The sequence below is a fragment of the Paenibacillus sp. TSA_86.1 genome (assembly GCF_052691815.1).
Window position 1 is genome coordinate 1 of record NZ_JBQZGE010000003.1, and the last position, 230686, is coordinate 230686.

The 230686-nt window shown below is 44.4% G+C and carries 201 protein-coding genes, 2 tRNA genes, 1 pseudogene and 2 riboswitches (1 of these 206 cut by a window edge); of the genes and pseudogenes, 171 read left to right on the top strand and 33 right to left on the bottom strand.

Going from position 1 to position 230686, the window contains the following annotated elements; all coding sequences use genetic code 11:
- Positions 1-11: 11 nt before the first annotated feature.
- The 10 genes from ACUTVW_RS09075 to yajC all read left to right on the top strand — a co-directional run bounded on the left by ACUTVW_RS09075 (position 12) and on the right by yajC (position 8379).
- Positions 12-90 (top strand) — tRNA-Leu (locus tag ACUTVW_RS09075).
- A gap of 7 nt (positions 91-97) precedes the next feature.
- Positions 98-171: transfer RNA gene (locus ACUTVW_RS09080), tRNA-Pro, on the top strand.
- Positions 172-358: 187 nt separating this feature from the next.
- A complete protein-coding gene (locus ACUTVW_RS09085; RefSeq protein WP_445645501.1) occupies positions 359-1051 on the top strand; it encodes a BofC C-terminal domain-containing protein in 693 nt (230 codons plus the stop codon).
- A 278-nt stretch (positions 1052-1329) separates the two neighbouring features.
- Positions 1330-1833: a crossover junction endodeoxyribonuclease RuvC gene (gene ruvC / locus ACUTVW_RS09090; RefSeq protein ID WP_293199922.1), complete on the top strand. Its 504-nt coding sequence runs from the start codon at positions 1330-1332 to the stop codon at positions 1831-1833.
- The gene (ruvA, locus tag ACUTVW_RS09095; protein ID WP_445645502.1) at positions 1830-2444 is read left to right on the top strand and encodes a Holliday junction branch migration protein RuvA; all 615 of its coding nucleotides are present in this window, start codon (positions 1830-1832) and stop codon (positions 2442-2444) included. Before ruvC ends, ruvA begins: the two co-directional genes overlap by 4 nt.
- 56 nt (positions 2445-2500) lie before the next feature.
- Positions 2501-3511, top strand: a complete 1011-nt coding sequence (ruvB, locus tag ACUTVW_RS09100; RefSeq protein WP_434749742.1) for a Holliday junction branch migration DNA helicase RuvB — start codon at positions 2501-2503, stop codon at positions 3509-3511.
- Positions 3512-3665: 154 nt separating this feature from the next.
- On the top strand, positions 3666-5768 hold the full coding sequence (locus tag ACUTVW_RS09105) for a SpoIID/LytB domain-containing protein (RefSeq protein ID WP_445645503.1): 2103 nt from the start codon (positions 3666-3668) through the stop codon (positions 5766-5768).
- Positions 5769-5801: 33 nt separating this feature from the next.
- Positions 5802-6830, top strand: a complete 1029-nt coding sequence (queA, locus tag ACUTVW_RS09110; protein WP_445645504.1) for a tRNA preQ1(34) S-adenosylmethionine ribosyltransferase-isomerase QueA — start codon at positions 5802-5804, stop codon at positions 6828-6830.
- A 33-nt stretch (positions 6831-6863) separates the two neighbouring features.
- On the top strand, positions 6864-8000 hold the full coding sequence (tgt, locus tag ACUTVW_RS09115) for a tRNA guanosine(34) transglycosylase Tgt (RefSeq protein WP_445645505.1): 1137 nt from the start codon (positions 6864-6866) through the stop codon (positions 7998-8000).
- Between the two features lie 67 nt (positions 8001-8067).
- Positions 8068-8379, top strand: a complete 312-nt coding sequence (gene yajC, locus ACUTVW_RS09120) for a preprotein translocase subunit YajC (RefSeq protein WP_441924757.1) — start codon at positions 8068-8070, stop codon at positions 8377-8379.
- Positions 8380-8468: 89 nt separating this feature from the next.
- On the opposite strand, the gene ACUTVW_RS09125 is transcribed toward yajC, so the two are convergent.
- Positions 8469-8864 carry a TIGR04086 family membrane protein gene (locus ACUTVW_RS09125; protein WP_445645506.1) on the bottom strand — a complete coding sequence of 132 codons (396 nt, stop codon included), beginning with the start codon at positions 8862-8864 and terminating at the stop codon, positions 8469-8471.
- Between the two features lie 181 nt (positions 8865-9045).
- On the opposite strand from ACUTVW_RS09125, the gene ACUTVW_RS09130 reads away from it, so the two are divergent.
- Positions 9046-9792, top strand: coding sequence for a YetF domain-containing protein (locus ACUTVW_RS09130; RefSeq protein ID WP_445645507.1), 747 nt, complete (start codon positions 9046-9048; stop codon positions 9790-9792).
- Between the two features lie 2 nt (positions 9793-9794).
- Here ACUTVW_RS09130 and ACUTVW_RS09135 read toward each other — a convergent pair whose 3' ends face one another.
- Positions 9795-11438 (bottom strand): putative polysaccharide biosynthesis protein, encoded by a 1644-nt coding sequence (locus ACUTVW_RS09135; RefSeq protein ID WP_445645508.1) that lies wholly within the window; start codon positions 11436-11438, stop codon positions 9795-9797.
- A 249-nt stretch (positions 11439-11687) separates the two neighbouring features.
- On the opposite strand from ACUTVW_RS09135, the gene ACUTVW_RS09140 reads away from it, so the two are divergent.
- The 6 genes from ACUTVW_RS09140 to ACUTVW_RS09165 all read left to right on the top strand — a co-directional run bounded on the left by ACUTVW_RS09140 (position 11688) and on the right by ACUTVW_RS09165 (position 18202).
- Complete coding sequence (locus tag ACUTVW_RS09140) at positions 11688-11927, top strand: post-transcriptional regulator (protein WP_036617497.1); 240 nt, start codon at positions 11688-11690, stop codon at positions 11925-11927.
- A 91-nt stretch (positions 11928-12018) separates the two neighbouring features.
- Positions 12019-13269, top strand: coding sequence for a protein translocase subunit SecD (gene secD / locus ACUTVW_RS09145; RefSeq protein WP_445645509.1), 1251 nt, complete (start codon positions 12019-12021; stop codon positions 13267-13269).
- Positions 13259-14167 (top strand): protein translocase subunit SecF, encoded by a 909-nt coding sequence (secF, locus tag ACUTVW_RS09150; protein ID WP_445645510.1) that lies wholly within the window; start codon positions 13259-13261, stop codon positions 14165-14167. The genes secD and secF overlap by 11 nt, the downstream gene beginning before the upstream one ends.
- Positions 14168-14240: 73 nt before the next feature.
- Positions 14241-15200, top strand: a complete 960-nt coding sequence (locus tag ACUTVW_RS09155; RefSeq protein ID WP_445645511.1) for a cation diffusion facilitator family transporter — start codon at positions 14241-14243, stop codon at positions 15198-15200.
- Positions 15201-15240: 40 nt separating this feature from the next.
- On the top strand, positions 15241-17649 hold the full coding sequence (gene recJ, locus ACUTVW_RS09160; RefSeq protein ID WP_445645512.1) for a single-stranded-DNA-specific exonuclease RecJ: 2409 nt from the start codon (positions 15241-15243) through the stop codon (positions 17647-17649).
- Positions 17650-17686: 37 nt separating this feature from the next.
- A complete protein-coding gene (locus ACUTVW_RS09165) occupies positions 17687-18202 on the top strand; it encodes an adenine phosphoribosyltransferase (RefSeq protein WP_445645513.1) in 516 nt (171 codons plus the stop codon).
- Between the two features lie 219 nt (positions 18203-18421).
- On the opposite strand, the gene uraA is transcribed toward ACUTVW_RS09165, so the two are convergent.
- Positions 18422-19738, bottom strand: a complete 1317-nt coding sequence (gene uraA, locus ACUTVW_RS09170) for a uracil permease (RefSeq protein WP_445645514.1) — start codon at positions 19736-19738, stop codon at positions 18422-18424.
- A gap of 315 nt (positions 19739-20053) precedes the next feature.
- Here uraA and ACUTVW_RS09175 point away from each other — a divergent pair, with 315 nt between their 5' ends.
- The 12 genes from ACUTVW_RS09175 to ACUTVW_RS09230 all read left to right on the top strand — a co-directional run bounded on the left by ACUTVW_RS09175 (position 20054) and on the right by ACUTVW_RS09230 (position 35135).
- Positions 20054-22231 carry a RelA/SpoT family protein gene (locus ACUTVW_RS09175; RefSeq protein WP_434749756.1) on the top strand — a complete coding sequence of 726 codons (2178 nt, stop codon included), beginning with the start codon at positions 20054-20056 and terminating at the stop codon, positions 22229-22231.
- A gap of 12 nt (positions 22232-22243) precedes the next feature.
- Complete coding sequence (gene dtd, locus ACUTVW_RS09180; RefSeq protein ID WP_445645515.1) at positions 22244-22693, top strand: D-aminoacyl-tRNA deacylase; 450 nt, start codon at positions 22244-22246, stop codon at positions 22691-22693.
- Between the two features lie 100 nt (positions 22694-22793).
- Positions 22794-22961, top strand: coding sequence for a hypothetical protein (locus tag ACUTVW_RS09185; protein ID WP_445645516.1), 168 nt, complete (start codon positions 22794-22796; stop codon positions 22959-22961).
- A 246-nt stretch (positions 22962-23207) separates the two neighbouring features.
- Positions 23208-23714 (top strand): type 1 glutamine amidotransferase domain-containing protein, encoded by a 507-nt coding sequence (locus ACUTVW_RS09190; protein WP_445645517.1) that lies wholly within the window; start codon positions 23208-23210, stop codon positions 23712-23714.
- Between the two features lie 128 nt (positions 23715-23842).
- Positions 23843-24289 (top strand): hypothetical protein, encoded by a 447-nt coding sequence (locus tag ACUTVW_RS09195; RefSeq protein WP_434749760.1) that lies wholly within the window; start codon positions 23843-23845, stop codon positions 24287-24289.
- Between the two features lie 437 nt (positions 24290-24726).
- Complete coding sequence (locus ACUTVW_RS09200; protein ID WP_445645518.1) at positions 24727-24858, top strand: hypothetical protein; 132 nt, start codon at positions 24727-24729, stop codon at positions 24856-24858.
- A 352-nt stretch (positions 24859-25210) separates the two neighbouring features.
- Positions 25211-26464 carry a histidine--tRNA ligase gene (hisS, locus tag ACUTVW_RS09205; RefSeq protein WP_445645519.1) on the top strand — a complete coding sequence of 418 codons (1254 nt, stop codon included), beginning with the start codon at positions 25211-25213 and terminating at the stop codon, positions 26462-26464.
- 192 nt (positions 26465-26656) lie between these two features.
- Positions 26657-28435, top strand: coding sequence for an aspartate--tRNA ligase (gene aspS, locus ACUTVW_RS09210; RefSeq protein ID WP_445645520.1), 1779 nt, complete (start codon positions 26657-26659; stop codon positions 28433-28435).
- Between the two features lie 18 nt (positions 28436-28453).
- The gene (locus tag ACUTVW_RS09215; protein ID WP_441924728.1) at positions 28454-29212 is read left to right on the top strand and encodes a tRNA threonylcarbamoyladenosine dehydratase; all 759 of its coding nucleotides are present in this window, start codon (positions 28454-28456) and stop codon (positions 29210-29212) included.
- A 361-nt stretch (positions 29213-29573) separates the two neighbouring features.
- On the top strand, positions 29574-30872 hold the full coding sequence (locus ACUTVW_RS09220; RefSeq protein ID WP_445645521.1) for an NCS2 family permease: 1299 nt from the start codon (positions 29574-29576) through the stop codon (positions 30870-30872).
- Positions 30873-30909: 37 nt separating this feature from the next.
- Positions 30910-32724: an ABC transporter ATP-binding protein gene (locus ACUTVW_RS09225; protein WP_445645522.1), complete on the top strand. Its 1815-nt coding sequence runs from the start codon at positions 30910-30912 to the stop codon at positions 32722-32724.
- A 224-nt stretch (positions 32725-32948) separates the two neighbouring features.
- Positions 32949-35135: a HelD family protein gene (locus tag ACUTVW_RS09230; protein ID WP_445645523.1), complete on the top strand. Its 2187-nt coding sequence runs from the start codon at positions 32949-32951 to the stop codon at positions 35133-35135.
- A gap of 59 nt (positions 35136-35194) precedes the next feature.
- Here ACUTVW_RS09230 and ACUTVW_RS09235 read toward each other — a convergent pair whose 3' ends face one another.
- Entirely contained in the window at positions 35195-36058 is an 864-nt protein-coding gene (locus tag ACUTVW_RS09235; RefSeq protein ID WP_445645524.1) for a DMT family transporter, read from the bottom strand.
- Between the two features lie 130 nt (positions 36059-36188).
- On the opposite strand from ACUTVW_RS09235, the gene ACUTVW_RS09240 reads away from it, so the two are divergent.
- The 4 genes from ACUTVW_RS09240 to crcB (ACUTVW_RS09255) are packed head-to-tail and all read left to right on the top strand — an operon-like array spanning position 36189 to position 39214.
- Positions 36189-37109, top strand: coding sequence for a LysR family transcriptional regulator (locus ACUTVW_RS09240; protein WP_445645860.1), 921 nt, complete (start codon positions 36189-36191; stop codon positions 37107-37109).
- A 37-nt stretch (positions 37110-37146) separates the two neighbouring features.
- A complete protein-coding gene (locus ACUTVW_RS09245; RefSeq protein WP_441924710.1) occupies positions 37147-38454 on the top strand; it encodes a replication-associated recombination protein A in 1308 nt (435 codons plus the stop codon).
- A 2-nt stretch (positions 38455-38456) separates the two neighbouring features.
- Positions 38457-38858: a fluoride efflux transporter CrcB gene (gene crcB / locus ACUTVW_RS09250; RefSeq protein WP_445645525.1), complete on the top strand. Its 402-nt coding sequence runs from the start codon at positions 38457-38459 to the stop codon at positions 38856-38858.
- Complete coding sequence (crcB, locus tag ACUTVW_RS09255; protein ID WP_445645526.1) at positions 38855-39214, top strand: fluoride efflux transporter CrcB; 360 nt, start codon at positions 38855-38857, stop codon at positions 39212-39214. Before crcB (ACUTVW_RS09250) ends, crcB (ACUTVW_RS09255) begins: the two co-directional genes overlap by 4 nt.
- A gap of 130 nt (positions 39215-39344) precedes the next feature.
- Here the strand turns inward: crcB (ACUTVW_RS09255) and mnmA are convergent, their stop codons facing one another.
- Complete coding sequence (gene mnmA / locus ACUTVW_RS09260) at positions 39345-40469, bottom strand: tRNA 2-thiouridine(34) synthase MnmA (RefSeq protein ID WP_445645527.1); 1125 nt, start codon at positions 40467-40469, stop codon at positions 39345-39347.
- 356 nt (positions 40470-40825) lie between these two features.
- Between mnmA and cymR the strand changes: the two genes are divergently transcribed.
- From cymR to ACUTVW_RS09345, 17 genes are all read left to right on the top strand, one after another.
- Positions 40826-41245, top strand: a complete 420-nt coding sequence (cymR, locus tag ACUTVW_RS09265) for a cysteine metabolism transcriptional regulator CymR (RefSeq protein WP_090915550.1) — start codon at positions 40826-40828, stop codon at positions 41243-41245.
- A gap of 149 nt (positions 41246-41394) precedes the next feature.
- Positions 41395-42012, top strand: coding sequence for an acetylglutamate kinase (locus ACUTVW_RS09270; RefSeq protein ID WP_445645528.1), 618 nt, complete (start codon positions 41395-41397; stop codon positions 42010-42012).
- Between the two features lie 289 nt (positions 42013-42301).
- A complete protein-coding gene (locus ACUTVW_RS09275; protein WP_445645529.1) occupies positions 42302-43453 on the top strand; it encodes a cysteine desulfurase family protein in 1152 nt (383 codons plus the stop codon).
- 164 nt (positions 43454-43617) lie between these two features.
- Positions 43618-44139 carry a PRC-barrel domain-containing protein gene (locus ACUTVW_RS09280; protein ID WP_090915545.1) on the top strand — a complete coding sequence of 174 codons (522 nt, stop codon included), beginning with the start codon at positions 43618-43620 and terminating at the stop codon, positions 44137-44139.
- 10 nt (positions 44140-44149) lie between these two features.
- Positions 44150-44359 carry a hypothetical protein gene (locus ACUTVW_RS09285; protein ID WP_445645530.1) on the top strand — a complete coding sequence of 70 codons (210 nt, stop codon included), beginning with the start codon at positions 44150-44152 and terminating at the stop codon, positions 44357-44359.
- 338 nt (positions 44360-44697) lie between these two features.
- Positions 44698-45765 carry an AI-2E family transporter gene (locus ACUTVW_RS09290; RefSeq protein ID WP_445645531.1) on the top strand — a complete coding sequence of 356 codons (1068 nt, stop codon included), beginning with the start codon at positions 44698-44700 and terminating at the stop codon, positions 45763-45765.
- A 484-nt stretch (positions 45766-46249) separates the two neighbouring features.
- Entirely contained in the window at positions 46250-48871 is a 2622-nt protein-coding gene (gene alaS, locus ACUTVW_RS09295; RefSeq protein ID WP_445645532.1) for an alanine--tRNA ligase, read from the top strand.
- Positions 48872-49000: 129 nt separating this feature from the next.
- Positions 49001-49261 carry an IreB family regulatory phosphoprotein gene (locus ACUTVW_RS09300; protein ID WP_090915537.1) on the top strand — a complete coding sequence of 87 codons (261 nt, stop codon included), beginning with the start codon at positions 49001-49003 and terminating at the stop codon, positions 49259-49261.
- Between the two features lie 124 nt (positions 49262-49385).
- Positions 49386-49802, top strand: coding sequence for a Holliday junction resolvase RuvX (gene ruvX / locus ACUTVW_RS09305; RefSeq protein ID WP_445645861.1), 417 nt, complete (start codon positions 49386-49388; stop codon positions 49800-49802).
- A gap of 12 nt (positions 49803-49814) precedes the next feature.
- Positions 49815-50114 (top strand): DUF1292 domain-containing protein, encoded by a 300-nt coding sequence (locus tag ACUTVW_RS09310; RefSeq protein ID WP_017686820.1) that lies wholly within the window; start codon positions 49815-49817, stop codon positions 50112-50114.
- A complete protein-coding gene (locus ACUTVW_RS09315; protein WP_434749777.1) occupies positions 50115-50429 on the top strand; it encodes a DUF1292 domain-containing protein in 315 nt (104 codons plus the stop codon).
- 75 nt (positions 50430-50504) lie between these two features.
- The gene (gene mltG, locus ACUTVW_RS09320) at positions 50505-51545 is read left to right on the top strand and encodes an endolytic transglycosylase MltG (RefSeq protein ID WP_445645533.1); all 1041 of its coding nucleotides are present in this window, start codon (positions 50505-50507) and stop codon (positions 51543-51545) included.
- A 14-nt stretch (positions 51546-51559) separates the two neighbouring features.
- The gene (locus tag ACUTVW_RS09325; RefSeq protein ID WP_445645534.1) at positions 51560-52489 is read left to right on the top strand and encodes a peptidase U32 family protein; all 930 of its coding nucleotides are present in this window, start codon (positions 51560-51562) and stop codon (positions 52487-52489) included.
- Between the two features lie 17 nt (positions 52490-52506).
- Positions 52507-53835: a peptidase U32 family protein gene (locus ACUTVW_RS09330; RefSeq protein WP_445645535.1), complete on the top strand. Its 1329-nt coding sequence runs from the start codon at positions 52507-52509 to the stop codon at positions 53833-53835.
- A 118-nt stretch (positions 53836-53953) separates the two neighbouring features.
- Entirely contained in the window at positions 53954-54721 is a 768-nt protein-coding gene (locus tag ACUTVW_RS09335) for a pentapeptide repeat-containing protein (RefSeq protein ID WP_445645536.1), read from the top strand.
- 289 nt (positions 54722-55010) lie between these two features.
- Positions 55011-57293: a methyl-accepting chemotaxis protein gene (locus tag ACUTVW_RS09340; RefSeq protein WP_445645537.1), complete on the top strand. Its 2283-nt coding sequence runs from the start codon at positions 55011-55013 to the stop codon at positions 57291-57293.
- A gap of 136 nt (positions 57294-57429) precedes the next feature.
- The gene (locus tag ACUTVW_RS09345; RefSeq protein ID WP_445645538.1) at positions 57430-59274 is read left to right on the top strand and encodes a peptidoglycan D,D-transpeptidase FtsI family protein; all 1845 of its coding nucleotides are present in this window, start codon (positions 57430-57432) and stop codon (positions 59272-59274) included.
- Here ACUTVW_RS09345 and ACUTVW_RS09350 read toward each other — a convergent pair.
- Complete coding sequence (locus ACUTVW_RS09350; protein ID WP_445645539.1) at positions 59253-60416, bottom strand: AI-2E family transporter; 1164 nt, start codon at positions 60414-60416, stop codon at positions 59253-59255. The genes ACUTVW_RS09345 and ACUTVW_RS09350 overlap by 22 nt on opposite strands.
- Positions 60417-60588: 172 nt before the next feature.
- Between ACUTVW_RS09350 and ACUTVW_RS09355 the strand changes: the two genes are divergently transcribed.
- The gene (locus tag ACUTVW_RS09355; protein ID WP_445645540.1) at positions 60589-62013 is read left to right on the top strand and encodes a polysaccharide deacetylase family protein; all 1425 of its coding nucleotides are present in this window, start codon (positions 60589-60591) and stop codon (positions 62011-62013) included.
- A gap of 206 nt (positions 62014-62219) precedes the next feature.
- Here ACUTVW_RS09355 and ilvD read toward each other — a convergent pair whose 3' ends face one another.
- From ilvD to ACUTVW_RS09370, 3 genes and pseudogenes are all read right to left on the bottom strand, one after another.
- Positions 62220-63905 (bottom strand): dihydroxy-acid dehydratase, encoded by a 1686-nt coding sequence (gene ilvD / locus ACUTVW_RS09360; RefSeq protein WP_445645541.1) that lies wholly within the window; start codon positions 63903-63905, stop codon positions 62220-62222.
- 498 nt (positions 63906-64403) lie between these two features.
- Positions 64404-64652 (bottom strand): annotated as a pseudogene (locus ACUTVW_RS09365) (KGG domain-containing protein); the annotation flags it as partial.
- Between the two features lie 121 nt (positions 64653-64773).
- Positions 64774-65814: an acyltransferase family protein gene (locus ACUTVW_RS09370; protein ID WP_445645542.1), complete on the bottom strand. Its 1041-nt coding sequence runs from the start codon at positions 65812-65814 to the stop codon at positions 64774-64776.
- A gap of 234 nt (positions 65815-66048) precedes the next feature.
- Here ACUTVW_RS09370 and ACUTVW_RS09375 point away from each other — a divergent pair, with 234 nt between their 5' ends.
- The 6 genes from ACUTVW_RS09375 to mgrA all read left to right on the top strand — a co-directional run bounded on the left by ACUTVW_RS09375 (position 66049) and on the right by mgrA (position 71335).
- Positions 66049-67014 (top strand): sugar kinase, encoded by a 966-nt coding sequence (locus tag ACUTVW_RS09375; RefSeq protein WP_445645543.1) that lies wholly within the window; start codon positions 66049-66051, stop codon positions 67012-67014.
- 88 nt (positions 67015-67102) lie between these two features.
- Positions 67103-67768, top strand: coding sequence for a bifunctional 2-keto-4-hydroxyglutarate aldolase/2-keto-3-deoxy-6-phosphogluconate aldolase (locus ACUTVW_RS09380; protein ID WP_445645544.1), 666 nt, complete (start codon positions 67103-67105; stop codon positions 67766-67768).
- Between the two features lie 81 nt (positions 67769-67849).
- Entirely contained in the window at positions 67850-68626 is a 777-nt protein-coding gene (locus tag ACUTVW_RS09385) for an alpha/beta fold hydrolase (RefSeq protein WP_445645545.1), read from the top strand.
- 27 nt (positions 68627-68653) lie between these two features.
- On the top strand, positions 68654-69421 hold the full coding sequence (locus tag ACUTVW_RS09390; RefSeq protein WP_445645546.1) for an HAD family hydrolase: 768 nt from the start codon (positions 68654-68656) through the stop codon (positions 69419-69421).
- A 47-nt stretch (positions 69422-69468) separates the two neighbouring features.
- Positions 69469-70209: an NAD-dependent protein deacylase gene (locus ACUTVW_RS09395; protein ID WP_445645547.1), complete on the top strand. Its 741-nt coding sequence runs from the start codon at positions 69469-69471 to the stop codon at positions 70207-70209.
- A 109-nt stretch (positions 70210-70318) separates the two neighbouring features.
- Positions 70319-71335, top strand: a complete 1017-nt coding sequence (gene mgrA / locus ACUTVW_RS09400; RefSeq protein WP_445645862.1) for an L-glyceraldehyde 3-phosphate reductase — start codon at positions 70319-70321, stop codon at positions 71333-71335.
- A 181-nt stretch (positions 71336-71516) separates the two neighbouring features.
- Here the strand turns inward: mgrA and ACUTVW_RS09405 are convergent, their stop codons facing one another.
- On the bottom strand, positions 71517-72482 hold the full coding sequence (locus tag ACUTVW_RS09405; RefSeq protein WP_445645548.1) for an AraC family transcriptional regulator: 966 nt from the start codon (positions 72480-72482) through the stop codon (positions 71517-71519).
- 166 nt (positions 72483-72648) lie between these two features.
- Between ACUTVW_RS09405 and ACUTVW_RS09410 the strand changes: the two genes are divergently transcribed.
- From ACUTVW_RS09410 to ptsP, 11 genes are all read left to right on the top strand, one after another.
- Positions 72649-73830 carry a galactokinase gene (locus ACUTVW_RS09410; protein ID WP_445645549.1) on the top strand — a complete coding sequence of 394 codons (1182 nt, stop codon included), beginning with the start codon at positions 72649-72651 and terminating at the stop codon, positions 73828-73830.
- Between the two features lies 1 nt (position 73831).
- Positions 73832-74821 (top strand): UDP-glucose 4-epimerase GalE, encoded by a 990-nt coding sequence (gene galE / locus ACUTVW_RS09415; RefSeq protein ID WP_445645550.1) that lies wholly within the window; start codon positions 73832-73834, stop codon positions 74819-74821.
- Between the two features lie 14 nt (positions 74822-74835).
- Entirely contained in the window at positions 74836-76434 is a 1599-nt protein-coding gene (locus ACUTVW_RS09420; protein ID WP_445645551.1) for a UDP-glucose--hexose-1-phosphate uridylyltransferase, read from the top strand.
- A 138-nt stretch (positions 76435-76572) separates the two neighbouring features.
- A complete protein-coding gene (locus tag ACUTVW_RS09425) occupies positions 76573-77160 on the top strand; it encodes an MSMEG_1061 family FMN-dependent PPOX-type flavoprotein (RefSeq protein ID WP_445645552.1) in 588 nt (195 codons plus the stop codon).
- Between the two features lie 92 nt (positions 77161-77252).
- Entirely contained in the window at positions 77253-78416 is a 1164-nt protein-coding gene (locus ACUTVW_RS09430; protein WP_445645553.1) for an iron-containing alcohol dehydrogenase, read from the top strand.
- A 305-nt stretch (positions 78417-78721) separates the two neighbouring features.
- Positions 78722-79258, top strand: a complete 537-nt coding sequence (locus ACUTVW_RS09435; RefSeq protein WP_441924645.1) for a protease — start codon at positions 78722-78724, stop codon at positions 79256-79258.
- Between the two features lie 82 nt (positions 79259-79340).
- Positions 79341-80894 (top strand): flotillin family protein, encoded by a 1554-nt coding sequence (locus ACUTVW_RS09440; protein WP_445645554.1) that lies wholly within the window; start codon positions 79341-79343, stop codon positions 80892-80894.
- A gap of 163 nt (positions 80895-81057) precedes the next feature.
- Positions 81058-81912: a glucose PTS transporter transcription antiterminator GlcT gene (gene glcT, locus ACUTVW_RS09445; RefSeq protein WP_445645555.1), complete on the top strand. Its 855-nt coding sequence runs from the start codon at positions 81058-81060 to the stop codon at positions 81910-81912.
- 289 nt (positions 81913-82201) lie between these two features.
- The gene (ptsG, locus tag ACUTVW_RS09450) at positions 82202-84256 is read left to right on the top strand and encodes a glucose-specific PTS transporter subunit IIBC (protein WP_445645556.1); all 2055 of its coding nucleotides are present in this window, start codon (positions 82202-82204) and stop codon (positions 84254-84256) included.
- 77 nt (positions 84257-84333) lie between these two features.
- Positions 84334-84609 carry an HPr family phosphocarrier protein gene (locus tag ACUTVW_RS09455; RefSeq protein ID WP_036617010.1) on the top strand — a complete coding sequence of 92 codons (276 nt, stop codon included), beginning with the start codon at positions 84334-84336 and terminating at the stop codon, positions 84607-84609.
- Complete coding sequence (gene ptsP, locus ACUTVW_RS09460) at positions 84602-86314, top strand: phosphoenolpyruvate--protein phosphotransferase (RefSeq protein ID WP_445645557.1); 1713 nt, start codon at positions 84602-84604, stop codon at positions 86312-86314. Before ACUTVW_RS09455 ends, ptsP begins: the two co-directional genes overlap by 8 nt.
- A gap of 237 nt (positions 86315-86551) precedes the next feature.
- On the opposite strand, the gene gcvPB is transcribed toward ptsP, so the two are convergent.
- Genes gcvPB through gcvT form a run of 3 tightly spaced genes read right to left on the bottom strand, consistent with a single transcriptional unit; the run spans position 86552 to position 90569 of the window.
- On the bottom strand, positions 86552-88033 hold the full coding sequence (gene gcvPB / locus ACUTVW_RS09465; RefSeq protein ID WP_445645863.1) for an aminomethyl-transferring glycine dehydrogenase subunit GcvPB: 1482 nt from the start codon (positions 88031-88033) through the stop codon (positions 86552-86554).
- A 41-nt stretch (positions 88034-88074) separates the two neighbouring features.
- Entirely contained in the window at positions 88075-89430 is a 1356-nt protein-coding gene (gene gcvPA, locus ACUTVW_RS09470; protein WP_445645558.1) for an aminomethyl-transferring glycine dehydrogenase subunit GcvPA, read from the bottom strand.
- 2 nt (positions 89431-89432) lie between these two features.
- Positions 89433-90569, bottom strand: coding sequence for a glycine cleavage system aminomethyltransferase GcvT (gene gcvT / locus ACUTVW_RS09475; protein WP_445645559.1), 1137 nt, complete (start codon positions 90567-90569; stop codon positions 89433-89435).
- Positions 90570-90823: 254 nt separating this feature from the next.
- A riboswitch (glycine riboswitch) is annotated at positions 90824-90924 on the bottom strand.
- A gap of 3 nt (positions 90925-90927) precedes the next feature.
- A riboswitch (glycine riboswitch) is annotated at positions 90928-91050 on the bottom strand.
- 343 nt (positions 91051-91393) lie between these two features.
- Between gcvT and gcvH the strand changes: the two genes are divergently transcribed.
- The 5 genes from gcvH to ACUTVW_RS09500 all read left to right on the top strand — a co-directional run bounded on the left by gcvH (position 91394) and on the right by ACUTVW_RS09500 (position 97446).
- A complete protein-coding gene (gene gcvH, locus ACUTVW_RS09480; protein ID WP_445645560.1) occupies positions 91394-91786 on the top strand; it encodes a glycine cleavage system protein GcvH in 393 nt (130 codons plus the stop codon).
- A gap of 442 nt (positions 91787-92228) precedes the next feature.
- Positions 92229-93692, top strand: a complete 1464-nt coding sequence (locus tag ACUTVW_RS09485; protein WP_445645561.1) for a PTS mannitol transporter subunit IICB — start codon at positions 92229-92231, stop codon at positions 93690-93692.
- A 67-nt stretch (positions 93693-93759) separates the two neighbouring features.
- On the top strand, positions 93760-95868 hold the full coding sequence (locus ACUTVW_RS09490) for a BglG family transcription antiterminator (RefSeq protein WP_445645562.1): 2109 nt from the start codon (positions 93760-93762) through the stop codon (positions 95866-95868).
- A 1-nt stretch (position 95869) separates the two neighbouring features.
- Complete coding sequence (locus ACUTVW_RS09495; protein ID WP_445645563.1) at positions 95870-96304, top strand: PTS sugar transporter subunit IIA; 435 nt, start codon at positions 95870-95872, stop codon at positions 96302-96304.
- Positions 96301-97446, top strand: coding sequence for a mannitol-1-phosphate 5-dehydrogenase (locus tag ACUTVW_RS09500; protein WP_445645564.1), 1146 nt, complete (start codon positions 96301-96303; stop codon positions 97444-97446). Before ACUTVW_RS09495 ends, ACUTVW_RS09500 begins: the two co-directional genes overlap by 4 nt.
- Before the next feature lie 199 nt (positions 97447-97645).
- Here the strand turns inward: ACUTVW_RS09500 and ACUTVW_RS09505 are convergent, their stop codons facing one another.
- Positions 97646-97876 (bottom strand): cysteine-rich CWC family protein, encoded by a 231-nt coding sequence (locus ACUTVW_RS09505; protein ID WP_445645565.1) that lies wholly within the window; start codon positions 97874-97876, stop codon positions 97646-97648.
- A 90-nt stretch (positions 97877-97966) separates the two neighbouring features.
- Positions 97967-99925: an endonuclease MutS2 gene (locus ACUTVW_RS09510; protein ID WP_445645864.1), complete on the bottom strand. Its 1959-nt coding sequence runs from the start codon at positions 99923-99925 to the stop codon at positions 97967-97969.
- Between the two features lie 606 nt (positions 99926-100531).
- Between ACUTVW_RS09510 and ACUTVW_RS09515 the strand changes: the two genes are divergently transcribed.
- The 12 genes from ACUTVW_RS09515 (at position 100532) to ACUTVW_RS09570 (ending at position 118459) form a co-directional block, all read left to right on the top strand.
- Positions 100532-102868: a helix-turn-helix domain-containing protein gene (locus tag ACUTVW_RS09515; protein ID WP_445645566.1), complete on the top strand. Its 2337-nt coding sequence runs from the start codon at positions 100532-100534 to the stop codon at positions 102866-102868.
- A gap of 296 nt (positions 102869-103164) precedes the next feature.
- Positions 103165-104118: an ABC transporter permease gene (locus ACUTVW_RS09520; RefSeq protein ID WP_434749809.1), complete on the top strand. Its 954-nt coding sequence runs from the start codon at positions 103165-103167 to the stop codon at positions 104116-104118.
- Positions 104119-104163: 45 nt separating this feature from the next.
- Positions 104164-105036 carry a carbohydrate ABC transporter permease gene (locus ACUTVW_RS09525; protein ID WP_434749810.1) on the top strand — a complete coding sequence of 291 codons (873 nt, stop codon included), beginning with the start codon at positions 104164-104166 and terminating at the stop codon, positions 105034-105036.
- 84 nt (positions 105037-105120) lie between these two features.
- On the top strand, positions 105121-106620 hold the full coding sequence (locus ACUTVW_RS09530) for an extracellular solute-binding protein (protein WP_445645567.1): 1500 nt from the start codon (positions 105121-105123) through the stop codon (positions 106618-106620).
- Positions 106621-106643: 23 nt separating this feature from the next.
- The gene (locus tag ACUTVW_RS09535; RefSeq protein ID WP_445645568.1) at positions 106644-107747 is read left to right on the top strand and encodes a glycoside hydrolase family 88/105 protein; all 1104 of its coding nucleotides are present in this window, start codon (positions 106644-106646) and stop codon (positions 107745-107747) included.
- Between the two features lie 122 nt (positions 107748-107869).
- Entirely contained in the window at positions 107870-109399 is a 1530-nt protein-coding gene (locus tag ACUTVW_RS09540) for an extracellular solute-binding protein (RefSeq protein ID WP_445645569.1), read from the top strand.
- A 444-nt stretch (positions 109400-109843) separates the two neighbouring features.
- Positions 109844-111964 carry a type I pullulanase gene (gene pulA, locus ACUTVW_RS09545; protein WP_445645570.1) on the top strand — a complete coding sequence of 707 codons (2121 nt, stop codon included), beginning with the start codon at positions 109844-109846 and terminating at the stop codon, positions 111962-111964.
- A 269-nt stretch (positions 111965-112233) separates the two neighbouring features.
- Positions 112234-115110 carry a type I pullulanase gene (gene pulA / locus ACUTVW_RS09550; protein WP_445645571.1) on the top strand — a complete coding sequence of 959 codons (2877 nt, stop codon included), beginning with the start codon at positions 112234-112236 and terminating at the stop codon, positions 115108-115110.
- Between the two features lie 292 nt (positions 115111-115402).
- The gene (locus tag ACUTVW_RS09555; protein WP_445645572.1) at positions 115403-116035 is read left to right on the top strand and encodes a 50S ribosomal protein L25; all 633 of its coding nucleotides are present in this window, start codon (positions 115403-115405) and stop codon (positions 116033-116035) included.
- A gap of 234 nt (positions 116036-116269) precedes the next feature.
- Positions 116270-116788 (top strand): hypothetical protein, encoded by a 519-nt coding sequence (locus tag ACUTVW_RS09560; RefSeq protein WP_445645573.1) that lies wholly within the window; start codon positions 116270-116272, stop codon positions 116786-116788.
- A 296-nt stretch (positions 116789-117084) separates the two neighbouring features.
- Complete coding sequence (locus tag ACUTVW_RS09565; RefSeq protein WP_434749819.1) at positions 117085-118056, top strand: helix-turn-helix transcriptional regulator; 972 nt, start codon at positions 117085-117087, stop codon at positions 118054-118056.
- A 40-nt stretch (positions 118057-118096) separates the two neighbouring features.
- Positions 118097-118459, top strand: coding sequence for a DNA-binding protein (locus tag ACUTVW_RS09570; RefSeq protein ID WP_445645574.1), 363 nt, complete (start codon positions 118097-118099; stop codon positions 118457-118459).
- A 15-nt stretch (positions 118460-118474) separates the two neighbouring features.
- Here ACUTVW_RS09570 and ACUTVW_RS09575 read toward each other — a convergent pair whose 3' ends face one another.
- Positions 118475-119578, bottom strand: coding sequence for a glycosyltransferase family 4 protein (locus ACUTVW_RS09575; protein WP_445645575.1), 1104 nt, complete (start codon positions 119576-119578; stop codon positions 118475-118477).
- A gap of 202 nt (positions 119579-119780) precedes the next feature.
- Here ACUTVW_RS09575 and ACUTVW_RS09580 point away from each other — a divergent pair, with 202 nt between their 5' ends.
- From ACUTVW_RS09580 to msrA, 6 genes are all read left to right on the top strand, one after another.
- The gene (locus tag ACUTVW_RS09580) at positions 119781-120098 is read left to right on the top strand and encodes a DUF3817 domain-containing protein (protein ID WP_445645576.1); all 318 of its coding nucleotides are present in this window, start codon (positions 119781-119783) and stop codon (positions 120096-120098) included.
- Positions 120099-120374: 276 nt separating this feature from the next.
- Positions 120375-121193: a TerC family protein gene (locus ACUTVW_RS09585; RefSeq protein ID WP_445645865.1), complete on the top strand. Its 819-nt coding sequence runs from the start codon at positions 120375-120377 to the stop codon at positions 121191-121193.
- 549 nt (positions 121194-121742) lie between these two features.
- Positions 121743-123206 (top strand): RtcB family protein, encoded by a 1464-nt coding sequence (locus tag ACUTVW_RS09590; RefSeq protein ID WP_445645577.1) that lies wholly within the window; start codon positions 121743-121745, stop codon positions 123204-123206.
- A complete protein-coding gene (locus tag ACUTVW_RS09595) occupies positions 123206-124510 on the top strand; it encodes an AAA family ATPase (RefSeq protein ID WP_445645866.1) in 1305 nt (434 codons plus the stop codon). The genes ACUTVW_RS09590 and ACUTVW_RS09595 overlap by 1 nt, the downstream gene beginning before the upstream one ends.
- A 334-nt stretch (positions 124511-124844) precedes the next feature.
- The gene (locus ACUTVW_RS09600) at positions 124845-125102 is read left to right on the top strand and encodes a GlsB/YeaQ/YmgE family stress response membrane protein (protein ID WP_090915436.1); all 258 of its coding nucleotides are present in this window, start codon (positions 124845-124847) and stop codon (positions 125100-125102) included.
- A 222-nt stretch (positions 125103-125324) separates the two neighbouring features.
- On the top strand, positions 125325-125840 hold the full coding sequence (msrA, locus tag ACUTVW_RS09605; protein ID WP_445645578.1) for a peptide-methionine (S)-S-oxide reductase MsrA: 516 nt from the start codon (positions 125325-125327) through the stop codon (positions 125838-125840).
- A gap of 87 nt (positions 125841-125927) precedes the next feature.
- On the opposite strand, the gene ACUTVW_RS09610 is transcribed toward msrA, so the two are convergent.
- On the bottom strand, positions 125928-127208 hold the full coding sequence (locus ACUTVW_RS09610; RefSeq protein ID WP_445645579.1) for a hypothetical protein: 1281 nt from the start codon (positions 127206-127208) through the stop codon (positions 125928-125930).
- A gap of 240 nt (positions 127209-127448) precedes the next feature.
- On the opposite strand from ACUTVW_RS09610, the gene ACUTVW_RS09615 reads away from it, so the two are divergent.
- A complete protein-coding gene (locus ACUTVW_RS09615) occupies positions 127449-128039 on the top strand; it encodes a restriction endonuclease (RefSeq protein ID WP_445645580.1) in 591 nt (196 codons plus the stop codon).
- 151 nt (positions 128040-128190) lie between these two features.
- Complete coding sequence (locus ACUTVW_RS09620) at positions 128191-128430, top strand: hypothetical protein (protein ID WP_445645581.1); 240 nt, start codon at positions 128191-128193, stop codon at positions 128428-128430.
- Between the two features lie 135 nt (positions 128431-128565).
- Here the strand turns inward: ACUTVW_RS09620 and fabV are convergent, their stop codons facing one another.
- A complete protein-coding gene (gene fabV, locus ACUTVW_RS09625) occupies positions 128566-129762 on the bottom strand; it encodes an enoyl-ACP reductase FabV (RefSeq protein WP_445645582.1) in 1197 nt (398 codons plus the stop codon).
- Positions 129763-129989: 227 nt separating this feature from the next.
- Between fabV and ACUTVW_RS09630 the strand changes: the two genes are divergently transcribed.
- From ACUTVW_RS09630 to ACUTVW_RS09640, 3 genes are all read left to right on the top strand, one after another.
- Positions 129990-131273 carry an XRE family transcriptional regulator gene (locus ACUTVW_RS09630; protein WP_445645583.1) on the top strand — a complete coding sequence of 428 codons (1284 nt, stop codon included), beginning with the start codon at positions 129990-129992 and terminating at the stop codon, positions 131271-131273.
- A gap of 1230 nt (positions 131274-132503) precedes the next feature.
- Positions 132504-132923 carry a hypothetical protein gene (locus ACUTVW_RS09635; RefSeq protein WP_445645584.1) on the top strand — a complete coding sequence of 140 codons (420 nt, stop codon included), beginning with the start codon at positions 132504-132506 and terminating at the stop codon, positions 132921-132923.
- A gap of 143 nt (positions 132924-133066) precedes the next feature.
- Complete coding sequence (locus ACUTVW_RS09640; protein ID WP_445645585.1) at positions 133067-133861, top strand: hypothetical protein; 795 nt, start codon at positions 133067-133069, stop codon at positions 133859-133861.
- Between the two features lie 198 nt (positions 133862-134059).
- Here the strand turns inward: ACUTVW_RS09640 and ACUTVW_RS09645 are convergent, their stop codons facing one another.
- From ACUTVW_RS09645 to ACUTVW_RS09655, 3 genes are all read right to left on the bottom strand, one after another.
- Positions 134060-134719 (bottom strand): hypothetical protein, encoded by a 660-nt coding sequence (locus tag ACUTVW_RS09645; RefSeq protein WP_445645586.1) that lies wholly within the window; start codon positions 134717-134719, stop codon positions 134060-134062.
- A gap of 28 nt (positions 134720-134747) precedes the next feature.
- Positions 134748-135566, bottom strand: a complete 819-nt coding sequence (locus tag ACUTVW_RS09650) for a class I SAM-dependent methyltransferase (protein WP_445645587.1) — start codon at positions 135564-135566, stop codon at positions 134748-134750.
- A 68-nt stretch (positions 135567-135634) separates the two neighbouring features.
- The gene (locus tag ACUTVW_RS09655) at positions 135635-136666 is read right to left on the bottom strand and encodes a helix-turn-helix transcriptional regulator (protein WP_445645588.1); all 1032 of its coding nucleotides are present in this window, start codon (positions 136664-136666) and stop codon (positions 135635-135637) included.
- Between the two features lie 141 nt (positions 136667-136807).
- Here ACUTVW_RS09655 and ACUTVW_RS09660 point away from each other — a divergent pair, with 141 nt between their 5' ends.
- Positions 136808-138241 (top strand): glycoside hydrolase family 1 protein, encoded by a 1434-nt coding sequence (locus ACUTVW_RS09660; protein WP_445645589.1) that lies wholly within the window; start codon positions 136808-136810, stop codon positions 138239-138241.
- Positions 138242-138415: 174 nt separating this feature from the next.
- Here the strand turns inward: ACUTVW_RS09660 and ACUTVW_RS09665 are convergent, their stop codons facing one another.
- Positions 138416-139084, bottom strand: a complete 669-nt coding sequence (locus ACUTVW_RS09665) for a phosphatase PAP2 family protein (protein WP_445645590.1) — start codon at positions 139082-139084, stop codon at positions 138416-138418.
- Between the two features lie 135 nt (positions 139085-139219).
- On the opposite strand from ACUTVW_RS09665, the gene ACUTVW_RS09670 reads away from it, so the two are divergent.
- Entirely contained in the window at positions 139220-139789 is a 570-nt protein-coding gene (locus tag ACUTVW_RS09670; RefSeq protein WP_445645591.1) for a hypothetical protein, read from the top strand.
- Positions 139790-140021: 232 nt separating this feature from the next.
- Here ACUTVW_RS09670 and ACUTVW_RS09675 read toward each other — a convergent pair whose 3' ends face one another.
- Both ACUTVW_RS09675 and ACUTVW_RS09680 read right to left on the bottom strand, forming a co-directional pair.
- Positions 140022-140801: an AraC family ligand binding domain-containing protein gene (locus ACUTVW_RS09675; RefSeq protein ID WP_445645592.1), complete on the bottom strand. Its 780-nt coding sequence runs from the start codon at positions 140799-140801 to the stop codon at positions 140022-140024.
- A 30-nt stretch (positions 140802-140831) separates the two neighbouring features.
- Complete coding sequence (locus ACUTVW_RS09680; RefSeq protein WP_445645593.1) at positions 140832-141416, bottom strand: LysE family translocator; 585 nt, start codon at positions 141414-141416, stop codon at positions 140832-140834.
- Between the two features lie 261 nt (positions 141417-141677).
- Here ACUTVW_RS09680 and ACUTVW_RS09685 point away from each other — a divergent pair, with 261 nt between their 5' ends.
- The 6 genes from ACUTVW_RS09685 to mmsB all read left to right on the top strand — a co-directional run bounded on the left by ACUTVW_RS09685 (position 141678) and on the right by mmsB (position 150022).
- The gene (locus ACUTVW_RS09685) at positions 141678-142691 is read left to right on the top strand and encodes a substrate-binding domain-containing protein (protein WP_445645594.1); all 1014 of its coding nucleotides are present in this window, start codon (positions 141678-141680) and stop codon (positions 142689-142691) included.
- On the top strand, positions 142672-144657 hold the full coding sequence (locus ACUTVW_RS09690) for a cache domain-containing sensor histidine kinase (RefSeq protein WP_445645867.1): 1986 nt from the start codon (positions 142672-142674) through the stop codon (positions 144655-144657). The genes ACUTVW_RS09685 and ACUTVW_RS09690 overlap by 20 nt, the downstream gene beginning before the upstream one ends.
- Before the next feature lie 20 nt (positions 144658-144677).
- Positions 144678-145925, top strand: a complete 1248-nt coding sequence (locus ACUTVW_RS09695; protein ID WP_445645868.1) for a response regulator transcription factor — start codon at positions 144678-144680, stop codon at positions 145923-145925.
- A 285-nt stretch (positions 145926-146210) separates the two neighbouring features.
- Positions 146211-147296, top strand: coding sequence for a multiple monosaccharide ABC transporter substrate-binding protein (chvE, locus tag ACUTVW_RS09700; RefSeq protein WP_445645595.1), 1086 nt, complete (start codon positions 146211-146213; stop codon positions 147294-147296).
- A gap of 28 nt (positions 147297-147324) precedes the next feature.
- Positions 147325-148875 (top strand): multiple monosaccharide ABC transporter ATP-binding protein, encoded by a 1551-nt coding sequence (gene mmsA, locus ACUTVW_RS09705; protein ID WP_445645596.1) that lies wholly within the window; start codon positions 147325-147327, stop codon positions 148873-148875.
- On the top strand, positions 148859-150022 hold the full coding sequence (gene mmsB, locus ACUTVW_RS09710; protein WP_434749846.1) for a multiple monosaccharide ABC transporter permease: 1164 nt from the start codon (positions 148859-148861) through the stop codon (positions 150020-150022). The genes mmsA and mmsB overlap by 17 nt, the downstream gene beginning before the upstream one ends.
- Before the next feature lie 107 nt (positions 150023-150129).
- Here the strand turns inward: mmsB and ACUTVW_RS09715 are convergent, their stop codons facing one another.
- Positions 150130-150909, bottom strand: coding sequence for a methyltransferase domain-containing protein (locus tag ACUTVW_RS09715; protein WP_445645597.1), 780 nt, complete (start codon positions 150907-150909; stop codon positions 150130-150132).
- 157 nt (positions 150910-151066) lie between these two features.
- Positions 151067-152437: a magnesium transporter gene (gene mgtE, locus ACUTVW_RS09720; RefSeq protein WP_445645598.1), complete on the bottom strand. Its 1371-nt coding sequence runs from the start codon at positions 152435-152437 to the stop codon at positions 151067-151069.
- Positions 152438-152625: 188 nt separating this feature from the next.
- On the opposite strand from mgtE, the gene ACUTVW_RS09725 reads away from it, so the two are divergent.
- The 32 genes from ACUTVW_RS09725 (at position 152626) to pstB (ending at position 181389) form a co-directional block, all read left to right on the top strand.
- On the top strand, positions 152626-153342 hold the full coding sequence (locus tag ACUTVW_RS09725; RefSeq protein WP_445645599.1) for a DNA alkylation repair protein: 717 nt from the start codon (positions 152626-152628) through the stop codon (positions 153340-153342).
- 33 nt (positions 153343-153375) lie between these two features.
- A complete protein-coding gene (locus ACUTVW_RS09730; protein WP_445645869.1) occupies positions 153376-153930 on the top strand; it encodes a methylated-DNA--[protein]-cysteine S-methyltransferase in 555 nt (184 codons plus the stop codon).
- 56 nt (positions 153931-153986) lie between these two features.
- The gene (locus tag ACUTVW_RS09735) at positions 153987-155216 is read left to right on the top strand and encodes an amidohydrolase (RefSeq protein WP_445645600.1); all 1230 of its coding nucleotides are present in this window, start codon (positions 153987-153989) and stop codon (positions 155214-155216) included.
- Positions 155217-155378: 162 nt separating this feature from the next.
- Complete coding sequence (locus tag ACUTVW_RS09740; protein WP_445645601.1) at positions 155379-155783, top strand: GNAT family N-acetyltransferase; 405 nt, start codon at positions 155379-155381, stop codon at positions 155781-155783.
- A 33-nt stretch (positions 155784-155816) separates the two neighbouring features.
- Positions 155817-156284, top strand: coding sequence for a GNAT family N-acetyltransferase (locus ACUTVW_RS09745; RefSeq protein WP_445645602.1), 468 nt, complete (start codon positions 155817-155819; stop codon positions 156282-156284).
- An 11-nt stretch (positions 156285-156295) separates the two neighbouring features.
- Entirely contained in the window at positions 156296-156553 is a 258-nt protein-coding gene (locus ACUTVW_RS09750; RefSeq protein ID WP_445645603.1) for a GNAT family N-acetyltransferase, read from the top strand.
- 60 nt (positions 156554-156613) lie between these two features.
- The gene (locus ACUTVW_RS09755; protein WP_445645604.1) at positions 156614-157351 is read left to right on the top strand and encodes a DUF1361 domain-containing protein; all 738 of its coding nucleotides are present in this window, start codon (positions 156614-156616) and stop codon (positions 157349-157351) included.
- Complete coding sequence (locus tag ACUTVW_RS09760) at positions 157348-157974, top strand: hypothetical protein (RefSeq protein WP_445645605.1); 627 nt, start codon at positions 157348-157350, stop codon at positions 157972-157974. The genes ACUTVW_RS09755 and ACUTVW_RS09760 overlap by 4 nt, the downstream gene beginning before the upstream one ends.
- Positions 157975-157977: 3 nt before the next feature.
- Positions 157978-158922: a GNAT family N-acetyltransferase gene (locus tag ACUTVW_RS09765; protein WP_445645606.1), complete on the top strand. Its 945-nt coding sequence runs from the start codon at positions 157978-157980 to the stop codon at positions 158920-158922.
- 395 nt (positions 158923-159317) lie between these two features.
- Complete coding sequence (locus ACUTVW_RS09770; RefSeq protein WP_445645607.1) at positions 159318-159842, top strand: cysteine hydrolase family protein; 525 nt, start codon at positions 159318-159320, stop codon at positions 159840-159842.
- Positions 159843-159886: 44 nt separating this feature from the next.
- Positions 159887-160177, top strand: coding sequence for a hypothetical protein (locus ACUTVW_RS09775; protein WP_445645608.1), 291 nt, complete (start codon positions 159887-159889; stop codon positions 160175-160177).
- Positions 160178-160206: 29 nt separating this feature from the next.
- A complete protein-coding gene (locus ACUTVW_RS09780) occupies positions 160207-160701 on the top strand; it encodes a DinB family protein (RefSeq protein WP_445645609.1) in 495 nt (164 codons plus the stop codon).
- 9 nt (positions 160702-160710) lie between these two features.
- Positions 160711-161079 carry a hypothetical protein gene (locus tag ACUTVW_RS09785; RefSeq protein ID WP_445645610.1) on the top strand — a complete coding sequence of 123 codons (369 nt, stop codon included), beginning with the start codon at positions 160711-160713 and terminating at the stop codon, positions 161077-161079.
- A 109-nt stretch (positions 161080-161188) separates the two neighbouring features.
- Positions 161189-161566 (top strand): phosphotransferase, encoded by a 378-nt coding sequence (locus ACUTVW_RS09790; protein WP_445645611.1) that lies wholly within the window; start codon positions 161189-161191, stop codon positions 161564-161566.
- Between the two features lie 151 nt (positions 161567-161717).
- The gene (locus ACUTVW_RS09795; protein ID WP_445645612.1) at positions 161718-162065 is read left to right on the top strand and encodes a hypothetical protein; all 348 of its coding nucleotides are present in this window, start codon (positions 161718-161720) and stop codon (positions 162063-162065) included.
- 134 nt (positions 162066-162199) lie between these two features.
- Positions 162200-163198, top strand: coding sequence for an endo-1,4-beta-xylanase (locus ACUTVW_RS09800; protein ID WP_445645613.1), 999 nt, complete (start codon positions 162200-162202; stop codon positions 163196-163198).
- 239 nt (positions 163199-163437) lie between these two features.
- Positions 163438-164553: a response regulator transcription factor gene (locus tag ACUTVW_RS09805; protein WP_445645614.1), complete on the top strand. Its 1116-nt coding sequence runs from the start codon at positions 163438-163440 to the stop codon at positions 164551-164553.
- A gap of 22 nt (positions 164554-164575) precedes the next feature.
- A complete protein-coding gene (locus ACUTVW_RS09810; RefSeq protein ID WP_445645870.1) occupies positions 164576-166306 on the top strand; it encodes a sensor histidine kinase in 1731 nt (576 codons plus the stop codon).
- Positions 166307-166331: 25 nt separating this feature from the next.
- Complete coding sequence (locus ACUTVW_RS09815) at positions 166332-167885, top strand: response regulator transcription factor (RefSeq protein ID WP_445645615.1); 1554 nt, start codon at positions 166332-166334, stop codon at positions 167883-167885.
- A gap of 142 nt (positions 167886-168027) precedes the next feature.
- Complete coding sequence (locus tag ACUTVW_RS09820) at positions 168028-169686, top strand: ABC transporter substrate-binding protein (protein WP_445645616.1); 1659 nt, start codon at positions 168028-168030, stop codon at positions 169684-169686.
- A gap of 118 nt (positions 169687-169804) precedes the next feature.
- Positions 169805-170770, top strand: coding sequence for an ABC transporter permease (locus ACUTVW_RS09825; RefSeq protein ID WP_445645617.1), 966 nt, complete (start codon positions 169805-169807; stop codon positions 170768-170770).
- Positions 170771-170783: 13 nt separating this feature from the next.
- Complete coding sequence (locus ACUTVW_RS09830) at positions 170784-171686, top strand: carbohydrate ABC transporter permease (RefSeq protein ID WP_445645618.1); 903 nt, start codon at positions 170784-170786, stop codon at positions 171684-171686.
- Positions 171687-171846: 160 nt separating this feature from the next.
- Positions 171847-172845 (top strand): hypothetical protein, encoded by a 999-nt coding sequence (locus tag ACUTVW_RS09835; protein ID WP_445645619.1) that lies wholly within the window; start codon positions 171847-171849, stop codon positions 172843-172845.
- 605 nt (positions 172846-173450) lie between these two features.
- Entirely contained in the window at positions 173451-173717 is a 267-nt protein-coding gene (locus ACUTVW_RS09840; RefSeq protein WP_445645620.1) for a hypothetical protein, read from the top strand.
- Between the two features lie 26 nt (positions 173718-173743).
- Entirely contained in the window at positions 173744-173914 is a 171-nt protein-coding gene (locus ACUTVW_RS09845; RefSeq protein ID WP_445645621.1) for a hypothetical protein, read from the top strand.
- 561 nt (positions 173915-174475) lie between these two features.
- Positions 174476-175294 carry a purine-nucleoside phosphorylase gene (locus tag ACUTVW_RS09850; RefSeq protein ID WP_445645622.1) on the top strand — a complete coding sequence of 273 codons (819 nt, stop codon included), beginning with the start codon at positions 174476-174478 and terminating at the stop codon, positions 175292-175294.
- 182 nt (positions 175295-175476) lie between these two features.
- Positions 175477-175809, top strand: a complete 333-nt coding sequence (locus ACUTVW_RS09855; protein WP_445645623.1) for a GRAM domain-containing protein — start codon at positions 175477-175479, stop codon at positions 175807-175809.
- A gap of 354 nt (positions 175810-176163) precedes the next feature.
- Positions 176164-177570, top strand: coding sequence for a stalk domain-containing protein (locus tag ACUTVW_RS09860; RefSeq protein ID WP_445645624.1), 1407 nt, complete (start codon positions 176164-176166; stop codon positions 177568-177570).
- A gap of 119 nt (positions 177571-177689) precedes the next feature.
- Positions 177690-178553 (top strand): phosphate ABC transporter substrate-binding protein, encoded by an 864-nt coding sequence (locus ACUTVW_RS09865; protein ID WP_445645625.1) that lies wholly within the window; start codon positions 177690-177692, stop codon positions 178551-178553.
- A gap of 122 nt (positions 178554-178675) precedes the next feature.
- Positions 178676-179644, top strand: a complete 969-nt coding sequence (pstC, locus tag ACUTVW_RS09870) for a phosphate ABC transporter permease subunit PstC (protein WP_154887679.1) — start codon at positions 178676-178678, stop codon at positions 179642-179644.
- Positions 179641-180549 carry a phosphate ABC transporter permease PstA gene (gene pstA / locus ACUTVW_RS09875; protein ID WP_090915329.1) on the top strand — a complete coding sequence of 303 codons (909 nt, stop codon included), beginning with the start codon at positions 179641-179643 and terminating at the stop codon, positions 180547-180549. The genes pstC and pstA overlap by 4 nt, the downstream gene beginning before the upstream one ends.
- 81 nt (positions 180550-180630) lie before the next feature.
- The gene (gene pstB / locus ACUTVW_RS09880; RefSeq protein ID WP_445645626.1) at positions 180631-181389 is read left to right on the top strand and encodes a phosphate ABC transporter ATP-binding protein PstB; all 759 of its coding nucleotides are present in this window, start codon (positions 180631-180633) and stop codon (positions 181387-181389) included.
- A 173-nt stretch (positions 181390-181562) separates the two neighbouring features.
- Here the strand turns inward: pstB and ACUTVW_RS09885 are convergent, their stop codons facing one another.
- A complete protein-coding gene (locus ACUTVW_RS09885; RefSeq protein WP_445645627.1) occupies positions 181563-181913 on the bottom strand; it encodes a hypothetical protein in 351 nt (116 codons plus the stop codon).
- Positions 181914-182067: 154 nt separating this feature from the next.
- Here ACUTVW_RS09885 and ACUTVW_RS09890 point away from each other — a divergent pair, with 154 nt between their 5' ends.
- From ACUTVW_RS09890 to ACUTVW_RS09905, 4 genes are all read left to right on the top strand, one after another.
- A complete protein-coding gene (locus ACUTVW_RS09890) occupies positions 182068-183015 on the top strand; it encodes a helix-turn-helix transcriptional regulator (RefSeq protein WP_445645628.1) in 948 nt (315 codons plus the stop codon).
- Between the two features lie 66 nt (positions 183016-183081).
- Positions 183082-183624: a DinB family protein gene (locus ACUTVW_RS09895; protein ID WP_445645629.1), complete on the top strand. Its 543-nt coding sequence runs from the start codon at positions 183082-183084 to the stop codon at positions 183622-183624.
- Between the two features lie 117 nt (positions 183625-183741).
- Positions 183742-184170, top strand: a complete 429-nt coding sequence (locus tag ACUTVW_RS09900) for a hypothetical protein (RefSeq protein ID WP_441924456.1) — start codon at positions 183742-183744, stop codon at positions 184168-184170.
- A 21-nt stretch (positions 184171-184191) separates the two neighbouring features.
- Positions 184192-184785, top strand: coding sequence for a YdeI/OmpD-associated family protein (locus ACUTVW_RS09905; RefSeq protein WP_445645630.1), 594 nt, complete (start codon positions 184192-184194; stop codon positions 184783-184785).
- Positions 184786-185100: 315 nt separating this feature from the next.
- On the opposite strand, the gene ACUTVW_RS09910 is transcribed toward ACUTVW_RS09905, so the two are convergent.
- The 4 genes from ACUTVW_RS09910 to ACUTVW_RS09925 form a co-directional block, all read right to left on the bottom strand.
- Positions 185101-185283 (bottom strand): thiazolylpeptide-type bacteriocin, encoded by a 183-nt coding sequence (locus ACUTVW_RS09910; RefSeq protein WP_445645631.1) that lies wholly within the window; start codon positions 185281-185283, stop codon positions 185101-185103.
- Between the two features lie 175 nt (positions 185284-185458).
- Entirely contained in the window at positions 185459-186166 is a 708-nt protein-coding gene (locus ACUTVW_RS09915) for an SDR family oxidoreductase (protein WP_445645632.1), read from the bottom strand.
- Between the two features lie 16 nt (positions 186167-186182).
- Positions 186183-187439 carry an aminotransferase class III-fold pyridoxal phosphate-dependent enzyme gene (locus ACUTVW_RS09920; protein WP_445645633.1) on the bottom strand — a complete coding sequence of 419 codons (1257 nt, stop codon included), beginning with the start codon at positions 187437-187439 and terminating at the stop codon, positions 186183-186185.
- 191 nt (positions 187440-187630) lie between these two features.
- Positions 187631-188830, bottom strand: coding sequence for a hypothetical protein (locus ACUTVW_RS09925; RefSeq protein ID WP_445645634.1), 1200 nt, complete (start codon positions 188828-188830; stop codon positions 187631-187633).
- 145 nt (positions 188831-188975) lie between these two features.
- On the opposite strand from ACUTVW_RS09925, the gene ACUTVW_RS09930 reads away from it, so the two are divergent.
- From ACUTVW_RS09930 to ACUTVW_RS09990, 13 genes are all read left to right on the top strand, one after another.
- Entirely contained in the window at positions 188976-190022 is a 1047-nt protein-coding gene (locus ACUTVW_RS09930; RefSeq protein WP_445645635.1) for a hypothetical protein, read from the top strand.
- A 29-nt stretch (positions 190023-190051) separates the two neighbouring features.
- The gene (locus ACUTVW_RS09935; protein ID WP_445645636.1) at positions 190052-192628 is read left to right on the top strand and encodes a hypothetical protein; all 2577 of its coding nucleotides are present in this window, start codon (positions 190052-190054) and stop codon (positions 192626-192628) included.
- Positions 192618-194240, top strand: a complete 1623-nt coding sequence (locus ACUTVW_RS09940) for a hypothetical protein (RefSeq protein ID WP_445645637.1) — start codon at positions 192618-192620, stop codon at positions 194238-194240. The genes ACUTVW_RS09935 and ACUTVW_RS09940 overlap by 11 nt, the downstream gene beginning before the upstream one ends.
- Entirely contained in the window at positions 194237-195964 is a 1728-nt protein-coding gene (locus ACUTVW_RS09945) for a YcaO-like family protein (protein ID WP_445645638.1), read from the top strand. Before ACUTVW_RS09940 ends, ACUTVW_RS09945 begins: the two co-directional genes overlap by 4 nt.
- 20 nt (positions 195965-195984) lie before the next feature.
- Positions 195985-197286 carry a hypothetical protein gene (locus ACUTVW_RS09950; protein WP_445645639.1) on the top strand — a complete coding sequence of 434 codons (1302 nt, stop codon included), beginning with the start codon at positions 195985-195987 and terminating at the stop codon, positions 197284-197286.
- A gap of 18 nt (positions 197287-197304) precedes the next feature.
- Positions 197305-198126 carry a lantibiotic dehydratase C-terminal domain-containing protein gene (locus ACUTVW_RS09955; RefSeq protein WP_445645640.1) on the top strand — a complete coding sequence of 274 codons (822 nt, stop codon included), beginning with the start codon at positions 197305-197307 and terminating at the stop codon, positions 198124-198126.
- 2 nt (positions 198127-198128) lie between these two features.
- Positions 198129-198839 carry a SagB family peptide dehydrogenase gene (locus ACUTVW_RS09960; protein ID WP_445645641.1) on the top strand — a complete coding sequence of 237 codons (711 nt, stop codon included), beginning with the start codon at positions 198129-198131 and terminating at the stop codon, positions 198837-198839.
- Between the two features lie 5 nt (positions 198840-198844).
- Positions 198845-199699 carry a hypothetical protein gene (locus tag ACUTVW_RS09965; protein ID WP_445645642.1) on the top strand — a complete coding sequence of 285 codons (855 nt, stop codon included), beginning with the start codon at positions 198845-198847 and terminating at the stop codon, positions 199697-199699.
- Positions 199700-199720: 21 nt separating this feature from the next.
- On the top strand, positions 199721-200608 hold the full coding sequence (locus tag ACUTVW_RS09970; protein WP_445645643.1) for an ABC transporter ATP-binding protein: 888 nt from the start codon (positions 199721-199723) through the stop codon (positions 200606-200608).
- Complete coding sequence (locus tag ACUTVW_RS09975) at positions 200601-201368, top strand: ABC transporter permease (protein WP_445645644.1); 768 nt, start codon at positions 200601-200603, stop codon at positions 201366-201368. Before ACUTVW_RS09970 ends, ACUTVW_RS09975 begins: the two co-directional genes overlap by 8 nt.
- Before the next feature lie 250 nt (positions 201369-201618).
- Positions 201619-202080 (top strand): helix-turn-helix transcriptional regulator, encoded by a 462-nt coding sequence (locus tag ACUTVW_RS09980; protein WP_445645645.1) that lies wholly within the window; start codon positions 201619-201621, stop codon positions 202078-202080.
- 601 nt (positions 202081-202681) lie between these two features.
- Positions 202682-203719 (top strand): ROK family protein, encoded by a 1038-nt coding sequence (locus ACUTVW_RS09985; RefSeq protein WP_445645646.1) that lies wholly within the window; start codon positions 202682-202684, stop codon positions 203717-203719.
- 265 nt (positions 203720-203984) lie between these two features.
- A complete protein-coding gene (locus tag ACUTVW_RS09990; protein ID WP_445645871.1) occupies positions 203985-205184 on the top strand; it encodes an MFS transporter in 1200 nt (399 codons plus the stop codon).
- Between the two features lie 222 nt (positions 205185-205406).
- Here ACUTVW_RS09990 and ACUTVW_RS09995 read toward each other — a convergent pair whose 3' ends face one another.
- Positions 205407-206429, bottom strand: coding sequence for a hypothetical protein (locus ACUTVW_RS09995; protein ID WP_445645647.1), 1023 nt, complete (start codon positions 206427-206429; stop codon positions 205407-205409).
- A gap of 472 nt (positions 206430-206901) precedes the next feature.
- On the opposite strand from ACUTVW_RS09995, the gene ACUTVW_RS10000 reads away from it, so the two are divergent.
- From ACUTVW_RS10000 to ACUTVW_RS10080, 17 genes are all read left to right on the top strand, one after another.
- Entirely contained in the window at positions 206902-207183 is a 282-nt protein-coding gene (locus tag ACUTVW_RS10000; protein ID WP_445645648.1) for an acyl carrier protein, read from the top strand.
- Positions 207180-208385: a beta-ketoacyl-[acyl-carrier-protein] synthase family protein gene (locus ACUTVW_RS10005; RefSeq protein WP_445645649.1), complete on the top strand. Its 1206-nt coding sequence runs from the start codon at positions 207180-207182 to the stop codon at positions 208383-208385. Before ACUTVW_RS10000 ends, ACUTVW_RS10005 begins: the two co-directional genes overlap by 4 nt.
- 24 nt (positions 208386-208409) lie before the next feature.
- Complete coding sequence (gene fabZ, locus ACUTVW_RS10010; RefSeq protein WP_445645650.1) at positions 208410-208832, top strand: 3-hydroxyacyl-ACP dehydratase FabZ; 423 nt, start codon at positions 208410-208412, stop codon at positions 208830-208832.
- 13 nt (positions 208833-208845) lie between these two features.
- Positions 208846-210003, top strand: coding sequence for a beta-ketoacyl synthase N-terminal-like domain-containing protein (locus tag ACUTVW_RS10015; RefSeq protein WP_445645651.1), 1158 nt, complete (start codon positions 208846-208848; stop codon positions 210001-210003).
- Between the two features lie 2 nt (positions 210004-210005).
- Entirely contained in the window at positions 210006-210746 is a 741-nt protein-coding gene (gene fabG / locus ACUTVW_RS10020) for a 3-oxoacyl-[acyl-carrier-protein] reductase (RefSeq protein ID WP_445645652.1), read from the top strand.
- Positions 210747-210766: 20 nt separating this feature from the next.
- The gene (locus tag ACUTVW_RS10025) at positions 210767-211546 is read left to right on the top strand and encodes a 4'-phosphopantetheinyl transferase family protein (protein ID WP_445645653.1); all 780 of its coding nucleotides are present in this window, start codon (positions 210767-210769) and stop codon (positions 211544-211546) included.
- On the top strand, positions 211537-212304 hold the full coding sequence (locus ACUTVW_RS10030) for an enoyl-ACP reductase FabI (RefSeq protein WP_445645654.1): 768 nt from the start codon (positions 211537-211539) through the stop codon (positions 212302-212304). The genes ACUTVW_RS10025 and ACUTVW_RS10030 overlap by 10 nt, the downstream gene beginning before the upstream one ends.
- A gap of 211 nt (positions 212305-212515) precedes the next feature.
- Complete coding sequence (locus ACUTVW_RS10035; protein WP_445645655.1) at positions 212516-212740, top strand: phosphopantetheine-binding protein; 225 nt, start codon at positions 212516-212518, stop codon at positions 212738-212740.
- Between the two features lie 20 nt (positions 212741-212760).
- The gene (locus tag ACUTVW_RS10040) at positions 212761-214581 is read left to right on the top strand and encodes a S8 family serine peptidase (RefSeq protein ID WP_445645656.1); all 1821 of its coding nucleotides are present in this window, start codon (positions 212761-212763) and stop codon (positions 214579-214581) included.
- Positions 214582-214606: 25 nt separating this feature from the next.
- A complete protein-coding gene (locus ACUTVW_RS10045) occupies positions 214607-215578 on the top strand; it encodes a hypothetical protein (RefSeq protein ID WP_445645657.1) in 972 nt (323 codons plus the stop codon).
- A gap of 33 nt (positions 215579-215611) precedes the next feature.
- The gene (locus ACUTVW_RS10050) at positions 215612-216931 is read left to right on the top strand and encodes a radical SAM protein (RefSeq protein ID WP_445645658.1); all 1320 of its coding nucleotides are present in this window, start codon (positions 215612-215614) and stop codon (positions 216929-216931) included.
- Complete coding sequence (locus ACUTVW_RS10055; RefSeq protein ID WP_445645659.1) at positions 216906-218018, top strand: transglutaminase-like domain-containing protein; 1113 nt, start codon at positions 216906-216908, stop codon at positions 218016-218018. The genes ACUTVW_RS10050 and ACUTVW_RS10055 overlap by 26 nt, the downstream gene beginning before the upstream one ends.
- On the top strand, positions 217993-219024 hold the full coding sequence (locus ACUTVW_RS10060) for a BtrH N-terminal domain-containing protein (RefSeq protein ID WP_445645660.1): 1032 nt from the start codon (positions 217993-217995) through the stop codon (positions 219022-219024). The genes ACUTVW_RS10055 and ACUTVW_RS10060 overlap by 26 nt, the downstream gene beginning before the upstream one ends.
- A complete protein-coding gene (locus ACUTVW_RS10065; protein WP_445645661.1) occupies positions 219024-220781 on the top strand; it encodes a non-ribosomal peptide synthetase in 1758 nt (585 codons plus the stop codon). The genes ACUTVW_RS10060 and ACUTVW_RS10065 overlap by 1 nt, the downstream gene beginning before the upstream one ends.
- 5 nt (positions 220782-220786) lie before the next feature.
- Entirely contained in the window at positions 220787-222817 is a 2031-nt protein-coding gene (locus ACUTVW_RS10070; RefSeq protein ID WP_445645662.1) for a cyclic peptide export ABC transporter, read from the top strand.
- A gap of 39 nt (positions 222818-222856) precedes the next feature.
- Entirely contained in the window at positions 222857-223507 is a 651-nt protein-coding gene (locus ACUTVW_RS10075) for a lysostaphin resistance A-like protein (RefSeq protein ID WP_445645663.1), read from the top strand.
- A gap of 375 nt (positions 223508-223882) precedes the next feature.
- Positions 223883-227671: a DUF4073 domain-containing protein gene (locus tag ACUTVW_RS10080; RefSeq protein WP_445645664.1), complete on the top strand. Its 3789-nt coding sequence runs from the start codon at positions 223883-223885 to the stop codon at positions 227669-227671.
- A gap of 131 nt (positions 227672-227802) precedes the next feature.
- Here the strand turns inward: ACUTVW_RS10080 and ACUTVW_RS10085 are convergent, their stop codons facing one another.
- Entirely contained in the window at positions 227803-228396 is a 594-nt protein-coding gene (locus ACUTVW_RS10085) for a DedA family protein (RefSeq protein WP_445645665.1), read from the bottom strand.
- 386 nt (positions 228397-228782) lie between these two features.
- Here ACUTVW_RS10085 and ACUTVW_RS10090 point away from each other — a divergent pair, with 386 nt between their 5' ends.
- A protein-coding gene (locus ACUTVW_RS10090; RefSeq protein ID WP_445645666.1) for a GNAT family N-acetyltransferase crosses the window boundary here: on the top strand, positions 228783-230686 show its 5' portion. It continues 1294 nt past the right edge of the window; 1904 of the gene's 3198 nt are visible here — the first part of the coding sequence; it begins with the start codon at positions 228783-228785; the stop codon falls past the right edge of the window.

Here is a 230686-nt window from a genome sequence, read left to right on the forward strand (position 1 = left end):
TTTAATAGTTTGCCGGCGTGGCGGAATGGCAGACGCGCTCGACTCAAAATCGAGTGGGAAACCGTGGAGGTTCGAGTCCTCTCGCCGGTATATATAACGGGATGTAGCTCAGCTTGGTAGAGCACCTGGTTTGGGACCAGGGGGTCGCATGTTCAAATCGTGTCATCCCGATTCCTAAAAAACACTATCTTATTAGATAGTGTTTTTTTTGTTTTTAAATAAAAGCATATAAATTGGGGTTCTTCATTGATTGTCATTCATCGCTCAAGACTTGTAGCAATTCAATGAGAGTGGGTTTTGCATAAAGGTTTATCCAATAGGTCACAATAGGTTTAAAAAAGTGATTGAAGGGGTCTATGTGAACAGGTTCAGCTTCAAAAAACAATTAAAGAAGCGATGGCGGAGATGGAAACGAACATTGTGGATGACTGTTGCTATCTGCGCGGTTACGATATTGGCATACCAAGGTTTATCGATTTCTGCAGCAGTTGAGCGTTTATTAACTACCAATTTTGGAGAAGCCGTAAGTGTTATGGGCACCGTCAAACAGGAGAAACGATCTGCACAGGAGATTCAGGTGCTTATAGAACAGCTTGAAACCGAGGGAAGTGAGTTAATACGTGTCGTTCTGCAAACTAAATATATTTGCGGTGTGGAGTCTGAGCAATTGGGCAGAATGGATATTGCTCAATTAAAAACACTACTCGCTCAACATCCGGAATGGGAGGCAAAGGTTACTTCATCGGATACCTTACTTCTGAATCAAAGCGTGAATGATCTTTCACCGATATGTAAACAACAAGCATACATTAGTATAGATGCGGCCGGTAATCTCAATTTGTATGAGGGCAAACCGGCTGAAGAAAACGTTATTCGGACATTTTTCCAACTCGATGTAGGTACACTGGAAAGCTCACTGCCTGAAGGAGTGCTAGAGCAATTGCAAGAAGGTATTCGTATTCAGGATAAAGAGGAGTATGATAGTGTGATCTCGACATTTAGTGACTTTGCTGTAGATGAAAGACATCGCTTGCTTCAAAATGGCGGGTAAACAACGAGATAAGGAATATAAGTTTAACGTTATAGAATAAAGCACACATATTGATAAAACATAAAGAACAAAATTTCTAAGGCAGAGGACATCGTACGGATGTCCTCTTTTTCGTTTTTGAAGATAGCCAGCCGTCTGTATAGAACAAGAATTTTGCGGAATGTGCACGAAATATAACAAGGTTTATCATAGACAAAGTTTTTCCTGCCGCAAAGGCTATCTTTTGTTATAATGAAATGAACGATACATATGTTCGCTTTTGTAAGGGAGAGATGGTTTTGCGTTTTTTGGGAATTGACCCGGGGATTGCGATTGTGGGGTTTGGTTTTGTGGATAAGATCGGGAGCAAAGTTGTGCCCGTACAATATGGATGTATTCAGACGGAGGCTCATACTCCTGACGAGGAGCGACTCCTTCACGTATATGAGGGCATGGTGCAGCTGATTGATAAATATAAACCGGATGCCGTTGCACTGGAGAAGCTCTTTTTTAACCGGAACGTAACAACAGCGATGTCTGTCAGCCAGGCTAGAGGGGTTATGATCCTTGCAGCTGCCCAGAAAGGTCTGCCAATTGCGGAGTATACTCCGATGCAGATCAAACAGGCCATTGTAGGATATGGCAAGGCGGAGAAAAAACAAGTGCAGGAGATGGTCAAAATGTTCCTTCGCCTGCAGGTTGTGCCTAAACCGGATGACGTTGCAGATGCACTGGCTGTTGCTGTTTGTCATGCACATTCTTATACACTAAATTCCAAGTTGAATGAGGTATTGCGAAAATGATTGATTTTTTAAGAGGACAGTTCATACATGTCGAAAGTGATTATATTGTGTTGGATGTTCACGGGGTAGGTTATCGTGTGTTCTGCCCGAACCCCTATGCGTTTGCCAAGCAGGAAGGCGAAATTATCGTATATACCCATCACCATGTGCGTGAAGATGCGATGCTGTTGTTTGGATTTGTGACGCGAGAGGAGCAGCGTTTGTTCCGCAAATTGATTGAAGTATCTGGTATTGGGCCAAAAGTGGCGTTAGGTATTCTTGCCGGAGGCACGCCTGATCATGTGGTCACAGCCATTTATCAGGAGAATCTGACATTTCTCACGAAACTGCCAGGCATCGGTAAGAAAACAGCACAGCGGATGATCCTGGATCTGAAGGACAAACTGGACGGTTTCGGTATGGCAGCGTATGAAACAGGTCTTTTTGCACCTCCATCCGAAGAGGTTGGAAGCGGTTCTGCATGGGACGAGGCGCGTGAAGGTCTGAAGGCACTTGGATATACGGATAGTGAACTGGACAAAGTATGGCTCAAGCTGAAAAAAGATGTGACAACCGCAGATTCTGTGGATGTGTTGATGAAGCGGGCACTGCAGATGTTATTTACGGGATAATTTATTTTCTGTAGTCGTACTAGAGTTGCAACCTGCAAGAAAAGGGTGGGAAAAACATGGATGATCGGATTATATCCGCTAACCTGATGATGGAGGACCAGAATGTCGAATTAAGCCTTCGTCCCCGATATTTGAATGAATATATTGGACAAAATCAGGTGAAGGAAAATCTTAAAATATATATTGAAGCTGCTAAGTTACGGAATGAAGCACTGGATCATGTGCTGTTATATGGTCCTCCGGGACTTGGTAAAACAACACTCGCTAATATTATTGCTAACGAACTCGGCGTAAATCTGAGAACAACTTCTGGACCTGCAATTGAACGTCCAGGTGACCTGGCGGCTTTGCTGACTAATCTGCAAGAAGGGGATGTACTATTTATTGACGAGATTCATCGGCTTCATCGTACTGTAGAAGAGGTCATGTATCCGGCGATGGAGGACTCTGCTCTGGATATTATGATCGGCAAAGGGCCAAGTGCGCGTTCCGTTCGGTTGGACTTGCCTTCATTTACATTGATTGGAGCAACGACGCGCGCAGGGCTTCTGTCTGCTCCGCTTCGTGACCGTTTTGGGGTCATCAGTCGTCTGGAGTTTTATACCGTTGATGAACTTGCGTACATCGTTTCACGGTCCACTGAGATTCTGGGTGTAGAGATCGTTGGGGATGCGGCGGAAGAGATAGCTCTGCGTTCACGCGGTACACCACGGATTGCCAACCGTTTGTTGAAACGAGTACGTGATTTTGCACAAGTACGTGGTGACGGCATAATTACGCAAGTGCTGGCAGAAGAGGCATTGCAACGCCTGCAGATTGATCCACGCGGATTAGACGAAATCGACCATAAGATGCTCAAATCTATGATTAACAGCTTTCGGGGAGGCCCCGTTGGACTGGATACGATTGCGGCTACGATTGGGGAAGAATCTCAGACGATTGAGGACGTATATGAACCATATTTGCTACAGATCGGTATGATTCAGCGTACGCCGAGAGGAAGAGTCGTAACCGATTTGGCCTATCACCATCTTGGTTTGCCTGTTCCGCCAAGGGACGGTAAGTAAGGCTTGGCTTCTGCTCTTTACCTTGTGGATGCGAGAACTATGGGACAATAAAATGACGAAGATGATATAGCTTGCATATGAGTCGAAAATGGAATTCGTTAAGATTGAAGTTGAAATCTCAACAGAATCTGACCGATATAAATGAAAGACATGCATGGAGAGGAGCCTGATTGTGGGAAAAGCAATACGCACGAAGAAGTGGAGTCGTCGATTGAAGGTACTGGCGGCTGCTCTGTTGACAGTAAGCTGTCTGCAAGTGCCTGCTTATGCGGCGGGTAATGACGGACAGTTGATCCGTGTAGCCATGTTTGCAAATTTGGGGAGCACATATAAATCAACGACACCATTGATTACACTTGAATCGACAGGGGCATGGACTCTTCAGGCCGGCGGGGGGACAAATGTAACTCTTTCATCTGGGCAAGCACGTTTTAGTGCGGATGGATTTCGCGTAAAAGTATTAGAGACAGCTGATTTTAATACAGCGACAGCAGCAACCAAGTTGCTTCAGGCTACTGCCGATAAACCGTTGTTGTTTGCAGCCACGGTTAATGGAAAAACGCTTTATCAGCTGTACACAGGCAATTATGGGACAGCAGCGCTGGCAGGACAAGCTGTCACTCGAGTGCAAAAGACAGCCGCAGCTCAATTGGCGGGACAGAAGCCTGTTGTAACAGGAAGCGAACGTCTGTCAACAGGCACGTACAGTTCTCTTCAGGAAGCAGAAGCAGTGCAGGCAAATCTGCTGTCAGCAGGATTCACAGCGTATCCGGTACTGCAGTTGGATGGAAGCAGTCAAGCCTATACGGTATGGGTAGGCGAAGCCGTATCTACGGCAGAGTTATCCACATTAAAACAGCGTGTGGAAGCAAGTGCGGCTGGCATTAACCTCTCTCCTGTAGGAAACAGTGCAGGTCTGATCATCCGTCAGGATGCAGGATTGAGTATGGATGCGCTTAAAACATCTCCGCATTATACGATCGCAGGCAAGGATTCCAAAGTGATGGTACAAGGTAGTGGCAACGGTATAAAAGTTGTGGAGCGCTCCCAGCGAACATATCGCGGAGATATGGAGATCAGCACCGTTAATGGGGATTTAGCCTTGGTTAACGTTGTGCCGCTGGAACAGTATTTGTACTCGGTTGTTGGCGCAGAAGTATATTCTTCCTGGCCAGCTGAAGCACTTAAAGTGCAGGCGGTTGCTGCCCGTTCCTACGCACTTCAGCAAGGCGAGCGTTTCAAGATCGCCAATGTTGTGGATACAACGCTTAGTCAGGCGTATAACGGAATGAATTCCGAGAACGACAAAGTAACGAGTGCGGTGGATGCAACGGCTGGAGAAGTAATCAAAAGTGGTGGGAAAATTGTAGAAGCCGTATTTTCTTCCAACGCCGGAGGACAAACTGCTCATCCTTCTGAAGTATGGAACGGCGGTGCCGGCGTGTTTACCAATGTGGACAGCAGGGGGGACCAGTCTGCCCAGGCCGGACTGCATACTTGGTATCATGTTCTGTTGAGCTCAGGTGTGAGTGGATATGTTCGTGAGGACAATGTAAAACAATTAACGACCAAAACAGAAGCGGGTCTCTCCAAAGTGACCGCAACCGCTCCAAATACAAACGTAAGACCTATACCGCTCATACAATCCAATGTTGAACCGGTTGCCAAGATCAATCCTGGAACTGAGGCTGTTGTATTGGCAACAGTCGCTCAATCCAATGATTACGCATGGGTGAGAGGACCATTTACTTCGGCACAACTGGTTAAGACACTTCAAGGCAAAACGACCGCAGCCGTTCCATCTTCCATCTCAACGCTTGAAGTAACCAAGCGTGGGCCTTCGGGAAGAGCCCTCGAAGTTACAGCTAACGGACAACCAATGCTGGTCAAATATGCGGATACCTATCGTTCTGCACTAGGCGGTTTACCGAGCACTTTATTTGATATTGCAGGAACCGGAAGTTATACTGTATTAGGCGCTGACGGACAAAAAGTAAGCAAGACCGGATCGCAAGGGGCATCTGTATTGTCTGCATCAGGCAAAGGAACCTCTTCAAGCAGTGCCCTGGTTGTCATGAGTGCGGATGGTCAAGCCAGAGCCGTGACACAAGGTCAGACCTTTATGTTTATTGGTCAAGGGAATGGCCACGGGCTTGGTTTATCCCAATGGGGAGCCAAAGGTATGGCTGACGAAGGGTATGATTACCAGGCGATATTGAAACACTATTATCAAAATGCGGTTATTGTAAAGGAATAAAAGACTACTATTGCATTAAGGAATGAATTGATTATGAATGTGAACTTATATGATTTTGAATTACCAGAAGAGTTAATCGCTCAGACACCGTTGCTGGATCGCACGGCTTCTCGATTGCTTACTTTGAATAAAGAGACAGGTGAGGTTGCCCATCACCATTTTCCTCATATTATCGACGTTCTGGAGCCGGGGGATACACTGATTTTGAATGATACACGTGTATTGCCTGCCCGCCTGTTTGGTACCAAAGAGGACACGGGAGCCAAAGCCGAGGTGCTTCTGCTTAAAAACGTGGAAGGTGACCAATGGGAAGCACTGGTCAAGCCAGGTAAAAAGCTGAGAGCCGGTTCGGTCATTGTGTTTAGTGATGAACTAAAGGCCGTCATTAATGAAGTAGGCGAGATGGGAGCACGTACGCTAACATTTGAGTACAACGGCATTTTTCAAGAAATTTTGGATCGTTTGGGAGAAATGCCACTGCCACCTTATATTAAAGAGACGCTGGATGATCGTGAGCGTTATCAGACGGTATATGCCAAACACGAAGGCTCGGCCGCCGCACCGACAGCAGGTTTACACTTTACCGATGAGTTGCTGGGTCAGATTCGTGCTAAAGGTGTGAATATCGGTTTTATCACCCTTCATGTTGGACTAGGAACCTTCAGACCGATGTCTGTTGACGTAGTCGAAGATCATGTTATGCATGAAGAATATTATTCTTTGTCACAGGAAACGGCCGATCTGATTAACCAGACCAAACAGCGCGGCAATAAAGTTTTTGCGGTAGGTACGACCAGTTGCAGGACGCTGGAGACGGTGGGCAGTAAATTCGAAGATGGTGTGTTGCAGGAAAGCAGCGGCTGGACGAGTATTTTCATCTATCCAGGATACTCCTTCAAGATCATTGACGGAATGCTGACGAATTTCCACCTGCCCAAATCAACACTGGTGATGCTTGTTAGTGCACTTGCGGGTCGAGAACATATTATGCATGCCTACGAGGAAGCGATCAAGGAGAAATACCGTTTCTTTAGCTTTGGCGATGCGATGCTGATATATTAATAAAAGATTAACTTTAGAGGATGATTATAACCAATGGCAGCAATTACGTACGAACATATCAAAACGTGTAAACAATCCGGTGCGCGTCTGGGACGTGTGCATACACCCCATGGAATCATTGAAACACCAACCTTTATGCCAGTAGGCACACAAGCAACGGTAAAAACGATGAGTCCTGAAGAACTCAAAGAAATGGATGCTCAGATTATCTTGAGTAATACCTATCACTTGTTCCTGAGACCAGGACATGAAATTATCCGTCAGGCTGGTGGTCTGCACAAGTTCATGAACTGGGATCGGCCTATTTTGACCGACAGTGGCGGATTCCAAGTGTTTTCCCTAAGTGAGATGCGTAAAATTACCGAAGAGGGCGTGCATTTCCGCTCCCATCTTAATGGAGACAAAAAGTTCCTTTCCCCGGAAGTGGCAATGGAAATCCAGAACGCCCTGGGATCGGATATCATGATGGCTTTTGATGAATGCCCTCCTTATCCAGCTGAATATGAATACGTTAAAAAGTCACTTGAAAGAACAAGCCGCTGGGCAGAGCGCTGTCTTGAAAGTCATGCTCGTCCCCATGATCAAGGTTTGTTTGCCATTGTACAGGGAGGCATGCATGAGGACCTCCGACGTCAAAGCGCGGCTGATTTGACTTCCATGGATTTCCCGGGGTATGCTATTGGTGGACTGAGTGTTGGAGAACCGAAACATTTGATGTATGGTGTATTGGATTATACGGTGCCTTTGCTGCCTTCTAATAAACCACGGTATTTGATGGGGGTAGGTTCGCCCGATGCATTGATTGAGGGATCGATTCGTGGAGTGGACATGTTTGACTGTGTGCTGCCGACCCGAATTGCCCGTAACGGAACAACGATGACAAGCCAGGGGCGTCTGGTCGTTCGCAATGCCAAGTTTGCAACCGATTTTGGGCCGCTTGATCCGGAATGCGATTGCTACACTTGCCGCAACTATTCCAGAGCGTACTTGCGCCATCTGATCAAAGCAGATGAAACGTTTGGCTTGCGTCTGACAACGATCCATAATCTTCATTTCCTACAGAACTTGATGCGCAATGTGCGCAAAGCCATAATGGAAGATCGTTTGCTTGATTTCCGGGATGAATTTTTCGATCAATATGGTCTGCATGACAATGACAGAGGTTTCTGATTGAGGTTTTTGCGGAGCCAATGTAACAAGCAATATCTGTATGTATAGTCGATAAGGGGGAGTTTTGATGTTTCAAGCAATGACTGCTCAAGCTGCAAATCCTGGTGGTGGAATTTTTTCATTGGTCGTACCTTTGGTATTGATGGTAGCGATTTTCTACTTCCTAATGATTCGTCCACAGAACAAAAAGCAAAAGGCGCGTAATGCAATGCTGGGCCAGTTGAAAAAAGGCGATAAAATTGTAACGATCGGTGGATTACACGGCACGATTGCTGAAATTACGGACGACGTAGTGGTATTGCGTGTTAACGATGTTACCAAGCTTACGTTTGACCGGAATGCGATCAGCAGTGCAGTAAGTCGTGAAACGGCTGAATAATTGGATAGATGATGAGAATATGCACCCGCATATTCCCGAACAGAGAATCGGATCTGAGCAGATCCGGTTCTCTTTTTTATGGGAGTAAATTACGATGAACGCTGTGTGTTTACACCAAAGATGCCGCCAAGAGCGGAGAGCAGAAATGCGCTGATCAGCTGCAAGCTGTCCTTCCAGTTAAAAGATGCGTCCAGTGCCAGGAAACCGATAAGCAGCACCAGAAGACCGTAAACAACGCCCGTAACTCCGCCGTAATACCAACCCTTCTCACCAGAGCGTTTGCCCGCAATGAAACCGCCGATGAGCAATGATAAACCATGAACCACATAAGTGTAGGTGGAGAGTTCCTGTTCTCGCATGCCACTCATCCACAGGAAGAAAGAAAGAATTAACGCGCCGATAAACATCCAGACAAAAGCATGACTGAGACCCGACAGAATCGGATTGGACATCCGAAATGAGAACAAGCGGCGAATCAATTGCATGAAGCAACCCCCTTGTACAAGTTTGAAATTATTACAGTGTATGGTCAAGCCTTCTGACTTATGAACTGATTTCCATTAAATGAACGGATTATTTCTGTATGAGCATGTCAGGTTCAGGTCAAAATAGGGATTGCACTTCAGATATCTGTCCACATGCTGAAATTCGAAGGAGGTCCCTGTTATGAATTTCACTGATATCGGCCCACACATATTTCGAACCGTACTCATGTATTTTCTGGTATATTGCGCAATCCGCGTTATGGGCAAGCGTGAGATCGGTAAACTGTCCATGTTTGATCTTGTCGTGTCGATTATGCTTGCGGAGATGGCTGCTTTTGTCATTGAGGATATTAAAAAGCCGTTGTCTCATGGTATTGCGCCAATGCTGACCGTCATTATTATGCAGATTGGTATGGCCTATGTCGGTCTAAAAAGTCGAAAGCTTCGTTTGATGATTGATGGGAAGCCCACGGTTCTAATCTCAAAAGGTAAGCTTCATCGGGATGAAATGCGCAAGCAACGTTATAATCTGGATGATCTGCTGCTGCAATTACGGGAACAGAATATTGATAGCATTGGAGATGTGGATTTTGCTTTGCTAGAGACAACGGGCAAGCTTACTGTGTTTCCGAAAGATCAAAGTTCAGGAAGCAGTTCTTCCGGTTCCAGTTCTGGAAATTCGTCATCAAGTCAAAAAGGTAATATTAAATTGCAAGGCTTCCCTAGTATCAAGTATGAAGGCCTACCGGTGCCGCTAATTATGGATGGGAAGGTGCAGGATGAGAATCTGGAGATGATTGAGAAAACGCGTTTCTGGTTGAAAAATCAAATTCAGCAAAAAGGCATTACGGATTTCAAAAATGTGTTTATATGTTCGATCGACCACAATGGCAAGTTGTATATCAGTGCTCGGGAGGACAAAAAATAAAATTATTTGCCGGAGCGGCGTTTGAACCATGAGCCAATGAGCGGAGCACGGGACAGATCATGGAAGTCTATCATTTTGGTGATACCCATAATGAGAAGGTAGATGAGTAGGCCTACCGCTGGGGCTATGATCATTCTTAGCCAAAATGGAAGCATGGCCGCTGTGTGCTCATAGATGAGCAAAGTCGCAGCACCCATAATGAACATACCAGCTCCTGTTTTGACCCAATCCATCAACTTGAAGCGAAAATCTAACAACTGGCGCACACTGCGTGCATGTAACAAAGTCACAATCATGGAATTAATACAGATGGCAATGACAGCACCAAAAATGCCGTATTCGGGCTGTGAAGCCAGCATTAGAATTAAAGAGATTTTGATAACAGCCCCGACAAACGTATTCAGCAGTGCTTTACCTGGACGATCAAGCGCCTGCAGCGCTGCCTGAAGCGGAGCTTGAATATAGATAAACAAAGCAAAAGGAGCCATCAGCTTCAGCATGCTTCCAATCGATGCATCATCATAAAGCAGCAGACACATCGGTTCGGCAAGCACATACATAAAGACTGAAAATGGTGCGCCGGTGACCAGAGCAAGCCGCAGAGCCTGGTGCATTCTTTTATGAATAAGCGCACGATCCCCTCGGGCAGCGGCTTCTGACAAGGAAGGTACGAGAGAAGTAGCGAGAGAAGAGGTCAGTGCTCCAGGAAGCAGCAGCAACGGGATGACCATCCCTTGGAGAGCGCCGTATTGTGCTGTGGCTAGTCCCTTGGCAATACCGGCAAGGGCGAGACTCTGAGCGGTTACAATCGTTTCAGCAAGATAGGATAGTGAACCGACAAGACGACCTGCTGTAACAGGGACAGATATAGCCAATAAGCGTCGGATTAATCCTCTCTGAGAAGGGGCCGCTGCAGAGAACTCCTCGTTCTCCTCCGTATTGGACGGGGCTTCTCTCACAGACTTCGATGAAGGAGATGGGGCAGGCTCCGTACGATGAGTAAGGGGCGGCTCCTTTCTAAATCTTGCATAATTCCACAGGAGAACCAGCATGCCGCCCAGTTCCCCGACCATGGCACCGAGCATTGCCCCAGCGGCCGCATGTTCAATTCCTTTTGGCAATAGTAGCCATGCAAACCAGATGACACAAACGATACGGATAATCGTTTCGGTTATGGATGAGATGGCTGTAGGCATCATATTTTGCTTGCCCTGGAAGTACCCCCTGTATACCGCTGAAACAGCAATAATAGCAATCATGGGGCTCATGCTGACAAACGTATGATATACCCGCTCATCCGTCAGGACGTATTGGGTGATCCAGGGGGCAAACAAGATGCATAAAAACATAAAGACGACTCCGAGAGTGAGTGTGAAGCTAAGGCTGATTTGCAAAATACGTTGGGGCGAATAACGGTTGGCACCCGTTTCAGCTTCCGCGACAAGCTTGGCCACAGCTAGAGGGATACCACCGGTAATCAGCGTCACCAGCACGATGAAAAAGGGATAGCTCAGTTGATAGATGCCTACACCCTCTGCACCGATGACTCGTGGCAGTGCAATCCGTGGAATGAAGCCGAGAATCCGGTTGATAATGCCTGCCGCGAGCAGGATCATGGCCCCCTGAATAAATGTCTGTTTCTTCAAAACTACCCCTCTTTCCCGGTTGAAGGTACAGGTTATCCTCATTGAAGGTACTGGTTATTCTCATTAATGGGACAAAGCCGTTGTACTTCATCCTATGCCGGTCTTTCATCATCTCATGACAACTTGGACACGATTAACAAAAAGAACCATAACCAGCAAGAAGGAATATGATCGGGTAAGGTCGAATGATGTAGTATTGGTGCCGCATAAAGGCTCGGATGTACGAAGGGAGGCTCCCCGTTGGAAGAAATGAATGATGTGGAGTTGGAACAGTCAATAGAGATGCTCTGCCGAAGTAAGGCGGAAGAATTAAGGCTTGTCGGTTACGAATATGTCACCAGCAAAGATGTATGGAATTGCGTCAGTCATAAATACGAAAAACAGGGTATTCCACCGCTTCACCAACTGGTGAACGACATATTGTCACTGAAAGCAACAAGCTTTATGAACTTTATGACGGTGTCTGCATACCGGGGGTCCTCTTTCTAGACGAAAGGGATCTTTTTTGTTGAAAATTGACTGCTTTTTACGGCATCGCTATAATAGGAATATTGAGAACGAAAGGGGATCTAGGAACGGCATGAAAAGAATTATCAGTTTCATTCTGGTCGTGCTTGTCACCACAGGGGTTATGGTGGGTACAAGCCCGGAGCTGCTCAAAAATATAAAATTGGGCCTTGATTTAAAAGGAGGCTACGAGATTTTATATGAAGCAGAGCCGCTCGAAGCAGGGCAACAACTCAGCAAAGCTTCCTTGGTGCAAACAGCCAAAAGCCTCGAAAGCCGTGCCAATGCGCTCGGAACAAGCGAGCCGGAAGTAACTACAGAAGGAAACAACCGGATTCGGTTGAAACTGGCAGGGGTTACAGATGAGGCTGAGGTTAGAGCCAAAATGAAAGAACCCGCTGTTCTGACATTCCGGAGTAAAGCACCAAATGACAAAGATGGCGAGTTCACCAAGATTGAACTACGCGGGAATGAGTTTGTTGAAAATGCGGCCAAGGTTGTTTTTACAAGTTTGAACCAGCCGATGATCGACATTAAAGTCAAAGACAAAGCGAAATTCTCTGAAATTACGAAACGTTTGATTAACCAACCTCTTGCGATTTATCTGGACGATACGTTGCTTTCTGCACCAGAAGTTAAACAGCAACTGACGGATGGATCAGCACAAATCTCGGGTAATTATACACGTGAAGAAGCGAATCAGCTTCGTGATACGATTAACCTTGGTGCACTGCCGTTGAAACTTACGGAGAAATACTCCCAAAGTGTAGGGGCAACTCTTGGTAAATTGTCGCTGGATCAGACGATCAAAGCCGGTTTGATTGGCTCTGTCATCATTCTGATCTTCATGATCGGACTGTATCGCATACCGGGTATCATCGCGAGCTTTGCACTGATCACTCATACATGGTTAGTACTTGCCATTTTCTATCTTGGAGATTTTGTGCTTACCCTTCCGGGTATCGCAGCCTTTATCCTGGGTATAGGTATGGCGGTTGATGCAAATATCATTACGTACGAACGGATCAAGGAAGAGATGCGAAGCGGTAAATCGATTCTGTCGTCCGTTAAAGCGGGAGGCAAACACTCCTTCCGTACGATTATCGATTCCAATATCACGACGATTATCGCAGCAGCTGTGATGTTCTTCCTGGGTACCGGTGCGGTTAAAGGATTTGCACTCGTACTGATTTTCGATATTGTGACCAGTATTATCACGAATATTTTCTTCTCCCGCTTCCTGTTAGTCCTGCTTGTACGGGGTAACGTGGTCAAGAAGCCTAAGTATTTCGGAGTGAAGGAGAGTGAAATTCGTGCGCTTTAATTGGAATTATGATTACGTAAAAGGTAGCAAATTTGCCTATATTTTTTCGATTATTATAACCGTGCTTGGGATTGTCAGTGTTCTCTGGTTGGGACTTAACTATGCGGTTGATTTTAAATCAGGCTCCAACGTGGATATTACAGTATCCAAAGCCATTACAACGGAACAGATTAACCCAATAATTAAGGATATGGATGTCAAAGAAGGTGATGTTCACATCACTCCAGGTGCGGATCGGGTCAATGTTCGCTTCTCCAACGTACTGGATGAAAAGCAAGAAAGTAAATTCAAACAGGAATTCAGCAAGTTGGATTCCAAAGCTTCTTATGAGGTCAACACCGTTGACCCAGAGATGGCGAAGGAACTGGAGCGCAACGCGATTTATGCCGTTCTCATTGCAAGTATCGGGATTATGATCTATGTTGCGATTCGCTTTGAATGGCGGTTTGCATTGGCTGCGGTCGTATCCATTTTCCATGATGCTTTTGTAGTCATCAGTGTGTTTTCTATCTTCCGACTTGAAGTGAATTTGACATTTATTACGGCTGTTCTTACAATTGTCGGCTTCTCTATTAATGATACAATTGTAATATTTGACCGGATTCGCGAGAATCTTCGTTTCGCTAAAAAGTCAACGAAAGCTGATCTTCGCGAAGTGGTGAATCATAGTTTGGCTCAAACGATGACTCGTTCCTTAAACACAACATTCACTGTGTTTATCGCTTCCCTCTGCTTGTTTATCTTTGGTGGCGAGTCCATCCGTATGTTCTCTCTTGCGATGGTGATCGGTACATTTTTTGGAGCGTATTCTTCCATTTTCATTGCAGCTCCGTTATGGTTCACACTCAAAAGTAAGCAGGCCGACAAGCCAAAAGCAGCGGCAAAAGCTTCTAACTAAACATCGAAATGTAAAGCCGCGTCTGCCAGGCGCGGTTTTGCAGCGTTAAGTACAGAATTAAGGGGGAATCAACATGACAAGAGAAGCGGGTCGGTCCGCATACGCGGCTACATGGAGCGGTATCGTCGGAAACATGGCACTTGCAGTCATCAAAACAGGAGTAGGATACATGGCGAACAGCAAGTCTTTGCTGGCCGATGGCTTATATTCTGCATCGGAAGCCGCCTCTTCTCTGGTTGCCCTTTTTCCCTCTAGGTCTGTACATTCAAAAGCCAAAGTACACAAGGAACGCCTCAAAGAACATGCAAGGGCTGCAAAACCTGGCATGACGGTTCTGTTAGCGGTGCTTATTCTAATGGGAGGCCTGCAGCTGGCGATTTCCGCATTAAGTAGTTTATCCAGCGGTGAACTCGAAGCACCGGGCAAGTCTGTTCTTTTGATAGCTGTTGCAGCTCTGGCTGTAAAGGAAGCTATATTTCAATTTCAGTACCGATATTTCCGTAAACGGAGTCAGTCCCAGGCAATGTCATATGCGCTGCAACACCGGCGTGCACTATATTGTTCGCTTACCGTTTTAATTGGCATCATCGGCGCGATGGCAGGGGAAGAGACGGGGGTGAGCCTGCTGCTGTATCTTGATCCAACTGCTGCGATCATTGCTTCTGGCTTCATTTTGTATAAAGGATACAGAATGATTGTAGATACGGTATACGGTTCACTGATTCAAGAACTGGAGCAGGAAGATGCTACCGACTACAAGGAAACCGTACAACGGGTATACGGCATTATCACCATTGAACATTTGGTTGCACGGGAGCAAGAACATGATGTGACTATCGAATTGGTCATTAGTGTGAATCCCAGAATCTCCATATTAGAGGCTCAAGAAATTGCAAATCGGGCAAAGACATTGCTGTTAACACGTTTTAGTCATGTAAAAGAAGTTCAGATCCAGGCCATACCTTATGATCCCGGATATCCTTATAAATCCAATCATGAACTGCCCGATCATGAAGCGACATTAATTCAGTAATGGCGCAAGGGTCTCGTAGATCAGGAAAGGAGCGTTATCGTTGCTTTATTCGCAATATCGGTGGAGTACACCACATATAAATCTGGAGGCGGCTGCGGGACTTTCGCAGGCGCTTTCCGTTTCCCCTCTCGTTGGACGTTTGCTTGTAAGCCGAGGTGTGCACAATGAAAAGGAGGCAGAACGGTTTTTACATCCTGATTTGAATCAGATGCATGATCCCTATCTGCTGCTGGGCATGAGTGAAGCGATCCCTCGAATCAAGCGGGCATTGGAACGAGAAGAACATATTTTAATTTACGGCGATTATGATGCCGATGGAGTATCCAGTACATCGCTCATGATCCATCTGATGCGTCATTTGGGTGCGTCATACGATATCTATATTCCTCACCGTTCGAATGAGGGTTATGGTCTTCATAACCATGCATTAGACTGGGCTCATCAACAAGGGGTTACGTTGATCATTACAGTCGATACGGGAATCAGTGCTGTTGAACAGATCGCATATGCTGCAACACTGGGAATTGAAGTCATTGTTACGGATCACCACGAACCTCCTGAGGTTTTACCAGGGGCATTCGCATTAATTAATCCGAAACTGCCGGGCTGTCCCTATCCGTTCAAGGGACTGGCTGGAGCAGGTGTGGCTTTGAAGGTTGCTCAGGCGTTAATTGGTGAAGTGCCGGGTGAATGGATGGAAATCGCCGCTATAGGAACGGTAGCTGATTTGATGCCGCTTGAAGGTGAGAATCGGGTGATTGTGAGTTACGGGATCGAATCCATGCGAGGTTCCAAGCTGCCTGGGGTTAGCGCTCTGCTAGAGATTAGTGGTGTGGATCAAAGTCAGGTGACCTCCATCAACATTGCTTTTGCCATGGCTCCACGTATTAATGCCAGCGGCCGATTGGATCATGCCGGGAGGGCGGTATCACTGCTCACGACGGAAGATTTGGATGAGGCCCATACCCTTGCGGGACAGCTGGATCTACTCAATCGAGAGCGGCAGCAAGTCGTAGAGGGAATTCTAAAGGAAGCCACCGCGCAGTTAGAACAGAAAATAGAGCAGCGTTCCGGGTCTGTACCGGATGTGATCGTACTGGCGGGTGAAGGGTGGAATGTCGGCGTAGTCGGCATTGTGGCTTCCAAATTACTGGATCGATATTATCGTCCAACACTGATTCTGGGCATTGATCCCGAGAGTGGTGTCTGCAAAGGATCTGCGCGTTCCATTGAAGGTCTTGATATCTATGAGGCACTAACCATGAACAAACAGAGTATGGATCATTATGGCGGACATCCAGCAGCTGCAGGAATGACTTTGCATCGTGATCAATTGGAAGAACTTGAGGCAGGTCTAAATAAATTTGCCGCAACGGTACTGACGGAGCGGGACTTCATGCCTCAACGTCTGGCTGATGATGAATGCAGGATCAGTGATGTTCCACTGAAGGTGATCCAGGAGATTGACAGATTGCAGCCGTTTGGCATGAGCAATCCATCGCCACGTTTTGTACTGAGAAAGGTAACTGTCAAGGAGACCAGGACCATGGGACGGGAAAAACGCCATTTGAAGTTGGTTCTGGAACAAGACGGTCAGCAGTTGGAAACTGTTGCTTTCGGCAAGGGAGCATTGGCTGAATTCCTCGCTCCAGGTTCTGTCATTGATGTGATGGGGGAACTGTCTATCAATGAATGGAATGGCATGAGAAAGCCACAGCTGATGCTGCAGGACATCCATGTTCCTGGGGCACAGGTATTTGATATGCGTGGACATGCTGAACCGTTAAACGCAATGAAGCATTTCCTGGGCGCACTTGACGTACATTTGCAATATAAGGCGGGTTCCATAGGAGCCATTGTCCGAAAAGAAACGAATGTTTCTGAAGGAAATTCATTGTATGAACCTTGCCTTTGGGTATATGATAGGAAGGTCGGTTTATTTCCGTGTAATGCTGCTGCAGAGCAGTATGGCCGGGAACAAGTCCGGACGTTATTTGTGTTTGATACGCCGGAAACTCCGGAACAACTTGATGCAATGCTGGCTTTATTCAGCAGAGCCGAGAATATCATCCTTCTGCACGGATCAGGCAACCGTCGAGACCGACTTCAGATGCCCTCCAGAGAACTGTTCAAGCGTATTTATATGCTGGTGCTCAAATGGAAAGCGGAACCCGTGGAGGAACAAGAGATAACTCCTGTGCTCAGTCGTCAGTGTGGTTGTTCTACGCGTATGATCACGATGATGCTTGATGTATTTGAGGAGCTATCCTTCATTACTCGGAAGGACGGCAAAATTACGGTTATGGACAACCCGCCAAAACGTGATTTAACTTCCGCACATCATTATCAGGCGCTGGAAAACATGGCCGAGACAGAACAGGTGATGCTGGAAGCATCCACACCTCAACTGACACAATGGATGGTATCCCGGATGAAGGGCGTATCTTAGATGGAAGTTTGTGTATTTATTTTAGGAGGAGATTATTTTGGATTTTAAAGAGTATATTCGTGTCATTCCTGACTTTCCACAACCGGGAATCAGCTTCAAAGACATTACAACATTGTTGAAAGATGGAGAAATGTACCGCAATGCGATCAATGAACTGAAACAAATGGTTTCTGACCTGAAAATTGATGTCATTGCTGGACCTGAAGCACGCGGTTTCGTTGTGGGCGCCCCACTGGCATACGCTCTTGGTGTTGGTTTTGCTCCAATTCGCAAAAGCGGAAAACTGCCTGGAGCAACAATCGAAGCGGGATATGATCTCGAATATGGCAAGGATACACTTGCAATGCACACAGATGCCATTGAGAAAGGGCAGAATGTCCTGATCGCAGATGACTTGCTTGCAACGGGTGGAACCATTGCAACTTCCATTAATCTGATTGAGCAATTGGGCGGTAATGTGGTAGGTACTGCTTTCCTGATTGAATTATCTGATCTGAATGGTCGAGCTAAATTGCCTGAGAACATGAATGTATTTACGTTGATGAATTACTAAAACGTAAGATTAACTTATGAAACTTATGAATTGCTGTGAATAATGAATGTAGACTTCCCCAGTTTCCCGGGAAATAATATACAGCATTAATGATTGGCAAAAAGCCTGCTTGTCCAACATTTTAAGTTGGGGAAGCAGGCTTTTTAATGTTGTTTCTCTGAAAAAAACACGTTTTAAAATTAGGATGAGCTTACGCGAATTTGCATGCGAACATTCTGATCAGTCAGGTTTTTTTTCCGTAACAAGCTGCTTTTGAGTGTCTTCGTTCAACAAGCCAAGCACCTCTAACAGCTTGAACAACAAGCTGAGAACCATCCCGGCAATGGTAGCCAGGGCCATACCTTTCAGGTGTACACCATAGAAGGAAATTTCCGTACCGCTAAGACCGATGACCAGTACAAGTGTAGTCAGAATCAAGTTGGTTGGTTTGGCAAAATCCACTTTTTGTTCAACTAGTATACGCAGACCCGATGCTGCAATGACCCCGAAAAGAAGCAGGGAGACACCACCCATAACAGGTACTGGAATGTTCGCAATAAGTGCCGAGAACGTGCCAGAGAAAGAAAGCAGGATCGCAATGACGGCTGCGCCACCAATAACGTAAATGGAGTAGACGCGAGTCAGAGCCATAACACCGATATTTTCACCATACGTGGTATTCGGAGTGGAACCCACGAAACCGGACATAATCGTAGATACACCATTACCAAGCAAGGAACGATGCAGTCCAGGGTCTTTGGACAAATCTTTGCCTACAATGCTGCTAGTCACAAGCAAATGTCCGATATGTTCGACGATAACAACGAGTGCTACCGGCAAAATGGTGAAGATGATGGACCAATCAAATGTAGGGGTGGTTACTGTGGGCAGAGAGAGGAAATCTGCGTTAGCAATATTCTCTGTTTTCACTTCTTTTAGAAAGTACCCGAGTACATAACCGGACACGATACCAATCAAGATGTGAATAATTTTGGGGAACCCTCGAAACGTGACAGCACCGATAACAGTGATGCCCAAGGTGACCATAGAAAGAATAATAGGTTTAGCTTGCGGCACCCAATCTGGGTTCTTAACAGGATTGGAATTAATCAGTCCTGCCATTCCAGCTGCAACGGGCACAAGCTCCAGACCAATTAAGGCAACAATCGCACCCATCACGGCTGGAGGAAATACGACGTTAATCCAGCCTGTTCCGGCATATTTGATAATGAGAGCTACGAGGCAGAATACGATACCTGTTACGATGAATGCTGCGAGGGCCATGGAATAACCATTCCCGGGGTGTGCTTTGATGACAACCATGACAGGCGCAATGAAAGCGAAGCTTGATCCGAGATATGCCGGGATTTTCCCTTTACACATCAGGATGTATAGCAGGGTACCAATTCCGTTCATCAAGAGAATCATGCTTGGATCAACCTCAAAGAGGTTAGGAACCAGTACCGTACTGCCGAACATGGCGAATAAATGCTGCAGACTTAATAATGCCCCGGGGCCAAAAGGCATCTTTTGATCAACTTGAATTTCGCGTTGCAACGAATCTCATCTCCTTTTCCGATACACAAACTTTCAATAGATTACAGAGTTTCTTGCAAATAAGCAATAACATTTTTCAGGAATGGTTTGTAAAACACTTATTTTCTTACCATTACCTTCTATTTCAGCAATTATCGGCAATAATACATAACATCCGAACAAGAAAAGAAATGGGATAAACGCTCTTATTCGTCAGCAGTTGACGGGAAACGGGCAAGGCGTCATAATTATAGGAAATTACTTTTACGGAGGAACCTGTGTTGATGTATTGTCACGGGTTCCATTTGGTATAGAAAGGACACGGAACAGATCAGAATGGGCATAGAGCAATTACTCGAGAAGGCCGGGGCGTATATCAAAGAACCTGATCTGGTGCGCATACGAGAAGCTTACGAATTTGCTGATCAGGCTCACCACGGACAGACGCGAAAATCAGGAGAACCATATATTCTGCATCCGCTTGCGGTTGCCGACATTGTTGTGAATATGCAGATGGACACCATCTCCATTATTGCAGCGCTTCTTCATGATGTAGTAGAGGACACTACGGTGTCGCTTGAAGAGATCCGCACTCATTTCGGCAATACATGTGCCATGCTTGTTGACGGCTTGACGAAGCTGGAACGCATCCAGTTCCGCTCCAAGGAAGAGCAGCAGAACGAGAACTACCGCAAAATGTTCATCGCCATGGCGCAGGACATCCGTGTCATCGTGATTAAATTGGCTGACCGTCTGCATAATATGCGGACCCTCAAATTTCAGTCGGAAGAAAGCCAGCGCAGGATCTCCTATGAGACGCTGGAGATTTTTTGTCCGATTGCAAACCGTTTGGGGATCTCTGCGATCAAATGGGAAATGGAGGACATCGCCCTCCGTTATTTGAATCCGCAACAGTACTACCGTATCGCTAACTTGATGCATAAGAAACGTGCAGAACGTGAGCAATATATCGACACCGTAATGGACGGCATTACGAGCAAGCTGGAAGAGATGGGCATTCAGGCAGACCTGTCTGGCCGACCGAAACATATCTACAGTGTGTTTAAAAAAATGACGACCAAAAACAAGCAGTTTAACGAAATTTATGACTTGCTTGCGATTCGTATTATTGTGGATAATATTAAGGATTGTTATGCTACACTCGGCATAATCCACACCTTATGGAAGCCTATGCCTGGACGGTTTAAGGACTATATTGCCATGCCTAAAGCCAATATGTATCAGTCCTTGCATACAACCGTGGTGGGTCCCAATGGTGAGCCAACCGAGGTGCAGATTCGTACCTGGGATATGCATCGTACAGCCGAGTTTGGTATTGCGGCACACTGGGCTTATAAGGAAGGAACTGCGGCAGGGCCTCAGTTTGAAGATAAAATCACCTTTTTCCGGGAAATTCTTGAACTTCAAAATGAAGCACAGGATGCTTCCGAATTTGTGGAATCTCTCAAAATGGACTTCTTCTCCGATCTGGTGTTTGTATTTACGCCAAAAGGTGAAGTCATTGAACTGCCAAGCGGCTCCGTACCGTTAGACTTTGCCTATCGTATTCATACCGAGGTGGGGAACCGCACCATCGGTGCCAAAGTCAATGGCCGAATCGTACCGCTTGACTATCATCTCAAAACGGGTGATATCATCGAAATTTTGACTTCCAAGCATTCCTACGGTCCTAGCCAGGACTGGTTAAAAATTGCGAAATCTTCACATGCACGAGCCAAGATCAAACAATGGTTCAAGAAGGAACGCCGTGAAGAGAACGTAGAAAAAGGCCGGGAGAATTGCGAACGTGAGCTGAAACGGATGGGACTTGATCCTTCTGCGTGGATGACCGATGACAAGCTGATGGAAGCGGCCAAGAAATTTGCGTTTAACGATATCGATGATATGCTGGCTGCCGTTGGTTTTGGCGGTATTACGGCTGCACAGATTGTCACGAAGGCGACGGAAAAGCTTCGTAAAGAGCAGGAAGAATCCAACTTGCTGGAACTAAATTCCGAGATGCGTGAATTGAAGCCGGCTCCTGAACGCAGAAACAGACCCACCAACGGGATTCGTGTCAAAGGAATTGATAATCTTCTGGTTCGTTTTGCGCGGTGTTGTAACCCGGTACCTGGAGATGACATTATCGGTTATGTTACACGTGGTCGTGGGGTTTCTGTACACCGGAGCGACTGTCCAAACATTCCTTCAAGCGGGGATGGGGAAGAAGCAGCACGTGTGATTGAAGTCGAGTGGGAAGAGAATATCGAGTCAAGTTACAGTGTTGATATTGAGATCACAGGTCATGATCGCAATGGACTGCTCAATGAGGTGCTTCAGGCTGTCTCTGAAAGTAAAACCAATATTTCTGCCGTCACCGGACGGACGGATAAAAATAAATTAGCATTGGTGCACGTCACCATTCTGATTCGCAATACAGACCATCTGCAAGCCGTCGTGGAACGAATCAAGCGGGTGAAGGACGTTTATTCTGTGCACCGGATTATGCAGTAAGGAGTCCTTAAGATGAGAGTGCTGGTACAACGCTGCAAAGAGGCTCAGGTGACTGTGGGAGATGAATTGACAGGCAGAATCGAATCCGGTTTGATGCTGCTTGTAGGCATAACTCATGAGGATACCGAGAAAGATGCGATATACTTGGCAGAGAAAATTAGCGGGCTACGCATTTTTGAGGATGAGCAGGAGAAGATGAACCTCAGTCTGATCGATGTGGGCGGAGCTGTTCTTTCGGTTTCCCAGTTTACGCTATATGGTGATTGTCGCAAAGGCAAACGCCCTAGCTTTGCTGCTGCGGCTCGTCCCGATCTGGCTGAGCAATTGTATGAAACGTTTAATCAGTTGCTGCGTGATAAAGGTATTCAGGTCGAGACGGGGCGTTTTGGAGCGATGATGGACGTTACATTTACGAACTGGGGTCCGGTGACCTTGATGCTCGAAAGTCCGCTTCGGGACTGAATTTATGCATAATTGCTCTGTAAAGAGGCCATAATAAGAGATAAAGTAAAACGTTGTTATAACGCTGAATCCTCTGTTGACCAAAGGAGTCACTCTTATTATGCGCCAATCTGCAAAAGTAACCAAGGCTCGGATCGAGCCACTGTTGATCCCGGGAAATATTACCGAATCACTTCACCTTGCCCGTTCTGCGGCAACCTCTGTTTCAACGATGTGGATGTTCCAAACTTCGGACAAAGACAGGCAAGGTTATCATCCGCGTCCGTAAGACATAATTAAAAAGTGAATAAAGTTCCAAAACTCAAGGCCCCGATGGTTTGCAATCTGGGGCTTTTTGCTGTGCATGATTTATGAGCGCTGGTCTTTAGGGGTACATTTTGCAAAATCATTTCAATGTGCCTTGTTATAAATCAAGCTGCTCGGGGTAATAACAAGCGAGGCACCAATGATGTGCCAAAGGACAGCATTACTGAAGTTTACACCGAATTCGAATACGGAAAGGAGAACATATATCATGAGTAAAGTTGCTTTTTTACTTGCCAATGATTTTGAAGATTCTGAAATGCAGGTACCGTATGATGAGGTAAAGAAGGCTGGACACGAAGTGCAAGTTATCGGTTTAAAAGCCGGTGAAACGTTAAAAGGTAAGGGGGGGAAAGTCTCCTATACAACCGACAAAGCGATCTCGGAGGTTCATGCTTCAGAGTATGATGCCGTTGTCATTCCAGGTGGATCATCCCCGGAAAATTTGCGGAGTGATGCGAATATTCTGAAGTTTGTGAAGGAAATCAACAATGCAAATAAACCTATTGCAGCGATCTGCCATGGCCCGCAAATTTTAGCCAGTGCTGATCTGTTGAAAGGACGCACAATCACATCTTATCCACCGCTGAAGGATGATATGGTGAACGCTGGAGCAGAGTTCAAAGATCATGAAGCTGTGGTAGACGGGAATTATATCACATCCCGTACACCAGAGGATGAACCGGCATTTGTCCGCGAACTGCTGAAAGTCATCTAAGTATGCAAAGGTTAAATATCAGGGTTTTATGGCATTCTATTGACATATATAACGTATCTAACAACAGTTAGCTCGTGTTGCCTTTTGAGGCGTCACGTTGTACTTCATTCCATAAAGGAGGGTTTGACATGGCAAAGCATATTCAGGCGTATTTTCGAACCGAAGACGAGGCAGAGGGTGCAAGAACTTCACTACAAGCGTTTCGTACCGAGCAACTGGAAGTAGGACAACTCGATGCTGCAATTGGCAGGGATACACGAGTTATGGTTCCACTGGTTCCTTATAATACAGCAGGCGGTGTGGGGACGAACGGTGCAATGGGTGTAGGAGCATCTCCTGGGGTTGCAGCTAGCGAAAATGTTATTCCAGTTGTCACAGATGTAAATCGTGATGCTGAACGTGACGTCCGGAACAGGGTGAATGAGGACGGAGACATGCTGGATGCCGCAGACGTGACTTCGGCTGATTATAATGATCTGCATTATGTTCTGTCTGCCAAAGTAAGCGATGAGGACTATGATGACATTGTTCACAAGCTTCGCTCCAACCATGCCTACGTGGAGGAATTAGACTAACATGTAGATACAAGCATGCCCTTACGCTGCCTGGTTATAATACCGGGCAATGCGTAAGGGCTTTTTGGCTAAAAAGAAAAAGTTTTGTAGAAAAAAATATATTAATTAAAGCGCTATCTTTTTTGTAATATTACTGTAATGTTAGTAACACAAGCCTTTAACAATGTGCGTTTATAATAACAGACATGACCCCCTTTTTTTATATATCTTTTGAACCTGCACACCGTGTGCAGGTTATTTTTTTTCTATCTTTGCATGTTAGCCCTTGACTTTAGTACTGCGGTTCATTACAATCAGAAAATAATACGTTGACTATAGTCAACTAAAGTCGTTTTTTGAAGAATATGACTGATTTGATGACGGGACCAAGTACTCCGTACCCACATGACCAGAGAGGAATCCCCAAGGCTGTAAGGATTCTCTTGATGAGCGGATGAATGACTTCCCCGAGAACAGACGGCGAACAAGGCAGAGAGAATCTGCGGATCGTAGTAGCCGGCCTGCGCATGACGTGCGTTATACGTAGAGCGGAAGAGCTGTGTGATCTGGATGTATTATATTCATCCTGACTCAGCAGACGACAACCTGAACGGCTATAGGATCAGGCTTCCGGAATGTGGGTGGTACCACGGGTGAATGTATATACAATCTCTCGTCCCTTTGTTTGCTTTTTATAAGCACACAGGGCGAGGGATTTTTTTGTTTTCAAGTTAATTCTCCCTGTACACGGGAACGTAGAGTGTAGAACCAATCTGAAGAAACGAAGTGTTCGCCTTTATCACCGGATTTTTAACATTTCTAAAAGTTAGATCAGGAAAATTCGGGGATAACAGCGATCGGAAGATGGTACTACAATCGAAGTGGTCAAGTGTACATTGATAATTAACGTCTACAGAGAAAATCAATGCTGGAGGGATACAGATGGCTTTTCAGAAACCGACAGGAACGCAGGATTTACTGCCTGGTGTAGTCGAGAAGTGGCAGTATGTAGAAGAAAAAGCACGCGATCTGTGCCGTCGCTTTAATTACCGCGAGATTCGTACGCCGATCTTCGAACAAACGTCTTTGTTTGTACGCGGAGTTGGAGAAACGACGGATATCGTGGAGAAAGAAATGTACACCTTTGATGACAAAGGCAATCGCAGCATGACACTTCGTCCGGAAGGCACAGCAGGTGTAGTTCGTGCTTACGTGGAGAATAAGCTGTATGGCGAACCGGATGTGAGCAAGCTGTATTATATCGGACCGATGTTCCGGTATGAGCGTCCGCAGGCAGGCCGTCAGCGCCAGTTCCATCAGTTTGGTGTAGAAGCCATTGGTGCAGTCGATCCGGCAATCGATGCTGAAGTGATCGCACTTGGTTACCAGCTGTGTGTCGAGCTAGGCCTAAAAGATGTCAAAGTAGAGATTAACTCGGTAGGCAATGCAACTAGTCGTGCGGAATACCGCGAGACATTACTGGGTTTCCTGAGACCGATGAAGGACTCACTCTGTAAAGACTGCCAATCCCGGATGGAGCGTAACCCGCTGCGTGTGCTGGATTGTAAAGTCGATCAGGATAAATTCGTTGGAGCCCCGTCTATTCTGGATAGCTTGGATGAGGAATCACTGAGTCATTTTGCCAAGCTGCAGGCTTATCTGGACGATTTCGGCGTAGACTATGCGGTGAACAACCGTCTGGTGAGAGGGCTTGATTATTACACCCTGACCGCATTCGAGCTAAAAGCACAAGGGATTGGAGCCATTGATACCGTTGGTGGAGGCGGCAGATATAACGGTCTGGTTGGCGATATCGGTGGACCGGATCAGCCGGGCATCGGCTTTGGTATTGGTCTGGAGCGTATTCAGCTCATTCTGGAACACCAGAATATTGAGGTCACTACACTCGCTCCGCTCGACGTATATTTCGTCGCTCTGGGTGAGTCAGCGGATCGTGAGGTCAATCGACTCCTGTTCAAGTTACGTCAATCCGGCTTATCCGGTGAGCGTGATTATCTGGGCCGCAAAATGAAAGCACAGATGAAATCAGCTGACCGTTTCAAAGCTCGCTATACGGCGATTCTTGGAGATGATGAACTGGAGCGTGGCGAGATTTCACTCAAAGCGATGGATACAGGTGAGCAGCAGACTGTGAAGCTGGATGATCTGGTGGCAACGGTACGTGGAAAACATTAAGACTCAACGAGGGAATGGCAAGTAATTGTAGAATCGGCAAGCGGCTATGGGGAAAGGATTCCGGTTGTACGGATGGTAATCTCCAGAGACAGGATGCCTTTCGAATATAAATTTTCACGTAACCGGATTGTGTAAGGCAGGCTACGGTCTTGTCTGCACAGAACGGAAATTTCACATAAGAGGAGTTTGGTTATGAAAAGAAGTCATCATTGCGGCGCATTAACAAACGCACATATCGGTGAGACAGTAACATTGAACGGCTGGGTGCAGACCCGCCGTGACCTGGGGGGCGTACTTTTTATCGATCTGCGTGACCGTAGCGGAATTGTACAAGTTGTCTTTAACCCGGCATATTCCGGTGAAGCATTGCAAATTGCAGATCGTGTACGTAGCGAGTATGTCATTGCGGTAACAGGTAAAGTGGTTAAACGTGATGCAGAGACCGTAAACAAAAACTTGCCAACAGGCGAGATCGAAGTCCAAATTACGGAAATCGAAGTGTTGAATGCAGCCAAAACACCTCCATTCTTCATCGAAGATGGCGTTGAGGTAGATGAATCCCTGCGTTTGAAATATCGTTACCTGGACCTGCGTCGTCCAGAAATGTTCGAAACATTAAAACTGCGTTCCAAAGCATCTAAAGTGTTCCGTGATTACCTGGACGGTGAAGAGTTTGTTGAGGTAGAAACACCAATCTTGACCAAGAGTTCCCCGGAAGGTGCGCGTGACTATCTCGTACCAAGCCGTGTACATGAAGGTGAATTCTTCGCCCTGCCACAATCCCCGCAAATCTACAAACAATTGTTGATGGTGGGTGGCGTTGAGCGTTACTATCAGATCGCTCGCTGTTTCCGTGATGAGGACTTGCGTGCAGACCGTCAACCGGAATTCACTCAGGTCGACATTGAAACTTCCTTCCTGCAACAAGATGACCTGTTGCCGATGATGGAAGAGTTAATGGCGAAATTGCTTCGTGAAACGAAAGGGATCGAGCTGGAGCTGCCTTTCCAACGGATTACGTATGCAGATGCCATGGGTAAATACGGTTCCGACAAACCAGATCTGCGCTTCGGTATGGAACTGGTTGAAATGAACGATATCGTAGCAAACAGCGGCGTGAAAGTATTTGCTTCCGTCATCGAAAAAGGTGGAGAAGTGAAAGTCCTAAACGCTAAAGGCTGTGGCACATGGAGCCGTAAAGAGATCGATGATCTCGGACCATTCGCTGCCCGTTACGGTGCGAAAGGTCTGGCGTGGATTCAAGTGAAAGACGGCGAGTTCAAAGGGCCAATCGTGAAGTTCTTCACGCCTGAAGAAATTGAAGCTGTCAAAGAACGTACAGGTGCCGAAGATGGCGACTTGTTGCTCTTCTCTGCAGATACGAAAAAAGTGGTTGCTGACGTATTGGGTGCATTGCGTCTGAAAATCGGACGTCAACTTGGACTGATCGATGACAGCAAATTCAAATTCGCTTGGGTTGTGGACTTCCCACTCCTCGGATATGATGAAGATGCCAAACGTTATGTGGCAGAACACCATCCGTTCACACGTCCAAAAGACGAAGATGTACATCTGTTCGACACGGACCCGGGTGCAATCCGCGCTCAAGCCTATGACCTTGTTCTGAACGGTTATGAAGTAGGCGGCGGTTCGATGCGTATCTACAAACGTGATGTGCAGGAAAAAATGTTTGCTGCGCTTGGACTTACACCAGAAGTAGCTAACGATAAATTCGGATATTTGCTAGAAGCATTCGAATATGGTACACCACCACACGGCGGGATCGCCTTCGGTTTGGACCGTCTCGTGATGCTGCTGGCAGGGCGCACAAATCTGCGTGAAACGATTGCCTTCCCGAAAACGGCAAGTGCAACCGATCTGCTGATGAATGCACCTTCCGAAGTGGATGGATCACAGCTGGAACAGCTTCATATCCGTGTTGCTCGTAAGCCAGTCGCGGAAAAGAAATAAAGGAGGCATCGATTCTCAATGCTCCATCAATTTTCAAGAACAGAGCTAGCGATCGGACCTGAAGGTCTGAATACGCTCAAAAATAGTACGGTAGCCGTACTCGGCATCGGCGGTGTGGGTGGTATTGCTGTAGAAGCCCTTGCCCGCAGCGGCGTTGGCCGAATTATCCTGATTGACAAAGACGTGGTGGATATCACCAACATCAACCGTCAGATTCATGCACTTACCACCACGGTAGGTCAGAAAAAGGCTGATTTGATGGTAGAACGCGTGAAACTGATCAATCCGGAATGTGACGCCATTGCGCTGAACATGTTTTATACCGAAGAAACGTATGAGGAACTGTTTAAGTACGAGCTGGATTACGTGCTGGATGCTTCCGATACGATTATTTACAAAGTGCATCTCATCAAAGAGTGCCTGAAACGTAAAATTCCGATGATCTCCAGTATGGGTGCTGCAAACAAAATGGACCCGACGAAATTCCAGGTTGCGGATATTTCGAAAACGTCTATGGACCCGATTGCCCGTGTGGTGCGCACCAAGCTACGTAAAGACGGCATCAAAAAAGGCGTAAAAGTGGTATTCTCTACGGAGGAGCCGCTTAAGCCGCGTGCAGATGTGACGCAGAAAATCGTTCCGGAGAATGCGCCGGAGATTCGCAAAGCGAAACAGCCGCCAGCAAGTAATGCCTTTGTTCCACCAGTAGCCGGACTGATTATGGTCAGCGTTGCGGTAAAAGATCTGCTTGAGAAAGCAGAGAAGTCAGAGGCGTAAATCGAAACAACCTGTTTACTCTTCAACAAAGTAAAAGGTTTACCATGAAGCGTGGGTGCAGTGCACCTGCGTTTTTTGGTGCTTTTCTTTTTGCGATACCTTGATAACAGAATGGATAGGTGTTTGGATGTGTCATTCAATATGTCAGGATTACGTCATGTACTTCACTTTGAAAACGGTGTATGATATGATGTGCTGCGCGAAATGATGATACATACATAGAGAATTGAGGCGTGTAGGTTCAACTTAACTTTTTACACGAGAACGGAGAGGACAGAAAAAAGCTGGAGAAGCGAAGCGTTCGCCTCTAAGCTTTCATTCTTTAGTTGAAGTTATAAATAGAGAGAGGGGAACAGAACGGATGAAACACGGATGGTTGTCCAGACAGCTGGGCATGGAACCAGAAGATCAGTGGAAGAAGGAAATTATGGCTGGAGCCATTTCCTATTTTGCAGTCGTTTATATTGTTATGGTGAATGCAACGATTCTTGCCGATGCGGGGATGCCACTGCAGGCAGCAATGGTTGGTACATTACTGACATCTATTGCGGGATGTTTGCTGATGGCTTTCGGGGGTAAATCACCGATTGTGGTCGTACCGGGCATGGGGATCAACGCATTTTTCACATATACACTTGTGCACTCCATGAAGCTGACTTGGCAAGAGGCGTTGGCGGTTGTTGCTGTAACTGGCGTACTGTTTGCAATCGTTGCCTTTACATCGTTATATAAAATGATCAGTGAAGCGATCCCGAAAAATCTACAGCATGGTATCACGGTTGGGATTGGATTGTTCCTGACTTTTATCGGATTGCAAAAGAGCAGCATTGTAATAGCCCATCAGACGACATTTGTTGCCATTGGACATTTTAATGATCCAAATGTCATTACGGCTTGTGTGACATTGGTACTGGCAGTTATTTTATTCATTCGAAATGTACAGGGGGGTCTGCTCATCAGTATTCTGATCGGAACAGGACTTGCTTATTTGCTGGGAGCGGTACACCCCGGTAAAACGGTATCTGCCATGGATGCGCTGCGTCAATACGGCGGTCTGTTCGGTGAATTGTCTCTGATGAAGCTGGCGGACATTGCGTTCTGGATTGCGGTGTTCCTGCTGTTATTAATTGTTGTTTTTGAAAATATAGGGCTTATTACCGCCCAGACGAACATGATTGGTCGTCCGGCAAGGTTCAAGGGCAGTCTGCGTGCACTGTCGATTAGCACGGTGCTGGCAGGTATCTTTGGCAGCAGTCCGCCCGTGGCAGCAGCGGAGACAACCGCGGGCATTGCCGCAGGTGGGCGCACAGGTCTGACTCCGCTCGTGACAGCTGTGCTGTTCGGCGCTACTTTTTTCTTCATTCCGCTACTCGGGTATATTCCCGACAGTGCGATTGCTCCCATTTTGATCATCATCGGCGGTTTGATGGTACAGGGTGTCAGTGATATGGATTTTAGTGATTTTACCGAGGCATTTCCGGCATTTCTCATCATGGTCATGATTCCTTTTACATATAGCATTGTGGACGGGATGGCCTTTGGATTTATCGCATATCCGCTGGCAAAACTGGCTGCGGGAAAAGGAAAAGAAGTACCTGTAGTGATGTACGGTATCTCAATCCTATTCTTGGCGAACTTTGTACTGCATGGTATTTTGTAAAACTTAATTGAACAGATCGAGAACGGAGGAACGGGGAATGGAAGAACAGCCGCAATCGGAGTCCAAAGAGCCGAAGGTAGGGAAGAAAGGATTCAAGGATTTTGTCAAATTGATTGCTTCAACGAACCCGCCCAAATTGATTCTGACCCTGGCTCTCATTCTGACTTTGATTCAAACGACGGCCGGATTGATCGTGCCTTTGATGACCAAAGGTCTAATCGACGGGCTGACCACATCAGCGCTGAACAAATCGGTTATTATCCTGCTGCTCGGAGCATTTGTTATTCAAGCGATTGCTTCAGGCATCAGTATCTATATGTTGAATTACGCTGGTCAACGTGTCGTAGCAACCCTTCGCACACAGCTGTGGAATAAGGTATTATCACTCCGCATGCCGTATTTCGACAGGAATCGCACAGGGGATACGATGAGCCGGATCACGAATGATACCAGCCAGATTATGACACTTATTGCTGATTATCTCGTATCATTTGTCTCCAATATCGTCGCGGTCATTGGCGGGGTGGCACTGCTCTTTTATCTGGATTGGGTGATGTCACTTATTATTCTGAGTCTGGTGCCGCTGACCATGCTGATTTTGCTGCCAGTAGGCAAGAAGATGTACAAGATTTCGAAGAAGCAACAGGACGAGATGGCTGGACTTACGTCTGTGCTGAGTCAGGTTATTGGTGAGATTCGACTAGTGAAAGCATACGGGACGGAGAAACAGGAATCGGAGGCGGGTGATTCCCGCATTCGCAAAATGTTTGCTTTTGGATTACAGGAAGCCCGTATTCTGGCCTTGATCGGACCCTTGTTTACTTTTGTCATGACGGCTGTGCTCGTTGTTATTCTTGGGGTTGGGGGTATGCGCGTAGCTTCGGGGCTGTTATCACCGGGGGAACTGGTTGCGTTCATTCTGCTGCTCTTCCAGGTCATTATGCCGATGGGGCAGTTCACGACCCTGTATTCACGTCTGCAAAAAGTAGTCGGTGCCACCGAGCGCATTCAGGCGATTCTTGCGGATGAGGAAGAACCGGATCACAGTACGAAGCTGGCTCCTCAAGGGAATGAGACGATTGCCTTTCACAATGTACATTTCTCTTATGTTACAGGTGAAGAAGTGTTGCACGGCATTCATCTAACCGTTCCGACTCGCAAAGTAACAGCGATCGTTGGTCCGAGCGGAAGCGGCAAATCGACATTGTTCTCGCTGTTAGAGCAGTTTTATGTTCCCGACTCCGGTTACATCTCATATGGGGGAGAAGCGATAGCAGAGTATTCATTATCCTCCTGGCGTAACAAGATCGGATATGTATCACAGGAAAGCCCGCTAATGGCAGGTACGATCAAAGACAACATCACCTACGGTCTGGATCGCGAGGTGACGATGGAGGAGATCAGCAGAGCGGCGGAAATGGCATATTCGGCTGATTTTATTAACAAGTTGCCGCAAGGCTACGACACGGAAGTGGGCGAACGAGGGATTAAATTATCCGGCGGACAGCGTCAGCGGATCGCCATTGCTCGTGCATTGCTGCGTAGCCCCGATATTCTCATGCTGGATGAAGCCACATCGAGTTTGGACAGTACCTCGGAATACGAAGTACAACAGGCGTTGTCCAATCTGATGGAAGGCAGAACAACCATTGTCATTGCACATCGATTGTCCACGGTTGTGGATTCGGATCAAATTGTTGTTTTGGAACATGGGCATGTGACTGGAACGGGAACTCACGCAGAACTAATGAGTACACATCCCGTGTATCGGGAGCTTGCACAAAAGCAGTTTGTGGCGCAGGACGGAGATGGCGATGCAAGCAGCAATGGAGAAATACGAAACAAAGAGTAACGCTCGCTCGATAGAGGGATGAGGATCGAAGGATTTCTGCGATACCTGTGAAGGTATCACTCAGCAGAGTCCTTCTTTTTTGGTTAGGGCTTCATGTTTGTTTTGTTCATATGGAAAATCGATATGGCTTTCAGTTGCCCTTTGTGATATATTGGATATCCTTTTGTATTGCGCGATCTACAGCGATGCAGAGCAAACATATATTCTTAGGAGGTAACTGAAACATGTCAGACAGCTTTCAAAGTGCCTATCAAGAAGAAGAGTACAGGTTAGAGCGAACGATGGAAGAAGTGGATCGCCAGCTGGAACGGCTGCGGAATTTCCCGGTGTATACCGGCCACGACTTCACGGAGCAAGTGCTGGAATCCGGACGTGAAGAGCGCCGGAATGCCTTGTCCAAGAGCGCGCAGCAACCCTATTTCGGACGCTTGGATTTCGAAGAGCAGGGCAGTGGTGCACGGAAACCGCTGTATATTGGCAAAATCGGCGTAGACCGCGAAGAGATCGGCGAGCATCCGCTTGTGATCGATTGGCGCGCTCCTGTCGCAAGCCTGTTTTACTCTTTTACCGGAGGAGAAGCCTCTGCAACGTATGAAGCCCCTGAAGGGCTGATTGAAGGTCTTGTATATCTGAAACGAAATGTCGTGATTCGTCAGCGCATACTGGAGCGAGTGGCAGATACGTATAACCGGGACAGTGACCAGCCCGCCGTATCCGATGAGTTCCTCGTGTACCGCCTTGGTGAAAATAAGGACAATAAGCTGCGGGATATCGTATCGACGATCCAGGCCGAACAGGATCAGATCATTCGTGCGGCGAGAAACACCGCATTGATCATTCAGGGAGTCGCCGGATCAGGGAAAACGACGGTTGCCCTGCATCGACTTGCTTTTTTGCTGTACCAGTACAAGGAGCAGGTGTCGGCGGAGAAAATGGTTATTTTTGCACCCAACCATATGTTCCTCGATTACATCTCGGATGTATTGCCAGAGCTTGGTGTAGGGGATATTCAGCAGCAGACGTTCCCGGATTGGGCGATGAACCTGCTGGGGCTTGAACTGCCGCTTGCCGATGCGTCGGAAACACTGCATACGTGGTTTGAAACCCCTGCTACACGGCCTGAATTGAACGATGATGTTCCCGGGCGTTACAAAGGGTCCATTCGTTTTATGCAGCTGATTCGTGAGTGGTTATCGGGGATGGAAGAAGCGTCTGTGCCTGATCTCGATTTCAGTCCGTGGGATGGAGCCTTACTCGGCAAACAGCAGATTGAAAACTGGTTTGGTACGGAGTACAAACATTATCCGCTGGCGAAACGCAAAGAGCGGGTGATGGCACGTATTCACCGCTGGATTGAAATGGAATTGAAAAAGCCGATGCCTGAGACGGTGCGTAAAGAACGCAAGAAAAAGGCAGCGACCCGGGAGAAAGCCTATGCCAAAAAGTGGCCTGAGTACATACCGCTGACACTGTACAAACAGCTGTTCAAGGCGGTAAAAGGCGGGTCAGTGCCTGCTGAGCTAAGCAGCTTAATACCCAAAGCGATCATGAAACAAACTGGTGCAGACCTGAAACAAGATGTCATTCGGGAAGAGGATCTTCCTGCACTCGTATATATCCATACGCTGGTTCATGACATTGAAGGAGCGGAGCGCTTTGATCACGTTGTCATTGACGAAGCACAGGACTTCTCTCCATTTCATGTTGCGTTGCTGGATCAGTTCGTGAAGGGGCATTCCTTCACTATTCTTGGGGACTTGTCTCAAGGTATTCATGAGTACCGCGGTGTTCATGCGTGGGATGAGATGAGTTCACTATTTCCGGAAGAGCAGAATGCGTACTTTGCCTTAACTCGAAGCTACCGTTCCACGATGGAAATCATTGATTACGCCAATACGATTCTGGAACAGGGTGTGCAGAGCGGCATTACGGCGATCCCGGTATTTCGGAGTGGTGATCCGGTGCGTACACTGCCTTATGGAAGTGAAGGACGGACAGGAAGTCTGGAGCGGGCCTTGAACATTCTGACAAGCAAAGATTATCGGACGGTATCGATCCTGACGCGAACGTTGCATGAAGCGAGGGAACTTCACCGTGAGCTGCAGACAGCGGGTTGGGAATTGAACCTGATCGACGGCGGCAAAAAGCAGTACAGCGGCGGACATTCCATTTTACCCGTGTATCTGTCCAAAGGGCTTGAATTCGATGCAGCTATTGTAGCTGATGTGGATGGGCAGCATTATTTGCCTGGCGCGGGTGATGCGAAACTGCTCTATGTCGGCTGTACACGGGCACTGCATGAGTTGTGGTTATTCCATGACGGCAACATGCCAGAGTATGCTGCGGCAACGCACAATCCCGAGGGAGAGCAGGTTACGATTCAGGGTTGGCCGGATGAGACAGTTTCATAAACGAATAGACTGTACCGGGTTATATATAGATGAAAGGCATGATGTGGAGCAAATCCTCGTCATGCCTTTTTGGTACTTGCTGAACTTCGGTTCACCAGATAGATGCCTGCACCGATCAGTGCACCTCCTGCTCCAACGTACCATTCAACCTGCTCGTTTAACAAAATCCAGCTTGAAAGCACGCCGAAGAACGGTGCAAGGAACAGGTAGGAGCTAGTTTGGGCGGGGTCACTGTGCTGTAACAGATAAAACCAGAGAGAAAACTGCAAAATGGAACAAATCAGCGTCAAGTATATCAAAGATAAGATCGAGACTGTTGTTACTGTAAAATGTGGCTGCTCCGTCCATACACTCAGCAGAAGCAATGCTATGCCTCCCGCAAGCATCTGATAAGCCGTGAGCACGAAAGTATCGTAACCACTACCCCATCGCTTAATAAGCAACGTAGATACGGCAAAAGAAATCGCGCCCCCGAAACCGATCCAGGTTCCTGGGGAGAAGCTCATATGCCATCCGAAAGTGAGCAGGATGCCTGCAAAACCAATAATTACGCCAATCCACTGGCTTAACCGATAAGTCATACCATATAACAGCGCACTGAAAATAATGACGATCAGCGGATTCATAAATGTAAGGATGGCGGATTCACCGGATGAAATCCAGTTCATGCTGTAATAGGCGCAGCCCATTACCCCGGCGGATTGGAACAAACCGATGAGAATGATTTTACCCCATGCTTGCCATTTCTTTGGTAAAGGACGCTTACGCAGAGCTAAAGCCATCAAACCGCCTGCAAGAATGTAACGCAAGCCCATCAATAGAAATGGTGGAGCGTACCCCATACCTATTTTGCCCACAGGAAAAGAAGTACCCATAATAAGGGTTGTTACGATAATCAGTACGATGTATTTGGCTGGATTCATGTTGAGCACTCCTTCGATGTAGCGTAACACGTTTAATGTTCAGTACTCATTGTAGTACGTTCTTGACATGGAGTATAATGATTACAAATGAACTGGACATCATTTTGAATGATGTCAGAGTGGAGGCATGATGGAGAGCGGGGATCTTCGAATATTTCAGTGCGTTGCCCAGGAAGGAAATCTGACCAGAGCTGCGGCCAAACTCGGATACGTTCAATCCAACGTTACGGCTCGTATTCGGCATTTGGAGGCTGAGGTAGGTACACCATTGTTCATCCGTCATAACCGGGGGATGACGTTGTCTCCAGCAGGGGAAATTCTATTAACTTATGCGGATAAGATCGTTGGCCTGTTGAATGATGCTTCAAGAGCGCTTCAGGCAACCAATACACCATCCGGTCCGTTACAAATTGGTTCCATACAGACGGCGGCTGCGGTAAGACTGCCGCGTCTTCTCTCGGAATATTACAGCCAGTATCCTGATGTTTCTCTGGCTTTGGCTACAGGTCATTCCCAGATGCTTATTGATCAAGTCATTGCGTATGAATTGGAAGGGGCATTTATTGGCTGTTCCTGTGACCATCCTGATATTAAATCGATCGATGTATTTGATGAAGAGCTGTTTGTTGTTTCGTCTCCGGCCTTGTCCGAGGATGAACTAACCCGTAAGCCGATATTAGTTTACAGTATGGGGTGCTCCTACCGTAAAATTTTGGAGGACTGGATGCTTCTGAGCGGTGTTCACAGGCCTGTTATTATGGAATTTGGGACGCTGGAGGCCATTATCAGTGGCGTAGCCTCTGGAATGGGCATCTCTTTACTGCCTGAAATCGTCATTAGCCAGCAAATTCGAAACGGTCTGTTACGTAAACATTCGCTTCCTGCTGGAATGAACCGTATGATGACACGATTTATTACGCGTAAGGATGCTTTTGTCAGCAGTGCGCTTGGGGCATTTATGGCGATGCTTCCACAGGAATGTGATATGATAGCGAGTGGAGAAAGCATAAGTTATCCAAAAGATACACTACTGCATGGCAATTTAGATTAGCATTAGATCGGCAATCCGTTAAGGAAGTGATAAACCCATGGACTTATTTTCGTTTCAGCAGGATACACAGCCACAGGCCAGATTGCTGGCAGACCGCATGCGGCCTGAACATCTGGATGAATATATAGGGCAGGAACAGATCATCGGACCGGGAAAACTGCTGCGCAGAGCTATTGAGGCGGATCAGATTTCCTCCATTTTACTGTACGGCCCGCCAGGATGCGGCAAGACAACACTCGCCCATATTATTTCTCAGCATACCCAAGGACAATTCGTACGGCTGAACGCCGTGGATGCCTCTGTCAAGGATGTACGCGAAGTCATTGAGCAGGCACAGACGAACAAACAGCTCTACGGAACCAAAACGATTCTGTTCCTCGACGAGGTACATCGTTTTAACAGTTCACGCCAAGATGCACTGCTGCCTGCGGTAGAGAAGGGCACGATCATCTTCATCGGAGCAACAACGGAGAACCCTTTTCATTATGTAAACGGAGCCTTGATGAGCCGTTCCACTCTGTTCCAGCTGGAATCCTTAAACAAGGATCACTCCCTGATTGCAATGCGCAGAGCGTTAAGCGATGCAGATAAAGGGCTTGGTTTTATGGAACTGCAAGCCGATGATGAAGCGCTGGCACACATTGCCACAATGGCGAATGGTGATATTCGCCGTGCGTTGAATGCGTTGGAGCTGGCTGCGCTCACGACACCGCCCGAGCAGGATGGAACGGTTCATATCACGCTGGCTGTCGCAGAAGAGTCCATTCGCCGTCCTATTGTCAAAGCGGATGAGTCCACGCAGTATGATGTATTGTCCGCTTTTCATAAAAGCATTCGTGGTTCGAGCGATGCAGCGTTATTCTGGTTTCTATATGCCGTGGAGAAGCTGGGTATGGACCCAATGACGTTTATTCGTCGTCTGATTGCCGCGAGCAGTGAGGACATTGGACTGGCAAATCCCCAGGCCATGACCCAGGCCATTGGGGCGCTGGATGCTTACCGGAATAATGGCTGGCCTGAGGCAAAGCTGAATATTGCACAAGCCATTCTGTTTGCGGTCGAAAGTCCGAAATCCAATGCGGTGTACACCGCCATTTCCAAAGCGATGAGCGCGATTGATGAGGTGAAGTCAGCCGAGGTTCCACTGCATCTGAGAGATACACATTACTCGGGTGCTGCGAAGCTGGGACATGAGGGATACCAGTATCCGCATAACTACCCGGGACATTATGTGAAGCAGGAGTATCTGCCGAAACAGCTCTCTCGAAGAGTTTTTTATGAAGCGACAGAGCAAGGGAATGAGTCAAAGATCAGGCTGAACCAACAGCGGCGCAGGGAGCTATAGAAATGAAAGAATTAGCATATATCGGAGCCGGCGGCTTCCTGGGCACATTGACCAGGTACACCGTTCAACTGATGATACCCGCGGCGAATACAGGTTTTCCATGGGCAGTGCTGTTGATCAATGCGATCGGCAGCCTGTTTTTGGGCTTTTTTTTTACCATCGCCATTCCGGAAAAAATAACACCGCATCTCCGCCTCGCCATCGGCACAGGATTTACCGGAGCTTTCACGACCTTTTCGACGTTCACGCTGGATATCGTTCGTTTGTCGGAGGGTGGGGAGTGGTTGAAAGCAGCGGCTTATCTGCTATTAAGTGTAGTGGTAGGTTTGCTACTCTGCGCGCTTGGCATCAAGCTGGGAAACGGAATGCTCGCTGTCTCTCAAAAAGGGAGTGATGCCAGGTGATCATCTGGATTGGATTAGCAGGTGTGTTAGGCGCACTACTCCGTTACAGTCTGGGAAAGGTTGCCTCCCGCAAACTTGGTACTTCTTTTCCTTGGGGAACCTGGATCATTAACGTCAGCGGTTCTCTTCTCCTTGGCATGTTGTATGGCGGGCATCAAGCAGGAAGTTTGCCAGACGCAACGTGGGTGGTGTGGGGAACCGGCTTCTGCGGAGCATATACGACCTTCTCGACCTTTGGTTACGAAACATTAACGTTGATGGGACAACAGCGGTATGCCCGAGCGATTCTTTACGTGGTAAGTTCTGTCGTGGCAGGTGTGTTAGGGTGTATGGCAGGAGTCTGGTTAACTGCATAACTAAATTATTTTAATTTTTTTGCAAAAAAAAGCAGGAAAAAAGCCATCCTTCATGGTATTACATGAAAGACGGCTTTTTTTGTAGGAATACATGGAATTGGCTTCACCACTCCGAGTAGGGGCTAGCCTGTTATTGCATTGCCGGTACAGGAACTTTCTGTACCTGATCAATCGTACCACCGCCGAGGCAGACTTCTCCGTCGTAGAAAACAACAGCTTGTCCTGGCGTGATCGCTTTTTGTTGTTGATCAAACTGCACATCCACGCTGCCGTCTTCCTTCCAGGTTAGCGTAACGCCTTGATCCGGTTGACGATAACGGAATTTGGCTGTGCAGCGGAAAGGCGCATTCGGGGTATGTTCTGCGCCTGCAATCCAGTTTACGCCTGTTGCGGTCAGACCTGTGGAGTACAAGCTGGCATGAGCGTCGCCCTGCACCACGAGCAATTGGTTTTTCTCCAGGTTTTTATCAGCGACAAACCAAGGCTCACCGTTGCCGGAACCGCCAATGCCAAGTCCTTGACGTTGACCAAGAGTGTAGTACATCAGACCGTCGTGATGGCCTTTCACTTCACCTGTCGCAATATCAACCATGTCTCCGCCTTTGGCTGGCAGATAGTTGCTCAGGAACTCCTTGAAGTTGCGTTCACCGATAAAGCACACACCTGTGCTATCTTTTTTCTTGGCGGTGTAGAGACCGGCAGCTTCAGCAATTTTGCGTACTTCCGGCTTAGGCAGGTGACCGATCGGAAACATGGCTTTGGAGAGTTGTTTTTGATTAAGAGCGTTCAGGAAGTAAGTCTGATCTTTGTTGTTGTCTACACCACGGAGCAGCTTGAAAATGCCATCCTCTTCAACGAGACGAGCATAGTGACCTGTAGCTACATAATCTGCACCGAGATCCAGCGCTTTGTTCAGGAACTCACCGAATTTGATCTCACGATTACACATGACATCCGGATTCGGCGTACGACCCGACTTATATTCATCAAGGAAATAGGTAAATACTTTATCAAAGTATTCTTTCTCGAAGTTGACAGTGTAATACGGAATGCCGATCTGTTCGCACACCCGGCGCACGTCCTCTGAATCTTCTTCAGCGGTGCAGTGGCCGAACTCGTCTGTATCATCCCAGTTTTTCATGAAAATGCCGATGACATCGTAACCTTGCTCTTTCAGCAGCAATGCGGTAACGGATGAATCCACACCTCCGGACATGCCAACGACGACCCGTGTGTTTTCATTTGCTTTGGACATCGTTATCACCATTTCTATATATAAATGTGTTTCGTTACTATTCTAGCATAACCCGAGCGAACTTACGATACACCCGGCCAACTTTGGATAGTGTCCACTCCACGCGCACATTTTGCAATATCGTCAATCTTTCTTTTCCATAACACATGCAGATATGTTAACATTACTTGAGGGTTATGATCGGAATACGCAGGATTAGAAGGTTGAGACTTGCTTTCCCTGAGATTCGCCTGGCGGAATCACGGAATGAACGGTCATGAACCACGTAGAGAATCAACATAAAGAACAGTGCTTGAGAACAATCAACATCTAACGTTCCAGTTTGTTTTTTTCGAAAATTGAAAGAGGTGACTCCTTTGAAGATATCAACAAAAGGCCGTTACGGCCTCACCATCATGATGGAGCTGGCCGCCAGAACTGGCGAAGGCCCGACATCATTAAAAAGTATTGCCGAGCGCAATCAGCTCTCGGAACATTATTTGGAGCAATTGATTGCGCCACTGCGTAATGCCGGATTGGTTAAGAGCATCCGCGGCGCATATGGCGGTTACATTCTGGCAGGTGATCCTGCAACCGTAACAGCGGGGGATGTCATTCGTGTGCTGGAGGGGCCCATCTCACCAGTGGACTTTACCGAGGAAGACGACCCTGCCAAGCGTGACCTGTGGCTGCGCATCCGTGACGGCATTGCAGAAGTGCTGGATTCAACTACGTTGAAAGATTTAATTACTTTTGAGGATCAGGAAAAGAAAGATTCTTACATGTTTTACATTTAGTTTTATTCAAACGGTAAACAAACAACTTCACTGTTCATGGCAGTGAGGTTGTTTTTTTATTCCGATTAACGAATGGATCAATATCGTCGTGGAATGCACAAATCTAGGCTGTTTCCTATATATTGTTGTAAAAAAGGAGATGACGGATAATGTTTAATTATGTTCCGACGTATTATTATCCTGTCTTTCGAAAAACGAATTCATTGAAATGCACACCAGCCAGCGTTGATTTAAACAGAAAACTCAGATCACTATGGGAGCAGCATGTATTCTGGACGAGATTAACCGTGAATAGTATCGTCGACGGACTTGGGGACGTCCAACCTACAACCGCAAGACTTCTACGAAATGCAAGTGATTTTGCACGGGTACTTGCACCGATGTACGGGACTGCTATTGCCAGTCAATTTGAAAAACTGCTCAAAGAGCATTTAACGATTGCCGCAGAACTTGTTACTAACTTAAAATCGGGCAATACTACAGCAGCAGAAGATGCCCAGAAACGGTGGTATGCCAACGCAGATGCGATTGCTGATTTTCTGGCGCAAATCAATCCATATTGGTCTAAACTGGAATGGCAAAGGATGATGTATGAGCATTTACGGCTTCTTACTGAAGAGGTTGCAAGTCGTATTGCAAAAGATTACGTGAGGAATGTTGAATTAAGTGATTCCATTGAACAACAGGCTCTGGAGATGGCTGATATGATGACAAACGGAATCATCCAACAATTCCCTTCCGTGTTTCAATATGAATTAGACACATAGAAACATACAGGCTTTAAAGGGAGCTGAGAATATGAATGTATTAAAATGGGTTACATTCATTTAAAATAAGTGGTAAAATAGCCTGTACAGCTATAACGGATAAACAACGAATGTTTTGAAAAAGATGATTTATTTCTACGAAGATATTAAGAAATGAAGTTGATCATCCAGAGGACAACATTGAAGCCCCCATAATGGGGGCTTTAGCCATGCCAACATAGATTAAAGCTTGCCTTTACCATTATTAAAAACATAAAAATAAAATCCAACAACCAACGGGGTGACAACAGTGAATCATATATATTTAGATCACGCCGCTTCGACACCCATGCATCCACGCGTTGCTGAAGCGATGATGAACATTATGACTGCTCAATATGGTAATCCATCCAGTATCCATGCCTTTGGACGTGAAGCCAAACGAACGGTCAGCGGAGCTAGAGATGTTATCGCGGCGTCTTTGGGATGTAACCCGGACGAGCTTGTTTTTACGGGTGGTGGCACAGAGAGTGACAATCTGGCGATTTTTGGTGCAGTTGCTGCACGAGCGGAAAAAGGCAAACATGTAATCACTACGGCAATTGAACATCATGCTGTATTGCATTCATGTCAGGAATTGGAGCGGCAGGGATACGAAGTGACCTATCTGTCCGTGGATGAGACTGGACGCATCAAGCTGGAAGAACTTTGTGAGGCCATTCGGCCGGACACCGTGCTGATTACGATGATGTATGCCAACAACGAAGTAGGTACCATTCAGCCGATTCGTGAGGTCGGAGAACTGGCACGTCAGCATGATATTTTATTCCACACGGATGCGGTTCAGGCGCTGGGAAGTCAGCCGATCTCCTGTAGAGACTTGCCTGTGGATCTCATTAGCTTCTCGGCACACAAAATTAACGGTCCGCAAGGTGTTGGTGCCCTGTATGTCAGAAGAGGCGTTACATTGGAAGCCAGATCACATGGTGGATTGCAGGAGCGACAAAGGCGTGCGGGCACGGAAAACATCGCCGGTATTGCCGGGTTTGCAGAAGCGTTAAAACGGATCTCTGAAGAGGGAAATGAGCATCTGCAGCATGCCTTGGAACTGCGGAAACTACTGCTGGATCAGCTTGCTGTCCATGTGGGTGCTGAACATTTTCATGTCAACGGGCATACGCAGCACACCCTTCCCAATATCCTCAATATCAGCTTTCCCGAGGTGTCTACCGAAACGATGCTGATGAACCTGGATATGGAGGGCATTGCTGTAGCCAGTGGTTCAGCTTGTACATCAGGTTCGCTGGAAGTATCCCATGTACTCAAAGCGATGAATTTGCCGGAGGCATTTTTACAGTCTGCGATTCGATTTAGCTGGGGTTTGGGTAATACTACAGAAGAAATCATCACAACCGCCGAAAAAATTGGAACCATTCTTGAACGGCTGCGTAATAGACCTTAAGGGGCTCTTTACACATGGAACAGAAGGAGGGAAGAAGTTCCATTTTCATCGGTTGAATAGCAGCGGTTTGATGATCGGCGTTTGATTGCCACTCATCAACTTTGGGCATACCTAGCAATAGCGCCGCGCCTATACAATGTGAAGAAGATGAGGGGGACCCAGCGATGAAGCTTCAGGAAATGATCGGACTTGCCGTTTTTGATGTAGAGGACGGGAAGCAGGTCGGTAAGATCCAGGATTTCATTGTGAATGATGATTGGGAGATTGAAGGCATTGAACTTGAGAATAAAGGCCTGTTTACCAATCATGTCAAGATGGTGCAATGGGAAGATATCGTTGCCTATGGCGAAGACGCCGTCATGATCCGTAATCAACAGGCTGTCCGCAAGACGGGGGCCGACGACATAAAATACACGTACCTCCTTGGTCGTTCTAAATTGAAGGAGATGTCCGTGCTCACCGAAGAAGGTTTGCTGCTCGGACGTGTCTCCGATGTTTATTTTGACCAGGAGTTGGGAAATACAATAATAGGGATTGAAATTACGGACGGTTTTGTGTCCGATCTGATCGAGGGCCGTAAATGGCTGCCATGTACAAGTGATATGTCTATCGGAGAAAGTGCCATTATGGTACCGCCTCTGAGTGAACAGCGCTTGGAAAATGCCATTCATTCTGTTAATGGATAGGTGAAAGAATATGAAATGTCCAAATTGTAGTTCCAAAGATATCGGAAAAATCGGTTCCCATCAGTTTTACTGCTGGGGATGCTTTATTGAGTTAACGGTAAATGGAGAGAAAATGTCTGTGTATCAGGTGGAAGAGGACGGCACGTTAAGCTCTCTGGATGATTTGTTCTTCGGAGAAGAGTTGCCGCAAGACCTCCCTCACATTCACGCTTCCTCTTAAGACGCGGTTTAACTTCCTCTATATGCGGTTTCATGACAACTCATGTCATTAAATGCTGTCGCAATCTGGCGGCGGATGGATATAGATGTAGTTACATAGTGGTTGGGAAGGACATGGTTGATTATATGAGAGACTGATCCATAAAATGCGCTTCCCTCTATTGAAGAGGGGGCGTTTTTTTGTCTTCTGTTTGATTGAAAAGAATGTTTTATATGTTACTGCCTCTTTTCGCTGCCACTTCTGTACTAAGTTAATAAAAATTTCCTCTCCTACATATACTGACTTTTAGAGCCAGTCCATATACTGAACTTGAGAGTCAGTCCAAAGGGGAGAGGGAAATGGAACAACTAACCAAAAACAAAATATTTCGTTACGCGATCTGGCTCTTGCTCGGATTGATCATTCTGTATTTTATTTGGCTGCTGCGGCCATTGCTTTTACATATCTATAGTTTTTTGAAAACGATACTGGCTCCATTCATCGTTGCACTGATCATATCGTATGTGCTTAATCCGATTGTCAGCATGCTGGGCGGACGCAAAGTTCCGCGTTCCATTGCCGTACTGTTAATCTATGCTTTTTTTCTGACGTGTATCGGAGTCATTTTAATGAATGTCATCCCGGTTCTGATTGAACAGCTTGAAGAGTTAAATGAACATATGCCGGAATTGTCTATGCGGGCGCAAAACCTGATGAACAACATGGATCACAAATTAATGCCGCCAAGCATACGCACAGGCATGAACAGCTGGTTTTTCCAGATGGAGGATCGGCTGACACAGGGGATCACCGTGCTGATGGACAATATCGGAGCAACGATTAATGTACTATTTAACGTATTCATTGTACCGTTTCTCATTTTTTATATGTTAAAGGACTTTGATGTGTTTGAACGAACAATTGTGGCTTATCTGCCCCGTTCTCGCCGTAAAGCGATTGTTTCCGTGATGAAGGAGATCGATACCGCACTCGGCAATTATATCCGTGGACAATTTATCGTCTGTGTGATAATAGGAATCTTTGCCTATATCGGATATATCGTCATTGATATGCCTTATGCCCTGCTTCTGGCAAGTATTGTGGCTGTATTCAACATTGTACCCTATTTGGGTCCTTTTCTGGGGGCAGCACCTGCGGTGGTGATGGCTTCAACCGTTTCTTTTAAAATGGTGCTGCTAGTCATCGCTGTGAATACACTGTGCCAGGTGCTGGAGAGTAATGTGGTTTCCCCTCAGGTGGTAGGACGAACGTTGCATTTGCATCCACTCTCGATTATCTTTGCACTGCTGGTCGGTGGTGAACTGGCGGGTATTGTAGGTCTCATTTTGGCTGTGCCTGTCTTTGCTGTTTTGAAGGTCATTGTGCAACACTTTTTCGCCTACTACATCAAGCGGAGAACGGAGTGAACTAGTAAGCGAAGTGAGGAAGGAGTCTGCAGTCATTCGTCATGGAAGGCGCGTTGACACTGGTTGGCTCTATCGATATAATGAGGGTGTATGTTTACAAGATCAAATCGATGATGAAATGAAGTATGCCGAGGATTCCTTTCCTCAGAGAATAGACTTCTTCGAATTCAGGAATTGCTCTGAGTTCGCTGGCTGGGAGAGTCTTGAAAGTTGAAGCGGCAGAAAGCTGATTTCGGAGTGCAGGACAACCCTGCCGGGCGCGACCGTTACTCGCATGAACGAGGCGATTGTTCGTTTATCCTTTTGATGATGGTAGATGAACAATAACCAGGGTGGTACCGCGATAACATCGTCCCTGATCATTCAGGGGCGTTTTTTGTGTTTATTTTTACACATGTGTTACTCAAAAATGTTATCAAAACAATCTGTTAACCAACCGGGGCGATCTCGCTGCGGAACTTATAATTTGATGGGGGCAACCAGTATGAAAGCCAGTGAAATTCGTTCTAAATGGATCCAGTTTTTTGCAAGTAAAGGTCACAAAATTGAACCAAGCGCATCGCTAGTGCCGCATAATGATCCTTCCCTGTTGTGGATTAATGCGGGTATGGCACCGCTGAAACCTTACTTTGACGGACGTGAGAAGCCGGAGAACCCGCGTCTTGCGAACTCGCAGAAGTGTATCCGTACCAACGATATCGAAAATGTCGGCAAAACACGTCGTCACCATACGTTTTTTGAAATGCTCGGTAATTTCTCTATCGGGGATTATTTCAAGGAAGAAACGGTGACTTGGGCTTGGGAGTTCTTAACGAGCAAAGAGTGGATCGGATTCGATCCGGAACGCCTGTCTGTTACCGTATACCCTGAAGATGAAGAAGCGTTCAAACTGTGGAATGAAAAAATCGGACTGCCGGCTGAACGGATCATCAAGCTGGACGAAAACTTCTGGGATATCGGCGAAGGCCCGTGTGGACCTTGTACCGAAATTTTCTATGACCGTGGCGAAGCTTACGGCAGCGACATGAAAGATCCGGAGATGTATCCAGGCGGAGAGAACGAACGTTACCTGGAAGTGTGGAACCTCGTATTCTCACAATTTAACCATAATAAAGACGGCAGCTATACACCGCTACCGAACAAAAATATTGATACAGGTGCGGGTCTGGAGCGTTTTGCATCCATTCTGCAAAATGTAGATTCTAACTTTGACACCGACCTGTTCCAACCGATGATTCAGAAAACGGCTGCGCTTGCTGGTGTAAAATATAATGACAGCGTTGAGATCGATGTTGCGCTCAAAGTCATTGCCGATCATATTCGTACCGTGGCATTTGCTGTAGGTGATGGCGTACTGCCAAGCAATGAAGGCCGCGGATATGTCATTCGCCGCTTGCTGCGCCGTGCCGTTCGTTACGGTAAAGTACTGGGTCTGGATCGTCCATTCTTGTATGAACTGACAACAACCGTCGGTGAAGTGATGGGGATGTACTATCCGGAAGTTGTAGACAAGCAGGAGTTTATTGCCAAAGTGATCAAAACCGAGGAAGAACGTTTCCACGAAACGTTGTCAGACGGACTTGCGATTCTGGCAGATATCAGTGCTACAGCCAAATCTGAAGGACGTACAGTAATTAGCGGGCCAGAGGCATTCAAATTGTACGATACGTACGGATTCCCGTTTGACCTGACAGAGGATTATGCGGCTGAGCATGGCCTGACGGTAGACCGTGAAGGCTTTGATGCATCCATGCAGGAGCAGCGTGATCGTGCCCGTGCAGGACGTCAAGAGAACGAAAGCATGAAGATTCAAGGCGGACCGCTCGCTGATCTGGAGGTTAAAAGCGAGTTTGTTGGATATACTGAGCTGTTGACGGAAGCAAAAATTGTAGCGATTGTTACGGGAGATGCCCTTGCAGACTCCGTAGGAGAAGGACAGACCGCTCAGGTTATTCTGGATCAGACACCATTTTATGCAGAAAGCGGCGGTCAGGTAAGTGACCAGGGCTTGCTTCGCAGTGCGGGTGCTGTTGCAAAAGTTCAAGGTTTGTTTAAAGCTCCGCAAGGACAACATGTACATTTGTTGACAATCGAGTCGGGTGAGCTGCGTGTGGGCGATGTCATTCAAGCAGAAGTGGATTCAACCAAACGCGGTGACATCATCAAAAACCATACGGCAACACACTTGCTGCACAAAGCATTGAAAGATGTGCTTGGCACGCATGTTAACCAGGCAGGTTCTTTGGTCGAACCACAACGTCTGCGCTTTGACTTCTCTCACTTCGGCAGTATTACGCCGGAAGAGCTGACGGAGATTGAACGTCAGGTGAACGAACAGATCTGGAATCGCCTGAATGTGAACATCGAGCTGAAAGGCATCGATGAAGCGAAGGAAATGGGCGCAATGGCCCTTTTTGGCGAGAAATATGGAGATATTGTGCGCGTCGTGCAAATTGGAGATTACAGTTTGGAACTTTGTGGCGGCTGTCACGTAAGTAATACTTCAGAGATTGGAATTTTTAAACTTGTCAGCGAAAGCGGAATCGGATCGGGGGTACGCCGTATTGAAGCGGTGACAGGTCGCGGTGCATATCTGTATGTGGAGAGCCAGCTGGATCTGCTCAAACAGTCCGCGACTCTGCTCAAAGCCAATGTGACAGATGTACCGAAACGGATTGAAGGCCTGAATCAGCAGCTGAAAGAAGCGGCGAGAGAGACTGAATCTCTGCAAAGCAAACTCAGCGCGATGGAAGCAGGTCAGTTGACCGATCAGGTTGTACAAGCAGGCAATACCCAATTGCTTGCAGCTCGTGTAGATGCACCAAATATGGATGCACTGCGTACCGTTGCTGATGAGTTGAAAGTAAAACTGCCTGATGCTGTTCTCGTACTGGGTGCGCCAGCAGACGGCAAGGTCAATTTTGTTGTCGCAGTACCTGCTGAACAGGTGAAACAAGGTCTGCATGCTGGTAAAATCGTTAAGGAAGTTGCTGCGATATGTGGCGGCGGAGGTGGCGGACGTCCGGATATGGCGCAGGCCGGAGGCAAGGACGCAAGCAAGCTGGATGAAGCGCTGAAACTGGCGGTTTCCATCGTCAGCCAGTAAAGGACAAGCAAAAAACACAATTGCCTTATCCTTTGTGTACTTGTGGCAGTCAGAATATGTTATTATATAAACAGAAATCAATTCGGCAGGACATGGTCCCCATGTTCATGCAGGAGCGAGGTGTCATCAATGGACTCCATGGATAAGACGGTTAAATTTAATGTGAAAGGTGACGAACAGGAAGCATCTTCACAAGAGATTCTTCTCACGGTATATGACGCGCTGGTCGATAAAGAGTATAATCCCATTAACCAGATCGTTGGATATCTAATATCTGGCGATCCCGCGTATATTCCGCGTCACAACAACGCACGCAGTCTGGTCCGGAAAAAGGAGCGCGATGAGCTGATTGAAGAGCTTGTACGCTCCTACCTGGCCAATCACCGGTAATGTACGCCGCTTCCGTTTGTCTGCAGCCGTGCAGGCAAACGGACAATGAACCGACAGAAGACAGACTGAGGTCTGAACAGATAATTGTATATTATTCTGAACAGGCTCAGGATGGGAGAGCATGATGAAAAAATTAGGTTTGGACTATGGGGACCGCAGAATCGGGGTTGCCGTGAGTGACGCCTTCGGTTGGACTGCCCAGGGATTAGAAGTACTAGAACGCCGCCGGGATGAAGGTGAGTTCACACGGATTGCTGAGTTGGTGCGTGAGCACGAGATCAGCGAAATCGTGGTCGGACTTCCCAAAAACATGAACGGCACCGTAGGACCGCGCGGTGAAATATGTATTGCTTTTGCCGAACGTCTGCGTGGCGAACTGAATTTACCTGTTCACCTTTGGGATGAACGGCTGACCACGATGGCAGCAGAACGTACGTTGCTTGAAGCGGATGTCAGCCGCAAAAAACGCAAGCAGGTTGTGGACAAAATGGCTGCAAGCCTGATTTTGCAAAATTATTTGGATGCCAATAGTAAAAGGTGAGGGGGATCAACAATGGCTGAAGATCAACTGGGTATGGAAGAAGAAGCTGAGATCATTTACATTGCAGATGACGAGGGTAACGAAGAGGAATTCGAAGTTATCATGAAATTCGAAGTGGACGGTTCGGAGGCCAAGTATATGATGGTTGCTCCGGTTGAACCTGAGGATGGCGAGACGGATGTATATGCATTCCGTTATGAAGAAGAAGGCGATGATATCAAACTTTTCGTGATCCAAGATGATGCTGAATGGGATATCGTCGAGGAGACGTTTAATACATTTCTTGCTGAAGATGAAGAGGAAGCGAACTAAATGACGGAATATAATCGCAAAGACCTGAAATGGACAGATTCGCTGCGTCTGGCATTCGGTGCTCATGTGGAGCTCGAGGAAGAGAACGGTAAATCACATCCGTATGATCTGCTCGCTGAATTTGAGGTACATGGGCAGCAATACGCGGTGCTCCGCAGTTCATTGCGTCCGTATGACGAGGTTGAACTTCTGCGGGTTGTACCTGGCAGCGAGGACCAGATCATGCCGGAATTAGTTACGATTGATGATGACGATGAGTGGGAGAGCATCTCGGAGCTTTATGACGAGTGCACACTCCCGATTGACGAGGATTAATCAGCTTCAAATTGAAAAAACCGGAAGGGCGGAGAAGTCCGCTCTTTTTGGTTGTGTAAAGGAGTTGTATCTCTGTTGAAAGGCAAAGTCATAGGTATCTTTCTGCTGGTTCTGCTCATTCTGGCCGGAGGAGCTGGCGGGTATGTATGGAGTATGATGCGTCCGGTGCAAGCTGCTTCCGAGCCAGTTGTGTTTGAGATCAAGAGCGGATCGGGAATCTCCAAAATAGCAGATCAACTACAGCAAGAGGGGCTTATTCGAAGCAGTCTCGTTTTCAAAGGGTATTTAAAGTGGAACAAGCTTGGTAGTAATTTTATGGCTGGAACATACGCCATGAATCCAGGTGTAACGTACGATGAGATTGTTCATAAACTGAGCAGCGGCAATGTCGTGCCCGAAGAAATGGTGAAGTTTACGATCCCGGAAGGGTATACCGTTTTGCAGATGGCGGACAAGCTGTCGGCAGAGGGCATTGTCGATAAAAAGGAATTCCTCAAGCTGGCGAATGACCCATCAGCCTTTGAAGTGGATATCATCAAAGATATTCCGGTGGATGAAGAATTGCGATATGTGCTAGAGGGTTATCTTTTCCCGGAAACCTACGAAATGAAAAAAGGCAGTACCACCCATGATGTGATGCAGCGAATGTTGGAAGAGTTTCAGACCAAAGTGAACTCCATCTCGGATTTGCAAGCAAAGCTGGATGAGAAAAAACTTTCGTTACATGAATTGCTGACGATTGCATCGCTGGTGGAACGAGAAGTTGTCGTAGATCAGGAACGTGCACTGGTAGCGGGTGTAATCTACAATCGGATCAAACAGGATATGAAGCTGGAGATTGATGCCACAGTGCAATATTTGCTTGATAAACCGAAGGCAAGGCTGCTGTTCAAAGACCTCAAGGTGCAAAGTCCATATAATACGTACTTGAACAAAGGATTGCCACCGGGACCTATTGCCAGTCCAAGTCTTGCGTCCATCGAGGCAGCGCTTCATCCGGAAGCTTCGGAATATCTGTTTTACGTAACGAAAAAGGATGGCACTTCAGGGCATCTGTTTGCGAAGACATACAAGGAACATCAGCAAAATATAGCCAAAAGTAAGGCTGCGCAATAAGCGGAGGGGATTAGATGAGTAAAAAACATGAACTGCTTGTGACAGCAGCCAATGTAAAAGAAGCAGAAGTTTTGCTTCAGGCCGGAGCGGATGCTCTGTTGATCGGGAATGACCGTTTTGGCATGCGCCTACCGGGCAGTCTTAGCATAGAAGAAACTGCGGAAGTGGTAGGTCTGGCTGCGAAACACGAGGCACGTGTTATTGTTTCCATGAACAACCTGATGTCCAATGAATTACTGAAAGAACTGCCTGAATATGTGCAGGCACTGGGCCGGATCGGTGTGCACGCAGCCGAGTTCAATGATCCGTCCATTCTTGCTGCGATTAAGGAGCATGCGCCACACATCCGTTTGCACTGGAATGCAGAGATGACGTCCACGAACTATGCAACGGCCAACTATTGGGGAACCAAAGGGGCTAGCCGGGTCGTACTCGCCCGTGAGCTGAACATGGACGAGATCACGGAGATGGTTCCATTTTTAAAAGTGGAAGCACAGGTGCAGGTTCATGGAATGACGAATATTTACCACTCCAAGCGCAGTCTGGTGCAGAGTTATATGGCTCACCAAGGGCGCCCGGTGGAAGGAGAACTCGGCAAGGAACGCGGATTGTTCCTGATTGAAGCCGAGCGACGGGATGAGAAATTCCCGATTTATGAGGACATGAACGGAACGCATATTATGAGTTCAGAAGACATTTGCATTCTGGAAGACCTTCATCTGATGATGGAGGCTGGTGTACACAGCTTTAAAGTGGAGGGAATCCTCAAGTCTCTTGCTTACAATGAAGCTGTTGTTCGTGCTTATCGCAAGGCGATAGATCTGTATGAGTTGGACGCAGAGGCTTATGCATACGACGAAGAATGGTTGCGTGAGGTTCGTGAGCTGCAGGACCCTGAGCGTGAATTGTCATTTGGGTTTTTCTACAAAGAACAAGTGTATTAATAGACGAGGTGAACAAGATGGAAACAGTGGCGGTCAAGCGGAAGTTTTCCGGTAAACGTAACCGTCTGGATAAACCGGAGCTCTTGGCTCCGGCGGGAAATCTGGAAAAATTAAAATTTGCGATCCACTATGGGGCTGATGCCGTGTATATCGGTGGACAGGCTTATGGACTTCGTTCCAACGCAGATAACTTTAGTTTTGAAGAAATGCGTGAAGGTGTGGAATTTGCGAAAAAGTATGGAGCCAAAGTATTCGTAGCAACGAATATCTATGCCCATAACGAAGATGTGGCTGGGATTGAAGCTTATTTGCAGAACCTGTACAATGCAGGCATCTCGGCGGTCATTGTTGCTGATCCGGCCATTATTGAAGTGGCTTTGCGAGCAGTACCGGGCCTGGAAGTGCATCTTAGCACACAACAGTCTACATTGAACTGGCAAGCCGTGAAGTTTTGGAAGGATGAAGGGCTACCGCGGGTTGTACTTGGCCGTGAGACAAGCTTTGAAGAGATTGAAGAGATCAAGGCGAATGTGGATATCGAGATTGAAGCTTTCATACATGGAGCGATGTGTTCATCCTATTCGGGGCGTTGTGTATTGTCCAATCACTTTACGGACCGGGATTCTAACCGGGGAGGCTGCTGTCAGTCTTGCCGCTGGAAGTATGATCTGTTCGAGGATGCGAGAGAGGATACCGTCTGGGTAAGTGAAGAGGACATGCAGATGAAAGCTCCTGCACCGTTTAAACTGGGGGATAATCAGCTGCCATTGTTCCAGGAACAGGATAATTCCTTTTCCATGGGCTCGAAAGACCTGTGCATGATCGGTCACATCCCGGAATTGATTGATGTGGGTGTGGACAGCTTCAAAATCGAAGGACGGATGAAATCCATTCACTATGTTGCGACTGTTGTGAACGTATATCGTCAGGCTATTGACGCTTACATGGCTGATCCTGAAAATTATGTGCTGAAACCGGAGTGGGTGGAAGAAATGAATAAAGCGGCGAACCGTCCGCTGAATACCGGTTTCTTCTACGATACGCCTGATCATGAAGATCATATCTATGAGCCGGAAGAGAAGGCTGTACCTTACGATTTTGCTGGTCTGGTCATGGGTTATGATGCAGAAACAGGCATGGCAACGATTCAGCAGCGTAATCACTTCAAGCCGGGACAGGAAATTGAGTTTTTCGGTCCGAACGGTACCTTTTTCAAACAAGTGGTAGATGAAATTCAGGATGAAGAGGGCAATGTTCTGGATGCGGCAAGACACCCGCTGCAACTGGTGAAAATGAAAGTGGATCAGCCTGTTTCCTACTTTGACATGATGAGAAAAAAGAAGTAGGTTTACTCACCAGGGTATTCTGTCGTAGGAGTGATCCGTGTAAACATGTATAGTTCAACATATATCGTGTTATAAGGTGATATAGTACGTTCTCATCATGTATGATGGGGGGATCGAGATGAGAAGACTTGAGTCTGGTATGTCCGTAGACAATGAATTATTTTCTGATATTGTCAGGTATGAACATGAAACGATAAGTGGAACAACCATAACCAATTCGAATGTGGGTTCACCTATATTTTGGAGCTGTAACCTGAATTATCTCGTATTTGATACCTGTGATCTTACCAATGCGAGATTTTTTGCCGGTAGTACAATGGATAATTGTACATTTATTCGTTCTGACTTGCGCTCTGTGGGTATTGGCAAAGACGAAGCTGTTTTTACCAATTGCGAATTTTTCTCCTGCGATTTGAGAGGTATGACATTGGAGAATGCTACGTTCATTGACTGTACTTTTGTTAAATGTAGATTCAATGACCGGATTTTGCAGGTGACGAATATCGTCAATTGTTCTTTTGCAGGCAAACTGGTGGACATAACATTCGAAGGAAATGGAAAACAAGAGCTAATTGCTAATTTTGAAAACTGTATCCTTGACGGTGTTCGTTTCGTGGGCTGTGATCTGACGCAATGTATTCCGCCAAAATCTAAAAACCATCTGTATGTTGAACAGCTATCCGCGCGAGTGAAAAGTGCTTTGAAAAGTGTAGACGGTGATCCTGATCTATCTGACGAAGATCGGAAAGTACTGGTACGTAGCCTGCGTAAGCTTGAGCATATGGATCAATACATTTTTAACACGGCGTATATGAAGAAAATATATGGCGATGTTTTTGTTAAGCGATTTTTCGGTAGTCTTGGATGTAAACAAGCGGAAACTTAAGCAATCCTCTACCCCTGTACTAAACTTCCGCTACTAAAGGATAAGTGAAAAGGCATTTCCAAGCCACCAGAAACAAGGTGGAAGCATTACTTTTTCACGAATCAGTGTATGAATAAAAAGACCCCCATATATCGGCATATGGAGGTCTTTTTTTTATAGGAAAATAGGAAAAAAGTTGCAATATATTTCTGAGGAAATGGAGGGAAAGAAGGAAAACTGTCGAATACTACATATTTATAGGGGAGAGATTAAAATTTCTAACAAGTAAATTACTGGCAGGTGATTGGGAATGGTTCAAAAGAAGGATAAAGACAGTGGGGAACACATTACACAACCCGAGCAGGCTAAGCCTGATAAGACACAGAAAGTGAAGAAAGTTAAACCGATCAAAATCAAAAAAGAAGGGGTACATAACAAACCATTCAAATTCGATCGAAGCAAGATTCGATTGGATTGGATCAAGGTCGATTGGTTGAAGAAACAACTGAAGAATCGAGATTGGAAAGGGCTCGGAGGCACCTCTTTCAAACAGCTTAAAAAGGTGAACCCGATCAAATCTGTAGGGGTTAAACTTTTCTTGATCTTTTTTGCAGCGATTATGGTTGTTGTTGTTAGTTTGGGTCTAATATCCTATTCAAAAGCTAAAAATACGATTGAGGCCAATGCATCAAGAGCGAATCAGGAGACGATTGACCAAACCAAGCAGAAGCTTGATATCATTTTGGAGCGATTCGTGGATACGTCTACACAGATCTTCTTTGATCCGGAGATGCAGTCCTTGCTTCAGAAAATGTCAGATCCGAATCTGACAGCCTATGATACTTTCGTTAATTCGAGTTCAATCAATAAACAGTTATCTAATGTAGCTTTTACAAACAAATCCATGGAAGCGATTTATTTGGTGCCTACGGACGAATCTAAATCCGTTATGGGTACAGGGAACAGTAGTTCAACCATGGGAAGTGTGCGTCAGGAAGCTTGGTATAGCGAACTCGTTAATAAAGGAGGGTACCGCTGGCTCCCGACAGAAGAGAAAACAGATGGCACGACAGCTACGTTCAAAATTGCACGTTCCATGAAGAACCTGCAAGGCACTACACAATCTTATGTTCTCATTATTGAACTGAAGCTTGAGGTGCTGGAGGCACAACTGAAATCACTGGATCTGGGGGCAGGTTCGGTACTTCAATTGATTGCTCCGGATAACAAAGTTGTTGCTTCATCCATTGCGGGTCGTACGGGGAAAGAGACCGACCTTGCTTTTGTGAAAGATTTAAAAGAAGCGGCAGGAAGCACCAATACGGAGTATGATGTGGATGGAAAGGCGACGAATATGCTGGCCGTATACAGTACGATGGAGTCATCTGGCTGGAAGTTGATCGGTATGGTCCCTACTTCCATGCTGGTTAAGGATGCCCAAGGCATCTTAACGATGACCTTGTGGATGGCACTTGCATTTGCAGCTCTTGCTGTGGTAATCGGTATCTGGATGGTTCGTATGATTGCACGTCCACTCAGCGGATTGAAAGATCTGATGCAGGAGGGGGCAAAAGGAAATCTAAAAGTACGTACCCCGTATAGTTCTCAAGATGAGATAGGACAACTTTCATCGGCATTTAATACCATGATGGAGCAGATTACCAAATTGGTTGAGCAGACCAATCGTACTGCACAGGAAGTGTTGGATACCGCTACAGAACTGAGCAACGCTTCCAAGAAAACAGCTGTATCTGCTTCAGAGATTGCTGTAGCTACAGAAGAGATTGCCGGTGGTGCGGGCAGTCTGGCTACAGAAGCGGAACGGGGCAATGAACTGACGGATAATATCTCTCGTCAGATGGAAAGTGTTATCGCAGCCAATGAAGAGATGGGGGATTCTGCCCGCCATGTCGAGAAATCCAGTCAGACGGGAACACAGCATCTGAACCAGTTGATGACGAAAACGCAGAAGACCGAAGAGATGATCGGGGCATTGGTTAACAAAGTCGATTCGTTAAAAGAGAGCACATCTTCTGTATTAAAAGTGCTTGACGTCATGCAGAATATTACGAAACAGACCAATATTTTGTCTCTGAATGCAACGATTGAAGCAGCGCGAGCAGGTGCAGCCGGACGTGGTTTCATGGTCGTAGCGGATGAAGTGCGTCAACTCGCGGCACAGTCCAGACAATCCATTGATATGGTTGGGGAGATCACAGACAAAATTATGACAGAGATGAACGAAACGGTGAAAGCTCTGTCTGATGCATATCCTTTGTTCAAGGAACAGATGGATGCTGTAAAGGATACAAATGTAATTTTTGCTTCCGTACAGGATCAGATGGGTGCTTTCGTGGAACGTCTGGGTATGGTTACAGGTTCTATTGGAGAGTTAAGCAAATCTCAGGCAACGTTATCTGAAGCGATGAGCAATGTCAGCGCTGTTGCTGAAGAATCCTCGGCAACTTCGGAGGAAGTAGCTTCCCTGAGCAGTGAACAGCAAAATATCAGCAATCAACTCGTAAGCCTCTCCGGCAAGCTGGAGAATGTATCGAGTGAACTGAAAGAAACACTCTCGCGTTTCACCGTATAGTACCCGTAAACAAAAATAGTAAAGCTCCAAATCACAAACAGACCTGTCTCTTCAATGAGGCAGGTTTTCTGTTGTTTCCGGATAATTCCAGAAGGCCGGGCACATAATACATGAAAAAGGTAAGGGTGGAATACGTGTGCAGTTGCAGCTGGTGTGGAAACGACGCATAGCCATAATTAGTGCTGGTCTGACTCTCATATTTGCCGTGTTGATGCTGAGACTTGGCTGGATTCAGATCGTTCAGGTGAACCGCATCATGCCAGGATTTCAGCGAACCGTGCGTGAGATGTCAGTGCTGCAGCGTGAACGAGGTGTGATGCTGGATTCTGGACGTGGACAATTTACGGATGCCCAAGGGCGGTCGTTAACCGGCAAGCTGCAATGGGGTGTTGTGTTTTTTTCACCTAACAAAAATGAGGAAACGGGTCAGTTTACAGACGAAAGTCAGGAGGAGAAGTTGGAGAGAAGCCGTGAGTATGTGAGGCTCAAACAGCTGGCATTGATCCTCAATACCGATGTAAATCAGCTCAAAAAGCAATGGGAGAAGCAGGATACACCCCATCTCTGGACAGGAGGCGGGTCAGAGCCCGTCTTGTTAACGGATGCCCAGCTTGTAGGCATACGTGAGTTGAAGATGAAGGGAGTTAATGCATACCCTGTCATGACCAGGTATCCCCCGAAAGCCAGTGGCAGCCAGTGGCTCGGTTACGTTAACGAACATCCGGAAGAACATGGAAGACAAAGCGGACATCGAGATGAGGTCAGACAGCCATTTGCCATGAAATCGGGAGCAGCTGGTCTGGAGAGGACACTGGAGCCTTTGTTAAGAGGTGTAGGTCCCACGTTGATAACACGAATGGTATCTGGAAATGGACAGGTCATTCCTGAGATTGAGCCTCGTGTGATTGCACCTGCTAACGCACACTATCCTTTAGTAGTGGAAACAACGATTGATGCCAAGCTACAGCAAGGAATTGAAGAATTGATAGCTTCATCAAGGCTACAGGAAGGAGCAGTGGTGGTTCTTGATGCCAAGAATGCAGATGTACGTGCAATGGCATCCTATCCCTTTTATCAGCCTCAGCATGTAAATCCGCAGCAATCTTCCTGGGGGAATCGTGCCATACAAGGGGCTGTACCGGGTTCCATTTTCAAAATCGTTACAGCTGCAGCTGCATTGGAAAATCGGGTGGTTTCTCGCGGGGAGAAGTTTCACTGTGAAGGGGGTTATGGAAAATATGGACTTTCCTGCTGGAAGGAGCATGGACATGGTGAGTTGAATTTGGAAAAGGGGTTCGCGGAGTCGTGTAACATTGTGTTCGCTGAAACTGCACGTAGACTCCGTATGGAGCAGTTGGAACAGACTGCTGATCGCCTGGGGCTTGCACGTTCTATTGGGTGGCAGGCACAACACATGGCGGGGATGCCGGTATTAAAACATTTTGATCATGAAGAACCGGGGCGCATTCGAACCGATGCTGTGAAGTCTGCTGACGAAGGAGCCAAAATTCAGACAGCCATTGGACAGCGGGATGTTCTGGTCACGCCGCTACAAGCAGCAAACCTGATCGTGACATTGTTGCATGATGGGAGGGTGAGCTCTCCCAGGCTGGTGCAACAAATCCGGTACGCGGATGGAGATACAATGCTGGACATGCCATTACATGCATCTCCTTCAGCAGCAGGACAGATTTCTCCGACCACAGCACATCAGCTGTTAAAGTGGATGACTACCGTTGTACAAGAGGGAACAGGAAAATCCCTGCAGCATGCGAGATGGCATGTGGCAGGGAAGTCAGGCACGGCTCAGGTACAACAAAAAGGAAAAGCTAAAAACCACCAATGGTTTGTTGGTTACGGACCTGTGGAGAAGCCGAGATATGCTGTCGCTGTGCTGGTTCAGAACGTCTCCCCCAGCAGTTCTCACCAAGCTACATCTTTATTCCGCAAGGTGATGGACTACTTGGCAGAATGCTCGTGATTTTCCGTTCTCTCCGAAACATCAGGAACAGGTGGATCAACCACTAGTGGTGAAGATTCAAATTCGTCATTGGGCAGATGAATCCATTTCTGCAGGTAACCTTGCTGTAACAGTTCTTTTAGAAGGATCAGAAGTATTGGAGATAACACAACACCTGCAAGTCCGAAGATCGACAGGGAGATCAGCATAAACGAAAGCATCAAGTAGGCAGATGAAACACCGATTGAATTTCCTGATATTTTAGGCTCCAACAGTTGCCGCGTCAGCATCGTCACAGCCAAAACAACAATTAAGCCAATTGCAAGTGTACTGTTGCCCACGATAAACAAATAGACAATCCACGGAATAAATATCACTGGAACGCCGAGCAGTGGCACTAGATCAAAGATGGCGCAGACAACTGCAATCGTAAAGGCATTGGAGGTTCCCAGAATCAACAATCCCGCATATATCAATACAAAAGTAATCAGCATCATGATCAACTGTGCCTTCATGTAGGAACGGATCGTTTTGAACACATGTGTATGCATGAATTCATTTGCCGTTTTCAGGGTTTTAGGTGTTTTGGCACGGGCAAACTTGCGCCAGGATTCAATCTCAATGCTGAGAAAAAATGCCAGAATAATCGCAATCCCGAAGTTTGTAATAAACGTGGAGAATGAGCTTAGAAATCCGATGATGAACTGTGCTCCGCTGGTTACCCAGCGCGACAGGATTCCGGACAACGTAGCAAAATATTCATTTAACTTGTCCAGTATTCCATCAGGAAGGGCATCGGATCTATCTTGTATGAGCAAGACCAAATTGGTGAATTCGCGTTGAATCATCTCTACGTATACCGGGAAATGGAGCTGAAGATCGGAAATTTGTGAAATGATAAAAAAGCCTAGACCGAAAAAGGCGGCCACAATGAGTCCGAGGAATAGCAACACAGATATGGCGGTCCCTAGTGTTTTGGGCATGCCTTTGCGGTGTAGGAATTTGGCTAAAGGCTCGATCATCCAAAAGACAATAAATGAAAGAAAAACAGGTGCAGCGATATGATACAATTTACTAAAAGCGAACATGATCACATACACGGTTAACACGAGCAGAGCGATATCAAAGACGGTGCGCCCGTATTTTTTATAAAGCGGCAACATGGACATAGACTCCTTTACAGGCAAAAATTAGATTGTATTCATTGTACATGATAGTAGGGTTTTGGGGAAACCACATTTAATAAAAGAATCAACTGTGATAAAATTAAAGGCGATTTATTTTAGAAAGTTCAGTATGACTGTAAAATAGCAGGAGAAGTGGGGAATCAACATCATGACAACGATGCTTCAGAGTATTTTACTGTGGTTATTGTATCTGTCCTCTTTTTATGCTTTCATTCCAAGCCTGATTAGTAGATTGTTCGGATTTCGTGTGTTCCGGAGAGGGAAAAGCGATACACAATATGCCCTGACATTTGACGATGGGCCTGATCCTTTTTATACGCCCCGGTTGCTTGATCTGTTACGTAAGTACGAGGTTAAAGCAACTTTTTTTGTTGTGGGAGAGCATGCTGCAAGTCATCCGGAGTTAATCAGACGAATGCATGAGGAAGGGCATCTGATCGGAATTCACAATTATATTCACAAAACAAACTGGTTGATGCGTCCGCGAACGGTTCGAGACCAGATCGAACGAACAGGGCAAATCATTCAAGAAATTACGGGGGAGAAAACCTGTTATTATCGTCCGCCATGGGGCATTATGAACTTGTTTGATTTTTTCAGCAAAAAAGATCGCAAGATCATTTTGTGGTCCTCCATGTTTGAGGATTGGAAATACAGTGTAGGTGCAGAGCAACTGAAAGAACGCATGCTGAAAAAGTTAAAGGGCGGAGAGGTTATGCTGCTTCATGACCGAGGCACAACTTTGGGAGCCGATGCTCACGCGCCGGAGCAGATGCTTGAGGCGCTGGAAACCGTGCTACACGAAGCTGAGCGACGTGGCTTGGTAAGTGTACGTGTGGACACTTTGATGTATGGTGGTAGTATAAAATCCAGATCATCGTCAAAAATATCACAAGCGCAAGCGGAAACCCGCTTGAAGCTGAAGCTGTGGAAACGTGCCGTGGTTGCTATGTGGTTAGGTTGGGAAAAGCTGTTTCACTGGGTGTATCATCTGCGAACTGCTTCACCTCAAGATCCTATGCTTCATTTTCGTTCCCGTGTATACCATGGTGCACGAGTAGAGATGCATAATGGTTATGTGGTGCAGAATGGTGATCCGGTTATAGAATTACATTTTGACAATCAAAAATTGTTCGAACTCGGGGTTACTTCACGTTCTACCATGCATTTGGCTATTCGTATGATTCGTACGATGGAACAGCAGCTGCCAGACTTGGCACGGCTAGTTGCTTCAGACCCCGAATTACGCTCTGCAAAGGCCATTTATGGCGTGAGCATGATTAACCGTGGTCCTGAAAAGTTTGGATTCACTGTGCAGGGGCTCGCTCCAGGTCCATTCAGCATGGCCTCCAAGTTATATCTGAAGCTGCTGCTTCGTGTTATCCATCCGGCAGGCAAAAGACGTTTGAAGCAGCGTACAGATCAATTGGTGCCCAAAATGATTTTGATGCCTGTGGCGGAGTTGTTGAAACGTTATGGACAGCCACATCATACGATTGCTTCAGGTGTAGCTGAGCAAGCAGAAGAAGAGTCCTTTATTATAGAAAATGAGGTTTTAACGGAACAGAACTGAATTCATGGATAAGAACAGAAATCGCTAATGATAATGTAAAGGAATAATGCACAAATTTAATTGTTCACTTGAATATTGCAATTTTTCTGAGAATATCGTTTATACACACTTCCAATCAAAAAAAGGATGTGCTTGGCCAATGTGGCAAAGCGCATCCTTTTTCGTTTTATATATTTGATTCGGTATTTATGGCTTCATCATTCAAACTAGATTTTCAGTACGCCACCGTTGCTTGCATTGGTTACAAGTTTGGAGTAGCGAGCCAGCAAACCGGTTTTGACTTTTGGTTCAAAACCTTTCCAGTTCGCACGACGAGCTTCGAATTCCTCATCGCTAATTTGCAACTCAATTGTACGGTTGTTCAGGTCGAGTTCGATGATATCTCCTTCTTCAACAAAAGCAATTGGGCCGCCTTCTGCTGCTTCTGGAGAGATATGACCGATACTGATTCCGCGAGATGCACCAGAGAAGCGTCCATCCGTGATCAGACCCACTTTGGCACCAAGACCCATACCTACGATCTGGGAAGTTGGCGCGAGCATTTCAGGCATACCCGGTCCGCCCTTTGGTCCTTCATAACGAATAACCACGACATGTCCTTCTTTAACTTTACCGTTAGCAATGCCTTCAAGTGCTTGCTCCTGGGAGTCGAAGCAGATGGCAGGACCTTTGTGGTATCCGCCAACCGAAGCATCAACTGCACCAACTTTGATGATAGCTCCTTGTGGGGCAAGGTTACCGAACAATACAGCCAGTCCACCTTTTTCGGAGTGCGGGTTGTCCAGCTTGTGGATTACGTTTGTATCTTGAATTTCCTTGCCTTCCACGTTCTCACGGATGGTTTTACCTGTAACCGTAATACAGTCCGCATGGATCGCGCCTGGTTTCTTGAGCAATTCATTCAGAACCGCACTTACGCCACCTGCATTGTGAACATCTTCGATATGCAGGTCAGAAGCAGGTGCCAGTTTCGCCAGATGCGGAACACGGTTTGCAACTTCATTAATACGCTCGATTGGGTATTCAATGCCAGCTTCGTGAGCCAGAGCCAGCGTGTGCAGTACGGTATTGGTGGAACCACCCATCGCCATATCCAGTGCAAACGCATTGTCGATGGCTTCTACAGTTACGATATCACGTGGTTTCAGATCCAATTTGATCAGTTCCATCAGCTGTTTCGCCGATTGTTTGACAAACTCGCGGCGCTCAGGTGCTACAGCCAGAATGGTTCCGTTACCTGGCATAGCGAGTCCCATAGCTTCTGCTAGGCAGTTCATGGAGTTCGCGGTGAACATACCGGAGCATGATCCGCAAGTTGGACAACCAAACTGTTCAAGCTCAAGCAAGCTCTTATCGTCGATTTTACCAGCCTGATAGGCGCCTACGCCTTCAAACACAGAGGTGAGGGAAAGAGCTTTACCATTGCTGTCACGGCCTGCTTTCATCGGCCCGCCGCTTACAAAAACGGTAGGGATGTTACAGCGCAGTGCGCCCATCATCATACCTGGTGTAATTTTGTCACAGTTCGGGATACAAACCATGCCGTCGAACCAGTGTGCAGATACAACCGTTTCGACCGAATCCGCAATAATGTCACGGCTCGGCAAGGAGTAACGCATACCGATGTGTCCCATCGCGATCCCGTCATCAACCCCGATAGTATTGAATTCGAACGGAACGCCGCCGGCTTCACGAATGGCATCTTTAACAATTTTACCAAACTCCTGCAAATGAACATGACCAGGTACGATATCGATGTACGAGTTACATACCGCGATAAACGGCTTGCCGAAATCCTCTTCTTTTACGCCTGCTGCACGGAGCAAACTCCGGTGCGGTGCGCGGTCAAACCCTTTTTTGATCATATCGGAACGCATTTTATTGGCTGACATGGTGTATTCCCCCCAAATATATAGTATTGAGCAACATGAATGGAAAAATAAATGGCAGTATATCTGTCGTTTAATTTCATCCGTACTCTAGGGCGTGTCTTGAAACCTACTGAAGTGCATCTTTTACCGCCTTTTCGCCCCTTGCTGCGTCACTTTCCCTTGACGTGCCCCGGCACGCCTGCGGAAACTTCCTAGCTTGGAACGAAAATTCAGCAAAATCTGCTTCCTTCAGAGTTTTCAGACACACCCTAAAAAAATAACCCGTGGGCTGGTGTCTGGCTCCCCGTAGTTTGTGGAATTCTTTGCTGCTTTAAACCCGTGAACACCCGGTTTTTCTATAGAGTCTATCACAACCATCGTCATATTTCTACAATCAATAGACATATAGAAAAGAAGCCATATTCCATTGACATGGAGTTTGGCTTCTGAATTCAACGAAAAGCGAGGGATGCTTTTCATGGTATAGCATCTTAGTATGCTGATCATGATCTGAGCTTAACTACTTCCGCCTTTGCGACCGATTTCGCGATAAAATTCCTTGCTGTGGTTTTCAGAAGTGGCTTCGCCGCCCTTACGCCCAATTTCCTTGTAAAAATCTGCATCATGAGCGTCGGAAGTAGCTTCACCACCTTTTTTACCAATCGTCTGGTAAAAGCTCCGGTCATGGTTTCTCGATGTGGCTTTACCGCCTAAGCGTCCAGCTTCTTCTCTGCTCATCTTGCGTTCTGACGTCTGCCCTTGTGCCATTACAAATCACTCCTTACCATGATAAGTTGTTTTTTGCAGCGCGTATCCTGAATTACCACAGTTTTTCCAGCCTGAAACAACTTAAATGTAAGCCGTTGGATATTAGGAGTGATCTGAGACATTATGCAGAACGCTTGAAAAGACCGTGCCGATGAAATGAAATCCGTGAAATATCCGGCTCAATGAGAGCTTTAAAGGTTTGGCGGACAAGCGGGTGAGCCAGTGTAATAGAGAACAGCACAGCAACGATAAGAATAATAGGGATAAACATTACACTTCCCATGTAACTGTAGACACCTGACCAGATCGCAAGCCGCACAAGAAAGCCATGCAAAAGGAAGACATAGAGTGTACGTCGACCCAGATCTGTCAGTTTGGAGGTCAGATTCGGAACCCAGGCAAGGAAAAGCATTGCAGAGATGATCTCCAGCAAGTACACGCCAAGCCGGTAAATGCCGGCATACCACTCCTGGTGGCCCAGTTCAGCATAAGTCTTGCTTCCAAGCAGCCATCCCTGTGGAACGTTTAAACCGGCGTATGCAATATATATAAGTAAGGTTGCAGAGAGGATCGCAGCCACTCTGCGGCCCCAGCCTGGAAGCAGACGAGCGCGAATAGCTGCACCGTAGTCATATCCAATGACGAAGAACGGCAGAAACACAAAGGTACGGCTGCAACTGAGCCAAAAACCGTCGACTGGCAAATAACCGGCAATGACTCCCAGTGCGATTGAAGCAATCAACCGATATACGGGTTTCCAGGAGATCGTAAGCCGAACCAGTAACCGCCAGCAGAAATGGCTGGCAAGGAACCAGAGTAGCAGGTACGGTGCAAAAAAGGATAACCGCATATGAGGTGTATGGAATACAGTGGCATCCATCAATGCATATAACGATTGGAACAGAAGGTATTGCAGTGCGATCTGTTTCAGTACGTTGCGTCCTGAGGTACCCTGGATGGAAGCTTTGGCGAAATACCCGGTCACCCACACAAAGAGTGGCATATGGAACGTGTAAATCCACATAAACAAAGCCTCCGCTCCGGCAAAGCGGGTAATAAGTGGTTCCAATGCATTTCCGGCCAGTACGCAGACAATTAACATAAAGCGAAGATTGTAAAAGAAAGATTCCTGATCATTCTGAATCAGTATCTGATTTCTCATGATGTAGCCCCCTCGAAAACTTCGTTGAAAAGTAGTTTATCTTCATCCGTTATACATCTGTATTAAGGGTAATATGGATTCAATTGAATGATTGTGATTTAATTCACATTAGTAAGCGTTATCTTTTCTCAAAGATGTGACAACAAAAAGAATGCTTCGGGATTGACAACGGTTGCATACGGGATGACAATGGTAGAAGAAGATGAGGTAGTCAATATTAAGGAGGAAGGCAATATGTCAACGAGTCCCTTTCAAAGCCCTGATATTATTACATTCGGGGAGAGTATGGGGTTGCTGACGGCCAGAGATACGAGAGGGCTTGAATATGCAGCTACACTGGACAAGACGTTTGGAGGAGCTGAGAGCAATCTGGCTATTGGCGTAGCACGGCTTGGACATAGTAGCGGCTGGTTTGGACGTCTAGGCAATGATCCGATCGGAAACATGATTCTGAAAGCCATTCGCGGCGAAGGTGTAGATGTATCCCGGGCCCAGTTAAGTGATCAAGAACCTACAGGTCTGATGATTCGTGAGAACGCTTCCGGGAAAGCTTCGGTGCACTATTATAGGAAGTTATCCGCGGCAAGTGCGATGACACCGGATGATCTTGATCCGGAATATATTTCCGGGGCCAAGATTTTGCACGTCACAGGGATTACTGCTGCCATCAGCGAATCAGGACTTGCTACAGTTGAAGCCGCAATACATATTGCCAAACAGGCAGGGGTGAAAGTGAGCTTCGATCCAAATCTGCGCCTCAAGCTGTGGTCAGCAGATCAGGCTCGTCCCGTGTTGCTGCGTTTGGCTGAACAGGCTGACTACTTTTTACCAGGTTTGGATGAGATGAAATTGTTATATAACGAAGAAAGTGATCAAAAGGTGCTTGATCGCTTGGCTACCATGAATGCAGTGTGCATTGTCAAGGGCGGTCCTGATTTGACCTACGTACTTGCGGATGGTACCCTAACGGAAGTTCCGTACTTTAAAGCAGATCAGGTTCTTGATACTGTAGGGGCTGGAGACGGATTCTGCGCAGGCTTTTTAGCGGGTCTGTTGAAAGGGTACACCCCACAGGAAGCGACACGGCTTGGTAATTTGAACGGATCAATGGTTATTCAGGCCGTTGGGGATTGGGAAGCACTCCCGACATGGGCACAGGTTGAGGCCAAGTTGAATAATGTTGCTCACGTCGAGCGCTAAGTACCGTTAAAATCAGGATGACTCATCTTCGTTCTTCAAATGTAAAGCTTGTATACACAACCACCACATAGACAAGGGAGAGAATGAAATGAAGAAGCTTCAACTGTTGCAAAAGATGACGGACAATGGTGTGGTGGCGGTTCTGCGCGCAGATTCAGCTGACCAGGTTATTGCTATGGCAGAGCAGGCAATCGCGGGTGGAATCAAGGTTATCGAAATTACAATGACTGTGCCAAGTGCACTTAAAGCGATCGAAAAACTAAGCCGTGTATATCATTGGAATACGCAAGATCCCGAAAAATTTGCGATTATTGGAGCAGGAACGGTGCTTGAGCCACAAACCGCGAGAGCTGCAATTATGTCCGGGGCTGAGTTTGTTGTAGGGCCTTCCCTTAACCCTGATACCGTTCAAATGTGTAATTTGTATCGCGTGCCCATTCTGCCAGGTGTCATGACGATTGCTGATGTACAACGTGCACTGGAGCTTGGTGTCGATATTATCAAGCTGTTCCCGGGCAATCTGTATGATCCTTCGATTATCAAAACGATGAAGGGCCCTATGCCACAGGCGAATTTCATGCCAACAGGCGGAGTGTCTTTGTCCAATCTGGGTGATTGGATCAAAGGTGGAGCAGTGGCTGTGGGGATTGGCTCTGATCTGACGTCAGAAGCTGTGAAGACGGGAGATTTGAGTCACGTCCGCCGCAAAGCAGAACAATATATGGAAGCCTATCGCAAGGCTAAGGCTGAATAGTATTCAATATGGAAGGGAGCCTGGTATAAGCAGGCTCCCGCTTCCATAAGCCGCGGTATTTGCGGAGGTGGAGAAAGGTGAATGATGTTGAGAAATCGTTATAATACGGGGCGCAAAAAGAGGGGCATTGGCAAGTTTCTGCTCATACTTTTGGCGCTCATTGTCATTGGTTGCGGATACGTTGCATGGAAGTTGTTTACACCTTACGGACCTCAAGAGGCAGCTCAGGCTGCGATGGAGACATCCGGCGGGGTTAGCGTCAGCCAGCAGGAGAACTGGATCGATTTTAAGCCGGATAAACCTAAAACAGATGGGAAAAGTATACTTTTCTACCCTGGCGGTTTAGTTAAACCGGAAAGTTACGCCCCTCTTGCCCATGAACTTGCTGCAGCTGGTCATCATACCCTTATTGCTAAGATGCCGTTCAATTTGGCTGTAATTAAACCCAATCTGGCTGATGATATTCTGGCCGCATATCCGGAAGAGAAATTTGTCATGGGTGGTCACTCGCTTGGCGGCTCTATGGCTGCACGGTACGTTGTGGCACATCCCGATGCCATTCAAGGGATTTTTTTCCTGGCGTCCTATCCGGATGAAAAAGGTAGTGTGCAGAAGCTGGGAATTCCAGCTTTGTCCATTCTCGGCACTAACGATGGTGTCGTGAATATGACGAAGTATCAGGAGGGACGCATGTATCTCCCACCAGATACGGTGTATTACACCATTGAAGGGGGAAACCACGCTCAATTTGGTGACTATGGTCATCAGAAGGGAGACGGTGAGCCCACAGTCAGCAAAGAGGATCAGTTGAAACAGACGGTCAAAACGTTGTTGTCCTGGTTAGATACTGTAAAATAGTCTCATTTTCGGCGGAGGTGATGACAAGTGGCTTTGCTACAGGTGCAGGGAGAGAAGATCCCTTGCAGGGCAATTCTGTTTGACAAAGATGGCACCTTGCTGGATTTTCTTCAATTATGGGGCCCTTGGGCTGAGCGTATGCTCGTGCAAATGCAAACATGGATGCGAGAACGTGGAGCTTCTTTTACCGTAGAACTCGAACATGTACTCGGTACGGTTCATGATTCGAAAGGTCATCTCAGCGGCTACGATGTGCAAGGGCCGCTTGCCATTGCAACTGTAGATGAATGTAACGGCTGGCTGGCAGGTCAGCTCTATGCTGCGGGTACGCCATGGAACGAAGCCATTACAACGATACGCCAGTTTTCAAGTATAGCGATGAAGTCTGTAAGAGAGCGGAAATCCGCTGAACCTATGCCCGGATTACTGGATTTACTGCAACGTTGTAAGGGAGCAGGCATTCAGCTTGCAGTGGTGACTTCCGACAGTACGTCAGCAGCTGAAGCACATCTGGACTGGATGGGGATTCGTTCCTTTTTCACTTCCATTGTGGGTTGTGACCGGGTAACTCGTGGCAAACCCGATGGGGAATCGTTCCTGCTCGCTTGCCAGGAATTGTCTGTTCAGCCTCATGAGACGGTAGTCATTGGAGACAGCAACGGCGATATGCAAATGGGATGCCATGCAGGAGCAACATATACATTGGGGTATTGTCCGCAATTGGATCAGGGCGCGCATTTGCGTGATGCTGATGCCGTCATACGTCACTATGATGAGTTAGGTATTGTATTATAGATGCTGTTCGTTGTTTAAAATTAAGGGAAATCGAAGGAGGAGAGAGGATGAACGCAAGAGAGCAACTGGCTGCCTGGATTCAGGAAAGCTCACGCATTGTTTTTTTCGGAGGAGCCGGGACTTCAACGGAAAGCGGAATTCCCGACTTTCGCTCGGCTGCAGGACTGTATCAGACCGAGCAGCACTCCCCTTATCCTCCCGAGGAACTGTTAAGCCGTCATTTTTTTGATCAACATGCGGATATTTTTTATGACTTTTACCGGGGCAAAATGCTTCATCCCGATGCGGAGCCAAATGGTTGTCATTATTTACTTGCCAGACTGGAACAAAAGGGAATACTTCAAGCTGTCATTACGCAGAACATAGACGGCCTCCATCAAAAGGCTGGCAGCAGTCACGTGCTGGAGCTTCATGGTTCAGTTCATCGCAATGCTTGCATGGATTGCAAACAATTTTTTTCACTGCATGACATTATTCAATCCAAAGAGGTTGTACCTCGTTGCACCTCGTGTGGTGGCGTCATCAAACCGGATGTCGTACTGTATGAAGAAGAGCTGGATCAGACAACGTTGTACCATGCCATCGATGCCTTGTCTTCAGCAGACTTACTGCTGGTAGGAGGAACATCACTGACGGTATATCCGGCTGCTCAATTGATTACGTATTTTGAGGGGAAACATACCGTTCTGCTTAATGCCACACCAACTGCTTATGATCATCGGGCAGACTTGTTGATTACCGAGCCGATTGGCGAGGTAATGAAGGGTGTAGACCAGCTTATTGGTTGATACTACGTTGTAGACCGGATTTTGGTAAACGCATTGAACGCAATTATGGCATCCTCTGGCTAAGGCTTGGATACAGGATGCGCGAACCTGTGGAAAGAAGGGATTCATGATGGTCTATGTAGCTGCTGAAACACGCTATGAAACGATGAAATATAACCGCGTGGGACGTTCGGGCCTCAAGCTGCCAGCGATTTCACTCGGACTGTGGCATAATTTTGGTGGAATTAACAGTGTAGAGAATGGACGCAACATGATTACCCGGGCGTTTGATCTCGGCATTACACATTTTGATCTGGCAAACAATTATGGCCCACCTGCAGGTTCAGCGGAGCAGTTGTTTGGACAGGTGCTGGCTCAGGATCTGAAACCATATCGGGATGAACTGGTCATCTCCACCAAAGCCGGATATTATATGTGGCCAGGGCCTTATGGTGAGTGGGGTTCCCGCAAATCCTTGATCTCCAGTCTGAATCAGAGTCTGACGCGAATGGGACTGGACTATGTAGATGTTTTTTATTCACACCGTTATGATCCGGACACGCCGCTGGAAGAAACGATGATGGCGCTTGATCATATTGTCCGTTCAGGCAAGGCACTGTATGTCGGCATCTCCAATTATCCTGCAGAGCAAACGAAACAGGCGGCCGAGATACTGAAAAGTCTGGGTACACCGCTACTGATTCATCAGCCGAGGTACTCCATGCTGGATCGCTGGATTGAAGATGGACTTCAGGATGTGCTGGATGAGTATGGCGCAGGTAGTATTGCGTTCTGTCCATTGGAGCAAGGTGTGCTCACGAACAAATATTTGAATGGCATTCCGGAAGATTCCCGTGCCAAAGGCCCTTCTGTATTTCTCAATGAAAATAATATCTCCCCAGAAACACTTCGCAAAGTACGTGCTCTGAATCAAATTGCGGCAGCCCGAGGCCAGAGTCTCGCCCAGTTCGCACTGGCATGGGTACTGCGTAATGGGAGAGTCACGTCTGCGCTAATTGGCGCAAGCCGTCCGTCTCAGATTGAAGAGAACGTAGCTGCTCTTAGTCAGCTGGAGTTTTCCAAGGAGGAACTGGAGCGGATTGAGTCGATTCTGCGACCGGAGTCTGCGAACAAGAACAAGGATTAGAACTTGTCCCATATGTGGTGGAGTGTTCAGAAATAAATCATACACAAAAAGTGCATCTTAGCCATAAAGGCAAGACGCACTTTTTTTATTTTGAACATGTGGACAAAATTCAGTTATTCCGTACTTTGGTTCATGTTTACGATGAGATGGGATGCTCTCTCTTTTATGTGAAGAAGTGATTTTACGTACCTTTTGAAAGTGACGGACGCGCAAACAGTTTTTCCCGATAGAGGCTAGGCGCCTCCCCATGGAATCGTTTGAACTGTTTGGAGAAATACAGGGCGTCAGGCATACCCACAGATGCGGATACTTGCTCGATGGACAAATCCGGACGTTCCCGCAGGAGCTGACGAGACTTGTCGATCCGAAGTTTCAGCAGATACGTGACAGGAGTGAGCCCCGTTTCCTGCTTGAAAATACGTGAGAGATACGCGCGGTTATACCCCAAGCTCTCGGACATTTGCTCAATGGATACAGGGTAAGCATATTGGGTGGACATATATTGAATCATCTGTTTGACTGTTCGCCGTATGGAAGATTCTCCTGATGTCAACGTTTGCCCTTCGGAAAGGTGATTCTGAGCCTCGGCTAAAATCATATACAGTGTACCGAGTGACGTATAATGCGCGCTCTCTGTTCGCTCGGCAAAAGCATCTTGCATGACCGACAGCCAGTTGGATATGTTACCTGCTGTACCGGCATGGAAAACGGATTTCTCGGGCCGAAATCCAGCCTGTTCCACATGCTGTGCCGCCTCACTGCCTGTAAAGGCAATCCAGCGGTATTGCCACGGCTTGCGGGTATTAGACTGGTAGCTGACCAGTTGCCCCGGGTGGATCAGGAAACAGTCACCAGCATAGAGATCATAGGTGTGCAGCTCAGTACGGAACGTACCGGCCCCCTTTTCTACATAATGCAAAAGATAATAATCATATAGCTTCGGCCCGAGCGCATGTCCGGGAAGGGTCTGGCTTGCACCGGCAAACAGGACATGCAGTGCCCCTTGATTGTGATAGACGGGATTCGAGGCAACGGAATAACTAAGTGCTCCGCTTTTGCCTGCCGGTGTTTCCTGTGGAGTTCGGGGGCTGGACGAATGATCTATGTTACTGGTTGTTCCAGCCGCATTAGCTTTGGAATCCTTCATATATGTTCCTTCTTTCAATAAAGTCGAGCTTCAGTCGTTAAACTCATTATAGGATTAAAGGTCACATTTATCCATATGAATCACACATGGTTTCATTTCAAGAGGGATCGCTCCGTTGTATAATAACATTAAGAAAACCACAACAAAGAGGCGAGGTGCATCAGCTTTGAATGCAACTGATTTGCAACAAAAGTTTATTGAGAAGTACGGAGAAAGTGGAGCGGACATCCGTGTGTTCCATGCCCCTGGACGTGTGAACCTGATCGGTGAACATATCGACTATAATGGTGGTTATGTGCTCCCGGCTGCTCTTGAGTTTGGTACAACCTTGCTTATTCGTGAACGTACGGATAACCAATTACAGCTGGCTTCTACCAATATGGCTTACGAGGGAACTCTGGACAGGGCCTCCATTGGTCAGGAGAAAACGGGAGAGTGGACGGATTACCCGGTAGGCGTCATGGTACAACTGCAAGGAAAAGGTGTGCAAGTGACGAGAGGGTATGATTTCCTCTACCACGGCGAGATTCCGAATGGCGCAGGACTTTCCTCATCAGCGTCACTGGAGGTTCTCACCGGGTATGGGATTCAATCCATGGAAGGAGTGCCCGACATTGACACTGTGGAGCTTGCGCTTTTATCCCAGAAAGCTGAGAACGAATTTGTTGGTGTCAACTGCGGGATTATGGATCAGTTTGCTGTGGCCAATGGTGCGAAGGATCATGCGATTCTGCTGATGTGTGACACGCTGGAGTACGAGAAGGTTCCTTTCCGTACAGGTGATTACAAATTGATTATCGGTAACACAAACAAACGTCGTGGTCTGGTCGATTCGGCATACAATGAGCGACGTTCGCAATGCGAGCAGGCACTTGCCGTTTTGAAGGAACAGCTGCCTGCACTGAATTATCTGGCTCAATTGAAGCCGGAGCAGTTTGACACATTACGGGATCAGATCAAGGATGAGAAAGTCAGAGAGCGTGCACAGCACGTTGTGGAAGAAAATGCGCGGGTGCTCTCCTCAGTCGAGGCTTTACGGAACAACGATCTGCAGACGTTTGGACAGTTGATGAATGCTTCGCATGAATCGCTGCGTGACTTGTATGAAGTTAGCTGTACTGAACTGGATGTCATGGTAGAGGAAGCGCAGCGGATTCCAGGAACCTTAGGGGCTCGTATGACGGGTGCTGGTTTTGGAGGATGTACGGTGTCTCTGGTGCATGAGAATGATGCGGAGCGTTTTGTTCGTGAAGTAGGTACGGCTTATGAAGCACGGACAGGTCTCAAAGGTGATTTTTATGTATGTGGTGTAGGCGAAGGCGTTAACGAACTCAAGGAGGCGAAGTAAAATGGCAATTTTGGTGACAGGTGGAGCAGGATATATTGGATCTCATACGGTGGCAGCGTTGCTTGAACGTGGCGAAGAGGTCGTTGTACTGGATAACTTGCAGACAGGGCATCGCGAGGCACTGCTTGGCGGTAAGCTGTATGAAGGGGATTTGCGCGACAAGGAGATTTTGACAAAGCTGTTTGCGGAAAATTCAATCGATGCGGTCATTCACTTTGCGGCTAACTCGCTGGTTGGCGAAAGTATGAAAGAGCCGGCTAAATATTACGATAATAACGTGTTTGGTACACTTTGTTTGTTAGAAGCAATGAATGCAGCCAATGTACGTCGCATCGTCTTCTCTTCTACAGCAGCAACCTATGGTGAGCCGGAGAAAGTGCCAATCGAAGAGAGCGACCGTACTGAGCCTACGAATGTATATGGTGAAACCAAATTGATGATGGAGCGCATGATGTCCTGGTTTGACAAAGTGCAAGATATCAAATATGTTTCCCTGCGTTACTTCAATGCAGCTGGTGCACACGAAAGTGGCAAAATCGGTGAAGATCATCAGCCGGAAAGTCACCTGATTCCACTTGTATTGCAAACCGCACTGAAACAACGTTCGCATATTGCCGTATTCGGAGATGATTATGCAACAGAGGATGGCACATGTGTCCGCGACTATATCCACGTTAGCGATCTGGCTGATGCACATCTGCGTGCAGTAGATTACCTGCGCAAAGGGGAAAACAGCAACGTGTTTAACCTGGGTAACGGTACCGGATTCTCAGTGAAACAAGTGATTGAAACCGCGAAAAAAGTGACAGGTCTGGATATCCCGGTTGTTCATGAACCACGTCGTGCGGGTGACCCGGCTGTGCTGGTGGCATCATCTGCGAAAGCCAGATCCGTTCTGGGCTGGAACCCGAAATGGACGAATCTCGAAGATGTGATTCAGAGCGCATGGAGCTGGCATCAATCCCGTCCAGAAGGCTACGGAAAAAACTAGGAGGCGAACATCTTATGTCACAGACTCAACCTGGAGCAGAGGCCACAGAGCGTACACCCGAGCAGCAGGAAGCACTGCATGCCATTGAGCGTCTGGTCGCATTTGCCTTGCAGAAAAAATTGATCGAAGAAGCGGACTATGATTACAGCCGCAACCTGCTGATGGAACAGTTCGGATTCTCGGAGCCTTATTCCGGTGAATTGGATGCTACAGTTCCTGATAGTCCACAGACGATGCTGGACACTCTGATTGACTATGGATATACAATCGGACTTATTCCTGAAAATAGCGATACGTTCCGTGATTTGCTGGATGCCAAAATTATGGGTCACCTGATGGCACGGCCATCGGAAGTTGTGCGTGCATTCCGCGATAAAGAGCTAATGGAAGGCATCGAAGCGGCAACATCGCAATTCTATGACTTGTCCATTAACTCCAACTATATCCGGATGGATCGTGTCTCCAAGAACGTCTATTGGACGCAGGATACCGCTTATGGTGAGATGGAAATCACGATCAACCTGTCCAAACCGGAGAAAAGTCCAAAGGAAATTGCCATGGCGAAGCTGCTTCCGCCGCCGGTATATCCGAAATGTCAGCTATGCCGTGAAAATGTAGGTTATGCTGGTCGGGTGAATCACCCGGCCCGTCAGAATCTGCGAGTCATTCCGCTACAGCTTAACAATGAGCCGTGGTTATTCCAATACTCACCGTACGTGTACTACAATGAGCACTGTATTATTTTCCATCATGATCATGTGCCGATGAAACTGACGAAGAATACGTTGCGCAGACTGCTTGCCTTTGTTCAGGAATATCCGCATTACTTTATCGGGTCTAACGCTGATCTTCCGATCGTGGGCGGTTCCATTCTGACCCATGACCATTTCCAAGGTGGACGACATACATTCGCGATTCAAAACGCACAACCTGAGGCTGTCTTCCGTCACGGAGATGCACCAGGGCTGACACTTAGCCTTGTGAAATGGCCGATGTCCGTGATGCGTTTGCATTCACATGATCCTGCGGAACTGTTAGAAGCGGGTGACGCCGTTTATGAAGCATGGAAAGTTTACAGTGACTCCGCAGTAGAGATCGAAGCGTTTAGTGAGATCGATGGGGAAAAGGTGCCTCATAACACGGTAACACCAATTGTTCGCCGCAGTGCGGATGGTGGGTATGAAATGGATCTCGTTCTGCGTAACAACCGTACAAATGATGAGCATCCGGAAGGTATTTTCCACCCGCACCGGGAGATGCATCATCTGAAAAAAGAAAACATCGGCTTGATCGAAGTCATGGGACTTGCTATTTTGCCAGGACGTCTTAAAGAGGAACTGGATGGTATTGCCGACATCCTAGCGGGGAATACAGAGCTTGCAGAAGCTGCCCAGGCAGCAGATCACGAGCTGAACAAACATTTACCGTGGACAGAAGCGTTGAAGCAGGGACATGGCTCCAGCTTGACGAAAGAAGAAGCGGTTACGCTTGTGCAACAGCAGGTAGGTTTGAAATTTTCCGAAATTCTGGAGCATGCAGGTGTGTACAAACATGATGAGGCTGGACGTCAGGCATTCCGCCGCTTCGTTAGCAGCATGGGATATACCGAGTAATAAGATTATCTGGCATCCGTTCGATTGCGAACGGATGCTTTTTGGCATGGATTGAAGTGTATAATGGAGTAAGGAAACGAAACAAGAATAGAGAATACGAAGAACAATCCAATACATAGGAAAAAGGGGACAATTCATATGGAAAAGCAGCCGCTTCATCTTTCATTTATTTCGGATGCCAAGGAACTTAAAAGCATGGTTGGAGAATCCAGCGAACGTGTGCGTAACAAAGTAATCCCATTTGTGGATCCGCATGTTCAGAATTTTATCACGAAGTCACCCTTGTTCTTCTTGTCCACTTCGGATCAGGATGGAAAATGTGATGTATCACCACGCGGGGATGAACCCGGCTTTGTTCGTGTATTGGATCCTTATAGACTGGTGTACTCGGAACGCCCGGGCAATCGGCGGATCGATTCGTTATTGAACATTTTGTCAGATCCGGGTGTAGGCATGCTGTTTGTGATTCCGGGTTTGAACGAAGTGCTGCGTATTAATGGAACAGCTCGGATCACCAAGGATGAAGAATTCATCGCGAGCATGAACTGGAGTGGTAAAACGATTGGAGCAGCCGTCATTGTTGAGGTTGAGGAATGTTTTATTCATTGTCCCCGGGCTTTCAATCAGGCAGGGTTGTGGGACGCTACGACTTGGGCAAAGACAGAGGACTTGCCGTCTGTAAATGCACTTCTTCAGGCGCATCTGCAGATTAATGGAATGAACTAAAGTGAGCGGCTATCGATTTGTTTTTCTATAAAAGGGGTACTATAATTGAGGTTGCACTAAAAATTAAACTCCCTTGGAGGCGATTATAGATCATGAGATCTTTTCAATTTTATAACCCAACTCGACTAATCTTCGGTAAAGGCCAGCTCGAAGCGCTGAAAACGGAAGTGCCGAAATACGGCAAACGGGTTCTGCTTGTATACGGCGGTGGTAGCATCAAACGCAGTGGACTGTATGATCAAGTACTCGGTTTGCTTAAGGAAATCGGAGCAGAAGTAACGGAGCTTGCAGGTGTGGAGCCCAACCCGCGTTTATCCACTGTGCACAAAGGCGTGGACCACTGCAAAACAAATGATATTGAGCTGATTCTGGCCGTTGGCGGGGGTAGTGTCCTTGACTGTGCCAAAGCGATTGCCGTTGGGGCCAAATATGACGGAGACATGTGGGACTTTGCACAGCGTAAAGCTGCTGCACAAGATGCTCTTCCACTGGGAACCGTGCTTACTATGGCAGCTACCGGTTCAGAGATGAACTCGGGCTCCGTAATCACGAATCAAGAAACGCAAGAGAAACTGGGCTGGGGCAGTGCTTATTCTTTCCCTGCATTCTCCATTCTTGATCCCGTAAATACATACACGGTACCGAAGGATCAAACGGTATACGGTATGGTGGACATGATGTCTCACGTATTGGAGCATTATTTCCATCTGGATCCGAACACACCTGTTCAACTCGGCTTCTGCGAGACGATTCTGCGTACCGTAATGGAAGCAGCCCCTCGTTTGGTGGATGACCTGGAGAACTACGAACTTCGTGAGACGATTCTGTATTGCGGAACAATGGCACTTAATGGCGTGCTGAACATGGGACTTGCAGGAGACTGGGCAACGCACAATATCGAACATGCGGTATCTGCGGTCTACGACATCCCGCATGGCGGTGGACTTGCAATCCTGTTCCCGCACTGGATGAAACATAACCTTGATGTGAAGGTAGACCGTTTCAAACGCCTTGCGATCAACGTGTTTGACGTGAACCCAGAAGGCAAAACAGACAGACAGATTGCCGAGGAAGGAATCGACGCACTCAGTAAGTTCTGGACATCCATTGGCGCACCAAACCGTCTGGCTGATTATGATATTGATGACAGTCAGATTGAAGTGATGGCCGATAAAGCAATGCTGTTTGGGCCGTTCGGTAACTTTAAAAAGTTGCAACGTGAAGATGTGGTATCCATCTACAAAGCCTCTCTATAGGTGAAATGAGAAGCTTGGCATGAAAGCTTAACATCCATTGGAATACGGACATAAACGCAAGTCTCCTGTTGGAGGCTTGCGTTTTTTATATTGGACTATTGTGAATACTTCTGTCATTCCAAACCGTGAGTTTGCATGGACAAGAGAAATGGAGCATTCCTGAATATTATATTGCTAATACCCATTAGCGGCTCCTCAAGACATCTCAGGAAAGATTTTGAAACATTTTGCCTGGATGTACGTATTTATTTACATGTGGAATGCACAGTTGGGAGAATTTGCAGCAGAGAGAGGAGGAAGAGGGGATGGAAGCAATCTATTGGGGATGTCTCATCGGAGGTGCTGTTTTTGCTATCGTTAGCCTGGTGCTGGGTGACTTGATTGACGGTTTGTTGGATGGTGCTTTCGAAATGCCTGGTGTTGATTTTTTTAAACCTGTTGTACTGGCGGGTTCCATCACTGCTTTTGGTGGAGCGGGCATATTACTTACGCGGTACAGCTCTCTTAGTGTGACGTCGAATCTGATCTTATCCCTGTTGATCGGTATTGCTGCAGCCATGCTGGTATTCTTTGCATACATCAAGCCGATGCGTAACAGCGATGTTTCTATTGGTTTTTCTATGAAAGAATTATCCGGGAAAATTGGAGAAATCACCATTCCGGTGCCGGAACAAGGGTTTGGTGAAGTGATGATCCGTTTCGCTTCCGGCAGTACAACTCAAACGGCGTCCAGTTTTGAACAGCTCCCCATAGCGGCGGGAGCGCGAGTGGTCGTGATCGATGTGGTGGATGGCGTATTACGCGTATCGGAGTGGGAAGAAAACGTACTTAATGAAGTCTAATGTCACAACAGAAATGTAAAGGTTGAAGAGCCTTGACGGTGGAAGAGGTTCAAATACTTACGAGATAAGGGGAGAGATGTGAATGATTGAAAATTTGGACTGGGATGTATTGTTGATTCCTGTAATTGTGGTGGGAGTTATTCTGATTTTGGGTTTGGCTTTCTGGGCAAGATATAAGACGGTTGGGCCAGATGAAGCCATGATCGTGACAGGTTCGTTTCTTGGTAATAAAAATATATCGGATGACGACTCAGGTCGTAAAATAAAAATTGTTCGTGGCGGCGGTGCATTTATCCTGCCGGTGTTCCAGCAATCCGAGTTTATCTCATTGTTATCCCACAAGCTGGATGTCTCCACTCCTGAGGTATACACGGAACAAGGTGTTCCGGTAATTGCTGACGGTGTAGCCATTATCAAGGTCGGCGGTGCCGTTGAGGACGTTGCTACGGCAGCCGAACAATTCATCGGGAAACCTGTAGAAGCGCTGAGAAGCGAAGCACAGGAGGTGCTAGAGGGGCATTTGCGGGCCATCCTCGGTACAATGACGGTGGAAGAAGTGTATCGGAACCGGGATCGATTTGCGCAAGAGGTTCAAGGCGTAGCCGCAAGAGATTTGAAGAAAATGGGACTGCAGATTGTCTCTTTTACCATCAAAGATGTCCGTGACAAGCAGGGTTACCTTGATGCATTAGGTAAACCGAGAATTGCAGCCGTGAAGCGGGATGCCGAGATTGCTGAAGCGGAAGCGATGCGGGATGCACGTATTCAGAAGGCAAATGCGGAAGAACAGGGTCAAAAAGCGGAGTTGCTGCGTGATACCAATATCGCCGAGGCTGCCAAAGAGAAGGAACTGAAAGTGGCGACATTTAAGCGGGACCAGGATACCGCAAAAGCGGAAGCCGATCAGGCCTACCACATTCATGAAGCCCGTGCCAGACAGACCGTAGTGGAAGAAGAAATGAAAGTTGAACTCGTCCGTAAAGAACGGGAGATTGACTTGCAAGCGAAAGAAATTATCGTACGCGAGAAGCAATATGATGCGGAAGTGAAGAAAAAGGCCGAAGCTGATCGTTATGCAGTCGAGCAGGCGGCTGAGGCTGACAAAGCGAAAAGAATGCGTGAAGCCGATGCAGTACAGTATTCCATTGAAACACATGCCAAGGCTACAGCTGAACAAAAACGTCTGGAAGGCCAGGCTATGGCGGACGCCGAACTTGCCAAAGGTACAGCGGATTCAGAAGTCATTCGTTTACGTGGTCTAGCAGAAGCTGAAGCGAAAGAAAAACTGGCAGAAGCATTCCAGAAATTTGGTGAAGCGGCAGTACTCGATATCATCGTCAAAATGTTGCCTGAACTTGCTGGTAAAATTGCTGAGCCAATCTCGGCTATTGATAAACTTACCGTTGTGGATACAGGTAAGGGTGAAGGTGCAGCTCGTGTCAGCAACTATGTGACTGAACTTATGGCAACTGCACCCGAAATGCTCAAAAGTGTCTCCGGTATCGATGTTGAACAACTGATCAAGGGGCTCACGAAGCCTAAAACGGCTACACCTGTTGCAGTTCAATCGAGTGAATCCGTTAAAAGTCCTTCCATCACCGATAAGCTTGTAGAGAGAACGGGCATGGACGATTAATAACGAACATGGCATGTTGCATGTTGCTCTATTGACCTCAAGGCGAATTTTTGTTACTTTTTAAGCGAGACGTCCGGCGCGGTTTGCCCGCTCCGGACGTTTTTTGGTTTGAATGAAGATGTGAGCGGCACATCCAAGATGGTGTGAAAAAAGAGGTGCAAAAATGAGCAGCCTGCATGTAGATAAAGCGCTAAATAATAACGTAATTATTGCACAGCATCCTGAGCATGGCGAAGTTGTTGTCATCGGCAAGGGGATTGGCTTCAATCGGAAGCCGGGGGATGGCATCCCACTGACCGCTGTAGAGAAGATGTTTATTTTGAAAAACCAGCAGGAACAGGAGCAGTACAAACAGCTTCTTCCTCAAGTAGATGAAGCATTGATTGAAATTATTAATGAAGTCATCACGTATATCGCCGAGCGTACAGACGTTCAGCTTAACGAACATATTCATATTGCCTTAACGGATCATATCTCTTTCGCGCTGAAACGCAAAGAACAAGGTATTGTCATTCAGAACCCTTTTTTATATGAGACAAGAGAGATTTACCCGGACGAGTATCGGATGGGAGAATACGCTGTTCGTTTAATTAAGGAGAAGATGGGCGTAGATCTCGGTCAAGATGAGATTGGTTTTGTGGCCCTGCATATCTATAGCGCGATGACGAACCAGAACATATCTCAGGTACGAGAGCATTCTCAATTAATTACGGATCTGGTGAACCTGGTTGCGGATAGGTTGGAGTATTCTTTCGAAACGCAGTCATTGGACTATTCCCGTCTGTTAACTCATCTTCGGTTTGCCCTGGAGCGTATACGTCGTGGAGACAAAGTGGAAGAGCTTCATAAGCTGGACTCCTTGCTCAGATTAGAGTATCCTGAAATGTACTCGCTTGCATGGAAACTCACTAAAGTGATGGAAAAGCGCTTAAAACTGCCTGTATATCCGGCAGAAGTTGGTTATTTAACCATACATCTGCAGCGGTTGAATCAGCGGAAAGAAGAAGAGAATAAGTAAGATCCTTCGAGTGGTGCATGCTGAATAATGTTTTTTTCTGTAAAGGCTTGCAATGCGCGTAAAGTGATGCTACAATGGTGACCGTAATCAAGCAACTGAATAAACATAAGCGACGTGTTACTGACTCGATCAGGCATGAGTTAATTAGAGTGTGATTGTTCTACCTTTTTAAGGGTATGCTATACCCCAAGGTAGGCACAGTTCACTTTTATTAGTTCATGCCTTTTTTTGTGTTCCCTTGCTTGCATCACGACATAGACATTTAAAACGAAAGGAAGAATACAACGCCATGTTTAAGAAGCTTTTTGGTGTATTGCAAAGAGTAGGTAAAGCTCTCATGTTGCCTGTAGCGATTCTTCCAGCCGCAGGTTTGCTGCTCGGAATCGGTAACATGCTGGTGAATCCGGATTTCCTACAGTATGCTACTGCACTCGATACCCCATGGGTAAACTCGATTGCAACTATTATGATGAACGCCGGTCAGATCGTATTTGATAATCTGGCATTGCTATTTGCGGTCGGTGTAGCCGTCGGGCTCGCTGGTGGCGAAGGGGTTGCAGGACTTGCAGCCATCATCGGTTACCTGGTTATGAATGTGACTCTGGGTTCTGCTGTAGGCGTAACACCTGCCATGATTGGCAAAGTACCTGGTTATGCAAGCATTCTAGGTATTCCGACATTAAGCACAGGGGTGTTCGGAGGTATCATCATAGGTATCGCCGCGGCTCTGTGTTATAATCGATTCTTCAAAATTGAACTGCCGTCTTACCTCGGTTTCTTCGCAGGTAAACGTTTTGTTCCCATCGTTACTTCAGTAGTCTCCTTGCTGTTAGGGTTGCTGCTCGTGGTCATCTGGCCTCCAATCCAGAACGGATTAAATGCCATTTCTCACTTCATGGTAGATACAAGCCCGACCTTGTCGGCCTTCATCTTCGGTGTTGTAGAACGGTCACTGATTCCGTTCGGTTTGCATCACATTTTCTACTCCCCATTCTGGTTTGAATTCGGTGAGTATGTGAACAAAGCGGGTGAAGTGATCCGCGGAGACCAAAAAATCTTCTTCAGTCAGTTGCGTGATGGCGTTGCTTTGACTGCAGGAACGTTCCAAGTTGGTAAATTTCCGTTCATGATGTTCGGTTTGCCAGCAGCCGCACTTGCGATGTACCATGAAGCAAGACCTGAACATAAAAAATATGTTGCGGGTATCATGGGTTCAGCTGCACTGACATCATTCCTGACAGGGATTACGGAACCACTCGAGTTCTCGTTCCTGTTCGTAGCACCCATTTTGTTTGCTGTACACTGTATCTTTGCAGGTTTGTCTTTCATGACCATGCAATTGCTTGGTGTGAAAATCGGGATGACCTTCTCGGGCGGTTTCATTGACTTCCTGATCTTCGGTATCATTCCAAACCGTACGCCATGGTGGGACGTTATCATTGTCGGTTTGATCCTTGCTGTGATCTACTACTTCGGATTCCGACTGATCATACGCAAATTCAACCTCAAGACACCTGGACGTGAAGAAGCTTCTGCGGACACTCCATCCGGCGGTTCTTCTGGTTCGACAGACGATCTGCCGCATAACATTCTTGAAGCCTTTGGCGGCAAGGAAAATATTAAACATCTGGATGCATGTATTACTCGTTTGCGGATTGAAGTCAATGAGAAATCCAATGTACAAAAAGATCGTTTGAAACAATTGGGTGCATCTGGTGTGCTTGAAGTGGGTAATAATGTTCAAGCCATCTTCGGAACACGTTCCGATACGATCAAGTCTCAAATGCAAGATATCATTGCAGGACGTACACCTACACCAACTCCAGCCGCTGAGGTTAAACCAACTCCTGAAGAGGAAAAAGCGCAAGGGGAGCAAGGTGAACGCATTGTTGAAGAGGATATCGTGATGCCAGTCAATGGTGAGCTGATGGATATTACGAATGTACCTGATCCGGTCTTTGCTGAAAAAATGACAGGTGACGGATTTGCCATTTTGCCACATGACGGAACGATTACTTCTCCTGTGTATGGTAAAGTATTTAATGTATTTCCAAGCAAACATGCCGTGGGCATTATGTCTGACGGTGGTAAGGAAGTGCTTGTTCATATAGGTGTGAATACGGTGAAACTGAAAGGTCAAGGTTTCAACGTGCTGGTTCAGGAAGGTGATCTGGTATCAGCAGGTCAACCGATTATGGAAGTGGATCTGGAGTATGTGAAAGCGAACGCTCCATCGATCATATCTCCTGTCATCTTCACCAACCTGCCAGAAGGCTCCACCGTCACGTTGAAAAAGAGTGGCGTGCTCAAAATTGGCGATCAGTCGATTATTGAGATAAAATAAGAAGTGTTACGATGATGGCAAGCAAGTGTAAATATATGCAATGCCTAAACCAAACTACCGAAAGTGAGATGATTGTAATGCAACAAACATTCAGAATTACAGACGAAGATGGTATCCACGCACGTCCGGCAACTGCCCTGGTTAATACAGCAAACAAATTCAAAGGTGCAGAATCTTTTGCAGAAGCTAACGGCAAAAAAGTAACGTTGAAATCCATCCTGGGCGTTCTTTCCCTCGGTTTGGAGCAAGGCGACACCATCAGCATCATCGTTGAAGGTGAAGGCGAAGCTGAAGCTCTTCAAGCTCTGACAGACGTAATGGTTAACGAAGGGTTGGGCGAAATTAATGCTTAATGTTTCCGGGATCGCGGCTTCGGCGGGTATTGCTATCGCCAAGGCGTTTATCTTGGAGCATCCTGACTACTCTGTAGAAAAACGCCAAATTAACGACGTTGACGCAGAGATCGCTAAACTTGACTCAGCTCTGGGTAAATCCCGAGCTGAGCTTGAGGCGATCAAAGAGCGTACTTTACAAGAGCTTGGTGAGAAAAAAGCAGAGATTTTTGCATCTCATTTGCTCATTCTGGATGATCCGGAACTGATTGATCCGGTTAAAGCCAGAATTGCAGACGATATGATCAATGCAGAATTTGCACTGAATGAGACGGCTTCCCAGTTCATCGCCATGTTCGAGAACATGAAGAGCGCATACCTGCAGGAACGTGCAGCGGATATGCGTGACGTAACCAAACGTGTGCTAAATCACTTGCTTGGTATCGACTTCATGAGCCCGGCTGAGATCAGTGAAGAAGTGATTGTGCTTGCGGAAGATCTAACGCCTTCCGATACAGCCCAATTGAACCGCCAATATGTTAAAGGTTTTGCAACCAACATTGGTGGACGTACTTCCCACTCCGCAATCATGGCTCGTTCACTTGAGATTCCGGCTGTTGTTGGAACGAAGGACATCCTGGCTCAAGCGAAACAAGGTGACCTGATTATTGTGGACGGTCTGGATGGACATGTTCTGGTTAACCCTACAGACGAGGTTGTTGCTGAGTACCGTGCCAAACAGGAACAGTATGATGCACAACGTGCCGAGTGGAGAAAACTGCGTGACGAACCAACCGTTACGGTGGACAACGTTCATGTGGAACTGGCTGCGAACATCGGTACTCCGAATGACGTAACAGGTGTATTGGAAAACGGCGGCGAGGCAGTAGGCCTTTATCGTACCGAGTTCTTGTACATGGGTAGAGACAAGCTTCCTTCCGAGGATATTCAGTACAATGCTTACAAAGCTGTACTTGAAAAAATGGAAGGCAAACCTGTCGTAGTTCGTACACTCGACATCGGTGGAGACAAAGAGCTTCCTTACCTGGATCTGCCAAAAGAAATGAATCCATTCCTCGGTTTCCGCGCAGTTCGTCTGTGTCTGGACCGTCTGGATATCTTCCGTACACAGTTGCGTGCTTTGCTTCGTGCAAGTGTACACGGAAACTTGCGTGTCATGTTCCCGATGATCGCAACACTGGGTGAATTCCGTGATGCTAAAGCTGTCCTGCTTGAAGAGAAGGAAAAGCTGGTTGCTGAAGGGATTGCTGTTTCCGACAGCATTCAACTCGGGATCATGGTCGAAATTCCTTCAACAGCTGTAATGGCGGATCAATTCGCCAAAGAAGTGGACTTCTTCAGTATCGGTACCAACGATTTGATTCAGTACACGATGGCTGCTGACCGGATGAATGAACGTGTAGCTTATCTGTACCAACCATACAACCCAGCTATTTTGCGTTTGGTCAAAATGGTTATCGATGCAGCGCATCGTGAAGGGAAATGGGTTGGCATGTGCGGTGAGATGGCAGGAGACGAAACAGCAATTCCATTGCTGCTTGGTCTTGGACTGGATGAGTTCAGCATGAGCGCAACTTCCATTCTGCCAGCGCGTAGCCAGATCACCAAATTGTCCCGTGCGGACATGCAAGCACTGGCTGCCAAAGCTTTGGAAATGCAAACCGCTGAACAAGTGGTTGAACTCGTTCAAAGCATTCAAGCGTAATTTTGCCGGAGCTTCCTCCGGATTTGAGGTTTTCTTTTTCCGATAAAGGGCTGCATTAATACAGCCGATATTGCCGGTGTCCACGATCATGTGGGTACCGGCTTTTTTTCATGGTTAAAGCTTGGCAATGGGAGTTCAGATTAGGGAGAAAAAATCCCCTTGTGGGAATGAGATAAACCCAGAATCTCATCATGCACAAGGGGGAGGGGATTTAAGCAGACTTTCGAGTGAAACTAATTAACTACAAGCACAGTTCAATACAGGTTTGCGCGCTGCAGTCGTTTCATCGAGACGAGTAACTGGTGTGCCGTAAGGGGCGTTGAGCACCAATTCAGGTGTCTCTTCTGCTTCCTTGGCGATGCGAATCATCGTATCAATAAATCCGTCCAGCGTTTCCTTGCTCTCGGTCTCGGTTGGCTCAATCATGATGCACTCCTCGACATTAAGCGGGAAGTATATCGTAGGCGGGTGATAGCCAAAATCGAGCAGGCGTTTGGCTACATCCAGTGTACGAACACCATACTGTTTCAGGCGGCGCCCTGACATAACAAATTCATGTTTGCACACGCCAGGATACGGAATTTCGTAATGAGGTGCCAGGCGAGCCATCATATAATTGGCATTAAGCACAGCGCATTCGGATACACGGCGCAGACCCTCCGGTCCATAGGTACGAATGTAAGCATAGGCACGAACCAAGATACCAAAGTTGCCATAATAGGCTTTGACCCGGCCGATCGATTGATCTCCTTCGTAATCCAGGGCGTACACCCCTTGACCATTTTGAACAACCATCGGTTTAGGTAGGAACGGAATCAAGCGGCTTTTGACACCGACGGGTCCAGCTCCAGGGCCACCACCACCATGAGGCGTGCTCATCGTTTTATGCAAGTTCAGATGTACCACATCAAAGCCCATATCGCCCGGTCGTGTAATGCCCATAATGGCATTGGAGTTAGCACCGTCATAATACAACAGTCCGCCAGCTTTGTGCACGATGGACGCAATTTCTTGAATATCCTTTTCAAACAAACCGAGCGTGTTCGGATTCGTCAGCATGAGTGCGGCGGTATCTGAACCGACAGCAGCACGCAGTGCATCCAGATCGACCAGACCGTCGGCGCGCGACGGAATGGTGACCGTTTCGAATCCGGCTACGGTTGCGCTGGCCGGGTTCGTGCCATGAGAGGAATCGGGCACAATGACTTTGGTACGCAGTTCACCACGGCTTTCGTGATAAGCCCGGATCATCATCAGTCCAGTCCATTCCCCGTGTGCGCCAGCAGCAGGTTGCAGGGTTACGGCATCCATGCCCGTCAGACCTGCAAGATCATTTTGCAAGGTGTGTAGTAATTCGAGAGCCCCTTGCAGGCTTGATTCATGCTGGTATGGATGGATTTTAGCAAAACCGTTATAACGGGCCACATCTTCGTTAATTTTCGGATTATATTTCATCGTGCAGGAACCGAGCGGGTAAAATCCGTTATCTACCCCGAAGTTGCGGCGGGATAATGCGGTGTAGTGGCGAATGACATCAACTTCGAAAACTTCCGGCAACGCTGCCGCTTCGGAGCGAAGCATTTCCCGGGGAATCAGCGTATCTGCTTCCTGACGGGGAACATCACATTCCGGCAGGGAATAAGCCACACGCCCAGGACTGCTTAACTCGAAAATTAATGTCTGTTCGGGAGCAGCAGAGGTTGATGGTTGTGGGCTAATAGTGGCTCCTTCTACTTGTGGGTCAATTCCAGTTTGCTGAGTCACAGCAATCCCTCCAATACACGTGCGAATTCATCAATCTCTTCCTTACTGCGTCGTTCGGTAACGGCAATGAGCATATGTCCGGCGAGCTCCGGATATTCACGTCCAAGTTCATAACCGCCGATGAAGCCTGCATCCAGCAGATTCAGCTGAAGGGCATCTACATCCGTTCCTTCAGGAAGCTGGATAACAAACTCGTTAAACGTAGGGGCCTTATAAGTAAGGCTTACTCCGGGAATGGCTGTTAATGTTTTTAGTGCATAGTGACTCTTCTGCAGATTCAGATCAGCCACATCGATCATGCCCTGCTTTCCCATAGTAGACATATAGACAGAAGCACTAAGCGCCAGCAAAGCCTGATTCGAACAGATGTTGGACGTCGCCTTTTCCCGGCGGATGTGCTGTTCGCGGGCTTGTAGCGTCAGTACGAAGCCGCGTTTGCCGTTGCGGTCCGTTGTCTGACCGACAATTCGGCCAGGGATCCGGCGCATGTGAGCCTGGGACACGGCGAAGTATCCGCAAGTCGGTCCGCCGAGCGAAGCGGCGATTCCAAGGGGCTGCGCATCGCCTACAACGATGTCGGCACCCAGCTTGCCTGGGGCTTCCAGCAAACCGAGCGACAGCGGGTTGGCGCTTACGACGAGCAGGCCTTTGTGCGTGTGCACAAGGTCGGCAGCCTGTTTTACATTTTCCACGGCACCAAAGAAGTTCGGGCTCTGAATCATCACTGCTGCTGTATCCTCCGAAATGGCTGCTTGCAGGGCATCCCAATCAGTCACGCCATCCTTGTAATCAATCTCCACGATCTCCAGACTGAGGCCATGTGCATAGGCCTGCAACACCTGACGTGCTTCTGGGTGAACGGCCCGGGATACGATAAGCTGTTTGCGACGTGTAGCTGCGGCAGCGAGATTGCCTGCTTCAGCAAAAGCCGTTGCGCCATCATACATACTGGCATTGGCTACCGCCATGCCCGTCAGCTCACAGATATACGATTGAAATTCGAAGATCGCTTGCAGTTCTCCTTGGCTGATCTCGGGTTGATAGGGGGTGTATGCCGTGTAGAACTCGGAACGGGAAATGACATGGTTGATGACAGATGGGATGTGATGATCATAGATCCCTGCGCCCAGGAAGCTGGCATGTGTCTCAAAGTTGGCATTCGAGCCAGCCTGCTTCGACATGTGTCGTGTTAACGCATATTCGTCCAGCTTGGAGGACACGGGCAACTCGCCCTGGTACCGAATTTCCTGCGGAATATCTTTGAACAGATCCTCAATTGTTTCTACACCAATCGTAGCGAGCATTGCGCTCTGGTCTTGTTCGGTCATAGGAATGTAGCGGTGCTTGCTCATGCTTACTCAGCTCCTTGGGTAGGGGTCTTTGGCGTACGTGTCCGTTTATGAAAAGGGGTCTTGATGACCTCGGCTTTCAGCTTTTTGCCACGAATCTCAATCTCCAGCGCTGTACCGAGTGCAGTATAGTTGCTGTCAATCAGAGCGAGGCCCAGATTACGTTTCAAGGTCGGCGACTGTGTACCGGTTGTCACTTCACCAATCTGAACGCCATCCGCATAGATGGGGTAATGTGGACGCGGAATGCCGCGCTCCAGCACTTCGATTCCAATTAGCTTGCGGGCAGGGCCGTCATTTTTTTGCTGAAACAAAGCTTCGTGTCCGATAAAAGGCCCGGCGTTCAGTTTCACAAACATGCCCAGCCCTGCCTCCAGTGGAGAGACGGTTGGTGATAATTCCTGACCGTATAAAGGCAACTTCGCTTCGAATCGCAGTGTATCGCGTGCACCAAGTCCTGCTGGAACGAGGCCCACATCAGCACCTGCTTTCATTAGCCCGTTCCATACAAGTGCAGCCTGTTCCGCTGCAACATACAGCTCAAAGCCATCTTCGCCGGTGTAACCGGTTCGTGACAGCAACAGTCGTACTCCGCATACCTCGGCATTCTGTACGAAGCGGAACGGTTCGATGGAGGCGGCATCCACCTCTGAACCTGTAACTTTAGCCAGAATATCGACCGCTAAAGGACCTTGTAACGCCAGTAATGCCGTTTGCTCGGAATCGTTAGTCATGTTCACGCCCGGTATAATGTGCTCCTGAAACCATGCCCAATCTTTGTCGATATTGGAGGCATTGACGACCAGCATGTAGTGTTGTTCTGCGAGTTTATAGATGAGCAAGTCATCCACTACACCGCCATCGGGATAACACATCAGCGTGTATTGGGCCTGACCTGATCCTATTGCGGTCACATCATTAGTCATCATGCGCTGCAAAAAGGCTTCCGCCTGTTCACCCGTTACGGTGAATTCGCCCATATGGGATACATCGAACAGCCCGGCGCGCTCTCGCACAGCTTCATGTTCCTTTTGAATACCGCTAAATTGCACCGGAAGCTCCCAGCCACCAAAATCAATACAACGTACACCTTCATATTGCGCATATAGGGGGAAGAGTGGTGTTCTTAACAAATCGGACATCCAATCACCTCGTCATGGGCCTCAAGCGGGCCGAATATAGAAAAGTGAATCTGTTAACCGGGTTTCAATTTAATTCGATTCAATTCCGTCATGTAACAAGTACAGTCATAAGTAAAGTCATAAGTATTTGATTAGTCGTTTATAAAGGCACGCTGCCGGGTAGACGATTCTAAATCCTGCATTTCATTTTTTGGGAAAAAGGAAAAGGACAGGCCAAAGAACCGGCATGCCAAGTAGCACGCTGTATTCTTAGGCTCTGTCCCTTGTACCTGAGAGTTACCCCGCCGTATGTTCAGACAGGTTTCCCCTTGGGTGATCATAACGTCCAGACCGGACGATTAGATGCTCTCCAGAGTTGCGTCCTGTAAAAGTCCTTTTGCCTGAGAGATTCGCCCCCGCTTGTCGGTGGTTTACTCCTTCGGCGCCGCCTCATGCACATCCCCAAACCGGGTGTACGGGCAATCTCTCCCTTTACATTCATCCGCGGTTCATACGTAGTCCAATAACTTCAGTTGCTCTTATCATTAAAACGTGAATCGACTGTTGATGTCAAGAACGATATCATTAAACTTATATAAAATACGAATATTTTTTAATTTGAAAACGTCAATGTTCGTATATTTGAAAAGAGTGCGCTTACTATGTTAATATTCACCAGTATATGCAGAAAGAGTGGTGTGAGGTTACACAAGGTAAGATATGAATTTCAAATTAATTGTGAGCTATATTGACATTTGAATCCGAAATATCATACGCTGTTGTTTGGGAAAAAGGTGAAGGTCAAAGAACGCATGCACTCATTAATGAAAGCGAGGCGGATATCGATGAGCGAATTGAGAAATGATTTCCTGTACAGTGAAGAGCACGAATGGGTGCAAACCGTAGGGGAGGATACCGTACGTATTGGCATTACCGAGTTCGCACAGCATCAGCTGGGTGACATTGTGTTTGTAGAGTTGCCTGATCTTGAAGCCAGTGTAAAAGCAGAAGACAGCATCGGCACGATTGAATCGGTCAAAACGGTGTCGGATCTGTTCTCACCCGTCAGCGGTACGATTATTGCAGTCAATGAAGCTTTACAGGACTCGCCAGAACTGGTGAATAGCTCTCCTTATGAAGATGGCTGGATGATTGAAATCCGTGTGGATGGAGATGTAACAGCTGCTTTAGCTACATTGCTGAATGCGGACGCATACCGTAAACATACGGAGGAGTAAATAAGGCTGAAACACCGAGTCTATTTGTACTTATGGACATATATATAATCACATATGAATAGATCATTTTATCTTCAAACCTGTGTGAGCTGTATAGCTTATGCAGGTTTTTTGATGTGTTTTTCGTGCGTATGGGTGAGTGTTCAAGTAGAAGTGACGTAGATTTCATGAATAAAAAGAGTTCAAATCGACCAAGCTATTTTATTGCTTTGCATGTTGTATATGAACAAAGTCATAGGCAGAGTAATCCTTGTATATCAAGGATTTGATCATATATTCCTACTAAAAAACGATTACATAATCTAATGTTGTCATCATTATTCATGACGAAAGTACGCTTTCATTTGATTGAACAGGAGAGGTTTCTCGCTTAGGATAACAGCAGGGGAAGCATGATACCCCTTTCATATTGATAATGACTTGATCCAAGGAGGATAAACCAATGAGTAATTTGGACCAAATGTCCAATTCTAAGGGTGGAATACGTGTAGGTGTGCAACGATTCGGACGGTTCTTGAGCGGTATGGTTATGCCGAATATGGGTGCATTTATTGCTTGGGGACTGATTACCGCGATGTTTATTAAAACAGGGTGGTTCCCAAATGCAACGTTAGAACAACTCGTAGGTCCAATGATTAATTATTTGCTGCCACTCTTGATCGGTTATACCGGAGGTACGATGGTCCATGGTCAGCGTGGTGGTGTCGTTGGTGCGATTATGACCATCGGTGTGATTGTAGGTAGTGACATTCCAATGTTCCTTGGTGCAATGATTGCGGGACCGCTCGGAGCATGGGTCATCAAGAAGTTCGACAAGTCCATTGAGGGTAAGATCAGAGCCGGATTTGAGATGCTGGTCAACAACTTCTCGGCAGGAATCATCGGTGGAATTTTGGGCATTATCGCATTACTCGGGATCGGGCCGGCAGTAGAGGCGATCAGCAAGGTATTATCTGCGGGTGTACAGGGTCTAATGAACCTCGGCTTGCTGCCACTGGTGAACCTGATTATTGAACCGGGTAAAGTATTGTTCCTAAATAACGCGATTAATCATGGTATTTTGACACCGATTGCAACAGATCAGGCAAGAGAACTGGGCCAATCCGTTCTTTACATGCTTGAGTCTAACCCGGGACCGGGACTAGGTATTTTGCTTGCTTACTGTTTCTTCGGTCGTGGAATGGCGAAATCTTCTGCACCTGGTGCAGTGGTCATTCATTTCTTCGGCGGAATTCACGAAATTTACTTCCCGTACATTTTAATGAGACCGATTCTGATTCTGGCAGCTATTGCTGGCGGTGTCGCCGGTACGTTAACGTTCATGCTGACTGGAGCAGGACTGGTGTCGGCGCCGTCACCGGGCAGTATCATCGCATACTTCCTGTTGACACCAAAAGGTGGATACATTCCAATGCTCGCAGGGGTTATCGTTGCCGCAGTTGTTTCTTTCCTGATCGCCTCTCTGCTACTCAAAACAGGTAAACAGAAGGAAGAGGATCTGGAAGAGGCCTCTAGCCGAATGAAAGATATGAAAAGCCAAGGCAATACAGCAAATGCAGCCATCACAGCGGATAACCGTGAAGCAGACAGAGCAGCAGATATCGCAACTTCTGCAGCTTCCAAGGCAAAAACAGATGTGAAAAAGATTGTTTTCTCCTGTGATGCGGGTATGGGTTCCAGTGCCATGGGTGCTTCAATTCTGCGCAAAAAAATGAAAGCCGAAGGGATCGACATTACTATAACCAACACGGCGATCAGTGAAATTCCGCAAGATGCAGACGTTGTCATTACGCAAAAAACACTAACGGATCGTGCACGTACAGTGGCACCGAACGCAGAGCATATATCCATTGACAATTTCCTAAAAAGCCCGGAATACGAAGCGCTTGTTGAACGTTTGAAATAAGCGGAGAGCAGACTGCGAACCAGCTTCTAACGAGGGCAGCCGTTTTCCCAGAGCCGGAGGCTTAGATATGAGTATTACCAAAAGACAACGTGAAATTGTGGAATTCCTGCTGGAGCATCCCCATGAAGTCACGGCCGGCGAAATCGCCGTTGAAGTAAAAGTGAGTACCCGTACCGTGCATCGTGAGCTGCTGATGATTGAACAGTGGCTTGAACCGTTCGGTATGCGATTGGAAAAAAAGTCGGGAACCGGAATACGTATTGATTCCGGTTCAGATGACCTCAGCGCATTACGCCAGAAGTTGGAAGGTAATGAATATGTAGAGTTTACGCCGGAAGAGCGTAAGCTCTTCATGCTTTGCATCTTGCTGGATGAAGCCGAACCGGTCAAACTGCTTGCGCTCGCTTCCGATCTGAAAGTGACGGTCTCGACGGTTACCACGGATCTGGATGATCTGGAGTCACGTATCCGGCAGGCGGGGTTAAAGCTTGTTCGAAGGCGAGGATATGGCGTCAAAATTACCGGAAGTGAGGCGATCCATCGCAGAGCCATTGCGGCGCTCGCTTTGGAAGTACTGGATGAGTCAGACCTTTTTGGTAGGCAACCCGAACAAGGAGGCTCCATCGTTAATCAAAAGTTGCTCAGCATGATCGGTCATAGTGATGTGCTTACCATTGAGAATGCATTATGGCAGCCGGATATCGAATGGCTCGAAAAAATTCCAGAACGACAGTACATGAAACTGCTTATTCAGTTATCGGTAGCGGTTGTTCGCATACGCAAAGGTTTTAATATAGGACGTTCCTCCTCAGGAATGATCACGACCGCAACCGAAGGCATATCGGCGGAGCAGCATGAACAGCGAGTCCCTGTATTCATGGCTTCGCGTCTGTGCAGCGTTCTATACTCACAGCTTGGAGTCACCTTCTCGGAAGAAGAGTGGACGTATTTTCATCAATTGCTTACAGAAACAGAGCAGCAGATTCATTCTTCTCGTCTACTTCCGATTGATGATCTGATTCTCATGGACAGAGTGCATTCACTAACGGATCAGATGCAGGAAAGAACAGGTTATGCCTTTCATGAAGATCGTTTGCTTCGCGAAGGGCTAATTACACATATGGTGCCTGTTATGGAGCGGCTTGAAGGACATCAGGTGATCCGTAATCCGTTATTACAGCAGATTCGCAAGGATTATGACATCCTTTTTGAACAAGTTAAAAAGTCCGTGTTACAGGCATGGCCGGGAGCAGCAGTTCCAGATGAAGAGATCGGTTTTCTCGTGATGCATTTTGGTGCTTCTATTGAACGGCTTCGAGCGTTAAAGCAGGAAATCCGGGCGATCGTGGTATGTAACAGTGGCATTGGTTCCTCGCGTATGCTGTCCAGCAGGTTGTCCAAGGAGTTTCCGGAAATACAGATTATAGACAGTGTCTCCTGGTACGAAGCGGCCCGAATGCCAGCCGAAGAATATGATCTGGTGTTATCCACCGTCGATTTGCCAATGGAGGAAGATCAGTATTACAAGGTCAGTCCGCTGCTTACAGCAGAGGAGAGTGAGAGCCTGCGACATTTTATCAAAACAACAACGTTACAGCGGCAACATCGCAAACCCCTTGAAAAGGGGAATGAGACAACGAATCATAATAACTCCGACCCGGATGGGATGGAAGCAACCTTACTTGAAATTGTGCGCATTATCGGTAAGTTTCAGGTACATGCCATGGATAACACTCAGCTTGATTTTGCCCAAAGTGTGCGTGAGATGTGTAAAGTTGCACATCGAGCAGGTGTATTGAAAGACCCGGAAGAGGTTGCCAAACTGCTTGAAGTTCGTGAGTCAATGGGCAGTCAGAAGATTCCCGGAACTCAGCTGGCTCTTTTCCATACACGGAGCGAAAGTATCTATAAGCCATCCATTAGGCTTTTTCAACTTGATGAACCTTTGCTTCGGACAGCAGAGGACAAGGAGGGAGTAAGCCATGTGCTGCTGATGCTTGGGCCAAAGGAGCTATCCAAGGAAAGCTTGGAGGTTCTCAGTGAGATTAGTGCGCTGCTGCTGCAAGAAGAGATGATTACGTTGCTGGGGCAAGGGAACAGGGATGAGATTATTCATTACCTGTCCCGGGAACTGGTTGGATTTTATCGCAGTAAAAATGAAATTGGAGGTCAATAACATGAGTATGTTAACAACAGATAAAGTCATCATGAACGCGACGGCTCAAGATAAATACGAAGCTATTCGTATGGCAGGACAGATTTTGAAGGATGCAGGCCATATCAGTGAGGATTATATTGACAAAATGATTGAGCGTGAAGAGATCGTATCCACCTATGTGGGCAATGGACTGGCTATTCCGCATGGCACGAAAGAATCCAAAGCATTTATTCTCTCCACTGGAATCTCGGTGATTCAGTTCCCGCAGGGGGTTGATTTTGGAGAGGAAAAAGCGTACATGGTCATTGGCATCGCGGCTCAGGGCGGCGAACATATGGAGATTCTAACAAGCATTGCGGTAATCTGTGCCGAGGAAGAAAATATGGAAGCGCTGCGTCATGCAAAAACAGCAGAGGAAGTCATCGCGATTCTGGAAAGTGAAATGGAGCTATGAAGGCCCTTCACTTTGGCGCAGGTAACATTGGACGTGGATTTATCGGCTTGATTCTGTCCCGTGCCGGATATGAAGTGACATTCTCGGATGTGAATCAGGAACTGGTGAATGCTCTTCGGGAGCGCGGTGAGTATACCGTGGAGCTTGCCAATGAGAGTAAAGATCAGGAGACGGTAACCGGAGTAACGGCCATTGATGGGCGAGAGTTGCAGCAAGTTGCTGAAGCGGTGGCTGAAGCAGATATGGTTACTACTGCGGTGGGAGTAGGTGTGCTGAAGCATATTGCGCAAGGAATCGCAGAAGGTCTGGGGTTAAGAAGACGTGCAAGTTCTGTGCAAAAACCCCTGCATATTATTGCTTGTGAGAACGCCATCGGTGGAAGCACACAATTGAAGGAGCATGTGTATGCTTTGCTGGATGAGCAGGGGCGCTCGTTTGCCGATCAATATGTTTACTTCCCGAATTCGGCCGTAGACCGAATTGTCCCGATTCAGAATCATGAAGACCCGCTGCATGTTCAGGTGGAACCTTTTTATGAATGGGTTGTGGATCGCTCCCAGATGGCGCCAGCGTTTAAACCGATGGATGGTGTCGTTTATGTAGATGATCTGGAACCTTACATTGAGCGCAAATTGTTTACCGTCAATACAGGACACTGCGTTGCGGCATATATCGGTTACGTGCACGGGTATGATACGATCCAGCAGGCGATTGCAGATGAAAAAGTGAAATCTGTGGTTTACGGTGCATTGCAGGAAACGGGTCGGGTGTTGGTGAACCGTTTTGGCTTTAACCCGGAAGAGCATGAACAGTATATTTTGAAAATTTTGGGGCGGTTTGTTAATCCTTATCTGACCGATGAAGTAACCCGTGTGGGGCGCTCGCCACTACGCAAGCTCTCCCCGAATGATCGTCTCGTTCGCCCGGCACTTCTGGCGCATGCGGACGATATGACGGTGACCTATCTGGCTATGGGCATGGCGGCGGCCTGCAAGTTTGATGTAGCAGATGATCCCGAAGCAGCCGAACTGCAAAGTATGATTCGTGAGAAAGGCGTCGCAGCTGCGCTGTCACACTATACCACCATGGATGAGGAGCATCCGGTCCTGGTGGAAGCGGTGAAGCAGCACCGTCACATGTAATCGGTTAGTATAACAGTAATCGAAGTCTGGCCAAGTATATTAACGAACCTAAGTATCAAATATAAAGAAACCATCCCTTCAAATGAATGATGCAGTTCCATTTGAGAAGGAATGGTTTCTTTTATTTTTCGATCCTAGTTAACAATCGGCTCTTCATATCTTTTTTAGCAAATAAGAACTGGCTTGGCTTTTACACCAGCTATTCATACTTCTGTACATAGTTCTCCAAACATTGCTGACAAATGCATGACTTGCCGCGCTGCTCGGCCGGAACACGCTCAAATACACCTTCGGGAAAAGAAGCGTGGCCGCACCAGCATTCCGAATGTGGTTTACCCGCAGCGTAGGCACAAGCATTGCTTTCACCGCAGAGAGCACACATGAACACATCGACCGTTTCGCTGGGAGTGCTATTCTGCTGATCAGACATCGGCTAGACCTCCTTTTCAATGTTTTTAAGCTGGGCATGGCTATCTATTGATATCAGTATAACAAATCAAGCCGTTATACACCGCACCTTTCATTCTTCTGGTGGAAGCTCAATTTGTAACCCTTCCACATGTTTACGTCCCATCAATTTGCGTTTTTTGCGGTTTTCTTTGCTCTCCAGCACAATGTCTAAATCGTAATTGCCTGGATACAACTCATCGGCAGAGATATGCAGACGCAGACGTTTCTTATGAATTTTTAGTTTGCGTCCCCGGATCATCACTTCGATCTGTCCGCGATTGTCCTCTTCTATACTTACGATACCTGCCTGATCCAGATAGGCCACATAGACGCGGTCTCCTTTACGAAAATCACGAATTGGTGCTGAATCAGAGACGAGAGGCGCATCGTTTGGAGAAATAGTCTCATTTGGAACGGTCGTATGTGCATGATGCTCTTTAGAATCAGTGCGTTCCATAGAAACAGGTACGGAAGTGTGATTTTCGCCATCTGTTTGAGGCAGTAGCTCTTTCAAAACAACTTGAACAGTGTTCTTTGCCAAAGCCGCCTCGTCCACAACAGATTTGGAACGATCGATAATATGCTTGGGCATGCCCAGCTTCAGCGCAATGGAATATGCATAACTTTCACCGGCTTCTCCGATCCGAAGTCGATACAGAGGTTGGAGAGATACCGTATCGAACTCCATACGTGCATTTTCAAACCCAGGTGCGGCTGAAGCGAAATGTTTAATTTCCCCAAAATGTGTTGTAGCCACAACGGTTGCTCCGCAGCGATGCAATTCCTCCAGCATAGCTATGGAGAGTCCGACACCTTCTCCAGGATCTGTGCCGGATGCCATTTCGTCAATAAGCACAAGCGTGGAAGGATTTGCCTCCTCCAGAATGGTAATCATATTGCGAATATGTGCCGAGAATGTGCTGAGTGCCTGTTCTAGACTCTGACCATCGCCGATATCCACTGCGATCTGTTCATACACAGCCATCTCTCCTCCCTCATGCACAGGAACAAGCAGTCCGGATTGCATCATCAGCGTTAATAGCCCCAGTGTCTTGAGTGCGACGGTTTTGCCGCCTGTGTTCGGACCTGTAATGATGAGGGACGAGTAAGTGTATCCGATGGAAAAATCAAGCGGGATCATTGACGGCCCCATCAGCGGGTGTCTCGCTCGTTGCAGGTTAACTTTACCCTTGCTATTAACGTGTACGGATTGTCCGTCAATAGCTGCTGCATATTTCGCTTTGGCAAATAGAAAGTCCAAGACACCAACGGTTTCCGTATTTAAGGCAATCTCTCGGCTGTAAGATTCGGCCAGATCAGTCAGGTCGCCGAGAATTTTCATCTCTTCCCTGGATTCCTCTGCCTGCAATGAAGTGAGTTCCATCTGCAGACCTGTCAGCTCGGCAGGTTCGATATAGACGGTTTGGCCGCTCCCGGATTCGTCGAGTACGCTGCCTTTGACGTGTTTGCGGAATTCTTTTTTGATGGGCAGTACGGTTCTTCCATTTCGCTGACTCACGACTTGCTCCTGCATGATCGAACGGTGTTTGCTAATCAGAGAATCCAGCTTGCGTTTCATTCGTTCCTCGTTCACGCTCATTTTTTTTCGGATGCGGACGAGTTCCTTACTGGCCTGATCCTGAATGCGACCACTGTGGATACAGCGTTCGATCTCGCTTCGCAAGGATTCCATCAGGATCATGGAGGATGCATAACGACTAACGATCGGAGCAACGCCAGATTTGCTATCCATATACTTCATTAGTTGTGCGCAGCTGCGGAGAAACTGGGCAAGATGGCTGAAGTCACGTTCACTGAACAGATACCCGGTACCGAGCAGGTCGATGATGGTCTCCATTCCTTCTAGCGAAGGAATAGGCACACTCGCTCCGAAACGGACAAGAGCTGTCGCTTCTGCGGTTTCGTTCAAACGCATCTGAATCAGATGTGCATCGGTCATTGGTTTAAGTTCCCTGGCGTATCGTTTGCCCAGATAGGAAAGGGCACAGTCTGCAATGTTTTTCTGAATATGGTGGAAGCCAAGACTGGTAAGCGTTTGTTCGTTCGAGCTTTTGATATTTGCTATCGTGCTAGCGTCATTATTGTTGATATTAATGTTCACGTCTAAATCTCTCCTTCATGTAAAATGTTTTTGTGTGCTACAGTGAAAAATATTCCTCATGGAAAACACAAAAAGGGCGGGGAATGAACAAACGTCATTCTCCGCCCTGAACGTATGGGAAAGCAAAGTCCAATAAGGGTCTGTACAAAAAAATCCGCGCTGAACACAGCGCGGAAATAGACCCGGACATAGGCAATCCCGGAGGCGATGTTTGATTCCGCTGTTCTTAACTAAGTACAGGGATCTGGCGCATCATGAAGCACACGTATGCCATAACGGCAAAAGTGTCATAAGAGGCCAAACTCCTGAATATGAAACTTGATTAGTTAAGAACGCTCACCGACATCAAAATCTCTCCTTCGACCTGAGGAATATACAAGTAATATAAACTGGAAATCACTTCAAGTCAACGACTTAAAGAATAAAGGTGTGGACTTGATTATGAATGGGTTTTAAAATAACAATAGTAATTTAATCCAATGTAAGCGATTTTATAAAAGGGAGATGCTCCTCTTGCCTAAATATCTATTGCGTCTGCTCTGCTTTACGATGATTCTTGGGGCCTTGCCAGTCATTGTGATTGGTTCCGTCTCGTACACGATTGCTTCGCGTGATATTGAACAGAAAGTGCGTGAGAGTAATCTTCAGATACTACATCAGACTCAGATGCGAGTGGAACAAGTATTGCGAAGTTTACAATTGTCCTCGATCCAGTACGTCAATTCGCCTCTGGTTCTGCGGGCAATGAAGCAACCGCTGGATAGCAGCGAATTTCAAGAAATTCGTGATTTGACATCAGGTTTCAACAATCTGCAGGCAGTCACAAGTATTGATCAGGCTTATCTCGTAAATCTGGAGCAGGACTGGGTGGTATCGATGCGTTCATTCGGTAAACTGGGTGATTTCAGCATTCGAGACCGAATTGGGACTTATCTTACATACACCAACAGTTTGTTCTGGGTGACTCAGAATAAACGTTCATCCAAAGAGAGTGTACCCGTGTCCGCAGGCATGGGAGAGGCTTTAACGGAACAAGCCCCCACCTTGATCTCTTCTGATAACGTAGTTAGTATGGTTTTTAAAATTCCGATGGTTCCAACTAACGTGAAACCAAAAGGATTTCTTGTCATTGATATTGCGGATGCAGAGCTTAGCAGCTTTTTGAGCCGGAACCCGAATTCAGGTGATCTGTATGTTCTGGACAAGGATCAGAGATATTTTTTGAATGACACGAATTATGGAAATAAATACGATCTGCTGAACAAAGAGATTCAGGAGAAAGTTCGGACGACGGGGGAAGCACAAGGTTTTTTTAGTGCAGAAGTGGAGGATAAGTCCGTAGCGGTCAGCTACAGACAGTCTCCTCTAAATGGTTGGTTGTATGTATCGGTCGTGTCGCTCGGACAGATTACGGCCCAGTCGCAGAAAATTGCGGTGGTAACCGGTGTGGCAACGTTAATGATGTTATTGGTGACAGGGCTTGTGGCGATATACGGCAGCCGGCGTATGTATTCACCAATCTCAAGGCTACTGCAATTTACGAAAGGTCTGGATTCGCCGCTTCCTCCAGCAGGACGACGTCAGGATGAATTTATCTATATTGAAGAACGATTGTCAACACTGTTCAGTTCGGAAAAAACGATGCGTGAGCAGATGAAAGGGCAGCATGTGCACCTACAGGAGTTTTTTATGACCAAGCTGCTGACAGGCAAAATATCGGAAGAAGATTTTAGATATCAGGGAGAATTATATGATTTCCCGACCGGATGGTCACATCTGGGTGTGCTTATGCTTCAGATTGATACGCTCGAAGGCACGAGGTATGAAGAACAGGATCGGGATTTGCTGTTGTTTGCCGTCAACAATATGGTGGGTGAACTGTTGCCTTCCGAGATCCGATTCACACCTGTCATGCTGGATGATGCCCAGGTGACTGTACTTGCTTCTGAACTGAACGATGAAGTACAGCTGAAGGAATGGATGCATACTCAGGCCGATTGGATTCGTGAACGGGTGGTAACCTATCTCAATCTGCCGGTAAGCATAGGCATTAGTCGAGCTTATTCAAGCATTGGAGCCACGCCCAGAGCGTACCAGGAGAGCAGGGAGGCTTTGCAGGGCAGAGTCAGCTTGGGCAGCCGTATTATTTTACACTATGAGGATATTCAACCAAGAGGTCAGATGGAAGCTGCGCTTTATACACAGTTGCGAATGATTGAGGATCAATTAGCCTCAGCGCTCAAGCAGGGAGACGAAGAGAAAACAGATATCTATTTCACGCAATATTTAGGATTACTGGCGGACAAAAAGCTTCATTTCAGTGAGTATCCTGTCATTATGGTGCAGCTCTTGTCACGGGGGTATCAACTTGTGCAGGAGCAGGGCGGAGATGTGGCGGAAGTGCTGGGGGAGAAGGCCTCCATGGCATCCTTGCTTAAGCTGTCTACACTGGACGAGATGACGAGTTGGTTTCGCAAGCGATTATTTCAGCCTGTGATCCGATTCTGGAAGGAACAGGAGGAGTCCCAATATATGAATATCGCTCGCCGGATGATTCGACTGATTGAGGAGCGGTATGATCGGGATTTGTCACTGGAAGCTTGTGCCGAAGAGTTGAATTTTCATCCTGTCTATCTAAGCCGGGTCTTCAAGAAAGAAGCGGGCGTGAATTTTACCGAATACCTTGCGGAGTACCGGATGGAAAAAGCCAAAACGTGGCTGCAGACAACAGATCTGAAAATATCAGAAATCGCCGAAAAATTAAATTATACCAACCCGACAGCATTTATCCGTACATTTCGCAAAATCACAGGAACAACTCCCGGCAAGTATCGGGAGCAACAGCGATAGAAAAAGCAAGGCCTGCTCTGCCCGCCATGGCAGGCAGGCTTTTCACATTCAATTTACGGTTGTTCAAGGCGCAGTAGCAGCTTGTAAGCCAGAGTTAAACCAGGAACATTCAGGTTGAAAACAGTTTATTTTGTGTTTGAGTACCCATTCTCAAAACGTTGAAACCCTTGATGCACAAGGGAAAACAAGAGGATAAAACGAGACGATAGCCAGTGATAGCCATATCCGCCACAATGGAGACATGAATTCAGGAAGTGATCTTTTGTAATCGTTTCCAACGTGGGGAGGAAGACACTATGAAAGCCGAAACGGCGGCTCGGACACGGCCCGCTAACCGCAGTGACAAAAACCTGCTGTGGAGGGACATCATCAAAAACCGGTGGCTGTACATTATGCTGATTCCGGGAGTGCTTTACTTTGTTATCTTCAAATACATACCGATGTACGGCATTACGATGGCTTTTCAGGATTACACCCCGTACAAAGGCATCCTGGGAAGCGATTGGGTAGGATTCAAGCACTTCCAGCGTTTCTTTGGTGAACCGCAGTTCTGGACATTATTTAGAAATACATTTTTGCTTGCGATTTACAATATGGTTTTCTTTTTTCCACTGCCGATCGTACTTGCCTTGATGATGAATGAGGTTCGGCGGGAGCGATTCAAACGTTTCGTACAGACATTGGTTTACGTTCCACACTTTGTTTCCTGGGTTGTTGTGGTTGGTGTGTTCTACATGCTGTTCACGACAGAAGGCGGTGCGATTAACGAACTGCTTTATAATCTGACGGGGCAAAAAATTGCGTTCCTGCTTGAACCGGGATGGTTCCGTACAATGATTGTGGGCCAATCCATTTGGAAAGAGGTAGGATGGGGCACAATCATTTTCCTCGCTGCACTCTCCGGTGTAGATACACAGCTCTACGAAGCTGCCCGTATTGACGGGGCCAACCGCTGGCGTCAAACGTGGCATATTACATTGCCAGCGATTCGCAGTACCATTATCATTTTGCTCATTTTGCGTCTGGGGAACTTCCTGGATACAGGCTTTGAACAAATCTTCCTGATGTTGACACCTACCAATCGTGATGTGGGTGAGGTATTTGACACCTACGTATACACGAAGGGACTTACCCAGGCACAGTACAGCTATAGTGCTGCTGTCGGATTGTTCAAGTCGGTTGTCGGACTGGCGCTGGTGCTGGGTGCCAACACGTTAGCCAAAAAATTCGGGGAGGAAGGCGTCTATTAATGCACGCAGGCAGACGCTCTTCATCAGACAGGAGTGAACATTCAGATGCAACAGGATAAAACATGGGGCAACCGAATCTTTGATTTTGTGAATCATGGTTTGCTGTTCTTGATTGGTATTGTGACCGTAATCCCGTTCATTTATATTTTGGCTGTTTCATTTACCAGCCCGCATGAAGTGGCTAAAGGCGGATTTATCCTTTTTCCAAAAGAATTCTCCTTGGCAGCTTATCGTTACATTTTTTCCACAGATACATTAATTCGAAGTCTCGGCGTGTCGATCTATATTACCGTTGTCGGCACACTGCTTAACTTGCTATTTACATCGCTTATGGCTTATCCGTTATCGAGAAAGTACTTGCGTGGACGCCAGCCGATCTTGCTGGGTGTGTTGTTCACGATGTTGTTCAGCGGCGGGATGATTCCCACGTACTTTGTCGTGAAGTCCCTGCATCTCACCGATACACTCTGGTCTTTGATGCTGCCAACGGCAATCAGTGCATTTAACCTGATCGTACTCAAAAACTTCTTCCAAGCGATTCCGGATGAGTTGGAAGATGCGGCCAAAATCGATGGCTGTAACGACGTCAGTGTTTTGTTCCGCATTGTGTTGCCACTGTCGATGCCAGCGATGGCTACTTTTTCACTCTTCTATGCCGTAGCACACTGGAACAGTTTCTTCAGTGCCGTCATTTACATCAACGACAGCGAAAAGTGGCCGGTGCAAGTATGGCTACGTGAAATTGTCATTTTGGCACAAAGCCGAATCGGAGATACGAGCATTGAAGAAACGGAAATCCAGCCGCTTACGATCCGCATGGCTGTTATCGTATTCTCTACGATTCCGATTATGCTGGTCTACCCATTCCTGCAAAAGCATTTTGCCAAGGGAGTGATGCTCGGTTCGGTAAAAGGGTGATTGGTGCAGCGTATGGTGTGAAGCGTATTACTGAATTGTGAATACCAGTTTGTGACTGTATATCAAAAAGGGAGGTTTTCATGTATGAAGGCAACAAAAAAGAAAGCCGTAGCTGTACTGAGTACAATGGCTCTGGTGACCGGTTTGCTGGCAGGATGCGGATCAGATGAGGGTCAGGCTGCCGAAGGCGGCGTACAGAATGTATCCATCGCTATTGCGCAGGTGGGTGATGTACCAAGCAAGGGCAATGATGTACAGAAAAAAATCGAAGAGTATACGAACACCAAACTGGACATCCAGTGGATTCCGGCATCTGCGTACAATGACAAAATTAATGTTATGATCGCCTCCAGCGACATGCCAAAAATCGTGAAGGTGCAGTATAACCCGACGGTGACCAATGCGATGCGGAATGACGTATTCTGGGAAGTCGGGCCATTGCTGAACGATTACAAAAACCTTTCTGCCCAAAATGGTCGTTTCTTCGACAACATCAAGGTTGAAGGGAAAATTTACGGCGTACCGGTATTCTCGGATATTGCTCGGGCAACCGTTATTTACCGCAAGGATTGGTTTGACAAGTTGAATCTGAAAGTACCAACAACACCGGATGAGTGGTACGAAACGATCAAGGCACTGTCCACTTCTGATCCGGATGGCGACGGCCAGGCCAATACGTTTGGATTGATGTTATTTAAAAAGTATAACGAGGATCAGTATTCCTTTACGACTCGTCTTGGTGTAAGTTTTGGTGCACCGAACAAATGGAAAGTTGAGAAGGATGGCAGTTTTACACCAGAATTCATGACACCGGAATATATGCAGGTGCTGGATCTGCTGAAACGTTTGTACGATGAGAAATTGTTGAACCAAGACTTCGCTGTATTTGATTCAACAGAAGCGGAGAAAAAGTATGATTCTGGCGTTGTTGGCATGCGTGTTGGTGTGGCACAGAACGGTAAAAGCCAGCAGGAACGTCTGTCGAAGAATAACCCGGACGGCGTTGTGGATATTGCAGGTCTGCTCGGGCCGAATGGTGACCGTGTAGCTGGACAGACAGGAAACTCAGGCATTCTGGCTTTCCCGAAAGCAACCGTAAAATCGGAGGAAGAGCTGAAAAGCCTGCTCTCGTTCCTGGATAAACTGATGGATCCGGAGATGGCAACACTGCTAATGCGTGGTATGGAAGGCAAACATTACACCAAAGTCGGAGACAACGAAGTGGAAATGAGTGATTTCGATGCTTTCCAGCGTGAAGTGAAGCCATATCGGGATAATTTCCCTTATGTTGATGGTTACAATGTACCTAAACTGAAGGACACCGAGCTTGGCGAAAAAGGAACAGCATTGGTGAAGGAACTGGCAGAACATGCTGTGCCAAACCCTGCTTTGACGTTGTATTCGCCAACCTATGGTGACCGCGGAGCAGATCTGGATCAGGTGATTGCCGATGCGCAAACCAAGTATATTATGGGCAAGATTGATCAAAGCGGCTGGGAAAAAGAAATTGAGAATTGGGCTAAAGCAGGCGGAACCAAAATCCGTGAAGAATATGCTGAGGATTACAAAAAACAGGCTCAATAAGGAGCGAAACCGGAGGTTTGATCATGAAGGAAACGTTACAACATACACCTATGCGCATGGCCGACCAGTTTATGGAGAGTTATCTCAACCACGAGCTGTACGCTACCTGGCATTATGAGAACGGCTGTCTGTTAAAAGCACTGGAGGAGCTGTATGCTCGTACAGGCGAACAGAAATATTTCGATTATATTCAGGAGCTCATGGATCATTTTATTCAGGAAGACGGATCGATTCGCTCTTATACAATTGAGGAATACAATCTGGATCAGATCAACCAGGGAAAATCGCTATTTTTCTTGCTGGAGAAAACGGGTCAGGAAAAGTATCGCAAAGCTTCTGAGCTGCTGATGAAGCAGCTGAAAGGGCAGCCGCGCACAAGTGAAGGTGGGTTTTGGCACAAGAAGATCTACCCATTCCAAATGTGGCTGGATGGATTGTACATGGCAACACCTTACCTGACCCAATATGGAGCCGTGACTGGTGAAGAGAAGTGGTTCGACAAGGCTGCTCTGCAATTGTTGTTGGTGGAAGCGCGAACGCGTGATCCACGCAGCGGCTTGCTCTACCACGCATGGGACGAGAGCAAAGAGCAGCGCTGGAGCTCCGGAGAGACAGGATGTTCACCGCATGTCTGGAGCCGGGCTGTGGGCTGGTACGTGATGGCGGTTGTAGATACGCTGGATTATCTGCCGGTCGATCATGAGCAGCGTGGACAGATTATCGGTATTTTCGAACGGCTCGCGAATGAACTAATCCATGTACAGGATCAGCAGACCGGTTTGTGGCCGCATCTGCTGGATCAGCCAGGGCGTGAGCGGAATTACCTGGAGGCTTCGGGTACCTCGATGTTTGTGTATGCACTGGCTAAGGGCGTGCGTAAAGGATACTTGAGCGGAAAGTTCAAAGCTATTGCAGAAAAAGGATATCAAGGTCTGTTGCAACATCTGCTGCAGACAGATCAGGAAGGTACGCTTTCCCTGACACAGTGCAACGGGGGAGCAGGTCTTGGGGGAACCCCGTATCGTGATGGATCCTATGAGTATTATGTAACCGAATCTATTCGAATCAATGATCCAAAATCGGTTGCTCCGTTTATTTTGGCAGGGGTAGAGATGGAACTGGCATAACGCCGGTTCTTTTCTCCAAAGCGTTATGATAGCGCATACATTACGAGGTTAAAGGCAGCTATGATTGAGGAATGAGGGCAAGTTCGCTGAACATTAGGTTTATCCAAAAGGAGAGATGGTTCATGAGTCCAAAAAGTCCAAAAAGTTTAAAGAGTCCTATGTTTCGCGTAGGCAGCTTCGTCATCGTTGGTGCGTTGTCTGCTGGCCTGCTGGCAGGGTGCGGGGGAGAAAAAGCTCCAGCTGCCGGGGAAGGCAAAATGCCCATTTCCATTTCATTGATGCAGGTGGGTGATGTACCCGCCAAGGAAAATGCAATTGAGAAGAAGATCGAGGAATACACGAATACGGATGTAAACGTGCAGTGGATTCCACAGTCGGCGTTCGACGACAAGGTGAATGTCATGGTGGCATCCGGGGAGATGCCAACGATTATGCGTGTCAATTACGTACCTACCACATTTAACGCGGCTAAGACGGGGCTGTTCTGGGAACTCGGGCCTTATCTGAAGGATTATAAAAACTTGTCCGCCCAGTCAGAGGCACATTTTAATAATATCAAGATCGAGGGCAAAATCTACGGTATTCCTAATTTCCGGGATATTGGCCGGACGGCTATCGTTTATCGGAAAGACTGGTTTGACAAGCTAAAACTGGATATCCCGAAAAACCTGGATGGCTGGTATGAGGTCATGCGTTCCATCCGTAAGGATGACCCGGACGGTAATGGCAAGGAAGATACGTATGGTGCGCTGTTATTCAAAAAGTATAATGAGGGTGTATCCTCACCGTTGACTCGGATTGCGGTAAGTATTGGCGGGGTTAACAAATGGGGCGTAGATGACGCTGGTAAATTAACACCGGAGTTCCTGACTACTGAATATGTGGATACAATGAAGCTGTTCAAGCGGCTGTTCAATGAAGGGTTGATTAATAGTGACTTCCCTGCACTGGATCCTTCGGATGCGGACAAAAAAATGGATTCAGGTCTCGTTGCGATGAAACTGAACGGTGTCGCCCAGAACGGAAAATCGGCACAGCAACGACTTACACCTAACGCTCCCGATGGCGTCATTGATGTGGCCCCATTCCAGGGACCAGACGGTATCCGCATTGCCGGCGAGCCGGGAAACTACGGTATGTTGGTTATTCCAAAAGCATCGGTTACGGATGAAGAGCAGCTCAAAAAGGTACTGACATTCCTGGATAAACTGATGGACGAGGAACTCAGCACGCTGCAACTGCGTGGATTGCTCGATGTGCATTATGCCAAGACTTCAGACGGTAAAACGGAACTGAAGGACTTCGATGCTTATCAGCGTGAGGTCAAACCATATCGTGATAATCTGCTGAGTGTTGAAGGGTACAACGTACCTGAACTTGTCGATGTTCCTATTGGTATGAAAGGTACGAAGATGGCTCGTGAAAATGAACAGTATGCAATTGCTAATCCTGCTCTTACTCTCTCTTCGGTAATCTACACGGAGCGTGGCCAAGAACTGGATCAGATGATCTGGGATGCTCAGACCAAGTACATTATGGGTAAGATTGACGATGCTGGCTGGGAACAAGAAATTGCTAACTGGAGAAAAGCAGGCGGTGACCAGCTGATCACTGAACTGGAAGCTTCGTATAAAGAATTGAACGGGAAATAAATGAGAGTGCAATTTTTTAAAAAAAAGGTTGATTTCATGAAAAGGATGAGATTATTCTATAAAAGAGTAAAAATTCCAAAATTTAATAAGTGAGACCACACCTTAAAGCATAAGGCTATGAATCTGCGGATTCATGGCCTTTTTTATGTTTTTAGGATGAAAAGTAGGTCTTTGGAAGGGGGGTTACCTTAGGATCATGGGGAGATATGAAAATGATACCAAAATACGAGACAAACATAGAAGGTTCATCCTCAAGTATGAAGCAGCTGTGATGTGATTCCGCATCAGGGTTGCTTCTTTTTTGCGTGAGTAAATTATGCTTGACCCGAGGAACGGGTATAAAGGTAAGGAGCATTTGTTTTTTTATACACATTACAGACCCACTACACCTTCCATTCATGATCACGCTACAACTACACTACGCTCATCGAGAGGGGAAACACTATGATCGACGATGTTCAGAAACAACAAATAGCCAGGAAAACGGACACATCCTTAATTAAAAGCGCTTATGAAGGAAGAGATCTGGGTGTTACCACAGAATCGAATTTCAGTTATTTCAAGGTTTGGTCTCCAACTGCTATTCAGATGGAACTTCTTCTGTATCCGCCTCACACAGGTGGAGATCCCGACCACACATCGAATGAAGTGGAGTGGGAGGCCCTGCCCATGCAGTGTGGTGAACAGGATGTGTGGGTTCTAAACGTGCAGAGGAATTTACGAGGTTATCGTTACATGTTCAAGCCAACCTTTGCCGATGGAACTTCAACGATTGCAGTTGATCCTTACGCCCGGGCCGTAACCATGAACGGAGAAATGGGTGTCATCGTGAATATGGAGGAGACTCACCCTGAGGGATGGCAGCAGGATGTGCGACCGAAATTAGAGCATCCTACGGATGCCGTCCTGTATGAACTGCATGTCCGGGATTTCTCCATTCATCCTTCTTCTGGAATTACCAATAAAGGAAAGTACCTGGCGTTCACGGAAACGGGACTGCGTGACGCTGCAGGTAATACGCTGGGAATCGATCATTTGGCTGAACTGGGCATCACCCATGTGCATCTGTTGCCTGTATTTGATTTTGCTACGGTAGATGAGTCCACTGTGGATCAGGATCCGAAGGATGTCTCCAACTATAACTGGGGTTACGATCCGCTGCATTACAATGTACCAGAAGGCTCTTATGCAACACGCGCCGATGATCCTGAAACACGAATCCGTGAATTCAAGTCTATGATCCTGGCACTTCATCGTAAAGGTATAGGTGTCATTATGGACGTAGTTTATAACCATACGTTTGATACGGAGAACAGCTCGTTTGAAAAACTGGTTCCGGGGTACTATTATCGTCAAAACGCAGACGGAACGTATAGTAATGGTTCAGGAACAGGCAATGAAGTGGCAACAGAACGAAGCATGGTTCGTAAATTTATTATCGATTCGGTGCGCTTCTGGGCAGAGGAATATCATGTGGACGGTTTCCGTTTTGATCTGATGGGGCTGATCGATGTTACCACCATGAAACAGCTTGCATCGGAGCTTCATTCTCAGGTGTCCCCTTCCATCCTGTTATACGGCGAACCTTGGGCTGCGATGGAATCTCCTCTGGGAGAGGAAATGACTCTGAAGGGAACGCAGCGTGGAGCAGGATTTGCAGTATTCAACGATAATTTCCGCGGCGTAATTAAAGGAGATAGTGATGGAGATGGCAAGGGGTTTGCAACTGGCGAAGATGGGAAGGAAGATGAGTTGTGGACAGGCGTGCAAGGGTCTATTCATGATTTTACGGAAGGGCCTGCTGAGACGATTAACTATGTAACTGTACATGACAATCTCAATCTGTGGGATAAGGTGGCACGGACGCAAGGGTTGCAAGATATGCTGGGCTTTTTTGACTATAACGAGGATGGAAGTATCCGTGGGTTCGATCATGTGAATGAGGCTGTTCGAGAGGCCGATCCTTATCTTCAGATAGATCCAGATCATGTACTTGAGAACGAGACGGTCAAACGCTGCCTGCTTGCCAATGGTATTGTGCTGACTTCGCAAGGCATTCCGCTAATTGCGGCCGGAGATGAGTTACTGCGCAGCAAATACGGGGATGTCAATAGCCATGAGAGTGGAGATGTAGTTAATGCGATTCATTGGGATCACAAACAGCGTTTCCAGCCGGTGTTTGACTATTATCGTGGTTTGATTCGCATGCGGCGGGAGCATCCGGCCTTTCGTATGCGTACAGGCGAAGCGATAGAGCAGCATGTTCGTCTTTTGCAAAAAGAAAAAGGATTGCTCGCATATGAGCTACAGGGTGCGACTGCTGATGTTGATGATGCATGGCAACGGATTATGGTGATCTATAACGCTAGCAGAGAATCTCATGTGGTATCTATCCCCTCAGGCACATGGGAAGTTGTTGTTGAAGATGGAAGGGCTGGTGTGAATTCGCTCCGCACGATCGAGGGCATAGAGAACACTCAGAACAGCAAGAACAATCGTGACAGCAATAAAACCCAGGTAGAGGTCAAGATGTTATCTATGACCGTGTTGTATTCACGATCCTGAAGAGATAGCCAGTGGTGATGTTACCAGGTCAAAAATCATACAGCATAACATTCCCTTTGATATTAAAAGGGAGTGTTTTTTTGATTTCACAGGTACATACGCTGTCAACCACCGCGCTTGTTTACATATGATAGATGAAAGCGATTGCTCATCGAATGTGTCGCTCTAACCGATATTTTTAAGTACAGACAACCCCGGGTTGACAAATAGCGTCCCGCTTCGTAACATCGGGACAATACGAATTTAAAGGATATAAAGGCGGTGGGACGATGCCCGAATGGACTTCTTTTTGTTATGAAGGCAACGATCTTGGCTTAACTTATACCTGTGCTGTAAGTACGTTCAAAGTATGGGCACCTACAGCACAGTTGGTAAATATACTCATTTTTGAAAATGAGGGAGAATATAATGCTCTCGGCAATGTAACCAATCATGAGGATGGTCAGGCGTATGCGATGACACGAGATACAGAAGGTATCTGGCAACTTACGCTTTCGGGTGACTGGGCAGGACACTTTTATATGTATCACATCGTTCATGAGGATCAGCGGGTAGAAGTCGCACCAGACCCTTATGCCAAAGCGGTTACAGCCAATGGACAGCGGACGGCGATCATTGACCTGGAGACAACCGATCCTGAGGGTTGGGATCAGGATGTGAAGCCCTCTTTTGTACATCCGGTTGATGCAATCATCTACGAACTTCATGTACGAGATTTTTCTTCTGATCCGCAGGCCGAACTGCCGTACAAAGGCAAATATCTGGCTTTTACAGCTACTGGACTTACGGATGGGGCGGGCAACCGAATCGGCATCGATCATCTGGCTGAACTCGGGATTACCCATGTACATCTCCTACCTGTAGCCGATTACCAAACGGTAAATGAGCTTGCAGCAGCGAACGCCGACACAACGGTCAAAACTCCATATAACTGGGGCTATGATCCGCAGCATTACAATGTTCCTGAAGGTTCATATGCGACGAATCCGCGGGACCCTGCTGTTCGCATCCGGGAATTCAAATCGATGATCCAGTCGCTGCACAGACAAGGCATCCGTGTTGTCCTTGATGTCGTCTACAACCATACCTACAGCGTGGAGAAAGGCCCTTTTGAACGGATCGTTCCAGGTTATTTTTACCGTTATTATGAGGATGGTACCCTCAGCAATGGTTCGGGTGTAGGCAATGAATTGGCGACAGAGCGCCCCATGGTACGAAAATATATTCTGGATTCCTTGCGCTTTTGGGCTGAGGAATATCATATCGATGGATTCCGGTTTGATCTGATGGCCTTGATCGATCAGGACACCATGAGTGAACTCACTCGTGAGTTAAGAGAGCAGATTGATCCTGCCTTTCTGATCTATGGAGAGCCGTGGATGGGAGGCGACTCGCCGCTGGATCGTCAAACACTCAAAGGAACGCAGAGGGACAAGGGATTTGCGGTATTCAATGACCATTTTCGCAGTGCCATTAAAGGGGACAGTGACGGCAGCAGCAGAGGATTCATCACGGGAGCCGGAGGTCAGGAGTATGAGATTGGCAAAGGGGTTGCGGGAGCACTGGATGACTTCGCCTCTTCCCCGGCAGAAACCGTTAATTATGTAACAGCTCATGATAATCTTAATCTGTGGGACAAAATCGCAACATCCCTCCATCTTCGCCATGATTTGGGCTTTCCCGTATGGAAAGACGGACAGCCCGTGGAGGGGGGGAGTGCCGAATCTGCGGTTAAAGCCGCCAATCCATATCGATATGTAGATGAAACGCATGTGATGCATAATGAATTGGTTCGCCGCTCGCTGCTGTCATCGGGCATACTACTCACTTCACAGGGAATACCATTTCTGCATGCCGGGGATGAGATGTTAAGATCCAAGATCGGGGATCATAACAGTTATCGAAGCGGTGATGCGGTAAATACGATTACTTGGGCAAATAAAGCCCGCTTCAGACCTGTATTCGATTATTATCGCGGGTTGATCCACTTGCGGCGTACCCATCCAGCGTTTCGCATGACGGAGGCGGAACAGGTTCGTAGACATCTTCGCTTCATTCGGATGGACGGAAATGTCGTCGCTTATATGCTGGAGCATGGGGCCAATGAGGATTCTTGGAATCGAATTATCGTTATTTATAATGGCTCGGATGAATCCCGGTCCATACACTTGGATGAGGGTGAATGGAAGGTTGTCGTGAATCATCATTCGGCCGGAACAGACGTGATTGAGACCGTAACCGGAGAAGTTCAGGTGGAACGGTGGTCGCTCATGGTTTTATATGATGTGGAGCGTGCTGTTGAGACCGATCCTGCTTCGCTGGAGATCGCTCTTCCGCGCCGGGTATTCGCTCCGCAGGAGACTTCTCTGCTGCGAGTTACGGTGAGGGATCATATCGGCAATGTTCTGGAAAATGTACCAATATTGTGGAGATCATCCGATCCAGGTATGGTTGCTATAGAAAAAGATGGTATCATCCACACGTTGAACCGAGGGGAAGTTACGATTACGGCAAGCGTGGGTTCACTTACAACGTCGTGTCACGTTCAGGTAGACGTCCGGTATGCTGAGCGAATCGAAATCGTAGGGGAGCCTGTGCTGTATACCACTCGAATTAGTCGATTTCGTGCGCTCGTGCTGGATCAATACGGGCAGCCACTCACAGATGCCCATATCCGCTGGAATTCTTCTCATTCAGATATAGCGGTCGTAAGTCACGCTGGTATTGTAAGGGCATTAACAACGGGAAAATCGGTGATTAGCGCTGAAGTGGGTAACATTCGGGCAACTTATGCAGTCACGGTTCATAGACATATGTCACGAACCGTGACGATCCGTTACGAGCGAGCGGATCACTGCTACGATGGCTGGGATGTATGGGTGTGGGGAACGGGTATGGAGGACGGAGCCGTTCGGTTGGAGCGGGTAGGCAATATTGCAGAAGCTCGGTTCCGTGTAGCCCCAGGTTTGCATCATCTCGGTTTTATCATCAGGTTGCACGAGTGGGAAGCCAAGGACACTTGCGGAGATCGCTATGTGGATATCGTACCTGAGGATAGTGACGTACAGATTATCGTGCAAAGCGGGTCAGATACGATGCAGATAGTACGGGAAAATCGTGAAACGAATGATCTGAACAGTGCTTAGAACGTGCTGTTCCGTACGCTTATGACAGGGAGTTAAGCTTAACATTTGATAGCATCACCACTCTTGCAGCCGGAAGGAACTCCGGCTGTTTTGGTGTACCCCAAATCAGATGGAATGACAAAAAAAGGTTATAAATATCCAGGTTTATGTTTTAGAAACTGGATCATTGGGGTAAATATAGATATGGCCCAACATATGGTCTCAGAAAAAAGACCGTTTCGGTCTACGAGAGAAGCCGCAGAGCTTGCCAACAAATTCAAAGTAGGGATCCCTTGAAGGAGGATGTTCAATCATGAAATCCAACGGAAAAATGGCTCAACTTACAGCAACGCCAAGAACGGAAAAGAAAGGTGCAGCACTGCGCCTGTTAAGACAAGGTGGACGAGTTCCTGCCGTAGTATACGGACCGGGACAAGAAGGTGCCGCCATACATGTGGATGAAAAAGAAATGCTGAAAGTGGCTCGTACAGGCCGCTCCGAGATGTTTAATCTTAATGTGGAGGGCGGCAAAACCGTGCCCGTCCTGATCAAGGATCAGCAGGAGCGTAACGGCCGTTTGTTACACGTAGACTTTTTGCAGATTTCAAAAAATAAACCTATCAGTGTTAGCGTATCGATTGATTTCCAAGGTACTGCTGCGGGTTCCAAAGCCGGCGGTGTATTCCAGACACAGGAAACGCAACTGGAAGTTGAAGGTTTGCCGGCAGATCTGCCAACATCCATTGCAGTTGACGTCAGTGCTCTGGAAATCGGCGATCGCTTGACGGCAGGCGACATTAAACTGGATAAAGGTTTGACACTTGTTACGTCACCAGACTCCATCGTTGCTTCGGTAATGCCACCGCAGGCTGTTGAAGAGGAACCAACTGCTTCTGCTGAGGAAGCAGCACCGGAATCATCAGAAGAGCAATCCGCAGAAGAATAGGCGAACGTTGGAATCCGGAAGATTCCGCGTAAAGCATGTCCAAGCTCAGTCCACTCCTTGTGGACTGAGCTTTTTTTCGATGATGAAGATGAAGTTAGATAGAAAACGTCCTGAGTAGCTCATTGTTACATAGGAATATTCGAAAAAACATGGCTCATTGGATTCAAGGTCGCATTTGTGGTACAACGTGGAGATAGATGAAAAAGAAAAAAGAAAAGAAAGCAGGTTCCCCATATGTTTGACCCCACTGTGTACGATAATTTAAAAGTAGCCTTTGAGAATTACCTCTATGACCTGGATAATCTAGATGAGAGTATTCACATTACCCATCGCCGGGATCAATTAGAAATGGCAAGCATGTCCCGTGAATTCACCTTACAGTTCTGCCTGAGAGATCATGCTGTCATAACTGCTGAAGTGGTACTGAAAAGCTCGCTGGAAGCAATTGCCGCAGAGATTCTGGAGACGCCAGACAGCCATCCAGGCTGCGCATTGGAACTTCGTTTTGGATTGGTGACGAAGGAACCGGACTCACGTTGTCTCGACATCCAGCAGATGATGCAAGAGAATTGGCCTGATCAGCGGGTAGTGCAGCATATCCACTATATTTTTGGAGAAAATCCGATATCATTCAACGTTTCCGCCAGCGTTTATTTTGAGCGGCACGTGAATGAGGAGCAGATGCACGATATTCCGGCATTATGTGATCATATCGTTCATGTGCTGAATAAATTAGTAACGATGCACGAATAAACATATAAGAGTTTAATAAGTTGAATAGACGTTGTGAGCCTTGTGTCTTTTGAAGAGCAGGGCTTTTTTGTATTTTTTTTAGGTATTTGTATAGGCTTTCAGGCTTAGGAAAATCAAAAATTGGGTTATTAATTTACGCAAGCAAGTAAGAAAAGGTATATTTAGAGAGGGGAAAAGTTCAATTGGACTATAAATAAAAGGTGAAATTGCGAAATGTCATTTGGGACTAAAGATTTATATATGAACTAAAGGAACTAGTTTTCCTTGCCGATAAAATATCGAAGGGGAGAAACTACATGACAGAGAAATTAATTCGTCTGCTGCGTATACTTCAGGCTATACAAGCTAATCCCGGAATCTCTGCGAAAGAATTGGCGCTGAAATGTGGTACAACGGTGCGCACCATTTATCGCGATCTCCGGATTTTGGACAGGGTTGCTCCCATTATGAATGAAGGATATGGAAAAGGTTATCGGTTTATTGGTGAGTTTGCCATGTATCCTTTAGATTTTACCGAACAGGAGGCCATGCTCTTCTGTATGCTTCCGGCCTTAGTTGATACATCGAAATTACCTGTTGAATTCGATTCAGCTTTTGATAAGGTCATATCGGCACATACCAAATTAAAAACAAGGAACAGTGAAATTGTGGAAAATATTGCAGGCATTATTCGGATGGGGATACCTGCTTACCGTGAAGAGGGAAAAGATCCCAACTTGTTAATTCCCATTATCGAAGCGATTTTAGATGGACAGACGATCCAGGCTCATTATCATACGCTCACTGATAACGAAATTACGGTTCGGCATATAGACCCTTATTATCTCGTACCGCGTGACCAACGTTTTTATCTGATAGGATACTGTCATCTACAGCAGAGAGTTCGCTTGTTTCGCATCAGCCGTTTTTTGGATGTTATACGTACTAATACTGTATTTGATATGGGTGACTTCAATATAACCCAATATATGAAAAATACATGGTCTGTTGTCCGAGGGGACGAACATATTCATTTTAAGGTGAGATTTTCTGAAAAAGTTGCCCCCTACATAAAGGAAGAAGAGATGTTTGTTCGTCCGCGCATGACAGATCTTGCGGATGGTGGATTGTTATTTGAAGTAACCCTGAATAGCAGCCGTGAATTCTTACAATGGTTATATCAGTTCGGTCCTGAAGCTGAGGTGCTTGAGCCTCGGGAGTACCGGAGAGAGATACGTAAACAACTTTTAACATGGCTGGAGCACTATGAAGATGAGAAGGCTTTATAGTCATACACCAAGAAATATAGTTTGGAAGAGGAGCATGGGTATGAGTATCAAAATTTTTGCTGCAATGATGGGCTTGGAAAACGATCACGGAGCACAGGCTCTACATGTGGGGGACACACTGTATCTTGTAAAAGACCCGGATAATCGCTTGGATCATCAAGCCATCAAAGTGGTTATCCCCCCAATAGGTGAGGTGGGCTATATCGTTAACCAGACTGGGAAGGTTCCCCATGGCTGTTGGACCGGAGCAGGGTTCTATGATGCTTTCTATCAACAAACCTGTGCCAAAGTGAGATTTATGATGAAGGATATGGTTATTATTGAACTGATTGAAATAACGCATGTTCCTGTATCACAGATAGACTCTATTATTGCGGAATGGCAGTTCCGTGAGAAAGCCTGATCAGGAAAAAAAGGCTCATGGACGGATGAGCCTTGTGTACGCAGCCTCTAAATACAAGGAGGTTCTTGCCCAGCTGAATTGTGCACTCGCAGTTTCACGGCCGCTTTTTCCCATGGATTGCACAAGATCTGGGCAGGTAGCCAGCCGGTACAAGGAAGAAGCGAACTGCTGAGGTTGCTTGTATTCGGATATCAAGTATCCGTTTATTCCCGAGTGGATAATCTCGCGGATACCACCATTATCCGAAGCGATTACAGGAATACCGGAAGCCAAAGCCTCTACATTCACCAGGCCAAACGCCTCATGGTTCTGTGAAGGGCAGACCAGGCAGTCGACACTTCGATAGAGCTGATCGATCTGCTCATGATTCATCTGCCCCAGAAAGGCTGCATATACGTTATGTTTCTGTGTCAGTTTACGTAGTGAACGCACATATCCTGGAGGGCCCTTGCCTGCAATGACCAGCTGAACAGGTACCTGCTTCTGTACGAAAGCAACCGCGCGAATGAGAACATCGACTCCTTTGCCAGGAATGACTCTTCCTGCGTACAGGACAGTGAAACCTTCAGTGATTCCAAATCTTTCACGCAAGCGAAGCCGCTCCTCACTGCTGGAGAGCGGCCGGAATCGTTCAAGATCAGTACCTAGTGGTACAACGTTCAACCGTTTCTTTACGGCAGGAAAACGGCGGCTGAGTCTGTGTTTTAACGATTGGCTGTTCACAGCAATACAATCGGCCTTTTTTAGCATAGCCAGCTTCCGGGGGCCGGGCTGAGCGAAAGTAAGTGAGTGGAGGTAAAGGACAACAGGTGTTTGAGGAAAAGCCTGTTTAATAACCGCCATGCTGTAAGGTCTGTTATCCACTTGAATGACATCAACATCGATTGTCCGTAGCAAACGAATGGCAGCGCCTGTGTAGCCTGCAACACTTGATACGGGGATTCGATGAATTGTAATATGTTCAATCTGTTCAAGCGCTGGTAAACCATGTATTGCACGACTTATAACGGTTACCTGATGACGGCGGGCAAGTTCGTGTGCAATACCTAGTATACAGATTTCCACGGAACCATTGCCGGGCAGAGGCAATTTTTCCGGTGCAATCAGGACTATTTTCATGAAACCGCTCCTCCTTGTCCGACATCAGTAATGCCCCATTTCAAGCATTGTATGTTAGAGAAGGAGTTTTGGCTCCTGTGTGACGTATATATATTGGTTCATCAGATAGTTCATGGAATATTCTACTGCCAGGCTAGATGAGGATCGAGACTGCTTTTGTGATATACTGTACAGGATACAATTGCATAGAATCAGGAGGAAGATGATGTTACGTTCAATGCTGGGTCGTTTCCGGCTAATGTTATGGTTACAAGGGATTTCATATGTATTGTTGTTATTTGTTGCCTTTCCCCTTCGCGATGCGGGGATTATGCCTCAGGCGGTTACTTGGTTTGGCAACCTGTATGGTTTTCTATTCCTGATGTACCTTTTGTTTATGGTGTCTTTATATACGGTTCAGAAGTGGCGTCTGCGCCGTCCCATTGCGCTGTTCTTCATTTCTTTTATACCGCTGGGCAATATGATTTACGATTTTTTTGTATTTCGAAAAATAGCCCGTGAATCCGTAAATAAAGCTTGACTTTATTTTATGGTATGAAATATGATGGTTACAGGTTATTCATCGGTATCAACTAAAACTACATATTCCTGTTAAAGGGGAGTAGCTTTTACAGTAAAGTCGTCAATTCGGGATTTCATCCCCGGCTTTATTGGCAGCAATTTGTTGTTAGCGAGACCTTTACCAAGTATTCATGCTCGGTAAAGGTCTCTTTTTGTGGTTAAAAAAGGATCTTTACCAGTAATGGTAAAGATCCTTTTTTTTGTACATCATAAGCATATTAAGGAGGAGTTAATGTTGGAACCAGCACTATTATTAGAATATGGGTGGGTACTTTTAGTCTTGGTTGTTCTTGAAGGACTGCTGGCAGCAGATAATGCCCTGGTACTCGCAATTATGGTTAAACATTTGCCTGAGGAAAAGCGTAAAAAAGCTTTATTTTATGGTCTGATGGGTGCATTTATTTTCCGTCTCGGGTCGTTGTTCCTGATCTCATTCCTCGTGGATGTGTGGCAGGTCCAAGCGATCGGGGCACTGTACCTTCTGTACATCTCGATAAACCATATCGTCAAGAAGGTGTTGAGTGGCCGAAATAAAACAGATGAAGCAGCTGACGATGCCCCCAAAAAACCGAAGAAACAATCCGGTTTCTGGATGACCGTATTTAAGGTTGAAGTCGCGGACATTGCTTTTGCAGTAGACTCGATATTAGCAGCGGTTGCTCTGGCGGTCGCTTTGCCTCCAAGCGGCTTGCCGCCAATTGGCGGTCTGGATGGCGGACAGTTCATTGTCATCTTCCTCGGCGGTTTTATCGGGCTTGTCATCATGCGTTTCGCAGCATCATTCTTCGTGAAATTACTGCATTCCCGTCCGGGTCTTGAAGTTGCTGCTTTTGTGATTGTAGGTTGGGTAGGGGTCAAATTGTCCGTAATCACGCTTGCGCATCCTTCATTGGCTGTTCTGGATGAGCATTTCCCGGAAAATAAAATATGGAAGTTTGGTTTCTATATTGTATTAATCACGATTGCTCTGTGTGGTTGGTTCCTTTCATCCAAAGTGCCAGAAAAGGAAGATGAGAATCCTGTGGAAGAACTGCAGGAGCAGGCTAAGCTCTAAGGATTCAAGATTAGAATGCTATCCGGCAATATGACAGGATACAGCAGTGAATAACCGTTAAAAAGTAAAAAAACAGGAGGTTGTCCCCGGACAACCTCCTGTTTTGTCTAAATCGTTATAACGTTTGCCTGCTTTAATTTCCAAGAAAAGGGTTGACATTATAAAAGATGTACCCTTAATATATACATATCAATTAAGAAGGGAGGCCGAGAGACATGACGTTAGGTTATGAATTGAATCCAGGACACAGAAGCATTGACACAATTGTATATCCGGCTCATCGTCTTTTTGGCCTCATACGGTCGACATAAGAGAACGGGCATATTGTTTGTAGATCACAACTGAGCGTAACATGTGATGTCTATAAGTAATATGCGTTCTTCGCGATATCAAGCGATGGATGACATACACAAATTCCGTTTTGTGTTGTTATCCTTTATTGTCATGTAGTAGAAGCCATGGGCGATGAGTCCATGGCTTTTTCTATATTTTTATAAAACAGCAGCAAACCGAATTTGCTGAACGACTAGGAAGGAATTACACTTATATATGAATAACAAAAGGAATGGTTTTGAAAGCTTGAACGAAATGACCGGGGGTTATCGCCATCAAGTTAAATTACCAGCGGGAGAACTTACCGTGTATGCAGCACAGCAACTATTTTCTTCTCTGGACTACAAAGTATTTGAGATGGCTAACAACAATTTGCAAATCCCGGGCATTTCTTATATGGGGTATACCCCGGACGTACATGTGGGTGTGGGAACTTGTATCGGAACAACGGCGGTATGGGAGGCACAGGGCGGATATGTATCTCCTTCCATCGTGGGCAGTGATATCGGCTGTGGTATGCGGGTACATCTGACCAATCTGCATAAGGATGATCTGAAGGAAGTAAAGCTGCGTCGTAAATTGGTTAAAGCGATTGAAAAGGTGCTTCCAATGGAGGCCAGCCAGCGGGGGCATTTCTCTGATATAAGATTAGAGCACATTGTACGCAAAGGGCTGCATGGATTGCCGAAGAAATATATTCCCGACAGCTACACACCGAAGAAATCCACTTCACTGACTCATGTGGAGAGCAGTAAGTTTACGTATGACGAGAATGTCTTAAACCTTGTCCCGGATATGACCTGGCATCGTTCGCATCGTCAGCTTGGCACACTGGGTGGCGGGAATCACTTTGCCGAGATCCAGTCCATTGAGATTGCAGAGGAGAATCGTGAAGTGGCCGAGGCTTGGGGGCTTTACGATGGACAGATTGCCGTGATGATCCATTCCGGTTCAAGGGCATGGGGCGGGCAAGTGAGCCAGACAAGTTCGGCTGCGATCGCCAAAGTCATGCAGCGGCTTGGGCTAGGCACTTCTGATCCCCGATTGGTATTTGCCCCGCTGGAGCATGCGGAAGGTCGTCATTACGTTAACATGATGTACTCTGCTTTGAATTATGCTGTAGTGAATCGCCATCTCATCGCCTATGCGATTCGGGAGGCATTCCAGGACATATTTGGGCCAAAATGTGAATTCCGCACACTGTACGACCTGATGCACAATTACGCTTGGGAAGAATCTCATGCAGAGCGAGGTTCCGTGTTTGTACACCGGAAAGGAGCAACCCGGGCATTGCCTGCGGGTCACCAGGATAATCCCAAGCCTTACATGGCTACGGGCCATCCTGCACTGATTCCCGGTTCGATGGGTACGGCTTCGTATATCATGGTCGGTCAACCTGAAGGAGCAGACAACTATTATTCCATTTGTCATGGTGCAGGTCGGGTACGATCACGTACAGCAACGAAACGTTTGGTGACCGTTGAAGATTTTGCTGCCGCACTGGGTGTGGGGACGGCGGACGAGATTGTCGTGAACCAGCGATCCCTCGAATCCATTATTGATGAATCACCTCAGGCGTACAAAAACGTCGATGAAATTATAGATAGTGTTACCGGTGCCGGACTGGCCCGAGTGGTAGCCAAATGTAAACCGCTTGCTGCGGTAAAGGGAGCGAAATGATGAACGATAACGAAAAACAGATAAGTCCAATGCGGGCAGTCTATGCCTATGATGAACAACATGACACGCGAATCCGGGTAGAAGGGTATGCGGTCTATTCCAGACTGATTCGCGGGATTGGGGAGGCACTCCTGCAACGGTATGGCGTGCAATATAAGTTGTATTCAAGCTCTGACCCCAACAACGAATATTGGGAACTGCTGCGGGAAGACTTGCAAAATGGCAGTAACGAAGTTGAGCTGGTAGCCCGTATATTTGAGGATCTTGAACTGCAGACTCTGCATTATGATGATGATGGAGATGTGCCTACATATGGTGTGCACTATTCCATCCGTAACAACGTATTTGCTTATCCGAAATGGGGCGTAGCACTGGTGCGGGTACCTTTTTTTCGGGAGAACGGCATCTACAGTGAGGACTTTGTGTTTGCGGTAGGGGATGAAGAGATGAAGCAGTTTCTGGGAAGTGTCCGGGAACGCGAGCGTCAGCAAAATATGAAAAAAGTAACAGTTTACACGGATGCCCGTAACGGCAGTGATCGTCATGTGGAGTCGATAACCCGTTCGGTGAGCAGAGAAGATGTGGTTCTCTCTGCACAAATTAAGCAGGATATTTTCCGTTCGCTGGACCAGTTCTTTGAAGCGGATCGTTCCTTTTACCGGGATTACGATATCCCTTACAAACGTGGAATTCTGCTCTACGGACATCCAGGAAACGGAAAAACAACACTGGTGAAATCGATAGCAGGCAGTATTCCTGGCCCAGCTGCGTACTGGCAAATTACCGAATACACCAACAGTGAGTCGGTGCGTGAAGTGTTTGATGCAGCCAAACGGCTGGCACCGATGGTGCTGATTATCGAAGATATCGACTCGATGCCAGATGAAGTTCGCTCCTTTTTCCTGAACACGCTCGATGGTGCAACGTCCAAAGAAGGTATTTTCTTGATCGGAACCACGAACTATCCCGAGAAAATCGATCCGGGTCTGATGAACCGTGCCGGACGATTCGACCGGGCATATGAGATTCCACTGCCCGATGAAGAGTTGCGCCTGCAATATTTGCGTCAGCGTGGATTCGGTGTGTTTGCAGGTGAAGAAGGAACGATAGAGGCTGCTCGTCTGACGGATACATTCTCGCTTGCACAACTCGGTGAACTGTATGTCAGTGCTGCGCTGGAGTGGCATCAAAATGGTCGGACGGATATTGTTCAAGTCATTCAGTCTATGCGAGGCGAGCTGGACAAAAGCCAGAAACATAATTGGCTTGCACAGCCGGGCAAGGGAAGAGCCGGATTTTATTGATCTAATACACTGATGTCACTCTGATATAAATGCTGAGTTTGCAGTATTGATGCATCTGCCATAAATATAAATTCACCTTCACTGGGTATACTAACCTTGTCTCTGGTAACATACAATGATTTTCGGGAGGTACATATCGCAGCCATGTGCTGATGAGATGCCGGAAACTGACGCGGCCTGTTGTCATGACCTCACGAAACGCCTGTGCAGCAGAGAAGAAAGCATTCTGGACAAAAGGTAATATGCAACAATTTTTATGCCAATTGTTTAAATGTCTTCGGAGCGGTTAATAGTAGTCAGACGCAACAAAAACTTTAAATTAGAGGTGAATGATATGGGTTGGTTATGGTCATTAATTATCGGTGGTATCATTGGTTGGCTCGCAGGTCTGATTGTTGGTCGTGACATCCCGGGCGGTATTATTGGTAATATCGTTGCTGGTTTTATCGGTGGATGGTTAGGCGGAGTCATTCTTGGAGACATGGGTCCTGAAATGGGCGGATTCCACATTGTACCGGCATTGATTGGTGCGATTGTGCTTGTAGCGATTGTCAGCTTGATCTTCCGTTCGATGGGACGAAGCCGCGGGTAACATAAGCCGAGCGAAGTTTTCCATTACGAACAACGGTTGGTTAGGTTAACTATTCGAAATATCTAAAATGAGTGCTTCCAAGTGAAGCTAAATGAAGAGGTTGATGAAGAGCCATTGCGGTGGCTTTCCATCAACCTCTTGTTGTTTTACAATAAAGGAATGAATGCGTGTCTGAGCTAATTGCTTTCATGATATTGTTTTAAACCAGAGGAGCTGAAGGGAATGGAAAAAGCAACGTTTGCCGGCGGATGTTTCTGGTGTATGGTTACCCCGTTTGAGGAACAACCAGGCATCCATGGTATCATATCAGGGTATACAGGCGGTCATGTCGAGAATCCAACATACGAACAGGTCAAGACAGGGGAAACGGGGCATGTGGAAGTGGTGGAGATTACATTTGAACCGGATGTATTTCCTTATGAGCGCTTATTAGAACTGTACTGGCCTCAGATCGATCCGACAGATGACGGTGGACAGTTTCAGGATCGGGGATCACAGTATCGCACTGCGATCTTTGTTCATAATGAACGCCAGCGACAGCTTGCCGAGCAATCCAAGCAGGAGTTGGCGGCCAGTGGCCGTTTCAGTCAACCGATCGTGACCGAAATACGGGAAGCGGTAACCTTTTACCCTGCAGAGGACTATCACCAGGATTACCACAAGAAAAACGAGAAGCATTATAAGGAAGACCGGGCGATGTCCGGAAGAGACGAGTTTATTCATGTGAATTGGAAATAAGACAAGCCGGAAGAGCCCCGCGAGGAGCTTTTCCGGCTTGTCTTATTTCTTAAATATGAAAGCTATGACAGGTATTAGTGACACCGATTATTTAGCCAACGACGACTTGAGAACATACTTCGAAAGGGCTTCACCCTTCATGGAATAGATGACATCGTTCATATAGGTCGAGATACGATCTAATGAAGGAACGGCAGCGCTAACCGTATACACATGTACGTCTTCCAATGTCTGCGGATCAAGGATATAACCCGTTTTGGTAAAATCAAGCTGATATTGCCCATCCTGGGTCCGATCAACATGCATGAGCACAGGCTGCGTATCCTGGAACAAACGCTCCGTTACTTTGCCTTTCATCGTGTATAGCTCCAGCTTCGGCCCAGTTAGAACGGTATATCCGCTGCCTGCCGTCTGAATGTAAGCATCACCCGCGATTGCACGCCCCCATGCGAGTTTGCCATCCGAACCAAATCCCATCAGACGATTGCCTGTGGATTCAAGGTTAGCGCGCATCAGAATGGAACCATCGTCCAGAATTGCCAGAGCTTCTCCGCCGCCATCCCCTTGAGTATTGGCATCTGCCGGGAATTGATAGAAGGACAGGCGGGTTAACGTAGAATCGTAGATTTCGATCTTGGGATTCGCTGCTGGCTGCCAGAAGTTTCCTGACTTCACCTGTTTACTCGCATCCACAACAATCCGTCCATGTCCTGCCTGAAGCACAGAGCCGTTGATTGTTTTCTCGGTCAGCAACTTGCCTTTTTTGTCATAGATCGAGAGGTTTGAGCGCACGGAGCCATTCGCTTGTACACCCTGACTTGTAGCAACTAGCACATTTTCATTATCCATAAGCGAGACGGTTGCAGATGCATTCACGGTTTTCACCCAGTTGGTCTTGCCGGAAGTGTTAAAAGAATATAATTTTTTGCTTTTATCCGAGTATTCCATGTACACGTAAGCCGTACCAGTGTTTGTAAATAAGGAATTAGAATAGGTCGTGTAAGGGCCACTTTTCTCATGGAAAATCGTGCTCCACTTGAGCTGGCCTGTCTTGGCATCCAGCGCTTGTAACGAATCAAGCTGCCAGTCCAGCGTTGTTTTACTGCTCGTTTTCGTTACGGGTTGGGAAGAGTGCACATACACCAGATTTTTGGAAGGTACAGCGTAAATATCCTTAATCATGACATCTTTCTCCGTATTGGCCTCATTTAACATGAGTGAAGAAGAAGTCCATGCCGGTTTAGGCAAGGATTCTGTGGCTGCCGCCGCGTATCCTGTTGTTGTATTCATGTTTAAGAATAGCATGCCGCTAAGCAGAAGAACGGCCCATGTAGTAGACTTGCGTTTTGGGTTGGTATAGGTATGCAAGTGATAAACCACCTTTCGTCTTCGGTCAAAATAACACCGATTGTAGAATTCTACCATTGATTTCTAGTGAAATTCAACCGAACATGCTGTAACCTTTTTGTACATCAAATGTGATAATCCGATGTTAAAAGAGATGTAACAGTTACAGGGAATTCATCTTCTTTAGATGTGCAGTGAAGTTTGATATATTTAGTGCTGTGACACGAGATATACGAAGCAATGAGGACAAGGAGAGCAGACATGATGTGGAGTGAACATATTACCTTATGGGTTATCGTAGGCATCGTTCTGTTATTGCTGCTAACCTGGGTTATTCGCCGGATCATTTATCGCGGGCAGCGGATACGAAGCGAGGCGAACCCTCAGAAAATTACGATTAAGGATATCGATAAAATGGAGGACGGATCGGAGTTTGAATTATATCTCTATAATCTGTTCGAGCAGCTCGGTTATGACGAGGTTCATAAAACGACCAGTAGCAGGGATTTCGGAGCAGACCTCATTTTTGTAGACAGACTGGGAAGACGCAGTGTGGTACAGGCCAAACGATACGGTGCGAATCATCCTGTTGGTCTTAGCGCGGTACAGGAGATCTATACATCAATGCGTTATTATGAGGCGGATCGATCCATTGTGCTGACATCTGCCCGATACACGGATGCATGCCGCACGCTGGCTGCGGTGAATGAGGTGAAGCTGCTGGACCGAGAAGACTTGATCGATCTGATCGCGCTGTATAAGTCGCGAAGACTGGACAAAGCAATGGAATTGATCGAAGAGCATGACCACGAACCGATAGAGACGTGGCAGTCTCGGCGCAAGCGTACTTGATGTCGGACGGGCGGGGCTTGGAGCACGGAGCTGGAGGGTTGCTTTTCAAAAATACGGATGTATAAATGAGTTCGGGCTGGCTGCACCTTCACATGTATCGTTACACATGATATATTGAACGTATATCAAATGAAGGAGTGTGTTCATCATTATGGCACGTACACAGACACAAAAAGCATTACGTAAAGCAACACGATCAGGACAATGGACTCCCGAGCAAAGCCGAAGAGTGAATGGAAATTATGGGGCATTATCGCAGCATGTTCGCCTGACACCAACCAAGCAGGAAAAATTGCAAAAAGTCAAACACAAGAAGCAGATCATCCAGGATGGTGGTGCTTCTTTTTATTTTGTCTTCGAGCGGAGTATGTCAGGAAAAGAGGCTGGGTGAATGAATAAAGAAAACGAATGGATGATAAAAGATACGAATGGATGATAGAAGATGAGGATTGAGTGGAAGACGCGTGAAAAATAAAAAAAGGAGAAGCGCTGCAGCTCCTCCCTAAAAGCCAAACCAGATCAAATTCTATGACTGAACGAGATGGGGTACTTCCACGTTGGGATCCACATCGGCCTCATAATCAACGCCATCCGTTTCAAAACCGAACAGTTGGAAGAACTCGCGGCGGTAACCTTCAAGATCGGACAGGTCATAGATATTCTCGGTGGTCAGCTCGTTCCAGATCTTCGCTACTTCCTCCTGCACGTCTGCTCTCATCTCCCAATCATCGATCCGAATGCGACCTTGCTCGTCTGTTGGCACTTCACCTCCAGCGTACAGGCGATCCGCAAACAGCCGTTGCAGCTGTTCGATGCATCCTTCATGCAATCCTTTTTCTTTCATTACTTTGTACAACGCAGAAATATACAGTGGCACAACTGGAATGGCAGAGCTGGATTGGGTCACGAGTGCTTTGGCTACGGTAACGTAAGCACGTCCACCTTTGGCGCTCAGTTGTTCATGCATTTTGCGCGCCGTTGCTTCCAGATGATCCTTCGCTTGACCAATGGAGCCTTCACGATAAATTGCGTGTGTCAGCTCAGGGCCGATGTAAGAGAAGGCAATCGTTGTTGCATGGTCTGCGAGTACGCCGCCTTGTTGCAAGGCATCCATCCACAGTTCCCAGTCTTCGCCGCCCATCACGTTGACGGTCTGACGAATCTCTTCTTCTGTAGCTGTTTCGAGAGTAACTGAAGTGATTTCGCCCGTATGGAAATTGACCGTTTTGTTCGTATACGGCTGTGCAATCGGCTTCAGCACCGAATTGAACACCTCACCTGTATTGGGATCAGTACGGCGTGCCGAAGCGACGCTGTAAACGACCAGATCCACCTGACCGAATTCGCTGCGAATCAGCTCAACGGCCTTCTCACGAGTTTCATTGGCAAAAGCATCACCGGTAATGCTGTAGGATTTCAGGCCTGCTTCATCCGCAGCCTTCTCGAATGCAGCCGAATTGTACCATCCAGCGGAAGCTGTCCGTTTCTCGGTTGAGCTGGACGGACGGTAAATGCCGATAGTGTTCGCTCCAGCTCCAAAAGCAGAGACAACTCGCGAAGCCAGTCCATAACCTGTAGATGCGCCAATGACGAGCACGTTGCGAGGCCCTTGAATTGCGGGTTGAGATTTTACATAATCAATCTGCTCTTGGACTTGTGCCGCACAGCCGACAGGATGGGAAGTTGTACAGATAAAACCACGTGTTCTTGGTTTAATAATCATTATAGTGGCACCCTTTCGTGTTCAATTCATGTTGAAATTCAGTTGATTCATCATACGGCTTTCGTATATTGTACGTATACATCTCCCCTATTGTAAAACAATTACGTTCGAAACGGAAACCGTTTCGGTCATTTTTGCAGGAAGTGTGGGATTAGGGTGGCAATTTTGCTTTCATTTTGGGAAGATAATGATAGAATGACTCGTGATCATGAAAGGATAGACCTTTAATGTTGAAAGAACGAATCGAGTTTTTGAGCAAACGCAAAGAAATCTCACGTAAAGACCTTGTGGAAGGTCTGGTTACGCAGGCGCATTTTGCAAACATTCTGGCGGAGCGTTATCCACTCCCAGAAGATTTGGCCGAGGGTATTGCCAAAAGGTTGGGCGTAAGTTCCGCCTATCTGTTGCAAACGGCAGTGCAAGATGAGCAGACATTGGCACGAGCAGAAGCGATTTTTGCTCAGATGTCGGTGCCGGCCTCTTCGATTCCGGAGGAAACGGTACATGCACTGGAGGATCGGGATGATTCGCTTACTGTGGAGCTGACGACAGCTCTAATGAAGGCAGTGTACTATCAACAGTTAAATGATGCCGATGCGCATGAATATATTCATACTTCGTATCTGAATTTTTATTTGGAGAAGTACGGCCGCCCGGATGATGTACAGCTACCGCGGCCGCTCACGAAGGCTTTACTTTTTTATAAAATCCAATATTACCGATCCAAGCTGGCATTTGTGGATGTGCTAACTCATGTGACAAGACTGAGCAGCCTGACAGAGCCGGGAAGTGAACTGTGGCTGTCTATACAAAATATCCAGCTGGAGGCGTATATCCAGACCCGGCAGTATGAGGAAGCGAAGCGCACATTTGAGCAGACGATGAAACATGTGTACGATCAACGGTTGTTCCATCGTTTGTCCGGACTATATGTGGCATACAGCGGTTATTGTTTTACGATGGGACTGGTGCAGGAAGCTTTATCTGCATTGTCGATGGCAGAAGCAAATCTCGTATATGCGGGGAATCAGGGAGATCTGGTGACCGCGATTGCGAACAATCGAATTGTCATGTTAACGATGTCAGGTGAACTGGATCAGGCTCAGACTGAGATTGAACGTTTCGCGGCTCGGCTTGGTGCTGAACCGGAGGAGACCCAGCAGGCAATGAAGCCGCTGCTCTGGGTGTACCGCTGCGAGGTTGCATCGGCCCGAAAAAACTGGGGCATGCTGGCGCAAAGTGTCGATCAGTTGCTCGGTTGTGCTGTAACGGAGGATCAGCGGATGAACGCTGTCTTTTACCAAAGTCAGCTGGCTCTCGCGCATGGGGAACAGGATACATTTTTGAACCATGCTCAAGCTTGCCTGTCTTACTTTGAATCAGTCCAGCAGTCGATGCGTTTGGAGTCCTTATACGAAGGGTTGGCTGTGGTGAGTGAGGATCAGCGTCGGTACAAGGAAGCGGCAGCATATTATCGCAAGCTGGTGTATTTGCTGCGGAAGTCACAATGAAGGTAGGGAGATGCAGAGTAGGAAGCAGGGGAGCAAATAAGGGAGTAAGTGAGTAGGAGAGTAAAGGAGTAAGGGAGTAAGGGAGTAGGAGAGTAAGGGAGTAAGAGAGTAAGGGAGTAAGAGAGTAAGGGAGTAAGAGAGTAAGAGAGTAAGGGAGTAAGGGAGTAAGGGAGTAAGGGAGTAGGAGAGTAAGGGAGTAAGAGAGTAAGGGAGTAAGGGAGTAGGAGAGTAAAGGAGTAAGAGAGTAAAGGAGTAAGAGAGTAAGGGAGTAAGGGAGTAGGAGAGTAAGGGAGTAGGAGAGTAAGGGAGTAAGAGAGTAAGGGAGTAGGAGAGTAAAGGAGTAAGAGAGTAAGAGAGTAAGGGAGTAAGAGAGTAAAGGAGTAAGTAAGTAAGTATTTTTAGCCCGTGCAATGGGAAGTTAGTCTCTCGGCGAGTCTTTTTTTCTAACGATCTCCAGAGACGTTATTTAGGCGATTTTTCATGTTTTTATTTTCTAACGATCTCAGGAGAGCTATTTCGGAGAATTGATGCAAAAATGGACGTTTATCTGGGGGGGGCAGCAAAATAAGCTTTCTGGTGATCGTTACAATTCCAGATAGCCTTATATCTCTCAAATAAGCTCATCTGTGATCGTTAGAAAGAAATAGGTTGTGTGGCGGCGGCTTACTCCTGGAAAAGCATAAATAGTTTATATGCATTTTGACAAACAGTGAATTCTTCATATACTTATGCTTACGCTTTGTTCAGTAAGGTACACACAAGGGACATGTGCCTGGAAAGGTGCGGGGCAGGCTCGATATATGTTTGAAAAATGTATGTATGCTTTATGTGTGTATGTATGTGAGTATATGTGTGTACTGTATATGTATATGTTTGGTTTTATATATGTATTTATCTATATGTATTTATTCTCATATATAATGCTAGTATGCTCTTGTACATATTTGCGTATCCATCTAAAAATGGATATTTGACCGCTCTTGGTAACGGTATTTTATGCATTCAAGAGGGCAATGTTACAAAAATAAAAGGCTCAGTGCTCATTGAGGCAGGGAGAACGTTCTTTTTTATTGTGAAAACCAGGCATGAGGACAAATAAACCGATCGTGTTGTGTCTGTAACAGACGCTTTTTGCTGGTTTTTTTGTATGTGTCCAGATGTGTATTCAATACATTCATGTTGTGTTTATAATTAATCATAGCCAATAAAAAAACAAACGAGGTGTTTGATATGATGGGATGGTTTAAACGTAAAAACAAACCGGAAGATGCTGTTGCCAAAGCGGATCGTGTGATGAACAAAGGGCTCACAGGCATGATGATGAAAGGTTTTGTGCCGAAAGAGCATCGGGATGCGATTAATCAAAGTTTGGACTCTGCTAAACAGGCGCAGCTGGCTGCCAGCGGTTCGTTGCCTCTGACGGCGACTGGAACAGTGCTCAGTGTAACGGATACAGGGAAATTGATTAATTTTGATCCGATTGTGGTGCTTGTGCTTGAGGTGACTGAAACGAGCGGCCGTACCTATCAGCGCACGATGGAAACACTGGTGTCCAAGCTGCAGATTCCGCGTGCTGGTGATCGCGTTGGTTTGGGGCAGAATCCGGCCAATCCTTCTGAACTGATCTATATGGGACTTCTGTCCGTTTAGGTGGCGCGGTAGGACGAAGAGGGTGGTAAGCGGACGTTTTACTAGCAAATAAATAGGGTTTATTTGGAATTATTAGTACTTAAATTACAGATAACAACGAGAAGTGAAGATAGATTAGAATAAAATTAGATAGGGTGATAGAGATGAGTCGTTTTTTTAGAGTAATCGGTTTACTTATGGTATTTGGGACAGGATTTTCCCCGTTCATAGCTCAGTGGCTGTGGGATGATCCGTTTATGGTCATGCAGGCGTGGTGGTTTAAACCGATGCTTTTTGGAGGAATTGGTTTACTGGTCATTTCGTCTATATTCGGTACGAGTTTGGGTCAGCGCAAGATCAAATCGGGATTGCCAGCCGTTGGTGTGATCCAAAGTATTCAACAGACGGGCACCTATATTAATGAACAGCCGGAAGTGAAAATGATGCTCAAGGTGTCTCGCCAAGGCCGGGAAACGTATGATACCGAACTAAGAACGATTGTTCCTTTGACCTCATTATCCCAGTTTCAGCCGGGAGCAATCATTCCGCTGGTCGTTTCCGAGAAGGATGAGCGCAAAGTCGGACTGGATCAGCAAGGAACGGTGTCGCAAGAGCATATGCAGCAACTGTTGAATGAAAAGATGATGCAGCAAGGTATAGCACCGGAAATGGCGGATATTGCGCGTACAGGAGAAAAGGGGCTCGCTAAAATTCTGGACGTTACCCCTATGGGAAGTGCACAGAATGGTAATATCAAGCTTCAGCTTAAACTGAGTATTACGAAGCCCAATGGTGAAACCTTTGAGACGATTACGCAAAAAGAAATCCTGCCCTCCGCGATGTCGCAGGTTCAGCAGGGACACATCATTAACGTATTTTATTCACCGCAGGATCCTTCCAAAGTGGCTCTTGCCCTTCAAGTGCAGGAGCAGCAGCTGAATCAACTCTTCTCGTCCTGATCTGCTCATTTTGAACTTCTTAACTTTAGCATCACTTTAAAAAAAAGCTGTACAAAATGGAACTGTAGCGTTCTCCCGATTCATTTCAAGAAATTATAGCAGAATATTTCGTTCAAGTATGCATACTAGAGTGCCCTCCCCTAAGTCAAAGCGACGATGAACGGGAGAGCGCTCTTTCTTTATGCCTCTATAAGCAAGTTAAGAACGGGTGCTTGAAGGAGAGCGCATCAGCATTTCCCGGAAAGAGTGAAAAAGAGGCTGGGCGTAGGCTTCAAGCTGATTCCGGCTAGTTTGTCCCTCTTCGGTTAATATATCATGATCGAACCATACGACAGCATAATCCTTATCATCATTTGGTTTACTCGTATCCCAGCAGACAGGCCCCGCATGATCTTCATAGGAGGCAAATGGAATATATCCCGCCTTAATCAGTGATTCCGATGATGACCAAAGGTTACGTAATTCCCGCAGAGGGTAATCAGAGGGTAGATTCGGCAATTCGATTATAAATCCCTCATAACGAAGATAGACATTTAGAACGTATCGGCTGCTCAGATAGGCCATATAGAGCGGAGGCAGAGAAAAAGATGAGCTATACGTATCCGAGCCAGGTTTAATATAACTAGCAGCTAATTCGTTAATCTGTTCTACCGTAACCTCAGAGTCCAGCATTATCCAGCGAACCCATCCTTCTTCTTCCACCTCGCCATCCTGCATATCCGCAGGCACGCCATAGTCCTCTTCTTCCATTTTGGCGGGATGCGACATTAGAATATCCCGATAAGGGGAGTCGAAATATGTGTCAAGCCAGCTTTTGATGAAAAGTCGATCTCGTTCCAGCACCTCGTTGTCAATCAAAGTAGTCACAACCCTTCAAGGTTCATATTTAAACAATGCCGATGCGCATGCGATAAGAGAACAGCACTTCTTTTGAACTCCCTGCAAAAACAAGCTCCGCCTGACGCCTGAAATCATCCGCCATATCCTTCAATTCCATGGCGCCCAGCTTCAGAGCTGTCTGAAGCCCGCCTTGGCTCAGAGCCAGATTGGCATAACGCTCGGCTGTGAACAGTTCGCGATGATGGAACACGATTTCCCGGTTGTAACGGAACAGTCCGGATTGCTGGATCTGCTGTAAATGGCCTTCTTTGCTCCATTTATGTGCTTGTTGCTCCGGACTCGATAGACGTGAAGCAAGTTCATCCGCTGTGCTCACGAGTTGCTGGTATGCTGCTTCAAGCTGCCAGTCCAATACAGGCGGCCAGTCACAGTCGTAGGCGGCGAAAATGCCACCTGGACGCAGCACCCGTGCGAATTCACGTAAAGTGGATTCCGGCTCCATCCAGTGAAACGACTGGGAGCACGTCAAAATATCTACGCTGTCATCCGGCAAGCCGAGGTCATGGGACATGCCTGGCGCGAAGCGAAGCTGATCCGGTTTGCCTGCGGCTTCCCATTTCGCAATACCCACAGAACGCATATCCTCACTCGGTTCCACGCCAATCACTCGCTCGGCATGATCCAGCCAGATCCAGGTGGACAAACCGCTACCGCAGCCAACATCAGCCACGAATCGTGGTTTCTTGCCCAGATAATGAGTTAGAATATCAACGACTTCACGGGGAGCAGAAGGTCTATTTTGATCATACAGTGTGCCAAATCCTTTAAAGCGTTCCACGTTATTATGTCTGAGCTGTTGATTCATGTGTGTGCCTCCCAACATCGTTGAATTCCTGTCGATTCTAATTTTAGGTTAAATGATATAGATGCATGCTATATTGTAACATCATCCTCTGTGATCTGCCCATCATCTTCCAGTAGATGTGCGAGGGCATCCTGATGTCTGCGAAGCAGTTCCCTGCGTACCGTCTTAGGTGTGACTACGGTTACTTTTGAGCCAAAAGACATTAGAAAGGAATACAGTTGTTCACCCTCATCAATTGGAATAGAAACCCTAAGCTTCCCGTCCGGCTCTTGCTGAATCATAGCGGGATCAAGCAGGTCGTAAACACGATAGGCAGTCGTTTGTTCAAACAGAAGTTCGATCGGAAGCTCTTTCTCAGGCGGTTGATTAGAATGTGTATCAGCATCTTTGTTTTTAGCATGATGTAGATCTTCCTTGATGATCTCTTCCCCGGCATCCTCCGCTATGGATGTCACCGTGCGCTCATATGGGCCGGGAACAAAGCGAAGTTTCGTAATCCGTTTAATTTTGTATGTGACAAAGGTATTAAGCGAATCGGATGAATTGGATGTCACAGGCTGGGATTGTTTCAGACCCTTGAAGTACCATGTGTTGTTCTTAAAAATCAACTTCACGGGCAGCGCTGTTTCCTCACTCGCTTTTCCGTTGGAATCGATATAGTGAAACGAGAGAAGCTGGCTGGCGAATATCGCCTGCTTTACTTGATTAAACAGCTGCATTTCTTGCTCGGGAATACTGCTCCATGAAGAATACTCAAATTCAATCCAGTCCAGTTTGTGATCAAAAAGGGTCGTTAACCTGCCCAGCATACGGGCACTGTTCAGATGAGGAATGGCACTGACGCTGTACAAGCCCAGCAAAATTTCATTCTGTTCATCTTCGCTCAGCAGAGACTTGTCCATCACATAGTGATCCATTAGATGGATGCCGCCGTGTTTGCCCGTTGTGGTATAGACGGGGATACCTGCCGCACTCAGGCGGTCAATGTCCCGGTATACCGTGCGAACCGAAATTTCGAACAGGCGCGCAAGTTCGGGAGCGGTTGTTTTCTTTTTTTCCAGCAACAGCAACAACATTCGGAATAATCGGTTATGTTCCATGACCAAATTATATCATGACAACCCTTGTCAGGGTATGGGTGTTACACTTGGACTATAACGTTATAGTTCTCAACGTATTTCAGTGGATTGAAGATCAGAGACTTGCTCTAGTAGCGGTCAACATCAGAGGAGGAACACATCATGAAAATGAAAGACGGATTCTTTTGGGGCGGCGCAACGGCTGCCAATCAGTTTGAAGGCGGATGGAATCGGGACGGCAAAGGGCCGAGCACATCGGATATGATGACAGGCGGAACACATACCACGCCGCGTCGAATTACACCTGTACTGGAAGAGGGCACTTATTATCCGAGCCATGAAGCGGTTGATTTTTATGGACATTATAAAGAGGACATTGCCATGATGGCCGAGATGGGTTTCAAAATGTTCCGCATGTCGATCAACTGGTCCCGCATCTACCCGAATGGTGACGATCTGGAGCCAAACGAAGAGGGTTTGAAGTTCTATGATAACGTCTTTGCCGAGTTGAAAAAATACAACATTGAGCCTCTGGTGACGATCTCCCACTACGAGACCCCCTTCGGCCTGACACAAAAATATAACGGCTGGGCTTCCCGTGAAGTGATCGAGTTTTACATCCGTTATTGTACAACCCTGTTCAACCGTTATAAGGATCAGGTGAAATACTGGCTGACCTTTAATGAAATCAACTGTCTGACGATGCCACTCGGTGCTTATATGGCAGGTGGATTGTTGTTTGAGGGTAAAGAAACATTGACGGACGGAGTCGATCAGCCGCAGACCCGTTTCCAGGCGCTGCACCATCAATTCGTAGCGAGTGCCAAAGCGGTAAAACTGGGACATGAGATCAACCCGGATTTCAAAATCGGCTGTATGGTTGCCTTCATGACGACGTATCCGAATACGTGCAATCCGGATGATATTTTGCTTGCGCAGAAGAAAGATCAACTGTCCAACATGATCTGTGGTGACGTACAGGTTCGGGGAGCATACCCGGGATTTGCAAAACGTTTCTTCGCAGAAGAAGGCATCGAAATTCAAATGCAACCGGAAGATGAGCAGACGTTGCGTGAAGGCTGTGTAGACTTCTACTCCTTCAGTTATTATATGTCTCTTGTGGAAAGTGCAGATGCATCGCTGGATAGAGCAGAAGGAAACTTGCTGGGCGGTATCAAAAATCCGTATCTTGAAGCTTCCGACTGGGGCTGGCAGATCGATCCAAAAGGACTGCGTTACACGCTGAATCATCTGTATGACCGTTATCAGGTGCCATTGATGGTCGTAGAAAATGGTCTCGGTGCTGTCGATGTCGTGCAAGAAGATGGCTCTATTCAGGATGACTACCGGATTGACTATCTGAAAGGTCATATCGAGCAGATGCAAGAAGCAGTTGCGGACGGCGTAGACCTGATTGCCTATACCATGTGGGGCTGCATTGACCTGGTAAGTGCATCGACTGGTGAGATGAAGAAACGTTATGGTTTCATTCATGTCAACAAAGATAATGATGGCAATGGCGATTTGAGCCGCACACCGAAGAAAAGCTTCTACTGGTACAAAGACGTCATTGCTTCCAATGGAGAGAAGTTGTAATTTGAACGAAGCATGTTCCATAGGATTGTGTCCCATCATAAATGTAAAAAACGCTCATTCCTGTGTTCAGGAATGAGCGTTTTTTGGCCTTGTGTTAGACTGAATGGGCAGAAAAAGAGTGAAACAACAGTCTCTTTATCTTCAAAAGGCATATCAGGCGAGCATCGCTGTAGATTAAGCGAAACTTTTGGCTTGTAACTGAGACAGCCGCTGCAGATATCGTCTGTAGAACCAGATGCAGGTAGATAACCAGCACCCACTCAGAAAGTAACCGCCAACGATGTCACTAGGATAATGTACACCCAGATAGATCCGGCTAATACCGATCATCAGAATAAAGCCTGCACTCGCTACAATCATACATACACGCCCCGTAAAACTCGGGATATGCTTCCAGATGAGAAAAGCAAGTCCGCCATATAAGCTGAATGCAGCCATGGAGTGCCCGCTCGGGAAGCTGTATCCACTCACTTCGATAATGCGATTGATAGTCGGACGTGCCCGCTGAAATACAAGCTTGAGTAAAGCATTTAACACGGTTGAGCCGATCAGCACGCTGGCAAGAAAGAGCAGTTCGCGTTTGTGCCGCAGGAAAACATAGAGGATCAGCATGACAACGACCGTAATAACAACCACCTGAAGTTCGCTGCCAATCCAGGTGAAAAATTGCATGAATCGAGTCATGCCAGGCGATTCCATGCCTTGAATCCAATTGATTAGCACTGCATCAAAGCGGTGAATCTGATTATCGCTGATGGAGAGTGCAATCGTGATAAAAGCGAGCAAGCATAACGCTGCAACCAGCAGCGGAATCGAGATTTTTTTCATGTAATTGTGTTTCAAATGTTGAGTTCCTCCGTGATGTATGATGTCTTTAACATAGTGTTAACATTCTACAATAAAACAAACAAAAACGAAAATGGAGTGTTAATTCAGATAAAGGAAGTTTAACGGGGAACTCAAAGGGGAGGCGAAAGGATGAGAATAATCATCACAGCCGTATTGGTTCTGATATTGTGTGCAACAAGTGTGATCGTTTGGCCGGGGGAGCGGGCATACGCGTGCAGTTGTGTGGAATCCAGTGTCCAGGAAAAGCTTGAAACGTATACCGCGGTATTTACGGGAAAAGTGGTTGAGATCAGTGGGCCTTCTATATTCAGCAACGAGAAGAACAAGAAGTACACGCTGGATGTGGACACGGCATGGAAAGGTGTAGACGCCAAACAAATGACCGTCCTGATCAGTAATCTGGGAGAGGGCGCTTGTGGAACAACGTTGACCAAAGATCTATCCTATCTAATCTTTGCTAATCAGAATGATAAGGATGGTAAGCTGCACAGCAGTCTATGCAGCGGTAATCTACAACTGGAACAGGCGGGAGAGGCGATAAATATGCTGGGTAAGGGTACTCCTGTAAGCCCGGATGACTTCAGGAATAGCGGTGGATATCGCAATCCGTGGATGATCGTGCTTTATGGCGGAGGGACGGTTGGATTACTTGTACTTTTAGGTGGCTGGCTGCGGAGAAGGAAGCGGCTGAGAATCTAATGGGGTAGCATTGTCTATGGTATCACTATGCCCATCATAGTTAGCAGGTTTGAGAGCAGCCAAACGAAGGAACAGAAGCGAAAATGAGCAAGGTTTAACGTATTTGACAGAAAAAATCCCCTTATGGACGTGAGCACGTTCTGTAAGAGGATTTGTATTTTGTGACTGCATGTTTAACTGTGTCTCTGTTTTGGTTATGTTGAGCATTTAATCATGATATTTGACCTTCGTGTCAACGCTGGAGCTGTAACATATACTCATACGCGGTAACACCGAATACTCGCTTGAAATGTCTGTTCAGATGTGTCAGATCCACGAAGCCACATTCGGCGACAGCGGCGTAGATGTCTTTGTGTTTTTCCAGAGATTGACGTGCGTGCTCCACCTTGCAGTTCAGGAAAAATTGATAGGGGGATATTCCGGCATGAGCTTTGAATTCACGGATAAACTGAAACTTGGACAGGCCGAATTCAGCTGAGAGATCATCCAGTTTCAACACGTCTGCGGTGCTGCAAAACATAATCTCTTTTGCTTTGCGAACGAGACTGTCCTGAGGTTTCCAGAGCGTTGCCGGCTGTTCTTCCTGGGCGAGCATTTGCACCAGATCATATAGCCGCGTGCTACACTCGGCTTCATCTTGTCTGTGCTGCACGGCATCGTTCAGCATCAGAATGCTTCGGGCAAGCTTCGGATCATAGACGATAGGGCTGGTGAAGCGCAGTTCTTTTTTACCCATAATCTGCTCGATTAATTCGGGTTTCAAATAAAGCATCACATAGTCGATGCCCTCTCGATCATAGGAACTTCCATCATGGAACTGTTCCCGGTTAAACAGCATGACACCATTCGGATGGGAGGCTTGATAATGACCGTCCAGATGATATTGCTGGATACCGCGCAACGTTACACCTACGGCATATTCCTCGTGGCAATGCTTTTTATAAGTAAAATCGGTGAAGCTGGCGGATAGAGCCAGCACGTCATCTGATCTTCTGTAGCTAAACTGTTCCATACCGCACACCTCCGCAGATTGAGTAAGTTGTTAGATAAGACCTGACACAATAATAGCTGAGTATATCAAAAAGAGAGCCATTAGCATACTGCATGTTCGCTGATATCGATTCAGTAACGATCGAAAGACAGTTCCGAACACCACCCAGCTGGAGTATGCCAGAAAACCAATACACGTAATCAGCATCACATAGAAGAACGCAGACCAGGATTCTGCAGCGACGTAAGGAAGTACATAGGCTGGAATGACGGTAAAGGTAAATAGCACCACCTTGGGATTGACAAATTGCATCATCACACCGTTCCAAAAGCCTAATATGGCCTGGGGAGCGGCTTCAGTAGAGCCCATTCGATAGACCTGATACGCGAGGTACAGCATGTAGATGCTGCCGATGATCTGCATGACTTGTAGTATGCTCGGCAAGATGTCAGCAAGAAGCTGATTCAGAAAAGCAGAAGCGGTAAGTAGTAATCCAAAAGCCAGAGTTGCTCCCCAGACATAAGGCATGGTGCGGCGTGCGCCTACTTTTTGTGTGGAGGAGAGAATGACAATATTGCTGGGGCCGGGTGTAAATGTGACAACAATACAGTAGATTAAAAAAGATAGTATATTCATCTGGAGCTCCTTCTTCGATGCTAGGTTTAAATTGAACGATCATTGTCGTAATCATAAGACAATGCAGACCTTAGCTATAGTACATTATTGCAGCTGAGCTTTGGGTTATGGTTATGTTTCCTGATCAGCTACCATTTATATAAGTTTGATTTCTCTTTTACACTTTAACGGAGAGGTTTCCTTTTTGAATGATTGCGTTTACAATCTATAACGGAGTGAGGATGTACAAATAGACATAGACCACTTGAGGAAGTGAACGAGATGAAAAAAATGCTGCTGATCTATATTGTGTTGATTGCGGCGTTTGCGTTGTATGTATTGAGGTTTGAATATACCAGTCAGGTGAATAGCTCGTGGGAAAACCGCGGACTGCGCGGTGATCTGGGTGAGACGTACATGATGATTACGTTTCAGTCCGGGCTGGAATATTGGAAGAGTCCGCTAAAAGGTTTTGAAGATGCTGCGGATGCGCTTGGCGTGACCGTCGAATATCGCGGGGCTACACGGTATGACGCCAAAGAGCAGACCACGGTGATTGAGCAGGCCATTGCACGCAAACCTGCAGGCATCGCCATATCAGCGATCGACCCGAAATCATTGATTCCTGCCATTAATAAAGCTGTGGAAGCAGATATTCCTGTGATCCTGTTCGATGCAGATGCACCAGGGAGTAAGGCATATTCATTTTTGGGAACAGATAATTACAAAGCAGGCGTAACGGCAGCGGATAAAATGGCCGAACTGCTCGGTCGTGAGGGAGAAGTAGCGGTATTAACGTTGCCGGGACAGCAGAATCATGAAGAACGAACCAAAGGATTCCGTGAAACGATTGAACAGCGATATCCTTCCATGCAAGTGGTTGAAGTGGCAGACGGACATGGGGATACGCTGAAATCCCGTGACGAAACGATCCGGATGATGAAGGCACATCCGAAGCTGGCAGGTATATTTGTCACCGAGGCAACGGGAGGAGCCGGGGCTGGGGAAGCGGTGCAAAATGCAGGCTCAAACCATGGTCAGAAGGTACACATTATTTCTTTTGACACGAATAAAGCGACACTGGATCTGATCCAAAATGGCACGATATCGGCCACGATTGCACAAGGAACATGGAACATGGGATATTGGTCACTTCAATATTTATTCCATCTGCACCACCACTTGACCGTTCCCGCGCCTTCGCCTTCTGGAGAAAACGCACCGTTGCCTGTAACGGTAGATACGGGGATCTCGGTCGTGACACGTTCGAATGTGGATGATTATTATGCAAAATAATCAGAAAACCTGGCGCTCTGTAATCGGAAATGGTGTCCGTCGCTTGCGTCTGCGCAACATGCCGTTACGGTATCAGCTGATGCTGCTGTTTTTACTTTTTGCGATTGTGCCGTCTGTAGGCTTGGGTCTGCTCGTGAATTGGACGGTAGAACGGGTGGTGGAGCGGCAGGTTGAAGGTCATACGATGCAACTGATTGGCAAGGTCAATGAAGCGCTGAATACCAAGATGGAGAACTTGCAAAATATGACGTACCTGATTGCGTTTGAACCAGATGTCAATGCATTCATGGATCATAAGATCAGCGGAGATGGGGACGGAGGCAAACGTGAACCCGAACCCGAACCCGAACCCGAACGAATTAAACCTCCGGCCAATCAAGTTTACACGGAATCCGAGCAGAATCGGTTGTATGGCATCAAGCAGACCTTGCAAGGATTCACTACGTTATATCCGGAGATAGCCGGCATCGTGCTTGTGAACGGTAGCGGTGACTATATCAGCAACGAGATGTACCCTCGAACGGAGCAGCGTTTGACCCGGGAAGATTGGTATCAAAAGGCTGCAGCGCAACCAGGTATTTTCACGGTGCTGGGTCAGCCGCAGGAGCGCAACATGACAACCCATGTGCGGTATAAAAACGATGAGATCGTATCGGTCGCCCGTTCTGTGACGGATGAGACAACCGGCCTGGTGAAGGGTGCCGTGCTGATTGACCTCAAGCTGAGGTCTGTTTCACAGGCAGCACGCAATGTGAAGCTTGGGAAATCGGGGTATGTCATGGTTACGGATGCGGAAGGACAAAGTGTATACAAACCGGAGCATCCGTTGATTGAACAGATCCCGACGAACTGGTTTGTTTCCGGGGAGAGTGGAACGTTTACGAAAGAGGTGGATAGCGAGACATTATTATTCATGTATCAATCCTCTACCTTTACAGGTTGGAGAACGGTAGGGGTATTCCCGACCAAAGAGTCCATATCCGAGGTGCGGCAGATTCAGTTTTACGTGGTGAGCTTTGTCTTCGTGGTGTGTTTGTTTGGCCTGAGTGCATCCTTGTGGTTCTCGCGTTCGATTGCCCAGCCGATTTTCCGGTTGATGTCATATATGCGAAGGGCAGAGACAGGCAATCTCAGTGCAGGACGCTGGAGCGATCGGGCTGATGAGATCGGTATGCTGGGCAACAGTTTTAACCGAATGCTCAGTCAGATTCGTCAGTTAATCTCGCTAAATGAGCTGCGGGAGCGGCAGAAACGGGATGCGGAGATGCGTAGCTTACAGGAGCATATCAAACCTCATTTTTTATATAATACGCTGGATACGATTCACTGGATGGCTCGAAAAGAAGGGACTGACGGTGTGTCCGATATGGTCTCCGCCTTGTCTCGTTTGTTCCGAATCGGGCTGAGCAAGGGTCAGGATTATATTCCGCTACACTCGGAGCTGGAGCATATCAACAGTTATTTGCAGATTCAGCAGACAAGGTACCGTGATCGTCTTCATTGTACCGTAGATGTCCCGGAAGAATTGCAGAACTTGTACGTGCTCAAACTGTTGCTCCAGCCCTTGGTGGAAAATGCAATTTACCATGGTATTAAGGGCAGACGTGGCCCAGGCCACATTGTCATTAGAGGGCATGTGCAGCAGGGGCGGCTTCATCTGACGATTCAGGACGATGGAGCCGGAATGACCAGGGAAAGGCTCGCAGAGATGCTTCAGCTGCTCGATATGCCCATGGAGAGTCTGGAATCGACTTCACCGGAGTGGACAGGCAAAAGTTATGGGATGCTGAATGTACAGGCACGCTTACGTTTATCATTCGGCAGCGATTATGGGATTTTGCTGCACAGCAAGCCGAATGAAGGAACCTGTGTTACAATTGTGCATCCGTTAATGCGTGAAATGCCTGCAACCGGAATTCCCCGGATTGAGCCGCCGGATAACCAAGATCGACAGGAGAAGGAGTGAAGAAGGCCGTGGATTATACAATGACACCCGTAAATGCAACGGATACCCTGTACCGTGTGCTGATTGCTGACGATGAACCCATTATTCGAGAAGGTATTCGGGAAGCTATGGATTGGGCCGCGCTTGGCATGGAAGTTGTCGGCGAAGCCGAGGACGGTGAAGAAGCACTCGAACAGGCGGTCGAGCTGAATGTACATGTGGTGCTGGTTGATATGAATATGCCGTTTCTGAATGGCATTGGACTGATTCGTGCTTTACAGGAGCAGTGCCCTGGAGTCCGTTATCTGATCATATCAGGACATGATGAATTCGCTTATGCTCAGGAAGCGGTTCGTCTTGGGGTGGAGGATTATATTCTGAAGCCTGTACAAGCAGACCAGTTGAGAGCTGCACTTGAGCGATTACGTCAGCGGCTGGATGAGGAACATCAGCGGACAGCATATGTCAGACAGGCGGCGCAGCAGATTGAACGGAACATTCCGCTGTTAAGACAGCGATTTTGTCAGGAGTGGATGGAGGGACAGGCAGGTGGGAAAAACCTGACGGAGCAGCTTGCATTCCTACATTTGCCGTCGGTATCGCCTGTACAAGTGGGGGTTGTGCGCTGGCCTGCTGCCGAAGCGCGTCAGACGATACTGAGAGAGACGGATCGTCAGCTGTTTCTGTTTGCTGTAGAAAATATCATTACAGAACTGCTCGAAGATCGTCCGCATGTACTCTTCCGCGATGCCAGCAGTGTCATCGGGATCTGTCTGTGGCAGGAGGCTCCAGAGGAGATCGCATCTCTGCTGGAGCAGCAGATTAGTGCTTGCTTGAATATTTCGGTACATGCCCATGTAGAACCTCACATCGGTTTGCTGGAAGAGGTGCCGGATACATACCGGCATTGCCGTGAACAGGTGTATGAAGAAGTGAAACTCTCTCCGCTCGTTCGCAGGGCACGGCAGTTGATTCAGGAAGAGTACGCAGAACGCGAGCTGACGCTCGAATCACTGGCATCCCGTTTGCAGGTATCGGCGGTGTACCTCAGCCGTGTGTTAAAAAAGGAGCTGAACGATTCCTTCGTTACACTGGTTACCCGTGCCCGCATTCGTAAGGCAGCACAGTTGCTGGACTCCACATCACTCCCGATTCATTCGATTGCTGAACGAGTAGGATATGATACACAGCATTATTTCAGCACAGCATTTAAAAAAACGATGGGCATCTCGCCTGTTCAGTATCGCAAAAATGGCGGAACGGATAGTTCCTCCGCAGGTCCGATGTAGACTTCTAAATGAATCCCATCGGATTGAACGATTATTATGACATTTTCAAAACTAACAAAAAACCCACCGCTAAGGTTAACCACCTGCGGTGGGTTTTTATTGTTCATTTCCATCAAAAGTTAAATTTTTATAAAAAAGGTTCAAAACCTGCAAAGACCCCACTGGCTGTGAAATGCTACCATGGGATGCAGAGAGGAACAATAAGCTGCACGATACTCCATGTGTTGTAAGCGTTATCTTACGAATCAAACCGAATGCGATGACGTGAGGAAAGGGGAACTTCATATGAAAAAAGGAGCAATACTCATCTGGCTGCTAATCATGGCCTTGATGCTCTCGGCCTGTAATCTGGCTGAAAGTGATGTGGGTAGCAAAGAAAAAGGATATGTCGGCATATCCATGCCTACCAAATCATCGGAACGCTGGGTGGGCGACGGAGAGAATATGGTTCGTCTGTTTCAGGAGCAAGGTTACAAAACAGATCTTCAGTACGCTGAAGACGTGGTTGAGAATCAAATCTCCCAGATTGAAAACATGATTACCAAAGGTGTCGATGTGATGGTTATCGCATCTGTTGATGGTAACACGCTAACCGATGTCATCAAGAAGGCACATGACGAAGGCATTCAGGTCATCTCGTATGACCGACTTATTCGTAATACGCCATATCTGACGTATTACGCTACGTTTGACAACTTTAAAGTCGGGGTGCTGCAAGCCTCCTACATTGAGCAGAAGCTGGGGCTTAAAGATGGCAAGGGGCCGTTTAACATTGAGCTGTTTGGCGGATCACCGGATGACAACAATGCATACTTTTTCTTCGACGGTGCAATGTCTGTACTGAAGCCATATATCGATTCTGGCAAGCTAGTCGTCCGCAGTAAACAGATGACGATGGCTCAAATTGCCACACTGCGCTGGGACGGGGCCTTGGCCCAATCACGGATGGATAACCTGCTGAGTGCTTACTATTCAGGCGATAATCTCGATGCCGTGTTATCTCCCTATGACGGAATCAGTATCGGGATCATCTCATCTCTGAAAGGGATTGGCTACGGCAAGCCGAACAAACCACTTCCCGTTATTACGGGGCAGGATGCGGAACTGGCATCCATCAAGTCCATTGTGGCTGGGGAACAGACACAGACGGTCTTCAAGGACACACGTAAGCTCGCTGAGAAAACGGTGGAGATGGCTAATAGCATTTTGCAAGGAAAACAAGCAGAGGTTAATGATACGGAATCATATAACAACGGGTTAATGGTTGTTCCGGCATATCTGCTTGACCCGATCTCTGTGGATCGGACCAACGTGGAAAAAGATATTGTAGGCAGCAAGTATTACACGAAAGAAGAAATAGGATTGCCTTAAAGGTACATCCAGGAAAGGAGCACATGCCATGACGGACATCATTCTTGAGATGAAGAACATAACCAAAACGTTCCCGGGAGTTAAAGCGCTGGAGAACGTTAACCTGAAAATCCGGGAAGGCGAAATTCATTCCATATGCGGAGAGAATGGAGCCGGCAAGTCTACATTGATGAAGGTGCTAAGCGGAGTATACCCGCATGGAAGCTATGAAGGGGACATTTTGTTCCGTGGTAAAACATGTGAATTCAAAGATATTAAGCAGAGCGAGGATCTGGGCATTGTCATTATTCATCAGGAGCTGGCGCTGATCCCGTATCTCTCCATTGCGGAAAATATATATCTTGGCAATGAACGTGCCAGTAAGGGCATCGTGAATTGGAAGGAAACCTTTGTCGGAACACGTGAACTTCTTGGCAAAGTTGGTCTGAACGAAAATCCGAACACGCTGGTATCCAGCATCGGCGTAGGTAAGCAGCAACTTGTTGAAATTGCGAAAGCGCTCTCCAAAAAAGTACGTTTGCTCATCCTGGATGAGCCTACGGCAGCATTGAATGAGGACGACAGTGAAAATCTGCTGCAACTGATGCTGGAATTCAAAAAGCAAGGCATCGCCTGTATCCTGATCTCCCACAAGCTGAACGAGGTCACGAAGGTTTCAGATGCGGTAACCATTCTGCGGGACGGCAAAACGATTGAAACGCTCGATATGAAAAAGGATAACGTTAGCGAGGATCGCATTATCAGCGGCATGGTTGGACGGGATCTGACGAGCCGCTACCCTGAACGTCATGCCACCATTGGTGACGTGGTGCTGGAAGTGAAAGACTGGACGGTGTATCACGAGCATCAGGCGGAGCGCAAGGTGCTGGATCAGATCAACATGAACATCAGACGCGGTGAGATTGTAGGCATCGCGGGATTGATGGGGGCAGGACGGACAGAGCTTGCGATGAGTATTTTCGGCAAATCGTATGGGCGCAACATTTCTGGACAGTTGGTCAAGGATGGCAAGCCGATTCAGAACAACAGTGTGACTGAGGCGATTCAGAATGGTTTTGCTTATGTGACGGAGGATCGCAAGGAATATGGCCTTATTTTGATGGATGATATCAAACGCAACATTTCACTCACCGGACTTGGCAAACTGACTCGTAATGCCGTTGTGAACGAGCAGGAGGAAGTACTGGTTGCGGAAGAGATGAAAAAAAGCATGAACATTAAAGCTCCTAATATCCTGCAGAAAACAGGCAATCTGAGCGGAGGTAACCAGCAGAAGGTGGTGCTGAGCAAATGGATTTTTGCCGGGCCGGATATTCTCATTCTGGATGAGCCGACACGCGGGATCGACGTGGGTGCCAAGTTCGAAATTTATACGATTATCCACCGGCTTGCTGCCGAAGGCAAGGGTGTGCTGGTGATTTCATCAGAGTTGCCAGAGGTTCTCGGCCTGTGTGACCGGATTTATGTGATGAATGCCGGACGAATCACGGGTGAAGTTAACCGGGAGCAGGCATCGCAAGAAACACTGATGAGATATATGACCAAGTCTGGAGGCGGTAAGCATGGAAACGGTAACTAAACTGTTCAAAAATAATATACGTCAATATGGCATGATCATTGCCCTCGTTGTCATTATGATTCTCTTTGAGGTACTGACGAGCGGGCTGCTGCTCAAGCCAATTAATATCACGAACCTGATTTTGCAAAACAGTTACATTTTAGTCCTCGCCATTGGTATGGTGCTGGTCATTATCACAGGACATATCGACTTGTCCGTTGGTTCCATTGCGGCCTTTGTCGGCGCTGTAGCCGCCATTATGATGGTCGATTGGCAGCTTCCAGCCTGGCTTGCAGTTATTGCTTCCTTGCTGGTGGGTGCACTAATAGGTGCATGGCAAGGCTTCTGGATCGCGTATGTGCGGATTCCGGCCTTCATTGTTACGCTGGCGGGCATGCTGCTGTTCCGCGGTCTGACCATGATCGTACTGGAAGGGCAGTCTATTTCTCCTTTCCCTGCCGGGTTCCAGAAAATTAGCTCCGGTTTCTTGCCGGATGTTCAATTCTCTGGCCTGGGTCTGGTATCTATCATTGTGGGGATTGCACTTACGATCTGGTACATTGTGAATGAACTTCGGGAACGTGCTTCCCAGCGTAAGTATGGCTTTGAAGTGGTGTCGCAAGGCCTGTTCCTGCTCAAGCTGATTGTGGTAGCAGCAGTTACCAACCTGTTCACCTTTGTACTGGCAAGTTATGCGGGTATTCCGAACATTCTGGTGCTCCTGTTTGTGCTGATCGTGGTGTATTCCTTTGTCATGAATCGTACGGTTATGGGACGTCATGTGTATGCACTCGGCGGCAATGAGAAGGCAGCCGGACTGTCTGGTGTTAAAACGAAAAAAGTGACCTTCTGGGTGTTCGTAAATATGGGTACACTTGCAGCTGTATCGGGCTTGATCTTCGCTGCGCGTCTGAATGCGGCTACGCCAAGAGCGGGTACCAACTTTGAGCTGGATGCCATTGCGGCCTGCTTCATCGGTGGAGCATCGGCATCGGGCGGGATTGGAACCGTTTTTGGTGCAATCATCGGTGGTCTGGTCATGGGTGTGCTGAACAACGGGATGTCCCTGATTGGTCTAGGGATTGACTGGCAACAGGGAATCAAAGGATTGGTGCTGTTGCTGGCAGTGGCATTTGATATCTATAACAAAAACAAAAGAGCTGCTTAAATCATAACAGTTGGTTCGTAGCTCGCTCCGACAGGTCTTATGAGATGCCGTAAATTTGAAATATGGAGTTAGTGAAAAGGCTTGGCATGTGCCAAGCCTTTTTGTTTTTATTTTGGAACCGCAATCCACAACGTCCATGAGTCCTTCTCGATAATTGCATCAGCACGGTTTCTAAGTTTGCTGTTAATAAACACAATCAGCTCTCCAAGCTCATGGTCTGTTAATTCATGAAGAATAGAGCGTCCAGTTCGCTGCGCCAGATCGCTATTCAATGCAGCCATGTCCTGGTGAACACATCTAGTCTCCCAAAGCTGCACTGTTTTAAGGATCACGAATCCATTAGAATCAAGCAATTTTTGGACTTCAGCGGCTTCGTGCCGACGGGAGCGTTCCATGTCAATCAATTTAGGATACTTTTCGAAGAAGTAACCCCTAATATGATTTTCATCCCCTGGCATTAAACAATCTTCCGGTGTTCTGTCTTGAATGATGAATACACCGCCAGGTTTCAGGATACGCTTAGCTTCTTGAAAACAGCTGTGCAAATCATGCAAATGATGTATGAGCGCTCTTTCTAAGACGATATCAAAGGTATGGTCTGGAAGCCCTGAGTTGTAGGCATTCCCTTGTTGCAATGTGACATTGCTCAGATTCTCACAATGTCGAGCCGCCCCTTGTAACATCTCATGTGAAAAGTCTACTCCAGTAACATGTGCTGCCCCTGAGCTTGCTAAAGCTCTAGTATAAATCCCTCCGCCGCAGCCGATGTCAACAATTTCTTTACCAACTATGCCTGCATGCTCCTTAATCAAAGATAACCAAGATACATCGGCAGTTCTGGTTGTGTACGTCATTCGGTTTCGTTTATCGTGAAAATTAATTGGCATTCAAATCACCTCTTGTTCCGTTGTGTGAAACGTAGTTTCAATAAGTGATATGCCTTTACAATACCATAATTATCTTCATCGTCAAGAGGCGCTGGCTTAAATATACATTTTTGAATTAGAGACGGCTTAGTTTAAACCGATCCCTACACAGTATGATTTACATCAGTGCGCCTATGAAACGTGTAGCAATACCAAAGTAGATAAACAGGGACAAAATATCATTTAACGTCGTAATTAACGGGCCCGATGCCACAGCGGGATCAACCTTGAAACGACTGAGCAGGAGCGGGATACATGTGCCTGTCAGTGTGCCGATAATCAGCGTTAAGAACAGGGATACCCCGATAATCATACCGAGTAGCCAGTCCCCTTGCCAGATATACGCAATGACCGTGATCAGCAGACCGCAGACAAGACCGATCATCGTACCGACTTTAATCTCTCGTCCAATCAGAGCGAGTACAGTTGACCTGTCCAGCTTGCGTCCAATAAGTCCGCGTACGACAACAGCAAGGGACTGCGTGCCTGTATTTCCCGTCATTCCGGCTATCATGGGCATGAAGAACGCAAGAGCGACAACCTGATTCAGCGTATCTTCAAAGAAATCCACAATGCTTCCTGATATCAATCCAATCAATAACAGCAAAATAAGCCAGGGTAACCTGCGTCTGACCGCAACGAGCGGTTTCGTATCAAAGTCAATATCTTTACCGCCGCCGCCCATTTTGGCGAGGTCTTCACTGGCCTCATCCATAATGATGTCAATGACGTCGTCCATCTGGATAATCCCGCACAGCCGGTTGTTCTCATCCACAACCGGAAGGGCAATGAACTCGTAACGCTGGAGCAACTGGGCAGCTTCTTCCTGATCCATATCTACGGTGGCGTGGATGACCCGTCTGGTCATCAATTCTTCAACCTTGGTTTTGTCGTCAGCCAGGGCGAGAGAACGATAACTGACCACACCAGCCAGCTTGCCCTGATCGTCGACAACATAGAGATAACTGGAGGCGGAGAGGTGTAACGTGCCTTGCGATTGTCTCAGTGCTTCCTTGGCTGTATCGTGGGTGAACAAGGTACGATAGCGGTCAGTCATGATCCGTCCGGCTGTCTCTGGTGGATAGCTAAGTACAGACCGGATAATGGCGGAGTGGTCCAGATTCATGCTGGATAACAGCTCTTCCCTGCGTTTTGCGGGCAGATCGTGCATGAAGCGGATGAGGTCACTTTTGTCCATCTGCTGCATGACTTCCAGTGTACGTTCTGGCCCGAGTCGTTCGAACAATTCAGCCTGCTCGTGCAGCTTCAGGTTCTCGGCCAGATCGGCAAGGGTATCCGGTTTAAATAGAAGAAGAAAACGATTCTTTTCGTCTTCAGGGAATTTTTTATAGATAAGTGAAAGATCATAGGGGCGCAGTTCCTTCACCAGTTTATAGAATTCCGGTAGATTCTGGGAATGTACATGCTGTGTCAGTTGCTGGGTGATCTCTTCAACGGAAAAATCTTTATTGGCTTGAGAACCGTTCATATTGACACTCCTTTCCTGAATGGTCAGCTTCATATTTTTAAACGGAAACGCTCTGTTCTTAAACAATGGTACATGCAGTGAAGTATAAGACATATTGAAATCTTGCTCAAACATTCGAGAAGGGCTTACAAATGAAAACACTCAGGATATACTTGTTCTACAGCAACAAATGAGGAGGTCGTTTGCCCTTGGAAACCGAGATTCGAACGCAACTGCTCAGCCTGGCTGAGCCGGAATACCAGAAATTCGCAGCGTCCCTTATTCCGAACATTTCAAATGTGCTGGGTGTGCGCTTACCCACAATTCGCAAAATAGCCAAACAGATTGCTGCAGCAGACTGGCGAACGTATCTGGATACGGCGCAGGATGAATATTTTGAAGAAGTGATGCTGCAAGCAATGGTGATTGGTCATGTGCAAGCAGATCTGGACGAGCTGCTGACACGCATTGCGGCTTTTGTACCCAAAATCGATAACTGGTCGGTGTGTGACAGCTTCTGTGCCGGACTGAAATATACGAAAGTGCATGCCGAAGCGATGTGGAACTTCATTCAACCTTATTTGAAGTCTAATCAGGAATATGAGATCCGGTTTGGTGTCGTGATGCTGCTGAACTTTTACTTGGAGGAGCCCTATATTCATCAGGTGTTACCCTTACTTGATCAGATTAAACATGAGGCCTATTATGTGAAAATGGCGGTGGCTTGGGCAATCTCGATTGCTTATGTGAAACAGCCTGAAGTGACTATGCCTTATTTGAAGTACAATACGCTTGATGATTTTACGTACAACAAGGCACTCCAGAAGATTACGGAATCGTACCGTACGACACCCGAGGACAAGCAAATGATACGAAGCATGAAACGTAAGGTGAAAAAGCAGACACAGACACAGACAACCTCCTGATATAAACTATGGAGTAGAGAAGGTGAGTATGTGATGAGGCAAAAGATGATGTACACCACCATGCAGCTGGACGGTCGTCCGTGGAGCCTGCTAGCAACCGAAAAGGGACTGTGCCGCGTGGTGATGCCCAATGAAACGTTGGAGGACTGGCATGGCTGGATCGGCAAAATTGCGCCGGGCGTTGAACTCGAAGAGAATGAGCAGGTATTAAGGCAGACAGGCATGATGGATTGGCTGAAGACTTATTTTGCAGGAGAAAAGATCGCTTTTACAGCTGAAATCCCACTTGACCTGATTGGTACCGAATTTCAACAGAATGTATGGAAAGCACTCGGGCGCGTGCCGTATGGCGAGACTCGCACGTATGGAGACATTGCTAGTGCCATCGGCAGACCTGCTGCTGTACGAGCTGTAGGTGCAGCGAACGGGGCGAATCCCATTCCAGTATTGCTGCCATGCCACCGGATTATTGGTGCCAATCGCAAACTGACGGGTTTTCGTGGAGGTCTGGAGATGAAACGCAGACTATTGGATATTGAACGGATTGAAGGCGTGACGGATGGTGGACATGCACGGTTTGATTTTTAATGTATCGTTTGATATCTATATCATATAGCAGGTTAAAGAGAATTGAGGGATAGAAAATGCAACAGCAACACGCATACTGGCTGACCAATGTAAGATTGGAACAAGGATATATTCACGAAGGAGCAGAGGTAATTGGCACACAAACAGACCTTGCTCATTTGCGGATTGAGGACGGAGTCATTGCTGCCATTGTGGGCGGTAATGATCCTCTGACGGACAAGCTGCCACAGGTGGATGGGAGAGGGATGCTTCTACTGCCTTCATTCCAGGAAGCGCATATTCATCTGGATAAAACCTATTATGACGGGCCGTGGAAAGCTGTTCGACGTAGCTCCAGCATCTTTGATCGCATTGAGGAGGAAAAGGTGCTGCTGCCGAAGTTGCTACCCGATGCGAAACGTCAGGCGGAGAGTATTCTCGCATTAATACAGACCTATGGCTCCACACATGTTCGTGCACATTGCAATATTGAACCTGTTAGCGGGCTGAAACGATTGGAAGCAACCAAGCAGGCTCTGGAAAGTTATACAGGTAAAATCTCTTCAGAGATTGTTGCTTTCCCGCAACATGGACTGTTACGCTCAAACTCAGTCGAACTGATGGGACAAGCCATGGCCGAGGGGGCAACACATGTGGGCGGACTTGATCCCTATACTGTAGATGAGAATGTGGAGAAATCGCTGCATACCATGATGGAACTGGCAGTCAAACATCAGGCCGGGATCGATATGCATTTGCATGATGGTGGTGAAGCTGGCAAGCAAACACTGCTTGAACTTGTCAGACTGACTGAAGAAGCTGGGCTTCAAGGTCAAGTTACGGTGAGTCATGCGTTCTGGTTTGCCGGAGCGGAGCGGCAGGAAGCCGAAGAGATAGCGAGCCGTATGGCAACGCTGGGAATGAGTATTGCTTCAACGGTGCCGATCGGCAGAACGATGATGCCACTTCCGATGCTGCAACGAGTGGGTGTAAACGTGAAACTGGCCACGGACAGTCTGACGGATCACTGGTCTCCATTTGGCAGCGGGGATATGCTGGAAAAGGCAGGCCGTTTCGCCGAACTATATGGATATAGCGATGAATTATCGTTGTCTCAATCGCTGGCCTATGTAACGGGCGGAGTGACACCGTTGAATGCAGCAGGGAAGAAGGTATGGCCGAAGGCTGGGGATGAAGCGAGCTTTGTACTGGTACAGGCGAGTTGTGCAGCTGAAGCGGTTGCTCGCAGAGCCGACCGGAAAGCGGTGTGGTATCAAGGTCAAGTGGTGAGCGGAACGTTAACTTAGAGTAAACAAAATAAAGCATGAGGATTAAGCCACGGATACCGTGGCTTTTTTTCGTAGGAAAGTGTAGAAGGAAGGTTAGCTCATAAAGAGGAAGAAACTATACGCTAGTACCACATTTTGGGTTATGATAGATTATGATTTTAAGATAGAAGGAGTTGTCACATGAACATTAAATACGCATCACAAGCAGACTATACATACGTTGTTGAAAAAGATCGGCATATCCATCCCACACTTATTGAATCCAAAATGAAAGAGAAGGAAATATATATCCTCTGGGAAGACGGGGTAAGGATTGGCTGGATGAGATATGCATACTTTTGGGACAACATCCCTTTCATGAACATGATCTGGATTGACGAGCCGTTTCGTAGTCGTGGATCAGGGCAACATGTTGTGCAGTATTGGGAGAATGAAATGAAACAGAAGGGTTTTGAGATGGTTATGACCTCCACACAGTCGGATGAGCATGCGCAGCATTTCTATCGGAAAATGGGCTATGTGGATGCCGGAGCATTGCTGCTGGATACACAACCGTTGGAAATTATATTGATGAAGAAAATTTAGGGTGTGTCTGAAAACGCTGAAGGAGACATGAATATGAATCATCACATGGAGAACAGAGTGACTTTACAACAGATCACACAGGAAAATGAACAGGAGTGCATTCATCTTCGGCCACGGGAGGATCAACTCTCACTGGTAGCCAGCAATGCCGATTCTTTGATTCATGCGACCAAGGAAGTGACTTCGAGACCTTACGGGATCTATGCGGGAAACGATATGGTCGGGTTTATTTTGTTTGATAATGAAATGTATACCGATGGGTATTATTGGATTCTTCGTTTTATGATTGATGGCAAACATCAGGGCCAAGGTTTCGGCAAACGTGCCATTCAGGAAATGATTCACATGTTGCAACAACGTAGTGACTGTAGGCAAATCCGGGTATCTCATGTACCTCATAATGTAGCGGCTAATGCAATGTACAAACGTTGTGGCTTTCAGGAAACGGGTGAATTTGAGGATAATGGTGACATTATTTTAAGTTATCAGGTCAGAGAATAGGGGCGGAAAAAATGATCAGAGAAGCCGAAGTGAGCGATGCAGCAGCTATTGAGGGATTGTACAGGGAACTATTGCCTAATCGCACGGATACTGTGGTGCTGGCTGAACGAATTGAGGAGATGATGCAAGGCAAGGGATATGGCACAGAGTTAATGGAACATCTGGAACACGTATGTGTGCAGATGAATGCATTGAAGATGCTGCTTGCTAGCGGGGCTACCAGGTATGCGGCCCATCAATTTTATAAGAAGCTTGGTTATGATGGCTAGTCCAGCAAAATATTTAAAATATATCTATAAATTATTTAGGAAAAGGATCAATCCAACAAAATGGGAAATAACCAACACCAATACAAGTTTTTGAATAAAAGATTTATGGTAATGACGTTTACACTGCTGATTATGACGTTATGTTGTCTAGGAGTTGCTGCATATCTGCGAGCAAAGCTCGGTTCAAACATGTATGCCTTTTTGGGTTGGGACATGTTTCTGGCATGGGTTCCCTTTGTCATTTCAACGATAATTGCTCTTGTTTTTCAAGGTAAGGCTATGAGACTTGGATGGCTGGGCAAGACTTTGACAGTTTTGCTCGGTCTAATCTGGCTTTTCTTTTTGCCTAATGCGGCCTATCTGTTTACAGAGATGCTTCACGCATTCCGATATTTTTCGGTTCAGCCCGGGAGTCCTTTTTGGTTTAACATGGATTTTTGGTATAGTCTGACGCTTACGTTTGCCGTTGCCGTCGTGGGTTTGCTACTCTCGACACGCTCTGTGATGCAAATACAACAGGTGCTTCATCGGTTTGTACACAGGTTCGTTTGCTGGATGGTCGTGGGAGTTATCTTGCTTCTGAGCAGTTTAGGCGTGTATATCGGCAGATTTAATCGCTGGAATTCATGGGATATCGTATCCCGGCCGGGTCAGATTATGACCGATTTATGGAATGATTTTAGCGAAGGCAATGGCATTATGTTAGCGTTTGTAACCCTGCTGTTTGTAATTCAAGGGTTTGCATATGTAATTATTCCATTAATAAGTAATTCGATCAATCAGGAGGGAAAGACATGAGGAATGCTTCTGATTTTATCTATCAACTGCCTGGTATTCATGAGTGTCAGCGAATTTTCAAGGCAGTAGCGATGCTGGATGCGATTTTGATGCCGGAATGGGAGTACAGGTACTATTCGTACAATGCACAGTGGGATTCAAATGAACAGATGGCCTCCATGAGAGATGGGGAGGGGGATCACTATTTTGCTTTGTTTGATTCCAGCGGTGTGATCATCAAAGGTTACGACAAAGCCTATGCGTCTCTTCATAAGCATCAATATAGTGATGTGTTGCAGGGCGTGCCGTCGGTGTTCGAAACGTTTCTGGAAGAACCTGCTTTTATGATGGATCAGACCACCTTCTGCATCTGGAACGAAGAGGAACAGAACAAGTGGACCTCAACTCAACAGCTTCCGGATGAAGCGTATGCTCTGCTACAAGTTTTTGTGGGCGGTGCAGAGTACTATCATGCCTGGGCTCAGGAGTACTATGAGATTGAATTGGATCTACAGCCGATCCAGCATATTTTTTCCATGAAACCATTGAATGAACAGCTGCTGCAAGCATTAAATCCGGAGATTGAGCTAGACGAGTTGGAAGAGGATGTTACAGAAATCGGATACCCGGTACAGGAGGAATGACATATGAATTTAACAGAATGGACTGCAGATACACTTCAATATGATCTGTCGGAGGAATACTCAATTCGGCTTGCGGATGTTACGGAGTGGGGGTTATTTTGCACCATTTATTATGATATGGGATACGTCGGATTTTTCAGGGAAGAAGAATTCAGTTCCTCAAGGTGCAGTGCGTACTGGATTTATCAGGGGGAAAGTAAAATAGGCGGTGTACGAATGGAGCCTAACAAGATGTATCATTTGTTTATCATCCCGCCATTCCAGCAAGGCTTTGAGATCGTTAAGCTGCTGAAACGTAAATTAATGCAGTGGTCGGATTGCAGCAAACGTATTCTGTCATTCGAGATTCTTCCGGGTCAGGTCGACTGGTTTGCAAGAGCCGGATTCTGGCCGGCCGAGTTCAGATGCCGATGGATGCAGCGGCCTACGGATCATTTTGATGTGGATTGGGATAGCAGGGTGACCGTGAAAAGTCCAGAGATTATCGAAAAAGAATCAGGTGGCTTCAAATATGTGAACGAAGGGGAGATTGCCCAGTGCGATCTGGAAAGTTTCGGTGGAAGTCTGGAAGCAACGCGAAGAAAAAAGAGCTCACTAGAAGATTTTACACCTGACGAAGATCCTAATTATACGAACGAAATTCTGACTCAGGCATCTACATTGGTATACGATCAGGAGACGGGGGAGTTGATCGCCAACTGCCGTCTATGTCTACAGGACAATCAGGCTGCGGTATACAGTATTGGTGTCATTCCTGCGTATAGAGGCAGAGGACTTGCTACCCAAATGTTGCAAAGAGCATTAACGATGCTCAAGGGACACTATCCATTTTTGCGACTGTATGTGATGGAAGGTAATGATGCCGAGTCGGTATATCTGAATCTCGGTTTTGTTCAAGGTGTACAGGAGATTCAGACAATGTATATTCCTGAGGAGCAAGCGGAATAAGGTTGTCCTATTCAGAAAAAGGAGGAGGAGTTCATGATATTCGCCATAATTATTTGTTTACTTATACTTTTGATCTTAGGTCAATATGTCATCAAGACGGCCATTGATACTTCAAAAAATACTCAGCATACGAAAGAGGTTTTGGAAGAGTTAAAGGAAATTAAGGCTTTATTGAGAGCCAAGCAGTAGAAGTAAGCTTCTGTTCGCTGGAGACTTTGGCACATGACTGACCACAATCGTTATCATCAGCCACATATAAATCAGATGCGGAAATGGTTCCACACGCATACCTTTAATGAATGAAGGGCAGGTCTGCTTTTAGATAAATGGTAAAATAGGCTGTAACGAAAGTTCAATTCCGTTTGTTTAATACAGTAAGACAGGAGGAATGCATAATGGTTGATCATAAGGCATTGATTATTATTGATGTGCAGAGCGCGATGTTTGATGAGTCTGATCCTGTATATCAGGGTGAGCAGCTGCTGAGAAAAATTCAAGTGCTGATCACCTCAGCCCGTGATGCTGGACATCGTGTGATTTATATACAGCATAGTGAAGGCGCAGGGAGTCCGTTGGAACGAGGAACAGCGGGATGGGAGATCCATCCGTCCATTGCACCGAATGAGGGTGATCTGATTTTTGAAAAAGAAACCCCGGATTCATTTCACGGAACAGAGCTTCATTTGAAATTGCAGGAACTCGGCATAACCGAGCTGATTCTCGCAGGTATGCAGACGGAGATATGTGTGGATACAACTTGTCGCAGAGCCTTTAGTTTGGGCTATAAAATACAGCTCGTTCGAGATGCACATAGCACATGGAACTCCAGTGTACTTCGGGCAGACCAGATTATTGAACATCATAATTCCGCGTTAAGTATGTTTGCCCGTGTTGTGGATTCGAAACATGTTACGAGGTGATGAGGCATGAACAATCTGTTTGAGGAGGAACAAAAGGGGACGTAATGAAGATACATAAAAAAATATTAAATCTGTCGTTCTGGCTTGCTGCACTGGCTGTGCTTTTTATTCCCGGTACTTTGCATACGGAAAATGTTCCACTTCGAACAGAGTATGGATTTCCACTTCGTTTTTTAACGGACTACCATATCTCAAACTCGGAAGGGTCGATCTGGTTCATATCGGATATGCATATTAATTTACTGGTATATTTCGTGAATGTTCTATTTATTTATGCTGGAATACATGTGCTGGTTTATATCAAAAAGAGATTAACCCGGAAATCATCGGATTGAATAATGCCACACTAAATAGGAGGCAAGATATGGAGACCTTTTTTCGATACAACTGGATGGTGCGTGAACAGTGGTATGCTTGGTGTACAGACCTGCCATCAGAAGAATTACTTCGACCACGCACAGGTGGCGTAGGAAGCATTTTGAAGACTTTTTTTCATGTCATTGATGTCGAGTGGAGCTGGCTTCAGCTGATGCAAGGAAAACCGGATGGTGCGGAGGATTTTGCACAATATCAGACGCTCGAATCCGTTCGGGAACTGGATTATAAGCTGCATCAGGACGTGGAAGCCTTTGTTTTAGCTTGGGAGCCGAGCATGGAACAGAGAGCTTACATCGACCGCCGACGCGACGGGCACGTGGATATGGATGCTTGGGGCGAAATTATGCGTCATGTGATTGCACATGAAATTCATCATATGGGACAGTTATCCGTATGGGCGAGAGAGCTTGGCAAAGAGCCTGTATCTGCTAATCTTATAGGCAAAGGGCTGATTCAACCTAACCATGACGAAGGGGCGTGAGTACAAGGGATGCGGCTTGATGACATCAACTGGGTTCAACTGGATGAAACGGTTCGGCAGAAAATGATGCAGATGCATCGACTCATCCGGCTTAAGCCTGGATTAGAAGCGGAAGTGTTGCACGTTGAGTTGCATAATCAGGACTGCGTGTTGAAAATATGGAACAAGGAATCTCGGCCGGACATTCAAAAACAATATCAATTATTGCAGAAGTTGATGCAAAACGGGATTCAGGTATCCAAGCCGTATGGTTGGGGGATCGATCAGCATCAAAATCAAGTGTTGCTGACCAGCTACGACGGCGTACCGGTTGTACAGTTAGATCAATCTATACTAAGACGGATGGGATATCCACCAGTATCCAGTCCATGTTGGTGAATCGCAGACGGAACAATTAGAACAAGATTACATCCCTCGCTACAACTTTGTTGACTATTTTTTTCCTCAGGCTGGCAAACACGAAGATATCTATCCCATCGTTCATGACTTGATACAGCGTGTACAGATCAGACAGAAGCATTTGATTCATGGAGACTATAACCTGGGGAACATCGTTGAGATGAATGGAAAATATACTATTATTGACTGGACCAACGGACAATACGGAGACCCCAGATACGATATGGCATGGTCATTTTTCCTAATTACCATCTATAACGGAGAAAAGTACGGCGAGTTTTATCAGGCCGAATTACGTGCTGTTAATAGCAGCATGCCGGATGAAGAACCAGCCTTTGAAGCGTTGGCTTGGTTACGCTGGGTACTGCTTTCGCGCGGTGGTGATGTTCCGGGAGATTCGGAAGTGATGCGACGTGTGTTGAATATAGCTGCTCAAAACCCCTACCTGCACGCAAACTTGTTGTAGCTAAAATATCACCTTAATAGAGCTAGAGCATTTCCTTAAATCCGCAAAATATGCTTTCGGTATTCGCAATATCTTTTTCAAGGTAGCTATCAAGCCTGTCCTAAATTCACGTTTTCTGCATACCTATGGTAGTAGAGGAGCGTGATGAGTAATGGAACAGAAGGTACAGACGTATTTCGAACTGAAACAGCAGCAGAAAGAGATTGAACAAACGTTATCGGTATTGAGAGATGAGATCGTGGCATACTGCGCGCAGCAAGGGGTGTACGAGACAGAAGTAGGCAGTTATAAGGTGAAAACGGTGCTCCAGCACCGGAAGGAATATGACGATCAGAAGCTATACGCTTCCCTGCCCGACCCGGAGATCTGGAGGCTCATGTCCAAGGTGGACAGCCATAAATTGAAGAGCCTGATTAAGCTGAATGTTCTCTCCGAGGAACAGGTTAGCCCGGCATGTACCGTGAAGCAGGTTACGTTGTTGCAGGTAGACAAGTTATAACGTATATTACTGCTTTCTATCCTTATGTTCTGAAATTGGTAGAATTTCAGGGGGCAAAACGTTTATTTTGTTCAGGGAAAGCGCATTCATTTTTCGTTATGATCAAAGAAACAAATCTGCGAGGAGGAACCAGGATGTCTACCGAAATTCCGTCCCTACATACTGCTTATGCCGATTCATTCAAAATAGGTGCAGCAGTACATACGAGAATGCTACAATCCGAAGGGCAATTTATTGCGAAGCATTACAACAGTGTTACCGCGGAGAATCAGATGAAGTTTGAAGAGGTTCATCCGCGAGAGCATGAATATACGTTTGAGGCAGCAGATGAGATCGTTGATTTTGCAGTGGGTCATGCGATAGGTGTACGTGGTCATACTTTGGTATGGCATAATCAGACGCCGGCATGGGTATTTGAGGATGCTTCCGGAGGCCCGGCTTCGAGAGAGTTGATGTTGTCCCGGTTGAAACAGCATATCGATACAGTTGTTGGCCGTTACAAAGGACAGATTTACGCATGGGATGTTGTGAACGAGGCCATTGAGGATAAGACCGACATAATTATGCGAGATACCAAATGGTTACGATTGCTGGGAGAAGATTACCTGGCTCGAGCATTCCATATGGCTCATGAAGCTGATCCTGATGCATTGCTATTCTATAATGATTACAACGAGACAAACCCGGTCAAACGGGAGAAAATATACAATTTGGTACGGTCTCTGCTGGAGCAGGGAGTACCTGTACACGGCATTGGTATGCAGGGGCACTGGAATATCCATGGCCCTTCCATTGAGGAGATCCGTCAAGCCATTGAACGTTATGCTTCACTGGATGTAGAGCTTCATCTAACCGAATTGGATCTATCCGTGTTTCAACATGATGATCAGCGCACCGATCTGACAGAGCCAACGTCCGAGATGTTGGAGCTTCAAGAGAAGCGGTATGAGGACGTTTTTCAACTGTTCCAGGAGTATAAATCCAATATCACTTCCGTGACATTCTGGGGTGTTGCTGATAACTATACTTGGTTGGATCATTTTCCGGTACGAGGCCGCAAAAATTGGCCATTTTTGTTTGATACACAGCTGCAGCCAAAGGATTCATTTTGGCGTATTCTTGGGCAAAAGTAAGGATCAAGTCTAGGCAGAAGCTCAAGTTCAGTTTAGATATAAGTTCAAGCTAACATCCAGCGATCCGCTGAGTGTTTCGGAATAATAGCCTTACATGCACACCTCATAAAAAGAGGCGAGCTTGTAAGGCTTTTTTGAAGTATCTTATGAATAGAGCAGATTTATTCTAATCTTAGCATTGTCACATCGACTGTACGATGCCATACTGGAGAAAAAAAGGGGAAATGGCAGGTGAATCCATGTACAAGGTCATAGTAGCAGATGATGAGCCGTTTATGCTGGAAGGCTGGAGAACGATGATCGATTGGCAAGGCTGCGGATATGAGTTGTGTGGAACTGCAACGGATGGAGAAGAAGCACTTGAACTGATTCATCATGTAAATCCGGATCTGGTGGTAACCGATATTCAGATGCCGGTGCTTGATGGACTTGGCCTGATTCGAACCATGCGTGAAGAGCTGAGATATGATTCCCAGATCGTTATCGTGACAGGGTATTCCGAGTTTGGTTACGCACAACAGGCGATACGATATCGGGTGAATGAATATGTGCTTAAACCTTTGGTACCCGAAGAGATTCATGAGTTATTACGGAACCTGATTATTCCGCTGGATACACAGAGACAGGAAATTGAGAATAGGCAAGCAGAAGAGCGATATGATGCAATGGGGCTATTAGATTCACATACGGATGAGGGTGTCATGATTGAAGAAGCGGATCTCGAGAAGATGGCGTATCGCGCAAAACAGATCCTGGCTTTAATTGAAGCGGGAGATGTAACAGGCATTGATGGTGCTGTGGATGATATGCTGCAAGAGATGGGGGAATCTAGGGCTGCGATGGGCTGGACTCAAAGTGCAGTCAGGTATATCCATGGAGAACTGTTGCGCAGATATGGCATGATCGGAGCGGATCAGACCCTCCTTCAGGGCCGGACATGGCATCATACAGAGAGTTGGTTCATGGGAGATTTGAAGAAATTGTTTATCCGAATTACGGAAACATTTGCTGCAACGGCTCAGGCTGATCCGGGTTCTGGTGGACTGGTGGCTGAGGCTGTCCAGTATCTGAAGGAACATTATCGCACCAAAATCAAATTGCAGCAGCTGGCGAATCACATTCATGTTAACGCGGCTTATCTAGGTCAGCAGTTCAAGCGGGAGATGGGAGTCAGCTTCAGTGAATACGTTCATCGTCTTCGGATCGAAGAGGCACGCAGAATGCTTCGCCGAACTAATATGAAAATCTCAGATATTGCATTTGAACTGGGTTATCATGATGCGGAGTATTTCACCGAAAAGTTTAAAGCGCTTACAGGTGAGCTTCCATCTCTATATAAAAACAATCAAGGGTGATTATGTGCATAAGAAAAAAAGGATGTTTCATACGGTAAACGATATTCCCCTTCGATATAAATTTCTGCTGATCTATGTGGTGAGCATCCTTCTCCCGATTATTGCGATTAATCTATTTTTTTATCAACGAACGTCGGCAGATATCGAGGTGCGGGAACAGGAAAATCTACGTAAATCCATTGACAGGGCTGCAGGTGAACTTGTCGGTATGATTGATGAGAGTGTGGCACTAAGCCGCATGATTGCGGCTGACGATTCCTTGTATGAAGCTCTGGACCGTACCTACGAGTCACCTGTGGAGTATTACAACGAGTATCACCTTTTCCTGCGTGATAAATTGACACGGTATATGTCAGCCAACATTCTGGAAGTTCGAATTTATACGGATAATGATACGATTCAGACCGGTAGTCACTACATCGTCATGAAGGACAAGGAAACATCATTGCCGGGCATGGAACAGTTAAATCAAGCAAGCGGGGATATTTTAGTCATCGATTATGAGGAACAGACCGGCTTCAGCCGGGGGAAACGAATTAGTGTCATTGGGAAAATGAAGACCTTTACTTCATACGCTAACTATGCGAAATATTCCAAAATTGATCTGGAAGTAAATCGCATTTATAGCATCCTCAATCGTGAGACGAACAGTCTACAGCTCCGGCTTGTGGATGGCAATAGTCGTCCGGTCGTTTCCAGTGCACGCTTCCCGGCAGATGAACAATGGTCTTCAGATGTGAATTCCGAATATATCATGGAGAAGTCACTTGGCAATCTGGCTTATCTGGATGGCTGGAAGCTGATCGGAGTTGCCGATACGAGGCATGTGGATCAATTATTGGATGAAGCGCGTAATTCCATTTTGTGGCTGGCGGTTATCAGCGTCATTGTACCTTCGGTACTCATTTACTTTATTCTGCGTTCTTACCATTACCGTATCCGTAAATTGTCACGGCATATGGAGAAAGTGCGGAATGAACGTTTTGACCTGATTGAAATCCAGGAAGGTCGAGACGAGATTGGCGGGTTAATTCGTACGTTTAACATGATGATCAGCAAAATCCATTCCCTCATTAATGATGTCTACAAACTGGAGATCAGGCACAAGGATCTGGAACTGGATCAAGTTCGAACGGAGTTATCCATGCTTCAGAGCCAGATGAACCCGCATTTTCTATTTAATACACTGAATGCACTGCTCGTCGTGAGTACCAAAAATGGTTATACCGAAGTATCGGAAATCATCAAAAGCCTGTCTTTGCTTATGAGACAACTGCTCAGCAGATCAGACAACCTGATTTCACTGGAGGAGGAGCTGCAATTCACAACGCTTTATCTTCAGATTGAGAAGTTCAGGTTCGGAGAATTGTTTGATTATACCTTGGATATTGATCCAAAGGCTGCTGGTAAACGCATTCCGCGCATGAGTATTCAGCCGCTGGTGGAGAATGCGTGCAAACATGGTTTACAGGCCCGCAAAACGGGGCGATTAATTCATATTATAGCTAAGCTGGGTGAATCCGGACTGGTTATTCGTGTCATAGATAACGGCATAGGGATGGAACAGGATAAACTGCGGCAATTAATACAGGATGTACGCTCGGATCAGGCGAAAGATGGCTCACATGTAGGTATTCGCAATGTCTATCGCCGCCTGGAATTATTTTATGACGGGGATGCAACGTTCACGATTCGCAGTGAGAAAGGTAGCGGTACAGAAGCCGGATATCATATTCCGACAGACAGACTGTGATTTATGAACAAGGGGGGACAGCGAGATGTACAAAGTACTTTTGGTTGACGATGAGCCGTTTGCGATCGAAGGGCTACAGTTATTAATTGATTGGCGAAAATTCGGCTTTGAGATTAACGGTGTATGCTCTAACGGAGAAGAGGCCGTTGAAGCGATACGTACAAACAAACCTGATCTGGTCGTCACGGATATTCACATGCCTGCGATGAACGGCCTGGAATTAATTGAAGAAGCGCGTCGTCTGGGACATGATTCCACCATGTTTGTCATCACAAGCGGTTACAGTGATTTTAATTACGCAAGGCAGGCCATTCGTCTTGGTGTGAGCAATTATTTAACCAAACCGGTGGATACGGTGGAAGCGGATGATATGTTGGAGCGTCTGGCGCAGGAATTGAAGGAGAAGCAGCAGCGTGAGAACGTCCGTGCACAGGCCAAAATTCATGAAATAAGGCATGTTTTGGCGACACTGGTTACTGGACAGGAAGTTGAGAATGAAGAGGACATGGCACATGATATCGCTCATCTGTATGACCAAGCTCAGAAGTGGACGTATGTAAAAGTGAGATTCCAGCGGGCAGATTCTGGTCAGATACGCTTGATTATTCATGAGGCAGTGAGCCGTGAACAGTGCTGTTATGTGGTGGAAAATGAACAGGATGCCTGCGGCATTGTATGGGGGGAAGTTTCTTCTGTGGCAGAAGCCCTGCAAGGAAGAAGCCATCGGGATTTTGCAGAGAGGCTGATGTCCAGCTTGAATGATGAGGTTCCGAATGGAGCCCAGCTTGCCGTGGGTCTGCCTGTGCAGCAACCGGGGGCCTTGTCTCTTTCCAGAAGTATGGCTGCCGAGACAGAACGCTTTTTGTTTTTGCACCAGGGAAATCTGCTATTTGCCGAAGATCTGCAGGAACAACGGCTACGGTTTACTCCTGAATCTCTTCGTGAAGCGGATCTCATTATGGAGCGTCTGGAGAACGGTTCACCAGAGCAGTTAAGCATGTCGATCAGGGAAGTGTTCGATCAATTTGTGACAAACAAGACTGCACCTGAATTTGTTCACATATTCATGACCCAGATTTTGTTCCGTGGCTTTTCCTTATGTAAGGAGCTTGGGGGAGAAACGAAAGATCTGCTGCAGGACGCAGCATTCCATCCCGATGATCGATATCACCGGAACATTGAAGGTTCAGCCAATATGCTGGAAGACTTTTGCTTGAAGTGTCAAGCGGCGGCAACATCACTCCGTCAAAAACAGCTCGGCGGAACACAGGCGATGGTAGCTGAATATTTGCGGGAGCATTTCAGGGAGACCTTTACGATTAAGGAGCTGGCAGAACGTTTCTTCATGCATCCGGTGCATCTGGGTCAATCTTTTATGCGGAAGTATGGCAAGGGTGTTCTCGACATGGTGCATGACCTGCGGATAGAAGAAGCTATGAGACTGCTCCGAGATTCGGACGATGCTTCATGCGCAATTGCAGAGCAGGTTGGTTATAAGAGCTACCAGCATTTCCTGAAACAGTTCGAGCGCAGAACAGGGTTGAAACCGGCTGAGTATCGCCTAAAGCAGGCTCAATAAAGCACACTTTAAGAGGTATGCGCCGGTTCAAGACCTCCTGCAATTAAGGGGGGGAGATGCTTAAATCTGTTTATTTTGAAACCGCATACATTTCCTCATAATAAAGACAGTAAGTTAAACCACTTCCAAGGAGGCGCAATACATGGGGGGATTGAAGAAAAAGAAACTTTGGGGTTCCGTTTCTCTTGTTCTGGCATTAACTCTCGCACTTGCAGGATGCAGCAGTGAAGAGGCCAAAACGACGACACCCGATGGTAAGGAAGTATTAAACATCTCGGCATTTATCGGTACACCAAACCAGGCACCAGCAGCGGATAACCGGATCTATAAAAAGATTGAAGATGAGCTGGGTGTCAAACTGAACATGGAGTTTCTGGTAGGTGACTTGCAGCAAAAGCTGGGTGTTATGGTTGCGGGTGGAGAATACCCGGATCTGATTACAGCAGACACCAAACTGGTTGCGGCCGGTGCGGTTATTCCGCTGGAAGATCTGATCGAGCAACATGCACCAAACCTCAAAAAGCACTTTGCAAAAGATTGGGAACGGATGAAAGATTCCAGTGACGGACATATCTACTGGCTGCCGAACTACGGTGTATACACAGGTGAGTTCATCAGTAACTACTATTCTGGTCCAGCATTCTGGGTTCAAAAGCAGGTGCTGAAAGAAGCCGGATATCCAACTCCGAAAACATTGGATGATTATATGAAACTGATTCGTGATTACGCTGCGAAACATCCAACGACAGCGGATGGTCAGCCGACAATTGGTTTCACAACATTGGCTTCCGACTGGAGAACCTTTCCACTTCTCAACCCGCCAGAGCACTTGACAGGTCATCCTAATGACGGCGGTGTTGTTGTAGATGATAAAGGCGTTGCAACTGTATTTGCGGATAAAGACATTTCGAAACGATACTATAAAGAGCTGAACAATCTCTATAACGATGGACTTCTTGATAAAGAAGCCTTTGTTCAGAACTACGATCAATATTTGGCAAAAATTTCTTCTGGCCGCGTCATCGGGATGTTTGACCAACACTGGAATTTCCAGCAAGGTGAAGATCCTCTCGTAGCTCAGAACAAAATTGGCGAAACGTATGTAGGTTTCCCACTTGTTTATGATACCAGCATCAAGGATCATTACCTGGATCGTCCGGTCATTAACTTGAACAACGGTTTTGGTATCAGTAAAGATGCTAAAGATCCTGTTGCAATCCTGAAATTCCTGGATAAGTTGATGGATGAAAAGTATCAAAAGCTGCTGTCTTGGGGCGAAGAGGGCGTAGACTACAAGGTCAACGAAAAAGGAAGATTTTATCGTACGCCTGAACAACGTCTTCAACAGGAAGACCCGGCATGGAAACTGGCTAATAAAGCCGAAGGTTTCTACGGTGCAGCACCGAAAATGGAAGGTACCTTCTCTGATGGAAACGCGATTGGTGCAACCAATCAGCCTGAAGAATTCTATGATGGCTTGAAGAAAGAGGATAAAGAATTGCTGGACGCATACGGTTTTAAAACATGGAGTGATTTCTTCTCTCCTGCACCTGAAAACCCAGTGTATTACCCAGCATGGCAAGTGGACTTGAAAGAAGGTTCAGATGCTTCGGTAGCCAATAAACAAATGACCGATACATCCCTGAAATACTTGCCACGAGCAATCATGTCCAACTCAGACCAATTTGATTCGATCTGGAGCGAATATGTGGACGCTTACAAGAAAATTAACGTGAAAGCATATGAAGACCGAATCAATGAGCAATTACAATGGCGGATTCAGAATTGGACCGTTAAATAAATAAAGGCGGTTGTTGGATCGCTTCGGAAGGTGATAGGTGCATGGATGTAAATCATGCCCTGTGCCTTCCGAACGATTCATCCCAAAATCCGCTGTACGTTGATAGGAGGAGTGAAAGATGGCGAATACGCCAGGAGCCATACAGGAAAAAAATGCTCCAACTGTTGCACCCAAGACGCCTCTGATGAAGCGCCTGCGCAGTCAAAAACAACTGATGTTTATGTCTCTGCCTATCGTCGCTTACATTTTGGTTTTCGCGTATTATCCGATCTGGGGCTGGGTAATGGCGTTTCAGAATTACAGTCCAGCGAAAAAATTCACGCAGCAGGAGTGGGTCGGACTTAAGCACTTCAAGTTTCTGCTTACGGACGACGCGTTTCTGAACGTGCTTCGTAATACGATCGCGATGAGTTTGATTAATATGATTCTTGGCTTTGTGACAGCCATTGTTTTTGCGATTTTGCTGAATGAAATCAAGCACAAGTTGTACAAACGCACGATTCAAACGATCTCGTATCTGCCTCACTTCTTGTCATGGATCATCGTTACGGGTATCGTTGCCAGCTCGTTATCTGTTGATGGCGGGATTGTGAACGTGGTGCTGATGAAGTTAGGATTTATCAATGAACCGATTATGTGGCTCAGCGTTCCAGAGTACTTCTGGGGTATTGTCGGTGCATCGCACGTATGGAAAGAGGTCGGCTGGAATGCAATCATCTATCTGGCAGCGATCACTTCCATTGACCCATCCCTCTATGAAGCGGCAGAAATTGATGGAGCTAACCGGTATAAAAAGATGCTTTATGTTACTTTGCCTGGGATCAAGTCCATCGTCATTATCTTGCTGATCATGAACATGGGATGGATTCTGGAAGCTGGATTCGAAGTACAGTATTTGCTTGGAAATGGTGTGGTTGTTGACTGGTCTCAGACCATTGACATCTTTGTCTTGAAATACGGGCTACAGATCGGTAACTATTCACTTGCTACCGCAGCCGGTATATTCAAAACCGTCGTAAGTATTACCCTGATATTTGCAGCTAACTCCATATCCAAACGATTCGGCGAAGACCGATTAATATGAGGAGGACACATCGATGGGAATAAACAAATCTCGGATTGAGCCGATTGTCTTCCATACATTTAACGGCTTGCTGATGATCTTTATTGCAGTAGTAACCTTGTATCCATTTTTGAATACGCTGGCGGTTTCTTTTAACGCGGGTAATGATACAATTCGGGGCGGCATCTACTTGTGGCCTAGGGAATGGACCAGCCAGAACTACAAAGCTGTATTTGCGGGTGGGACTATATTTGCAGCTTTTGGGGTTTCAGTCGCAAGAACTGTACTCGGTACGGTTCTGAGCTTGTTCCTGACTTCCATGTTGGCTTACACGCTTAGCCGCAAAGATTATATTCTGCGCAAACCGATTACCATTATTGTCGTCATGACCATGTATTTCAGCGCAGGTCTTATTCCAACTTACTTTCTGATTAAAGACTTGCACTTGCTTAACAATTTCCTGGTATACATCATTCCGGGCCTCATCAGTGCATTTAATATGATCGTTATTCGGACGTATATTCAGACGCTACCCGAAGGGCTAATTGAATCAGCCAAGATTGATGGTGCGGGAGATTTTAGAACCTTTATGTCCATCATCTTGCCACTCTGTCAGCCTGTGCTTGCAACTGTTGCGTTGTTTATTGCAGTAGGCCAATGGAACTCTTGGTTTGATACGTTCCTGTACGCTTCATCCAAGCAAAACCTGAGTACATTGCAGTACGAGTTGATGAAACTACTGTCGTCTTCTATGAACACGAATAGCAGTGCTGCGGTATCCAGCGGGGCAGATATTGGGCAGGCACGTAACATGGTTACACCAATATCAATTCGGGCAGCAATTACGATTGTTGCGGCATTGCCGATCCTGGTTGTGTATCCGTTCTTGCAAAAATACTTTGTACACGGATTGCAACTGGGTAGTGTGAAAGAATAGTAAGAAGTAGAAGTAAGAGTGTAAATTAAGAAAAGAATGAAATCAGTCTAAAGTAATGACTGATTTCATTCTTTTTTTTGTATAATTTTGTAACTTTTTTTATTTTTTAGATGTTATTTATTATAGGCATCCGCCTAAAAATAAATAAGGAGATGACATAATGAAAAGAAAAATCATTTCTAGTGTTTTGCTGCTTGGTTTAATTGTTTCAAGTGTATCGGGAGCAACTCTATCTGCGGAGGGTTCCACTTATTCACAGCATGTCGTGGATATAGCCATAACTCCTTCAGTGAATCCTGTCGGTAAAGTAGTTAAATATCAAAATGACACTAATGTAAAACCACTCATTGTAAAAGCTGTTGAAAACAGCACTTCGTCTTTTAAGGCTAGTGAGAGGAAGTCTACGGAAGAACTGGATGAATATCTTGCAAAAGTTGCTACTGGACAGGAAGAAAAGTATACAGAAAAATTTTTCGATATCTTAGAAAGTAACGGACTGGTTTACTATGAATTAGGGCAGAATTCTTCTAAAGTATCCACTCAGGCTGTGAACGGAGATATTCAAGTTAATACACCATTTGGAATATATAATTCAAACACTAAATATTGGGAAATTTGGGGAGGGTTTAAATGGAAAAATGATAGTGCCTGGTGGTCAGAAGCAAGAAACTGGGGAGGATTTGCAAACCCTACAGGGAATTTAGGAGGAGCAGATACAGCAGGAATCAATCTTACCGGCGGTACAAATGGTGCTGCTTTGAAGGAGTTCTATCTTCAACCTCTATGGCATGATGCTCCATCACCTTACAATAGTGGAAGAACGGGAGGGAATTCAGCTGGAAAACAAACAAATCGTGTAGGTACCTTTGATAGTTCATACGGGGCAATGTTTAAATTTCAAGATAGTGTATCCGGCTTTGGGACTGGTAGCGATGGGTATGCAAAATATGCAATGAATTTTGGAGCTGGAGCAGTTAAGCTTGCTTATGACAGTAAATTTTCTGGTGCAAGCGGAAATGCTGTGTCATACATGCGTCATACATGGGATAAAACTTATGTGGATAATGTTACTCTAAATAGTAACGGTAGTTTTTCAGTAACTATAAAAGGTGGTACCGATGCTACCGATACATTAATTGGACCTGATTATGCTTATTAATGTTCATTAAGTTACAGTGAGACGACCCTTAAAAGAGACCTTGACGATTCTTAAATATGCCAAGGTCTCTTATATAAATTCTATCTACTTCTTTTTTACATATTTAATGAACCAAAATACAAAGATCCAAGGCAAAATGTATATCGTTATCCACTCAAATAAATGGATAAGATCAATTACACTAAAGCCATTTTGAAATCTTTGATAACTTACTATAGATAAAATAAATATAACTAAAATACATATTGAAATATTCAATGGTTTGTTCGACATGATTGATCACTTCCTTCTTTTAATATGGAATATAATATATTTTGTAGCAATCATTACAATAAAGTGTTGATTTGTCAATAGTGAAATAAAGTGCAATTTTTATTATGACGTGTTGAGAAGCTAAGCACCATAGTTCCTCTGAAAGTATTCTTGAGCGATTTTCGCTTTCCTTTATGTCGGAGCAACAACATGCCGCAAGCGAGTATTACAGTATGTTCTTATAAAGAGGTAGATACAAAATTAAATTTCTAACTACAATTCTACTTATCTTTATGCTTATGGCTTGTTCAAACAGAGTGATATCTTTTGATGGGGAGAGCGATAACTGGAAGGTGATGCTCACAAACAATTCTGAAACAGAGATGGCCGAATTCTCCGTAAGATATATCGGTGACGAATATGCCGTAAAGGATGTATATTACCAGTTCAGAGGTCAAGAATTCGATGCAAGTGGGTATGAGGAAGATCTGGGGAATCCGCAACGAGATATCAAACATGCTTCAGGCGCCAAGTTTCTAGATCTTGAGCAATTTCCTGTCTCTATTCATATTCAATGGAATGAAGATCAAGCCGAAACGATATATCTTGAAGGGTTATAAATTGAATCCAAACGGAGTTGAATCAGATGGAAAGCATCCGTAATTATGCGATAACGTTTTTCGGAAATTTCGGGATGGCCTATTTTATTTTTGGAGAGGGAACGATCGGTAGGCCGTTGCTATTTGCGCTCTTTATGCTCATGTTGATGATGGGAATGGACTGGTACAAAAGCAGGGGGAATCATACGTTGAATTAGCATATGTGTACTTTGGAGCCGATTCTGGCAGAGGATCGGCGGTTTGGTGTGCAATTTTGGTGAGGAGGTGCTGGATTATTGTCACGAATCTTTCGCTTGACTCATTCCGATGTTGGACGCAGCAGAAACAGGAACAACTACAGGAGCTCCGAATCTCAACAGAAGAGAGAAAACAAAACCGTGAAAATGAGAAGGAGAGTACTTTCAATCCTTTCATTGGATATGACCATGACTCGGAGAGGGCTATTGGGCAGGTCACGATCTGGGCTTCTGGGCAGATGGGATTTGAGGTGATTAACATCGGGCACAGAAGAACGTTTATTGTGGAGGTATATTGAGCAGATTGAAGAGCAAGGCACAAATTTCGAAACGACGCCGGAACCTTACTTTGGCGCACTACAGTCCGGAGTTAGGACTTAGAGTAGCCTATGGTAACCTTCTATTGAAGTGAGAATGAGGACTACCATTTACATTAGAGCCTTTGTTCATTACACTTGATAAGTAAAGCTTATAAATAGGGTATATGTAATATCAATTCAGATTATCAGGAGGATATTAATTATGCATCAATCAGCACACATTCAGGAAGCACGCGATTACATATTAAACCGAATCAACAGCAAGCCCGTCGTGGGCATGATTCTGGGTTCAGGACTGGGAGCACTTGCGGACGAGATTGAAAATGCAACGGTGATTCCTTATACAGAAATCCCATACTTTGCCCAATCTGAAGCGATCGGACACGCCAATGAACTGGTGATTGGAGAATTGATGGGTCAGACCGTAGTGGCAATGAAAGGCCGTCTGCACTATTATGAGGGTTTTACACTAGAAGAAGTTACGTTCCCGGTACGCATTATGAAGGCACTAGGTGTTGAACAATTGATCATTACCAACGCTTGTGGCGCGGTTAACACCGGTTTTGAACCAGGCCAGCTCATGCTGATTACTGATCACATCAATCTCGTTGGTAACAATCCACTGATTGGGCCAAATAATGCCGAACTGGGTGTTCGTTTCCCGGATGTATCCCAAGTATATAACCGTGAATTACGCAGTATCGCACTGCAGGTTGCTGAGGAGCAAAATGTCAGCTTGCAACAAGGTGTATACGCTTGGTGGAGTGGCCCGGCCTATGAAACACCTGCTGAGATTCGCATGATTCGTACGATGGGTGCGGACGCTGTAGGGATGTCTACTGTACCGGAAGCCATTGTTGCTATTCACGGCGGCATGAAGGTGCTTGGTATTTCCTGTCTGACAAACATGGCATGTGGTATTCTGGATCAGCCGCTCAGTCATGACGAAGTGATTGAGGTAGCCGCGAAAGTGAAAACTACATTTATTGGTTTGGTTAAAGGTATTTTGCAAAAAATGTAACATACATTTCTTTATATTTGTAATATCGTTCCATAAGCACTGCCAAGTCTGAAAAATCAGACGGGCAGTGTTTTTTTGTGAAATAAGGGAAGCAGAATTATTCCTAAAATGGAAGATTCCCCTTATAATATGTAAGAGCAACATCAAGAAGAGATCAGCTGAATAAAAAGGAGAATGAAATCATGGAGGATTTGCTCCAGGATGAATATGTTATCTTTAAACACATTCATGCGAATTGGTTGAGAAGATTTGAAGGCGCCGGAGGCAAATTGTTTCTTACGAATCAACGATTAATTTTTGTACCCCACAGTTTAAACATTCAGACAGAATGGGTTCAAATGGAATTATGGGGAATGAGCAAGATTGAGAAGCATCAAACATGGGGCATTATTCCTAACGGAATTAAAATTACAATGGATTCGGGAGAAGTTGTCAAATTTATCGTATGGAATCGTTCGAAGATCATTCGTGAAGTTATCTGTGCCAAGAGGACAGATGATATTATCTTAAATTAGTTTAAATAGCCACCCGTACATATCATCTTTAAAAAATACAATAACCTTTGACCCATGCAATTCGTATGGGTTATTTGTTGTTCCAATCACGGGGCCAGCCGAATTGTAATGAAAATTTTACAATATGAATGTGTTTATATGAAAACATTGACAATACGCTAACAATTCCAAGATTTCCCGTTTACAAATCGGTCCTATAATTACAAACGTGATAGGTCATTTTTACTATGAACGTGGATGGTTTGGGGGGATGAGCGAACAAGCTCTCATATTGACGATACATGCAAACATACCAAGCAGGGCACAGCAATATCAGGCAAGATTATATGGAGAAAAGAAGGGTGACAAAAGCCAATGTCAATGAAGAAGACGTTAGTAGTGTCCATGGTAGCCACAGTATTAACAACCTCTGTGGCTCACGCAGTATCGGCTGCTCCTGCAACAAAATCTGTAGCTAGTACGAGTGCAGCTCAGGTGAAAAACTCCACGTTTACCATAAACGGTAACAGTGTCATTGTACGTTCCATTGTGAAAAATGGAGAAACGCTTGTAGCCGTTCGTGATGTAATCCAAGCGATCGGTGCACAAGCTGAAATTGCAAACGGAGCGACGGTGATTCAATTGAATGGTCACACGGTTAGCTTGCAGAACAAGTCCAAGCAGCTTGTCGTGGACGGGGCTAAGGTGAATCTGAACCAGCCAGTTACGATCATTGGAGGAGTAAGCTACGTTGCACTTCGTCCGCTCGTGGCAGGCGTAGGCGGTACCGTTGGATTGAAGAATGGTCAGCTTGAAGTCAGCACGATTGCTCTGATTGAAGGTACAGAGAACCCACGTTTTGCCGGAGTAAATCAGCTTATTGTCTCCAAAAACGATGATCAGGGCAGAAGTGATTATCTCGTGAATACTACTACTAGAAAATATGAGTTGCTGTTAACAACTGAGGGCGGTTCAGACCTGGTTGTATCCCCGAGCGGCAACCAAGCAGCTTATACGAATGCAGAAGGAGCCGTATACGTTATCGATCTGAAAACGAAGGCTTCCAAGCTCATTACGAATGATACAAGCATCAAACCGGAACTGGTCTGGTCTGCGGATGAGAGTTCGATCTATTTCCTGCAAGGAGATAAAGGGTCAGTGATTGCGAACCTGAACCTGGCGGACGGCACCATTAAGAAACTGGTGGAAGATAAAGTCGATTACAAAGAAAACTTGAATGTGTCACTGAGCGGCAAACGATTCGTCTATACCGTAACTACTCTGGGTAAAGTAACCGCAGATTCAACGAATGTAGATGCAGACAATGTGGACATTGATTTTTCGGCGAATCAACAGCAATTATTTTCGTATAACAACGGTGCTGACAAACCATCGGCAGTGAAGTTAACCACTTCAACGGATGATAAAGTATTTATTTATTCTGCAGATGGTCAGAAAGCTTACTACGTAAGTGTATCTTCTGAGGATGGTAATGCTTCCCTCATGTCCGTAGATGCATCCCAGAAACCAGTCACCGTGTATAACGAGCATGATGTAGAACAAGCAGTTCTGGCAGGCGGTACCTTATACGTACTTGCTGCGCAGGATGACAAGAACAGCGTGATTCTGTCCATCGATACGGTAACCGGACAACAATCCAAGCTGTACACCGTGTCCTCTGATGTATCTTCTATCGTTGTGAAGGGTTCACAGATTGCTACCGTTGAGAACGGACGAGTGCTGGTGCAAGCAGATGGTAGCTGGAAAGCTGTAACGAAGTAAGAAACTGTAGTAAAAACAGAAGCTCCTAATTGAATGAAGTTGATCGGAAAAATGATATCCCAATATGAAATGTAGTGAAAATTAAAATTTAACGTTAAATTCGAGAGGAGCTTTTTACAATGAAAAAATGGATTAAACCTTTCACAGCCATGCTGATGGCTGTATCCCTGGTTGGTGGACTTGGTGGTGCAATGACAGCTTCTGCTGCCAAAAGCACGGAGAAAGGCAAGATTGTCATCAATGGATCTTCTGCACTCCTCCCATTGACGCTTCAAGCTGCAAGTGAATTCAAGAAAGACAATCCAAAAGTTAAAATCTCGGCATCTGCTGCAGGTTCCGTTACGGGTCCGCAATCTGTTCGTAAGGGCATTGCAGACATCGGCGCGGTAGACTGGGATGCATCCAAGGATGTTCCTGGCTTCAAAAAATTCGATGGACAGGTTGCTCATCCGGTAGCCGTAACGGTGTTCACAGCGGTTGTGAACACGAACGTAGGTGTAAGCAGTCTGACAACGAAACAATTGCAAGACATCTTCTCCGGTAAAGTAACGAACTGGAAAGAAGTTGGCGGTGCAGACGGTAAAATCGTTGTCGTTAACCGTAAATTCGGATCAGGTACACGCGTTAACTTCCAACAAAAAGCACTCGATGGTAAAGATTTCATGAACAAAGGGGACAACTACAAAGAGGTAGGTTCCAGCGGTGATATGAAAACAACCATCGAAACGACACCTAACGCGATTGGTTATATCGACCTGCCGTACGTAACAAGCAAAATGAAAGCTGTATCCATCAATGGCGTAGCACCAACAGAGAAAAACGTGCTGAACAAAACATACAAAGTATGGGGTATCGGATACTACATGACGAAAGGTCAACCAACGGGTGCAACGAAGGCATTCATCGAATACATCCAAAGCAACAAATTCCAAAACGGTTCCCTGAAAAAGCTGAAATTCATTCCGCTCGCAGCCGTTAAGTAAAACGTTCAGTCTGATCTGAATCAGACTTCAACATCCTGCACCTGCATTTCATAAGAAAGGGATAGCCAGCTTCCGCGCGTGGTCGCCAAGCTGGCTTCTCTATGTGAAAGGAAGAGTCCTCTATGATGGAAATGAATCCACCGGCGAACAGCCCGGCTCCGAATGAGCTGGGTTCAAGCCTTGGCAAAGCGCCCGAGAAGAGACGACGTTTTGACCGTAAAGCCCGGCTCCGGTGGTCTAACCGCATGTTTCGCATCCTCTGCATTAGCAGTGCGGCCTTTGTCTGCCTCGTTCTGTTCTGTATTCTGGTGCTTATGCTTCGCACAGGTGTCCTTACTTTTGCAGACGTCTCGCTGAAAGAATTCTTTTTCTCCACGAACTGGGACCCGGAAAATGAGCACTACGGTGCGCTGACCTTTATTCTGGGCACGTTTGCTCTCACTGGGCTGACGATGCTGATGGCGATTCCTCTCTCCGTGATCATTGCTGTATTCCTGGCGGAAATGACACCAAAATGGCTTCGTCGCCTGCTGCGTCCGGTGCTGGATCTGCTGGTGGGTATCCCGTCCGTCGTGTACGGTTATCTTGGTTTGACGGTTCTAATTCCATGGCTTCGGGACTTGAGCGGACGTGATCTGGCAGATGGTCTGCTAGCAGCATCTATTGTACTGACCATCATGGTACTGCCGACGATTAGCCGGATTAGTGATGATGCGATCTCCGCCGTGCCGAACAAATACCGGGATGCGGCGTATGCACTCGGTACGAATCGGTTTCAAACGATTACCCGGGTTGTGCTTCCGGCGGCAAGAGGCGGTATTATGTATGCGGTCATTCTGGGTATGACACGTGCCATTGGTGAGACGATGGCAGTGGTTATGGTTATTGGTAATACGGCGCAGCTGCCGACCAGTCTGTTTACGCCAACTGCCGTGCTGACCAGTAACATTGTGATGCAAATCTCCAGTGTAGAATTCGATTCGATCTGGAATCATGGCTTGTATATGATGGGCTTTATTTTGCTGGCGATCTCTATCCTGATGATCGTTGCCGTGAGAATGCTGCAGAAGAGAGGGGGACGTCACCTGTGAGTGTGAAAAGAGAGGTTAATCCGGCTACTGCGTATTCCTTTGGCAAACGGCGATCGTCCTCGGCATGGATGGATCGGCTGTTTACGGGGACAGTGTGGGGCGTAGGTATCATCGTTATTTTATTTATTGTGGGATTGTTGTTTCTGTTGTTGCAAAAAGGGTTGCCGATGCTCAGCTGGGATTTCCTGTACGGTGTACCGAGTGAGATTGAAGAAGGCGGAGGCATTGGCCCTGCGCTGTTCAACTCTTTCTATGTGCTGATTCTGTCCCTTCTCATCTCGATTCCGATCGGTCTTGCAGCAGGCATTTACCTTGCTGAATTTGCACCAAACAACAAACTGATTGAGGTTGTGCGTATATGCGTGGAAGGGCTGTCGTCCGTGCCATCGATTATATTTGGTTTGTTTGGGATTGCACTGTTTGTCGAATACTTCGAGATCGGTCTGACAATTCTTGGAGCTGCGGTCAGCCTTGCCTTCCTGAACTTGCCTGTGTTGACCCGGGTGACAGAGGAAGCGGTTCGTGCTGTCCCGACCGAACTTCGTAACGGTTCGTTTGCACTGGGTGCAACGCATCTGCAGACGATTCGGCAAGTGGTTCTTCCTGTTGCGCTGAACGGAATCATGACAGGTATCTGTCTGACCGCAGGCCGTGCTTTTGGCGAAAGTGCCGTTATTATTCTGACCGCGGGTGTATCCACGTCCGGCGAGATGTGGGATTTCAATCTGTTGTCACCAGGCGGAACGCTGGCGGTGCATCTGTGGTATATCCAGTCCGAAGCTATTGTGCCGGATGCGGAGCAGATTGCCCAGAAATCCACAGCCGTTCTGATCTTTGTCGTGCTGCTTATCAATATTTTATTCCGTGTGCCGCTGTGGTTTAATTCTCGTAAAAATCAAATGTAACGTAGAGCCAAAGTCTACGCGGGCAAACCTGTTATGTCTGCTATAAAAATAGTATATTCCAAATCATCGCCAGGAGGGCACATGGTGCAATCGATTATTGAAACGAATAAGCTGAACTTATTTTACGGTACCTTTCAGGCGCTGAAAGAAGTATCTATTGAAATTCCGGAACGTGCCATTACGGCATTTATCGGTCCATCCGGCTGTGGCAAATCCACTTTGCTACGCACCCTTAATCGTATGAATGACCGGATACCTGGCACACGAATTGAGGGGAACGTGGCTGTTGGGGGAACAGATATTTACAGTGGTGATGTGCATGTAGAGACACTGCGCAAGAAGATCGGTATGGTCTTCCAGTCACCGAATCCTTTTCCGAAATCCATCTATGACAACATTGCATTCGGACCAAGACAGCATGGGATTCATGGCAAAAAAAAGCTCGATGAGATCGTTGAACGCAGTCTGCGTTCCGCCGCTCTCTGGGATGAAGTCAAGGACAACCTGAAGCGCTCAGCGCTTAGTTTGTCAGGTGGACAACAGCAACGTCTGTGCATCGCTCGTGCTTTAGCGGTCGAACCGGATATTCTTCTCATGGATGAAGCGACGGCTTCCCTTGATCCAGTCTCCACCTTCAAGATTGAGGAACTGACACATGAGCTGAAGGAACGTTACACCATCGTGATGGTTACTCATAACATGCAGCAAGCCGCACGTGTTTCCCAGCAGACCGTGTTTTTTCTGAACGGTGAAGTTGTAGAGTATTCGCTTACGAAAAGCATGTTCTCCGAACCCGTCGATGCGCGTACACAGGACTATATCAGCGGCCGATTTGGTTGAGCTTGCGGAGTGGGATGGATTTGGGATGAATGTGAGTTAAAGGTGAGCTAAGTGAATAACGCATAGAGAAGTGTTTATATCATATAGCAAGAATAGAGAAGCTAGCTCTGTAGGTGTAGCTTATGTAGTAGACGAGAGCCTTTCAGACTTGGTCTGAAAGGCTCTTTTGTCGTTTATATTTTCCAGGGGAGACGAGGGTACTTGTAACGAAAAACGGTGTTATTCTCATGTTTCACATAAATCCATGGAGGTGGGATAGGGGTGCCGAACGCTTTGTATAAAGTGGTTCCTTCATCACTGAACGAATATGCTTCTATGCTGTCGAGAATGTCATCCCCCTGCATTCTTCCTTGATAAGACAGAGTTTGCCCCTGCGTGCTAATATGAGTTGCGCCTGAAATAAATCGGTAGGATGTATTGATCAAGCCAACCTTTTGGGAGGACAACATCATGAATTCGCTCAGGAGCAGTATGCTGATGAAAATCGTAAGAATTGCACTCGTAATCCAACGTTTTTTCTTCATTTTGCAGACCTCCGTTATGGTGAAGTATCAATGGAATTTTAATCTTTAGAAATGGCTTCATTCTCAGACTATTCTCGCCTCGTAGACGTAACCACAGATGTTTATGATAGAATAAATAATCTGGGATGATGAAACGGTAAGGGACTGAATAGACATGAACAAAACGGAGCGACAGCTCGCTATTACGCTAGAACTACAACGAACAAAACTGATAAGGGCAGAGGATCTGGCTGCTCAGTTTGAGACAAGTGTTCGTACAATATATCGCGACATCCAAGCATTAAGCGAGGCTGGAGTGCCCATTGCAGGTGCTCCGGGTCATGGGTACTCTCTGATGGAAGGGTACTTTCTTCCCCCGGTAAGTTTTACTGCGGAGGAAGCCGTATCTCTGCTCATGGGAGCGAAGTTTATCGAACAGAGATGGGATACTGCGTATGGCATTCAGGCCAAGTCTGCACAGCGCAAGATTGAAGCTATTTTACCAGATGCCATTCGTAAGCAGTCCTCGCGTGTACAGGAAACGATGCGCGTGCTTCATCCGATGGGACCTGATACAACAGCGATGGTGAGAAGCTACCTTAACGATATACGGAATGCAATTCTGGAGCAACGTAAAATCAGCTTGATGTATCTGAAAAAAATGCCGGGAGCGGATGGAAAACGTTCGAATCAGCGTGTTGTGTCTCCATACGGACTCACCCTGGTGCGGGAAAATTGGGTGTTGATCGGCAGATGTGATCTGCGGCAAGACGTTCGTCATTTTCGTTTGTCCCGCATGTCGGAGCTTTCTGTTCTGGAAGAAAAATTTTGTCTACCGCCAGATTTTGATCTGAATCGGTATCAGCCGCCAGATGATCGCAACGAACGTGTGCTTGTCCGAGCGACATTTGAAGTTGCTGACAAAATGATGGAGGCCCTTCATTTTTATATTGATCACGTGGAGGATCAAGAGGACGGTATTCATTTCCACTTTCGTGTCCGCTATCCTGAGGAAATCCTGCCTCATCTCCTTGGTTTGGGTGGAGATATCGAAGTGATGGAGCCGGAGTCTCTGCGTGTTCGTATGCGGGAGATGGCGACAAATATCTTAAAGCACTACTGACATACCCTTGTCAGTAGTATTTTTTTATACTGGAATTAATCAAGATGAAGAGGAGTTGTTTGCAGGATGAAAAGCACAAATGAAATATTACAGTCTTTCGAGACTTCAGTTGAGAGGTATGTAGCAGAATTAAATCTTTTAAATATGGATGAGTTACTAAGAAAAGAGAATGAAGAGGAATGGTCGATCGGGCAGATGTACATGCATTTGATTCAATCGGCACTGTTTATGCAATTGCGTAATATAGAGCATTGTTTAGCTAAAAATGAACAAACTGTAGATTTGGATGCGGAAAAAACAGAGCTGGGCAGTCAGATATTTGAGGCAGAACAATTCCCTCCTGTTCGGGTTAAAGTACCAGCTTCTTCGCAATATACACCATTGCAACCCGAAAGTAAGGAACAACTGCTTGAAGGACTGCAGCAGGTTGTAGATCGGATGCGAAGTACAGCTTCTGTTCTTGCTCTAGAAGAAGTGGGTACAGGCTCTAAAGTGCTTCACCCCCGTCTTGGAGCGTTAAACGCTCAGGAGTGGTATGAGTTGATCGATATGCACTACAAGCATCATTCTTTACAGCTGGATCGTTTGAAAATGAGTCTGGGAATGTAAATTTAATAACTAGTACGGATGGGAATGAATTGTCCATGATTGAGTTCGGGTCAGAAAGAAGGTGATGGTTAAGCGTTGTCGAATGAAGTAGTAATACTTCAAAGGAGTTGTCAGTTTATGCGCTATGATCCGGATGTATTAACGGCTCAGGATGTTTTTGAATATGAGTCTCATGAGGTAAGAAGTGTGTTACGGTCTGTTAAATATAGCATAAGGGTAGGAGACCTTTTTTTTATTATTACTCCTTACGACGATAAAATGTATGTTGTAGAAGAGATCGAGGAACATTATGACAGTTGGACTGTTATCTATAATGGTGGAAGAAGAGTAGCAGAGAAAGATGTATTTCCCCTATTCACCGTGGGTTCATTAATAAATATGTTATCTTATGATAATGACTTTGATTTAAGGACTGCTGGGGCTAAGTGGATTGTAATTATTGATCATTGCCATGAGTATGCTTCAGAGGAAAGTGAGCTTCTTGTTACATTTTTATGGTATGTGCTTGTTGATTTGAGTGTACGAGGACTAATTAGTCGTGATTAAGCAGACGAGAGGAAGATACCTGTGGCAGTCCAGAATACCAATCCTAAAGTAGATGCATATCTAAGCAAAATCAAAACCTGGAAGGAAGAATCCGTGAAATTGAGACAGATCATCCTGGATTGTGATCTGACTGAAGATTATAAATGGATGCATCCGTGCTACACGGTGAATGGGAAAAATGTGGTGCTGATTCATGGCTTTAAGGAGTACTGTGCAATCCTGTTCATTAAAGGCTCGTTGCTCAAAGACCCGCATGGTATCCTGATTCAGCAAACGAATAATGTGCAGGGAGGTCGCCAGATTCGTTTCACTAACCTGGAGCAGATTATTGAACAGGAAGAAATCCTGAAAGCTTACATCCGTGAAGCAATTGAAGTGGAACAAACCGGATTGAAGGTGGAGAAAAAGGAAGTAGAACAATTCGCGGTTCCTGAGGAACTTCAACAACAATTCGATGCGAATCCTGCTTTCCAGGAGGCATTTGAAGCGCTAACCCCTGGGCGCCAACGGGCGTATCTATATCACTTTTCACAGCCCAAACAATCTAAAACCAAGACATCCCGCATTGAAAAATATATGCAACCTATTATGGAGGGAAAAGGGTTGAATGACTGAATCTTAAGTAAGTGCGTGTGCCATGAATCAAATTAGCTGATACGTTTTAAGAGGAACATGACGACTCATCTAGCGGGTGGTCATGTTTTTGTTGCGGCTTGGGTAAGAGGAAGCATTCACATTAGACTTGTCGTTGTATACAGTAGTTCCAAGGCACTATGCAAAACTATTAAAGACAGAAATCTTCGTTATCTAGCGATAAGCCTCAGAGAAATAACTAAATACAAAAAAACTGCGCCAATGATAGCTGGGCAGTTTTATTTTCTGCTGAAAATATTATGTCTAAAATTCATATAATAAGTAAAAATTCCAAAATTAAGTTGAGGAAGAGCAGGTGGAGCTTGACCCACAAGTGGAACAGCCGCTACTGAAAGCAGAACCACTAGTAGCTGCTGTTTCTGGTAAAGCTGTAGCTTCATTAATCTCGATAAATTCGAGGTCCTCGACATCAGAGAAAAGTTCATCTAACAATTCAGAATCTTGGTTAATTAAAGTCATATTCTCACCTCCCATAATATGTTTGTAATTATTATTACATGAATAGAATCAAATCTCAAGCGGAATATATCAATTTTTGACAAAGAAATATAATTTTGTTTCTGGATTTTCGAAATGTATCGACTTCTTATAATTTCAGGTTAACGCTATCTATACTTATATTCAGAAAAGAAGACTAAACTATAGTATAGCCATAATCCATAACTATGTTCTGCCCTCTTATGGCAACACTGGCTTCACTCATCAAAAATTCAATAACTTGAGAAACTTCTTGTGGTGTTGTCAATTTGCGATAAGGAATTCTATTGATCAGTTTTTTTCCTGGCAATGTAGAGAAGTAATCACTATTTTTTTTAGTTAAAAGATAGGTTGGTGAAATACTGTTAATTCGTATGTCTTTAGTCCTGTCTTTGGAAAAATCTATAGTTAGATTTTTTACTAATTGGATTAGTGCTGCTTTGGCTGGGCCGTAAGCAATTCTATCCTCATGTCCAACAATTCCATTTTGAGACGCGATACATACAATTGATGTTATTTCGCTAAAGTAGTCGTACCAACCTTTTAAGCAAAACAGTAATCCGGCAGTGTTTACTTCCATAGTAGAGTGCCAATCTAATTTGTTTATATCGTAGAATCCGGTCATCGTATTTACTCCTGCAAGGTAAATAATTCCATCTATTACAATCTTGTTTTCTTTAAAAAATTTAGAGATGTGTTCAATATCTTTCTCAGAAGTCGAATCGAACTTCATGAAGGTACAGTTTCTTTCATGAGTAGTTTTTTCAATGTTGTAATCCAGACAAAATAAATTGTGAGATGAATAAATTGCTTTTACGGCATTGCCAACCTCTCCTTCAGAACCAACCACAACTATATTTTTCAAAGAATCACCCCTTGGTTTAGTATAGAAAATGTTTTATTTTTTTACAGATTATTCTCAGAGCCTGTTGATATTTTCTTATCTCAATAAGTAACGGTGGAAAAATAGTGATGCCTGAGCGCGGCCTTTCATCGTTCTCTTCCACATAGTAATATACAATAATACCCATCTCTTTAAGTTCATTTACAATGCGAAATGTGAGCTGAATATTGTTGATTTTGAGAGAAAACATAGCTCCGACTCCATCAAATTCCAATCCGAAGTGTTTAAAAGTCTGGATAGATGTAGATTCAATGACTCTTAAGTTCTCAAGGATTGTAGATTCGTTTTGAATAAAAAATGACAATGTTTCATTTGCTGAATACATAGAAAGTAGATTCCCATTTTGAGTTGAAAAATGTTCAATGTGACGATTTCTCAATAACTTAGATACCGTATCTCCTAATATAACTGCACCGAATGGTAGGAATCCGTTGTTGATCGATTTGCTTAGAATAATCAAGTCTGGGATGTACTCCAGACTCGAATGTGCAAAGCGCTCACCTGTCCGAAAAAAGCCAGTAGCTACTTCATCAAAAATAGTAAGTATATTGTTTTCTTTGCATATTTTCGTAATTTGGTTCAGACTGTCTGCGCTAAGCGTAATGCAACCTCCAGAACCAATAGTAGGTTCAATAATAATGGACGAGATGAGGGTACTGTTTCTCTCGATGTACTCTAAGATTGTATTAAGAGTGGAGCGATTTGTAGGTGCATCAAAGAAAGTTACATCACTTTTGTCATACCCGTAAAACAAGTTCATATCAGAATCGATACCACTAACAGACATGCCTCCCTTAAATGTTCCATGATATCCTTCTTTAAAAGCAATAATTTTCTTCTTTAAAGTGTAACAGGCGAGTTTAAGGGCCAACTCTGTGCCTTCAGAACCACTATTCGTATATATAACTTTTTGATAGGCCGGTAAGTGTGGTTTTAAGGCTGAATTAATAAAGTCCAATAAACGGATAGCGTATTCATTATAGATTGGATGGTTGTATGAATGGATATCTAGATAAAACATTCCATCATTTAAAGTTTGGTTTAATTTTTCCTTAATGGTATTAAGCCAGTCCGAATGGTAACCCAGACTTACATTCCAAAGGCCACTTCTAAGATCAATAAATCGCTTCCCGTTTTGATCATATACGTATTCTCCAATGGCATGAGATATGTTGATGTCATAAAAAGGAGGGTGATTGAAAGTGGTCATGGGTACCTGATAATGATTATTCATTATGTATGCTCCTTATAATTTGTTCTTAATTAGGGCATGTCTTGAAACCTACTGAAGTGCATCTTTTCCCCCTTTTTCGCCCCCTGCTACGTCACTTCCCCTTGACGTGCCCCGGCACGCCTGCAGGAAACTTCCTTGCTTGGAACGAAAATTCGGCAAAATTGGCTTTCTTCAGCGTTTTCAGACACACCCTAGTTAGTTTCCAAAAAATAATTGAATTTATCTAGTATTTTATCGTAATTACTAAATTTGGATACTAATTCCGAGGAATGCAGTTGACCCTTCAAATAGTACTCTAAAAAGACTAGAAAAGGTTTGTTAACCCTAAACATTTGATTAGTTAAGGTATTGTATACATAGCATGTGTTAGAGTTTATGATTCCAATAAATTTGATAGCTGTATATTCAGAGACTGTTTGTTGCAAGAAATATTTGGAGAAAGGAGTTATGAATACGGTTTGGTCCCCATCAAGATGAGCTGAGATGTTGATCAGCAACGGTACGATATCCCATAGAGGATTAGCTGGATTTTTCTTTAGGTAGCTTCTTTTATTCATAAGCGACAGGTAGCTGCTGCTTAACAAATCAGTCACCTTTTGATTTCCTTGGTAGTCTCGGTAAATTCCGTGATTATGATAGAATAATCGGTTATTCCGATCAATGTCCATAATAGATGCATAGTCAATAATGCCTTGTATCTTAGAAGAATTATCAATTACGCTTGTTGACTCAAAATAATTAATAACGGATTGTATATCTTTCTTGGAGCATAATTGGGTAGATGTGAGATGCTCGTTTTTTTTGATTTCTGACAGATTCAAACATATTAAAGGGTGGCACAATGAGCCGATTTCATCAGTATTGTCGATAATGATCGCGCTGTTTATGGCGGAATTCATAATAATATCGTTGGAAATGACATTTAACAATTCAATGTTATATATATATATGTGTTTAATTAATCCATTTCTGAACTCATAGGGGTAAAACCCCGTTATCCAAAAACGAATACCGTTTTTCAATTGCATCCCCCAATTGCTAGAAGATGAATCTTGAAAACGACATAATATTTCAAAAAAATCTCTTTTAACACTATTAATTGTTGTAATTTCTCCTTCTTTATGGTTAAAATTGGAGTCACATAGGTGAAATCTTATATTTTGGTTATTATTCAAAAATTGTACTAGATTTTGAATTCTTTTGCCTTCAGAAATGAAAACGTAATCAGTTATATCATGAAATTCTAAGTAATCATAAAAATCATTGATTGAATGTGTATTGAAGTCTAAATCATCAATGAAATATAGACCTCTGTCATATTCACTCTGTAATAATTGTTTCTTTGTGAATACTCCTAGTTCATTTTCTTGAATGACTGATATTCCTATCATTTTGATTTCACTCCTTCAAATGACACATGTTATTTATCTACAATTATAGTTTATTTTACATGATTATTCAAAATATCCTGGAATTTCATTGCGCATAACAATGATTTATGGATCTTTTAACTGAATTTAAACTAGAGGTGAGAATATGCCAGTTAGTATATTTAACTACGCTGAGAGCAAGATCCCTTTAATGAATTATTTAGTTGAGAATTATCTCGAGCGACATCACAGGAACAAATACTATCTCGATAATGATTGGGAAGGTGGGCCAAATACGCTAATTATATTTAGTGATCCTGCTGATGAACAAAAAGCTGTCCAAGAAATAACTGATTTGGTTGAACAGTACAAACAATATCAACCAGTGGAAAGTGGAAGAATCGCAGAGCTTAAACAAAAATATAAAAAGAATCAGCGCGTGCTGAAACAACTGGAATTGAGGGGGAGTGATTCGGAACATGTAATTATGCGTAACGATGGGGTTGTTGAAATTCGTTCTAGAAAAAATAATGTGTTTAATTCGGATTATCATCAGCAGATGTTTGAAAAATATCGATTAAGGCTGAACGGAGTATATATTAAACTGTTGAGTAATTATGAAAATCTTGATCGCTTTCATAGTACGCATATGTTTATTGGTATGTTTTATTTTTTGACATCCCTTTATAGCGAAGGCAAATCGAGAGGATACCTATCTTTTCTCTCGCATGTAGAGGGCTTCTTCTCCCGCCTGAGATTAGAAGGCTATGATACCGATATGAAAAGCGAATTCGAGAAGAGAAGGTCCCATATAATGAGAGGCGGTAAAATCGTAATTCATGAAGATGTGCATGAGACAATGGAAGAATGGAAAAATGAATGGCTACAAATAGCGGAAGAGATGAATACGAATTTTGATTTGAGCAATTACAAAGATGATTTGAAATTAGGATTGGATGATCAGTACGATATGTTTGTAAAGAATATTAGCCCTCTGGATAACAACTTTCATAGTACTATTGTCCATGATGAACAGCTCAAAGAGTTTATCCTTTCAAAACAAATGCTGGTATTCAGAGATATTGTTAATTTGTTTTATCTATCCCTTCCTATTTTTGAACAGAGTATGGTTAAAAAGCAATTTTATGCTTATTGTACAGTGAAGCAAGTAGAGGATGAAGAAAACGGGAATTTACCTTTCGTAATAGATTGAAAATTTGTTATTTGAGAGGAAGATCTTATTTGGGTAGAAATCCATTTGTGCTTCTAAGGGAAAATAGTTTGGAGAAAGAGAAATTCCCAGATTTTGATGCAACGATGTTCTCCTGCATAGCTCAGAAACAAAAGAGTATGGAGCAGTTTAAATTAAAAGCGGTCGATGAAATTGAAAAACTGTTCTCCGCAACCAAGCATCCAGGGCTATTGAATATGAAACGGTGTGTGTTTAATCATAAAATTAACAAAGTAGAGCCAATGTTGAATACACTTTCTGGAGAATTAAATGTTGACTTTATTTTTACTCATAAATATATCGAAGAATTTCGTGAATTCATGATGTTGGAAAGATCAGCAAAAATCAATTATGAAACAGAGCTAGACAAACTAAGAGAGTCTATGGTGGCGTTGCTCAAAGAGCAGGAAAGTGTATTAAGTGGATTACTGATGATAAACCCTGACATTTATTATAAATTGGATTCTTACCTGAATACACCAGTGAGTCAACATCGGAATAAGCAGCGTAAACTTGAAACGACGATATACAAATTTATAACGAGATCTGCTTATAAGACGAGTCCTTTTCTTTCAATCACGAGGGTAGGAAGATCTGAGATTTCCAATGAGCCTGTAGTGGAAGAATTTCCACCGAATAGAGAATATACAAACAAAGTTTCGTTGAATTTTACTTTACTATATCGACTAACATTCCATTTTCTAATGAATTCGGATGTATTTCTGAAAACGATAGGATTTTATATGCCGCCATTTTCTATTCGAGCTGAGAACGGGAAACAGGTCATCAGTTTTTTGTCACGGAAAGACTTACCTTCAAACAATAAATTGTTCATGCCTTCTGAACAGTTGGCCGAAATGAAAATCCCTTTAATTTTAGCTGAACTCTTTGAGGAACGAGATATGGAAAACGAGATCACCTTCTCAGATTGTATGAGTTTGTTCTCTAACAGCCTGACTGAGAACCAATTGTGTCAATTGCTGAGGAAATATTTAAGCATTGGTTTGCTAGTTCCTGCGGTAGCATTTAATGAAGGAAGTTCAGATTTATTCTTAGCTGATATTAAAAAAGTAACAAAAAAATATTTACAAGTGGAAGAGTACACCAAGTTAAACGACATTTTGAATCAGATCAATGAAACTGTACAAGAGATAACGAATCAAACCACTTATAAAGAAAAACACTTGAATTACAAACGTTTGGAAGAAATCATGATGGATTTGGGATTGGAAACAGGATTTTTATTTCCAGCCAAAACCGTTTTTTACGAAGATGGTTTGATTGAAGATATACAACACATGGAAAGCTCTGACTTTGAGAAAATAACTGCGAATTTTAAAAATATACAAGTATTCTCTATTATTTTCGATGTAAACATCCGGATGCAATATGCTATGGGTACAAGGTTGTATGAACAATTTCAAGATAACCTGGCTGATATAGACAGCGATTTTTTCTCTGTATTATTTGATGTTTCAAAGGAAATGATTCCCTATTGGGAAGATGTAAATCACGTTGATCCCAGTTGCACAATAAACGAGATTGTCATCTTGGATCAATTGAAGTTGAAGTTTATTGATGAGTTAAATGAACTGGATGAATTATCAATAGGCGAAGTTGAGATGGACGTAAAACAGCTCATTGACAAGTATATTAAGCTGATTCCAGAAAGAATATTAAAATCTGCAGATTTGACGAGTAGTTTTTTTGTTCAGCTGAATGGAAACAAGGCGATTCTAAACGCGGTATATGATGGGCATGAAAAATATAAGGCTCGATTTATGAATTATTTTACCGATTATCTCAGTAACGATAACCAATACATGAATTTTATTAAAGATTATTACGAAGATCAGAACTACTACGAGTTTTCAGAAAGCTTCGGTTTTAATGGTAATGTTAAAAATATAAAATTAGATAACCAGTGTTATACAGGCGGAATTGGCAGTAAACGTTTTTTGCCTGAAGCTAAACAGGCATATTCAAAGATAGAGGATTTTAAAATTAAAATAGATCGGGAAAATAAAAAATTTCGCATAGTTGATATGCATAACAATACAGTTAAGATTTGTTATCGGGGCTCCTTAGTTCCTACATCGATGCCGGGTTATATATCTGTTCTACTACAACTTTTCTCTTCAGGTAGTTTAATGTTTAAGTTCTCTGATTTAATCCGACACGAGCAAGTTCCGCGCATAAGCTACGGAGATACTGTATTAAGTCGTCGGAGAATCAATTTAACTAGTTTTGTTCATGAGATGGAAAGAAATGAAATGGAAAGTAACTACGAATATTTCAGGCGTATTAATATTTTATTCGTTGAGAAGAAGTTGAACAAACGTTTCTTTATTGCTGCCAAACGAGGGTATCAGTTTGAAGATGCTTATTTAAGAGAATTTAAACCGCTCTATATCGATATTACTAATCCAATTGCTCTTACAACTTTGGAAAAGGAGATTCTAAGTAAAAAGGAGCTTGGCTTCTTTAGTCATTTTTATATTGAAGAGTATTTGAGTAACTCTGGAAAAAAAGCACAAGAATATGATATTGAAATTTACAAAAAAGAGGGTGAAGGGATTGAAAAGTGAGCTTTTAGTGCTTAATCGTCAAAATACGATGCTTTATAGAAGTGAAGACAAGACGTTTATCAAAAGCCCATTTAAAGAAGTTGAAATTAAACTCAAGGAAAACGAGCATCAGATACTTTGTGACATTCTACTTTTTTCACAAGAGGAAACATCGATTAATGAATTGAATAAGACGATAAGCCATGGAATTTTACTGAAAAAATTGATGAAAGTTCTATATGAATGTGGCTCAATCTTTATATATAAGAATCAACTGGGTGAAGACATTCAGGCAAAAGGATGGTTCAGGATTCTTTCGCAGTATTTGCCATATGATTATGATCTATGGAACCATATTAACTTGGTAAATAAATCAAACGTATATATAAGTAATGAAGTGCAAGAAAAATTCCCTGATTTGTTAGAAGTCTTGAGTCAAAATGGAATTAGCACATACACAAACTATAATGACTTTGTGCCTCACGAGAATGAGAATAGTTGGACCATTGCAATGGTTACGGAATATCAAGAAACAGAAACAAATTTGATTCAAATGACTATAACCGAAGTTTCGATTAACGGAGTGACCAACAGGCAGCATGTTTCAACAATTGAGGAACTTTCTTATGACAGAGTGAAATGGGATTCTGGATATTTATTGTACAAAATAGCTCCGTTTTATATATCTATTTATACTATGAAGTCCATTTTTGGACTTTCGTTCAATTCGTTTAGATTAAATGAGGAGGGGAGGTTTTTTGAACAAAATTTAGACTGGGACAATAGGTATGAAGTTATACCGGAAATCCAAGTTGTAGTACCGGATCAGAAGCGAAATAAAATTGATTTTATTCATGGTTTTGAATCTTTTATTATGCGTAATCTACTGCCTCTACGTATATCAGGCCACAAAGATGACTATTCAGAACTATATCAAGTAGGTTTTTCAACCTTTGGGCTACAGGAAATCAATTCAAATAAATTAGCGTTTGTGCTTGCAGGAATTGACTATGAGGAAACCGCAGTAGCTTCAATTAAATGGGCGATGGAGCGACACTTAAATATTGCAACGAACAATAAGTGGCTTGTTACGGATACGCAGGAATATTATTTGGACAAGACCATGTTTCTTTTGAATCATCTTGAAGAACCATACCAATTACTGGGACTTTCTTTAGATAGTTTACCTAATGATTCAGTTGCTCATGTATACAATAGCCGACTTAATTTAGAACTTAAAGTGTTCATCAAAAGATATACATATTCTTCTTCTTTTTCTGTATATCTTCAGGTTAACGGTGGAGCGATATACTCCGATGAAAGAAAAACGTCTGACCTTTACACGAAAATTGATGATTTATTCCTAAACATCCTTCTTCAAAACTTCAATTCCACTATAGAGTATCAAGGGATTTTAAAGGAAATTGTGGATTTGAATATTGATCAGTCTGAGTTAATTCAAGAAATTATGACCTCGACCTTCCAAACAGAACAAGCATTTATTGAAAATGCGTTGGCATTATTCCAAAAGTACAATATTCGTTACAATGAAAGATCATGGATACATGAAAGCGAATTACACAGGGATTGTGGGTTAATCGCTAGACAAATCACAGTGGGGGCATATTTATGATGATTACTCATAATATTGCTGTCACTCAGATACAACATTATTTGATCGTAGCTTCCTCAGATATGCAATTCGGTTGCTTGAATTGCATAAAAAAACGAATGCTGGACAATAAGTTTATTAAGCCTGATCAATGTATGCATGTGAAGTTAAACCCAGACGTAATGGATGAAGCTATAACCAATTCAATTATAGAGGAAGTCAAGAAGAGTTCTGGAGAAATTTATTACCTTTATAATTTATATTCGAAAGTCTTATTTAAAGGCATATTTCTTAAATATCCGCAATGTGAAGAATGTGGAGAGACTGAAAGTGCCGATAGATTGAGAGAAATGGAAATAGTATCGGATTATGACATTCTTACAGATGGATATAGGGCAAAAGACTTCGATGAGCTTATTAAAACGATTGATAGGTATTTGAGTAGTTTAGTGCATATGGATATTGGATGGTTCAAGAACCACTATAGATCTATATCTGACAGTTTGCCTATGATTTCACTGGATGGATATTTAGGAAAAGTAAATTATGATTCTTATGGACGCAAGTTTACTTATAAACAGGCATACTACACTGCGATACTGGAAGGACTCGAGAGACATCAGGGCGGTGCCCCATCAATGAGGTCTGAGTGGATCGTGAATGAGCAAAATCTTTCGAATCAAAAAAAGTCATTTTTGTCCCTGAAACGTTTTATTCATTATACAGAGGATCATTACAATTCATTGCATTTCCCGTTTCCAAAATATAAGACAGATGACGTTATTATATGGAGATCCGTGTATTCTCTTTCTCAACAGTGTGACACTATGGTGCCTGAACAAATCATTTACTTCAATAATCACCGTTTCTATAAGAGAAAAATGGAAGAAAGATACCTTCCTGATAGTTCAAATGGTGTTGCTATGGGATCGAATATGATTGAAGCAGCATTATCCGGTCTATTCGAAATCATTGAGAGAGATGCCTTTATGGTACATTGGTTCTCCAGATCGACGCCTGTTAAACTCGAAAACCTTGAAGACGTAAATAACTTAAATATAAAATTAATGTTATGTTATCTGGAATATTTCGGATACAGTATTCATGTTTTTGATATCACTTTGGAAAGCGAAGTGCCTACTTACTGGGTTCTTGCTGAATTAAATGATTTTTCTAATCCACAAAAACTCGCATTTTATACTTCAGCTGGAGCAAATGTAGATCCGTTTAAAGCTATTGAGTCTGCATTAATTGAGATCACCACTTCGGTTAAAGCATTTTTAATCTATAAGCAAGTTAAATATAAAGATAAAAATATTGATGAAATGATTAAAGATTATTATCAGGTCGAATTTCTGGAAGATCATCTGATGCTCTTTTCATCGCCCAAAATGAAAGACGCCTTATCTTTTGCGTTGAATAGTTCTAAAAAGGCCGATGCTGCTCAGTCACTTGCAGAACGGGCGGGCAAATGGGTGTATTCTAATCAGAAGCAATTACTACATGATATCATTGAAACGATGAAGCTATATCATAAGGATATTTTGCAAGCTAATTTAACAAGCCCTTCTCTACATCGACTCGGTTTAAATTGTGTGAAAATAATAGTACCAACGATGCAAAGTATCTATTTCGGTTATAGGCAGCAAAATATAAATAAGATGCGTATTAAACAAGCCGTCTTGATCAATAAATTGGACGGAAATACGGATGAGTTAAATCCTGTTCCACATCCGTTTCCTTGAAAGAGAGGTAATTTCTTGTTATGGAAATAGATTACTATAAAAAGTATAGTGCTGACCGCTATAAAAACACGGAAGAGCAATATTTGACGATATTGACCCCTTTCCGCAAACAATATTTATCTCCTTTTAATTCAGTGGATGAAATTTTTATGAGGGATAACGCAATCATAGATGAGCTTGTTAAGCATACTCTTAAAATAAGAAGATATGATCTGCTAAGCAGATACCATGATCATAATAATTCTCCTTCAGTCAGATGTATGCGCTCTTGCTCTGTTCTATTTATTTACAATAATTCCGCTTTTATGTATGATGTTTATAAAGATGTAATGATTAAGATTGCAGATAATATATCGATAGGCACAAACTCGACTCTCATTATGATAGGACTTAACGACCTTCTAAATCTTGTACGTTTTTATAGTGGTTTTTCTCTTTATATATCTACTTTGGATGCAGGGCATGTTCTATACAATATAAAGCATGTGCTCGGCACGTTAGCGGTTCCATATCAAGAATACACACAAATTGGTTCCAAGTATATTTTGGAGCAATTACCTTTAGATACCTCTTCTATGTATGTTTCCTTTATGATTGAAATTGAATTGTCAGAAAAGCTTAAAATGGATACCAACTTACAGGCGGTAAAGGGAACAGCAGACGTGCGAAGTCATAAAAAATTCAATGAGATTTCGCCTCTAGGGGATTTAAAACTGATATTAGACGGTTATGCCGCTGAAACGGTGTCATCAAGCAGACGAAGGTCTCCTAATGCTGTAATCCCTTTTCTACCTCTGGCTGAAACGTTAAATAGAAGTTCGGCTCACAGTATGGTCGGGAATTTTAATATGAACGAAAAATTTGAACGATTTGATTCTGCGGAATTAATGAAATTACTGCATGATTCAAAGGAAGTGCTAGCTTGTCCCGATGTTGAATACAGCCTATTGGTCAAAAATGAACATCATACCGTTGCTTTTCACAAAAACGGAAAGCATGCCCGTTTAGAATCAGACTTCTCTAAAATCATGTATAATGACCATCGTTTTTTTGATTTGAAGACGTACAAATTTGTACTGATTTCTTATTCGAAAACCTCACATATACAACAATATGGTTTGAGAAACTTACTTTTGACCTGCGGAGAGATTATGCAGATAGCAGGTTTGTATGCATCGAGTTTGGGATACGCTTTCAGACCAATGAAAAATCACAATGATGAATATATCAAAGGACTTTTGCAGCTTACCGATGAGTATGAAGTGAACTATATCGGAGTGGTCTGTAACTCTTCTGTCAAACAATTTTCATTGTATTTGTAGAAAGGGAGTGGAAATTTCATGTGGTACTCCTTGCATGGTTTTATTCACGATTTCAATGCATTAGACAAATACCTTTCTCACACATTTACCAATTTCATTAATAATAATAAATATCGGATCAAAGCGTTTTTTTTTATAAGATATTGGTTGGGTGGCCCACATATTCGTTTCAGATTCAAATGCACCGAGGGTGATTACGAAGAATTGAAATTCTTATTTGAGAAAACTATACAAGATTTCTTAGCTGAAAACGAAGTTCAAAAAATGGATTATTCGAATTTTTACAAACCAGAAATGTTAGAAAATGAAGACATTAAGGAAGTCTATTGGTGTGAACATGGATCTGTTCTCGAATTTCCATATATACCGGAATATGAAAGATATGGTGGTGTTGATTATATCAATCTCTCCGAGATTGTATTTGTAGAAAGCAGCAAACTCTCTTGTTTGATAAATTCACTTAGTTATTGGAAAAGAATAGTAGCAAGTCTCGATTTAATTTTCCTTTCTTTTAAATATTTAGGATATAAAGATGATGCTTATCAGCAGTATTCTAAGTTGTGGGAGGTTTATGCTTCAAAAGAAGATATATCAAATCTCATGCAAAAATACAAGCCTATATTAGAAAAAAGGATGGCTGCTTTACAGAACTTCGATTTTGAAAAGAAAAGCGTGTATTCTGCTTACTTAACAACGATGAAATCGAATTTGAGGGAAATAAATAATTTCTATTTAATTGCCTCTCATGTCCATATGACGAATAATCGAATTGGTGTTCATCCTGAATTTGAATTTGAAATCTCCACAATAATTAGCCATAAACTAAATGAAGGGGAGTGAGTATGATAAGTGATGAATATCTGTGGGATTTGGAGAGCGATAGAAGTTTGTTGAGAAAGTTATACCATGGAAATGCTAATAGTATGGAAGAGTTTTCTTCAGTTAATTTGAAAAAATTAAGGAACAAAAAGAAGTGGGAAATTAAGAATGGCATCGATCTTCCTGTGTACAGACCAGAAACAGAGTTTGAGAAATTACTGTACAGTAGACGTACAAGAAGATTTCCGAGTCATGAGAAGCTAGATTTGAATTTTATCTCCAAATTATTAAAATTTGGGGCTGGTATTACACAGCAGGATGAGAATTTATTTAGTTATCCTTCTCCTGGTGCGCTTTATCCGTGTACCTTGTTCATTTCTATTGATTCTCCTGAATATGAGTATATCTACAGATACAATCCATATAAACACTCTTTGGAAGAGTACAGATTAGATTCGGCACATAGTATTAATCAAGTAGTGTTGGATAAAGATTTGAAGAAATTCCCGATGAAAATTTTCTTTGCCAGTGACTACCAATTGATAGAAGAGAAATATGGAGATATTTCTTATCGTTTAGTCTGTCAGGAAACGGGACATATCGCTCAGAATTTATCACTTTTTTGTGAGTACATGAACTTTAATTCTGTGTGTATAGGAGGTTTTGTAGAGCATTACTTCAAGAAAATTGTTAGTGAGAAGTATGATTTGCATTATGTCATGGTTGTGGGGTGAGGAGATTGCATCTGGTACTTAAGCCTTTTTATACAGTGAAGGTGTCCGATGGACAAATCATTTTCACGGATTTTATAAATGATACTCATGTTTTTGTAAATGTGAAACGTGATTTTGATAGCGAACTATTAATACAACTTCTCATCAACGGACTTAGCATTGCCAATGTAAGCGATTTACAATCTATTGAAGAGAAAATTGTTATTCATTTGTACAAAAATACGAAAAATATTTTTGAGTTATATGATCAAAAACAAAAAAAGAGTAAAGCCATTAATATGAGAGCAGTTTTACAAACAGCTATACTTGGGGGAGTTGAGCCAAAAGAAGCGGAAAAATATATTACCCTGTTCGATGAAACCAAACTAATCATGATAACTTCGAGACAGGATGAGTTACTGGAGTTTTTGCGCTCTCAAGGAATTGAGAACATATCGTTTGCATTATCAATAAAGGAAGCCCAGCACATGTCTGATAACAATCACATTTTTCTCATGGATGAGAATAGGATAGACAGTACACCTTTAAGGGAAAAGGATATCTGCCTGTTATTTTCAATGACCAGATTACAGATCGGTCCCATTCTAATCCCTGGGAAAACAGCTTGCATGAACTGTTATTTGGCCAGTCGAGAAGAAACAACGGAAATGCCTAACGGCACAGTTCCTGAGTATTATAACATTTTCATATACAATTTTCTTGTTAATATCATTTATTACTTGAAGGGAAATTTATATAGGGGGATATACAATGATGTAGGTCTGCCTATTAAGAAATTTTATACTTTGATCCAGCCTGAATTGAACATTAAAGTGACTAACCTATACAAACGAATTTCTTGTGTCTCATGTATGAACTAACCTGTTGAGGAGGAGCACAACTTGATAAAAGTTCAATCACTGAGTAAAGCTTACGGGAACCGCCAGGTCCTGGATGATATTAATATGCATGTTAAAGAAGGAGAAATATTTGCTATCTTGGGGCATAACGGAGCAGGAAAAACAACACTAATTAAATGCCTCATGGATTTGACTAAATATTCAGGCGAAATCAGCTATGCTTTCGACACCTCTAAGTTATATGACAACATAAGTTTGCAGATGCAAACTTCTGCATTTGAAGAGGGAGTAAAAGTTAATGATATTTGTAAGTTTTATAAAGATATTCTGAAAAGCGACATCGACATAAAAAAACTATTGAAACAATTCGATTTGGAAGAGCACAGTACAGCTTATGTGAATAAGCTGTCTGGAGGTCAAAAACAGAAACTTTCGATCTTGTTAACTTTGATTAATAATCCTAAAGTTATCATATTCGATGAGTTAACAACAGGTTTAGATGTAATGGCAAGAAGGAAAATATGGGATTTGCTAAAGGATATTAATAGCAAAAACGGAGTTACTATTATTCTAACAAGTCACTTTTTGGATGAAGTCGAAGCTTTGGCAAACCAAGTATTTATTTTGGAGAAGGGCAAACATGCCTTGTCTGGAACAGTAGATGAAATCATTCATCGATCATTTGGAGAAAGAAAAAAAATTAGTTTTGCTTATACTAATGAAGATCCTCAATTTTCCTTTGATTATCGATTGGCCGAAAACGGGAAGTTCGTTGTTGAATATGATTCTAAGCTAGAATCAGATATCTATAATGAGATTTCTCAAAAAGGCGGATATGACATCAATATCAACCGGTTTTCATTCGAAGATGCATTTTTGAAAATTCTGGGGTACAAGATGACGGATGAGGGGGAAATGAAAGATGCGTAAATTATATGTATTCTCCAAATTTCAAACCATCTTGTTACTTAGAAGCTTCAAAAGTACAATAATCGGTTTCTTACTCCCTGTAGTTATGTTTTTTATCTTCAGTAATATGCTCTCAAGTCTTGAAGTTCCTGAAACAGGTAAAACCATTGTGGAGTATTTGATACCGGCTTTTATTCCAATCATTATTATTAATGCCGTTGTTGTTATTTATGGACAATACTTCATCCTATATAAGGAACAGCAAAATTTGTTGAAGTATAAGCTGCTTGGTTTGAATTCATTTACGGTATCATTTGGAATGTTTTTAGCCACGCTAGTTTTTCAAACCATTGCTACTCTTTTACTAATCATATTTGCTGTTGCAACCAAAGGGGTTTCAGTACCCTACGATAATCTTATTTCTGTCATATTAATGATAATACTTATTAATCTATATCAGTTTTCGATTGTGGTCTTGTTGACAGCTATTGTGGACAAAAGCACGACATATCAATCCATTGCCCTAATCATATTTTATATTCAGATTTTTTTAGGTGGTCTAACATTCCCACCAGAGATGTTTCCTCAAGTTGTAAAAAATATTGTATATGCCTTTAATCCAATCATTTATGGTTTGGAAGCCATGAGGGGAATATGGACAGACGGTCACAGTATTTTGGATTATGGTAAGGAATTTCTAATTTTGTTGCTTGTCTCAATATTTTTGATAAGTATGGGCTTGGTGTTAGCGAAGAAAAGGGAGAAGACTCAGTATCAATAATCAGGATAAATAGAAAGATTTTTTTACTGTAATAACTTTCACATGCCGTTGGTTCCCTAACTTTGGGGAAGTCAACGGCACTGTTATTTTAGGTATGCATTGTGTAAGAGTACGATAATGCTTGAAATTACCCAAAAGAGAGGAGAGAATTTAACAAAATAGAGTTCTATTTTCTAAAATTCCTTTAAATAGACTAAAAATTTGGTTTTAATTGAACTTAGAAGTAAACCAAAAAAATGGTGGTGAGCAAATGACGAAGAATATATTGAGTGAGAAGTTAAAGCAGTACCGTCAACAAAAAGAACTCACGCAACAGGAGCTAGCAGAATTATTAGATGTTAGCGACAAGTCGATCTCAAAGTGGGAATTAGGAAATGGATATCCAGGTAAAAAAAATATGATGAAAATCGCGGAACTACTTGATGTATCTTTGGAGGTCATGCTAATTGAGGAGAAACATGAGGGGAATAAATTTAAAAAAAGTTTGAAATACGGATTAATTAGTTACTGTGTTATTTTTGCCGTGACAATATTGATTAAAGGGTGGAGAGAGCAAGAACATTATCAAGATTTGTGGAATAAGAATTTAAGCGAAGTGGTTAAATTAGTGTTTATTACGTTTGGACAGAACATATTTACTGCTCTAGTTCCATCTGTGATCATTGGTTTAGTTTTTTATTTTTATATTATACCGCGACAGGAAGTCGATTGAATTTGGATTGTAATTTTTAAGTAGAGATACTTTAAGAGGGAGTTTATGGACTGCCAATCCCCACAATGTAAGCAAAATCAAGGGTCTCCGGATAGCGGGCCCTTGATTTTAAGGTGCCGTTAATTAAATTCTTCCATATAAACATGTCGAGAGGCGTAGGTAGTGAGGAGGCTTCCATCGCAAACCTGAGTATTAACTAATCATTTTTCTTTATTGTATTCATTTTATTTTCCAAGTTAGAAATTCTTTTTGAGAGACCGGAGACCTTACGAAATACATAGTAGATTCCGAATAAGACTAAGATAAGACATATAGTTAAAATGATAAATTCCGGCCAATAGAACCAACTCATATAAATCCACCTCCTTGACACTTAAGCTAAATTTTATCATTTAGTAACAATTATGTGAAATATAATGAAACGTACAAGCTATTCCTTCTTTCTTTGTTAGCTCAATTTTGTTCCAAATAAGCATTGACTTTCCACACCAATCCCCCTAAACTTCAATTATTAAAATACTTTTAAAAACTCCCCTCCAATATTTTCTCGAATACGCGATCACCCTTACACATACAAACGAAAGGAGGCACTCAACCAACGATGTTACCCACATCCCACAACACCCAACAGGTCAAACGCATTAATGTTGAAATTGTAAAAAATACACTCCGGTCAATGGGCGTAGGCACCAAGGCTTCCATTGCAAACCTGACCAAACTCAGCGTGGCGACATGCGGAACGATACTAAATGAACTGCTCCAGACGGGAGAGATCATCGATCTCGGCCCGGATGAGTCCAGCGGGGGAAGACCCGCGAGTCGATATCAGTTTAATGCGGACTATGCGAGCGTGCTGTGTCTGATTATTCGTACGGAAGGCGGTATTCACTCGATCACACATACATATGCCAACCTGAACGGAGAGATGGCGGACGAACAGACACTTGTTTTGGAAGAGATTAATGTCACGGTGGTGGAGGAACTCATTGCCGGGCTGATCGAGCAGCATCACAATGTGCAGTCCATCGGAATCGGGATACCAGGGGTGGCGCACAATGGTGTGATCGGTATCTGTGACGTACCAGAGTTAGCAGGTCAGCCGCTGGGGTTAAGACTCAAAGAGCAGTACGAAGACATCGAAGTGGTCATTGGCAACGACATGAATCTGACGGTGTATGGACTGTACAACGAACAGCAATTTGAGCAAGAGAAAAACTTTGCGGTGGTGACGTTCCCTGAAAACCATTTTCCGGGGGCAGGTTTTATTATCGATGGTCGGCCACTCACTGGGAATACGCAATTTGGGGGCGAGGTGTCCTTCTTACCTTTTGGCGTGTCACGGGAAGAGCAGCTGCGCATGTTGAAAACGACGGACGGATTGCAGGAACTCGTCGTACAGACGCTGGTCTCCATCATTGCCATCATCAACCCGGCGGCAATTGTGGTGACGGGTGATACGATGGGCCTAGCCATGCGGGACGGCCTGATCCAAGGCTGCCGGGATCACCACATTCCAGAGGAGCATATGCCCGAGCTGATGATTCGCCGCGACACCCGGCGTGAGTATGTTACCGGACTGGTAGCCGTAACGCTGGAAAGTCTAACCTACCGCATTCAGGTAGTTGAGAAGCACTGGTAGAAACAACTTATTATGAAGTGAAGTTAAGCAAAATTTTTTACACGAGAGCGGAGAGGGCAGAGCCAATCTGGAGAAAGCCTTTATCACTGTATTTTCACCGTTAGAAAGAAAATCAAAAAAATACAGGGATAACAGCGGGCGAAAGATGGCACTGCAATCGGAGGTACAACGTGTAACCATTTTTCTGGACACAATGGAGGAACTTATTTTGAATCAGCAAGCAGATACGCAAGGGAACAAACGAAAGTTTAATAAGCTTTACGCCATGCAGCTCGCAACGATCTTTTTAGGATTTATCGTATTTGGCATCTCGGAAAATATTAAAGGCCCAGCCATTCCGCGTATTCAATTTGACTTCAACCTGGATGAGAAACAGCTCGGCACATTGTTGTCCCTGAACGCTCTGGGATATCTGATTGCCTGCTCGTTTACGGCTATACTGGTTCGCAAATGGGGCATCAAGGCGGTCAGTATCATTTCGTTTGCCTCGATGATTCTGTCGGGTGTGTTCATCTATGTATCGCATACGTATCCGCTCTTTGCGTCATCCTACTTCTTCATGTATATCGGCAACGGGATGCTGGAGATAGCACTGGCGATACTCGGGGCGCGGATTTTTGTGAAAAATACAGGCACGATGATGAACCTGTCCCATTTCTTCTATGGACTGAGTTCAACGGTGGCGCCATTGCTGGCGACAGGCGTGATGTCGCTGACGGTATTTGGGCACCTGCTGGACTGGCGCGGCATGTATCTGGTAATGTTGTCTCTCTGTCTGTTGCCAATCATTGCGGCACTGCGTAGCAAATTCCCGGGGGATGATCTTGCCCATGAAGATCGAACCTCACTCAAGACGTTAACACGTGATCCGGCCCTGTGGCTGATGGTGCTTATTCTCTCTTTTGGCGTGGTATCGGAACTGGCGGTTGGAGGCTGGCTGGTTAACTTCCTGGAGAAAGCTTACACGTGGGACACGGTTAAAGCCTCCGGTCTATTGTCGGCATTCTTCCTGACGTTCTCGCTGGGACGTTTGCTGCTTGGGCCGTTGACGGATCGGATTGGATTTGTACTCTCGTTGATCTTGTTCTCTGCTTTTTCGGCGGTTTGCACGTTTGTGGCGCTTGCAGGTGGGGAGAGTCTAGCGATCTTCTTTGCGATCTCAGGCGCAGGTATTGCGATGATCTATCCAACAGTTATGGCCTTTATCGCACGTAGATATCCGAACGGCAGTGATACGGCAATTACGTTTACGGTGACGCTCATGGGTGTGGGCAGTGTTATCGGCAACTATGTGATTGGCTGGGTCATTGAAGGTGTGAAAAACATGTACGGTGCAACCACGGAGCTCGGCTTGCTGCGCGGACTTCAGGCAGGGTATGGGTTTATTGGCTTGTGTGCGGTCATTTGTGCAGCCTCTGGCGTGGTACTGTATGTGTATTTGAAAAGAAGGCAGGAACTGATTTAGAAAAATCGTTATAATGTGCTAATAATGCTAAGAAAGCTCATGGTAGATTCCACTGTGTGAATATGATGCAGGAACCTTCATATTACACGAATCTAGCCATGAGCTATTTTTATTTAATGTTATAGTCCAACTGTAAGAATATTAAGAAGTGATACGATTTAATCTCTATAGTAGAACAGTTTTCAAGAAATAGAAACGGATTCAGACTTAAAACGAAATTCACTATTTTTCCATAAGCATATTCTCATATCTTCCTTGGATATTTAAGCATTTCATTTTCTCTAATAATCGAGGTAAAATCGACATCTCATTTGTAATGATAGAGTTTAATAAATCAACTATTTTATCATTAATTATTAAACTATTATTGTAATGCTTTTTAATACATAACATTCGAATAAGGCTGGTGTATTTTTCTAACTCTTCATATTCTTTTGCGAATTTGTCTAATTCTAACTCGGGTACAAGACTGGAAATATATTTGATCCGATTTACCATTATTTTTTTGTGTTCCCAGATAATATGTATAGGTACAAAAGAGAAATCATTTTGGATAACATCTTCCTTCAGAGATTCGATACAATGTATACCAAAAATGAGATTTTTATCATTCTCAATCATATTAAACTTCTTAGAAGTATTTTTACTGTAAAGATAGTCCTCGAAAAGCTCAAAAATTAACTCGAAATTAAATTGATAATCAAATTTATTTTCTTTGACGATATAAACGTAGTTTTCCCAACCGTCAACAACCTCTGTTTTCATATATGCCTCATAAAGTACATGATATGGGATATCATTCACACCAAATTTCCCATTTTTATCAAATCCAAGAACTTTAAATATATTCTCGTCATCATTAAATCCAAAAATTAATACATCTCTGACAATATGGAATTGTTGATGATGTTGAAGAGGTAAGTAGAATTCATCTATATTTAAATAGAAATATTTTCCATATGTTATAGTTTCTTTTATTAAATTAATAAAATTTATATTTAATAAATTGATTGTATCGCGAGTAAGCTGTTCGATATGGAAAAACGGATAACGATGCTCCCACATGAAGTATCTAAAAAAGTTTAATTCGGAACTCCCATATTTCCCACGATTGCAAGAAATCTGAATGTAATTGTTATAGAACCAAGCGATATAGCTGTCATTTTTAGACATAATACTTTGAGGTAAAGAATGATGTAACCTTCCAGTTATGAAGGGTTGATAGATCGGAAGAGAATACTGCATAAAACACCGCCTTTACCATAATTATAATGAGTGAGCTGACTACCCAACTTTTGTATATAAACAATGACGAAATTTGAGATTAATTAATCAATAAGGAACACTAAATAAGCAGGCTGTTAGCTCTATAAAACAATTGTATATTTAGTCTTTTAGACCTCAGGTAATGATTTTCAAAGTCATATAAATAAACATGTATTCATTCTCTCCAGTTAATATAAAATGTATTGCGTCTGTTGTTGTTGATATGTTACAACATAGGTTTTTTTTAGAATAACACTAAATATTCCATTTTTACAAGGGGATTTATGGTAGAAAATTTTTAACAATTTAATAAAAGTAAAGCGCTTAATTTTTTTAGTTATGTGTATTTACAAATTATGAAAGTTGATATAGAATTCACTTAGTTATTATTTTCCAAGGGTAATTTTGAAACTTATTTACTAAATTATCCATTAAGTAGGAGGAGAAAAGAATGAGTGTAGCAGATGTTGGATTAGAAGAGAAGATTAAAAAGTTAATAGTTAGTCAGTTAGGACTAGATATTTCACACGATAGTATTGATGAGGAAGCTCCTCTTTTTGATATTGATGATAATGGATCAGGGTTAGATTTAGATTCGGTAGATGCTTTGGAACTGGCTGTAGGTATAAAAAGAGACTTTCAAATCGTAATTCAAAACACGGATCTTGCCTCTTGCTACAATGTCAAATCTATTGCCCAATTAATTCGATCGTATTCTGGTGAAGAAAAATGAGTAATGCTGTTGTAACCGGCATAGGTATAATTGCTTCAAATGGAGCGAATAAGGAACATTTTTTTGAAACAATTATCAACGGTCAAACCGGTCTCAAAAAAAGTGGAATATTTGATGAGTTACATATTAAAAGTACTTCTATTGCTGGTGAAGTTGATGAGGCCTATCTTACGTACCAGGATCAAATTGGTATAGAAGAAAAATCAATATTGATGGCATATCAAGCTATCGATGAAGCACTTCATGATAGTAAGATTAGTAAAAGTGAAATAGAAAACATGGGAATGAAATGTGGATTATCTGTCTCAACTTCAATTTCCGGAAATCTAAATACAATGAAGCATATAAAGAGCAAACATAATAACATGAATTCAAATCCTGAGTGGCTGGTGAATGTCCCCAACTATACAAGAAAAGTAGCAAGATTTTGTAATGTCAGTGGAGCTACTTATACGACAGTATCTGCTTGTGCGGCAGGCACAGCAGGAGTTGGCATAGCCATAGACCAGATAAGGAACGGTAATTTGGATGTTGTACTCGTGGTAGGAATGGATATGTTAGCGGATATTTCTGTAGCCGGTTTTCATAGTTTGGAGTCGATGAGCGTTAATGGATGTAGCCCCTTTGATAAAAATAGAGACGGCACATCTTTGGGAGAGGGTGCAGCCGCGTTCATTGTAGAAAGTAAAGAACATGCACTGATGAGAAATGCACATATATATGGAGAACTATTAGGCTATGGCCTAAGTAACGATGCTTATCACATAACCAGTCCCGATCCAGAAGGATCAGGTGCGATTAGAGCTATGAATATGGCACTTAAAGAATCACAATTGAACCCTCAAGATATTGATTACATTAATGTTCACGGGACAGCAACTGAATTAAATGATGTTATGGAGGCAAAGGCCATTACTGATTTAATGGAAGTTGCAAGCCCGGATGTGTTGATTTCGTCTACAAAAGCTGTAACGGGCCATTGTTTAGGTGCAGCTGGTAGCGTTGAGATGGCGGTTATTCTGATGGCATTAGATAGAAATATTGTCCCCTTAACTGCAAAATTAGTAGATGTACCAAATGAATTTGGAGAATTAAAATTAGTTTACGGTAAAAGTATAAAAAAAGAAATTAAATATGCAATGTCTAACTCATTTGCATTTTCTGGGAACGCAGCCAGTGTTGTCGTGGGAAAAGTTAATTGAATAGGCGAGGAGAGTTAAATGTAAGTGGTTGAAATAAAATCTATACTACCGCATGAGTATCCTTTTGTTTTGGTTGATAAAATACTAGATATCGATTATATGAAGAGTTCAAGAGGCTATAAAAATATTTCGCACAATGAACCATGGGTTGCAGGACATTTTCCAGACAAAGCGATATACCCAGGTGTTCTAATGATTGAAACGATGGCTCAAGTCGGTGGTTTTATCTTTGTGGAACCGGAAGTTAAAACGATAAATTATAGAATGCTCTTATGCGGTGTGAACAATCTGAAGTTGATACGTCCAGTTGTTCCGGGAGATCAGTTAATTGTGGAGGCCTCTTTGGAGCAAAGTATAGGACATATATTTCAAATAAAGTGCACTGCTTACGTGGATAACGTAATTGTATCAAAGGGTTTAATTTCTTTGGCACAGACTGAAGTGTAGAATAGAGGGGACTATGGAGAGAGTTTTCATATCATCAATGGGAGTAATTACTTGTGTAGGAGCTAGTTTGGAAGGGTTCTGGTCGGGCATTAATACTAAGAAAGTGGATTATAATTCAATTGAGTTACCTATTATTCTTCCTCAGAATATAAATCCAAAAGTGTCAAGACGTATGGATAGATTTTCTAGGATGAGTCTTAGTGTCTCTAAACTGGTATTAGAAAAGCTTTCTCTTTTAGATACTGAACAAATTGGAACCGTTTTCAATACAGGGTTTGGACCCTTGCAATCGAATATTAATTTCCGGGATCAGATCGAAACTTATGGTGTAGATGGCGTAAGTCCAACCCTGTTTACCAATACAGTCTTTAATGCTGGCTTGGGTCATACATGTTTACATTTAGGGCTTAAAGGACCAAGTACGATGTTAATGGGAAGCAATGCAGTCGCCTATTCATATGAATTGATTAAAAGCAATAAATGTGATCAAATTTTATGTTGTGGTGTGGAAGAATATATCGAAGAGTTAGATCATAGTTTTCAGTTAATTAACTCTACCACCAAGAATCTTGACTCAATCTGTAAGCCACTCGATGCGAATCGAGATGGGACAAGGGTTACTGAGGGAGCAGGAGGATTGTTTATTGAGAGTGAGAGCTCATTGAGATCTAGATCAGGTAAAGCACTATGTGAAATTCTTGGCTATTCAAATGCCATAACTGATGAATTTCGTGTTATTGACGGTCCGAATTCGGATAGTAATGTGTTTGCACAGGTTATGGAAATGGCATTGAAGAATGCTGGAATCTGTAAAGATCATATTGACGGGATTTTTATGGCATCTGGTGGTGGTGTTTATGCAGATCCTGCTGAGGCAAAAGCAATACATCAAGTTTTCGGGGGACTAGGTAGTGAAATTCCTGTAACGGCTATAAAGGGAGCAATTGGAGAAAGCATAGGTGCATCATTAATTTTGAATGTTGTAAGTGGGATTCTTTGCTTGGAAAATCAAACATTACCATTAACTTCTGGGTGTGAAATTCCAGATGAGAGTCTAAATTTAAATGTTATCTATGATTATGCGAAGGCCGGAAGGTACAAATATTTATTAATCAATGGATATGATATTAGTGGATGTTTGTTTAGCATTGTTATAGGCGAGGGAGACTGAAAATGGATTTTCAAAACAAGGTAGTTGTTATCACTGGGGGATCGCGCGGAATTGGTAATGAAATTACTAGACAGTTTGCTTTTAAAGGAGCAGTTGTAATTTTTACTTATAGTAAAAGTCAAGATGAAGCGACAAGGTTAGAAGCAGAATTGTGTGAGAAAGGCTGCGTTTGTGAGAGTATTCTATTAGATGTGACCAATCATAACAAATGTATGGAAGCCATTGAATATATAACAAAGAAATATAAAAAAATTGATGTTTTGATTAATAATGCTGGAGTAACGGATGATAGTTTTTTGATGTTCATGGATGAAATGTCGTGGGATAGTGTTATTAATACAAACTTAAAGGGAACTTACAATTGTAGTAAGGCTGTTATTCCATCCATGTTAAGTGAAAAAGAAGGAGTAATAATAAATATTTCATCAGTATCAGGGCAATTAGGGGGTTCTGGCCAGACTAATTATAGTGCCTCGAAAGCTGGGGTGATAGGCTTTACTAAGGCACTGTCCAGAGAACTGGCCAGGAAGAAAATTCGTGTTAATTCGGTAGCTCCAGGGTACATAGCTACTGATATGCTTAATAAAGTCCCTGAGAAAATAAAGCATGGCTTCAAAGATAAAATCTCTGTTGGAAGATTTGGGGAAGCTGCAGAAGTAGCAAAAGTAGTATTATTTTTGGCATCAGATGAGGCAAGTTATATACATGGACAAGTTATTAATGTCGATGGAGGAATAGTATAACATGATACAGTGGGGATTCCATGGTCTATGTTTTTTTATGTAATTACAATCATTCCAGGGATTACATCAATGAGTACAATTTAATTCGCTTTCTTTCCAAAGAAAAGCAAGAAAAGTTTACAAAGAATAAAAATAAGAAAAGCTTTTTACAGTCTGTAATAGGTGAACTCTTAACTCGTATTATATTTTGTAAACTATTGAAACTTGAGAATAAAAGTCTGGTTTTTAAGAAAGATGACTTTAACAAGCCATTTTTAGAATCCGCACAAGGCTGGGATTTTAATATCTCCCATTCAGGGGAATGGATTGTATGTGTTTTTTCAAGACACTGTGTCGGGGTCGATCTCGAACAAGTCAAACAACGTCAATTAGGTATTGCCCAGCAATACTTTAGCGACGATGAATATACTTCCATAATTAATCAAGATACTTCTAATCAATTAATTCATTTTTATCGAATTCTAACTTTGAAAGAAAGTTATATAAAAGCAACAGGAAAGGGGCTTAAAATTCCTTTGAATTCCTTTTGCATCAAAGGGGATGATTATAGATTTTATATGCAAGCTAACGACAGTCTGCCAAAAGCATATTTCCAGCATTACAATGTTGGTGAACATTATTTAATGTCAATCTGTGCCTTTGAAGAGTTCTCCTCACATGTTACTTTTCTTGAAATAAATGAATTAGTCGATTTGTCAGTGTTATTGAATTTTCCTGAGGAATTAAGCATGGAAATGGAGAGGCTTAATAAGTCAGTTAGTACATTCTCTGGTGAAGGCAGGTTTTCTATGTGTTGCTAGAAGGAAAACAAATACTCGTAACGGGAATAGCGAATGAGAAAAGCATCGCGTGGGGAATTGCTAAGTCGCTAAACAAACAAGGAGCTAAATTGCTTTTTACATATCGAAAAGAAAAATCGCGTCGTAAACTTCAAAAAATGCTAACGGATGCGGAGATTGAACCTTTATGCATAATTGCTTGTGATGTGTTGAATGACGATAGCATTTCAGAAGCATTCAATTTTATTAAACAACATGTCGGCAGAATAGATGGAGTAGTACATTCTTTAGCCTATGCAAGTATTGAAGCACTCCATGGCGATTGTATCGATATTAGCAGGGAGGATTTTTTAGAGGCATTAAGTGTTAGTACGTATTCATTGATATCTTTTTGTAAACATGCCAGAGAGGTTATGACAGAAGGAGGAAGCGTTGTAACTCAAACTTATCTTGGCTCGGAAAGAGCTATTGATAATTACAGTGTCATGGGGATCGCGAAAGCAGCGTTAGAGGCAACCGTTCGTTATTTATCTGTAGATTTGGGGAAATTAGGGATTAGAGTTAATGCTGTTTCATCTGGTGTTATTAAAACTTCAGCTTCTTCTGTAATACTAGGTTTGGATGAAAAACTATTAAATGTTGCTGAAAGAGCTCCTCTCAAAAAAAATGTAACTTTAGAAGAGATCGGTGATACGAGCATGTTTTTAATGAGTTCCCTATCAAAGGGAATAACCGGAGAAATTATTTTTGTGGATTCAGGCTTTCACGTCTTGGGTTAAGCGCTTAACTTTTGAAAGGAGGTGAAGAGAAATGAAAAAATTAGTTAAACCTAAAAAAGTGAATAACAATGTAGTCCTGTATGGAGAAAGTAACTTCAAATGCTCTTAATTTTGAATTTTAGTCGTTTAAAAATTTGAAAGACTGGGTTGTCGGAAGTGAAATTCTCTGACAACCCTTGTTATTAAATAAAAAATATATGGAGCGATTTCAATGGAGATAGAAAATAAACTAAAAACAATATTTCATAATATGGGAATCTATATTGATCAAGAAGATTATACAGAGGAGCTCGAATTAGAATCTCTACAATTTGTTGCCTTAATTATTGCAATTGAGAAAGAATTTATGGTCAGAATTAATGACGATATTCTTGAAGTGAAGGAACTAGCCAATTTCAAAGATTATGTAAACTTAGTTGAGAAGTTGTATGAATAAAATATTACGGGGGATTTAGAATGAACTGGAATAACCTTAAGGGCGATGGAATTAAAATTGCGATTGTTGATAGCGGAACCAATACCAGCAGAAGAGAATTCAATGAGATATATGTTGAAAATATTGATTTAACTTCAGATTATTGTCTGGATAATGAGCATATCGACAACATTGGTCATGGAACGGCTACTTCATATATATTGCATAATCATCTACCTGAGGCCAGGATCTACTCAATAAAAATTTTCGATAAAAACCATGAAACAAATATTGAAGATCTGATACGAGCATTGAAATACATCATTACAACACTCGACGTTGATATTATTCATTTAAGTAATGGAGTGACATTTTGCGATAAAATAGATGATTTAGAAGAAATATGTAGTTTTATTGAAAACAAAGGAATTATTACTGTTGCAGCTTTTGATAACTTAGGTGCGATATCGTACCCTGCAGCCTTTGACTCTGTTTTAGGTGTTGATTATCATACATTTTGTACAGAGGCTCAAAAGTATTATTATGTTGAGAATAGTATCGTTAATATTATGGGCATAGGTGCCCTTCAGCGATTACCGTGGGATGAAGGATATAAACGTGTGGCTGGTTCAAGTTTTGCAGCCCCTCATATTACAGCTATTGTTGCTAAAATTATGCAATCTGGCATCAGAGACAAAAAGAAGATTTTAATTGAACTGAAAAACAATGCCATGAAGGTAGTTAATTATAGTAAAAGAAAGATTGAGAAACCTGATTGGATTAATAAAATTAATAAGGCCATTATATTTCCTTTTAATAAAGAAATGCATTCTCTATTGAGGTTCCGTAATGAATTAACTTTTTCGATTAAAGGTGTTTATGAACCAAGAAGGCATAATAAATGGAGAGATACAGAAAAATTGAAGGGTATTATGGATCTGAAGATTGAGAGTATCGATGAAATTGACTGGGAATCTGATTTTGATACTGTAATACTAGGTCATACTAGTATGTTAAACTCGGTTTATAATCGAGATTTTTATGAGTTTTTCATTCAATCATGTTTAGAACATTCTAAAAATCTCTACTCTTTTGATGATCTTTCAGCCTATCAAGGAGACATTGATATGTTAAAGAAAGATAACAAAATTTATTATCCAATTATTTCTGAAGAAAATGTTCCAGAAAGTAACATGGATAAATTACATAGAATTCCGCAACCTGTTTTAGGGGTTTTTGGAACTAGTCCACGGCAAGGTAAATTTACTTTACAGATGACTTTGAGAAAACTATTGTGTGAGAAAGGTTATCGAGTGGGCCAACTTGGTACAGAAGCTTCGTCTTTATTGTTTGGCATGAATGAAGTTTACCCAATGGGTTACAACTCTTCAGTTAATGTCTCAGGAGGCAAAGCTATAAGTACAGTAAATGAATTGATGTATAACATCTCCAGGAATGATCCGGATATCATTCTAGTTGGATCTCAATCTCAAACTGTCCCGTATTCAGCAGGTAACATTGGTTTTTACCCCAATCATCAGCATGATTTCTTACTTGGAAGTGAGCCGGACGCTATTATATTATGTGTCAATCCAAATGATGACTTGACTTATATAAACAGAACCATAAATTATTTAGAGAATTATATTGAAACGAAAGTAATAGCAATAAGTATCTTCCCGGTTGAGAAAGATTACAATTTAATATCTCTTATAGGTGATGGGGACGTCTTGAACCAAAAGCAAATTGAAGAAAAAAAAGAATTCATGAAAGAATATTTCAAAAAACCAACTTTTCTTATAGGTTCAGAAAGTGATAATGAGAGGTTGGTAGTAATGATTGAGAATTTTTTTGGTGAATAGAGGATAAGGAAATAGGGGTGTTTGAATGCTTTTAAATAATTCTAATTACACTACTTATCCAGGGAGTTATTGCTTATCAAATTGTATTTTCAACTATCTTCGATTGAATGTTCCAAATATCAAAGAGTTAGATATCTTAATGCATTGTGACTTAAATATAGTTTTTAAATCTGCGAATATGACCAGATCTAGAATATTTATGGCATTTGAACAAGGGATAGCGCATTTTCTGGAAGAGAATCAAATAGTACTCTCTGGTATTAATGAAAATGATAATAGAGAACATTGGATAAGGAACAAGATCTATTACAACAGCTTTATTATAGGTCATATAGGCACCAAATATTTGGAGTACAACAATTTATTTGTTAACAATCAAAATGCAAATACCAAACATTATATTAATTTAATAGGGTGGGATGAAATTAAGGGTTTGTATGTCAGTGACGGGTATATTCCAACATACCCTATAAGATCTTATGATGGTTGGTTAAAATTGGACTATGATGACCCGTTAAATCACTTTATAGAAGTTATATGTGAGGATACAAGTATCATCGGAAATAATATAAAAGATGTAGAGAAATATAAAATTAAACTTGCAGATACGGTACGCTCCTTCTTGAGAGGGGGAAATGAAGGAGAGAATTATTATGGGTATTCAGCTTATGAAGAATTGCACAGGTACTTTGAATATCTTCGATACAGTGGAGAATATATTGAACAGAAAAATTATTATAATCTCGTTTTTGATATAGCATCAGAAGGAATTATTACTTCCAAGCGTTTATTGAAACAGTTGACAAGTGAAGTTTTCAGTGGAACCTATACGCGTGAGTTTGAAAAATTAGTCAAGAAATTTGAACTTTTCAAGTTGCTAGTACTTAAATGTAGTATAGATCCAACAAAGGAAAATTTAGAAGATATTGAAAGTTCACTAAGTGAAATTATGAATTTTGAAGTGAAGTTGTACAAAAATATATTAATGGCTTTGTAGTATAAAAAATGATTGGAAATAAGGAGAGATCATATGAAAAGCTCAATGTATAATGTGTTCTTGGAAACTGAGGGCCGGTACTACATCTTTAACACCCTTTCATCCAAACTAATTGAAGTAGATCAAAAATCTTTTCAATCATTAAAAAACAATGAAGAAGAAATCAATACCTCAAATTTAAGTGAAGAGCTCGAGAGATATGGTCTAGTCACTTCTGAAAGTGTCGATGAGATTAGGCTATTCAAGCATATCGTAGACAAAAGCATCTATGATAATAATTTAAGGATGACAATAGTCATGACGAACAATTGTAATTTTCGTTGTCAATATTGTTATCAGGAAAAAAACAACAAATCTATGTCTGACGAAGTCGAGAAAAGTATTATTAAATTTCTCTATAAAAATATAAAAAAGTATAAGTCAGTCTATATTGAATGGTTTGGAGGCGAGCCATTAATTGAAAAGAACAGAATTATAAGAATGGCTAAAAAGATCAAAGAAATTTGTACTGAAAATCGAGTGCCTTTCATTTCTTCCATAACAACAAATGGATATTATTTGGATATGGAAACGTTTACCGAACTTGTGGACAATAACTGTATTTTTTTTCAAATTACAATTGATGGTACAAAAAGTTTACATGATACATTGAGGCCGCATGTTAGTGGCAAAGGTACTTTTGATAAGATAACGGAAAATCTCTTGAATATTAAAAATTCTGATATCAATAAAAGATATACAATTGCCATAAGGAATAACATACTCAAAAGCAAAATTAAAGAGTATGAAGAGTTTTTTGACTATTTTAATGAAAATTTCGCCGATGATAATTGTTTTAAACTTATTCAAAAGCCTATTAAAGATTGGGGAGGCGAGAGTGTAAAAAAACTTACAAATGAATTAGTAGATAGTGATTATGAAATGATGGAATTTATTAAGAAGAACGAAAAGAGACTAAACAATAATTACAGTGATCTGTATGAAAGTATTAATAGTAAAATGTGCTATTCATTTAAAGAGAATGGATTTGCGATTAATTGGGACGGTTCAGTATATAAATGTAATAGAAATATTGAAAATCATAAGATTGTTGATAAAAACTTGATTGGAGAAATACGAGAGAACGGTACTATTGATGAGAACGATATGATTAATTCGATTTGGACAGATAAACCATTGGAAGAAAAATGTAATAGTTGCGAACTTTTGCCGGTTTGTTTCACGTCAGGTTGTCCAGCGAGTTGGATCATGAAAAAAAGTATGATTTGCATGAAGGAGAATAAAGAAGAACAAAGATTTCTTTATAATATTGAAAGAGAAATAAAAGATGGCAATGCTATTAAACTCATATAGAGGAAAATGGATTATGGACTGTTTATACCTTGCATCAGAGGAATTATCTCAAACTATATTGTTGCATATAAATAATAATGAATTATTCATTTCTTGTCCAAGCGAGGATATTTTTAACCGCAAGTGTTTAAAGTTTAATATTACTGAAAATGTATTCATCTTTTATTTTTTGAATAAAAAGTATAATCTTACGAAATCGTCAAAGTCCAGAAAATTTGTTTTTGAGAGAACGGATATTATTCATAAAACAGCATGCCTAGTCTCTTTCACAGAAGTTGAGAAAAAGGAATTTGAAAATCTTAATGTACAGCTTGTTCCTTTAGAAAATGAGATATATAAACAAGAAGGTGACTATGTAGAATTCAAGTACAGTTTTGAAAATATTACTAATATAAAAGAATATGTGAAAATGGAAGAATGGCTGGATGATTCTCAAGATGATTTTAATAAAATGTATTTATGTTTAGAATGGGTGAACCAAAGGGCCAAGCATAAAAGCTATATGGTATTGCCTCCAAAAAGAGACTTGCGATCCTTACTAAACTTTGCTGGCGAGCATGGGAATAGATTGAATTGTAGAGGCTTGGCTATTGTTCTATCAGAACTCTGTCTCGCTGCAGGTCTATATTCTAGATATATTACTTGCAGTCCCAGAGAAAGAGAAACAGATGATAGCCATGTTGTAGTTATTGTTTATTCTAAGGAATTTAATAAATGGATAATGCTAGATCCTAGTTATTGTTTGTTTTTTTCCAATAATCAAAATGAACCATTATCGATTCATGAATTTAGAAATTTAATAATTAATGAAAGAAACGAAGTACACATTAATGAAGATGCAAATTATCATGGGAAAAGATTAAATATTAATACCTATTTGCATAGTATAAAACATAAGCTTTATAGATTTAGTAGTTCACTTGAGATTTCGATTGGTGTGGACTCTTGCTATGAAGACAACGTGATACACCTAGTACCCCAAACCAAAGACTATAATTTTTCAAGGGCGATCAGTAACCCAGATATCTTTTGGCAACTTCCATTTAAGAAAGGGACTATTCATGAAAAACATGAAAAAAGCAGTTGATCTGGTGGTACCAGAAAAATGTTACAGCATGGTAGATTGTTGGGAAGCAATAATGACTATGATTCTTATTCATTTTGAGAAAGAACCTAGCGTTATATATTCTGCGTTAGATTTTTATTACGATACATCTAAAGAAGAACATGAATCAAAATCTTTAGAAAATATATTTTATAATACTTTTTCATTAACTGATCTAACCATTGTTAAGGAGACTTTGCAGTTTTATGAAATGTATTTTTCTCTTGCAATCCAAGTGGAAAAAAGCGAGACAGTAGATGAAATGTATAATTCTATTATACAAGAGTTACAGGACAACAAACCAGTTGTTGTTTTTGTAGATACTATTCTCTGCAAGTTTAATCGGATGTATCAAAAATTCAGTTACTCCCATGCAATTATAATTTCAGGCGTTGATAATGGAGAGTGTCTAGTCTTAGATCCAACTCAAAACTTAGAACCTTTGAAAATAGGGATTGAAGAAGTGTTTGCTTGTTCAACAGCTTTATTAACATTTAATAACAAGGATAAATATACAGTAGATGGTAAAGAACTTTTGAAGCAAAATTTTGAAAGAAATAATACGAGATCTGCAACACGAAAAACTACCCGAATAGAAAATATAAAAAATTTATTTGATGCTATTTCGAATAATGTAGAGATTGTATCGCAAAGTTTTGATAATCAAGAAGAATCATTAAATACGATGTTTGCATGGCTATTCAAAAATACATCTATAAATATAAAAAATTATACATTATTTGTACAAAAAAACTATAGTAATGCTGCGGATACAGTAAGTGTACTCCTTCAGGAATGTCAAGAAAAGTGGATGATACTAGGGAAAACTTTTATGAGAATGTACTATTCTTCAAAAAAGCTCAGGGATGAACAATTTAAGAAAATTAGTCTTCTTTTTGATGATATTTATAATTTGGAACAGAAAATTATGAAAGAACTCATTATCTTGTTTAATCTAAATTCTAATGAAAGTGGAGAGATTATTTAATGAAAAATTTATATGAATTCTTAGTTCGTTCCGCTACTGATTTTGGGAATAAAGATGCGATAATCTTTGAAAATGAAAGAATAAACTATAATGATTTTCTATTACGTGTTGATGATCTCGCGGAGTCTCTATCCAATAGTGGATTGAGTAACAAAACTATACTTCTTGCTGTACCAAGAAGTATAGAATTGCTTATTTCAATTTTTGCAATCTTGAAAAATAAAAGCACCTACATTCCTATTGATCTATCATATCCTAAGGATAGAATTAATTATATAATTGCTGATAGTTCTTGTGACTACGTGTTAACAACATTGGAAAATGAAGATATGTTTTCAGGTAGCAACGCTTTTTTTATTGATATCGAACCATCGCATGTTAAAAATCAACTGAAACAAACACAGACTGAAAGTTCTGTACGTTTAAATCCAGCCTATATCATCTATACATCAGGATCTACTGGTAACCCTAAAGGAGTCATGATCGGAGAAGATTCATTAGTCAATTTTGTTGATGTAATGGGTGAGGCTTGTGCTCTGGATGATGGTAAAAAGATCATATGTTTAACAACAGTTTCATTTGATATATTTTTTCTTGAGAGTGTAATGGCTCTCTGTAAAGGGATGACAGTTATACTTGCCAATACTAGAGAAAGCACGAATCCTAAAGCAATTTTTGAATTAATTAGTGAACATGGGATTGATGTAGTTCAGATGACACCTTCTAGAGCCAGAATGTTATTGAATTTTAATGAGAAGGCACTTGAAAATGTCCAAGATATCATTATTGGTGGAGAAAGTTTTCCTACGAATTTACTTGAAGATATCAGGAAAAATACAAAAGCCACTATATACAATGTCTATGGCCCAACAGAGGCAACCGTTTGGGCAACAGTATCAAATGTCACGCATGAGAACGAGATAACGATTGGTAAGCCATTACGTAATTATGAGATTTTTATATTGGATGATAGTTTACAAAAGGTAGAACCAGGCGAAGTAGGGGAAATATGCATATCGGGAGTAGCATTATCTCTTGGATATTATAATAAAGAACAATTAACTTCTGAGAGATTTGTGGTGGTAAACGATCTTCAGAATAGAAAAATATACCGGACAGGTGATTACGGAAAGTACATATCTAACGGTAACATTAAGTATATTGGGCGAATGGATAATCAGGTGAAAATCAGAGGTTACAGGGTAGAAGTCGAAGAAATAGAAAAAGTAATATATGATTCGCAACTTGTGAGTCAAGCCATTGTTATAGTGCATACTGTAAACAGTATCAACAGTTTATGGGTATACTACTGCTCTGATAGCATGCAGAATGCCGATGAGTTGAAACGGTTTCTCAAGGAAAAATTACCGGATTACATGATTCCAAACAAATTCATAGAGATCCAAAGCATGCCTCAAACACCAAATGGAAAAATCGATCGAAATGCGTTGAAGACCATGGAGATTGATATTCTTTCTGAAGATAAAGTAAAAGAAGCTGATTTGGAAAAAGACCTATCGGAAACTAATATCGAAATTATATCTATTATAAGAAAAGTCACAGAATCTGATGATATAACATTGGAGACCTCTATTGACTTCATTGATTCTATATCCTTTGTAAAAATTTTAGTAGAAATTGAGAACCATTTTGATATTCTTTTGGCCGATGAAACTTTAACTAATTCTTTCTTTAATAACATTGAAGAGTTAATGCAATATGTTGAATCCAATATCGAAAGTAGTAAAGAGGTGTAGGTTTAATGATGAATCCACGGTCACTTCTTCTTGAAAACATTCTAATCAACAATAAAGGTGTTTTTTATGGATTAGGTATTGAGATGAGTTTTTTTAAAATGTTTTTTTTCTTTTTGTCGTGTTTGATCATTTTAATTTTGTTTTATACTGGCAAGATACTTAAAGAAACAAAACAGAAAAAAAGAGCATTCAAGAAAACAAAAAAAGAAACTATAAAAGAAGTATTACTGATAAGTGCAGTAGTTGGTTATTTCGGAATATGTATATTTTCAAGTACAAATTATTTATTTGGTATTTCAAAATGGGAATTGATTAATGCTACCTATGGAAACTGGATTTTTTTATCTTTTATTGCGTTAATAATTACTTTATTTGTATATCTATTATTTATACATGCATTGTTCTCATCCGAAAAGGAAGGAGAAAAAAATTATGCAGCTATCATTTCTTTAAGTATTATTAACGGATTAATGAATACAATGATCATATTAACGATCAACGAAACCTTTAATACTGAACTGAAGTATTCAAGTTACTTACTTATGTTCTTTATTTTCTTTGTAATATTTTTTGTATTCACTCAAAAAGTTTTACAAGAAAAGTTGATAAAGAATGCTAGTTTACTTATAAATGAAAAAAGAAAGTTAATTGTTGATGGAATAACCGATTCATCATATGAGAAAGTTGAAAAGATAGGTAGTTCTAAAATATACACAGTATTAAATAGTGACACAGAGGCCATATCTAAATCACCAGAATTAGTAGTAACAGGCTTTTCAAGTCTACTGACTATTATCTTTTGTATGGGTTATTTAGGTTACCAGAACTTCTATGGGTTTGTTGGTTCCCTGTCGATTATAGTACTTAATCTAAGTTTTAGTATATTTGTTAATAAAAAAGCTTCTAAATATTGGACGAAAAATAGAGAAATGAAAGATAGATATTTCTCTTATACTACTCACATGTTACACGGTTTCAGAGAACTAATCCTAAACAAACATAAAAAATCAGAGTATGTAGCAGAAATGAAAAATTGTGCTAATGAAACTACAAATTATAATGTAAAAGCGTCTATTAAAATATTAAATTACAATTTGTATAACATTACGATGTATAACATCATCTTTGCAGTCGTAGTATTTATTTTTCCAATACTATTAACAGGTATAAATGTAGCAAACTTACGTGAAACATTATTTATTGTATTTTATATGCTGGGTCCATTCCAAATTTTAATCAATTCGATATCTCAGTTGGAATCATTGAAAGTAAATATGAAACAAATCAATGATTTGATATTTTTGCTGCAAAAAAGTGAAGATTCAAAAAGTGATATAAACATGCAGGAAAATAAATCTCGAAGATCGCCAGACAAAATTGAGTTGGACCTGGAAAATATTGAGTACAGTTATTTTGTAAGTGATAAAAATAACAATAAAACCGAGTTTAAATTAGGTCCTATCAATATGTCGATTAGATCAGGTGAAATTTTGATGATTATTGGTGGAAATGGAAGTGGGAAATCAACTTTGTCAAAAATTATGACAGGTCTATACAATCCCCAGGGTGGAGTAGTTAAACTAAATGGCGAGCGAGCATCGATGGAAGAGCTGAATGAATGTTTCTCGGCTATTTTTAGTGACTTTCATCTATTTAATAAATTGTATGGTATAGATACTAATACAAATAAACAAAGTATCAATGACCTGCTTAAATTAATGAAAATGGAATCTAAAGTGTATATTGATAGTGAAGGAAATATAAATTCTAACGAATTATCTACGGGACAGAAGAAACGATTAGCCTATATCATCTCATGTTTAGAAAATAAACCGTTAATTTTATTGGATGAATGGGCGGCTGAGCAAGATCCTGAGTTTAAAGCGTTCTTTTATGAAGAGTTGCTTTCAATTCTTAAATCCCAAGGGAAAGGAATTATCGTAGTCACACACGATGACCAATATTTCAGTGTAGCTGATCGAGTGATAAAACTAGAGAGTGGCCAAATCAAGCATGATCACTACATGATGGTCTAAAGACATACTGAATTTGTTAAAAGAAAGGAAGATAGCAGAGTGGGTGTACTATTCTCAGTTCTAGTGATAGCAATTCTTTCTTTCTCATACGTAGTTGTCAAAAAAACGTTAATTAAGTTATATTCAATTCTTAAAATTTACAAATTTTCGGAATCTAAAGTGGTTTACGTTTGGGGTACTTTAGTGATATTAATTTATTTGTTTTACAACAATAAAATCTTTTGGGATCTACCCATTAATCTGAAATCGGCACTGTTACTTATTGTTGTAATTTTTGTTGTTAATCTATTTATTTCAAGGTATTCAGGTTATAAGCCAACGGGGAGAACGAATATAATAAATTTTGTGATTGTGTTTCCGATTGTTGAAGAGGTTTTATTTCGAGGTTTGCTCATTCCGATTATTAGTGAAAATTTTAATTACGAAACAGCATTTGAAATAGCGGGTCTCCCTGTAACAACTTCCGTTATATTATCTGCTTTATTATTTTCCTTATCACATTTACAATATTATCAATTCAACAAAAATACTATGAAATACATGCTTTTTGCCTTAACCGGAGGTTTAGTGTTTGGACTTATTGCATACTACACTAATTCTATTTTAGTAACTTTATTATTACACGTTGAGTTTAACTTCTTAGCTTTTTTATATGCTAAAAAAAGTTCTAAACTTTATACAGATACCTAAGATTTATCTCCGAATTATAAGATTTCAAAACTATTTTTTTAGTCATATCCTTATCAATTAGACTGATGGAAATGCGAAGCAGGTAGCGTGTGCCGATACTCAATAGGCACACGCTTATTACGTTTTTACAATGTTGATCGTTAAAAACGCGTACTACAGCGAATAAATGCAAGGTCTCTGTCTCACTAAGTATCTGGCTGGAGTGGGGGGGAGTTTTTTTATTGTCGAAAAATAGCAAAATTTGTATCGTAGAAAAGAACATTTTGGAAATTTTATATTGTTATATGTCGAATTACATATTATGATGAATGGGTCTTTTGATTCAATAATATACAAAAATCAGGAGAAAAGACTTGAGTGATAATAGGAGGCATTATGGATATTTCAAAAAAACTGGGCGTAGCAGCTATAGCAACGATAGCGCTTACGCTAAGCACAGCCGTGCATTCGAGTGTTTCGGCAGCATCCGCACTTCCGTTCAAAGATATTGAACAGGCTTCGCCTTGGGCTAAGGCAATTATACATGAGGCTCAAGAGAAAAATTTCATGAGTGGAGACCCTAAAGGGTACTTTCATCCCCTACAGCAGGTTACTCGTCAAGAGGCAGCTGTTTCACTTGCCAAACTTATGGGTCTTGAACTGAATGATCATGCAACTTCTAAGTTTTCGGATGTGACTCCAGGTTCATGGAGTGCAAGTGCGATTGAGGCCGTGCAAAAAGCCGGATGGATGAACGGAGATCCGAGCGGTATGTTTCGTCCCCAAGCTGTCGTTACACGGGAAGAATTAGCCTCCATGTTGGCTAGAGCAACTCAATTAGATACAATGCAAGATCAAAATAGTGAGCAGTCCAAGATTAAAGATAATGAGCAAATATCAACGTGGGCCAAAAAATCGGTGACATCTGTTGTCTCGTCCGGTCTGATGACAGGCAATAACGGCAGCTTTCATCCTCAGCAGCCAGTGCTGCGACAAGAACTGGCCGCTATTTTAGTCCGAATGGATTCCACGGTGGCAAACAGCAGACTGCAAACCATCCAGAAAGTAGAAAACGGTACAGTTACGATTGGAAATAAGCAATATGGGGTAACCGAAGCATTAAAACCGTTATTTGAGGCTAAAAATGCAGTTGCACTTGCGAATGCGGGAGTCCGAATTGAAACGGTAAATGAGCAGATCACTAATGTATTAGAGCTCAAACTGGTTACGCCAGGCCAGGCAGCAGAAACGGGAAAAAATGAGTTCTCAGGAAATGCCGTACTTGATGGTGGACAAGCAGTGATAGCGGGTAACGTAAGAGTAGCAGCCGACTACATAACGATTAAGAACCTCAATATTAGCGGTGATCTGGAAATTTCAAAAGAGCTTGAGAATGATTTTTACGCGGAGAAAGTCACAGTTAAAGGTACGACTTATGTAAAGGGTGGAGATGACAACACGGTTGTTTTCGACCAATCATCTCTTCAGGGAATGAATATTAGTAAGGAAGATGTTCGAGTTGAATCCGTGAATAAAACGGTCGTTAAAGAGGTTCATATTGAATCCAAGCTCTCTGGATTATGGGGAGATGAATCCATCACATACGAAACAGTGACGGTAGGAGCAGGGGTTCAGAACGCTTCATTGTATGCACACATCCGTAACCTGGAGGTTAACGCGGGTAGTGAAGCAACCAGCATCTCTGGAACGGGGCGGATCGATTCGTTGACCATTCAAGGTGCTGGAACAATTAGCCTACAGGGTACCGGGGTTATTGGTTCTGTAACGATTACGGATCGTGCGAGTCAAGTATCCATTCCAGCGAATGCTTCCATTCAGCGTTTGGTTCTGCCAGAGGGAGTATCGCCCGAAAGAGTCATTGCAAATTACGATAAGGTTAAAACTCAAATCGCTACGATTAACGGTGTAAGCAATCCGACTTTTGTACAACCAAGCCCTGGAGGAAGTAGTTCTTCCACTAGTGGAGGCAGTACAGGGAATGCAGGAGGAGGAACTCCTTCCAATCCGGGTACAACACCAACTCCGGGGAATCCAGACCCGACATCATGGTATCCATATACGTACAAGAGTTATCAGGACCGTACAGAAGATTCAGCTGTTGGTCTGATGACCACGAATAAATCAGGTACAGTCTATTACATGGCTGTTCGTGCCGACGATAATGTAAGCCCTACAGCGGAACAAGTGAAGATTGGATCACTTCCTGGTAACTTACCTTCGACCCATGGGGAGTTTACGGTGACAGCTAATCAACCTGTAACGTACAAAGTAGAAGGTCTAGAGCCATCCAAAACCTATCATATCTATACCATTTTCAAAAATGGAGAGACGGGTCAGGAAACGCAGCCGATGTTTATTCATTCCATTATGAATTATATTGCCAATGACATCAGTGTGCTTCCATACGATAATACGAACCTGAGTCAGATTAGAATTCAGTTTACAGGTGTACTTACACCTCCAGCAACAAGCACTACTAATCCGGCTGCGATCTTTAAGGATGGTCACTTGCGCAACTATGGATATGGATTTATTGAGATTAAATCGATCCAATGGGATCTAACCATTCCGAAAATGCCTATTCTTAATGTGAATTTTGACCCGGTAACAGTGGGGGACGGGAAGTCTTATCGATTTGATTGGACTTATGTTAAAAATGCGTTGACTATCAAAGATCCAGATGGAAGTAGTTCCCGTTCGTTCGGTGGACATGGAAGTTACTCGGGACCGGATGTTGTCTCGTTGATCACGAAGCAATTGTCCATCGAAACGGGCAACAAAGCCGACCCAGCCAAGGCAGAAGCAGTTATGTATATTCTTGGCGTATATCCTTCTCCATTGAAGAAGGAATTGGGTTTAATTGAATTTAACGCACAATATTATCAGAAAGCATTGGCAGAAAAAGCTGGCCAGTTCAGTACATTCAGTGATGTCAAACAGATTATTGAGGCGACTAACCAGCAATACCCTGCACCGTCTAATACCGAAGCTACTGTGATCCGTAACTTCAATAGCGCTGGAACGAACTCCAACATGGAATCTTATCTGAAACAGTATGCGGATACACTTCAGATTGATGCAGCGCAATATAGCAATATGAACCAAGTGGCTCGAACCGCAGTTGCTAAAATGATCCTAAGTGAACGCGGTCTCTTACCGGAAAATAAATTTATAAGCATTCAACAAATTCGTCATGTTTACGAGCTGGCCTACAAGAAATCGTCCTCTATGCCTCTCTCTCTTTCTTTTGTGGATACCGATCCAGCAGCAGGTTTTATTGGAGGCGAGATTAGTTGGGTACCAGGCGCAGTTGACACTTCCGTCGTTTCCTATCAGCTGATGTGGGGGAATGCGGGTGGAAGCCTGGGTACAATCAAGACATTGGATAAGTTAGATGGAAACAGCTATACTTTGTCCCAAGGCACGTCTATTCCTGATGGAGCAACACATTTGCTGATTCAAGCTGTACTTCAAGATGGAACTCATACGACACCGATCTCTATTGCGATCAAAGATACGCTGCCTCCTGCTCCTGAGCAACCAACGGTCTCTAAAGAGGATAAACTAAATATTTTGGTCGGAGCCAATGCAAGTATGGAATTTTCACTAGATAAAGGACAAAATTGGATCACGTATGATGAAGCCAATCCACCTGTTTTTCCAGGAGAGGTATTCGTGCGAGTGCGTGTGAAAGCTGATCCGGACAATCAAGTTCCGGCAGGTAAGTTCGTTACGGTTACTTTTGGAGATAATGTGAAAATGAATGTTGCTAACAATGATGCCGACAATATGTTCTATGCCGCAGATATGTCCTCCGCAATGGAATATTCAGTCGATGCTGGCCTGACGTGGACTACTTACAATGTAGAGAATCCGCAAAAGTTTCCTGGGGATCTCACCGTTCTTCTTCGTGAGAAAGGTGGTCAATATGTGGAGGCTGCACCAGCAAAAGAGTTTAAATTCACATCCAAAGTTCATGTGATGAGTCTGAACCAATCCATATCCACATCTTTGCCGACACTGGAATACTCGAAAAATGATGGAGCATGGACTCCATTGCTCGTCGACCAAACCGTTTCGTTCCAAACAGGGGATTCCGTTCGGGTTCGAGAAGCGGCTCAGCATCCTTTTGAAGCAGGAGCCATTGAGACATTTACATTTTAAAAAGTTCTGTCCTATGGAAGCAAGTCTTTTGTAATTAAAAATCTCTACAGCTCATAAAGCCCCGTTGATTCTAAAAATCAGTGGGGCTTTATTTTGATCCCTTCCCTTACTTTAACAAGCCATTCACTTGTCTAAGCCGGTCTTTTTTTCCAACGTTTCAACAGCATGTACAGTCCAAATCCGATCAGGAAGATCATGCCTGCCGGGATGACATACGGTTTAACCACTTCGCCGACTTCTTCCCATTGTGCCCCCAATTTGTAACCGAGGTAAACGTAAATGGCTGTGATTGGAAGCATGGCTAGAAAGGTAAAGATACTGAATTTAAACACGTTCATTTTCGCCATACCGCAAGGAATGGAGATGACGGTTCGAATGCCGGGTACAAAGCGTCCATAGAAAGCAACCCCGCTGCCGTATTTTTCAAAAAATTTATCGGATGCTTCCACATGGTGAGGGCGAATGAGGAAATACTTGCCGTACTTCTCAACCATCGGTCTGCCACCGTAGCGTCCGAGTGCATATAACGTTAATGGGCCAAACGTGCCGCCAACAGTTCCTGCCAGAATAGCTAACCACAGTTTCATATCCCCAAGATATACCCAATATCCCGCCATGGGCAGAACAAGTTCAGCAGGGACGAATTCAAACGATAGGGCAATAACAAGACCTGCGTATGACAAATCTTTAAAGAACAGTATGAATTGCGTGATCCACTCCGTCATGCTTTCCCTCCACAAATCTATCTATTTTTGATATAAGTAGACATTGCTCTCTTCAGAGTAACAAGTACGAATAGCGCTTGTCAAAACTCACAGGCAAGGCCATTTATCCTTTCACCACCGGATATGTTAGCCTATACATAGTGCTGAAGAGCCACATGGTAGATTACGTATGATCGCTGTTCAAGGTTTCTTATTTACTTATAATCGATCTGGAGCCAATATGAATCTATGAGACGAAGATGCTCCGAAAATGTTTCCAAATATAGTATGATAAGACTATCGCTAGATTTGCCACACAGGGCCTGGATTAATTCTGTAGCGATCAGACGAAGGCCAGTTAGTGTTCACGAAGACCATCCTATACATATAGAGAAGGAGAGCAGAACATGAGTGCACAATCACAATCTATTATCGATCAGATTCGTATTATTGAATACAACGCTTCTTATGCCGCCAGATTGGCAGGCATGTGGAACCAAAGTAATGAGAGCTGGGGAGGCGGCACGAGGCAGAGAACCGAGGAAAGCATTCGCCAGGAGATGGAGAACTCCTCCAATCTGCATGTGTTTCTGGCGATTCATGATGAAGAGGTCGTCGGTTTTTGCAGCTTTGCCCATTATCGTTTTGACGAGAATGCATTATATGTACCCCTGCTCAACGTACGTCCGGACTATCACGGTTACAAGATTGGACGTAATCTAATCTTAAAGGCAGTGGAGAAAACAGTAGAGGCTGGATGGCCGCGCTTGGATCTGTTCACATGGCCGGGCAATACGAAGGCGGTGCCAATGTACAAGAAATGCGGTTTCTTTTGGGAGAAAAAAGACGACAGCGTACATCTGATGAACTTTATCCCGACCGTATTGCAGACCGAGGCGCTAGCACCTTACTTTGAAACGTTGGATTGGTATGCTGACAGCACCCGTGAACTGGTAATCGAGCCGGATGGACGGCAGGAGCATGGATTCGATTTCCTGGATTATACGTGGCAAAAAGGGGATCTCTCCCTGCGGGCAACTTTTGAAAAAACAGGCCGCGGCCTGGCTGCTCTCGAAACGCCGGATTACAACATCCATACCGAAGTAGATCATCATGATCTGGTGTTTGGTTCGAGTTATTCCGTGCGTTATCATATTGAAAATAAATCCAACTTCAATCTTGAGTTCGAGATCAAAGGACAAGACGACAAAAATATCCGTTTTGCTATGGATGTCGTGCAAACCTTGCAGCCGGGCGAAAGCATCACGGTAGAGGGAGAGTTTTACCTCGATCCGGTGACCGAAGAACAGAACAAGAACAAAACACATCCGGTTATCTGCAGTGCCTGGTTGATTGGCGGCAAGAAAGCTCAGTTCCGTCTTGGCCTTCATCCTAAATTCCCTGCAAAGATTACACCCGTTCTCCCCGTGAAACAACTATATCCGGGTATTCCGGCAGAGCTAATCCTGAACGTGGAAAACAATGTGGATGCGGTAACAGAATTTGTTATGGAACTGCCTGCAGACGCTTTTCTAGACTGGACAGAGCGAACACTGCGCTTTACGTTACCGGCGAAGGGCAAACGTGCCGTGTCCGTCCCATTTACACTGCATTCATATGGTATATATGCCCAAGACGTGGTGATCACCGCTGTTCCGGTGGGAGGATCTGAGATTTCTTTTACAAGAAAACTCTCTGTGCTGATGAAGGGCATTGAAGGCAGGTATGGCGGAGAGGCGAATGGACAGTGGATTGCGGTGAATGGCGCGTACTCCCTCCACATGAACAAACATGATAACGTCATGTGGATCGAATATCCCGGGTCACGTCACTCTTTCTGGTGGAACTATCCGAAGCTCGGGAAGCCATACTCGGAGGAGTTGTCCCTGAAAGAAGCCAAAGAAGTACAGATTGTGGCTGAAGGGAATCAGCAGGTTATGGAAGCGCTCTATGAGTTGGAAAATTTCCCGGGATTGCTTCTGAAGACAGTTGCCAAACTATCTGCTAACGGAATTGCGACATTCTCTCATGAGATTTTGAATACACGTGATACAGCATGGGAAGAAGAACTGTTCCTGATGGATCACTTCGGTTTCTTCGGCAATCGGCTCATTCTGCCCTATCAAGGTCGTTTTGTGGATATGGGGGATGATTATGCTGGTGATCCGAATCATTGGGATGCGGGACAAATTACGGAGAACTGGCTGTTTTGCAAGGAGGAGTATGGTGCGTGCGGCATCTACTGGGACCCTTCGCTGAAGCTGATCAAGCCCGAATATACGCTGGCATTACAGCATGAGCTTGGACGGTT

Excerpts from the sequence above, each read along its gene's own strand:
- ruvA (WP_445645502.1), top strand. The coding sequence starts at position 1,830 with ATGATTGATTTTTTAAGAGGACAGTTCATACATGTCGAAAGTGATTAT.
- ruvB (WP_434749742.1), top strand. The coding sequence starts at position 2,501 with ATGGATGATCGGATTATATCCGCTAACCTGATGATGGAGGACCAGAAT.
- ACUTVW_RS09105 (WP_445645503.1), top strand. The coding sequence starts at position 3,666 with ATGGAGAGGAGCCTGATTGTGGGAAAAGCAATACGCACGAAGAAGTGG.
- queA (WP_445645504.1), top strand. The coding sequence starts at position 5,802 with ATGAATGTGAACTTATATGATTTTGAATTACCAGAAGAGTTAATCGCT.
- tgt (WP_445645505.1), top strand. The coding sequence starts at position 6,864 with ATGGCAGCAATTACGTACGAACATATCAAAACGTGTAAACAATCCGGT.
- yajC (WP_441924757.1), top strand. The coding sequence starts at position 8,068 with ATGTTTCAAGCAATGACTGCTCAAGCTGCAAATCCTGGTGGTGGAATT.
- ACUTVW_RS09125 (WP_445645506.1), bottom strand. The coding sequence starts at position 8,864 with ATGCAATTGATTCGCCGCTTGTTCTCATTTCGGATGTCCAATCCGATT.
- ACUTVW_RS09130 (WP_445645507.1), top strand. The coding sequence starts at position 9,046 with ATGAATTTCACTGATATCGGCCCACACATATTTCGAACCGTACTCATG.
- ACUTVW_RS09140 (WP_036617497.1), top strand. The coding sequence starts at position 11,688 with ATGAATGATGTGGAGTTGGAACAGTCAATAGAGATGCTCTGCCGAAGT.
- secD (WP_445645509.1), top strand. The coding sequence starts at position 12,019 with ATGAAAAGAATTATCAGTTTCATTCTGGTCGTGCTTGTCACCACAGGG.
- ACUTVW_RS09155 (WP_445645511.1), top strand. The coding sequence starts at position 14,241 with ATGACAAGAGAAGCGGGTCGGTCCGCATACGCGGCTACATGGAGCGGT.
- ACUTVW_RS09175 (WP_434749756.1), top strand. The coding sequence starts at position 20,054 with ATGGGCATAGAGCAATTACTCGAGAAGGCCGGGGCGTATATCAAAGAA.
- dtd (WP_445645515.1), top strand. The coding sequence starts at position 22,244 with ATGAGAGTGCTGGTACAACGCTGCAAAGAGGCTCAGGTGACTGTGGGA.
- ACUTVW_RS09185 (WP_445645516.1), top strand. The coding sequence starts at position 22,794 with ATGCGCCAATCTGCAAAAGTAACCAAGGCTCGGATCGAGCCACTGTTG.
- ACUTVW_RS09190 (WP_445645517.1), top strand. The coding sequence starts at position 23,208 with ATGAGTAAAGTTGCTTTTTTACTTGCCAATGATTTTGAAGATTCTGAA.
- ACUTVW_RS09195 (WP_434749760.1), top strand. The coding sequence starts at position 23,843 with ATGGCAAAGCATATTCAGGCGTATTTTCGAACCGAAGACGAGGCAGAG.
- ACUTVW_RS09200 (WP_445645518.1), top strand. The coding sequence starts at position 24,727 with ATGACTTCCCCGAGAACAGACGGCGAACAAGGCAGAGAGAATCTGCGG.
- hisS (WP_445645519.1), top strand. The coding sequence starts at position 25,211 with ATGGCTTTTCAGAAACCGACAGGAACGCAGGATTTACTGCCTGGTGTA.
- aspS (WP_445645520.1), top strand. The coding sequence starts at position 26,657 with ATGAAAAGAAGTCATCATTGCGGCGCATTAACAAACGCACATATCGGT.
- ACUTVW_RS09215 (WP_441924728.1), top strand. The coding sequence starts at position 28,454 with ATGCTCCATCAATTTTCAAGAACAGAGCTAGCGATCGGACCTGAAGGT.
- ACUTVW_RS09220 (WP_445645521.1), top strand. The coding sequence starts at position 29,574 with ATGAAACACGGATGGTTGTCCAGACAGCTGGGCATGGAACCAGAAGAT.
- ACUTVW_RS09225 (WP_445645522.1), top strand. The coding sequence starts at position 30,910 with ATGGAAGAACAGCCGCAATCGGAGTCCAAAGAGCCGAAGGTAGGGAAG.
- ACUTVW_RS09230 (WP_445645523.1), top strand. The coding sequence starts at position 32,949 with ATGTCAGACAGCTTTCAAAGTGCCTATCAAGAAGAAGAGTACAGGTTA.
- ACUTVW_RS09235 (WP_445645524.1), bottom strand. The coding sequence starts at position 36,058 with ATGAATCCAGCCAAATACATCGTACTGATTATCGTAACAACCCTTATT.
- ACUTVW_RS09240 (WP_445645860.1), top strand. The coding sequence starts at position 36,189 with ATGGAGAGCGGGGATCTTCGAATATTTCAGTGCGTTGCCCAGGAAGGA.
- ACUTVW_RS09245 (WP_441924710.1), top strand. The coding sequence starts at position 37,147 with ATGGACTTATTTTCGTTTCAGCAGGATACACAGCCACAGGCCAGATTG.
- crcB (WP_445645525.1), top strand. The coding sequence starts at position 38,457 with ATGAAAGAATTAGCATATATCGGAGCCGGCGGCTTCCTGGGCACATTG.
- mnmA (WP_445645527.1), bottom strand. The coding sequence starts at position 40,469 with ATGTCCAAAGCAAATGAAAACACACGGGTCGTCGTTGGCATGTCCGGA.
- ACUTVW_RS09270 (WP_445645528.1), top strand. The coding sequence starts at position 41,395 with ATGTTTAATTATGTTCCGACGTATTATTATCCTGTCTTTCGAAAAACG.
- ACUTVW_RS09280 (WP_090915545.1), top strand. The coding sequence starts at position 43,618 with ATGAAGCTTCAGGAAATGATCGGACTTGCCGTTTTTGATGTAGAGGAC.
- ACUTVW_RS09285 (WP_445645530.1), top strand. The coding sequence starts at position 44,150 with ATGAAATGTCCAAATTGTAGTTCCAAAGATATCGGAAAAATCGGTTCC.
- ACUTVW_RS09290 (WP_445645531.1), top strand. The coding sequence starts at position 44,698 with ATGGAACAACTAACCAAAAACAAAATATTTCGTTACGCGATCTGGCTC.
- alaS (WP_445645532.1), top strand. The coding sequence starts at position 46,250 with ATGAAAGCCAGTGAAATTCGTTCTAAATGGATCCAGTTTTTTGCAAGT.
- ACUTVW_RS09300 (WP_090915537.1), top strand. The coding sequence starts at position 49,001 with ATGGACTCCATGGATAAGACGGTTAAATTTAATGTGAAAGGTGACGAA.
- ruvX (WP_445645861.1), top strand. The coding sequence starts at position 49,386 with ATGAAAAAATTAGGTTTGGACTATGGGGACCGCAGAATCGGGGTTGCC.
- ACUTVW_RS09310 (WP_017686820.1), top strand. The coding sequence starts at position 49,815 with ATGGCTGAAGATCAACTGGGTATGGAAGAAGAAGCTGAGATCATTTAC.
- ACUTVW_RS09315 (WP_434749777.1), top strand. The coding sequence starts at position 50,115 with ATGACGGAATATAATCGCAAAGACCTGAAATGGACAGATTCGCTGCGT.
- ACUTVW_RS09325 (WP_445645534.1), top strand. The coding sequence starts at position 51,560 with ATGAGTAAAAAACATGAACTGCTTGTGACAGCAGCCAATGTAAAAGAA.
- ACUTVW_RS09330 (WP_445645535.1), top strand. The coding sequence starts at position 52,507 with ATGGAAACAGTGGCGGTCAAGCGGAAGTTTTCCGGTAAACGTAACCGT.
- ACUTVW_RS09335 (WP_445645536.1), top strand. The coding sequence starts at position 53,954 with ATGAGAAGACTTGAGTCTGGTATGTCCGTAGACAATGAATTATTTTCT.
- ACUTVW_RS09340 (WP_445645537.1), top strand. The coding sequence starts at position 55,011 with ATGGTTCAAAAGAAGGATAAAGACAGTGGGGAACACATTACACAACCC.
- ACUTVW_RS09350 (WP_445645539.1), bottom strand. The coding sequence starts at position 60,416 with ATGTTGCCGCTTTATAAAAAATACGGGCGCACCGTCTTTGATATCGCT.
- ACUTVW_RS09355 (WP_445645540.1), top strand. The coding sequence starts at position 60,589 with ATGACAACGATGCTTCAGAGTATTTTACTGTGGTTATTGTATCTGTCC.
- ilvD (WP_445645541.1), bottom strand. The coding sequence starts at position 63,905 with ATGTCAGCCAATAAAATGCGTTCCGATATGATCAAAAAAGGGTTTGAC.
- ACUTVW_RS09370 (WP_445645542.1), bottom strand. The coding sequence starts at position 65,814 with ATGAGAAATCAGATACTGATTCAGAATGATCAGGAATCTTTCTTTTAC.
- ACUTVW_RS09375 (WP_445645543.1), top strand. The coding sequence starts at position 66,049 with ATGTCAACGAGTCCCTTTCAAAGCCCTGATATTATTACATTCGGGGAG.
- ACUTVW_RS09380 (WP_445645544.1), top strand. The coding sequence starts at position 67,103 with ATGAAGAAGCTTCAACTGTTGCAAAAGATGACGGACAATGGTGTGGTG.
- ACUTVW_RS09385 (WP_445645545.1), top strand. The coding sequence starts at position 67,850 with ATGATGTTGAGAAATCGTTATAATACGGGGCGCAAAAAGAGGGGCATT.
- ACUTVW_RS09395 (WP_445645547.1), top strand. The coding sequence starts at position 69,469 with ATGAACGCAAGAGAGCAACTGGCTGCCTGGATTCAGGAAAGCTCACGC.
- mgrA (WP_445645862.1), top strand. The coding sequence starts at position 70,319 with ATGGTCTATGTAGCTGCTGAAACACGCTATGAAACGATGAAATATAAC.
- ACUTVW_RS09405 (WP_445645548.1), bottom strand. The coding sequence starts at position 72,482 with ATGAAGGATTCCAAAGCTAATGCGGCTGGAACAACCAGTAACATAGAT.
- galE (WP_445645550.1), top strand. The coding sequence starts at position 73,832 with ATGGCAATTTTGGTGACAGGTGGAGCAGGATATATTGGATCTCATACG.
- ACUTVW_RS09420 (WP_445645551.1), top strand. The coding sequence starts at position 74,836 with ATGTCACAGACTCAACCTGGAGCAGAGGCCACAGAGCGTACACCCGAG.
- ACUTVW_RS09425 (WP_445645552.1), top strand. The coding sequence starts at position 76,573 with ATGGAAAAGCAGCCGCTTCATCTTTCATTTATTTCGGATGCCAAGGAA.
- ACUTVW_RS09430 (WP_445645553.1), top strand. The coding sequence starts at position 77,253 with ATGAGATCTTTTCAATTTTATAACCCAACTCGACTAATCTTCGGTAAA.
- ACUTVW_RS09435 (WP_441924645.1), top strand. The coding sequence starts at position 78,722 with ATGGAAGCAATCTATTGGGGATGTCTCATCGGAGGTGCTGTTTTTGCT.
- ACUTVW_RS09440 (WP_445645554.1), top strand. The coding sequence starts at position 79,341 with ATGATTGAAAATTTGGACTGGGATGTATTGTTGATTCCTGTAATTGTG.
- glcT (WP_445645555.1), top strand. The coding sequence starts at position 81,058 with ATGAGCAGCCTGCATGTAGATAAAGCGCTAAATAATAACGTAATTATT.
- ptsG (WP_445645556.1), top strand. The coding sequence starts at position 82,202 with ATGTTTAAGAAGCTTTTTGGTGTATTGCAAAGAGTAGGTAAAGCTCTC.
- ACUTVW_RS09455 (WP_036617010.1), top strand. The coding sequence starts at position 84,334 with ATGCAACAAACATTCAGAATTACAGACGAAGATGGTATCCACGCACGT.
- ptsP (WP_445645557.1), top strand. The coding sequence starts at position 84,602 with ATGCTTAATGTTTCCGGGATCGCGGCTTCGGCGGGTATTGCTATCGCC.
- gcvPA (WP_445645558.1), bottom strand. The coding sequence starts at position 89,430 with ATGAGCAAGCACCGCTACATTCCTATGACCGAACAAGACCAGAGCGCA.
- gcvT (WP_445645559.1), bottom strand. The coding sequence starts at position 90,569 with ATGTCCGATTTGTTAAGAACACCACTCTTCCCCCTATATGCGCAATAT.
- gcvH (WP_445645560.1), top strand. The coding sequence starts at position 91,394 with ATGAGCGAATTGAGAAATGATTTCCTGTACAGTGAAGAGCACGAATGG.
- ACUTVW_RS09485 (WP_445645561.1), top strand. The coding sequence starts at position 92,229 with ATGAGTAATTTGGACCAAATGTCCAATTCTAAGGGTGGAATACGTGTA.
- ACUTVW_RS09490 (WP_445645562.1), top strand. The coding sequence starts at position 93,760 with ATGAGTATTACCAAAAGACAACGTGAAATTGTGGAATTCCTGCTGGAG.
- ACUTVW_RS09495 (WP_445645563.1), top strand. The coding sequence starts at position 95,870 with ATGAGTATGTTAACAACAGATAAAGTCATCATGAACGCGACGGCTCAA.
- ACUTVW_RS09500 (WP_445645564.1), top strand. The coding sequence starts at position 96,301 with ATGAAGGCCCTTCACTTTGGCGCAGGTAACATTGGACGTGGATTTATC.
- ACUTVW_RS09505 (WP_445645565.1), bottom strand. The coding sequence starts at position 97,876 with ATGTCTGATCAGCAGAATAGCACTCCCAGCGAAACGGTCGATGTGTTC.
- ACUTVW_RS09520 (WP_434749809.1), top strand. The coding sequence starts at position 103,165 with ATGAAAGCCGAAACGGCGGCTCGGACACGGCCCGCTAACCGCAGTGAC.
- ACUTVW_RS09525 (WP_434749810.1), top strand. The coding sequence starts at position 104,164 with ATGCAACAGGATAAAACATGGGGCAACCGAATCTTTGATTTTGTGAAT.
- ACUTVW_RS09530 (WP_445645567.1), top strand. The coding sequence starts at position 105,121 with ATGAAGGCAACAAAAAAGAAAGCCGTAGCTGTACTGAGTACAATGGCT.
- ACUTVW_RS09535 (WP_445645568.1), top strand. The coding sequence starts at position 106,644 with ATGAAGGAAACGTTACAACATACACCTATGCGCATGGCCGACCAGTTT.
- ACUTVW_RS09540 (WP_445645569.1), top strand. The coding sequence starts at position 107,870 with ATGAGTCCAAAAAGTCCAAAAAGTTTAAAGAGTCCTATGTTTCGCGTA.
- pulA (WP_445645570.1), top strand. The coding sequence starts at position 109,844 with ATGATCGACGATGTTCAGAAACAACAAATAGCCAGGAAAACGGACACA.
- pulA (WP_445645571.1), top strand. The coding sequence starts at position 112,234 with ATGCCCGAATGGACTTCTTTTTGTTATGAAGGCAACGATCTTGGCTTA.
- ACUTVW_RS09555 (WP_445645572.1), top strand. The coding sequence starts at position 115,403 with ATGAAATCCAACGGAAAAATGGCTCAACTTACAGCAACGCCAAGAACG.
- ACUTVW_RS09560 (WP_445645573.1), top strand. The coding sequence starts at position 116,270 with ATGTTTGACCCCACTGTGTACGATAATTTAAAAGTAGCCTTTGAGAAT.
- ACUTVW_RS09565 (WP_434749819.1), top strand. The coding sequence starts at position 117,085 with ATGACAGAGAAATTAATTCGTCTGCTGCGTATACTTCAGGCTATACAA.
- ACUTVW_RS09570 (WP_445645574.1), top strand. The coding sequence starts at position 118,097 with ATGAGTATCAAAATTTTTGCTGCAATGATGGGCTTGGAAAACGATCAC.
- ACUTVW_RS09575 (WP_445645575.1), bottom strand. The coding sequence starts at position 119,578 with ATGAAAATAGTCCTGATTGCACCGGAAAAATTGCCTCTGCCCGGCAAT.
- ACUTVW_RS09580 (WP_445645576.1), top strand. The coding sequence starts at position 119,781 with ATGATGTTACGTTCAATGCTGGGTCGTTTCCGGCTAATGTTATGGTTA.
- ACUTVW_RS09590 (WP_445645577.1), top strand. The coding sequence starts at position 121,743 with ATGAATAACAAAAGGAATGGTTTTGAAAGCTTGAACGAAATGACCGGG.
- ACUTVW_RS09595 (WP_445645866.1), top strand. The coding sequence starts at position 123,206 with ATGAACGATAACGAAAAACAGATAAGTCCAATGCGGGCAGTCTATGCC.
- ACUTVW_RS09600 (WP_090915436.1), top strand. The coding sequence starts at position 124,845 with ATGGGTTGGTTATGGTCATTAATTATCGGTGGTATCATTGGTTGGCTC.
- msrA (WP_445645578.1), top strand. The coding sequence starts at position 125,325 with ATGGAAAAAGCAACGTTTGCCGGCGGATGTTTCTGGTGTATGGTTACC.
- ACUTVW_RS09615 (WP_445645580.1), top strand. The coding sequence starts at position 127,449 with ATGATGTGGAGTGAACATATTACCTTATGGGTTATCGTAGGCATCGTT.
- ACUTVW_RS09620 (WP_445645581.1), top strand. The coding sequence starts at position 128,191 with ATGGCACGTACACAGACACAAAAAGCATTACGTAAAGCAACACGATCA.
- fabV (WP_445645582.1), bottom strand. The coding sequence starts at position 129,762 with ATGATTATTAAACCAAGAACACGTGGTTTTATCTGTACAACTTCCCAT.
- ACUTVW_RS09630 (WP_445645583.1), top strand. The coding sequence starts at position 129,990 with ATGTTGAAAGAACGAATCGAGTTTTTGAGCAAACGCAAAGAAATCTCA.
- ACUTVW_RS09635 (WP_445645584.1), top strand. The coding sequence starts at position 132,504 with ATGATGGGATGGTTTAAACGTAAAAACAAACCGGAAGATGCTGTTGCC.
- ACUTVW_RS09640 (WP_445645585.1), top strand. The coding sequence starts at position 133,067 with ATGAGTCGTTTTTTTAGAGTAATCGGTTTACTTATGGTATTTGGGACA.
- ACUTVW_RS09650 (WP_445645587.1), bottom strand. The coding sequence starts at position 135,566 with ATGAATCAACAGCTCAGACATAATAACGTGGAACGCTTTAAAGGATTT.
- ACUTVW_RS09655 (WP_445645588.1), bottom strand. The coding sequence starts at position 136,666 with ATGGAACATAACCGATTATTCCGAATGTTGTTGCTGTTGCTGGAAAAA.
- ACUTVW_RS09660 (WP_445645589.1), top strand. The coding sequence starts at position 136,808 with ATGAAAATGAAAGACGGATTCTTTTGGGGCGGCGCAACGGCTGCCAAT.
- ACUTVW_RS09670 (WP_445645591.1), top strand. The coding sequence starts at position 139,220 with ATGAGAATAATCATCACAGCCGTATTGGTTCTGATATTGTGTGCAACA.
- ACUTVW_RS09675 (WP_445645592.1), bottom strand. The coding sequence starts at position 140,801 with ATGGAACAGTTTAGCTACAGAAGATCAGATGACGTGCTGGCTCTATCC.
- ACUTVW_RS09680 (WP_445645593.1), bottom strand. The coding sequence starts at position 141,416 with ATGAATATACTATCTTTTTTAATCTACTGTATTGTTGTCACATTTACA.
- ACUTVW_RS09685 (WP_445645594.1), top strand. The coding sequence starts at position 141,678 with ATGAAAAAAATGCTGCTGATCTATATTGTGTTGATTGCGGCGTTTGCG.
- ACUTVW_RS09690 (WP_445645867.1), top strand. The coding sequence starts at position 142,672 with ATGATTATTATGCAAAATAATCAGAAAACCTGGCGCTCTGTAATCGGA.
- ACUTVW_RS09695 (WP_445645868.1), top strand. The coding sequence starts at position 144,678 with ATGACACCCGTAAATGCAACGGATACCCTGTACCGTGTGCTGATTGCT.
- chvE (WP_445645595.1), top strand. The coding sequence starts at position 146,211 with ATGAAAAAAGGAGCAATACTCATCTGGCTGCTAATCATGGCCTTGATG.
- mmsA (WP_445645596.1), top strand. The coding sequence starts at position 147,325 with ATGACGGACATCATTCTTGAGATGAAGAACATAACCAAAACGTTCCCG.
- mmsB (WP_434749846.1), top strand. The coding sequence starts at position 148,859 with ATGGAAACGGTAACTAAACTGTTCAAAAATAATATACGTCAATATGGC.
- ACUTVW_RS09715 (WP_445645597.1), bottom strand. The coding sequence starts at position 150,909 with ATGCCAATTAATTTTCACGATAAACGAAACCGAATGACGTACACAACC.
- mgtE (WP_445645598.1), bottom strand. The coding sequence starts at position 152,437 with ATGAACGGTTCTCAAGCCAATAAAGATTTTTCCGTTGAAGAGATCACC.
- ACUTVW_RS09730 (WP_445645869.1), top strand. The coding sequence starts at position 153,376 with ATGAGGCAAAAGATGATGTACACCACCATGCAGCTGGACGGTCGTCCG.
- ACUTVW_RS09735 (WP_445645600.1), top strand. The coding sequence starts at position 153,987 with ATGCAACAGCAACACGCATACTGGCTGACCAATGTAAGATTGGAACAA.
- ACUTVW_RS09740 (WP_445645601.1), top strand. The coding sequence starts at position 155,379 with ATGAACATTAAATACGCATCACAAGCAGACTATACATACGTTGTTGAA.
- ACUTVW_RS09745 (WP_445645602.1), top strand. The coding sequence starts at position 155,817 with ATGAATCATCACATGGAGAACAGAGTGACTTTACAACAGATCACACAG.
- ACUTVW_RS09750 (WP_445645603.1), top strand. The coding sequence starts at position 156,296 with ATGATCAGAGAAGCCGAAGTGAGCGATGCAGCAGCTATTGAGGGATTG.
- ACUTVW_RS09755 (WP_445645604.1), top strand. The coding sequence starts at position 156,614 with ATGGGAAATAACCAACACCAATACAAGTTTTTGAATAAAAGATTTATG.
- ACUTVW_RS09760 (WP_445645605.1), top strand. The coding sequence starts at position 157,348 with ATGAGGAATGCTTCTGATTTTATCTATCAACTGCCTGGTATTCATGAG.
- ACUTVW_RS09765 (WP_445645606.1), top strand. The coding sequence starts at position 157,978 with ATGAATTTAACAGAATGGACTGCAGATACACTTCAATATGATCTGTCG.
- ACUTVW_RS09770 (WP_445645607.1), top strand. The coding sequence starts at position 159,318 with ATGGTTGATCATAAGGCATTGATTATTATTGATGTGCAGAGCGCGATG.
- ACUTVW_RS09775 (WP_445645608.1), top strand. The coding sequence starts at position 159,887 with ATGAAGATACATAAAAAAATATTAAATCTGTCGTTCTGGCTTGCTGCA.
- ACUTVW_RS09780 (WP_445645609.1), top strand. The coding sequence starts at position 160,207 with ATGGAGACCTTTTTTCGATACAACTGGATGGTGCGTGAACAGTGGTAT.
- ACUTVW_RS09785 (WP_445645610.1), top strand. The coding sequence starts at position 160,711 with ATGCGGCTTGATGACATCAACTGGGTTCAACTGGATGAAACGGTTCGG.
- ACUTVW_RS09795 (WP_445645612.1), top strand. The coding sequence starts at position 161,718 with ATGGAACAGAAGGTACAGACGTATTTCGAACTGAAACAGCAGCAGAAA.
- ACUTVW_RS09800 (WP_445645613.1), top strand. The coding sequence starts at position 162,200 with ATGTCTACCGAAATTCCGTCCCTACATACTGCTTATGCCGATTCATTC.
- ACUTVW_RS09805 (WP_445645614.1), top strand. The coding sequence starts at position 163,438 with ATGTACAAGGTCATAGTAGCAGATGATGAGCCGTTTATGCTGGAAGGC.
- ACUTVW_RS09810 (WP_445645870.1), top strand. The coding sequence starts at position 164,576 with ATGTTTCATACGGTAAACGATATTCCCCTTCGATATAAATTTCTGCTG.
- ACUTVW_RS09815 (WP_445645615.1), top strand. The coding sequence starts at position 166,332 with ATGTACAAAGTACTTTTGGTTGACGATGAGCCGTTTGCGATCGAAGGG.
- ACUTVW_RS09820 (WP_445645616.1), top strand. The coding sequence starts at position 168,028 with ATGGGGGGATTGAAGAAAAAGAAACTTTGGGGTTCCGTTTCTCTTGTT.
- ACUTVW_RS09825 (WP_445645617.1), top strand. The coding sequence starts at position 169,805 with ATGGCGAATACGCCAGGAGCCATACAGGAAAAAAATGCTCCAACTGTT.
- ACUTVW_RS09830 (WP_445645618.1), top strand. The coding sequence starts at position 170,784 with ATGGGAATAAACAAATCTCGGATTGAGCCGATTGTCTTCCATACATTT.
- ACUTVW_RS09835 (WP_445645619.1), top strand. The coding sequence starts at position 171,847 with ATGAAAAGAAAAATCATTTCTAGTGTTTTGCTGCTTGGTTTAATTGTT.
- ACUTVW_RS09845 (WP_445645621.1), top strand. The coding sequence starts at position 173,744 with ATGGAAAGCATCCGTAATTATGCGATAACGTTTTTCGGAAATTTCGGG.
- ACUTVW_RS09850 (WP_445645622.1), top strand. The coding sequence starts at position 174,476 with ATGCATCAATCAGCACACATTCAGGAAGCACGCGATTACATATTAAAC.
- ACUTVW_RS09855 (WP_445645623.1), top strand. The coding sequence starts at position 175,477 with ATGGAGGATTTGCTCCAGGATGAATATGTTATCTTTAAACACATTCAT.
- ACUTVW_RS09860 (WP_445645624.1), top strand. The coding sequence starts at position 176,164 with ATGTCAATGAAGAAGACGTTAGTAGTGTCCATGGTAGCCACAGTATTA.
- ACUTVW_RS09865 (WP_445645625.1), top strand. The coding sequence starts at position 177,690 with ATGAAAAAATGGATTAAACCTTTCACAGCCATGCTGATGGCTGTATCC.
- pstC (WP_154887679.1), top strand. The coding sequence starts at position 178,676 with ATGATGGAAATGAATCCACCGGCGAACAGCCCGGCTCCGAATGAGCTG.
- pstB (WP_445645626.1), top strand. The coding sequence starts at position 180,631 with ATGGTGCAATCGATTATTGAAACGAATAAGCTGAACTTATTTTACGGT.
- ACUTVW_RS09885 (WP_445645627.1), bottom strand. The coding sequence starts at position 181,913 with ATGAAGAAAAAACGTTGGATTACGAGTGCAATTCTTACGATTTTCATC.
- ACUTVW_RS09890 (WP_445645628.1), top strand. The coding sequence starts at position 182,068 with ATGAACAAAACGGAGCGACAGCTCGCTATTACGCTAGAACTACAACGA.
- ACUTVW_RS09895 (WP_445645629.1), top strand. The coding sequence starts at position 183,082 with ATGAAAAGCACAAATGAAATATTACAGTCTTTCGAGACTTCAGTTGAG.
- ACUTVW_RS09900 (WP_441924456.1), top strand. The coding sequence starts at position 183,742 with ATGCGCTATGATCCGGATGTATTAACGGCTCAGGATGTTTTTGAATAT.
- ACUTVW_RS09910 (WP_445645631.1), bottom strand. The coding sequence starts at position 185,283 with ATGACTTTAATTAACCAAGATTCTGAATTGTTAGATGAACTTTTCTCT.
- ACUTVW_RS09920 (WP_445645633.1), bottom strand. The coding sequence starts at position 187,439 with ATGAATAATCATTATCAGGTACCCATGACCACTTTCAATCACCCTCCT.
- ACUTVW_RS09925 (WP_445645634.1), bottom strand. The coding sequence starts at position 188,830 with ATGATAGGAATATCAGTCATTCAAGAAAATGAACTAGGAGTATTCACA.
- ACUTVW_RS09930 (WP_445645635.1), top strand. The coding sequence starts at position 188,976 with ATGCCAGTTAGTATATTTAACTACGCTGAGAGCAAGATCCCTTTAATG.
- ACUTVW_RS09945 (WP_445645638.1), top strand. The coding sequence starts at position 194,237 with ATGATGATTACTCATAATATTGCTGTCACTCAGATACAACATTATTTG.
- ACUTVW_RS09950 (WP_445645639.1), top strand. The coding sequence starts at position 195,985 with ATGGAAATAGATTACTATAAAAAGTATAGTGCTGACCGCTATAAAAAC.
- ACUTVW_RS09955 (WP_445645640.1), top strand. The coding sequence starts at position 197,305 with ATGTGGTACTCCTTGCATGGTTTTATTCACGATTTCAATGCATTAGAC.
- ACUTVW_RS09960 (WP_445645641.1), top strand. The coding sequence starts at position 198,129 with ATGATAAGTGATGAATATCTGTGGGATTTGGAGAGCGATAGAAGTTTG.
- ACUTVW_RS09975 (WP_445645644.1), top strand. The coding sequence starts at position 200,601 with ATGCGTAAATTATATGTATTCTCCAAATTTCAAACCATCTTGTTACTT.
- ACUTVW_RS09980 (WP_445645645.1), top strand. The coding sequence starts at position 201,619 with ATGACGAAGAATATATTGAGTGAGAAGTTAAAGCAGTACCGTCAACAA.
- ACUTVW_RS09985 (WP_445645646.1), top strand. The coding sequence starts at position 202,682 with ATGTTACCCACATCCCACAACACCCAACAGGTCAAACGCATTAATGTT.
- ACUTVW_RS09990 (WP_445645871.1), top strand. The coding sequence starts at position 203,985 with ATGCAGCTCGCAACGATCTTTTTAGGATTTATCGTATTTGGCATCTCG.
- ACUTVW_RS09995 (WP_445645647.1), bottom strand. The coding sequence starts at position 206,429 with ATGCAGTATTCTCTTCCGATCTATCAACCCTTCATAACTGGAAGGTTA.
- ACUTVW_RS10000 (WP_445645648.1), top strand. The coding sequence starts at position 206,902 with ATGAGTGTAGCAGATGTTGGATTAGAAGAGAAGATTAAAAAGTTAATA.
- ACUTVW_RS10005 (WP_445645649.1), top strand. The coding sequence starts at position 207,180 with ATGAGTAATGCTGTTGTAACCGGCATAGGTATAATTGCTTCAAATGGA.
- ACUTVW_RS10015 (WP_445645651.1), top strand. The coding sequence starts at position 208,846 with ATGGAGAGAGTTTTCATATCATCAATGGGAGTAATTACTTGTGTAGGA.
- fabG (WP_445645652.1), top strand. The coding sequence starts at position 210,006 with ATGGATTTTCAAAACAAGGTAGTTGTTATCACTGGGGGATCGCGCGGA.
- ACUTVW_RS10025 (WP_445645653.1), top strand. The coding sequence starts at position 210,767 with ATGGTCTATGTTTTTTTATGTAATTACAATCATTCCAGGGATTACATC.
- ACUTVW_RS10035 (WP_445645655.1), top strand. The coding sequence starts at position 212,516 with ATGGAGATAGAAAATAAACTAAAAACAATATTTCATAATATGGGAATC.
- ACUTVW_RS10040 (WP_445645656.1), top strand. The coding sequence starts at position 212,761 with ATGAACTGGAATAACCTTAAGGGCGATGGAATTAAAATTGCGATTGTT.
- ACUTVW_RS10045 (WP_445645657.1), top strand. The coding sequence starts at position 214,607 with ATGCTTTTAAATAATTCTAATTACACTACTTATCCAGGGAGTTATTGC.
- ACUTVW_RS10050 (WP_445645658.1), top strand. The coding sequence starts at position 215,612 with ATGAAAAGCTCAATGTATAATGTGTTCTTGGAAACTGAGGGCCGGTAC.
- ACUTVW_RS10055 (WP_445645659.1), top strand. The coding sequence starts at position 216,906 with ATGGCAATGCTATTAAACTCATATAGAGGAAAATGGATTATGGACTGT.
- ACUTVW_RS10060 (WP_445645660.1), top strand. The coding sequence starts at position 217,993 with ATGAAAAACATGAAAAAAGCAGTTGATCTGGTGGTACCAGAAAAATGT.
- ACUTVW_RS10065 (WP_445645661.1), top strand. The coding sequence starts at position 219,024 with ATGAAAAATTTATATGAATTCTTAGTTCGTTCCGCTACTGATTTTGGG.
- ACUTVW_RS10070 (WP_445645662.1), top strand. The coding sequence starts at position 220,787 with ATGATGAATCCACGGTCACTTCTTCTTGAAAACATTCTAATCAACAAT.
- ACUTVW_RS10080 (WP_445645664.1), top strand. The coding sequence starts at position 223,883 with ATGGATATTTCAAAAAAACTGGGCGTAGCAGCTATAGCAACGATAGCG.
- ACUTVW_RS10085 (WP_445645665.1), bottom strand. The coding sequence starts at position 228,396 with ATGACGGAGTGGATCACGCAATTCATACTGTTCTTTAAAGATTTGTCA.